This window comes from Kiritimatiella glycovorans (genome assembly GCF_001017655.1).
In the GTDB taxonomy this organism is placed as follows: domain Bacteria; phylum Verrucomicrobiota; class Kiritimatiellia; order Kiritimatiellales; family Kiritimatiellaceae; genus Kiritimatiella; species Kiritimatiella glycovorans.
This window is the reverse complement of record NZ_CP010904.1, coordinates 343,204-573,889: the sequence shown is the minus strand read 5'-3', so window position 1 is coordinate 573,889 and position 230,686 is coordinate 343,204. Positions and strand designations below refer to the sequence as shown.

The 230,686-nt window shown below is 63.8% G+C and carries 175 protein-coding genes, 1 tRNA gene and 1 pseudogene (2 of these 177 running past the window's edge); 73 read left to right on the top strand and 104 right to left on the bottom strand.

All coding sequences use genetic code 11. The features are described 5' to 3' along the window. The 3 genes from L21SP4_RS02415 to efp form a co-directional block, all read right to left on the bottom strand. On the bottom strand, positions 1 to 2,591 hold the 5' portion of the coding sequence (locus L21SP4_RS02415) for an amylo-alpha-1,6-glucosidase (RefSeq protein ID WP_052881170.1). It extends 1,693 nt beyond the left edge of the window; 2,591 of the gene's 4,284 nt are visible here — the first part of the coding sequence; its start codon is at positions 2,589 to 2,591; the stop codon falls past the left edge of the window. 25 nt (positions 2,592 to 2,616) lie between these two features. After that, entirely contained in the window at positions 2,617 to 3,531 is a 915-nt protein-coding gene (gene epmA / locus L21SP4_RS02410) for an EF-P lysine aminoacylase EpmA (RefSeq protein WP_074041518.1), read from the bottom strand. Positions 3,532 to 3,688: 157 nt separating this feature from the next. Next, positions 3,689 to 4,246 (bottom strand): elongation factor P, encoded by a 558-nt coding sequence (gene efp / locus L21SP4_RS02405; RefSeq protein ID WP_052881168.1) that lies wholly within the window; start codon positions 4,244 to 4,246, stop codon positions 3,689 to 3,691. Positions 4,247 to 4,372: 126 nt separating this feature from the next. Between efp and L21SP4_RS02400 the strand changes: the two genes are divergently transcribed. Together L21SP4_RS02400 and dnaG are read left to right on the top strand one after the other, a co-directional pair. Then, a complete protein-coding gene (locus L21SP4_RS02400; RefSeq protein ID WP_052881167.1) occupies positions 4,373 to 4,966 on the top strand; it encodes a CvpA family protein in 594 nt (197 codons plus the stop codon). Further along, positions 4,963 to 6,789: a DNA primase gene (gene dnaG / locus L21SP4_RS02395; protein ID WP_052881166.1), complete on the top strand. Its 1,827-nt coding sequence runs from the start codon at positions 4,963 to 4,965 to the stop codon at positions 6,787 to 6,789. Before L21SP4_RS02400 ends, dnaG begins: the two co-directional genes overlap by 4 nt. A gap of 100 nt (positions 6,790 to 6,889) precedes the next feature. Here dnaG and L21SP4_RS02390 read toward each other — a convergent pair whose 3' ends face one another. Next, positions 6,890 to 8,707, bottom strand: coding sequence for a sialidase family protein (locus L21SP4_RS02390; RefSeq protein ID WP_052881165.1), 1,818 nt, complete (start codon positions 8,705 to 8,707; stop codon positions 6,890 to 6,892). 196 nt (positions 8,708 to 8,903) lie between these two features. Between L21SP4_RS02390 and gap the strand changes: the two genes are divergently transcribed. Next, on the top strand, positions 8,904 to 9,917 hold the full coding sequence (gap, locus tag L21SP4_RS02385) for a type I glyceraldehyde-3-phosphate dehydrogenase (protein WP_052881164.1): 1,014 nt from the start codon (positions 8,904 to 8,906) through the stop codon (positions 9,915 to 9,917). A gap of 109 nt (positions 9,918 to 10,026) precedes the next feature. On the opposite strand, the gene L21SP4_RS13385 is transcribed toward gap, so the two are convergent. Continuing rightward, entirely contained in the window at positions 10,027 to 10,395 is a 369-nt protein-coding gene (locus tag L21SP4_RS13385; protein WP_052881163.1) for a type II secretion system protein, read from the bottom strand. Positions 10,396 to 11,073: 678 nt separating this feature from the next. Here L21SP4_RS13385 and L21SP4_RS02375 point away from each other — a divergent pair. From L21SP4_RS02375 to L21SP4_RS02360, 4 genes are all read left to right on the top strand, one after another. Further along, positions 11,074 to 11,589: a hypothetical protein gene (locus L21SP4_RS02375; protein WP_052881162.1), complete on the top strand. Its 516-nt coding sequence runs from the start codon at positions 11,074 to 11,076 to the stop codon at positions 11,587 to 11,589. A 61-nt stretch (positions 11,590 to 11,650) separates the two neighbouring features. Further along, positions 11,651 to 12,844 (top strand): DNA recombination protein RmuC, encoded by a 1,194-nt coding sequence (locus tag L21SP4_RS02370; RefSeq protein WP_052881161.1) that lies wholly within the window; start codon positions 11,651 to 11,653, stop codon positions 12,842 to 12,844. Positions 12,845 to 12,852: 8 nt separating this feature from the next. Further along, entirely contained in the window at positions 12,853 to 13,632 is a 780-nt protein-coding gene (bioD, locus tag L21SP4_RS02365; RefSeq protein WP_052881160.1) for a dethiobiotin synthase, read from the top strand. A gap of 46 nt (positions 13,633 to 13,678) precedes the next feature. After that, positions 13,679 to 13,765: transfer RNA gene (locus L21SP4_RS02360), tRNA-Leu, on the top strand. 2 nt (positions 13,766 to 13,767) lie between these two features. Here L21SP4_RS02360 and L21SP4_RS02355 read toward each other — a convergent pair. Continuing rightward, positions 13,768 to 14,514: a hypothetical protein gene (locus L21SP4_RS02355; RefSeq protein ID WP_052881159.1), complete on the bottom strand. Its 747-nt coding sequence runs from the start codon at positions 14,512 to 14,514 to the stop codon at positions 13,768 to 13,770. A 357-nt stretch (positions 14,515 to 14,871) separates the two neighbouring features. Here L21SP4_RS02355 and L21SP4_RS02350 point away from each other — a divergent pair, with 357 nt between their 5' ends. Next, positions 14,872 to 16,698, top strand: coding sequence for a sulfatase-like hydrolase/transferase (locus L21SP4_RS02350; protein WP_144413726.1), 1,827 nt, complete (start codon positions 14,872 to 14,874; stop codon positions 16,696 to 16,698). Positions 16,699 to 16,711: 13 nt separating this feature from the next. On the opposite strand, the gene L21SP4_RS02345 is transcribed toward L21SP4_RS02350, so the two are convergent. Then, entirely contained in the window at positions 16,712 to 18,226 is a 1,515-nt protein-coding gene (locus L21SP4_RS02345) for an asparagine synthase-related protein (RefSeq protein WP_052881157.1), read from the bottom strand. Positions 18,227 to 18,432: 206 nt separating this feature from the next. Here L21SP4_RS02345 and L21SP4_RS02340 point away from each other — a divergent pair, with 206 nt between their 5' ends. Further along, complete coding sequence (locus L21SP4_RS02340) at positions 18,433 to 19,254, top strand: site-2 protease family protein (RefSeq protein WP_160300635.1); 822 nt, start codon at positions 18,433 to 18,435, stop codon at positions 19,252 to 19,254. Positions 19,255 to 19,307: 53 nt separating this feature from the next. Here the strand turns inward: L21SP4_RS02340 and L21SP4_RS02335 are convergent, their stop codons facing one another. Genes L21SP4_RS02335 through pyrE form a run of 3 tightly spaced genes read right to left on the bottom strand, consistent with a single transcriptional unit; the run spans position 19,308 to position 21,576 of the window. After that, positions 19,308 to 19,775, bottom strand: a complete 468-nt coding sequence (locus tag L21SP4_RS02335) for a hypothetical protein (RefSeq protein WP_052881155.1) — start codon at positions 19,773 to 19,775, stop codon at positions 19,308 to 19,310. Positions 19,776 to 19,817: 42 nt separating this feature from the next. Next, positions 19,818 to 20,939: a glycerate kinase family protein gene (locus L21SP4_RS02330; protein ID WP_052881154.1), complete on the bottom strand. Its 1,122-nt coding sequence runs from the start codon at positions 20,937 to 20,939 to the stop codon at positions 19,818 to 19,820. A 46-nt stretch (positions 20,940 to 20,985) separates the two neighbouring features. Then, the gene (pyrE, locus tag L21SP4_RS02325) at positions 20,986 to 21,576 is read right to left on the bottom strand and encodes an orotate phosphoribosyltransferase (protein WP_074041351.1); all 591 of its coding nucleotides are present in this window, start codon (positions 21,574 to 21,576) and stop codon (positions 20,986 to 20,988) included. Positions 21,577 to 21,665: 89 nt separating this feature from the next. Here pyrE and L21SP4_RS02320 point away from each other — a divergent pair, with 89 nt between their 5' ends. Beyond that, complete coding sequence (locus L21SP4_RS02320) at positions 21,666 to 22,004, top strand: STAS domain-containing protein (protein WP_052881153.1); 339 nt, start codon at positions 21,666 to 21,668, stop codon at positions 22,002 to 22,004. Between the two features lie 4 nt (positions 22,005 to 22,008). Here L21SP4_RS02320 and L21SP4_RS02315 read toward each other — a convergent pair whose 3' ends face one another. Further along, positions 22,009 to 22,812 (bottom strand): undecaprenyl-diphosphate phosphatase, encoded by an 804-nt coding sequence (locus L21SP4_RS02315; protein WP_052881152.1) that lies wholly within the window; start codon positions 22,810 to 22,812, stop codon positions 22,009 to 22,011. 29 nt (positions 22,813 to 22,841) lie between these two features. Further along, positions 22,842 to 24,146, bottom strand: a complete 1,305-nt coding sequence (locus tag L21SP4_RS02310) for a hypothetical protein (RefSeq protein ID WP_052881151.1) — start codon at positions 24,144 to 24,146, stop codon at positions 22,842 to 22,844. A gap of 114 nt (positions 24,147 to 24,260) precedes the next feature. On the opposite strand from L21SP4_RS02310, the gene L21SP4_RS02305 reads away from it, so the two are divergent. The 3 genes from L21SP4_RS02305 to L21SP4_RS12875 all read left to right on the top strand — a co-directional run bounded on the left by L21SP4_RS02305 (position 24,261) and on the right by L21SP4_RS12875 (position 27,299). Continuing rightward, positions 24,261 to 25,964 (top strand): hypothetical protein, encoded by a 1,704-nt coding sequence (locus tag L21SP4_RS02305; RefSeq protein WP_052881150.1) that lies wholly within the window; start codon positions 24,261 to 24,263, stop codon positions 25,962 to 25,964. A gap of 20 nt (positions 25,965 to 25,984) precedes the next feature. Continuing rightward, positions 25,985 to 26,944 (top strand): tRNA dihydrouridine synthase, encoded by a 960-nt coding sequence (locus L21SP4_RS02300; protein WP_160300632.1) that lies wholly within the window; start codon positions 25,985 to 25,987, stop codon positions 26,942 to 26,944. A gap of 85 nt (positions 26,945 to 27,029) precedes the next feature. Further along, positions 27,030 to 27,299, top strand: a complete 270-nt coding sequence (locus tag L21SP4_RS12875) for a hypothetical protein (protein ID WP_144413724.1) — start codon at positions 27,030 to 27,032, stop codon at positions 27,297 to 27,299. Positions 27,300 to 27,734: 435 nt separating this feature from the next. Here L21SP4_RS12875 and L21SP4_RS02295 read toward each other — a convergent pair whose 3' ends face one another. The 10 genes from L21SP4_RS02295 to L21SP4_RS13450 form a co-directional block, all read right to left on the bottom strand. Beyond that, positions 27,735 to 28,877, bottom strand: coding sequence for a cell division protein FtsZ (locus L21SP4_RS02295; RefSeq protein WP_052881148.1), 1,143 nt, complete (start codon positions 28,875 to 28,877; stop codon positions 27,735 to 27,737). Then, positions 28,861 to 30,105: a cell division protein FtsA gene (gene ftsA, locus L21SP4_RS02290; RefSeq protein ID WP_052881147.1), complete on the bottom strand. Its 1,245-nt coding sequence runs from the start codon at positions 30,103 to 30,105 to the stop codon at positions 28,861 to 28,863. Before ftsA ends, L21SP4_RS02295 begins: the two co-directional genes overlap by 17 nt. A gap of 10 nt (positions 30,106 to 30,115) precedes the next feature. Continuing rightward, complete coding sequence (locus L21SP4_RS12800; RefSeq protein WP_052881146.1) at positions 30,116 to 30,958, bottom strand: cell division protein FtsQ/DivIB; 843 nt, start codon at positions 30,956 to 30,958, stop codon at positions 30,116 to 30,118. Then, positions 30,948 to 31,952 carry a D-alanine--D-alanine ligase gene (locus L21SP4_RS02280; protein WP_052881145.1) on the bottom strand — a complete coding sequence of 335 codons (1,005 nt, stop codon included), beginning with the start codon at positions 31,950 to 31,952 and terminating at the stop codon, positions 30,948 to 30,950. The genes L21SP4_RS12800 and L21SP4_RS02280 overlap by 11 nt, the downstream gene beginning before the upstream one ends. 13 nt (positions 31,953 to 31,965) lie before the next feature. Beyond that, the gene (locus tag L21SP4_RS02275) at positions 31,966 to 33,240 is read right to left on the bottom strand and encodes an L-rhamnose isomerase (protein ID WP_201774669.1); all 1,275 of its coding nucleotides are present in this window, start codon (positions 33,238 to 33,240) and stop codon (positions 31,966 to 31,968) included. A 732-nt stretch (positions 33,241 to 33,972) separates the two neighbouring features. Next, positions 33,973 to 34,836 (bottom strand): nucleotidyl transferase AbiEii/AbiGii toxin family protein, encoded by an 864-nt coding sequence (locus L21SP4_RS02270; protein WP_052881144.1) that lies wholly within the window; start codon positions 34,834 to 34,836, stop codon positions 33,973 to 33,975. After that, the gene (abiEi, locus tag L21SP4_RS02265; RefSeq protein ID WP_096335049.1) at positions 34,823 to 35,362 is read right to left on the bottom strand and encodes a type IV toxin-antitoxin system AbiEi family antitoxin; all 540 of its coding nucleotides are present in this window, start codon (positions 35,360 to 35,362) and stop codon (positions 34,823 to 34,825) included. Before abiEi ends, L21SP4_RS02270 begins: the two co-directional genes overlap by 14 nt. A gap of 178 nt (positions 35,363 to 35,540) precedes the next feature. Next, the gene (locus L21SP4_RS13055; RefSeq protein ID WP_074041345.1) at positions 35,541 to 37,874 is read right to left on the bottom strand and encodes an extracellular catalytic domain type 1 short-chain-length polyhydroxyalkanoate depolymerase; all 2,334 of its coding nucleotides are present in this window, start codon (positions 37,872 to 37,874) and stop codon (positions 35,541 to 35,543) included. A 2-nt stretch (positions 37,875 to 37,876) separates the two neighbouring features. Continuing rightward, complete coding sequence (locus L21SP4_RS02255) at positions 37,877 to 40,294, bottom strand: carboxylesterase family protein (protein ID WP_052881142.1); 2,418 nt, start codon at positions 40,292 to 40,294, stop codon at positions 37,877 to 37,879. Further along, the gene (locus L21SP4_RS13450; RefSeq protein ID WP_082116462.1) at positions 40,291 to 40,812 is read right to left on the bottom strand and encodes an ASPIC/UnbV domain-containing protein; all 522 of its coding nucleotides are present in this window, start codon (positions 40,810 to 40,812) and stop codon (positions 40,291 to 40,293) included. The genes L21SP4_RS02255 and L21SP4_RS13450 overlap by 4 nt, the downstream gene beginning before the upstream one ends. 69 nt (positions 40,813 to 40,881) lie before the next feature. Here L21SP4_RS13450 and L21SP4_RS02250 point away from each other — a divergent pair, with 69 nt between their 5' ends. The 3 genes from L21SP4_RS02250 to L21SP4_RS02240 all read left to right on the top strand — a co-directional run bounded on the left by L21SP4_RS02250 (position 40,882) and on the right by L21SP4_RS02240 (position 43,234). Then, the gene (locus tag L21SP4_RS02250) at positions 40,882 to 42,429 is read left to right on the top strand and encodes a glycine--tRNA ligase (protein ID WP_052881141.1); all 1,548 of its coding nucleotides are present in this window, start codon (positions 40,882 to 40,884) and stop codon (positions 42,427 to 42,429) included. Between the two features lie 122 nt (positions 42,430 to 42,551). Then, the gene (locus L21SP4_RS02245) at positions 42,552 to 42,821 is read left to right on the top strand and encodes a hypothetical protein (RefSeq protein ID WP_052881140.1); all 270 of its coding nucleotides are present in this window, start codon (positions 42,552 to 42,554) and stop codon (positions 42,819 to 42,821) included. Beyond that, positions 42,818 to 43,234, top strand: coding sequence for a putative toxin-antitoxin system toxin component, PIN family (locus L21SP4_RS02240; protein WP_052881139.1), 417 nt, complete (start codon positions 42,818 to 42,820; stop codon positions 43,232 to 43,234). The genes L21SP4_RS02245 and L21SP4_RS02240 overlap by 4 nt, the downstream gene beginning before the upstream one ends. A 61-nt stretch (positions 43,235 to 43,295) precedes the next feature. On the opposite strand, the gene L21SP4_RS02235 is transcribed toward L21SP4_RS02240, so the two are convergent. From L21SP4_RS02235 to L21SP4_RS02195, 9 genes are all read right to left on the bottom strand, one after another. Next, positions 43,296 to 44,963 carry a coiled-coil domain-containing protein gene (locus L21SP4_RS02235; RefSeq protein ID WP_144413722.1) on the bottom strand — a complete coding sequence of 556 codons (1,668 nt, stop codon included), beginning with the start codon at positions 44,961 to 44,963 and terminating at the stop codon, positions 43,296 to 43,298. Between the two features lie 19 nt (positions 44,964 to 44,982). Then, a complete protein-coding gene (locus L21SP4_RS02230; protein WP_052881137.1) occupies positions 44,983 to 45,492 on the bottom strand; it encodes a hypothetical protein in 510 nt (169 codons plus the stop codon). 220 nt (positions 45,493 to 45,712) lie between these two features. Continuing rightward, a complete protein-coding gene (locus tag L21SP4_RS02225) occupies positions 45,713 to 46,042 on the bottom strand; it encodes a NifB/NifX family molybdenum-iron cluster-binding protein (RefSeq protein WP_052881136.1) in 330 nt (109 codons plus the stop codon). A gap of 270 nt (positions 46,043 to 46,312) precedes the next feature. Continuing rightward, the gene (gene miaB, locus L21SP4_RS02220) at positions 46,313 to 47,647 is read right to left on the bottom strand and encodes a tRNA (N6-isopentenyl adenosine(37)-C2)-methylthiotransferase MiaB (protein ID WP_201774668.1); all 1,335 of its coding nucleotides are present in this window, start codon (positions 47,645 to 47,647) and stop codon (positions 46,313 to 46,315) included. Beyond that, on the bottom strand, positions 47,648 to 48,199 hold the full coding sequence (locus L21SP4_RS02215) for a thermonuclease family protein (RefSeq protein WP_052881135.1): 552 nt from the start codon (positions 48,197 to 48,199) through the stop codon (positions 47,648 to 47,650). Beyond that, positions 48,196 to 49,128 (bottom strand): ornithine carbamoyltransferase, encoded by a 933-nt coding sequence (argF, locus tag L21SP4_RS02210; RefSeq protein WP_052881134.1) that lies wholly within the window; start codon positions 49,126 to 49,128, stop codon positions 48,196 to 48,198. The genes L21SP4_RS02215 and argF overlap by 4 nt, the downstream gene beginning before the upstream one ends. Before the next feature lie 47 nt (positions 49,129 to 49,175). After that, complete coding sequence (pyrB, locus tag L21SP4_RS02205) at positions 49,176 to 50,303, bottom strand: aspartate carbamoyltransferase (RefSeq protein WP_201774667.1); 1,128 nt, start codon at positions 50,301 to 50,303, stop codon at positions 49,176 to 49,178. Positions 50,304 to 50,358: 55 nt separating this feature from the next. Continuing rightward, positions 50,359 to 51,141, bottom strand: coding sequence for a YdcF family protein (locus tag L21SP4_RS02200; protein WP_052881133.1), 783 nt, complete (start codon positions 51,139 to 51,141; stop codon positions 50,359 to 50,361). Between the two features lie 58 nt (positions 51,142 to 51,199). Then, positions 51,200 to 52,684: an excinuclease ABC subunit UvrC gene (locus L21SP4_RS02195; protein ID WP_052881132.1), complete on the bottom strand. Its 1,485-nt coding sequence runs from the start codon at positions 52,682 to 52,684 to the stop codon at positions 51,200 to 51,202. 147 nt (positions 52,685 to 52,831) lie between these two features. Between L21SP4_RS02195 and L21SP4_RS13050 the strand changes: the two genes are divergently transcribed. After that, positions 52,832 to 53,425, top strand: coding sequence for a sigma-70 family RNA polymerase sigma factor (locus L21SP4_RS13050; protein WP_052881131.1), 594 nt, complete (start codon positions 52,832 to 52,834; stop codon positions 53,423 to 53,425). Next, positions 53,422 to 53,898: a zf-HC2 domain-containing protein gene (locus L21SP4_RS02185; protein WP_052881130.1), complete on the top strand. Its 477-nt coding sequence runs from the start codon at positions 53,422 to 53,424 to the stop codon at positions 53,896 to 53,898. The genes L21SP4_RS13050 and L21SP4_RS02185 overlap by 4 nt, the downstream gene beginning before the upstream one ends. 70 nt (positions 53,899 to 53,968) lie before the next feature. On the opposite strand, the gene dapB is transcribed toward L21SP4_RS02185, so the two are convergent. From dapB to L21SP4_RS02135, 10 genes are all read right to left on the bottom strand, one after another. Further along, the gene (gene dapB / locus L21SP4_RS02180) at positions 53,969 to 54,799 is read right to left on the bottom strand and encodes a 4-hydroxy-tetrahydrodipicolinate reductase (protein ID WP_052881129.1); all 831 of its coding nucleotides are present in this window, start codon (positions 54,797 to 54,799) and stop codon (positions 53,969 to 53,971) included. Between the two features lie 65 nt (positions 54,800 to 54,864). Further along, positions 54,865 to 55,734 (bottom strand): 4-hydroxy-tetrahydrodipicolinate synthase, encoded by an 870-nt coding sequence (gene dapA / locus L21SP4_RS02175; protein ID WP_052881128.1) that lies wholly within the window; start codon positions 55,732 to 55,734, stop codon positions 54,865 to 54,867. Positions 55,735 to 55,834: 100 nt separating this feature from the next. Then, positions 55,835 to 57,073, bottom strand: a complete 1,239-nt coding sequence (gene lysA, locus L21SP4_RS02170) for a diaminopimelate decarboxylase (protein WP_052881127.1) — start codon at positions 57,071 to 57,073, stop codon at positions 55,835 to 55,837. A gap of 36 nt (positions 57,074 to 57,109) precedes the next feature. Continuing rightward, a complete protein-coding gene (locus L21SP4_RS02165; protein WP_052881126.1) occupies positions 57,110 to 58,312 on the bottom strand; it encodes an argininosuccinate synthase in 1,203 nt (400 codons plus the stop codon). After that, entirely contained in the window at positions 58,309 to 59,526 is a 1,218-nt protein-coding gene (locus L21SP4_RS02160) for an aspartate aminotransferase family protein (RefSeq protein WP_201774665.1), read from the bottom strand. Before L21SP4_RS02160 ends, L21SP4_RS02165 begins: the two co-directional genes overlap by 4 nt. A 97-nt stretch (positions 59,527 to 59,623) precedes the next feature. Beyond that, positions 59,624 to 60,490: an acetylglutamate kinase gene (argB, locus tag L21SP4_RS02155; RefSeq protein ID WP_052881125.1), complete on the bottom strand. Its 867-nt coding sequence runs from the start codon at positions 60,488 to 60,490 to the stop codon at positions 59,624 to 59,626. Between the two features lie 295 nt (positions 60,491 to 60,785). After that, entirely contained in the window at positions 60,786 to 61,979 is a 1,194-nt protein-coding gene (argJ, locus tag L21SP4_RS02150) for a bifunctional glutamate N-acetyltransferase/amino-acid acetyltransferase ArgJ (protein ID WP_052881124.1), read from the bottom strand. 84 nt (positions 61,980 to 62,063) lie between these two features. Further along, positions 62,064 to 62,465 (bottom strand): 30S ribosomal protein S9, encoded by a 402-nt coding sequence (gene rpsI / locus L21SP4_RS02145; RefSeq protein WP_052881123.1) that lies wholly within the window; start codon positions 62,463 to 62,465, stop codon positions 62,064 to 62,066. Between the two features lie 12 nt (positions 62,466 to 62,477). After that, entirely contained in the window at positions 62,478 to 62,912 is a 435-nt protein-coding gene (gene rplM, locus L21SP4_RS02140) for a 50S ribosomal protein L13 (RefSeq protein WP_052881122.1), read from the bottom strand. Between the two features lie 101 nt (positions 62,913 to 63,013). After that, the gene (locus L21SP4_RS02135) at positions 63,014 to 64,198 is read right to left on the bottom strand and encodes a hypothetical protein (protein ID WP_052881121.1); all 1,185 of its coding nucleotides are present in this window, start codon (positions 64,196 to 64,198) and stop codon (positions 63,014 to 63,016) included. A 159-nt stretch (positions 64,199 to 64,357) separates the two neighbouring features. On the opposite strand from L21SP4_RS02135, the gene trxB reads away from it, so the two are divergent. From trxB to L21SP4_RS02115, 4 genes are all read left to right on the top strand, one after another. Next, complete coding sequence (gene trxB, locus L21SP4_RS02130; protein WP_052881120.1) at positions 64,358 to 65,281, top strand: thioredoxin-disulfide reductase; 924 nt, start codon at positions 64,358 to 64,360, stop codon at positions 65,279 to 65,281. Next, entirely contained in the window at positions 65,278 to 67,032 is a 1,755-nt protein-coding gene (locus L21SP4_RS02125; protein WP_074041342.1) for an ABC transporter ATP-binding protein, read from the top strand. Before trxB ends, L21SP4_RS02125 begins: the two co-directional genes overlap by 4 nt. A 121-nt stretch (positions 67,033 to 67,153) precedes the next feature. After that, on the top strand, positions 67,154 to 67,402 hold the full coding sequence (locus L21SP4_RS02120) for an AbrB/MazE/SpoVT family DNA-binding domain-containing protein (protein ID WP_052881118.1): 249 nt from the start codon (positions 67,154 to 67,156) through the stop codon (positions 67,400 to 67,402). After that, positions 67,399 to 67,797, top strand: coding sequence for a PIN domain-containing protein (locus tag L21SP4_RS02115; RefSeq protein WP_052881117.1), 399 nt, complete (start codon positions 67,399 to 67,401; stop codon positions 67,795 to 67,797). The genes L21SP4_RS02120 and L21SP4_RS02115 overlap by 4 nt, the downstream gene beginning before the upstream one ends. A 132-nt stretch (positions 67,798 to 67,929) precedes the next feature. Here L21SP4_RS02115 and L21SP4_RS02110 read toward each other — a convergent pair whose 3' ends face one another. Further along, the gene (locus L21SP4_RS02110) at positions 67,930 to 69,708 is read right to left on the bottom strand and encodes an IS1634 family transposase (RefSeq protein ID WP_052881116.1); all 1,779 of its coding nucleotides are present in this window, start codon (positions 69,706 to 69,708) and stop codon (positions 67,930 to 67,932) included. Between the two features lie 351 nt (positions 69,709 to 70,059). Between L21SP4_RS02110 and L21SP4_RS02105 the strand changes: the two genes are divergently transcribed. Then, positions 70,060 to 71,214, top strand: a complete 1,155-nt coding sequence (locus tag L21SP4_RS02105) for an acyl-CoA dehydrogenase family protein (protein WP_052882934.1) — start codon at positions 70,060 to 70,062, stop codon at positions 71,212 to 71,214. Between the two features lie 140 nt (positions 71,215 to 71,354). Here the strand turns inward: L21SP4_RS02105 and L21SP4_RS02100 are convergent, their stop codons facing one another. The 6 genes from L21SP4_RS02100 to L21SP4_RS02075 are packed head-to-tail and all read right to left on the bottom strand — an operon-like array spanning position 71,355 to position 77,675. Beyond that, the gene (locus L21SP4_RS02100; protein ID WP_082116457.1) at positions 71,355 to 72,890 is read right to left on the bottom strand and encodes a sulfatase family protein; all 1,536 of its coding nucleotides are present in this window, start codon (positions 72,888 to 72,890) and stop codon (positions 71,355 to 71,357) included. A 37-nt stretch (positions 72,891 to 72,927) separates the two neighbouring features. After that, positions 72,928 to 73,851, bottom strand: coding sequence for a glycoside hydrolase family 130 protein (locus L21SP4_RS02095; protein WP_052881114.1), 924 nt, complete (start codon positions 73,849 to 73,851; stop codon positions 72,928 to 72,930). Then, positions 73,848 to 74,846 carry an HAD family hydrolase gene (locus tag L21SP4_RS02090; protein ID WP_052881113.1) on the bottom strand — a complete coding sequence of 333 codons (999 nt, stop codon included), beginning with the start codon at positions 74,844 to 74,846 and terminating at the stop codon, positions 73,848 to 73,850. The genes L21SP4_RS02095 and L21SP4_RS02090 overlap by 4 nt, the downstream gene beginning before the upstream one ends. Before the next feature lie 27 nt (positions 74,847 to 74,873). After that, complete coding sequence (locus L21SP4_RS02085; RefSeq protein WP_052881112.1) at positions 74,874 to 75,896, bottom strand: uroporphyrinogen decarboxylase family protein; 1,023 nt, start codon at positions 75,894 to 75,896, stop codon at positions 74,874 to 74,876. Continuing rightward, positions 75,893 to 77,029, bottom strand: coding sequence for a uroporphyrinogen decarboxylase family protein (locus L21SP4_RS02080; protein WP_052881111.1), 1,137 nt, complete (start codon positions 77,027 to 77,029; stop codon positions 75,893 to 75,895). Before L21SP4_RS02080 ends, L21SP4_RS02085 begins: the two co-directional genes overlap by 4 nt. Then, positions 77,016 to 77,675 carry a D-sedoheptulose-7-phosphate isomerase gene (locus L21SP4_RS02075; RefSeq protein WP_052881110.1) on the bottom strand — a complete coding sequence of 220 codons (660 nt, stop codon included), beginning with the start codon at positions 77,673 to 77,675 and terminating at the stop codon, positions 77,016 to 77,018. Before L21SP4_RS02075 ends, L21SP4_RS02080 begins: the two co-directional genes overlap by 14 nt. Positions 77,676 to 77,888: 213 nt before the next feature. Between L21SP4_RS02075 and L21SP4_RS02070 the strand changes: the two genes are divergently transcribed. After that, a complete protein-coding gene (locus L21SP4_RS02070) occupies positions 77,889 to 78,935 on the top strand; it encodes a LacI family DNA-binding transcriptional regulator (RefSeq protein ID WP_074041340.1) in 1,047 nt (348 codons plus the stop codon). 66 nt (positions 78,936 to 79,001) lie between these two features. On the opposite strand, the gene L21SP4_RS02065 is transcribed toward L21SP4_RS02070, so the two are convergent. The 3 genes from L21SP4_RS02065 to L21SP4_RS02055 all read right to left on the bottom strand — a co-directional run bounded on the left by L21SP4_RS02065 (position 79,002) and on the right by L21SP4_RS02055 (position 84,431). Continuing rightward, complete coding sequence (locus tag L21SP4_RS02065; protein WP_052881108.1) at positions 79,002 to 81,554, bottom strand: beta-mannosidase; 2,553 nt, start codon at positions 81,552 to 81,554, stop codon at positions 79,002 to 79,004. 133 nt (positions 81,555 to 81,687) lie between these two features. After that, positions 81,688 to 82,464 (bottom strand): prepilin-type N-terminal cleavage/methylation domain-containing protein, encoded by a 777-nt coding sequence (locus tag L21SP4_RS02060; RefSeq protein WP_074041338.1) that lies wholly within the window; start codon positions 82,462 to 82,464, stop codon positions 81,688 to 81,690. A 404-nt stretch (positions 82,465 to 82,868) separates the two neighbouring features. Next, positions 82,869 to 84,431, bottom strand: a complete 1,563-nt coding sequence (locus tag L21SP4_RS02055; RefSeq protein ID WP_052881106.1) for a sulfatase family protein — start codon at positions 84,429 to 84,431, stop codon at positions 82,869 to 82,871. 252 nt (positions 84,432 to 84,683) lie between these two features. On the opposite strand from L21SP4_RS02055, the gene L21SP4_RS02050 reads away from it, so the two are divergent. Further along, entirely contained in the window at positions 84,684 to 86,144 is a 1,461-nt protein-coding gene (locus L21SP4_RS02050; RefSeq protein ID WP_082116454.1) for a sulfatase family protein, read from the top strand. Between the two features lie 207 nt (positions 86,145 to 86,351). Here L21SP4_RS02050 and L21SP4_RS02045 read toward each other — a convergent pair whose 3' ends face one another. Continuing rightward, complete coding sequence (locus L21SP4_RS02045) at positions 86,352 to 87,200, bottom strand: helix-turn-helix domain-containing protein (RefSeq protein ID WP_052881104.1); 849 nt, start codon at positions 87,198 to 87,200, stop codon at positions 86,352 to 86,354. 142 nt (positions 87,201 to 87,342) lie between these two features. On the opposite strand from L21SP4_RS02045, the gene L21SP4_RS02040 reads away from it, so the two are divergent. Then, entirely contained in the window at positions 87,343 to 89,682 is a 2,340-nt protein-coding gene (locus tag L21SP4_RS02040; RefSeq protein WP_052881103.1) for a pyruvate formate lyase family protein, read from the top strand. 31 nt (positions 89,683 to 89,713) lie between these two features. Further along, complete coding sequence (locus L21SP4_RS02035; protein WP_052881102.1) at positions 89,714 to 90,628, top strand: glycyl-radical enzyme activating protein; 915 nt, start codon at positions 89,714 to 89,716, stop codon at positions 90,626 to 90,628. 283 nt (positions 90,629 to 90,911) lie between these two features. Here L21SP4_RS02035 and L21SP4_RS02030 read toward each other — a convergent pair whose 3' ends face one another. The 4 genes from L21SP4_RS02030 to L21SP4_RS02015 all read right to left on the bottom strand — a co-directional run bounded on the left by L21SP4_RS02030 (position 90,912) and on the right by L21SP4_RS02015 (position 98,302). Next, positions 90,912 to 91,268 (bottom strand): hypothetical protein, encoded by a 357-nt coding sequence (locus L21SP4_RS02030; RefSeq protein ID WP_144413718.1) that lies wholly within the window; start codon positions 91,266 to 91,268, stop codon positions 90,912 to 90,914. A 111-nt stretch (positions 91,269 to 91,379) separates the two neighbouring features. Then, positions 91,380 to 93,872 (bottom strand): beta-L-arabinofuranosidase domain-containing protein, encoded by a 2,493-nt coding sequence (locus L21SP4_RS02025; protein ID WP_082116452.1) that lies wholly within the window; start codon positions 93,870 to 93,872, stop codon positions 91,380 to 91,382. Between the two features lie 68 nt (positions 93,873 to 93,940). Further along, positions 93,941 to 94,840 carry a PEP-CTERM sorting domain-containing protein gene (locus L21SP4_RS02020; protein WP_082116451.1) on the bottom strand — a complete coding sequence of 300 codons (900 nt, stop codon included), beginning with the start codon at positions 94,838 to 94,840 and terminating at the stop codon, positions 93,941 to 93,943. A gap of 129 nt (positions 94,841 to 94,969) precedes the next feature. Next, a complete protein-coding gene (locus tag L21SP4_RS02015; protein ID WP_052881098.1) occupies positions 94,970 to 98,302 on the bottom strand; it encodes a glycosyl hydrolase in 3,333 nt (1,110 codons plus the stop codon). A gap of 119 nt (positions 98,303 to 98,421) precedes the next feature. Between L21SP4_RS02015 and L21SP4_RS13445 the strand changes: the two are divergent. Next, positions 98,422 to 98,583 (top strand): annotated as a pseudogene (locus L21SP4_RS13445) (DUF1720 domain-containing protein); the annotation flags it as partial. A gap of 69 nt (positions 98,584 to 98,652) precedes the next feature. Here L21SP4_RS13445 and L21SP4_RS02010 read toward each other — a convergent pair. The 3 genes from L21SP4_RS02010 to L21SP4_RS02000 form a co-directional block, all read right to left on the bottom strand. Then, on the bottom strand, positions 98,653 to 100,140 hold the full coding sequence (locus L21SP4_RS02010; protein ID WP_052881097.1) for a sulfatase family protein: 1,488 nt from the start codon (positions 100,138 to 100,140) through the stop codon (positions 98,653 to 98,655). A gap of 75 nt (positions 100,141 to 100,215) precedes the next feature. Then, a complete protein-coding gene (locus L21SP4_RS02005; RefSeq protein ID WP_052881096.1) occupies positions 100,216 to 101,646 on the bottom strand; it encodes an MFS transporter in 1,431 nt (476 codons plus the stop codon). Positions 101,647 to 101,654: 8 nt separating this feature from the next. After that, positions 101,655 to 103,100 carry an MFS transporter gene (locus L21SP4_RS02000; RefSeq protein WP_052881095.1) on the bottom strand — a complete coding sequence of 482 codons (1,446 nt, stop codon included), beginning with the start codon at positions 103,098 to 103,100 and terminating at the stop codon, positions 101,655 to 101,657. A 216-nt stretch (positions 103,101 to 103,316) separates the two neighbouring features. Between L21SP4_RS02000 and L21SP4_RS01995 the strand changes: the two genes are divergently transcribed. Then, the gene (locus L21SP4_RS01995) at positions 103,317 to 105,914 is read left to right on the top strand and encodes an immunoglobulin-like domain-containing protein (RefSeq protein ID WP_160300631.1); all 2,598 of its coding nucleotides are present in this window, start codon (positions 103,317 to 103,319) and stop codon (positions 105,912 to 105,914) included. 66 nt (positions 105,915 to 105,980) lie between these two features. Here L21SP4_RS01995 and L21SP4_RS01990 read toward each other — a convergent pair whose 3' ends face one another. Further along, on the bottom strand, positions 105,981 to 107,798 hold the full coding sequence (locus tag L21SP4_RS01990) for a GH39 family glycosyl hydrolase (protein ID WP_082116449.1): 1,818 nt from the start codon (positions 107,796 to 107,798) through the stop codon (positions 105,981 to 105,983). A gap of 71 nt (positions 107,799 to 107,869) precedes the next feature. Then, the gene (locus tag L21SP4_RS01985) at positions 107,870 to 109,642 is read right to left on the bottom strand and encodes a GH39 family glycosyl hydrolase (protein WP_052881092.1); all 1,773 of its coding nucleotides are present in this window, start codon (positions 109,640 to 109,642) and stop codon (positions 107,870 to 107,872) included. A gap of 177 nt (positions 109,643 to 109,819) precedes the next feature. Here L21SP4_RS01985 and xylA point away from each other — a divergent pair, with 177 nt between their 5' ends. Further along, positions 109,820 to 111,133: a xylose isomerase gene (gene xylA, locus L21SP4_RS01980; protein WP_052881091.1), complete on the top strand. Its 1,314-nt coding sequence runs from the start codon at positions 109,820 to 109,822 to the stop codon at positions 111,131 to 111,133. Between the two features lie 33 nt (positions 111,134 to 111,166). On the opposite strand, the gene priA is transcribed toward xylA, so the two are convergent. Together priA and L21SP4_RS01970 are read right to left on the bottom strand one after the other, a co-directional pair. Beyond that, positions 111,167 to 113,395 (bottom strand): replication restart helicase PriA, encoded by a 2,229-nt coding sequence (priA, locus tag L21SP4_RS01975; RefSeq protein ID WP_052881090.1) that lies wholly within the window; start codon positions 113,393 to 113,395, stop codon positions 111,167 to 111,169. A gap of 37 nt (positions 113,396 to 113,432) precedes the next feature. Next, the gene (locus tag L21SP4_RS01970; protein ID WP_052881089.1) at positions 113,433 to 113,849 is read right to left on the bottom strand and encodes a secondary thiamine-phosphate synthase enzyme YjbQ; all 417 of its coding nucleotides are present in this window, start codon (positions 113,847 to 113,849) and stop codon (positions 113,433 to 113,435) included. Between the two features lie 354 nt (positions 113,850 to 114,203). On the opposite strand from L21SP4_RS01970, the gene L21SP4_RS01965 reads away from it, so the two are divergent. Further along, positions 114,204 to 116,513 carry a choice-of-anchor Q domain-containing protein gene (locus tag L21SP4_RS01965; protein WP_160300630.1) on the top strand — a complete coding sequence of 770 codons (2,310 nt, stop codon included), beginning with the start codon at positions 114,204 to 114,206 and terminating at the stop codon, positions 116,511 to 116,513. 34 nt (positions 116,514 to 116,547) lie between these two features. Here the strand turns inward: L21SP4_RS01965 and L21SP4_RS01960 are convergent, their stop codons facing one another. Next, positions 116,548 to 117,270: a PHP domain-containing protein gene (locus L21SP4_RS01960; RefSeq protein ID WP_052881087.1), complete on the bottom strand. Its 723-nt coding sequence runs from the start codon at positions 117,268 to 117,270 to the stop codon at positions 116,548 to 116,550. A 138-nt stretch (positions 117,271 to 117,408) separates the two neighbouring features. On the opposite strand from L21SP4_RS01960, the gene L21SP4_RS01955 reads away from it, so the two are divergent. Continuing rightward, on the top strand, positions 117,409 to 119,223 hold the full coding sequence (locus L21SP4_RS01955; protein WP_052881086.1) for a family 78 glycoside hydrolase catalytic domain: 1,815 nt from the start codon (positions 117,409 to 117,411) through the stop codon (positions 119,221 to 119,223). 72 nt (positions 119,224 to 119,295) lie between these two features. After that, positions 119,296 to 120,855: a sulfatase gene (locus L21SP4_RS01950; RefSeq protein ID WP_052881085.1), complete on the top strand. Its 1,560-nt coding sequence runs from the start codon at positions 119,296 to 119,298 to the stop codon at positions 120,853 to 120,855. A 1,232-nt stretch (positions 120,856 to 122,087) separates the two neighbouring features. Here the strand turns inward: L21SP4_RS01950 and L21SP4_RS01945 are convergent. The 7 genes from L21SP4_RS01945 to L21SP4_RS01915 are packed head-to-tail and all read right to left on the bottom strand — an operon-like array spanning position 122,088 to position 128,422. Further along, complete coding sequence (locus tag L21SP4_RS01945) at positions 122,088 to 122,912, bottom strand: helix-turn-helix domain-containing protein (protein ID WP_052881084.1); 825 nt, start codon at positions 122,910 to 122,912, stop codon at positions 122,088 to 122,090. Between the two features lie 32 nt (positions 122,913 to 122,944). After that, positions 122,945 to 124,333, bottom strand: coding sequence for a sugar porter family MFS transporter (locus tag L21SP4_RS01940; RefSeq protein WP_052881083.1), 1,389 nt, complete (start codon positions 124,331 to 124,333; stop codon positions 122,945 to 122,947). After that, the gene (locus tag L21SP4_RS01935) at positions 124,330 to 125,715 is read right to left on the bottom strand and encodes an L-fucose/L-arabinose isomerase family protein (RefSeq protein WP_160300629.1); all 1,386 of its coding nucleotides are present in this window, start codon (positions 125,713 to 125,715) and stop codon (positions 124,330 to 124,332) included. The genes L21SP4_RS01940 and L21SP4_RS01935 overlap by 4 nt, the downstream gene beginning before the upstream one ends. Before the next feature lie 17 nt (positions 125,716 to 125,732). Continuing rightward, positions 125,733 to 126,233 carry a secondary thiamine-phosphate synthase enzyme YjbQ gene (locus tag L21SP4_RS01930; RefSeq protein ID WP_052881081.1) on the bottom strand — a complete coding sequence of 167 codons (501 nt, stop codon included), beginning with the start codon at positions 126,231 to 126,233 and terminating at the stop codon, positions 125,733 to 125,735. Between the two features lie 50 nt (positions 126,234 to 126,283). Further along, positions 126,284 to 126,997: a triose-phosphate isomerase gene (locus L21SP4_RS01925; RefSeq protein WP_052881080.1), complete on the bottom strand. Its 714-nt coding sequence runs from the start codon at positions 126,995 to 126,997 to the stop codon at positions 126,284 to 126,286. Positions 126,998 to 127,023: 26 nt separating this feature from the next. Then, positions 127,024 to 127,626 (bottom strand): KpsF/GutQ family sugar-phosphate isomerase, encoded by a 603-nt coding sequence (locus L21SP4_RS01920; protein WP_074041336.1) that lies wholly within the window; start codon positions 127,624 to 127,626, stop codon positions 127,024 to 127,026. A gap of 10 nt (positions 127,627 to 127,636) precedes the next feature. Beyond that, positions 127,637 to 128,422, bottom strand: coding sequence for a DeoR/GlpR family DNA-binding transcription regulator (locus L21SP4_RS01915; RefSeq protein ID WP_082116444.1), 786 nt, complete (start codon positions 128,420 to 128,422; stop codon positions 127,637 to 127,639). 118 nt (positions 128,423 to 128,540) lie between these two features. Between L21SP4_RS01915 and L21SP4_RS01910 the strand changes: the two genes are divergently transcribed. Both L21SP4_RS01910 and L21SP4_RS01905 read left to right on the top strand, forming a co-directional pair. Continuing rightward, positions 128,541 to 129,875, top strand: coding sequence for a hypothetical protein (locus L21SP4_RS01910; RefSeq protein ID WP_052881077.1), 1,335 nt, complete (start codon positions 128,541 to 128,543; stop codon positions 129,873 to 129,875). After that, a complete protein-coding gene (locus L21SP4_RS01905) occupies positions 129,872 to 131,173 on the top strand; it encodes an FGGY family carbohydrate kinase (RefSeq protein WP_052881076.1) in 1,302 nt (433 codons plus the stop codon). The genes L21SP4_RS01910 and L21SP4_RS01905 overlap by 4 nt, the downstream gene beginning before the upstream one ends. Here the strand turns inward: L21SP4_RS01905 and L21SP4_RS01900 are convergent. Genes L21SP4_RS01900 through L21SP4_RS01885 form a run of 4 tightly spaced genes read right to left on the bottom strand, consistent with a single transcriptional unit; the run spans position 131,125 to position 133,433 of the window. Continuing rightward, complete coding sequence (locus tag L21SP4_RS01900) at positions 131,125 to 131,484, bottom strand: iron-sulfur binding hydrogenase (protein WP_052881075.1); 360 nt, start codon at positions 131,482 to 131,484, stop codon at positions 131,125 to 131,127. The genes L21SP4_RS01905 and L21SP4_RS01900 overlap by 49 nt on opposite strands. Before the next feature lie 3 nt (positions 131,485 to 131,487). Continuing rightward, positions 131,488 to 132,420, bottom strand: coding sequence for a CBS domain-containing protein (locus L21SP4_RS01895; RefSeq protein WP_052881074.1), 933 nt, complete (start codon positions 132,418 to 132,420; stop codon positions 131,488 to 131,490). Between the two features lie 21 nt (positions 132,421 to 132,441). After that, complete coding sequence (locus L21SP4_RS01890; protein ID WP_052881073.1) at positions 132,442 to 132,789, bottom strand: hypothetical protein; 348 nt, start codon at positions 132,787 to 132,789, stop codon at positions 132,442 to 132,444. Further along, positions 132,786 to 133,433, bottom strand: coding sequence for a redox-sensing transcriptional repressor Rex (locus tag L21SP4_RS01885; protein ID WP_052881072.1), 648 nt, complete (start codon positions 133,431 to 133,433; stop codon positions 132,786 to 132,788). Before L21SP4_RS01885 ends, L21SP4_RS01890 begins: the two co-directional genes overlap by 4 nt. A gap of 231 nt (positions 133,434 to 133,664) precedes the next feature. On the opposite strand from L21SP4_RS01885, the gene L21SP4_RS01880 reads away from it, so the two are divergent. From L21SP4_RS01880 to L21SP4_RS01860, 5 genes are read left to right on the top strand one after another with little or no spacing between them, the layout of a single operon-like run. Beyond that, on the top strand, positions 133,665 to 134,165 hold the full coding sequence (locus tag L21SP4_RS01880; RefSeq protein ID WP_052882933.1) for an NADH-quinone oxidoreductase subunit NuoE family protein: 501 nt from the start codon (positions 133,665 to 133,667) through the stop codon (positions 134,163 to 134,165). Positions 134,166 to 134,172: 7 nt separating this feature from the next. Next, positions 134,173 to 134,775, top strand: coding sequence for an ATP-binding protein (locus L21SP4_RS01875; protein ID WP_052881071.1), 603 nt, complete (start codon positions 134,173 to 134,175; stop codon positions 134,773 to 134,775). A gap of 28 nt (positions 134,776 to 134,803) precedes the next feature. Then, complete coding sequence (locus tag L21SP4_RS01870; protein ID WP_052881070.1) at positions 134,804 to 135,199, top strand: (2Fe-2S) ferredoxin domain-containing protein; 396 nt, start codon at positions 134,804 to 134,806, stop codon at positions 135,197 to 135,199. 13 nt (positions 135,200 to 135,212) lie between these two features. Then, positions 135,213 to 136,997 carry an NADH-quinone oxidoreductase subunit NuoF gene (locus L21SP4_RS01865; protein ID WP_052881069.1) on the top strand — a complete coding sequence of 595 codons (1,785 nt, stop codon included), beginning with the start codon at positions 135,213 to 135,215 and terminating at the stop codon, positions 136,995 to 136,997. 35 nt (positions 136,998 to 137,032) lie between these two features. After that, the gene (locus L21SP4_RS01860; RefSeq protein ID WP_052881068.1) at positions 137,033 to 138,781 is read left to right on the top strand and encodes an NADH-dependent [FeFe] hydrogenase, group A6; all 1,749 of its coding nucleotides are present in this window, start codon (positions 137,033 to 137,035) and stop codon (positions 138,779 to 138,781) included. Between the two features lie 222 nt (positions 138,782 to 139,003). Here L21SP4_RS01860 and L21SP4_RS01855 read toward each other — a convergent pair whose 3' ends face one another. Beyond that, positions 139,004 to 142,108: a family 78 glycoside hydrolase catalytic domain gene (locus L21SP4_RS01855; RefSeq protein ID WP_144413716.1), complete on the bottom strand. Its 3,105-nt coding sequence runs from the start codon at positions 142,106 to 142,108 to the stop codon at positions 139,004 to 139,006. Between the two features lie 474 nt (positions 142,109 to 142,582). Between L21SP4_RS01855 and istA the strand changes: the two genes are divergently transcribed. Together istA and istB are read left to right on the top strand one after the other, a co-directional pair. Then, on the top strand, positions 142,583 to 144,043 hold the full coding sequence (istA, locus tag L21SP4_RS01850) for an IS21 family transposase (protein ID WP_160300627.1): 1,461 nt from the start codon (positions 142,583 to 142,585) through the stop codon (positions 144,041 to 144,043). Further along, positions 144,040 to 144,795: an IS21-like element helper ATPase IstB gene (gene istB / locus L21SP4_RS01845; RefSeq protein ID WP_052881065.1), complete on the top strand. Its 756-nt coding sequence runs from the start codon at positions 144,040 to 144,042 to the stop codon at positions 144,793 to 144,795. Before istA ends, istB begins: the two co-directional genes overlap by 4 nt. Positions 144,796 to 145,000: 205 nt before the next feature. Here istB and L21SP4_RS01840 read toward each other — a convergent pair whose 3' ends face one another. Together L21SP4_RS01840 and L21SP4_RS01835 are read right to left on the bottom strand one after the other, a co-directional pair. Continuing rightward, the gene (locus L21SP4_RS01840; protein WP_052881064.1) at positions 145,001 to 146,101 is read right to left on the bottom strand and encodes a uroporphyrinogen decarboxylase family protein; all 1,101 of its coding nucleotides are present in this window, start codon (positions 146,099 to 146,101) and stop codon (positions 145,001 to 145,003) included. 40 nt (positions 146,102 to 146,141) lie between these two features. Further along, positions 146,142 to 148,745, bottom strand: coding sequence for a glycoside hydrolase family 3 C-terminal domain-containing protein (locus tag L21SP4_RS01835; RefSeq protein ID WP_052881063.1), 2,604 nt, complete (start codon positions 148,743 to 148,745; stop codon positions 146,142 to 146,144). 254 nt (positions 148,746 to 148,999) lie between these two features. On the opposite strand from L21SP4_RS01835, the gene L21SP4_RS01830 reads away from it, so the two are divergent. Further along, positions 149,000 to 150,679 (top strand): hypothetical protein, encoded by a 1,680-nt coding sequence (locus L21SP4_RS01830; RefSeq protein WP_052881062.1) that lies wholly within the window; start codon positions 149,000 to 149,002, stop codon positions 150,677 to 150,679. Positions 150,680 to 151,176: 497 nt separating this feature from the next. On the opposite strand, the gene L21SP4_RS01825 is transcribed toward L21SP4_RS01830, so the two are convergent. Next, entirely contained in the window at positions 151,177 to 153,351 is a 2,175-nt protein-coding gene (locus L21SP4_RS01825) for a sulfatase (protein ID WP_052881061.1), read from the bottom strand. Between the two features lie 190 nt (positions 153,352 to 153,541). Next, positions 153,542 to 154,393, bottom strand: a complete 852-nt coding sequence (locus tag L21SP4_RS01820) for a PEP-CTERM sorting domain-containing protein (protein WP_052881060.1) — start codon at positions 154,391 to 154,393, stop codon at positions 153,542 to 153,544. A gap of 178 nt (positions 154,394 to 154,571) precedes the next feature. On the opposite strand from L21SP4_RS01820, the gene L21SP4_RS01815 reads away from it, so the two are divergent. The 12 genes from L21SP4_RS01815 (at position 154,572) to L21SP4_RS01755 (ending at position 170,378) form a co-directional block, all read left to right on the top strand. Further along, positions 154,572 to 155,432, top strand: coding sequence for a helix-turn-helix transcriptional regulator (locus tag L21SP4_RS01815; protein WP_052881059.1), 861 nt, complete (start codon positions 154,572 to 154,574; stop codon positions 155,430 to 155,432). 314 nt (positions 155,433 to 155,746) lie between these two features. Next, positions 155,747 to 156,724 carry an aldo/keto reductase gene (locus L21SP4_RS01805; RefSeq protein ID WP_052881057.1) on the top strand — a complete coding sequence of 326 codons (978 nt, stop codon included), beginning with the start codon at positions 155,747 to 155,749 and terminating at the stop codon, positions 156,722 to 156,724. Between the two features lie 241 nt (positions 156,725 to 156,965). After that, positions 156,966 to 158,504: a cryptochrome/photolyase family protein gene (locus tag L21SP4_RS01800; protein WP_052881056.1), complete on the top strand. Its 1,539-nt coding sequence runs from the start codon at positions 156,966 to 156,968 to the stop codon at positions 158,502 to 158,504. Between the two features lie 260 nt (positions 158,505 to 158,764). Further along, complete coding sequence (locus tag L21SP4_RS01795; RefSeq protein ID WP_052881055.1) at positions 158,765 to 160,729, top strand: sodium:solute symporter family transporter; 1,965 nt, start codon at positions 158,765 to 158,767, stop codon at positions 160,727 to 160,729. 147 nt (positions 160,730 to 160,876) lie between these two features. Then, positions 160,877 to 162,145, top strand: a complete 1,269-nt coding sequence (locus L21SP4_RS01790) for a hypothetical protein (RefSeq protein WP_144413715.1) — start codon at positions 160,877 to 160,879, stop codon at positions 162,143 to 162,145. 25 nt (positions 162,146 to 162,170) lie between these two features. Continuing rightward, positions 162,171 to 163,391 (top strand): hypothetical protein, encoded by a 1,221-nt coding sequence (locus L21SP4_RS01785; RefSeq protein WP_052881053.1) that lies wholly within the window; start codon positions 162,171 to 162,173, stop codon positions 163,389 to 163,391. A 185-nt stretch (positions 163,392 to 163,576) separates the two neighbouring features. Continuing rightward, positions 163,577 to 164,551: a LacI family DNA-binding transcriptional regulator gene (locus tag L21SP4_RS01780; RefSeq protein ID WP_052881052.1), complete on the top strand. Its 975-nt coding sequence runs from the start codon at positions 163,577 to 163,579 to the stop codon at positions 164,549 to 164,551. A gap of 89 nt (positions 164,552 to 164,640) precedes the next feature. Further along, on the top strand, positions 164,641 to 166,134 hold the full coding sequence (locus L21SP4_RS01775) for a sulfatase family protein (RefSeq protein WP_052881051.1): 1,494 nt from the start codon (positions 164,641 to 164,643) through the stop codon (positions 166,132 to 166,134). A 10-nt stretch (positions 166,135 to 166,144) separates the two neighbouring features. Next, on the top strand, positions 166,145 to 166,897 hold the full coding sequence (locus L21SP4_RS01770; RefSeq protein ID WP_052881050.1) for a hypothetical protein: 753 nt from the start codon (positions 166,145 to 166,147) through the stop codon (positions 166,895 to 166,897). Positions 166,898 to 166,909: 12 nt separating this feature from the next. Continuing rightward, positions 166,910 to 168,382 (top strand): sulfatase family protein, encoded by a 1,473-nt coding sequence (locus L21SP4_RS01765; RefSeq protein ID WP_052881049.1) that lies wholly within the window; start codon positions 166,910 to 166,912, stop codon positions 168,380 to 168,382. Continuing rightward, on the top strand, positions 168,379 to 169,044 hold the full coding sequence (locus L21SP4_RS01760; RefSeq protein WP_082116440.1) for a type II secretion system protein: 666 nt from the start codon (positions 168,379 to 168,381) through the stop codon (positions 169,042 to 169,044). The genes L21SP4_RS01765 and L21SP4_RS01760 overlap by 4 nt, the downstream gene beginning before the upstream one ends. Positions 169,045 to 169,049: 5 nt before the next feature. Beyond that, entirely contained in the window at positions 169,050 to 170,378 is a 1,329-nt protein-coding gene (locus tag L21SP4_RS01755) for a sulfatase-like hydrolase/transferase (RefSeq protein WP_052881047.1), read from the top strand. A gap of 144 nt (positions 170,379 to 170,522) precedes the next feature. Here the strand turns inward: L21SP4_RS01755 and L21SP4_RS01750 are convergent, their stop codons facing one another. The 4 genes from L21SP4_RS01750 to L21SP4_RS13045 form a co-directional block, all read right to left on the bottom strand. After that, positions 170,523 to 173,168, bottom strand: coding sequence for a hypothetical protein (locus tag L21SP4_RS01750; RefSeq protein ID WP_144413714.1), 2,646 nt, complete (start codon positions 173,166 to 173,168; stop codon positions 170,523 to 170,525). A gap of 521 nt (positions 173,169 to 173,689) precedes the next feature. Beyond that, on the bottom strand, positions 173,690 to 175,486 hold the full coding sequence (locus L21SP4_RS01745; protein ID WP_144413713.1) for a hypothetical protein: 1,797 nt from the start codon (positions 175,484 to 175,486) through the stop codon (positions 173,690 to 173,692). Positions 175,487 to 175,630: 144 nt separating this feature from the next. Further along, entirely contained in the window at positions 175,631 to 176,845 is a 1,215-nt protein-coding gene (locus tag L21SP4_RS01740) for a transposase (RefSeq protein WP_052881044.1), read from the bottom strand. Positions 176,846 to 176,958: 113 nt separating this feature from the next. Then, positions 176,959 to 177,129: a hypothetical protein gene (locus L21SP4_RS13045; RefSeq protein WP_160300624.1), complete on the bottom strand. Its 171-nt coding sequence runs from the start codon at positions 177,127 to 177,129 to the stop codon at positions 176,959 to 176,961. 215 nt (positions 177,130 to 177,344) lie between these two features. Here L21SP4_RS13045 and secA point away from each other — a divergent pair, with 215 nt between their 5' ends. Both secA and larB read left to right on the top strand, forming a co-directional pair. Further along, entirely contained in the window at positions 177,345 to 180,404 is a 3,060-nt protein-coding gene (secA, locus tag L21SP4_RS13250) for a preprotein translocase subunit SecA (RefSeq protein WP_052881043.1), read from the top strand. Between the two features lie 18 nt (positions 180,405 to 180,422). Continuing rightward, the gene (gene larB / locus L21SP4_RS01730; protein WP_052881042.1) at positions 180,423 to 181,181 is read left to right on the top strand and encodes a nickel pincer cofactor biosynthesis protein LarB; all 759 of its coding nucleotides are present in this window, start codon (positions 180,423 to 180,425) and stop codon (positions 181,179 to 181,181) included. Positions 181,182 to 181,191: 10 nt separating this feature from the next. Here the strand turns inward: larB and L21SP4_RS01725 are convergent, their stop codons facing one another. The 5 genes from L21SP4_RS01725 to L21SP4_RS01705 form a co-directional block, all read right to left on the bottom strand. Continuing rightward, positions 181,192 to 182,496 (bottom strand): PhoH family protein, encoded by a 1,305-nt coding sequence (locus L21SP4_RS01725; RefSeq protein ID WP_052881041.1) that lies wholly within the window; start codon positions 182,494 to 182,496, stop codon positions 181,192 to 181,194. An 89-nt stretch (positions 182,497 to 182,585) separates the two neighbouring features. Next, a complete protein-coding gene (locus tag L21SP4_RS01720; RefSeq protein ID WP_052881040.1) occupies positions 182,586 to 183,542 on the bottom strand; it encodes a lysophospholipid acyltransferase family protein in 957 nt (318 codons plus the stop codon). Further along, entirely contained in the window at positions 183,518 to 187,063 is a 3,546-nt protein-coding gene (locus L21SP4_RS01715; protein WP_052881039.1) for a DNA polymerase III subunit alpha, read from the bottom strand. The genes L21SP4_RS01720 and L21SP4_RS01715 overlap by 25 nt, the downstream gene beginning before the upstream one ends. Before the next feature lie 164 nt (positions 187,064 to 187,227). Then, a complete protein-coding gene (locus L21SP4_RS01710; RefSeq protein ID WP_201774663.1) occupies positions 187,228 to 188,886 on the bottom strand; it encodes a cation:proton antiporter in 1,659 nt (552 codons plus the stop codon). Between the two features lie 13 nt (positions 188,887 to 188,899). Next, positions 188,900 to 189,346 (bottom strand): PTS sugar transporter subunit IIA, encoded by a 447-nt coding sequence (locus L21SP4_RS01705; protein ID WP_052881038.1) that lies wholly within the window; start codon positions 189,344 to 189,346, stop codon positions 188,900 to 188,902. A gap of 344 nt (positions 189,347 to 189,690) precedes the next feature. On the opposite strand from L21SP4_RS01705, the gene L21SP4_RS01700 reads away from it, so the two are divergent. Continuing rightward, positions 189,691 to 189,975: an HU family DNA-binding protein gene (locus L21SP4_RS01700; protein WP_052881037.1), complete on the top strand. Its 285-nt coding sequence runs from the start codon at positions 189,691 to 189,693 to the stop codon at positions 189,973 to 189,975. An 80-nt stretch (positions 189,976 to 190,055) separates the two neighbouring features. Continuing rightward, positions 190,056 to 190,253 carry a hypothetical protein gene (locus L21SP4_RS01695; RefSeq protein ID WP_052881036.1) on the top strand — a complete coding sequence of 66 codons (198 nt, stop codon included), beginning with the start codon at positions 190,056 to 190,058 and terminating at the stop codon, positions 190,251 to 190,253. Between the two features lie 33 nt (positions 190,254 to 190,286). Here the strand turns inward: L21SP4_RS01695 and L21SP4_RS01690 are convergent, their stop codons facing one another. Genes L21SP4_RS01690 through rpsB form a run of 3 tightly spaced genes read right to left on the bottom strand, consistent with a single transcriptional unit; the run spans position 190,287 to position 193,277 of the window. Next, on the bottom strand, positions 190,287 to 191,294 hold the full coding sequence (locus L21SP4_RS01690; RefSeq protein ID WP_052881035.1) for an aspartate-semialdehyde dehydrogenase: 1,008 nt from the start codon (positions 191,292 to 191,294) through the stop codon (positions 190,287 to 190,289). Next, positions 191,295 to 192,137, bottom strand: coding sequence for a translation elongation factor Ts (tsf, locus tag L21SP4_RS01685; protein WP_052881034.1), 843 nt, complete (start codon positions 192,135 to 192,137; stop codon positions 191,295 to 191,297). It abuts the gene before it with no gap. Between the two features lie 45 nt (positions 192,138 to 192,182). Next, positions 192,183 to 193,277 (bottom strand): 30S ribosomal protein S2, encoded by a 1,095-nt coding sequence (gene rpsB / locus L21SP4_RS13400; RefSeq protein WP_074041333.1) that lies wholly within the window; start codon positions 193,275 to 193,277, stop codon positions 192,183 to 192,185. A gap of 256 nt (positions 193,278 to 193,533) precedes the next feature. On the opposite strand from rpsB, the gene L21SP4_RS01675 reads away from it, so the two are divergent. The 5 genes from L21SP4_RS01675 (at position 193,534) to L21SP4_RS01655 (ending at position 200,081) form a co-directional block, all read left to right on the top strand. Beyond that, on the top strand, positions 193,534 to 193,836 hold the full coding sequence (locus tag L21SP4_RS01675; RefSeq protein ID WP_160300621.1) for a septum formation initiator family protein: 303 nt from the start codon (positions 193,534 to 193,536) through the stop codon (positions 193,834 to 193,836). Further along, positions 193,826 to 194,029 carry a hypothetical protein gene (locus L21SP4_RS01670; RefSeq protein ID WP_052881032.1) on the top strand — a complete coding sequence of 68 codons (204 nt, stop codon included), beginning with the start codon at positions 193,826 to 193,828 and terminating at the stop codon, positions 194,027 to 194,029. Before L21SP4_RS01675 ends, L21SP4_RS01670 begins: the two co-directional genes overlap by 11 nt. Before the next feature lie 5 nt (positions 194,030 to 194,034). Then, positions 194,035 to 194,799, top strand: coding sequence for a bifunctional hydroxymethylpyrimidine kinase/phosphomethylpyrimidine kinase (thiD, locus tag L21SP4_RS01665; RefSeq protein ID WP_236682515.1), 765 nt, complete (start codon positions 194,035 to 194,037; stop codon positions 194,797 to 194,799). Between the two features lie 636 nt (positions 194,800 to 195,435). Beyond that, entirely contained in the window at positions 195,436 to 198,987 is a 3,552-nt protein-coding gene (gene nifJ / locus L21SP4_RS01660; protein ID WP_052882931.1) for a pyruvate:ferredoxin (flavodoxin) oxidoreductase, read from the top strand. Between the two features lie 80 nt (positions 198,988 to 199,067). After that, positions 199,068 to 200,081, top strand: coding sequence for a dihydroorotate dehydrogenase-like protein (locus L21SP4_RS01655; RefSeq protein WP_052881030.1), 1,014 nt, complete (start codon positions 199,068 to 199,070; stop codon positions 200,079 to 200,081). Between the two features lie 48 nt (positions 200,082 to 200,129). Here the strand turns inward: L21SP4_RS01655 and L21SP4_RS01650 are convergent, their stop codons facing one another. The 4 genes from L21SP4_RS01650 to L21SP4_RS01635 all read right to left on the bottom strand — a co-directional run bounded on the left by L21SP4_RS01650 (position 200,130) and on the right by L21SP4_RS01635 (position 204,562). After that, complete coding sequence (locus tag L21SP4_RS01650; RefSeq protein WP_052881029.1) at positions 200,130 to 201,014, bottom strand: homocysteine S-methyltransferase family protein; 885 nt, start codon at positions 201,012 to 201,014, stop codon at positions 200,130 to 200,132. Further along, the gene (gene thyX, locus L21SP4_RS01645) at positions 200,998 to 201,762 is read right to left on the bottom strand and encodes an FAD-dependent thymidylate synthase (protein ID WP_201774660.1); all 765 of its coding nucleotides are present in this window, start codon (positions 201,760 to 201,762) and stop codon (positions 200,998 to 201,000) included. The genes L21SP4_RS01650 and thyX overlap by 17 nt, the downstream gene beginning before the upstream one ends. Positions 201,763 to 202,368: 606 nt before the next feature. Continuing rightward, positions 202,369 to 203,301, bottom strand: a complete 933-nt coding sequence (locus L21SP4_RS01640) for a helix-turn-helix domain-containing protein (RefSeq protein ID WP_052881028.1) — start codon at positions 203,299 to 203,301, stop codon at positions 202,369 to 202,371. A 1-nt stretch (position 203,302) separates the two neighbouring features. Beyond that, positions 203,303 to 204,562, bottom strand: coding sequence for a hypothetical protein (locus tag L21SP4_RS01635; protein ID WP_144413711.1), 1,260 nt, complete (start codon positions 204,560 to 204,562; stop codon positions 203,303 to 203,305). Between the two features lie 152 nt (positions 204,563 to 204,714). Here L21SP4_RS01635 and L21SP4_RS01630 point away from each other — a divergent pair, with 152 nt between their 5' ends. Then, positions 204,715 to 205,770, top strand: coding sequence for a uroporphyrinogen decarboxylase family protein (locus tag L21SP4_RS01630; protein WP_052881026.1), 1,056 nt, complete (start codon positions 204,715 to 204,717; stop codon positions 205,768 to 205,770). On the opposite strand, the gene L21SP4_RS01625 is transcribed toward L21SP4_RS01630, so the two are convergent. Both L21SP4_RS01625 and L21SP4_RS01620 read right to left on the bottom strand, forming a co-directional pair. Continuing rightward, entirely contained in the window at positions 205,767 to 206,234 is a 468-nt protein-coding gene (locus L21SP4_RS01625) for a nucleoside deaminase (protein WP_052881025.1), read from the bottom strand. The genes L21SP4_RS01630 and L21SP4_RS01625 overlap by 4 nt on opposite strands. 52 nt (positions 206,235 to 206,286) lie before the next feature. Next, complete coding sequence (locus tag L21SP4_RS01620; protein WP_052881024.1) at positions 206,287 to 206,913, bottom strand: cobalamin B12-binding domain-containing protein; 627 nt, start codon at positions 206,911 to 206,913, stop codon at positions 206,287 to 206,289. A gap of 183 nt (positions 206,914 to 207,096) precedes the next feature. Here L21SP4_RS01620 and L21SP4_RS01615 point away from each other — a divergent pair, with 183 nt between their 5' ends. Beyond that, positions 207,097 to 208,329 (top strand): helix-turn-helix transcriptional regulator, encoded by a 1,233-nt coding sequence (locus L21SP4_RS01615; RefSeq protein ID WP_052881023.1) that lies wholly within the window; start codon positions 207,097 to 207,099, stop codon positions 208,327 to 208,329. A 20-nt stretch (positions 208,330 to 208,349) separates the two neighbouring features. Here the strand turns inward: L21SP4_RS01615 and L21SP4_RS01610 are convergent, their stop codons facing one another. Next, positions 208,350 to 210,044 carry an ABC transporter permease subunit gene (locus tag L21SP4_RS01610; RefSeq protein WP_082116438.1) on the bottom strand — a complete coding sequence of 565 codons (1,695 nt, stop codon included), beginning with the start codon at positions 210,042 to 210,044 and terminating at the stop codon, positions 208,350 to 208,352. A gap of 7 nt (positions 210,045 to 210,051) precedes the next feature. Next, positions 210,052 to 212,634 carry an extracellular solute-binding protein gene (locus L21SP4_RS12670; RefSeq protein ID WP_082116437.1) on the bottom strand — a complete coding sequence of 861 codons (2,583 nt, stop codon included), beginning with the start codon at positions 212,632 to 212,634 and terminating at the stop codon, positions 210,052 to 210,054. A 226-nt stretch (positions 212,635 to 212,860) separates the two neighbouring features. Between L21SP4_RS12670 and L21SP4_RS01600 the strand changes: the two genes are divergently transcribed. The 4 genes from L21SP4_RS01600 to L21SP4_RS01585 all read left to right on the top strand — a co-directional run bounded on the left by L21SP4_RS01600 (position 212,861) and on the right by L21SP4_RS01585 (position 219,695). Then, complete coding sequence (locus tag L21SP4_RS01600; protein ID WP_160300619.1) at positions 212,861 to 214,735, top strand: sulfatase family protein; 1,875 nt, start codon at positions 212,861 to 212,863, stop codon at positions 214,733 to 214,735. Between the two features lie 2 nt (positions 214,736 to 214,737). Then, complete coding sequence (locus tag L21SP4_RS01595) at positions 214,738 to 215,931, top strand: right-handed parallel beta-helix repeat-containing protein (RefSeq protein ID WP_052881020.1); 1,194 nt, start codon at positions 214,738 to 214,740, stop codon at positions 215,929 to 215,931. Between the two features lie 71 nt (positions 215,932 to 216,002). Next, positions 216,003 to 217,685, top strand: a complete 1,683-nt coding sequence (locus tag L21SP4_RS01590; protein WP_052881019.1) for an InlB B-repeat-containing protein — start codon at positions 216,003 to 216,005, stop codon at positions 217,683 to 217,685. A 237-nt stretch (positions 217,686 to 217,922) separates the two neighbouring features. Further along, a complete protein-coding gene (locus tag L21SP4_RS01585) occupies positions 217,923 to 219,695 on the top strand; it encodes an InlB B-repeat-containing protein (protein WP_052881018.1) in 1,773 nt (590 codons plus the stop codon). Between the two features lie 133 nt (positions 219,696 to 219,828). On the opposite strand, the gene L21SP4_RS01580 is transcribed toward L21SP4_RS01585, so the two are convergent. The 3 genes from L21SP4_RS01580 to L21SP4_RS01570 all read right to left on the bottom strand — a co-directional run bounded on the left by L21SP4_RS01580 (position 219,829) and on the right by L21SP4_RS01570 (position 223,540). Next, positions 219,829 to 220,509: a type II secretion system protein gene (locus tag L21SP4_RS01580; RefSeq protein ID WP_052881017.1), complete on the bottom strand. Its 681-nt coding sequence runs from the start codon at positions 220,507 to 220,509 to the stop codon at positions 219,829 to 219,831. Next, the gene (locus L21SP4_RS01575; RefSeq protein WP_144413709.1) at positions 220,506 to 222,362 is read right to left on the bottom strand and encodes a hypothetical protein; all 1,857 of its coding nucleotides are present in this window, start codon (positions 222,360 to 222,362) and stop codon (positions 220,506 to 220,508) included. The genes L21SP4_RS01580 and L21SP4_RS01575 overlap by 4 nt, the downstream gene beginning before the upstream one ends. 380 nt (positions 222,363 to 222,742) lie before the next feature. Beyond that, entirely contained in the window at positions 222,743 to 223,540 is a 798-nt protein-coding gene (locus tag L21SP4_RS01570; protein ID WP_082116434.1) for an AraC family transcriptional regulator, read from the bottom strand. Positions 223,541 to 223,644: 104 nt separating this feature from the next. Between L21SP4_RS01570 and L21SP4_RS01565 the strand changes: the two genes are divergently transcribed. Beyond that, positions 223,645 to 224,778 carry a uroporphyrinogen decarboxylase family protein gene (locus tag L21SP4_RS01565; protein WP_052881014.1) on the top strand — a complete coding sequence of 378 codons (1,134 nt, stop codon included), beginning with the start codon at positions 223,645 to 223,647 and terminating at the stop codon, positions 224,776 to 224,778. Between the two features lie 30 nt (positions 224,779 to 224,808). Here the strand turns inward: L21SP4_RS01565 and L21SP4_RS01560 are convergent, their stop codons facing one another. Further along, positions 224,809 to 228,810, bottom strand: a complete 4,002-nt coding sequence (locus L21SP4_RS01560; RefSeq protein ID WP_052881013.1) for a glycosyl hydrolase — start codon at positions 228,808 to 228,810, stop codon at positions 224,809 to 224,811. A 326-nt stretch (positions 228,811 to 229,136) separates the two neighbouring features. Here L21SP4_RS01560 and L21SP4_RS01555 point away from each other — a divergent pair, with 326 nt between their 5' ends. Then, positions 229,137 to 230,231: a uroporphyrinogen decarboxylase/cobalamine-independent methonine synthase family protein gene (locus L21SP4_RS01555; protein ID WP_052881012.1), complete on the top strand. Its 1,095-nt coding sequence runs from the start codon at positions 229,137 to 229,139 to the stop codon at positions 230,229 to 230,231. Between the two features lie 70 nt (positions 230,232 to 230,301). Then, positions 230,302 to 230,686 carry the beginning of a hypothetical protein gene (locus tag L21SP4_RS01550; RefSeq protein WP_052881011.1) on the top strand. It continues 899 nt past the right edge of the window, so only the first 385 of its 1,284 coding nucleotides appear in the window; it begins with the start codon at positions 230,302 to 230,304; the stop codon falls past the right edge of the window.

Sequence of the window (230,686 nt, the reverse complement as noted above, 5' to 3'; positions counted from 1 at the left end):
CTTCGCCCGCGGCCCACAGGCACCTCGAATCTCCAGCGGGGCTCACGCCGTTCGTCGATTCCGAATTCCAGCAGACAGGGCAGCTGGATGGCCTGCGAATAGCCGCGGCGGCGGATCCAGGCGCGGAAACGGGTGAGCATGATCCTCCGGTCGGCGGGCGCGGCGGGATGCGGATTGGCGGCGAGCACCGCGTCGTACTGGCTGGCGACCGCCCCCGCGTCGCCCCGCACCTGCGCCGCGGCGGCACGACGGTTGGCCGTGACGGCGTAGAGCCCGCGCTCTTCGACTTCCGATCGATCGAAACACAGGCGCACCCCGGGATCGTCCGCCGGAAGCTGAAGCAGGTCGGTGCCGCCCCGCTCCGTGGCGTCCGGCGCGTGAAGCGTGAGGTTCAGCTTCCGGGGCGTCAGCTCCGTCACTTTCGGCGGCGGCGCGAGCAGCACGAAATACGCGCCCTGCGCATCGGGGAGCGCATCCCTGCAGCTGAGCGTACCGCCGCCCGCACCGACCAGTTCTACACGGAACGGCGCCTTAGCCCGGCAGAGGAGCAGGTGCGCGTCCGGAAGCAGGATCGTTCGCCGCGCGTCCTCCGGCCAGCGCCACAGGCGCACGGGCGCGTACTCCGTTCCCGCCGCTTCGGCACAGAAGTGCACGGGGTCTTCGGCGAGAGAGGCCGCCAGCGAGTCGTAATCGGTTTCTCCCGCGTCGGCATACCCGCGCAGCAGAGCGCGGGTTTCCATCGCCGCGGCCTTCATTCTCCGGCGCCGCACGGCCTCCGGGACGGCACCCGGCTCGCGGTCGGCGACCCGTTCGAGATCCTCCCGGCGAGTGGTCAGGCACGCGACGCTCGCGGGGGGCAGCACGCAGCGCATCAGGCCGTCGTCGTCCTCTTCGACCGTGACGGACCCGCCGCTGATAAGATCGTATACCGGGCCTCCGGCGTGATCGAACTCCTCCCGCGCCCACCGCACGGGACCCGCCTGCTCCTCGTCGAGCTGCGCGACGACCAGCACCTGCGCGTCGGGCTCCCCGTAACGGCGCCGCAGGGCCAGTACGTCCCCCTCCCCGCGTTCGATCAGCCGCAGTTCGGCGCCGGGATAAAAGGCGGGGTGCCGCCGGAGTATGGACGTAAGCCGGGCGATCCGCTCCACCTGGTTCTCCTCACGGCCCCAGTCGAGCGCATTCGCCTCGTGCACGTCGATCTTCTCGTCGGCGAACCACTCGACTCCATTGGTGATACCGAAGGCGCCGGCATCGGAACAGAGGGCCGTGAGCATGGTACGCAGCCGCGCGAAGGACCGCGAGCGGGAGGCGAGGCGGTCGTTGTCGTGCGTCTCCGCGAAGTGGATCAGGGTGCCGCGGGTGGTGGAGACACGGATCCCCTCCGGCAGATACCCCTCGATCTGGTCGCGGGTGTAATTCTGGAAGAGCTCGGAATAGGCCCAGTCGAGGCCCGCGTGCGCGAGCAGATCCTCCGTCACTTCCACGGGGCCGCCCAGCCCTTCAAGGAGGAAGAGCGTGTCGGGATACTCGGCGCGGACCCGTGCGACGATATAGACCCACGCGTCGAATGGGACCATGTACCCCGCGTCGCAGCGGAAGCCGTCGACCCCCCGCCGGCACCAGAACAGAAAGACCTCCGCCATGTAGCGCCACAGCGGACGATGGCGATAATCCAGCTCGGACAGATCGGCCCAGGTCACGCCCCAGGCCCCCGGCGAGCGAAAACTCAGGTCGGCTTTGCGGGCGAACCAGCCGGGATGGTGCACCTGGAGCGAGGATGCCCAGCCGGTGTGGTTTACGGGAAGGTCGAGAAACAGGCGCGCTCCGCGACGATGGATCGCGTCGGCCAGCTCCTGGAACTGCCCCAGCGGGGTCACCCGGCGGTCGAACTCCGCCAGCGCGGGATTCACGTCCATGAAATCAAGGGCGGCGAACGGGCTGCCGAATCTTCCCATACGCGCGAAGGTGGTGGGAATCGGGTGGACGGGCAGAAGCTGAACGATCCGGAATCCCAGGGTCCCGATGATGAAATCCAGCTCCGCGATCAGGTCCCGGAACGTGCCGGAGGGCGGGATCACCGTATAGTTCTTCGCGTCGAGCGCACGGATCGGGTCGGGATGCGCCCTTTCCCGCGAGGAGCGGGTCTTCGCCGGCCCGAACTGGCGCACGAAGGCCGTATAGAGCGTATTGGCGGCGCTGTACCCGGCGGACTCGACCTTGAGTTCGAGATTCGCGCCCGTCGGCCAAAGGGGATCGTCCGTGCCTTCGGGGAGGAAAAAGGCCTTGGCCTCGAAACAGCCCGTCTCGGCCAGCGGCAGGTCGATCCGGTAGCGCCCGTCTCCCAGCGGGCGCATCCGCAGGTCGTGCCAGTCGCGCGCGAGCACCGGCGCGTCCTCGTGCACCTCGGCGATCAGTTCAGCGCGCCGCACCGCAGCCCGTCCGAGATTGGTCCGCAGATAAGCCGCCCCCGACCCCGCATCCCCGGCCTCCAGTTCCACGGCGAGCACATCGCCCTGAAAGCGCCGCAGCGCCGTGCCGGGAGCGGGATTCTGAATTAAATCCGCCGAATGCGTCATTTTAACCTTCATGGCCTTCCCATTCTCGCGGCGGATATCAATCCTGCACGCTTTTCATTCCGCATCCTCTACCCTGCCCCTCCGGAAACGGCAGGACGTCGTCGATGCGCTGCGCTCCCGTGAGCGCCATCAGCAGCCGGTCGATCCCCAGCGCGATTCCGGCGCATTCGGGCAGCCCTGCCTCCATGGCCTCCAGGAAGGCCTCATCGACCGGATAGACGTCGCGCCCGCGCCGCGCGCGGTCCGCGTTGCAGGCCTCGAATCTCCCGCGTTGCTCGACGGGGTCGGTCAATTCCGAGTAGGCGTTGGCGATCTCCAGTCCCTCAATATAGAGTTCCCATCGCTCCGCGACGCGCGGGGGGCCGGGATCGAGCCGCGCCAGCGCGGCCCGCCCGGCGGGATAGCCGTACAGCAGCACCGCCCCGCCGTGTTTTTTGATCGCCGGCTCAACCCTGTCGGTGAGATCGAAGTCAAACCGGTCGGGCTCGAATGCGGCCACCGGATCCCACCCCGCATGCCGCCTGAATGCCTCCGCCACGCTCCACTCGCTCCACGGCCGGGGGGCCGGAACCCCCAACGCTCCGGCGCAGGCCTCGACCAGGCGGCGCGTCTCGCCGATCATATCCCGACACCCGGCCCCGACGCGGTACCACTCGAGCATCGTATACTCCTCGCGATGCAGCCGCCCGTGTTCGCCGCGGCGGAAACAGGGACCCGCCGCATAGATGCGCTCCGCACCCGCGCACAGCATGCGTTTCATATGAAGCTCGGGCGAGGTGCGCAGCCAGCCGCCCTCGCAGCGAACCGCGTCGATGTGCTCCTCCGGACACGGCGCGCGGACACGCACCGGCGTCTCGACCTCCATGTATCCGCCGCCGCGCAGAAAATCGCGGACCGCGCTCAGGAGCGCACCGCGACGGCGGATTCGTTCATGTGCCGATAAATCACTCACAACCGCCACAAAAGGGCACAAGGTACACAGAAGGGGGAGCAAACTTTTCTCTGTCCTTGTGCCTCTTTATGGCCCCTCATCTCAGCCTCCCCCTCTTCTACACTTCCCGTGCCACTTTGTGGCCATCTTACCTCTCTTCAGCACCCCCTTCGTGGCCTCAGACGCGCGAGACATACCCCCCGGTCCGGGTATCGATCCGGACGGTATCGCCCTCATTGACGAAGATCGGGACCTGGATCACGTGTCCGCCCTCGACGGTGGCGTCCTTGGTGACGTTGGTCGCGGTATCTCCGCGCGCGCCCGGCTCGGTCTCCTCGATCTTCATGTCCACGAAAAACGGCAGGGTCACTTCGATGGGGCGCGCGTTGTGAAGCAGGATTTCCACCTCCATGTCCTCCTGGAGGAACGGTTCCTGGTCGCCGAGAATCTCCGGTGAAACCGGAAGCTGGTCATAGGTCTCGGCATCCATGAAGATGTAATGATTGCCTTCGCGGTAGGAGTAAATATAGGTTTTGGACTGCAGCCGGGCCTCGTCAATCTTGTCCACCGACCGGTAGGTACGGTCGAAGGTGTTGCCGGTGATCATATTCTTGATCCGGCACTTGTAGAGCGCCTGTCCCTTGCCCGGTTTCGAGAATTCGAAATCGGTGATCACACACGGATCGCCCTCGATTTCAATTTTCAGGTTCTTCTTCAGGTCCGATGCCGAATACATTTCGCCTCCCGCTTTTTCGTTGTCGATGGTACGTCGGATGAAATAAAAATATCTGCCACGAATGGTCCGCGAACACAAGACCCGTAAGACTGAAACCGCCGACGACCCGGCCCGGGAGGAACGGTCATGGAACACCTGAGCGCCGTGCAGACATGGAACCCGGTGGATATCGCCTTTATTGCGCTGACGGCGGTCTGCGCGCTGCGGGGCATCGTGCGCGGTCTTTCGGGTGAGCTGGCGCATTTACTCGGCACGATAACCCTCGTGCTGCTCTTCATCTTCGGCTTCAATCCGGCGGTGGACGTCCTGCGCGACGCCTACGGATTCGGTCCGCTGGCATCGAAGACCACCGCGGTCGTCGCCCTGCTGCTGATCAACCTCGGCGCATTCTTTCTGCTGCAGTTTATCTGCCACGCCCTGATCCGGCAGGGTGCGCACATGATCGTGGACCGGTTCTTCGGGGTTTTCGCCGGCGCCCTGCGGGGGGCGTTCATCGGCGTGCTGCTGCTGTTCGCCGCCGGGTTCCTGGAGCAGGAGGGAGCGCGCGACGCCGTGTGCCGCGAGTCGCGCACCGGCCGATGGGTGTACTCCGAGCTGCACCCGCTCATTGAGCAGTACCTGCCCCGCGCCCCGCTCCCGCCCGGGTGCGACGCCCCGGAACCCGCGGAGAAACCGGCCCGGCCGGCCGAAGAGTGGGAACAGGTCATCGACGAATCATGAAACGGGACGCGGCCCAGATCACCGAGGAAATCCGCAACCGCTCCGATATCGTCGAAGTCATCAGCGCCTGCGTTCCGGGACTCAAGCGCGCCGGGGCCACCTGGAAAGCGCTCTGTCCCTTCCACAAGGAGAAAACGGCGTCGTTCACCGTGCATCCCGACCGGCAGGTATTCCGCTGTTACGGCTGCGGGGAATCGGGCGATGTCTTCAGCTTCATCGAGAAGTTCGAGCAGGTCGATTTCAAGACCGCCCGGAAGATCCTCGCCGAGCGCGCGGGGGTTCCGCTCGAGGACGAGCGGCCGCGCCGCGCGGGCGAACCGGACAAGGCCCGGCTGCTGAAACTGCTGAGCGAGGCCGCGAAGCACTATCACCATCTCCTCATGGAATCGACCGAAGGCAAGGAGGCCCGGGCCTACGTCCGTTCGCGAAAACTCGAGGAGCGTTCGGTGAAGGATTTCCTCTTCGGCTACGCTCCGGACGAGTGGCGCGCCACCCTGGAATGGGGGCGGAAAAAGGGATTTACCGAAAAGGAGCTGATCGCCGGCGGTCTGGTTCAGAAGAAGGAGGACCGCCCCGAAGCGCAGCCCTACGACCGGTTCCGCAACCGCCTGATGTTCCCGATCCGCGATATGATGGGCCGGGTGATCGGGTTCAGCGGCCGGGCGCTGGACGACTCGGATCCCCGGGCCCCGAAGTACTACAACAGTCCCGAGACGATGCTCTTCCACAAGAACCGCGTCCTCTTTGCGCTGGACCGGGCGCGGAAGAGCATGGCCGACCGGCAATGCGCCCTGATCGTCGAGGGCCAGATCGATGCGGTGCGATGCCACGAGCAGGGGTTCACCCACACCGTGGCCTCACAGGGCACCGCCCTGACGGCCGAACACGCGCGGCTGCTGAAACGGCATACGGATGAGGTGATCTTTCTGCTCGACGCGGACGCCGCCGGCGAGAACGCGGCACTCAAATCGCTGACCGCCTTTCTCGCCGAGGAACTGGTCGTCCGGGTGGCCACACTGCCCGAGGGCGAAGACCCGGACAGTCTGCTCCGCGACCGGGGAGCCGGACCCTTCCGCGAACTGATCGAACAGGCGCTCCCGGCGATCGACTTCCAGGTCGGCGTGTTCCGCCGCCGCGAGGGGGGAGAGAACGAGGCCGGCTTCCAGCGAACGGTGCGCGCCGTCGCGCAGACGCTGCGCGAGCTGCCCGAAGGCGTACGCCGCGAAAAGCTGCGGCGTCGCGCCGCCGGCCTGCTCGACGTGAGCGAGTCCGCACTGGACGCGGAACTGCGGCGCGGACGCCGCCGGCGGCCCACGCCGGAACCGGAAGCCGCCCCGCCCGCGGAAAAGGAAGCCGAAGCGCCTCCGCCGGCCGAGTACGGGCTTCTCGAATTACTGATTCATCATCCCGAAGGCACCACCCACCTGATTGAGGACTACGTGACCCCGGACTCGTTCAGCGACGGGGACTGCCGGAGAATCTTCGAGGCGATCCTCACGGACCCCGACGGCGCCTGGCAGAATGAATTGAGCGAGGCCCCGGACCGCTGCCGGGCGATGGCGGCCCGCCTGATCACGGAGCCCGACAAAATCCGGCCGGAAGACACGTCCTGCACGGAAGCAGCCCGGGATTATATTCTGCGGCTGGAAATCAGCGCCGCCGAACGGCGCCGGGCGGAGGCCCGGAAACGCAGCCGCGACCAGGATCCCGAGGCGGCACGCGAAATGCTCGAACAGACCACGCGCCTGAGCGTCCTGCGCCTCGGGTGGAACAGGGCGACCGACCCGGACGAAGGGGTGCTGTTCCCGCTCGGGTCCTCCTGAGTTCCACAGGGGGACGCCCGGAGGAATATCGTACTCGTACGCGTACGCGTAATCGGTCCCTGCCTTTTCTCTCCTGAGAAGGAGCATCAGCGGGACCGCGTTACTCGAAGGTCCGGCCGGTGAACTCGAGCTCGAAGCCGTTGCGCTCCACCGGCGCGTCGATCCGCAGCGACGCCCCGTCCCGGATGTCGCAGACGACGTCGCCCGCGAGCGTGACCGGCAAGGAAATGACGTGGTCGCCGCGCACCACCTCCAGCCTGCCGCCCCGCTCTCCACCCAGCGCGATCGCGCCCCTCCCCTCGATGGTACAGGGATGCGCACTCGCCAGGCGCAGACACTTCAGTGCGACCGGATCGTCCAGCCGGACCGTCGCGGCTTCACGGATCGCACTGCCGAACACGGCGGTTTCGCCGGCGGTATCGGCCGGGCTCATGTGCCGCCAGTTGAGCGGATCGCGCCATTGCGCGGAAGTCCGCCCGGTCCACGTCCGGGTGCGGGCCGGAGGGGGCACCAGGTCGAGGCGGGTGTGTTCGACCGGGACCGGTGCCTCCTGCACTTCCGCGATAAAGTTGCCCGCCGCGTCGAATCGTGAAACGGTGCCGCTCGCCTCGCGCAGGTACACCGAGCCGTCCTCCGCCTGCGCCAGACCCCTGACCGGCGTCTCCGGGGCGTGCCCGAGCAGAAACGATCCCCACGGTGCGGGCCGGTGCTGCGTGCGTTCGTACAGAAGCACATCGCTGCGGTCGGCGCTGATCTCCAGGTACAGGTCCGGCCGCCGGGCGCGGAAATCGCGGATGCGGTGGAACGTGATCAGGTTGGAGTCGTGACCGCGCGGAGGTTTGGGGCCGCCCACGTCAAAGGCCGTGCGGCAGATCACGGCAAGATCGTCACCGTCGAATTCGAAATTCGGATACTGGAATGCCTCGTAGTCGAGATGGGGCGAGTAGAGGAACAGGTAGTCCACATCCCAGTGATGCAGATCCGGCGAGCTCAGCACGGCGGCCGTATTGCGGATCATCTCCGGCTTTCCGCCCCAGGTCGGGTCGTCGACGTGCGCCGGCAGCACGGGGTTGCTGAGCACGATGTAGCGCTCCGCGACCGGATCGTACGCGGCCCCGAACTTCTTCTCGCCGCCCGGCAGCGGGACGAGATCGCGGCCGGGATCGAACGTCAGCCGCCGCGGATTCCGTTCGACCCCCACGATTCCGGCGTATGGCAGGGCGCGGACTTTGAACAGCAGGTGCACGCCGTCGCGCGGGGCGGCCACCACCTGCGCCTCACTCATGACTTCAAAACGGCCGCCGAGCCAGGGCTTGTCCCTCTGATCCACCTTGCGGCCCCATTTCCACGAGGAGGCCTTGAGCAGATCGGCGTCCACGGGCGCGCAGATCGCGCGGCGGTCGACGCTGAACCAGATTCGACCGCCCCACACGGCGGGCCGGTTCGGGGTGCCGCCGTGACGACCGCCTTGAAGGAGCCCGTGGTCCCTGTCGACCGGATCGGTCCACGTCCGGCCTTCGTCGTCCGACCGGCGGATCACCAGGGGCCCGCCCCGCCGGGTGGGACCGAGGATGTACGCCGATCCGCGGTGCTCGAATATCGTCGACCAGAACTGATGGGTCAGCGTCACGCAATGGGTCCAGTTCGAGCCTCCGTCCGTGGAGCGAAACACATCGCTGATCCCGTACTCATCCTGCGTCGAGCCGCGGCCGAACGTATCGTGAAGCGCAAGGTAGTGTCCGTTCGGCAGGACCGTGATCGACGGCGACGCGAGATATTCCACATCCCCCAGGATATATTCGATCATGTTCGGGGCCGGCTTGTGGTTGATCAGCACCCCGGGAAGACCGCTGAAGTCAAACGCCGCCCCGGTTGAGGCGAAAAGGCACGTCAGAACCGCCGTAATCCGTATTCTCATGGACCGTCCTCCCGTGTATTTCCTTCGATACGCCCCGCCGCAGGGGTTCCGGGGCCTATACTGCGGGGTTCGCGTCCTCGGTCAAGGAAACGTCGGGCTGACTCGGGCGTTGACTCCCTCCGGCGGAGGCGGGTAGCATGCGCCCTCTTTGTTCATGGGAGTGACCGTCGGAACCATATAAAAAGGGAGGAACACTATGGCGGTAAAAGTAGGCATCAACGGATTCGGCCGCATCGGCCGGATCGTATTCCGGATCGGCGCGAAGGACCCGGATATCGAATTCGTGGCGATCAACGACCTGATGGACGTGGAAAACATGGCCCATCTGCTGAAGTACGACTCGACGCACGGCCGCTTCGACGGCAAGGTCGAGGCGAAGGACGGCGCGCTGGTCGTGGACGGCAAAGAGATCAAGGTCATGGCCGAGAAAGATCCGGCCAACCTTCCCTGGGGCGACATGGGCGTGGACGTCGTGCTCGAATCCACCGGCGTCTTCCGCAGCCGGGACAAGATCGAAGGCCACCTCAAGGCCGGCGCGAAGCGCGTGCTGTTGAGCGTGCCCTCGAAGAGCCCGGAAGACGTGGACGCCACGGTGGTGCTGGGCGTGAACGACCAGGACCTCACGGCGGACGCGAAGATCGTATCCAACGCCTCGTGCACGACCAACTGCCTCGCGCCGATGGTCAAGGCGATCAACGACGCGATCGGGGTCGAAGAAGGCCTGATGACGACGATCCACAGCTACACGAACGACCAGAACCTGCTCGACTTCCCGCATCCGAAGGACATGCGCCGGGCGCGCGCGGCCGCGGTGAACTCGATTCCGACCAGCACCGGCGCCGCCAAGGCGATCGGCCTGGTGATCCCGGAACTGAAGGGCAAGATGAACGGCATCGCGATCCGCGTGCCGACCATCACCGGTTCGCTGGTCGACCTCGTGGTCACGCTGAAGAAGGACGCGAGCGTGGAAGAGATCAACAAGGCCGTCGAGGGCGCGGCATCGGGACCGATGCAGGGCATCCTCGGCTACTGCACCGATCCGATCGTCAGCAGCGACATCATCGGCGATTCGCGCAGCAGCATCTTCGATGCGCCGAGCACCATGAAGATCGGCGAAAAGATGGTGAAGCTGATCTCCTGGTACGACAACGAGTGGGGCTACTCCTGCCGTTGCGTCGACCTGTTCAAGAAAATGGCCGAACTGGGCTGAATCTGACCCCCGGTCAGACGAAAGCGCTCTCCCGGACGGGAGAGCGCTTTTTTTGTAAAAAAAAGCCCCCGCCTCGCGAGGCGGGGGCTTTCTGCATTATCGCCGATGATCAATAGAAGTCGCTGACTTCCAGAACTTCGCCGACCGTGAGAGCGTTGATTTCGCTCAGCTCAACTGTGTTTTCGTCGTTTGTGCCGTTACCCACCGTCAGGGCATCCAGACCACCCTTAATATACTCGGACACCGTGTTTGTGGTCCAACCCGAGACATCCGAATCATTCGTCAGTCCCTGGTCCATCGCCCACTGCTCGACCGCGGTTTCGATCATGCGAACGTTGTTTTCCTTGCTCTTTTCGAGCGCGTTCGCGCGAGCCTTCTGGAACGACGGAATACCGATCGCGGCCAGCAGACCGATGATCGCCACGACGATCATGATTTCCACCAGGGTAAACCCTGATTTCTTAATCATCTTCTTCATTCTCTCAACTCCTTCTTCAATGTACTTCAGGTTTGTTTCCAAACCCCGTCCGGTTTCTTTTAGATCGCCGATCTCCCCAACCGGACATCCCCTTGACTCCCCGACCCGACGATCCAGTCGCTCCTATGTTTGAGCAGATACTATGCCACCGGCAAGCCTTTTCACTGACCTCCGGCGGTGTCAAGGCCACCCGCATCTCCCCCGACCCATGGGCGCCACCTCTGCGGCCGATATGCCATAACACCCTCTGAAAAGCCTTTTTGTACGACAATCGATCCGGGTGCGCCACACCGGACGCTTCCCCGCTTCCCGCAAGTCCCTCTTCTTCCGGGCCTGAAAGCGTATTCCATCTACGCTGCGAATCCAAATCAACCGAACCCCGATATTCTCATATATGAGAATATAAAAAGAGGAGTGACGATATGAAAAAAAAGGCAGGGACCGATTACGCGTATGAGCACGAATTAGGATTAGGAGCACGAGGATAACGGACGGAAGGATGGACCGCGCCCTTAAATGCTGCAGACGGGTCCAGCCACTAAGATTCCAGTCGTTCCTGCAATGACGGGGGACGTATGAAGCACCCGCAAAAAAACCTAATAGATTCCTTGCAGAAGCGGTATTCCTAAAGGTAAAAAGAGACACACAGCAATTGTTTTCAGGAAGGGGAGAAGGGACATGAACAAGAGTAATATCATTATCGTCGTCATCGCGGTCATCATTATCGCCGTCATGGGTTTCATGATGGCGCAGAAGGTCGCACCTGAAAAACTCGAACAGGCGGAGGCCGAAAAGGCCGAACTTCAGCAGAAGCTCGAGGAGGTTCAGGGAAGGGTCGACGGCATGAGCTCCGAGGTCTCGGCTGCCCAGAACCGCGTCAAGTCGATGCGCGAAGAAGTCAATGCGATGCGCCGGCAGAAGAACGAGATGCAGGACAAGCTCGGCGAGGTGCGCTCGCAGATGGAAGATCTCGAGGCCGACGCGGAGGAAGCCCAGCGGGCCCGCAAGCGCGCCGAGCGCGAAGTAAAGCAGCTCGAGCAGGAAGTCAAGCAGGTCAGGAGCGATGTGACCGGCAAGTACCAGTCCAAAATCGACGATCTCAAGGCGGAGATCGATCAGATGAAAGGCCGGGTCGAATCGCTCGAGAGCCGTAACACCCAGCTTCGGGAATACATCCTCCGTCACGCGCAATAAGGACCGGTCTCTCTACCAGGGTAAAGGGCGGCTGCAAAGCCGCCCTTTTTAGTGAAGCACCATGATGCACTGGAGCCTGTTCATCGGCATAGGGATCGGCGCCGCGGCCGGAGCGGCCGTCATGGCCGCCTGGGCGCACGGGCGCCTGGCCCGTCTGCGCGACCGGCTCGAATTCGAGCGTAGCCGGAGCGAGGAGAAACTGGCCACGCTCGACGAGGCGCGCGAATCCATGGCGCACCAGTTCGAGAACCTGGCGAACCGGATTTTCGAGGAAAAGGGTCAGCGACTGGGCACTGAACAGCGCGAAAGACTCGATCAGCTCCTCGCGCCGCTGCGACAGCAGATCACGGAATTCCGCAAACGGGTCGACGACGTCCATCACGAAGAGAGCCGCGAGCGCGCCTCGCTCAAAAACCAGGTGCAGCAGCTTCAGGAATGCAGCCGTGAAGTCGGCGAACGCGCGGCCCATCTCACCCAGGCCCTCCGCGGCGAAGTCAAGACCCAGGGCGACTGGGGCGAATTCATCCTCGAACGCATACTTGAAGAGTCCGGTCTCCGCCGGGACGAGGAATACGAAGTCCAGACCCAGTACACGGACGCCTCGGGACGCCGGCTGCGCCCTGACGTGGTGCTGCACCTTCCGGAGGAGAAAGACGTCGTCATCGATTCAAAGGTCTCGCTCAAGTCCTACGAGCAGTACTGCCATGCGGACGATGAGCCGACCCGCGGGGAGGCGCTGAACGCACACCTCCAGTCGATGCGTCAGCATATCCGCGACCTCGGACAGAAGAAGTACGAGGATCTGGAGGCCGTCCGCTCGCTGGACTTCGTCCTCATGTTCGTCCCCGTCGAACCGGCCTTCATCACCGCGGCACGCGAAGACCCGTCGCTGTACCACGAAGCCTTCCAGCGCAACATCCTCCTGGTCGGCCCGTCCACGCTGATGATGACCCTGCGCATCATCGAGAGCATCTGGCGCCGCGAGAAGCAGTCGCAGAACGCGGACGCCATCGCCTCGCGCGCGGGCTCGCTCTACGACAAGTTCGTCTCGTTTGTCGAGTCGATCGAGGATGTCGGCCAGCACCTCGACCGGGCAAAGGAATCGCACGAACAGGCCGTCAAACGCCTCCAGACCGGATCGGGCAACGTCCTCCGCCAGATCGAAATGCTCAGGGAACTCGGGGTCAGGGCCCGCAAGAAGCTCCCTCCGGACTGGAACGCGGAAGAGGAAGATCCGGCGGATAAGGCACCTTGATACCCGCTGTGCTGAAAACAGGTCAGGGAGGGGACGACCGGCATCGTCCCGCCGGGATATTCATCACCGGCACCGATACGGGGATCGGCAAGACGGTCCTCACGGCGGCGCTGTTGATGGAGCTGCGCGCGCGGGGGCTGGACGCGGTGCCGATGAAGCCTGTGCAGACCGGGGCGGAGCCGGGGCCGGGCGGCGGGTTACGCGCGCCGGATCTCGAATTCGCGCTGCGCGCCGCCGGGATGGACCCGGACGCCGACACGCGCGCCCGGATGGCGCCGCAGCTCTTCCGGGAACCGTGTTCGCCGCACCTGGCCGCGGAACTCGAAGGGCGTACCGTCGATCCGGAGCAGATCCTCACGGCCTGGAACCAGCTTGGGGCCGCGCACGAATTTGTGCTCGCCGAAGGAGCCGGGGGCGTGCTCGTCCCGGTCGACCGCGAACGGACCATGCTCGATCTGATGCGCGCGATGGGCTGCCCCGTGCTGGTCGCCGCACGCCCGTCGCTCGGCACGCTCAATCATTCGCTGCTCACCCTGCACGAACTGGCCCGCGCCGGCCTGCGCGTCGCCGGACTCGTCCTGATCGAATCGACCCCCGAACGCGCCCCCTGCGTGGAGGAAGATAATCGCAGGACGCTTGAACGTCTGGGCGGCGTGCCGGTTTACGGCCCGCTCCCGTATTGTGAAGGCCTCGGCGGCTCGGACGATCCGGGGGCGTTGCTGCGTGAACGCTGCGGCGGCACCGCCGCGGAGATTGCGGACGCCGCGCTTCTGATGACCGGAGGTTGACGCGTTGTGCGCCGCTTGGTACATTGCGCGTCTTATTTGATCCTGAGCACCCGTGGCGGAATTGGTAGACGCGCAAGATTCAGGATCTTGTGGCCATACGGTCGTGGAGGTTCGAATCCTCTCGGGTGCACCATCTCACATCATATCCGGAATCGCATTGCTGTAGTTCTCCGGCGTGACCAGAAGATAGTGGTTCCGGAAAACCCTTCCCAGTGAATCGCCCTCCGCCGGCTCGGTTTCCCGCTCCCCTCTTCCCCGGAAAGTCACGGCCGCCTTCAGAAATCCGTGCTTGAAAAGAGGTTGATATCCGAACGTCGAACTCAGGCTGAGATCGTAGACGGGCGGGATATCCTTCGGCTCATCCTCCGCCTTCAGCATCGGAACCCCGAGCAGCGAGACGACCGCCTCCGCATCGGGATGGGCTTCGAGCTGCATGAAGAAAACATCGCGCGGATACCCCGGACCGGGGGCTTCGGGCATCCATTTCATGAAGCGCTCATAGGGCATCTCGCTTATGACCACGGGGTTCGGACGCCCCGAGAGCGCGGCGCGCAGTTCCTCGAGTCGTAGAAGGGCCAGTTCGCGAGCGGGATTCTTCTCCAGCTTCGCAGGATAACCGATCACCAGCACGGGACCCGCCTCTTCCAGCGAAGAGGCCAGGTATTCGCCCACCACGCGGCCGGCCGCGCGGTTGCGCAACTTGACTTCCTCGGAAGGATACTTCTCGATCCGAAACGTGTTCCATCCGTAAAACCCCGCGAGCAGGAGCGTAATGACGGAGAGCACGATCAGCACGGGGTTGGCGGCGGGCCATCGGCGACGTTTACGGTACACGGTGATCAGCGCGATAAAGAGCACGATCATCAGGATCTGAACAGGCACGGCAAGCCTCCCGTTTGAATACGCATCATGATGGAATTTCTTCCGGGGTACACTTATACCTTGCGCGCCGGAAGGATGCAATGCGCGATGCAGCAGTTCTCATTATGGCCGCATTCCGACCGCGGACGGCGTGGCAGCCGTCCCTCCCGAGTCGATATCCGACGCATTTTCGGGCACTGGGAGGGTCGGGTGCCACCCCGACCGAAAAGGGTGAAGCCATAATGAGAATCGCTGTGCGCGATGCGCCGGTTCAACGGATCAGGCAGGAATGGCCGCCCCGAACGCCGGATGTTTTGACTGGCTCTCACGGCGCGGAGAGAGTAGATAGGAGAGCCTTGTTTTTTGGCGGATTTTTTCATGGCACACAGCAGACGGACATTCATCACGGGGGCGGGCGGCGCGGCGGCGTGGAGCGCGGCGGGCGGCGGCGCCGCCGCGGATCGCGGGGCGTCCTCCCCGCACCTTCTGCTGATCACGGCGGACAACATATCGGCCCGCGAACTCGGATGCTACGGTCACCCATCGCACCGGACCCCCCATCTCGACCGGCTGGCCTCGGAGGGGGTCCGATTCCAAACGTGCTGGGGATCCCCCTCCGGCATGGCGGCGAGAGTGGAACTGTGCACCGGTCGCTACCCCTTTCGAACCGGCTGGTACCATGAATTCATGCGTCCGGCGGCGGGCGAACGCGGATATGTCGTTTCGCAGTCCAACCTCACCCTGGCGCGGCTGCTGCAGCATGCGGGCTATGACACCTTCCTCGCGGGTCAATGGCTGTTCCCGGAATCGCCGATGCAGCACGGATACCGGAACCGCTGTGTCTGGGCGCCCGGTGTCCGCCGGCTGTTCGGCGGCGAGCCGTCGACCGTGCAGGGAGCGACTCCGGACGCACACCTGCGCGGCCTCCCCTCCTGGCACCGGAACCCGGAGCTGCGGATCAACGGGCACAGGTACGCCGCGGATGAAGAGCACTACGGCCCCGACCTCTTCAGATCGTACCTGGCGCATCACACCTCGCGGGTCGCCTCCGCACCCGTCTTCATGCACTACGCGATGACCCTCGGCCGGCGGGCGGAACTCGAACCCGGAGGCGTGGTGACCTGGCCCCCCGTGCCGGGCACCGAGACGGAGGCCGGAACCCTGAAGGACACCGTGGAGCATATCGACGCGGGCATCGGCGCGCTCATGCAGAACCTCGTCGACTCGGGTCTCGAGCGCGACATGATCGTGGTATTCACGGCGGACAATGGAAGCCCGTTCTTCGGGAAAGGAAGAATCTACGGTGAGCGGGGCGCCGCCGTACCGCTGATCGTATGGGGACCGGGCCGTATTCCCTCGCTCCCTCCCAGCCCGGCCCTGGTGGATCACACCGATATCTTTCCGACGCTGGCACAACTGGCGGGGGCTTCCATTCCCGGGGATTACGAACTGGACGGAAAGAGTTTCGTCCCGGCGCTCCGCGGCGAACCCGGAAGCATCCGGACCTGGATTTACGCGCCCTGGGCCGACCGTCAACTGGTCCGCACCCGCGACTGGATGCTCGACGGCGACGACCGCCTCTGGCGCTGCCGACCGGACGAGGGCGACGGGACGTGTCGGCGCGTCTCCCGTGAAATGGCCCCTCACGCCTACCTGGCCGCCCACCGACTCCGCCGGATAAAAACAAAACTCGCCGTTTCCAGCCGGCATGAAGCGTCACTGCAACGCTGGCGGCGGACCACGTTTCAGGAAGACCGCCGGGCCGCGCGGCAAGTCGAAGCGGGTCGCGCCGCGGGGTGGTTCATCGACGGCCCCGGCCGGCTGTATGCGACGCCGGAATTTCTGCGCATCGAGTGCCGGGGACCCGGGGTACGGCTGTACAGCGCACTGCGTGAAGATCTCGTGCCGGTGAGCATTCGCGCCCGCATCCGCTGTGCCGCCGACGGCGAGGCCCGCTGGGGCTGGCGCGAAGCAGGGGACGCGGGAGATGCGGCCCGCACCCTCGCCTTTCCCCTGCGGCCGGACGGCATCTGGCGTCCCTATGAAGCGGTGCTGCCGCACGACGCCGCGCCCGAACGCATCTGGCTGATGCCCGCCTCCGGTCCCGGCACGATCGAGATCGAATGGATCGCTTTTTATCCGCGGGACGACGCCGGAGCCGATCCGCTTCAAATCTGGCATTTCGGCTCCGCGATCTCCGCGTAGGAACGTCGGGATCCTACAGCTTCGGCCACTGGCCCACGGTTTGCGCGGCCTTGCCGTCGCCGAAGTATTCGCGGAAGAGCTTGAAGTAGTACCACTCCTCCTTGCTGCGCACAAAGGAGTACTGCTTCTGCGCCGCGGCGAATTCCTCGTCGCTGTACCGGTCCTCGAAGTACTGCGGCATGACGCCCGCCGATCCCGATCCCTGCGAGAATTCGGCCTTGAGCCGTTTCGTGATCACGTCCGGAAGGTCGGGTTCGTACGCCTTGCGGAAGATCCACTTTTCGACTTTGGTGCCGTCCTCTTCTTCATGCAGTTTGACGTCGGGCGGCAGGGTCAGGGCGTAGTCGAGCAGCTCGCCCGAAATCAGCGGCGCCACCACGCGCATCGAATGCCCGAGGTTCATCCGGTCGAGGCGCAGCGAGGCGTTGCTGTGCAGATATCCGAGGCACTGGATCTGCTGCTCCGTAAGTTCGGAGAGCGGGCGGTCCTTCAGATAGGCATAGCCGCAGAAGATCTCGTCGCCGCCCTCACCGGAGAGCAGCACCTCGTAGCCCGCCTCCCGGGCCTTGCCCGAGATCAGGAAGTTCGCGACGGCGCTGCGCACCAGCGAGGGGTCGAACGATTCGAGGTTATAGATCACGTCCGGGAGAGCCTCGATGACCTGTTCCAGGGTCACGAGCAGCTCCTCGTGATCGGTGTTCAGGTGCTCGGCCACCACCCGGGCGTTGTGGATGTCCCCGCTCTCGCCCACGCCGATCGCGTAGGTCTTGAGGCGCGCTCCGGGCCCCTCGCGCCGCCGCAGCGCATCGGTGGCGAGGCAGGCGATGACGCTGCTGTCCATTCCGCCGCTCAGCAGCGAGGCCGTGGGCGCGGAGAAATCCACGTGGGCATCGAAGCTCCGCTGAATGATATCGCGCACTTTGGCGATAATGGCTTCGGTCTCCTCGCGGACGGGCTGCGGGGGTTCCGGCAGCGAGGCGAACGGTTTCAGCGCACCGCTCTCGTCCATGCAGTGACCGGGGGGGAACTCGTTGACATCGTCGGTAATCGCGCACAGCGCCTTGAGTTCGGACGCGAGATAGAGCGTGCCGTCCCTGCGCCCGTAGAACAGGGTCTTGATGCCGAGCAGATCGCGGGCCGCCAGCATCCGGCCGTTGTCGCAGACGACGCAGGTAAAGATGGCATCGTTGAGAAACTTGAACATGTCCGCGCCGTGATGTTCGTAGAGGTGAAGGAGCAGACGCTCTTCGCGGAACGCCCCCGGCCGGACGCCCTCCTCCTCGGCGAGCGCAGGGAGATTGCCGATCTGACCGTCCCAGGTCACGAACCGTCCGCCGTCATCGTGACACGGAACCTCAGCGCCGTCGCGCGCCTGCGGGGCGTCGGCGTGCAGGTAATTCTGTCCCGCCATCACGGCGCCGCTCTCGCGGACGCCGTAGAGAAACGGTCCGCGATGGGCGATCCTGCCCATCATCTGTTCGATACTCTCTCGATCGGGCTCTCCGCATCCGACGGCGAAACCACTCATAAGTCCTCCCGGTTGAAGTGCATCTGCGCGGCGCGGACGTTCGTGGTCGCCCGCGCGCCCTGTTGTTGAGCCTTCACACCTTACAGGGTTGCCGCGAGCATGCAAGAGAGCAGCGTTCGATTTCGAGACCGGCCGCGTTCCGGATTCAGCGGGAACCTTTTCCCTTGTCTTTGAACACCCCCTTAATCACCATGTCAGTTTTTATCATGATCAAAGGCTCCTACAGGATAGCGACGGTCGCAGGCATACCGATCAAGGTGCACCTCACGCTGCTGCTGATGCTGCTGCTCTTTCTCGTGTGGCAGGGGCCGCTGGGGCTCATCATCGCCCTCGGACTGTTCACCAGTGTGGCGCTGCATGAACTGGGACACTCGCGGGTGGCACTCCGCAAGGGCTGCACCGTAAGCGAAATCATGCTCCTCCCGATCGGGGGGATGGCGAAGATGAGCAACCTGCCGCGCGACCCCGCGGACGAATTCAAAATCGCGATCGCGGGTCCGCTGGTCAGCTTGGGCCTGTCCGCCGCGGCCTTCGGCCTCTACCTGCTGTCCGGATCGCTGGGGCTTGAACTGGCTGCTTTCGTCGCGCTGTCGCTGGCCGTGCTGAACCTCGTGCTGGCGCTGTTCAACCTGCTGCCGTCTTTTCCGATGGACGGGGGACGCATTTTCCGGGCGTGGCTCACCCCGCGCAAGGGACGGCTGGAAGCCACGCGCATCGCTTCGAAAATAGGCCGCAGTCTGGCCGTCGTCTTCGGCATCGTCGGCCTTTTCAACGGCAATCTCATCCTGGTCCTGATCGCGGTCTTCATCTTCCAGGCGGCGGGTGCGGAATACCGGCTGGTGCGCCAGCAGCATCACCCGCTCTACGGGGAAGGATTCGGCGGGCCGCAACGCTACGGGAACCCCGGAGTGGAGGAAACGGAAATCAGCGTCGGCCCCCCGCCCTACGCTCAGAAGCGGTCCCCGCTCGATTCGTGGCGGGCGCGGGCTCGAGCCCTCTGGCGCCGGATCACGGGCTCACGCTCCTGAGTGAGGGCCGGACGGGCCTGCCTTCGCGCACAGAACAGGTGGACGGAGCGGGACTATTCCTCTCCGGCGCCGCCTTCGATTTCGCGGAGCTGGTCGAACAGGAACTTATCGCTCGCGCGGACATCTTCGTCCTCGGGCTTCTCCTTCGCCGCCCGGGCCCGCTCCTCCGCCAGTTCTTCCCGCTGACGCTGCTTCTCGATGCGCCGGTATTTCAGATCCTCGATCAGCGCGACCGCAAGTATCGCCGCGATCAGCAGACCGGCCAGGATCCAGAGCATCCTCATGCGGAAATCCGGGGACCGCTTGAAGCGCCGCATCAGGCGCGCCATACCGCGGTTGTTGCTGCGGGGGCGGCGTACCTTCTCCCCGCTTTCATCAAACGAATCCGTCCGCCGCTCGCGCTTCCGCGAGGAGCGCCCGTTCGATGAACGCGGTCTTTTTTTACGGTAATAGGTCCCCGAATAGAAATCGTCCACCACCCGCTCCTCGGGCGGCTCCCGATCGTGATTCTGCTCTGTCATAAGGTTCTCACAGCGTTGTGCATCAAAAGCCGCAAGGGTCGTTTATTCGGCGTGGAAAGTCAAGTTCCGCACGGCGGTCCTGAGGGCCTTCTGCGGATCGCGGCGCGCCGTCTCCGCGCCGCAGGCCTCCTCCAGAGAGGCGATTTCCTCCAGCGCGAGTTCGCGGGCGTGACGCTCCGGCAGCGAGACCGCGCCGGCCACCGCCGCAACCCGGGCCCCCTGTTCCCGGGCTTTGCGGCTGACGCCGGCGACCACCTTGCCGCGCGCGGACTGCTCGTCCAGCCGTCCTTCGCCGGTGAGCACCCAGTCCGCATCCCGCAAGTGTGCCTCGAGTCGCGCCACGCGCATCACCGCATCCACCCCGGAAACCAGGCGCGCCCCGAGCAGCGCGGCCGCGCCGTAGGCCAGTCCGCCGGCCGCGCCGGCGCCGGCCGCCCGCTCCAGCCCGCGGGGACAGACACCGTCGGTATTCACCGCTTCGGCCAGACGGCCCAATCCGCGTTCCAGGCGCGCCACGCCCTCCGACGAAGCCCCCTTCTGGGGCGCGTACACGGCGGCGGCGCCCTCCGGACCGCAGAGCGGATTATCGACATCGCACAGGACCTCGACGGGCGGCAGCGTGAGCGAAGACGGGCGAACGATCGTCGCCAGCCGCTCGAGACTGCCTCCGCCCGGCGGCAGATCGCGTCCGTCCGGCCCGGAGAAGCGGTATCCCAGCGCCGCGGCCGCCCCCGTACCGCCGTCCACCGTCGCGCTGCCGCCCACGGCGAGTTCGATACGCTCCGCCCCCCCGGCCGCGGCGGCGGCCATCAGTTCACCTACGCCGAAGGTGGTGGTGACGAGCGGATCCCGCTCCCGCTCCTGAAGCAGCGTCAGGCCCGCCGCCTCCGCCATCTCGATCACGGCCGTACGGTCCGCGGCCATCCATACCCAGCGGGCCTCCACGCTTTGGTCCGGCCGCGGGCCCGTGACCCGGCACGTCTTCCATGCGCCGCCGCGGGCGACGCACAGCGCCTCCGCCGTACCCTCGCCTCCGTCCGCCATCGGGACCTCGACCACCCGCCATCCCGGGTGCCGTGCCCGCAGCTCGTCCGCCGCCGCGGCACAGGCCTCGGCGGCACTCATGGTGCCTTTGAACGAATCGAATGCGACCACGAGGTTCATGAGCGTTACGGAGCTTCCGGCGACCGCACCCGTGCATCCTTTCGCATCAGCGGCTGCCCGGGTGTACGGGCCGGTCCCCTTTCGCGCAGAGCGGACACTCCGAGGGGTTCCAGGTGGTCGGGCTGCACTCGAGCAGCGCAATCATCGGCACCCCGAAATCGATCGTACCGCCGCTGCGATCCACGAGCACCGCCACGGCTTCCACGACCCCGCCGTGCGCGCGCACGATATCGATCGTCTCCCGGACGCGTCCGCCGCGGGTCACCACGTCCTCGGCCACCAGAAAACGCTCGCCCTCCCGAATCCTGAACCGGCGCATGGCGAGAGCGCCCTCCTCTTTTTCGGCGAAGATGAAGCGGGTGCCCAGTTCACGGCCCATTTCATGGCCCACCGCGATCCCTCCGAGGGCGGGAGCGATGACCGTCTCGGGCTCCATCGCCGGGCATGCTTCCCGCAGCTTCCCGGCCAGCGCCCGGCAGACCTCGGCGGCATGCTGAGGATACTGGAGCAGCATGGCCGCCTGGATAAAACGGTCGCTGTGCAGGCCCGAACGAAGCTCGAAATGCCCCTCGAGCAACGCACCGGTTTCACGAAACCGATCCCAGGCGGGACCGGTCATTTCATTCTGATCCTCCATGTCGAACTCCTTTCGCACCACGCCCTGAATCCGGCTCGGCGGCCGACTGGTTGACGGGCTGTACACTTCCGCATACTATCAACCGCGTTATGGATGTCCAATTTGAAGAGCGTGACGGGGTACTCATCGCGCGCCCGGACGGCGAGCTGGCCGGCCAGGGGGCCGAACGATTCCGGACTCTCTTCAAAGAGCGCGCCGGGCGATCCGCCTGCACGCTCGGCGTCGTCGATCTGAGCGGCGTCCCGCAGCTCGACAGCGTGGGGCTCGGGGCCCTGATCTCCGCGCTGCGCTCCATGATCCAGAAAGGCGGCGATCTGAAATTGTGCGCGGTACGCCCGTCCGCCCGCCTCATCTTCGACATCACCCGCGCGCAGAATATCTTCGATATCCTCCCCGCGCTGGACGATGCCCTCGACGCACTGCGCTGAGTCCTCAGAACCCGATTTCCAAAGCCAGGATCAGGTTTCCGACGGCGAAGAGGTATACGGCGAATGTGGAAAGCGTGTGTCTCCGAAAGAACCGGAGCAGGAAGTGGATGCAGGCCATGGACACGAGGAAGCAGACCGCGAATCCGGCCAGGAGCGGGAGCAGCGGCAGACCGTCCATGGATCCGTCGAACAGCTTGAACACCTGGAACACCATTGCGCCGAGGATGGCGGGCACCGCCATCATAAAGGCGAACCGCGCCGACTCGGTGCGCGCCTTTCCGCATAAGACGCCGGTACTGGTCGTAAGGCCCGAGCGCGAAGCGCCGGGGAACAGGGCGAAGATCTGGGCGATCCCCATCGCCAGCGCCGTTTTCCACCCGATCCCGGGCGGTCGCGACCGCTTCCAGTATTCCGCGAAAATAAAGCAGAAGGCGCAGCTCAGCATCACCGCCCCCACGATATGCCCGTGGCGGACATCGGCCATGCGCGAGTAGAGATAGGGTCCGGCCAGGACCACCGGAAGCGTCGCGAGAATGAGCATCCTCAGCGTCTTCCGGTGCCCGCGGTCCTCGGCCGTCATGCGGGCAGGCCGCAGCAGCGCCCGCAGCATACTCCACCAGTCGTGGTGGAAATAGACCAGGATCGCCAGCAGGCTGCCTGCGTGGAGCACGGTATCGAGCAGGACGCCCCCCTCATCCGACCAGTGCATCATCTGGCGGACCAGCACGAGATGGCCGGAACTGCTGATGGGGATGAATTCGGTGATGCCCTGAATGAGCGCCAGCACGAGAATCTGGAGGATGGTCACACTCAGCAATCCCTTCTGCGGTACGTTCTTCAGCGCGGCGGAAGGACGAGCCTTCCGTCATGCCGTTCAATGATGTGTCCCTTATCGATCAGCCATCCCAGTGCCGACGAACGGCTCCGATCCGTATCGCCGTCGCCGCGGAGCAGGTCGTCCGCCGTGCACCGGTCCGCGCGTCCGATCTCCTCGATCAGGGCTTCGATGTCCGGGGCCACCTTGCCGGTCTTCAGCGCCGCCGGCATGATCGAGCTCACGTAGTTCACCTTGCCGTCCATTTTGAAGACGTACAGCTTCATATGCTTGAACGCCGCGCGCAGCGAGATGATCATCGACAGCGGAAAGTTTTTCTCCCGCTCGTCGAATCGACGCAGAAAGGCCCGCAGGTCGCGGTCCGTCATCCCCTCCATCGCGGCGGCGGGCATCACCGCGCGGCGCAGCTTCCGGATCAGGTCCGGGCCCACCTGCTCGCGGAACCGCTGTTCCGCTTCAGGGCGATCCAGCGTCGCGGCCGTCTCGCTCCCCGCCCCTTCGCGGAGCCGGTAGCGGCGGGTTGTACATGCCTGCTGCTTCCACTGGTCGACCAGCTCCGCGTCGTGCAGGACTTCGATCTTCCGCTCGTAGTCCTCGAAGCTCATGTGGGCGAAGCGCCTCTCGTACAGCTCGCGGACGCTGCGGTGGTAGAGGTGATAGTTGGGCGGTCCCAGCAGCTCGCCGGAGAGGCCGCAGCGTCCCACGCAGTTGAACTGTCCCTCCGGGGGCGGCTGTTCGATCTCTTCGCAGACATAATACTCGTTGAAATGCGCCGCCACGGCGTGCTCGACCGCGCTTTCCTCCGAACGCGCCACCGAGCCGCACTGCCGGCACTGAAACAGGGGCGGCGCCTCCCCTCCGCGTTCGCACTCCAGCTTAATGCGGTAGAAACGGGGATCAGAGAGAAACTTCTCCGCCAGGGCGGCCAGCGGATAGGCGCGCCGCGAGCGGTGCAGCCGCTGCGCGAGCGCGGACAGACGCTTCTGGTCGGGCAGAAAGGTTACGCGGTAGGGAAGCTCGACGGGGGGCGCAGGCCGCGCCCCGCCGCGCCCGGTTGGCTTCGACTTCGCGGAGTCCCGCTTCGGCTGCCTTTCGCGCCGGGGCCGCGTCTCCTTCCTCGCGGGCCTCCTCTCCGCTTTCCGGGCGCCGGAGCGGCGCGGCTTCCCGCCGGTGTCCTTTCGCGGCGACGGCGTCTTCGGATCGCGCTTAACCCAGTCGGGTGCCAGATTCAGGTCGGCCAATTGCTCCCGCAGGTCCGGAGTGCTCTCCTCGGACTGTTCCGGACCGGGTTGCGAGTCGTTCTTCATAGACACGGAACTGCAATATGATAGTTTCCCTCCGTCAGTTCAAAGCAAAATCGGCACGACCTGCGTGTGCCGGCAAAGCGCTGACCTAACCCACCCTTAACATTCGGGAGATTCATGAAAGCGGACGAACTCGAACGTTATTCTTCGGCCGTCACGCTCTCCGACATGGAGATCTTCGTTTTTCCCCGCCTGCTCTATGCCCTGGTGCTGGCGAACATCATGTCGCCACTGCTGTGGGAATGGCGCCGGGACCGCTGGTTCAGAAAGCTGGATCGCAAAACCCCGTACAGGAAAGTGATGCGGCTGAAGCAGTTCATCATGGATCATTTCGAGTTCAACCTCGACCTCGAGACCTGGGGGCTGACGCACAAGAACCGCGAAATCGAACGGTTCAGCCCCTTCATGGACCCCGAGGCCATCGCCCGCAGCAATGCGCTGTTCGGATACCAGGGCGACCGGTACTACTTCGACATCGATATCCGCCGCCATTTCGGGCTCGACTCCTACGAAGAGGACATCATCCCGTACTGGAAAACGGAGACGCTGGAGGCGATGCACGCCTTCCGGCACAAAGAGGGTTACACGGAAGGCGCGGGCGAATGCGTCTCGCTCTCGACGCTCTACGCGGCGGCCCTGTTCGTGGTGTGCCGTATCCCGCTCGAGCAGATCTACCTGATGGCCACGCCCCTGCACTCGCAGAACTTCATCGATGTCGCCGACGGAGTCCTCACCAACAACCGCCGCGTCGTCACCAAAACCATGTGGTACAACGGGACCGAACTCAGCGCCCGCGCCCAGCGCGCCCTGCGCAATGAACGCGTGACGATCGTCTCCCACCCCACGGGCTGGATCCACCTGATCCACCCCGTGCGCACGATCGACGAACAGGCCTGGGATCAATTCACCGGCCGGCTGCAGTCCTACCTGACGCGCGAACGGATCGATTACGAGGTGCTGGCCAATTTCCTGCGGCTGCACCGGGAGTTCCAGGTGTGCTTCCAGCTCCGCCACGAACATCACGGGAAGACGCGCTACCTGCCCGCGGAAACGGCCTATCATTACGAACACGCGTCCTCGTACCGCGTGAACGACACCACTTCGGATCACCTGCTCTCGGAGATCGATGAATACGAGTTCTACTCCAACCCGCTCGAGGGACGCATCTGCCTGCAGGAGCTGGCCGACTATCTGGAGCGGAACCCGATCCGCTCCTACGACCGCGATTCGCTGCGCGCGCTGGCCGAGCGGATGCAGTGCCCGCACAATCGCGCGCCGGAAATCCTGGAGCGGCTGGCGGCGTTCGTTCACGTGGCACCGCGCCTCCCCGACCTCTCCGCCAAGAGACACGAAACCGAAGCGGCCATCGACCTCCACCCCGACATGAACCGCGAGGAGGTCATCGACCGACTGACGGAGCTGCGCGCCGCGAGCGCGACCGCCGACCTGGCGTTCTACGCCTACCGCGATCTTGCGTCGACCGACTGGGAACCCTTCATGAAGGCGGCGCTGGAGCGCAACCCGGTGTGTATCGAGGGGGCGAAGGACCTGACGCTTGACGGTCTGCGCGACTATCTCGACCGTCTTCCCGACGACTCGATTTACGACGGGACGCGAGCCGCGCAGCCGGACGAGGTGTGGAACTTCGGCCGCGGCGACGGCCTCGAGAAGGCGGTCACCTGTGCCGCCGTACTTCGCCACCGCACGCCGGAGCGGCCGATCACGCTGGAATGCACGCCGGAGCGCGCTGCGCTGATCCTGGAGGACGAACGTCTCGAGTGGCGTTCATCCAAGGGGCTGCGTCATACGGTCGAACTCTGAACGGCGGACGAGCCTTCCCTATGAGCGATTCCGGAACACGACCCGAACTCTGGATGGCGCCGATGCGCGGGATCACCACCCCCGAATTCCGCGCGGTCTGGAGGAAGCACAGCGGGGGACTACGCGGCGCCGTGACCCCGTTCATCGCCCTCAGCCGAACCTCCCGCCTCCGACCCGAACGCGTGAGGCGTCATCTCGGCGACCCGGCACCCGGCTGGCGCGTGATCCCGCAGGCGCTGACGTCCGATTCCGAACCCTTCCTCGAACTGGCGCACATCGTCGCCGATCTCGGCTGCGACGAACTGAACCTGAACCTCGGGTGCCCTTGGAAAAAGATCAGGAAAAAGGGCCGCGGATGCGGGCTGCTCGCGCATCCCGACCGGCTGTTCTCCTTTCTGGACACCGTGTGTCCCCGTCTGCCCGTCTCCCTGTCGATCAAAGTCCGCCCGGGCATCGAACGGCTGGACGAGCTGGACGCCCTTGTTCCGCGGCTGAACGCGTATCCCCTCGCCCACGTCACGATCCATCCGCGCACCGCGGAGCAGATGTACACGGGTTGCGCCGACCTCGAGACGTTCCGCCGCCTGGCGCAGGCCTTTACGGCGCCGGTCTGGTATAACGGCGACCTCCTATCCGTCCGCGACTTCAGGCGCTTCCGCGCCGCCCTGCCCCGTCAGCGGACCTGGATGCTGGGCCGCGGCCTCCTGATCCATCCCTTCCTCGCGGAAATGATCGTTGGAGATCGAACGGTACTTCCCGACTATCTCCCGAAGCTGCGCGCATTTCACGAGGACCTGCTCCGGGTCTACTGCGACGAACTTCCGCCCCGCTCCGTCACCGGACGGATGAAGGAACTGTGGAGCTATCTCGCGCAGGGACTGCCGCACGGCGACGCCGCCTTCGACCGGATCAAACACGCCCGCTCGCCGGAGGAACTTCGCGAAGCCGCGGCGAGGGTGCTGGACGAGGCGTCCCGATGAAATAACCGGCCGGCCTTGATCAGCGTTTCTCTTTTTCTGGAACTCTCCCTTGTCTTCACACCGTAATCCGCTTACGGCGATACCCATGAGCAACCGGGAGGTAAGAGCGTATCTTTCAGAGATCGGGCGCAAGGGTGGTTTAAAGAGTCGCCGGACGCTTACAGCGGAGCAATCCCGGGACATGATCCGGGTACGCGAAGCGCAGAAGGCATTCCACCGCTATTATGCCCGATGCTTCTGGTATATGCGTGATGATTTGCGGGTCACCCTTTCCGACGTCCCGGAGATCGTTCGCGGTCTGCGTCAATACGGAGGGCGGGAAGGATATCTTCTCGCCGAAAAACTGTGCCTCTAAGCGAAATACAGGCCAAAGTTGGTTCTACGTAATTTTTTGTGGTGAGGCGACGGGAAATCCGCTCGCGTCCCGTCGTACTCGTACTCGAATTCCTTGAATCGGGGGATGGGATCGCGCCTTCGGCGCTCCGAGTACGCGTACGAGTACGAGTACGAATTATGTTCACCCCCCTCAACCCACCTTCATGTTCTTCATGTGAAGGCAGGGATTCTGCTGGACAGCAGAAGGCCGTCCGCAGACCCGGCGCGCTTAGCCTGTCCGCCGAAGGCATAAAGGGCCGAAGGCGGAGAGATCGCGCCCTACCCGGAAATCGCAAAGATGAATGAGAAGAGCACAGGCAAAGAAATGGTGCGTTCTCTCTTACGTTCGTAGTAGGCCCGCAGGTCCGCGCAGCGGACCAGGGCCGTTATCTTTTCCCGGAGGGCGCGGGCTGCGTCAGCGGGAAATCCTGATATTGCGCCGCAGGTAGGTGGGTTCGTCGAGGTTCTGTCCGCGGAAGAGCGTGGGTTCGAGTTTCGCGAAGGGGCCGCGCGGGCTGGCGTCGATATCCATCTCGATCTGCACGGGACGCCGACCCCGGCGCTCCCCTTCCCCGCCGTCCTGCCGTTCTTCCCCGGCCTCCTCTTCCTCCTCCGGCGCGAGCATCAGCAGCGTAACCAGCCCGAGCCGGGCACTCATCCCCTCGTTCAACGACACGCCCCAGTTGCGGACCGCGGGTTCGGGCAGGCGGGCGCTCCATTCCGAGACCATGCTTCGCAGTTCGGTCAGGCGGAAATCATTCCCCGCCGTCAAACCGATCAGCCCGCCGCGTGCACGGCCGATCGACTCGTCTCCGCCGAGCAGCGGGTGGCGGAACAGCTGCTCCACCGCCCCCGACGCGGCCTCGCGGTCCACTTCCGTGCAGGCGAACACCGCCTGCCCCTCCCCGCCCTGCAGCATGGCGCCGACTGCTCCGAAATCCAGGTTGATCACACCGTCCTCGCAGAAAATACGCGCCAGCGCGGCCACGCCCGGCAGGATCCACCGATCCGCAAGGGCCAGCGACTCCTGGATCGTCCGTTCGTCGTTTTCCTCCGCCAGGAGATCGTTGCGTACGGGAACGACCACATTGGACGCCGCCCGGAGTTCCTGCAGGGCCTGCTCGGCGTGCCGCCTCGCCGCCTCCGGTTCAAACTCGAACGGCATGACCGCGAAGGTCATCGTCATGATATTGTCCGCGCGGGCCCAGCGGATGATCTGCGGCAGTGCGCCGGACGCCGTTCCGCCGCCCAGCCCCGCGATCACGAACAGGAGGTCGAGATCGCCGATCATCGCACGGATACCGGAGGCATCGGACTGCGCCGCGCGGCGGCCGAGGTCCGGGCTGGACCCCGTGCTGAAGGCACGGGTCACGGTTTCGCCGATCAGCCGCGTCTCCGGCACGCCGCAGCAGGACAGATGCTGCGCGTCCGTGTCGATCGCGGCCAGGCGCAGGCCCTCGGGCCACAGGGCGCGGGCGCGGCCGAGGATATTCAACCCCGCGCCTCCGACCCCGAGGAGCATGATACGCGGCATGTTTACCTCAGGAACCTCCGCCATCACCCCTCCTCTTCCGCCGGCGCAACACACCCGGCCACAGCCTTCCGCCGCTTCGCCGTCTGCGCGGCGCGGTCTTCTGTTCCGCCGCCACTCGCAGACCTCCGACCGCCACCGCGTACTGCACGCTTTCCGCCGCGCCCGGGAGGCCGATCACGTCCATCACCCGGCCCGTCTGGACGGCGGTATCGAAGACCCGATGCGCCGCGTCGGGAACCCCCTCCAGGCAGGACCCACCCCCGGCCAGCACCACGCCCGTCCCGAGGAGGTCGAGCACCCCCCGTTCGCGGAGCAGGGACTGGATCACCTGAAACGTCTCCTCCACGCGGACCTCAATCACTTTCTGCAGACTCCGCCGCCGCACCACGCATCCCCCGAACCCTTCCCCATCGGAGGACACCGAGATGCGTCCGGCGGTGTCGAGATGATCCGCCAGCGCCCGCCCCTCCTCGCGCTTGACGGTCTCGGCCTGCCGGAACGAGAGGTTGAGCGCGCGCATCAGGTCGCAGGTCACGTGCGCCCCCCCTACGGCGACCGACTCCGCCGCGCAGGGACGTCCCTCGTGATAAACCATCACATTGGTGGTCCCTCCGCCCATGTCGACCACCGCCGCACCGGCCTGCCGCTGCTCCTCGGTGAGAAGGCCGTGCGCCAGACACAACCCACTGTACGCCACGCCCTCGCAGTCGATATCAATGTCCTCCAGCAGGCTCCTGAAATTGTCGACCACCGAGGTGCGGGCGTAGATGGAAAGCATGTCCAGGTTGAGATGATTCCCGTACATACCCTCGGGATTCAGGATCTGCCGCTGGTCGTCCACGCCGTAATACCGTTCCAGGGCATGAAGCCGGACCCGGTTGGCCGGTTCCGGGGTCTTCATGGTCATCGAACGGACGTACTCCATGTCCTCCGGCGTGATTTTACGGCCGAGCCGTTCGGGTCCTTCGAGCGGCACGGCGCAGCCGATCGTCCGGCTCTCGATCCCGCCGCCCGAAATAATCAGCAGCGCGCGGTGGAGATCGGTGTCCCCGCTCTGTTCCGCCTGGTCCACGGCGGTCCGCAGCGCGTCGGCCGCGGAGCCGTAATCGATAATCTCGCTCTTGCGCACTCCGCGCGACGCGCTCTCGCCGTACCCCAGGATCATGAGGCTGCCGCGCTCGCGCATCTCGCCGATCAGCACGCGGACGCGGCTCGTCCCGACCTCTATGACCGCCAGCGGTTCCGACTTCATCAGGCACTCCTCACCGGTAGGTCACCGGCACATTGATCCCGTCCGCCGTAAGATCCACCTCCGCCAGCGCACGACCGTGATCCTCCGCGATCTGCAGAATCGCCACCAGCCGCCTCAGGCGGCGGAGAAGGGTGGATTCGCGCCCGGGCGGCAGCAGCACCCGTACACGATTCCGGAGACGAAGCTCGATGCGTTCCGCCCCGGAGACATCGAGGACGGCCGGGTCGATATGCGCCCCCCACTTCTCGCGCCGCAGGATGTCGAGCAGCCTCAGGGCCCGCTCCATGGCGGGGCCTTCAATCCGATCCCCGGGCGTGCGCCTGTCGTTTTCCTCCAGGCCGCGGATCTCCGGCAGCTTGTCCGAGTTGCGCCGCGGAGGGAGCACGACGCCGAAGCGATCCACGGGCAGCGGGTAGCGCCGCGGGCCGCCCCCCCCCAGCCTCGCCACGGCGACCCGCTCGCGCACATCGACGAGGAGGGTTCCGGGGAGATCGCGGCTGACGGTCACGGACTCGATCATCGGCACGGTGGACAGGCGTTCGAGGACTTTACCCAGTTCCGGCTCGAAGATGTTCTCGACGTCCTTGAGCCCCCCGTATTCAAGGATCCGGGCGCGGTCGAGGCGTCCGTCGGTCGAGACCCGGATCTCGCGGCAGCGGAAGTGGCCGTTTCCCGCGAACAGGGAGCGTCCCGCCGCGCGCACGCCCGCCACGCATCCCCACACGGCGAGGATCACGACCGCCGCGAACACGACCGCCACGAAAACCCTTCCCGCGCCGCTTCCGCCTTTACCCCGGCGGGACGCGCGGCCGGTGCCGCGCCGCTTCTTTTTGCTCACGGTTCTACGCGCCATGTTCCTGTTCCCGTTCATCCCCGGGTTCCCCGAGGACCGCCGTGTTCATGATCCGCTCGCACAGCTCCGCAAAGGAGACGCCCGCCGCGGCCGCCGCCTTGGGCAGCAGGCTGGTCTCCGTGAAGCCGGGAATGCTGTTCAGCTCGAGCGCGTACAGCTCCCCCCCGGCGTCCATGCGGAAATCGACCCGCCCGAACCCGCGCGCCCCGAGTACGCGGAAAGCTCGCTCCGCCAGCTCCCGGCAGCGCTCGGCGATGCCGTCCTCCACGGGCGCGGGCACGAGATAACGGGTCTCGCCCGTCTCGTACTTCGCCGCAAAATCGTAGCACCCGCCCGCAGCGCATATCTCCAGTTCGGGAAGCACCTCGCCGTTCACCAGACCGACCGTGAGTTCGCGGCCGGCGACGAACCGCTCCGCGACCGCACCCGGGCCGTGCGAGAAGGCCTCGTCCAGCGCCGCGTCCAAATCGCCGCCGCCGTTCACGATCCGCAGTCCGATACTCGATCCCTCGCAGGCGGGTTTGACGACGAGCGGGCGGCGCAGCGATCGATCCAGTTCCTCCGCCAGCCCGCTCCGCTTCACCCGGCGCGGCGCTCCGCCGTCTTCCGTCATCTCCACCCCGTCCCCGTCCGCGGTCATCGCGCACCCCGGGCAGACCGGAATGCCGGACCGCAGGAACGCGGCACGCGTGAGCCGCTTATCGAACGAGTGCGCGCTGGATTCCGGCCCGGATCCGGTGTACGGGATTCCGCGCCGCTCGAGCACCCGCTGAATCCCGCCGTCCTCGCCGAACGCCCCGTGCAGGGCGATGAACCCCGCCTCGACGCCCTCCGGGATCGCGGGGTTCTCGTCACGCACGTCGATCGCCGTGACCTCGAATCCGCGTTCGCGCAGCCCTTTCGCCACGGCCGCGCCGGAGCGGAGCGAGACCTCTCGCTCCGACGCCGTACCGCCCATCAGGACGGCTACGCGTGAATAACGTCGCGGCGGCATGTCACGCACGGCTTCACCCGCGGGTCTTGAGGACTTCCTGTTCGTACTCGCGCACGCGCTCCATCCAGGCCCCGCCGACCGGCACGCCGGCCCGCGCGCAGAGCATGTCCCACACGGCGGCGAACGGAAGGGTCTTTTCCTCTTCCATCAGGCCGAGCCGCTCGGCGCAGCGCCCCTCGTTCTCGAAGGCCTTGAGCTGGTCCACCGGTTCGAGCAGCGCCATCAGGATCGCCTTGCGGACGGCGCGGGTGCCGATGACGTAGGCGGCGATCCGGTTGATCGAGGCGTCAAAGAAGTCCTCGGCCACGAACACGCGGTCCCAGGCCGATCCGCGCTGGACCTCCTGGAAGACCCGCTGCAGGTCGTCGCTGAAGAGCACCACGTGGTCGCTGTCCCAGCGCATCGGCCGGCTGACGTGCAGCAGGAGGTTCTGCTGGAAGAGCAGCTGACTGGAGATCTTGTCGTAGATCTCCTCGGTGGGATGGAAATGGCCCATATCGAGGCAGAGGCCGACGCCGCGGCTGAGGGCGTAGTTGCTGTAGAATTCGGCCGAGCCGGCCACGTAGGCCTCGCTGCCGATCCCGAAGAGCTTGCTCTCGACGAAGTCGAGGCAGCCGGCACTGTCGTCCCCGGCCTTGAACAGGGCGTCGTACGACTCGATCAGGCGCTCGCGGGGGCTCCAGCGGTCGGCGGCATAATCCTTGGTCCCGTCCGGGATCCACCAGTTCACGCAGCACGGTCCGCCCTGGCTCTCGGCCATCGCCTTGCCGATCTTCCGGCAGGCATGGCCGTGATCGACCCAGAACCGGCGGATGGCCGGATCGGGGTGAGAGAGCGACAGTCCGTCGTCCGCCTTCGGATGACCGAAGAACGTGGGATTGAAATCGAGGCCCACGCCCTGCGCGCGCGCCCAGTCCATCCAGGCGGAAAAGTGTTCCGGCTCCAGGGCGTCGCGATCGACGACCCTGCCGCCGGTTTCGGCGTAGATGGCATGAATATTGACGCGGGCCTTACCGGGGATGAGCGCCATGGCCTGTTCGAGATCCGCGCGCGACTCGTCGCCGTTGCGGGCGCGGCCGGGGTAGCCGCCCGTGGCCATGATCCCGCCGCCGTCGAGTCCCTCCTCTTTCGTCTCGAAGCCGACCACGTCGTCGGTCTGCCAGCAGTGCATGGAGACCGGGATTTCGAGCGCGCGCTCCAGCGCGGCATCGACGTCCACGCCGTACTCCGCGTAACGCTCCTTCGCCATTTCGTACATCTTCCGGATTTCAGTTTCCCCGTAACTCACGATGCTCTCCTTTGTTTTATATTTCTCACTCAGGGGCGGACGAACCGGCTCCGGCCGCCGAACCCCGATCCCGGATCGGGCCACCGCAAAGCGTAAGACGGTACTGTACCCTTTGAGCCGGCGGGAATAAAGCCGGAACCCTTTTCATTGTCGCAGGGGAAAGGGTCCGCCTGAGTGAACATCGTTGTCGGGATGGGATAGACCATGAAGGCCATGAAGGGGTGAACATAATCCGTACTCGCACTCGTACTCGTACTCGGAGCGCCGAAGGCGCGATCCCCCTCCCCCGGGGTAATCCGTGGTCGAAAATACAAGAAATGACTCTCGCCAAGGCGCCGGGACCGCAAAGATGAATGAGAAGAGCACAGGCAAAGAAAAGGTGCGCTCTCTCTTGCGTTCGTAGTCGGCCCGCAGGTCCGCGAAGCAGGACCAGGGCCGTTATCTTCACGCGCCTGGCCTGCCGGGGGGCAGGCTTACGGCGCTACTACGAACTTCTTCACGCTCGTAGTAGGCCCGCAGACCCGCGAAGCGGGGCCACCACAAAAATCTGCGAAGAGCCAAACTTTTCGTCATTCTAAATGACGCAATGTGCGGGCTGACCCTGTCTGCGGTTTTGAGGGGCTATATGGCCGCCAATAATACGTAACATATATATTAGCAACAACATGCGCAGGTCCGACCCCGTTGTAATAAAACAGGCTAAATCGGAACGGACGGATATAGGATAATCGCTCATATCTTATCCATTAGATGCCTGGATTGTTCCTTCAACTGGAATACCAACCCATTCCAAAATCCGGAATCCCCTAGTACCTCTCTCTGATCCGATGCGAAAATAAATCTTTCCATTTCCTGCCGAAACAACCGGCGGTGTTGCAGATCGTTTTCCAGTGCACTGACCCGCTCATGCAAGGCTGCGGAAAAAACAGTGCCGGGGACGTTTCGATCATCTAGTTTCTGATATACCAGATTAGGGTCCATCCGTATGTCCTGCCGGGTCAACCATAGAATATCCCAGAGGTCACGGTACATGATGCGGTTCGGACGAAGAGCCAGTGCCACCCATTTGTCCGCCAGAATTTCTTCGCGGGACTCTACCTGCAGAATCAGCCCCTCTGTTCCCATGTTCACTCCGCAAGGATTCCTCAGCAGGGACGGGCGTGACTGATGACTCGGCAATGCGCAGATATCAATATGGATGCGCTGAGCCGGAAGATGCTTCGAGGCCGGTCGGGTCTGTATCCTGATCTTCCAGGTATGTGTATTGCCCTCTTCCCGAAACGGAGCGTCGACATGGATGTCCAGTCCATATTTTTCCAGCAAGGTATTTTCGAGGACCGTTCCCAAATCGGCCAGCTGACCGGCTTCAAAATCACAGCCGCCGGTAAAGTCAAGATCCTCACTCAGTCGTGGAGATCCGTAACAGGTTCTCAGGCAGGTCCCTCCGATAAAGGTTAAACCATCCATCAAGCCGCCACGGTTCATTTCGCGCAGTATGTCATGATGCAGAAGTTCCTTTTCAAGCGCCGGGCGCACGATGCCCAACGCCCGTTCCGACTGCATTGCCTGTTCTACCAACCGATCAAATAAACTCACGTGCCGCCTCCCAATCCACCACTCCGGTATCCCGACGGGTATCTTTCATGTCCTGCAGAGCCAGCGCTACAGATGCCTGCCAGTTCTGCAGCTGGGCTGAATATGTTAATTCCCTTGCCAGTTCTGAAGCCTTTTTGCCGGTATGTACAAACTCGATTTCCCCGTACCTGCCGCATGAAATCACGCTGGATCGTCCGGACGACATGAGCGTAATCCTGCTTAGCGGAATCTGCGAGATCAACCCCGCCGCGCTCAAGACGGTTTCAAGGCTTACATAATTAAACTGTGCGGCACGCAGCCGGGCCGCCACGTGCCCGAGAAGGTCGCTGCCCTTTAAGGCGCAGTCGGGCAGCATATAGATTCCGCGGCACAGCCGGTTCAACTCGCCGCGCTTTTGCAAACGGGTGATCACCAATTTGAAGGCATCCGGCCCATGGGCCGGAAGCAGTGCCTTTAGGTCCTGCAAAGCAAAAATACGCTTCGTCGACTCCGGCAAGCCTCGGAGGTCTCTAATCAGCTTGAACATGGGTTGCATGCCGCCAGGTAAACAGAAAGTATCACTTTATGCAACTTTCTGTTTTGTTAATTTTGACCAGCCGGCCTGCGAAAAGAGTCGTTATAACGTAAGCATCGGTTTGACCGCTACACGTCGAAGCCTGTCGCCCCCTCCGTGTCCGCCGTTGGACCACAGTGCGCTCCCTCGTTCAATCCTTAGATTTCCGAGCCCCGAACTCCCGATGAGGCGTACTTCGGAATCGAGACGGAGTCGAAATGCAGAACGGCGTGGCCACGTGTCCGAATGCTCCGGTCGCGGATCCGGCCCGGGGGCTGCTGGGACTCATCACCACCGCCGCATCAATCCGCGCATCCGTAAACAGGGGTCTGCGCATAAACGTCTGTCCGCTGACCGCCTGGGTTGTTACGGCCCCGAAGGAATGCCCGGACATGCCGACCTTTTCCATATCCAGCCGTCCCGCCAGTGCGTGCTCTTCGCTCCGGTTCCATGTCTCAAGCTGATCCAGCACGGCGGGTACATCCTTCACTCGCAGCATAAAGTTTTTCCCGCTGGCCGCCGCATTCATCGCCGACATCCGCTTCCCCATCGGCTGATCCTTCCACACCGAGGTGTCACTGCCGGGATGCTGCAGAAACACCGCCGCATATCCCCGAGTTGCCCAATGATACCCAAGATACGCACTGCCCTCCCGGGACCCGCCCAATCCATGACTGAACAGAACGACCGGTGCCGGACGCTGACCGCGAAAAGAGGAATCGGGGACGCGCAGGTTCCACCTTATTTTCAGCGATCCGTGGCCCAAAGATGGGGGTAAGCCCAGGGCGCCCAACGGATGACCATAATCGTGACCGAGTAGGACGACTTGATTGAGACCAAGTTCAGGATCGTCGTCCAACTGCTTGAATGCCTGGTATATCCATTCCAAATGCCGGTCGTAGGTGTAGTCCGACTCGCACGAAGGCTTGTCGGATTTCCCGTGGCCGACATAATCAATCATAATTGTCCGATAACCTGCGTCGTTAATCAGCGGTACAACTTTGCGAAAGAGATACGACCACGACGGATTGCCGTGGAGCATCAGCAGGGTGGGACGATCGGCCGGACCGGAGACCGCGTAATGCATGCGGATTCGGCGGTTGCCCTCTGGCAGATTCGGATCATCGACATGAAGATAACGCGGCTCGAACGGGTAGTCGGGCAGTTTGGCAAAGTGCTCATCCGGAGTGCGCAGCAGTTCCATCGCGCCATTCCCGGGGGCTTTCTGCCTGTTCCGCGGACGGTCGGCCTTGCGTGCATGCTTCCGGAAAAAGTCCCACATGAGGTCATTGGCGGAGATATCTTTGGTGGATTCACCGAGCATGGCAGCGGGCGGTTCCATGCCGGGCCAGGTGTGGCCGCCGCCTTCAATTTCATACAGCACCACCTCTGAACCGTTCTTCCCTCCGCCCCAAACCTTGCGGATCACCCGCATGCCGTCATCTGCCGTGTCAGGCATTGGGGTAACGGTGGGTTCTTTTGCGCAGCCGTTGGCTTCAACCCAGCAGTTGATGGAATGTTCTACCGAAAAGAACTCCGGACGCATGGCCGCCGGAACATTAGAAGTGCCTTTGCCCCGTCCGCCGTTAAACGGAGCCAACTCGTCGGCGGTTCCGTGGAAATGGATGACCGAAACCGGAGAGGCCGGGTTGCACTCCGCGGTGCCCATCGGTCCGCCGACCGGAGCGATAGCCGCGATGCGGTCGGACAGTTCCGAGGCGACGCGATAGGCCATCATGCCGCCGTTCGAAATGCCGGTGGCAAAAACCCTGTTTTCGTCCATGTGGATGATGTCGGCCAAATCGTCGAGTAACGCGCTGGTAAAAGCGACGTCGTCGATATTCTGATGCATGGCGTAGCCGCCGACATTTCCGGCATTGAAGGTGAGACCGCGATTGGGGTCGCGCCCACTGCCATAGGGATATACGACGACAAAGCCGGCCTCGTCCGACTTGGCATTCAACCCGCTGAGCCGCACCATGCTCCCGGGATTCCCGCCGCCGCCGTGAAAGGCAAGAACGACAGGCACAGGTTTCGCTCCGTCGTACGACTTCGGCACATGCACGCGGTAACGTCGCTCCAGATCTCCAACCTGTACCACGCGCAGATGCTTGCCGGGGGCGAGTCTTCCTGCGCGGAGCTCATGTTGCACTGGCGCGAGCCATCCTGCAATATGCATGCGGAATTCGTCGAACGAGACCGCGCCATCACCATTTCTGTCGGCGCCCTTCAATCGTGTCTTCAGACGCGGGAAACGACTCCGTTCCTCCTCCGACAGATTGCCGTCCCCATCGGCATCGAGCCGGGCAAACAGACGTCGCAGGCCAGCAATGGCCGCGACTTCATCCCGGCTGAGTTTCCGGTCGCGATCACGGTCGAGTTGGCGAAAGCGATCCGTTGTGCTGCTCGTCTCTTGCGCGAACGCATGACCGCAAAGCAGGCCCACGAGCAGTGCGGCGATGGAGATTCTCAGGCTGCGCATCATGGTCAGTCCCCTTGCAAGCTGCCCTTAAAGATCCAGGCGGTGTTGTGGTTTTTGCGATCGTTGGCGGCGCCGTCGTAGCCGCCGGTGTAAAACTCGCGGGGATTCCAGGGGGCGAATTCGAGAGTGCGCGTCGAGACGAGCAGCGGATGCGGATCGAGGTTCGGATCGAACACGCGGACCGTGTCGTAGGTGGCGTCGGGGTGCCGAATCAGCAGCCAGGCGGCGCGGGTGTCGTTGGGCTTGATTCCCGCCACGGTGACCCAGTGGATCGGTTGCCCGGTCACCGGATGCATCCCCGGAATGAAGCGGTTGTAGGCGACCAGCCTGCCGCCGCGGAAGCTGCCGCGTTGCGCCTTGAGGAATTGCTGCGAGTTGAGTTCATCGGTGACCTTGTGCCCGACTGCCGGGTCGATGCGGAGGATGCGGCCCTCCTGTTCCCTGGAGCCGAGGATGACCTCGTGCGTGCCGTCGGGCGCGGGCACGGCGGTGATCCCGCGCAAGCCGGCACCAGCGCGCTGTTCCGGTTTCCACCGGAAGACCTCGGTCCACCTGGGCTGGGCGCCGTCATGGCGCACGAGCAGGCGCGGCGAGACGGAGGCATAGAGCCTGCCGTTGGCCACGGTGAAGCCCTGACAGCGTTTGAACGGGCCGCCGTCGAAATCGGGATTGGTGTACTCGGGCTTGGCCCGCCAGCGGATGCCGCCGGGAGCCTTGGCGTCGTAGCTGCCGCGATAGATCTCGCCGGCGCCGGTGCCCGCGAATAGGTATTCGACGCCGGTCTCGGCGGCCCGATGAAAGCCGAAGGCGCGGATGTAAGCGCGATTCGCTTGCGGCGCGATCGTACATTCTTCCCATTCGCCCGATGCATCGTTTCTGACGAAACACACGAGCGCGCCCGACCGCCGGGAACGAATCAGCCCGGCGTCGGCGACGAGCAGGGTAACGGGCGATTCCAGTTTCTCGCCACGGCGATCGACCGAGAAGCTTATGGATGTCATCGCGTTGATCCGAACCGCTCCCGGGAAACTTCGTTCCAGGCGCCACGGTTTCTCTGGCCCGTCCTTGCGGAGGATCTGTGCGCCGGGCCGCGGGTCGCTGCCGGGTTGATCGGTCCAGTAGCCGAGACCGGCGAACAGGTGTCCATCATGTGCGACCAGATGCATGGTCTCGGTGCCCCCCATGAACCGGCCTCTGGCGTCGCGCGTCCCTGCGGCATAGCTGCGTTCGAAGGTTACGTTGTTATCGGCCCGCGCGGTCTCGCGATCGACCGGATCCGCGGCGCAGGGGGTGATCCGGGCAGGAAATCCTGCAGCATCTTCGCCGGCGTGCAGCCGCATGATCAGCGCTGTCATCGGGTCGTCCACGGTACCGATGAAGGCATTGATCTGCCCGTGGTCGAGCGGAGCGACATCGATGGCTTGCGCTGGCGTGCCAGCCTTGTGGAGCGCGCGTGCGAAGTCCGGCGCGAAGCGGTTCAGGAGCATCCGCGTGCCGCCGTAGAAGATCAGGGTGGGCGGAATCTGCTTGTCAGGTTTTACGTGCAGCCGGGGCGAGGCGTCGCGCCAGTTGGCTGGTTTGTCAGTGAAAGCGTTGTGATAGAGCGCCGTCATGCCTTTGCCGTCTTGCGCCTCGAGGTAGCTCGGGATGTCCAGTGCGGCGGTGTCCAGCAACACGTTGGTCTTGAGGATCGCCAGTGATTTGCCTTCGGCCTTGAGGAAGCGTTCGTTCGTGCCGATCAGGCCGGCCAGGTGCGCGCCGGCGGAGTGCCCCATCAAATGGATGCGAGCCGGGTCGCCCCCGTAGTCATCGATGTGATCGTGAATCCAGGCCAGCGCCCTGGCGCAGTCCTGCGCGTGAACCGGGTGTTGCACGCCGTTGCCGCCGGGTTCGGCGGGCGACAAGCGGTAGTTGATGGGCGCATAGATGTAGCCCTTGCCGACGAAATGGCGCATCTTGGCGCCGACCGTGGCGCGATTGGCCTTGTCGCCGCGGCGCCAGCCGCCGCCGTGGATCATGACGAGCACCGGACGGCCCTGTGCCGTAACCTTGCCTTTCGGCACGTATAGGTCGAGGCTCAGCAGGCCGGGATCGACGCCCTCGATCTTGGCATAGGGGATGTCGCGGTGCGCGGTGTGCGCGGGCTCCTCGGGCATGGCGGGCGCGTTCTCTTTCGCGGTTGCCGCGCGATTCCGCCGACGGGTATTGCCGCCCGGCAGTTCGGCCTTCTCGATGACCCCGTCGCCGTTGTGGTCGAGCCGTTTGAACAACGCTTCCCGCGGCAGTTCGCGTGGTGTCACCCGGCCATCGCCATTACGGTCAATGCGGTCGAACCGGTCCTGAGGGGTGGACGTCTGGGCATCGGCGCCGGCAAAGGTGAGGACGGAGAAAACGGCGGACAGGAGGATGCAATTCGTCTTCATGGCGTGCTGATCTCCAGGGTGTGGCTTTTGTCTGCAGGAACCCCCCGGAATCGCTGTTCGGCCCCGGTGCGCGTGGTGACCAGAACGTCGATGCGATCAGTCGTCCCAAGACCGAAGTGAAGAACCGGGGAACGCTTCGAGCGGTAGCAGAAGTCGGTGCAGACCTCGTCGTGGCCGAGGATGGTTTGTGTTCCGGGAACGTAGAGGGTCTCGGTCGCGCAGGCTGGCCGGCCACCACGTGCAACTGGATCCAGTGGTTGTCGTTGACGATTCGGTTCGCATAGATCCGAGCAAGCAAGAGCACCCTCCGCGTCGCCAGCCTGATCATCTTGCGTATTTGCGGCCGCTCCACCCCATCCACCCGAACCGTCCGGACCTCGTCGGCCGGTCCCGGGCACGTCACACAAACCCACAGGATCATCGCGAAACGCATCGTCATGCCGCGCACAACGAACCTCGGCGCAGTTTATTGCAACCCGAATTGCCGGGCGGAGTCGCCATCGGGACACGTTTCGCATTTTCAGGGGGAGCTCTCTGCTTCCTCCGGCTTGACCTCGCCCGCCCTCTCCGGCACCATCGACCGTCCTATGAAACCCAATGACTTCAAAGTACGGATGGACGATCTCGTATCGCTGTGCAAACGGCGCGGCTTCATTTTCCAGACCTCCGAGATCTACGGCGGGCTGAACGGATTCTGGGACTACGGCCCGCTCGGCGTGCAGCTCAAGCGTAACATCAAAAGCGCCTGGTGGCGCGCCATGACCCAGTGCCGCGACGATATCGTCGGCCTGGACAGCTCGATCATCATGCATCCGCGCACGTGGGAGGCTTCGGGGCACACGAACAATTTCAAGGACCCGATGTGCGACTGCCGCGAGACCAAGGCCCGCTACCGCGCCGACCAGGTCCGCGTGCTCCGGCCGAAGGACGATGGCGAGGGGCTGATCTTCGCGTTCATGGAGAACGACCGCGGGCCGGCGGAAAAGAAGATCAGGAAACTCGGCTCCGGGGACGCCTCGAACTACGAGGATCTGCCTCTGCCGGAGATCGCGCTGGAGGACTATCCGCGCATCGTCGGCCCCGACACGCGTACGCCGGGCACCCTGACCGAACCGCGCGCGTTCAACCTGATGTTCAAGACCTACGTGGGACCGGTGGAAGACCACTCCGCGGTGGCCTACCTGCGGCCCGAGACCGCGCAGGGGATCTTCTCGCAGTTCGCCAATGTGACCTCGGTCTCGCGCCAGAAACTGCCCTTCGGCATCGCGCAGATCGGCAAGGCGTTCCGCAACGAGATCACCCCGCGTAACTACACGTTCCGCTCGCGTGAATTCGAGCAGATGGAACTGGAGTTCTTTATCCGCCCCGGCGAGGACGCGTCGTGGCACGACTACTGGGTGGAGGAGCGAATCCGCTGGTACGGGACGGTCGGCCTGCCCGAGGGCCGCATGCACCGCGAGATCCACGGCGAGGACGAACTGGCGCACTATGCCTCGGCCTGCACCGACATCGTCTTCGACTTCCCCTTCGGCACGCAGGAGCTAGAGGGGATCGCCGCGCGCGGCGACTACGACCTGAAGCAGCACCAGACCTTCAGCGGCAAGTCGATGGAGTACTTTGATCAGGAGAACAACGAACGCTTTCTCCCGCATGTGATCGAACCCTCGGCCGGGGTCGACCGCATCGCCCTCGCGCTGCTCTGCGAGGCGTACCGGATGGAGTGGATCCCGAAAGACGGCGGCGAGGCCGTCACGGCCGACCCGGATCAGAAGCGCCCGCCGGAGGGCTTCGAACAGCGCACCGTCATGCGCGTCGCCCCGTGCGTCGCGCCGTACAAGGTCGCCGTCTTCCCGCTGCTCAAGAACAAGGAGCCGCTGGTGGACAAGGCGCGCGCGATCTACGGAGCGCTCTCGCGGCGCTGGATGTCGTTTTACGATGAAACCGGGGCGATCGGACGGCGCTACCGCCGCCAGGACGAGATCGGCACGCCGCTGTGCGTGACCGTCGATTTTGACACGCTCGACGACGACACCGTCACCGTGCGCGACCGCGACAGCATGAAACAGATCCGGATCCCCGTCGCCGAACTCGAAGCCTACGTCGCCGACCAGGTCGAGTTTCCTTCCGGCGAATAGCGCGTAATCCACGGCGGGCCTCCGCTCGGGAACCGGAAACCACCACGAATAACCTCACGGGACGCTTGACTTCCACCCTCCCAAACATTACTTCTTTATCAGGAGATAATCAGGAGGTTATTATGTCCTATATGGCAGTCAAGGACCTGAAAAAAACTCGGGTTGTGCGCGAAACACTTGAACGGGAGGGAGAACTGGTACTCACCCGGGACGGGCGCCCCTTCGCTGTGATGTTCGGCATCGAGCCGGATTCCATTGAAGAATCCCTCTCCGAAATCCGTCGAGCATTGTTCTCTTCAGCCGTGCGGCAGGCACGCCGCCGCTCCGCGAAAAACCCCGTATCCGTCGATGAGATACAAACTGAAATTGAATCGGCGCGACGTGAACCATGAGAGCCGTTATCGACACCAATGTCCTCATCTCGGGAATGATCAATCCCGATGGGACACCGGGCCGCATCGTCGATATGCTCAGGACCGGCTCGTTGACGGCGGTGATCGACGATCGGATTTTCACGGAGTACGCTCGCGTGCTGCGCCGCCCTTATTTCGCCCAGTATTTTCATCCCGTGGAACGCGAGCAGTTGGTCGATTACCTGAGGCACAACACCGAATGCATCATCGCCACCTCCCGCTGCACCGGGCTTCCCGACCCCCTGGACGCACCCTTTCTCGAATCAGCGCTCACTTCGGAAGTGCCGCTGATCACCGGCAATCTGAAACACTTTCCCCGTTCTGCAGCCGCCGGATGCCGCATCCTCACTCCGAAAGAGTTTCTGGAATCCCTGGACACCAGCCGCTCTTAAGCAGCCGGGACCCCTCTCATCTACTGCAAAAAGGCCTGGTAGCGCATCCCGCGCGCCGGGATCACTCCCGGATCATGGACCGCACCTTGCCGGCGGATTCGGCAAATGCCTCGTAGAATTCCGCGTCGCTGGGTTTTGTGAGCGGAATCTCGACGGCGGCATCGGGCGGGGGCAGCTCCCCCGGTACCACGTAGCACGAATCTCGGGAGACCATGACGCCGACGAAAAAACCGTTCTCGGTGAGGATGTAATCGCCGGCCTCGATGATCATCTCCTGGTGCGGCTCGGGCTTATGGACCTGCAGGTACGGCGAGCCGTCCACGGCGGGCGTGAAATCCACCTGCATGCTCTTATCGGGGGCGTCCTTTTTGAAGAGGATGCCCGATCGCACGCGGTCCGTCTTCATCTTTTCGATGCCGATCGGCCTGAGGCCCACCTCGGGGTCGCCCTTATCCACCGCGACCATACAGACGCGGGGTTCGTTCTTCGGCGCCATGAACGACTCCTGGATCTCGTATGGGAACGATCCCGTCGTGATGTCGTCCATCATGAAGCTCATCGCCGAGACGTGTCCGTCGTAGTGGATCGCCCACCAGTCGAGTTCCCAGGCCCCGAACGTGGATACGGCGTAGAGGTTTTCGCCCATTCTCAGCAGGGGAAGATAGAGCGAGCTTTTCCGGGTATGACCGAGGAACGAGCGCCCCCCCAGCTTGATGAAGACGCGGAAACGGCGCATCGCCCGGTCTCGGACGACCCACACCGACTGCTGGCGCTCCTCCTCGATCTCCGCCAGTTTCTGCTTGGCCCGGTAAGCCTCTTCCTCGCGCTGCTGAAGATCGGCCTGGAGCTGGTGTCGGCGCGTCTCGGCATCCTTGAGCTGACTCTCGAGCAGGTCGACGCGTTCGGCCACCTCTTTGCGTCGCGCCTCCTCCTGCCGGGCACGCTCCTTCGCCTCGCCCTCTTCCACACGGGCCTGCTCGATCCGCGTGAGGGCCTCCTCGAGTTTGCTTCGAATCCGGGCGGCCTCCTGCTCGGCCTTATCCGCCTTATGCTGCGCCACTTCAAGGCGAACCTGCATCTCGCGTTTTGCCTCGGCGGCCTCTTCGGCCCGTCGGCGCGCCTCTTCCACGCGCGCCGCCACCCGCTCGGCTTCACGGCGCGCCGCCTGCCACTGTTCCTCGTAGCGTCCCGCTTCGCGACGCGCGGCCTCCGCCCGCTCCCGGGCCTCGACGGCCTTACGTTCGGCTTCACGGCGGGCCTCCGCGCTCGCCCCGGCCTCCGCCAGCGCGGATTCGGCCTGCTGCTCGGCCGATGCAGCCTCGGCGAGGGCCTCCTCGCGGGCGCTTCTCAGCTTCTCCGCCTCCTCCATCGCCGCCGCGGCGCGCCGGCGCGCCTCCTCGGCGGCCGTCTGCGCCGCGGTCGCCTCTTCGCGCATCTGCGCCAGCCGCTGCTTGAGTTGCGCGCGCTCCTTCTGCATCTGCGCCAGTTCCTCGGCCGTGGCGCCGCGCTCCCGGGCCACTTCGTCGATGCGCGCCTCGCGGGCGCGGATCTCACGTTCGAGTTCGGCGATGCGCCGCTCCATTTCGCGTTCCTTGATCACGCCCTGCTCGATCAGCTCCGACCAGCGGTAGACGGGAACCGGAAAGCGCGAATGGCCGTTGCCGAGCGTCAGCGACAGGACCGAAAGGACCATGACGTCGAGCATCACGATGAGTACGGATCTTCTCATGAATCCCCCGCTGGCGGCCTCAGCCGCGGCGTTTGTGCAGCGCGATCAGTTCCTGGCGATAGGGTGTGAGATAGGAGAGCCGCAGGATCACCGCTACCACGATCCCCAGGGCCGTCGAGACGTACGCGAACATCAGGCCCGCATCGGGAAAAATGGTCACCAGCACGAAGGCCAGCACCGTACCCAGCAATCCGAAATAGAGCGGCAGGTCGAAATAGACGTCGATTGCGTCGAGCTGCTCGAGCTGTTCATCGACCTCCGCCCCGGATTTCTTCACCTTGCGGAAGTGGGTCACCGCCGACCCCCACGCGATGAGCTGCAGCAGGACCGCGAAACCGACCACGGCCCACGAGAGGGCCACGCCCATGATCTCGCCTTCCTGCGCCATCTCCTTCAATACGTTCGAATCCATCACGGGTATCTCCCCGGCTTCCCTCAGTCCCTGCTGCGGCCCCCATATTGCGGGGATCAGAAAAATCGCGATGACAATCAGTCCGAGAATCACAAACGACCAGTGCAAGGGTCTCATAGCGCCCTCCGTGGCTTATCCCTCTATGCGCGAAAACAGGGAAATCTACGCGTTAAGCACCCCTGTAACCAATAAAAAACGTGATCGTAACCAAGGGCGCACGTGCACCTGCATCTGGATTGACAAGCGCAGGAAGCGCGGCGTTCAGGCGCCGGCGGCAGAGAACGCGAGCAGAGGACGGCGGTATCGACAGAGGACTTTTCGCCGGGGTGCGTGAAGTTCAATGCGCGCAGGTATCTTCCCCGGGTTCGAGTCGGTCTTCAATAAAGGCCCGCACGGCCGCCTGCGGCTCACCGGTCACGCCCGTGACGGTTTGAATGCCCGCCTCCGCGAACAGTCCCTTGGCGCGACCGCCCATTCCGCCGGCCAGCACCACATCCACGCCCTGCTCTTTCAGAAACGCGGGCAGCACGCCCGGCGCGTGGCCGGGCGGCGTGACGTCCCGCTGCGCGCGGATGGCGCCGTCCTCGGTCTCGAAGATCCGGAATGCGTCACAGTGGCCGAAATGAGCGGAGACCTCTCCGCCCGCTACGGGTATGGCAATATGCATTGTTTCTCTCCCTCCGGAAGGCGGAGCACGCTCCGCCGGATATGTCTGATCGCTTCGGGCGCGTGCCCGCGGTCCCAATCTATTGCCGTATGAGCATATGCTCACCAGCGGACGCGATCAAGGGAGGGGATTGGGTATTATTCTGGTTCCGCGCAGATTTTTGTGGAACGACTTAAATCGCAGTTGGCCGGATTAGAAATTCGCTCGCGTCACAACGTACTCGTTCTCAGCGGAGTGTTCATCGGGACCGGGCCATCCGGTACGCGAGCTTCAGTCGGGGGTCCCGATCATCGAATAGGGCCCGGCCCACTCGAGGCGGACGTTCACGAGTGCGCCGGGCCCGGGGTTCTCAGCGGCGAAAAACACGAGTTTGCCCTGCGGCGTGCGGCCGCGCCAGCGGCCGTGTTTCCGGTCGTACGACTCCGCCAGCACTTCGACGATCTCTCCGATCAGGGCGGCGTGCCTGCGTTCCAGGATCGAGCGCGCACATTCCTCCGCCGCCCTGCGGCGGCGCTCCTTCTCCTCCGGCGGGACGTCGTCGGGCATCCGCGCCGCCGTCGTGCCGGGCCGCGGCGAATATTTGGCGATATGCGCCATGTCGAGCTCCAGCTCACGCATCAGGTCCAGCGTCTCGACGAATTCCGCCTCCGTCTCGGTGGGATAACCGACGATGATATCCGTATTGACGGCGGCTTCGGGGATGGCGGCGCGGATGCGGCGCACGATTTCCGCGTACTGCTCGCGCGTATAGCCCCGGCGCATGTCTTTCAGAATACGGTTGCTGCCGGCCTGGAAAGGGAGTTCGAAACAGGGACATACCTTCGGCTCATCCCGAACCGCGGCGATCAGCTCGTCGTCGAGATACGCGGGATGGCTGGTGAGAAAACGAAGCCGCCGCAGCCCCTCCGTCCGCGCCGCCTCGCGCAGCAGGCGGGCCAGCGTCCAGCCTTCGAGGTCCATGCCGTAACGGTCCACGATCTGTCCGAGCATCCCGATCTCGCGCACCCCCTCGTCTGCGAGGGCGCGGACCTCGTCCAGCACCTCTTCGGGCGGCCGGCTGCGGTCGGGTCCGCGGCGGCCCGGAATCACGCAATACGAGCAGGCCCGGGAGCATCCCAGCGTGACCGGCACGTAGGCGGTTACGCCGTTCGCGCCGGCGGGCAGGCGGTAGTCCTCCATCTCCCGGTCCTTCCCGCCGCGGCAGTCCCGCAGAAAATCCAGCAGCGGCGCGGGTTCGGAAGGACGCATAAACACATCGACGAACGGAAACGCCCGGCGGAGTTCCGCCATCTCCCGCTGCCCCACCAGACAACCCATCAGCGCGAGCGTCCGATCCGCGTCCGCCCGGCGCCAGGGTTTCAGGGTATGGAGCCGGTTAATCGCCTTGTCCTCGGGTTTCTGCCGCACCACACAGGTATTGAGGACCACCACGTCGGCGTCCTCCGCGCGCCCGGCACGGCGGAAGCCCGCACGCTCCAGCTCGGAAGCGAGACGGCTCGAGTCGGCTTCGTTCATCTGACAGCCGATCGTCCAGATGTGGTAGGTGCGGGGCATCGCGATGGAGGGCGTCCCTCTGAATATAATACAGTCCTGGTTCGTGTTCAATCACCGATCCTCATATTTCGCCATTCTCCCGAGCACCGCCTCGACCGTCTCTCCGCCGGGAAGCCGCGTATCGCGCCTGAGGTGGGGCGGGTGAAACCAGGGGATTGCGAGGCCGGACTCCACGAGGATCTCCGAAAGCCAGCGGCCGCGGACCCGCACCAGGGCGTACCAGCGCGGCGCCCCCTGCCCTTTCGCATCGTCCCAGCGCGTCCAGACGGTGCATGCATGCTCGGCGAGCAAATTTTCGGTTCGGCGCTTCGCCTCACGGCCCCGTTCGACCGCGTCGCGCCGGCTGATGCCGAAGTATTCCGCCTGCTCTTTCAGTCTGCGGCGGGCCCACGGTTTCTCCGCGCTGCATTCGGGGGCGTCGCAGAAATAGAGCCGGAACTTGCGGTCGCGGTCGCCGCAGTCGATCCAGAAGCTGTCGCCGTCGTTGTACGGATTCTCCGCCAGGCGGCCATCCGTGAACCGGTGCCACCGGCGGGCGGCCCATGCGGCGGGCGCAGCCAGAAGCGCCGGCCCCGCGGCGGCGATCCAGCGGCGACGGTTCATGCCGTGCCCGTCAGACGGAGCATCACGGCCTTCTGGGCGTGGAGGCGGTTTTCGGCCTCGTCGAAGACCACGGACTGCGGGCCGTCGATCACCTCCGCCGTCTGCTCCGCGCCCCGCATCGCGGGCAGGCAGTTCATGAAGATCGCGTCCTCGCGCGCCAGGGCCATCAGTTCGCCGTTCACCTGGTACGGCCGGAAGAGGGCGGTGCGCTGTTTCTCCTGTTCGGGGGGAACGTGGTAACTCATCCACGAGTCGGTGTAGACGACATCCGCCCCTTCGACCGCGGCACGCGGGTCGTCGGTCAGTTCCACCGCCCCCCCGCTCTCCGCGGCAAAAACCTCCGCCTCCCTGATCACCTCGGGGAGCGGAATGAAATCCTCGCCCGCCGGGCAGCCCACACAGATACGCATGCCGAGTTTCGTGCATCCGACCAGCAGCGAATGGGTGACGTTGTTATGCCCGTCGCCGAGATAAGCCAGCTTGAGTCCTTCGAGGGTCCCTTTCTTCTCCCGGATCGTCTGCAGGTCGGCGAGCACCTGGCAGGGATGGCTGTAATCCGTCAGCGCGTTAATCACCGGTACTTCCGCGTGATGGGCCATCTCCAACAGGTGCCGATGATCGAACAGCCGGGCCATGATCAGGTCGACGTAGCGCGCCGCCGTTTTGACCGAGTCGTGGATGCTCTCCTTCCCGGCGCCCATCGGCGAATTGCCCGTATGGTAATAAATGGCATGGCCGCCGAGCTGGATCATACCCGTCTCGAACGAAAGGCGCGTACGGAGGCTCGGTTTCTCGAAGATCATCAGGAGCGTTCTGCGGTTCAGCGCCCCGGCGAAGGCTTCCGGTTCGCGCTTCACGCCGTCGGCGAGATCCAGCAGCTCCGTCAGATACCGCGGGCTGCATTCGGCCAGAGAAATAAAATGTCGCATCGTTCTCTCCGTGGTTCAGACGCGGCCGCGACAGGAAGGCGGCCGCGCTATTCGCGGGTGAGGTCCTCGTAGTAGCGGTCCACCTCCGCCTCCCGCTGGAACGTCAGGAGGATGAGGGCGGTACGGATCCACATACCGTTGCGCACCTGCCGCCAGTAGTATGCGCGCGGATCGGCATCCACCTCCGCATCGATCTCCCGCCGCCGCGGCAGCGGGTGCATCAGGATCGCGTCCCTCTTTAACATCGGCAGGTGGTCGCGCGTAAAGAAATATTTCTCCACGTTCAGGGTCTTGCTCTCGTCGGAAACGTCCCACTCGTCCTGAATGCGGGTCATGTAGATCGCATCCGCCTCGGGGATGAAACGCTCGAAATCGGTGCCGATTTCATAGGGCATTCCGGCGCGGTCGAGCTGGCGCAGCACGTCCTCGCGGATCTGCAGCGGCTCCGGGGCCACGAACAGCGCGCGGACGCCCTCGTAGCATGTAAGCAGCCAGGCGAGCGACCGCACGGTGCGCCCGCGCGCGAGGTCTCCGACAAAGAGCACCGTCTTGCCGTCGATCCCGCCCCGTCCATCGAATCCCTGCTGCAGGGTATAGATATCCAGCAGCGCCTGGGTCGGGTGCTGATCCTTGCCCGAGCCCGCATTGAGGACGGGGACTTCGCGGTCGGTGTGCGAGAGCAGCCAGGCGATCCGCTCGGCGAAACCGCCGACCGGGTGCCGCATGATGATCATATCCACGAACGAGCTGAACGTGCGCACGGTATCCTCGGGCGATTCGCCCTTGACCTCGCTCGAGGTGGTGGTGTCGCGCACCTCGGCCGGCTTGACCCCCAGCGTCTGACAGGCGGTGTAAAAGGAGAGGAACGTACGGGTCGAGGGCTGGGCGAAGTAGAGCATGGCGCGCTTTTCGGAGAGCAGGGTCTGGAGGAACTGCATCCCCCCGCGCGTACGGGCGATGGTGCGGATCTTCGTGGCGAGGTCGCAGAGACGCTCGAGCATCGGCCGGTCGAACTGCTGGGCGAGGAGGGTATGAACGGGGCGCTGTCGGTGATTGAGATATTCGCCCTTGCCGGTGAGCCCCATCTTCTGGAACTCGCCCCATCCGATATCGCTCAGCCGCTTCTGCTCCATGAACCGCTTCCCCGCTTTCTCCCGTTCCCGTGCATCTTTCATAGCGCAGCCCGCGCGCGGGTACAAGAACGGGATGCCGCGGCAGAACGCGGCTGAACTACGGATTTCGCGGCGGGGTGCGACGAAGCCTCTGCGCGCAAAGCGTTTCCCACGCCAGCCCGATATACTCATGCAGAGCCGCCGCCGAACTCTGGAGGGCGCCCGAAGAAGGCACCCAGCCGTGCCAGCGCAGACCGCCGCCTCCGGCCGTGATATGGGCGGTGGGAGCGGGCACGGGCCGCAGGCCCTGCGCCCGGCACAGCATGACCGCGCGGGGCAGATGACGGGCGCTGGTTACCAGCGCGAAACGCTCGCCCCCGAGCATCGGCGCCAGACGGCGCGCCTGATCGTCCGTATCCAGCGACTCCGACTCGAGGAGAATCCTCCCGGGGTCCGCACCGAGATCGATTGCGAGCCGTTTCATCATCTCCGCCTCGGCGGGCCCCGGACCCGTCTCGCCTCCGCAAAGGACCAGGGTCGCATCGGTCAGCTCCCGGCACAGACGCACACCCTCCGTGAGGCGCACGACCCCCTCCGGATGAATCACCGAGGTCGGGGGGTGGTTTTTGTAAAAGCTTTGCCCTGCGCCGAGCACGACGACATAAGAAACGCCCGCCCGCCCGGGTTCAAAGACGGGATACGCCTGCTCGAGCGGTTTCAGCAGAAACGCGGCCCCCGGATCCGTTCCCGCCGCGGCGAGCATCAGCCAGCCTGTCCAAGCCGCGATGCGAGCTCCGCGCCGGACCGTCTTCCATCCGCCGATCAGCCCCGCCAGCAACACCAGCAGTCCCAGCGCCAGAGGGTCCAGAAACGGGGACACCGCCTTCTTCAGGACGTACATGGAAGCCCCTTCCATCCTTCCGCTCGATGCGAAACGATGACCCTCTGTCCGCAGCCTGTCAAGGGTTCCGGCTGAGCCGCTCGAGTTCGGTACGGATGAGTTTGGCCGTATGCGGACCGATGCCGGGAGCATCGGCGAGTTCCTTTTCGTCCGCCTTTTTCAGGCGCTGGAAGGAACCGAAATGGCGGAGCAGCTGTTCCTTCTTTCTCGGGCCGATGCCCTCGATGTCGTCGAGCACGGACTCCCTGATGCGGCGGCCGCGCAGCCGGCGGTGGTAGGCGATGGCGAACCGGTGGGCCTCGTCGCGGATGCGCCGGATGACCTCCAGCGCCGCGCTGTCGCCGGGAAGCCGTACGGTTTCGGCGGCGCTTTCCGCATTCGTATAGAGTTCCTCGTATCGTTTTGCGAGGCCGGCGACGACGAGACCGCCGAGGTCCAGCTCGTGCAGCGCCCGCCGCGCGGCGCGGAGCTGGGTGATCCCGCCGTCCACGAGCACCAGGCCGGGCATCGACGAGCCCTCGCGCGCCAGCCTCGAGTAGCGTCGGCGCACGGCCTCGGCCATCATGCGGGGATCGTCGGCACCCTCGACGGTGCGGATGCGGAAGCGGCGGTATCGCTGCGGCACGGGCCGGCCGTCGACGGCGGCGACCAGGGCGGCGACGGCGTAGGTGCCGGATATATTGGAGATGTCGAAGCATTCGATCACGTCCGGGGGGTGCGGCAGTTTCAGGGCGACCGCCAGTTCGCGCAGTCCCTGCCGCGCGGTTTCCTCCTGCAGCGCCGGCGTCCGGCGCACCCGCGCGCGTTCGCGCACGGCGCGGGTGACGAGCTTCAGCAGGTCGCGCAGGGCGGCGGCGGACTCGTAGTGCTGCCCTTCCGCGGCGGCCTCCATCTGCGCCCGCAGCTCGCGCAGCAGTTCCGGGCGTTCGCCGCGCAGGAAGGCGCAGGACTCCTCGACCCGCCGCTGGTATTCCTCCGGGGTGATCCGGCCGATGCACGGGGCGGAGCAGCGGCGAATGACGTCGTTGTGACAGTGCCGGTAGGTCTCCCGGTCGGGCACGCGCGGACGGCAGAGGCGCAGTCCGAAACGCGCTTCGAGGAATTCCTTCGCGGCATAGGCGGCGGAGGACGACGCGTAGGGGCCGAAGTAGCGCGCGCCGTCGTCGCGACGGATGCGGCAGGTGTCGAACCGCGGATACGGTTCGCCGGGATGGACGCGAAGCAGCAGGAATCGCTTGTCGTCCTTGAACAGCGCGTTGTAGCGCGGGCGGTATTCCTTGATGAGATTGCCCTCGGTGAGCGTGGCCTCGGCCTCGGTCCTGAGCTCCAGGACGTCGAAGTCGGCGATGGAGCGGATCAGTCCGCGCAGCTTCGGATCGCCGCGGCGCATCGTACTGGGGCGGAAGTAACTCCGCACGCGTTTGCGCAACGACGCCGCCTTGCCGACGTAGATGATCTTCCCCCGCCGGTCGCGCATAAGGTAGACTCCCGGCCGGTCGGGCAGCGCGTCGAGTTTCCTGCGAATGGACTCGGGCCAGTTCATAACCGGACAGTGTGTGTAGAATCGCCCGGCGGAGCAAGAACGGGAGCTTACCCATTTTCGGTTCGGGCGATTCGTCGGCGGCACGGATGCAATAAATGGACCGATGATCCGTTTCATGAGGTGTGGGCTGGAAGACCGGAGGCCGCGGTGCCGGAGACGAGCGAACAGGAACTGATCGGGGCCTATCGCAAGGGCGATGTTGAGGCACTGGGCGAACTGGTCGAACGGTACAGGAAACCGCTGTACGGTTTCATCGTCCGTATGGCGCGCGACCCGGACGAAGCGGACGAGATCTTCCAGGAGGTCTGGTCCAAGGCCATTCGAAACTGGTCGAAGTTCAAGGGCGGAAAGCTGCTGAGCTGGCTGTTCCGGATCGCGCGCAACGGAGTGATCGACCGTCGGCGCAAAAAGAAGGCGGACTGCTCGCTCCAGCAGCCGCTGGGAGAGTCGGAAGGGTCGACGCTGACCCTCGATCAGGTGGTCGCCGCCGACGGCCCGGGACCGGATGACGACGCGGATTCGGCGGAGCTGGAACGGCGGATCGCGGCGGCGGCGGAGCACCTGCCGGACGATCAGCGCGAGGTGTTCTGGATGCGAATGCAGTCGGGGCTGCCGTTCAGGGAGATCGCCCGCATACAGGGATGCTCGATCAATACGGCCCTGGCGCGCATGCAGTACGCGCTGAATAAACTGCGCGTCGAACTGGACGAAGTATACCGCGAGTACGGAGGTGCGGCATGAATCATCAGAAGGCCCGGAGATGGATCCTGCTCGAACAAAGCGGCGAACTGGGCGGCCGGAAACGGAGACGACTCGAGGCCCATCTGGAGGACTGCGCGGAATGCCGGGCCTTCCGGGCGATGGCCGGACGGATCGAATCCTGCGTCACCGATCCCCCCGGGCCGTCCGTTCCGACCCTTCAGGCCGTCCGGGCCGAAGGCCGGCGCGCCGCGCCCCGGCCGGCCCACCCGGTTCTCAGGCCCGTCCTCGCCGCGGCGATGAGTGTGCTGCTGCTCGCCGGAGCCGGAATCTGGATCTCGCATCAGGCGGGATACACCTCGCCGGATGCGTCCACGGCCGAGGTGATCGAATCGCTCTACGAGGAATACGCCCAGCCGGCATCCGCCGGGGGCCTCATTGACGAGACGCTGAGCGAACTCGACCCGGCGATGGTCTGGTTTTTCGAGGGCGACACCGCCGTGACGGACGGATGATTCCGAATTACGTATCCAACGAGGGCGCCGCTTCCGCACCTCCGGCATAACCCCGCATGGCGGGGTTTGATCAGACCCCCAGTACGTCCCTCATCGAGTACAGACCCGGATCGCGGCCTTCGAGCCACTTTGCCGCCTGGAGCGCACCCAGCGCGAAGGTCTCGCGGCTGAGAGCCCGGTGCGTGAACTCCAGAACCTCGCCCTCGCCGGCAAAGGTCAGGGTGTGTTCGCCGACGATCCCGCCGCCGCGCACGGCATGGATCCCGATCTCCTTGTCGGGACGCTCGCCCGTATGACCGCTGCGGCCGTCGCGGCGAACTTGGTCGAGATCCCAGCCGCAGCCTTCGGCGGCGCTGCGCGCGAGCATGAGCGCGGTTCCGCTGGGGGCGTCCTTCTTGCGCCGATGATGGCGCTCGACCACCTCCACATCGTACCCGCGTCCGCGCAGGGCCTTCGCACCCGCTTCAATGAGCGTGCAGAGCAGGTTGATCCCGAGGCTCATGTTGCCCGCCATGACGACGGGCACCTTGTGTGCCGCGGCCCTGACGGCATCCATCTCTTCGTCGTTTAGACCCGTGGTCCCGATGACCCAGCCGCATCCCCATTCGGCGATGCGTTCCGCATTGCCCGAGGTGGCCACATGCGAGCTGAAATCAATCACGACCTCCGCATCCGGCGTTACCGCCGCCAGGTCGCTTCCCATGCTGACCCCCGCTGCCCGGGTCCCTGACACGACGCCGGCGTCTTCGCCAAGCCCCGACGCGTCCCACAAATCTACGGCTCCGGCCAGCTCGAGCCCGGGCACCTTCTCCTCGACCAGCGAGCGGATGATGGCTCGTCCCATCCGCCCCGCCGCACCCAAAACCACGACCCTCTTTATCGATTGTTGCTCACTGCCCATCTCACCGGCTCCACGGGTTTAAAACCTGTTCCTCTTCTGTGATCTCTGTGCCTCTTTGTGGCCCTTTAGTGGACGAGGTCGACCTCCCGCATAGTAGCCTCGAGCACTCTGCGGTTCTCCGCATCGATCTCGCACAACGGCAGGCGATAGACCTCTTCGATCCACCCCATCATCGCCAGTGCCGCCTTGACGGGGATCGGGTTGCTGTTGAGGAACATGTGGCTGAAGAGGCGGTGATAGCGCAGGTGCAGCGCCAGGGCGGTTTCGAAGTCGCCCTCCAGCGCGGCGCGAATCATCTCCGTCATCGGACCCGGGATGAGATTGGCCGCGACGCTGATCACGCCCACTCCGCCGACGGCCATCATGGGAAGGGCCAGGGCGTCGTCGCCGGACAGGACCTCGATCTCGCACTCGCGGACGATCTCACTGACGCGGTCGACCGATCCGCCGGCGTCTTTCTGTGCTGTGATCTGCGGATGCTTCGAGAGTTCCGCGACGGTGGGCACGGCGATCTCGCGACCGGTGCGCCCCGGAACGTTATAGAGCACCACCGGGGTGCCGAGATCGGCGATCGCGGTAAAGTGGCGGATCAAACCCGCCTGGCTGGGCTTGTTGTAATAGGGGGTGACCTGGAGGGTCCCGTCGACCCCGAGATCGATCGCCCGGCGCGTGAGTTCCAGCGCCTCCGCCGTGGAGTTGGCACCGGTGCCGGCGATGACTTTTGCTTTCCCGTCCGCACGCTGCACGACATGCTCGATCACGGCCATATGCTCTTCCGGATCGAGGGTCGGCGATTCGCCGGTTGTGCCGACGGGTACGATACCGTCCACGCCGCCTTCGATCTGGGCGTCCACGAGGCGGTCCAGCGCCCCGTAATCGACCGAACCGTCCTGCGCGAACGGCGTCACCAGTGCGGTATACATTCCCTCAAACATCGTGTCCTCCTGTTTGAAATTCGTGCGACGGGCGCGAAACCGCCGTCCCGCCCGGCTTCACAGACAGACCCTAGGCCCTCGCGCGCGTCCTGCCAACCCCTTACTCTTCGCCGCGGACGAGGTCGTCCCAGGTCTCCCGGCGGCGGATCAGCCGGGCGGAAGAGCCCTCCACGAGCACCTCAGCGGGGCGCGGGCGGCTGTTGTAATTCGAGGCCATGGTATAGCCGTAGGCCCCGGCATTCATGACGGCCAGCAGATCGCCCGCCTCAGCAGCCGGAAGTTCGCGGTCGCGGGCCAGGAAATCCCCCGTCTCGCACACGGGACCGACGAGATCGCCGCACACCGTTTCCCCGGTCTGCCGCACGGCGTTCACCCCGTGCCAGGCGTCGTACAGCGCCGGACGCAGCAGATCGTTCATCGCCGCATCACCGATCAGAAATGTCTTCGACGGGTGCGGCTTGACGTACTGAACCCGCGTAAGCAGTACGCCTGCCCCCCCGCTGAGAAACCGGCCCGGCTCCAGTACCAGCTGCAGGCCGAGTTCGCCGACGGCCGCGTTGGCCATCTTCGCGAAACGGTCCAGATCGAACGGCTCTTCCTCCGGCCGGTAGGGAATGCCGAGACCGCCGCCGAGATCGAGACGCCGGAAGTGCGGCCCGCGCTCCTTCAGTTCGCGGCAGAGCGGCCGGATCACCTCGAGGGCCTTCTCATAGGGATCCACGCTCATCAGCGGCGAGCCGAGGTGCGTGTGCAGACCGACCAGCCGCAGCGCATCGTGTTCGATCGCACGCAGCGAGAGGCGTCGGGCGGTGGCCGGATCCACGCCGAATTTGGTGTCGCCTTTACCGGTGCACGTGTACTCATGCGTACCGGGGTCGATATCCGGATTCACCCGGATCGCGACGCGGGCGCTTTTTTTGAGTTCACCCTCCACGTGAGCGATGCGCTCCAGCTCCGGCTCCGACTCGACGGTGAAGAACCCTACCCCCTGCTCTATGGCGTAGCGGATCTCGTCGACCGTCTTGCCGACCCCGGCGAATACGATCTTCTCCGCATCAAAGCCTGCGCGCAGTCCGCGGAACAGTTCTCCTCCGGAAACGACATCCAGCCCGGCCCCCATTCCACGGAACAGCTCGAGGATCGCCCCCGTGCTGCATCCCTTTACCGAGTAGCAAAGCAGGGGGTCTGCATCCTTGAGGGCCGCGGCCAGGCGACGGTACTGGTGCTCGAAATGCGTTCTGGAGTAGACGTACAGCGGAGTTCCGTACTCCTCCGCCAGCGCGTTCAGCGCGCAGTCCTCTGCGTGCAGCTCGCCGTTGCGGTATTCAAATGCGTTCATCACGCCCTGCCTTTTCGGCGCGCTCGGAGATCGCGCTCAGCCTTTTGCATCCTGCTCTTTCAACGATCCCACGCGCAGGCGCAGGGCGTTGAGTCGAATAAAGCCGTTCGCGTCGGCCTGATCGTAATCGCCGCCGGCCTCGAAGCTGGCGATATCGGCATCGTAGAGCGAGCGTTCGGCACGGCGGCCGGTCACGGTACAGGATCCCTTGTAGAGCTTCACGCGCGCCGTACCGGTTACCGTCTGCGCCGCCCTGTCCATCGCCGCCTGCAGCATCTCGCGTTCGGGGGCGAACCAGAATCCGTTATACACCAGCTCGGCATAACGCGGCATGATGGCGTCGCGCTGGTGGAGCACCTCGCGGTCCATGGTAATCTGCTCCACCGCCTCGCGGGCGCGGTGCAGCACTGTGCCGGCGGGCGTCTCGTACACGCCGCGGCTCTTCATACCCACGAAGCGGTTTTCGACCAGGTCGATCCGCCCGACCCCGTGTCGGCCCGCGATCCCGTTGAGCTTCTGCATCAGCGGCAGAGGCTCGAGCCGCTCGCCGTCGAGTGCCACCGCATCGCCGCGCTCGAAGTCGATCGTAATTTCCTCCGCCCCGTCGGGCGCGTCCTCGGGGTCGGTCGTCAGCAGGAACATATCCTTCGGCGGGGCGTTCCACGGGTCCTCGAGCACTCCGCCCTCATAAGAGATGTGCAGGAGATTGCGGTCCATGCTGTAGGGCTTTTCCGCGCTGACCGGAATCGGGATGCCGTGTTGTTCAGCGTACTGCATCATCTCCGTGCGCGACTGGAAAAACCCCTCGTTCCGCCAGGGGGCGATCACCTTGATCCCGGGTTCGAGCGCGTAAAAGGTCAGTTCGAAGCGAACCTGGTCGTTGCCTTTGCCCGTCGCCCCGTGGGCCACGGCCTCGGCCCCCTGTTCGCGGGCGATCTCGATATGGCGCTTGGCGATGAGCGGGCGGGCGATCGAAGTGCCCAGCAGGTAGCCCGATTCGTAGACCGCGCCGGCCCGGATCATCGGGTAAACGAAATCGCGGGCGAATTCCTCGCGCAGGTCTTCCACGTAGCACTTCGACGCGCCGGTGTTTTTCGCCTTTTCCGGCAGCCCGTCGAGTTCCTCCTCCTGGCCGACGTCGGCGGCGTAGGCGATGACTTCCGCGTCGTACTCCTCCTGCAGCCACTTCAGAATGATCGAGGTGTCGAGTCCTCCGGAATACGCCAGTACGACTTTCATCGGGATGCCTCCGTGCCTTCCTGTTCAAGTTCATCACACGCCGCGGCCGTGATCTCCAGCGCACGGCGCACATCATCCTCTCCCACGATCAGCGGCGGGAGGAAGCGGAGCACCTTACCCGCCGTGGCGAGCGCGAGCAATCCCTTCTCCTGAAGTTTCTTCTGCAGCGGCGCCGCGGGGCGGTCGAGCACAAGGCCCACCATCAGGCCGAGCCCGCGCACCTCCTCGATCCAGCGGGGGTGATCCGCGGCGATGGAACACAGGCCTTCAACCAGCATGTGGCCCATGCGCCCGGCGTTTTCGATGAGTCCTTCAGTTTCGATCACTTCGATCACCGCGCGCGCGGCGGCGCAGGCCAGCGGCGTGCCGCCGAACGTCGTGGCGTGGTGGCCGGGATGGAAGACGTCCGCGAGCTTCGCGCCCGCGACGACCGCTCCCATCGGGAAGCCGTTACCCAGCCCTTTGGCAAGCGCGAAGGCGTCGGGCTGAACGCCGTAATGCTGAAAGCCGAACCAGCGCCCGGTGCGTCCCATCCCGCACTGCACCTCATCCATCAGCAGCAGCACGCCTTCTTCATCGCAGATTTTACGGAGCTGCCGGAGATACCCGCGGTGCGCCGGCCGCACCCCGCCCTCGCCCTGGATGGCTTCGACCAGCACCGCCGCCGTCTCCGGTCCGATCTGTTCGCGGCAGGAGGCGGGATCGTTGAACTCCGCGTAGCGGAATCCCTGCGGCAGCGGTGCGAACCCCTTCTGGACCTTGTCCTGTCCGGTGGCGGTAAGGGTTGCAAGCGTCCGGCCGTGGAACGAGCCGCGCATGCTGACGACCTCGTAGCGCCCCTGATCGTGGCCCCAGAGCCGTGCCAGTTTAATGAGCCCCTCGTTCGCCTCCGCGCCCGAATTGCAGAAGAAGCATTTGCCGACCTCAAATCCGCTGCGTTCCACCAGGTCGCGGGCGAGCCGCGGCTGATGCTCATTATAGTAGAGATTCGACACGTGAACGAGGCGTCCGGCCTGTTCGCGAATGGCCTCGACGTAGCGGGGGTGGGCGTGGCCGAGATTGGTGACGGCGATACCCGCGAGGAAATCGAGGTACTCGTGATCTTCGGCGTCGTACACCCGTACGCCCTCGCCGCGCACCAGCGCCAGCCCCGGCGCGTAGGTGGACATGACATATTCCCGGTGCATGCGCCTGATATCTTCGGTGTTCATCATAAGACTCCATGAAGGGGCTGAAAGGGGCCGACGGGGCGAATGTTCAGCGGGCGGGCGAGACCACGGGGTTCCTTCCTTCGTTTTCCGGTCGCCTGCATCACGGCACGATTTCCGTGCCCACCCCGCGGTCGGTGAACAGTTCGAGCAACAGCGAATGCGGCAGACTGGAATCGATGATGTGCGTCTTGCGGATGCCGGCGGCAATCGAATCGACGGCCCCGCGGACCTTCGGCATCATGCCGCCCGCGATAACCCCGCGGTCGATCAGGTGCTGCACTTCGCCGACCGAGAGCGTGGAAATCAGTGAATGCGGATCATCCGGATCGCGCAGCACGCCGGGCACGTCGGTCAGGAACACCAGCTTGCGAGCCGGAAGGGCGCGCGCGACCGCGTTGGCGGCCTCATCGGCGTTGATGTTATAGAGCATGCCGTCCGGCCCGCGGCCGAGCGGGGTGACGACCGGGATGATCTCCGAATTGAGATAGGCCTTGACGGGTTCCGTATCGACTTTGGTCACATTGCCGACATAGCCCCAGTCGAACGTTTCGCCTTCGTGCTCCTCGGTGTGTTTCTGAACCCGGAGGATATCCTCGCCGTGGATGCCCCGTGCCTTGCCCCCGTACCCCTGCAGAATGCGCACCAAATGCGGGTTCACTTCACGGTTGAGCACCTCCTCCACGACGCGGATGACCTGCTCGTCGCTGACGCGCAATCCGCGGACGAACCGGGGCTGGACATGCGCCTCGCGCATCCTGCGCGAGATCGCGGCCCCGCCGCCGTGTACGATCACGGGCCGGAGCCCTACGCACTCCATGAAAGCCACATCCTCCAGGATAGCGCGCACCCCGGCTTCGTTCTCCATGATACTGCCGCCGAACTTGACCACGACGCACTGTCCGCGGAAACGCTGGATGTACGGCAGCGCCTCGATCAGCACATTCGCCTTTTCAATCGCCTGATGCATCAATCTCCGTCCCCGGTTACGTGTTGCGCTCAGACTACCGCCACAAGAGGGGGATCGCAAGAAGAGGAAAGAGCGAAGGTCCACAAAAAGGGCATGAGGGACATGAAGAACATGAAGGTTGGTTGAGGGGGGGGAACATAATTCGTACTCGTACTCGTACGCGGACGGGTACGATATTCCCCCGGGTGTCCCGACGTGGAACTCAGGAAAAAGGGCCACAAAGAGGCCCAGGGGACACAGAAGAGCGTGAGCGGGAAATCCAATCTGTACCCCGCGTCCCGCGAACCCTCACGCGCTACAGGTTGATCCGGACGTATTCGGCCGTAAGGTCGCAGGTATAGATTACGGCGGAGGCGCTGCCGGCCCCGAGATCGATGGACAGGTCGAGGTGGGGGGCTGCGGCGGCGCGCTTCAGCCGGTCCGGGTCGTCGAGGGCCGCGCGGCCCTCGCGTACGGCCGGACAGCCATTGTAATCGATCGTGACCCGCTCCGGATCGAACTCCGCACCGGAATACCCGAGCGCGTCCATGACCCGTCCCCAGTTCGGACGGCCGCCCGCCCAGGCGGTCTTATTGAGCGGCGAGTTGGCCACAGCGCGCGCGGCACGGTCGGCATCGGTCCTGCTGCAGGCCCCGGTCACCGCCACGGTCACCGTGCGGGAAAGGCCCTCTCCGTCGCCGACGATAGCCTTCGCCATCTCCAGCGAGAGGGACTCGAGCCGATCCGCGAAGGCGGCCCAGTCCCCGTGGGTCTCGCGCAGGGGCGCATTACCTGCGGCCCCGTTGGCGAGCAGGAGTACCGTGTCGTTGGTCGACCGGTCGCCGTCGACCGAGATCCGGTTAAAGCTTTGATCGACCGCGGTGCGCAGGGCGGCATTCAGCGCCTCGGGCTCGACCGCGGCGTCGGTGGCGAAGAAGGCGAGCATGGTGGCCATGTCCGGTTCGATCATGCCTGCGCCCTTCGCGACGGCGGTAATCGTGACCGGGCGGCCGTCGACCGCCAGCGTGCACGACCCGTATTTCGGACGCGTGTCGGTGGTCATGATCGCCTGCGCGGTCTCGCGAACGGCGTCCTCGCGAAGACCCTCGCCCAGAGTCGACAGAGCCGGCACGATCTTATCCACGGGCAGGCGCGGGCCTATGGAACCGGTAGAGCTGACGAAGACTTCTTCCGGGGTGCAGCCGGCCGCGGCGGCCGCGGCGGCGGCCATGCATTCGGCGTCCTCGCGTCCTTCGGCTCCCGTACAGGCATTGGCGATCCCGCTGTTGACGACCCAGGCGCGCATAGGGGCCGCCCGGTTGAGTCGCTCGCGGCAGAGGGTGACCGGGGCGGCCTGGACGCGATTGGTCGTGAACACCCCTGCCGCGCTCGCCGGGCGGTCGGATGCGATCAGCGCGAGGTCGGCATGGTCTGCGGCCTTGATACCGCAGCATCCGCTCACGGACCGGAAACCGGCGGGCCAGCGGGGCGGGGACGATGCCGCATTCATAATCGAGCCTCCTCCACACAGCCCCCGAAAAAAACCTCCACGGCGTGGCCGCGGAGGTTTGAATGATCGCCGCAGCGCGGGCCGTCAGCGCTTCGAGAACTGATACTTTTTGCGTGCGCCCGGCTGACCCGGCTTTTTGCGTTCCTTCATGCGCGGGTCACGGGTGAGAAAACCGCCCTTTTTCAATTCGGGTTTCAGCGACTCGTCGGCCGCAACGAGCGCCCGGGCGATGGCATGGGCCGCGGCTCCGGCCTGACCGGACTTTCCGCCGCCCTTTACCTTGAGCGAAATATCATAGGCATCGGCGGTATCGGTGACCTTGAGCGGCGCCATAAGCGCCTCGTGCATCAATACACCGTCGAAAAAATGTTTCGAGTCGTGGCCGTTGACTTCGATGCTCCCTTTGCCCGGGATGAGCTCCGCGCGGGCCACGGCGGTTTTGCGGCGGCCGGTTGCGCTGAAGGAAGTGGTCTGCTGTGCGCTCATGCGTTTCGCTCCTTAAGCCTTGAATTCGACCGCTTCGGGTTGCTGGGCGGCATGGGGATGCTCCGCGCCGGGATAGACCTTAAGCCGGCGGATGATGCTCCGTCCGAGGCGGTTTTTGGGGATCATGCCCCACACCGCGCGGGTGATCATGCGGTCGGGATGGCGCGCGCGCATCCGGCCCGCCGGGGTCTTTTTCAGTCCGCTCGGATATCCCGAGTAATCCTGATACATCTTGGCGGACTCCTTGCGGCCGGTCAGTTTTACCTGCGACGCGTTCGTCACGATCACGAACGCCCCGGTATCCAGATGGGGGGTGAAGGTGGGCCGGTCCTTGCCGCGCAGGCGGTCGGCGATGAACGTCGCCAGACGGCCGAGCGGCTGTCCCGCAGCGTCAATGATGATCCAGCGACGCTGCGCGCCGGTCTCTCTGGGCATGGTGGTCTTCATCGTACAGTTCCCTCTGGGATGCAGTTGCGAAACGGGGAATGTATATAAGCGCCGATGCGGTGTCAACCGGAGGAATGCCACTTTTTTCGGTTCTTCGTGGATTATTCGTCCCAGACGCCTTTGCGTATCTTCAGCAGGTCGGATTCGAAGGGGTCGGACTCCGACGACAGTTCCGGTGCCCTGCGGAGTTCCGAAAAGATTCTGCTCCGCTTCGGGGCCTCCGGCCGGCGGAATTCGTTGCCGCGCCCCGGCTCCGTCCTCATTTCCTGACGCCCGGAAAGGTCGGGTTCAAGCGATGACGACCGGAACCTGCGGTCCTGACTTTGGCCCGCAGCCGACTGCGGACTGCGGTCTCCGGTCAGGCTCCCGCGATCAGGTTCCCGCGCCGCCGTGAAGGAGAAGTCGCCTCCGCTCCGCGTCGCATCCATGGGGGTCAGTGCTCCGAAGCTGGATGCCGACGTATCGCGTTCGGCCGCGGAAGCGTCACGACCCGGCGTGCCGACCCCGGTCCCGTAAAGCTGCTCGCGCGTCCGTTCCATTGAGATGGCGGTGCGCCAACCCTCGGTCCAGTCCGACATCGATTTGACCGCCACCGGACGTGTCGCGCTCCGCTCTCCCTCTTCCGGGGCCTTCAGCCACTCGGAGGGCGCCTTGCCCACCATGAAGCGATTGGTCGAGGGAAGCGGCGGTCCCGCCTCCTGCGGAGTCTCCGGATCCTCTGTCCGAGCCCCGATCAGCCCCGGACTGCGCCGGTGCTGCAGCGCGCCGAAACGGTTGGTCCTCGTAAAGAGGCGGTTGGTCGGCGAATAGGCGCTTTTTTCGTCCTCACCGGGATAGCCGTCGCGCTGACGCTTCATCTCCCCGTACAGCCAGCCCCATCCGTCATCGCCCTGTGAAGCGGAGGAAGCCCCGTTGGTCCGGCCCAGCACGGCATCGACCAGCCAGCCGGAATCCTTCTCCGGCTTTTCGCGACGCACCATGACCGGCGCGCCCTGCACCCCCGCGCGGCCGCCCTCCAGGGCTTCGCCCTTGAGTCCCGAGTCCGCGGCGCGCCCGGGCGGGAGCTGTTTCAGGAGTTCCGGGTCATAGGGAAGGTCCGGCATATCGCCGGGCGCCTCGTCCCCGACCTCCTCGCCGGCGCGGCCAAACCTCCGCCGGATGCGCTCCATGCGCTCGGGATCGACAGAACTTTTTTCCTTCGCCTCCTCCTGCGCCTCTCCGGCGACGGAGCAGAGCGACGCCAGAACAGCGCACGCCGCAGCCAGAATGTGTGCCCGTCTTTTCATCTCACCCGTAATAGTACATCCGGGCGCGGTTTGCGTTCAATCGGCGAATTGATTTGTCTTCACCCGCGCGCCCTCCTACCATTGCGGGCCGCTTGTCCGGAGGGGATCCGGACCGCTTCGCGGACTGGAAATCCCGCATAACGTCAAAGGAGTTGCCTGATGGAAAACCTCGTCATTCTCGGAACCGGCAGCGCCGGCCTCACGGCGGCCGTCTACGCGGCGCGGGCGGACCTCGAGCCCGTGGTCGTGGAGGGGGATCAGCCCGGCGGTCAGCTCACCACCACCACGGAAGTGGAGAACTATCCCGGATTTCCCGAAGCCATCGACGGCTCCGAACTGATGCAGAGGATGCATCAGCAGGCCGAACGGTTCGGCACCCGCTTCGTCATGGCTTCGGCGAAGGATTCGGATTTCTCCGGGGACACGAAAAAGGTCGTGCTGACCAACGGCGAGACCCTTGAGGCCACGGCCGTCATTATCGCCACCGGGGCGCGCGCGAAATATCTCGGACTGGACTCCGAGCAGAAGCTCATCGGCCGCGGCGTCTCCGCCTGCGCAACGTGCGACGGCGCCTTTTTCCGTGACGTGCCCGTGGCCGTGGTCGGAGGCGGCGACACCGCCATGGAGGAAGCAACGTTTCTGACCAAATTCGCCTCGAAGGTTTATGTGGTCCACCGGCGCGACGAACTGCGCGCCTCGAAGATCATGGCCGACCGGGCGTCCGCGAACGATAAGATCGAATTCATCTGGAACTCCGTCGTCGAGGAGGTTCTCGGCGTGGACGAAAACCGGGTCACCGGCGTACAGCTCAGGGACCGGGAAAAGGACGAGGTCCGCCGACTCGAGGTCGAGGGACTCTTCCTCGCGATCGGACACAAGCCCAACACGGATGCCTTCAGGGGTCAGCTGGAGATGGATGGCAAAGGATACCTGCACGCCGACGGCACCCGTACCCATGTCGACGGCGTCTTCGCCGCGGGTGACGTACAGGACGCCGTCTACCGCCAGGCGGTCACCGCGGCCGGGAGCGGCTGCATGGCGGCACTGGAGGCCGAGCGCTACATCGAGGCGAACCGCGAATGAGTCGATCGGCACACTCCGTGGCCGGCGAGTGGGCGAGCTACCGCCGCCTGCTGGCCTATGCGCGTCCCTACCGCTGGCGCCTCGCGCTCGGCATTCTCTGCGGCATGCTCTTCGGGAGTTCGACCACCGCACTGCTGCCGCTGATCGAGTCCTCGCTGGAGCGCACGTCGAGCCCTTCCGACTACTCGCTGCCCGCGCTGCTCGGCATGCTCCTTCTGTTCCCGACGCTCGCGATCCTACGTGGGGCAGGCTACTTCCTGAGCAAGTATTTTGTCCAATGGGTCGGCCTGCGCGTGGTCATGGACCTCCGCAATGACCTCTTCCGTCACCTGCACAACCTCCCCATGCTGTTCTTCAACCGAAGCCGGGCGGGAGACCTGATTTCACGCGTAAACAGTGATACCGGTCTGATTCAGCAACTCGTCTCCCATGTAGTGGGCGACCTCTGCCGCGAACCCTTCGTCCTGGTCGGCGCGGCGGGATTCCTGGTCTACCGCGATCCGCTGCTCGCGCTCTTCGTGCTGATCCTCTTCCCGATCTGCGTGCTCCCCGTCGTCGTGCTCGGCCGCAAGGTCCGAAAGAGCGCGAAGCAGGGCCAGCAGAAGCTGGGCGACCTGACCTCCGTGCTTCAGGAATCGATCTGGGGCGCGCAGATCGTCAAGGCCTTCAGCATGGAGGAGCAGGAGCTCGCCCGCTTCGCGGGCCACAACAGGCAGATTTTCAAGCGGCTGATGCGCATCACCCGCGCCCGGGCCATGCTCGATCCGATCATGGTCACCTTCTCCGCCGTCGGACTCTCACTGGTCATGCTCTACGCCTACTACACCGGCATGTCCACCGAAGGTCTGGTCGCGTTCGCCTCGGGCATCCTCGTCATGTACCGGCCCGCGCGCAATCTCAGCCGGATCCACATGCGCGTCCAGCGCAGCGCCGCCGGGGCCGACCGTATCTTTGAAATCCTCGATACCGAAGCAACGGTCGCCGACCGCCCCGATGCGGTCGATCTCGAGAGCCCGATCCGGGATATCCGCTTCGATCACGTCACCTTCTCCTACGGCGAGGAGGACATCCTGAAGGACGTCACGCTCGAGGTGAAGGCCGGCGACTGCGTGGCGCTCGTGGGCAGCTCGGGCGCGGGCAAAACCACCCTGGTCAACCTCCTGCCCCGCTTCTTCGACGTCACCGGCGGAGGGGTGAAGATCAACGGCCGTGACCTGCGCGAATACCGGATCGCCTCGCTCCGGCGCCATATGGGCCTGGTCACCCAGAACACGATCCTGTTCAACGAGACCGTCCACAACAACATCGCCTACGGCTGCGCCGACGCAACCCGGGAAGCGGTAGTCGACGCCGCCCGCCGCGCCAACGCCCACGTCTTCATCGAGCAGATGGGCCAGGCGTACGACACCGTGATCGGCGAGCAGGGAACCCGCCTCTCCGGAGGCCAGGCCCAGCGCATCGCCATCGCCCGCGCCCTCCTCCGCAACCCGCCGATCCTGATTCTCGACGAAGCGACCAGCGCGCTGGACACCGAGTCCGAACGCCTGGTCCAGGAGGCGCTCGACGAACTGATGAGCGGACGCACCGTGTTCGTCATCGCCCACCGCCTCTCAACCATCCAGCACGCGGACAAGATCGTCGTGCTCGAGCGCGGACAGATCGCGGAAATCGGCACCCACGGCGAACTCATCGGCCGCGACGGCCTCTACCGCTACTTTCACGACATGCAGTTCGGGCAGGAGCGGGGCTAGGCGGAACGGAGAGGCATCGGAATCGTCCCCGTCGATATTCGTTGCGTCATAAATGCATCTTGACTGGCCAACCAATACTTACCACCATGTAAGGAAAACATGAGAAGTAAGGAGGTTGTGCATGGTAACGGCGACTTTGACGAGCAAGGGGCAACTCACTGTTCCCAAGGCGGTCCGGGATTCTCTCCATCTCCACACCGGCGACCGCATTGCATTCATTGTCCACGGCGATGCAGAAGCTGTACTGAAGCCGGTGACGAAGTCCGTGGATGAGGTGTTTGGGCGGCTTCACAGCCCCGGGCAACGGCGAAAGAGCGTAGAGGAGATGAACGCGGCCGTGGCGAAACGAATGCGGGAGCGAAAGGGATGATCGCGGTTGATACGAACGTCATTGTACGATTCCTTGTCCGGGACGATGAAAGACAGGCAGAAGCCGTCCGCAAGCGCCTCAAGCAGGCGGAAGATCGACGTGAACGCCTGAGAATCCCGTTGCTTGTCGTCCTGGAAACTATCTGGGTTCTGGAAAGCGCGTATGAAAAGACGAGATCCGAAATACTGGGTTCCATTGAAGACATGCGACAGATGCCCGTATTTGAGTTCGAGGCCGATCGCGTTATCGAGGGTCTCCTGAATGACGGGCCGAAATACCATGCAGAGCTGGCGGATATCGTCATTGGCCACGCGGCCGAGGCCTCTGGATGCGATGCGGGTATCACCTTCGACAGGAAGGCCACCAAACTTCCCTTCTTCAGCATCTTGAAATGACCGGGGGCTCAACCCGCTTAAAGGCCTCGTCGTTGAGCGGATACCGGCTGCCCGGTCGGGTCCACTCCCTCCCAGTCTTACCCCGTCTTTCCCTGTTCGGCGGCGAAAACGCCTTTTTTCTTCGATTTCAGTTCAAAGGTCTGCCCCACATTTTTTCTTCAGCTCTTCAAGCCGAGGGGGTGGTTGTTCCGGAAGCGTCAGGTTGAGCTGGTGCAGCAGAAGCTGAAGGTCTTTCTCCGGTTGCGTGTAGCGCGGCAGGATCAGGGTGCGCCCGTCGGTCGTGGGCAGGTGCACATCGATCATCTGCACGGCTTTGAACTTTTCCAGGATGGCGCGGGGGGTCAAGCCCGGGGCCCTGGCTTTGGCCCGCTGTTTCAGCGTGACTTGCAGAGCGTAGCTCAAAAATGACACGAAGATGTGCGCTTCGATCCGCTCATCCTTCTGGTGATACACCGGGCGGATATCCAGATCATTCTTCAGCTCCTTGAAGGCCTGCTCGACCTCGTTCAGGACCATGTATTGCTTCCACAGCTCTTCGGGCTGTTCGGCCGCCAGATTGGTGCGCAACAGGTAGGTGCCTTCACCTCGACGGGCTTTACGCAGTTTTTTGCGGTTCAGCCGGAAGTGAAAGCTCTCCGGCGTAACGGCCTCGCGGGGTTGGGGAAGGCGGAGGTCCACCAGACCCCAGGCTTTGCCCGCTTCCTGTTTGGCGGCACCCAGTTTCAGCAAAAGTTCGTCGCGCTTGAGGTTTTTCATGCCCCCCAGTTGATGCAGGCGCTTCCAGAGCTTCTTGAGTTTGCGCTGTCGCATGGAGCGCTCTTTATCGCAGCGACTTCCGCTGCGGGTGAGGACGTAAAGATCCTCCCCGTCGCGGGCCAGCTTGACCTCGATCTGCTCCTGCACCTGCCTCCACGGTTGACCGAAGAGCTGGTCCTCGAGCTTGCTGAGCCGCCCGCGCGGCGTGCCCACCAGATAGCTCGCGCCTTCTGCTCGCATCTGTTCGAGCGCGTCCTCGGTCGGGATGCCCCGGTCCATGATCCAGAGCCGGTTCATCTTCCCGTACTGCGCCTCGATCCTGCGCAGGAAGTCCGGCAGGGTCGTTTTATCCGAGGTGTTCCCGGGCATCACCTCGTAGGCGACCGGAAAGCCCTCGGGCGTGACGATCAGCGCAATGACCACCTGCACGCAGTCGGATCGCTTGTCCCGACTGTAGCCGAACTTGCGCAGCCCTTCGCGTTCGGGCACGTCGCATTCAAAATAGGTGCTGGTCAGGTCATAAAGCAGCACCTCGTAGGAAGCGTCGAACAACAGGCGCCACTGTGTCTTTAGAAACGAAAACAGATCGGCTTTGTGTTCACCGAGTTTATCGAGACAGCGGTAGAGCGTGTTTTTGGCCGCGATGGACTCATCTTCGCCGAGCAGGTCCGCCATGGCACTGGCCTTAAACCAGTCGCGGTGCAGCCGCCACTCGCTGCCCGGATCGAGCAGACGATAGGTCACCAGCGTTTTGAGCACGTGGAGCCAGCCGGTGCCCTTGCGGCTCGCGGGAAGACGGGGGCTCCAGAAACGGTCCAGATCCAGCTCGTTCCACAACTCCATGGCCAGCCAGCATCCGCCCCACTGACGCGGATGATGCAAGCTCAGCCGGGAAAGCCGGATCCGAACGGGATGGGACACCTCCGGCGGCGGCGTGCGGTCTTCCGGGAACAGGCTTATCTGTCGAACCGAATCGGTCGATTCATCCAGCACGTCGAGTGCCGAGCACCATTGAGCCTTCTGGCTGTCGTTGAGTTCGCCCAGATAGAGCAGCGGACGCTTCATGACGCCGCGCCGGGTCCGCACACTTTCAACGATGCTCCAGTAGCGGTGCTCTTTGCCGTCTTTGCGTCGCCTGTGGCACTTCAAATACACAACCCGATTTTTTCACAGAAAATCAAGTCGTCAACCGGCAAGGTCTGCCCCACAGCCCCTTTTGGAACGTGACCCCTTGAAAACAAAGGACGAAACGGAGGTCACACCCCCGAAAAAAGACGTTTGGGCCGCCGAACGGGGAAAGACGGGTTACTCTGACTCTGACTCCGACTCCGACTCTGACTCTGACTCTGACTCTGACTCCAACTCTGACTCTGACCCTGCCTCTCCCCGATTCCCTCCCCGCCCCTCCGTGTCTTGCATTTCCGCGCTGAACCTGATTCACTCGCCCCTTCTTAACCATCATTTTGCCGGCGTATCGACCGGGTAAAGGAGACGGACATGGCGGAAGTGGATTACGGTTTGACCGAAGAACAGCAGGAGATCCGATCGATCATGCGCGAGTTCGCCGAGGAGCGCGTGGTTCCCGTGCGCGCCGAACTCGACGAGAAGGAAGCGTTTCCGACGGAGCTGCTCAAAGAACTGGCGCAGATGGACATGATGGGGCTCTACATTCCCGAAGAGTACGGCGGGTTCGGCGGACCGGGGCTCAACTTCATCCTCGCGATCGAGGAACTCAGCCGTGCCTGCATCGGCGTTTCCGTCTCTTTCGCCGCCAACGGCCTCGGCGCCGACCCGATCCTTATCGGGGCTTCGGATGAGCAGAAGAAAAAATTCCTCCCGCCGCTCGCCTCCGGCGAGAAACTCGCCGCGTTCGGCCTGACCGAACCCAACGCGGGAAGCGATGTCAGCGCCATCGCCACCACCGCGGAGAAGAAAGGCGACAAATACGTCCTGAACGGCACCAAGCAGTGGATCACCAACGGCGGCGAAGCGGATATCTACACGGTCTTCGCCGTCACCGACCGCAGCAAGGGGCCCCGCGGCGTATCCTGTTTCGTCGTCGAAAAGGACACCCCGGGATTCACCTTCGGCAAGAAGGAAAACAAGCTGGGCATTCGCGCCTCGGCCACCCGCGAACTGATCTTCGAGGACTGCGAGGTCCCCGCCGAAAACCTGATCGGACGCGAAGGCTCGGGTTTCCTGCTGGCGATGAAGACCTTTGACATCTCCCGCCCCGGCATCGCCATCCAGGGCGTCGGCCTGGCCCAGGGCGCGCTCGACGAGGCGATGAAGTACACGCGCGAGCGCCACCAGTTCGGAAAGCCCGTGATCGCCAATCAGGGCCTGCAGTGGATGGCGGCGGATATGGCCACCCGGATCGAGGCGGCCCGCGCGCTGGTCTATTCGGTCTCGCGCACGATCGACAGCGGTGCGAAAAACGTCTCCAAACTCTCCGCCATGTGCAAGGTCTATGCCACGGACGTCTGCATGGACATCACGACCGACTGTGTCCAGATGCTCGGCGGTTACGGCTTCATGCGCGAATACCCGGTCGAGAAGATGATGCGCGACGCCAAGATCCTCCAGATCTACGAGGGCACCAACCAGATCCAGCGCGACATCATCGGCGGGGCGCTGATCAAGGAATACGCATCGACGTAGGCGGCGGGCATACCGCCGGGCTCCGAAGGGATGCGCGGTTCGTAAACGCTCCGGCATGCTTTGTGCACGGGTCCCGTCTCCGGGATCCGCCGCAGGCGTCGCATGCTTTCGTGCCCCCCGGGGGCCGCGGGGATCGGCACCTACCGGTTCATCCACGCCGAAGGCAGAGGTGCGTCCTCTTTCCAGACTTTCAGCAGCGGATCCCCGGTCTCCTCCATCTGCCGCATGAGGAGACGGCGCAGGGTCTCGATCTTCTCCCGGTGTTCGGGATCATCGATACGGTTGTGCAGACAATCCGGGTCGCTGCGCAGGTCGTAGAACTCCTCGGGGGCGCGGCGGGCGATGAACCGGACGCGCTCTGCAACCTCCGGATCGGTCTTCGCGGCCTCGAGCATCGACGGCCAGGCCATCGGCTTGAGCGCGTCGTAATTTCCGTTGTAGCGCAGCGGCTGTCCCTGCGCATTCTCCCGTCCCGGCCAGGCGTTATAGATGTAGATGAACTCGCGTGTCTGCACGGCGCGCATCGGAAAGACCTGTATTCCGGGGAGCGCGTAATTGTACGAGGTGAAGACCCGGGAACGTCCCGCCTGCGGATCTCCTTTGAGCACCGGCAGCACGCTCTTCCCGTCCAGTCCCTCCACCGGCGGCAGTCCCAGTCCGTCCAGCAGTGTGGGCATGAGATCGATCACGGACACCATGGTGTCCCCGACGACCGTCCCCGGCTTCGTCACGCCCGGCCAGTCGATCAGCAGCGGAATGCGTGTGCTGTAGGGATAGATGTTCTGTTTTGACGTGGGCAGCGCCATCCCCTGATCGCCGAAACAGATCACGATCGTGTGGCGCCGCGCCCCTGCTTCTTCGATCGCCTGGAGCATCCGTCCCACGGCCAGGTCGGCGCGATGCAGACACTCGTAGTAGTCCGCCAGATCGACCCGCACCCCGGGCAGATCGGGCAGATAACCCGGCACGGGGACCTCGAGCGGCGAATACTGTCGCGGGCAGGGACGCAGCGGATCAAGCTCGAGCCCCGAACGCGACTCCATCCTGCGAAGGTGTTCGACTTCGGTGACGTGGCCGGGCCAGGGACGGTGTGGATCGCTGGTGTTCAGGTGCAGGAAAAACGGCTTCTCCGCCTTCTTCGCCTCGGCGATAAGTTCTTTCGTGCCCCGATAGAATCCCTCGGGCGAACGCCACATGCCCCAGTATCCGTCATCCGGCTCCCATTGGTCGGCGCTCAGACGGTGCCGGTCCCAGTCAAAGGCCTCTGCCGGAACGTAGTTCCCTTCCTTCCCGACCAGGGCGGTGAAGTATCCGGCCTTTTTCAATTCCGCGGCGAGGGTGGTGACTCCCGGTTTGAGCGGGTCGGCGTGGCCTGTGTTGCCGTTCGTCTGCGGGTATCGCCCGGTCATGAGCGACAGCCGGCTCGGCTGGCAGGTCGGCGAGGTGGTATGCGCGTGTTCGAAACGCGCCCCCTTCGCCGCGAGCCGATCCATGTGCGGCGTCACCCCCTCCAGCGGATTGCCGAAACAGCCCAGCGAAGCCGCGTCGTTGTCGTCGGTGGTGATGATCACCACGTTCATGCGCGGTGCGGATTGGGCCCAGGCCCCCACGCTCACAAGCGCGGCTGAACACAGGGCGGCTTTTAACAGATCTCTGCGAGGTGCTCCGAGGGTCATGACGGCGTCTCCTTGTTTTCAGCACATCCGCGTCCGGTCATGTGTAACAGGCTGCAAGCAGATCGGACAGTTTCCCTTCGGCCAGGCCGATGCAGCGGTCGGCCGCGCCGTAGTAGATCTTCACGGTCTCCCCGTCCTCCTCCAGCAGCGCGTTGCAGGTAAACACCGTCGTACCCGAACGGCCGACGTCCTCGTAGCCATGTTCCGGCCACAGCACGCAGTTTCGTCCGCGTGCGATCACCTTCGAGGGGTCCTCGAGGTCGAGCAGGCAGACCCCGAGGCGATAGATAAAGCCGTTACAGGTCTTCTCCACCCCGTGATAGATCTCCAGCCAGCCTTGCGGTGTACGGATCGGCACGGCACCGGCGCCCACTTTCTGGGCATCCCAGAATTCCCCGGGGCGTACCTGGAGCACGGGTTTCGTTCTTCCCCAGAACACGAGGTCCGGTGAATAGCTGATCCAGATATTCGCAGGGTCGACGTGCGGATTCCCCATGGGACGGTCGAGCCGGGCGTAGAGGCCTCCGATTTTCTCGGGAAAGAGTACGCCGTTGCGGTTGTTCAGTTCGCTGCAGTTCGGGTGTCGCTCGAAGTGCACGAAATCCCGGGTCGAAACGAGACCCGTGCGCACGCCCAGCCGATCGTTCCGCGCGGCAAACATGATATACCAGCTGTCGCCGATCTTCGTGATCCTCGGATCATACCGGTTCTGCTCCTCGAAATCGGGATCGGAGGGGGGCCAGTCGACCGGCTGGTCATCCACGGTGAACGCATAGCCGTCGCGGCTGCGCGCCAGCCGGAAGTGATAGCACGCGGAAAGGTCGGCCACATCCATCAGCAGCAGGTACTCTCCGTTCAGTTTGATCGCACCGGGATTGAACACCTGCATCGCCCCGCCGCCCGGAACGTCGGCCGGGCTCACAACGGGATTCCCCTCATATTTATTCAGTAGTCTCGTCACCTTTGCTCCTCCCTGATCATATTCATCAGTGCATTGCGATTGAAATCCTCCACGATGAGATGCGTCCCGATTCCGGAATGGATCTCTCGCTGGCGGCGGGCTTCGGGCGGGAGCCGGCTGATGCACAGGGCCCCCATCTCCACGCCGGCGGCGATTTCGCTCCGCCCGTCGCCGACGACCAGGAGTTCTTCGCCCGGAATGTCCAGTCGTTGCGCCAGCTCGCTCATCACGCCCGGTTTCGGCTTCTTCTCGTCCCACCTCGAGCCGTAGAGGTCCTCCACGAGTCCGCCCGGCCCTACGGACAGGCCCAGGGTTACGGCCTCTTCATAGATCCCGCCGGCCGGCCGGCCGGACTCGTCATGCCGCACGATCGAGCCGGTCACGAAATAATTCCGGACCCCCGCTTCACGGAGCCGGCTCAGGAAGCGAAGACTTCCCGGAACAAGGTAACGCCGGGGGTCCCGTCTGGCCTCCGCCAGGTTTCCGTCCCGGCAGGCTCTGTAGAGCACGCGCTCGTACAGCCGGAACAGGGCCGGGGCCTGCCGGGCTATACAGGCGCGCCGGTCCTCGCGGCACTCCAGCTCGCCATACTCTTCCTCGCCCGCCCAGATGCGCCGCACGATTTCCGCGTTGGCTTCATCGTCCCAGCCCGCCTCGCCCGCCACGCCCTCCTGGAACGCGCGCCGCAGCGCCCATTCCATCTGCGTCAGCGCGGAGAGCCCCGCCGATTCCACGCAGAACCGGTCCGTCTCCGCCGTGCGCAGGGCGTCCATGCAGCCCGCCATCATGCGCTCCGCCTCGTCCGGCGCGTCGGGAAGGCCCTCACGGATCACACGGGAAAGCACGGCGCTCATCACCGGCTCCCATGCACGGATCAGCGAATGGGTGCCGTCGATATCGTGAAACGCCGCCCGGATCCGCCGTTCACCGAACGGGCGCAGCAGCGACATCCCGGGCTCTTCTCCGGTAAACACTGCGGAAGTCAGCCGGGCCATATCCGTTCCCTCCCTCCTGCTTCCCGCTCAACGATACTCATCGATCGCCTCCACCAGCGCTTTCACATTTTCCCACGGGGCGTCGTTTTCAATCTCGACGTAGAAAATCCCGCCCCCGCCCAGCTCGTGATAAATATCGGCGTACGTCCGTACCGCGGCGCGAATTTCGTCCGGCGAGCCGAACGGCATCAGATGCTGACGATCCGGGTGCAGATAGGCGGTGATACCGTGCTCGCGACACTTCAGGGCAAACGCCCGCGTGTCCACACGGTTCGCCTGATGCCAGATGCCGTCGATCCCCATATCCGCCAGTTCATCGAAGATCGGGCCGAGAAATCCGCAGGAATGGAAGAAGACCTTCCGCCCCGCTTCGTGGATACGCCTGAAAAGCCTTTCATAACGCGGGCGATAGATCCGGCGGAACCGTTCCGGAGAAATGATCGGCGTCTCCTGAAACCCCCAGTCATCGACGAACATCACGACATCGGCCCCGCAGTACAGCATATATTCCATGCGCCCGCGCATGTTCTCCGTCAGCCGGTCGAGCAGTCGCATCAGACGTTCGTCCTCCGTATAGAGTTCCACCAGCACGTCATCCATCGGACGGAGCTGGAGCAGCATGTGAAAGAGAAAAAGGCCGCCGCGGAAGACGAGATAATCTTCGCGCAGCCGTTCGATCTCATTTCGCTCCGCCCGGGCCTCCGGCGAGTCGAGGGCGGGGGGCTCAGGCATGACGTAGTGCTCGAGCGCGGCATAGTCGGCGAGCGGGTGGCGGAGCACCTGGCCGGCGATCCCGAACACGCGATGACGCGTCACTACCCCCCACTCGTCCTCTTTGATCTCGTCGTACTCGCCCCCCTTCAGCGTCTCCGGATCCGGCCCGTGGATCGAACTGAAATCCACCGGGTTGTCCGGCGGGTAGCGGTTGAATAGGTCGAGCAGCTTGCGACCATGGACGTAGAGTCCCGCCGGGGAGGGGTGATAGACCACGGGGATACGATCCGGCCGGGTGTACTCGAAGGCGCGGATCATTCGTTCGCGTGAGTTCATGCCCTGCACCTCTTCCGGTCGAAGTACCCCCGGGCCGCCTCGAACATCGCCACCACGTTCTCCGCAGGCACGTCGTCCTGGATCTCGTGAGCCGCGGCGAGCACATACCCGCCCGACTCCGCACGCATCGCCTCCAGCACCCCCTCCACGCCGGCACGAACGTCCTCCGCCGAACCTTCACGAAGCAGCGACTGGGTATCGATGCCGCCCCAGAAGCTGAGACGTTCTCCGAACGCGGCCCGAAGCCGCTCCGGTTCCATGTCCCGGGCGCCGGGCTGGACCGGATTGAGGATCTCCACCCCGGCGTCGATAAGGGCCGGGATCACGGGATAAACCGAACCGCAGGTGTGATGAAAAAAACGCGCGCCGGTGAATCGTCGCGTGAACGCGATGCGCTCGCGGTAACAGGGTGCGATCATGTCCGCGAACAGCTCAGGCGAAACGAACAAACCGTGCTGCGTCCCGAAATCATCGCCGCTGGTGGTGACGTCGATAAAATCGCCGAGCGCCCCGTAGTAGATCTCGATAACCTCCTTCTGATAGGCGAGAACACGGTCGAAGAATTTCCTCACGAAATCGCGGTCGATCGCCATCTTCAACAGAAAATCGTCGAACCCGCACATCCAGCACCCCAGCTCGAATACGCCCAGCACCGGGTGGGTCGCACATACGACATAAGGCGTTTCCTCGTGCAGACGCTTCGCCTCCAGACGGAAATGTTCGATCCGCGAGGGGTCGATCCGCCCCGGGTCCGGCCACGGATAGTCGTCCAGATCCTCTGCGGACGCGCCCCGGAGCGGGGATTCCGCGATCTCCCAGTACCGCCCCGTATACCGCTGCCGGATGCCCCAGCAGTTCACGCGTTCCGTGTCCGATATCCGCCGCGCAAGGTCGCTTTCGGGGAAAAGCGTCGCTCCGACCCTGCGGAAATCGATGTCGAAATGACGCAGCAGACGTTCGTCGAAAAAAGCATTTTCTTCCCGCTGCGGCGGCGCGGAAAATCCGAGCACGTCCAGCAGCCTCCGTTCCACCGTTTCGCACGCCGAGGTCAGGACGGTCCCGGCGAGGTCGAACGGGGCGCGGTCGACCGGCTGCCGCCGCAGAGCGGCCACGAAGCGCTCACGATAACGCATCGCACCCACCCTTCCCGCCGAAAAAGGCATCCTCCAGCAATCCGCAGAGGAGATGATACACGGGCACCATCAGCTCCTGCACCTGCGCCGTCTCCGTCGCCGGAATATGAATGCAGCCGTCGCAGAGCTCCGTCATCCCTGAAACACCACGCCCCGTGATCGCGAACACCGCCGCCCCGCGCAGCCGCGCCACCTTCAATGCATTGAGCACGTTCGGAGACGAACCGGAGGTCGTCAGCCCGAGCACCGCATCGCGTTCGCCGCATAACCCGTACACCTGCTGCGCATACACCATCTCCGCCGCCGTATCGTTCGCGACCGCCGAGGCCAGAGAAAGTCCCGTACCTAAAGCGAGGGCCGGGAGGCAGGGAGTCAGCAGATCCGCCAGTCGCGATCCGCCGTCCGGGAAAAGCCGCACAAGCCTTTCCCTGTCACCCTCCGGAAGCCTCCTCGAAAACCGGAAGTCCTTCATCAACTCGCCCTCGATGTGAGCCGCATCCGCCGCACTTCCTCCGTTCCCGCAAATCAGCAGCCGGCCGCCCCCGCGATACATCCTTACCAGCCTCCGGAAAACGTCACGGATCTCCTCCGCACATGAACTCAACGCCGGAAACCGCGCGAAATGACGTTCCATCTCCGCTTCCATCCATCATCCTCCCCGCTCCCGGGGCCCTGATCGCCCCGCCGGGAAAAACCCTAGCCCGATGCCCGGAGACAACTCAACGCAAAAATACGAAAATATAATATTAAAATATGCTTACCTCATTCTATTTTATCCTATATTTAGCTCTATATTCGATTTATGTCCTATTATAATATACGAAAATTATTTTTTCGAAAGAGAGGAGGAGTACGGAAGATGTCAGCCAAAGTAACACTCAAGACGCTCAGCGAGGAATTAGGCGTAAGTGTAGCCACGGTGAGCAAGGCGCTGAGCAATTCGCCTGAAATCAGCCCGGAGACCAAGCAGCGGATTTGCGGGAAGGCGCATGAGTACGGATTCAGGCCGCGGCCGACCGCGGCGCGCACGACGAATATATGTGCCCTGATTCAGACGCCTTCGCCGGAAGTGAGTTGTTTTTCTCCGTACACGGTGGCCGTGATGGAGGGCATGATGGCGTATCTCCGGGAGGCCGGGCTGGGATTCTCGCTGTACAGCGACGAGACGGCCGGACTGAACGGCGGCACGCTGCTCCGCCAGCTCGGATCGCGGAATATCCACGGTGCGGTGATTCTCAACGCCGATGAGCATAGCCGGTATTACGAGGAGTTTGATCGGGTGCCGTTTCACTACTGCAGCCTCCACACCGATCCCCGGAACACGGGGACCCGTCTGCTGAGCATCGATCATACGCAGGCGGCTTACGAAGCGGTCCGCTATCTGCTCCAGCTCGGTCACCGCAGGATCGCGACACTGGTCACGCCCGCCCATTCACAGACGGGACGCGCCCGTCTGCAGGGCTACCGTCGGGCGCTGGAAGAGGCGGGGCTGGCCGAGGACCCCGAATTGATCGTGACCTCCCGGCGGGGGCGCGACGGGCTGGAGCTGGGCAATCATGAGACCCACAGGCTGATGAAACGGCGCCCCGATGTGACGGCGCTGTTCGTCATGGGCGAACGGGTCGCGCTGGGGGCCCGCCATGCGCTCGATGATTGCGGTCTGGGGGTCCCGCGCGATGTCTCGCTGATGACATTCGACGATCCCCCGGAGGCGGCGTACCTGTCTCCTCCGCTGACGGTTATGCGCATGCCCAACCGCCGCCTGGGCTACGCCGCGGCCCGCTGGGTCCACGAGATGGTCACCGGTACGGCTCCGGATGAATACCCGCGCGAACCGTGGATGCGCGGGGAACTGGTGGTACGCGACAGCACCGGGCCGGCGCCGGCGAGGCCCGGAACAGGCTGAGTCCGTCCGGCAGAACGGGGCATCCGGGGTGCGGCGAATGGACGCGGCGCGCACAGCCTATTCACTTCATTCCGGGCCCTGCGCCGGGAACTGGTCGCCGGTACGGCCGAGGGCGCGCACGTCGAGACTCTTGAGCTTATCACCGGAGCGGACCGTGACCGTTCGCTTTTCGCCGGCCATGAGATCGAAATAGTTATCCTCAATCGCGGCCTCACGCAACTCTTCGACCGGGAGATGGACATAGACGAACCGGCAGTAGTTCTTCGCCTCGATGGTCACGCGCGTGAGCCATCCGTCCCCGTCGCGTTCCGGCTCATCGGAGGTCCAAGCAAACTCCGGCTCCTCGAACGGCACATCCCTGAATATCGTCGGGAAGAAAATCGCCGTGCGCTCCCCGCCGTCCGTCTTCCACCGCGCATGGAGAAAACGATCCGGCCCCTTCACGCGGCCGGGCGGGATTGAAGCGACCTGTATCGAGCAGTTCGCGGGCGAATACCCGTCCACGCTCTCCGTCCAGTGCACCTTGCCGTTCAGGTCACGGCAGCTCAACTCGATCTCGCCCGCGGCATCCTCGAGCGTGTCGTTGAGCAGGTGAACGGTCAATTCGTCGTGGACGCGCTTGATCGTAATGGCGAGCGGATCGAACATCGTCTTGCACATGAAATACGAAGGCTTCAGCGCGCCGTAGAAATCGACGTCCGCCCAGTTCGACGTCGGCCAGCACTCGTTGAACATCCAGCGCAGCGCACCGCTGCCGGCCCACTTCACCGCGCGGTAGAAACCCAGTTCCTCGCGCACCATCTCGGCGTGCGCCATCATGGCCTTGCGCGTAAAGCTGTCGGCATCGATGCACGGACCGATAATCCCCTCCGCCATCCTGACCTGCGCCGTCACGTAACGCGGGTAGGTCTCCGGATTGGCGGGATGATACATGACGTGGTAATCGACGACGTCGTTCGGCGGCCACAGGTCTTCGGGGGCGAGGAACCGGAGCTGAGAATCCATGGGCGAAGGCCCCTGCAGACAGATCTCACCGTTGAAGACGGTGCGGATGTCCTTGAGCCGCTCGCGGAAGGACTCGAATGTCACATCCGACGAACGCGGCCACGTGGACCAGTGCGTCTCGCCGGTGGTCTGGACCTGGCCGCGGTCGGACTTCGAGTGCGGCGAAGCACTGATGTACGGGGTGGCCGGTGACAGATCGCCGACGATGCCCCGGTAGTAGTAGCTCATCAGCCGCCGGCCGGGGCGATCGGGTTCGTAATTGTGCGCGTTTGAACTCTCGTTGCCGCCGCACCAGCAGACGACCGAGGGGTGGTTGCGCAGCCGCCGGACCTGGTACTCCGCTTCGGCCACGATGTTGTCGAGGAAGCCCTGGTGATCGTCCGGCGCTTCCGCACAGGCGTTGGCGAAGTCCTGCCAGACCATGATCCCGCGCCGGTCGCACTCGTCATAGAACGCGTCCTTTTCGTAAATGCCGCCGCCCCAGATGCGAATCGTGTTGAAGTGGGCCTCCTCGGCACGGGCGACGAGCCGCGCGTAATCGTCGGGACGGGTCACCCCGGGAAAGCAGTGCGCCGGCACCCAGTTCGCGCCTTTCAGAAAGACGCGATGACCGTTGACCCGGAACGTAAAGCTCTGGCGGTCCTTCTCCAGGACCTTCTCTTCGATCGATACCGACCGGAACCCGAAGGTGCGCTCGACGCGGTCCTGCTCCTCTTTGCCGTCCGCGTCCAGGAAACGCACCACACAGGTGTAGCAGTTCGGGTCGCCCATGCCGTTCGGCCACCACAGCTTCGGGTCGTCGACCTTGAAGCAGAGAAAATTGTTCACGCCCGAGACCTCGATGCGTTCGCGCGCGACCACCTCGTCGCCGTCCCGCAGCTCCGCCTCGAGTACGCCCTGAGGGAAATAATCGGTCTGCGCCGCCACGGGTACGCCCCTGGGGGCCTCCTCCTCGGAATCCGGCCGCAGATGACGGACCTCGACGCGCACGCAGCAGTCGCCCTCATCATCCGCCTCGATCCGGACGTCCTCAATCGTCCGCCCGTCGGAACACTCCAGCCGTACGCCGCGCCAGATCCCCAGGGCGAGCGCATCAGGGGCCCAGTCCCATCCGAACTGGCACTGTGCGTGCCGGACCAGGCTGCGGCCCGGAGTAAACAGCGACCAGTACTCGGGAAATTCCTCGTGAAGCTGCTGCACCTTCCCGCGGGTCGGCTCGAAACAGACCTCGAGCACGTTCGTCCCGACCTTCAGGGCTTCGCGCACATCGAACCGGAACGCCCGGAACGCATTGACCGCCCTGCCCACCTCGGTTCCGTTTACGAAAACGGTTGCAAACAGGTCCAGCCCGTCAAAAACCAGCTCGGCGAAAGGTCCGGGCGCGGCCTCGAGTTCAAATTCCGTCCGGTACCACCAGTACTTATCCTCGACCCACTTGGCCTCGCGCAGGTTGGTGCGATAGAACAGATCCTGCGGCAGAAGACCGGCTTCGCTGAGCGAAACATTTACATCACCGGGCACGGCGGCGTCGATCCACTGCGCGTCCTTCGCCGGCCGCCCGCCTTCGGTCCAGGTCAGCCCCCATACACCGTCCAGATCGTTTACATGCTTCATCCTTCAGCGTCCTCTCAACAAATAAAAGGGGCCTTCCAGGCCCCATCCCGCCATTCGATTTTTTTGCGGGCGAAAAGATACTCAATATTCCAATCGCCTCCCCGTTGTCAAGCGTGTTGCGGGAGAATCGGGATCAGTCCCCTTCGTACCAGGGGTTGACGCGGCTCTCGCGCCAGCTTTGATCCTGCATATCGGGCGAGCCGAAAATGATGCTCTCCACGTGCCCGTCGCAGAAGACCGCATTAAACCAGCAGTCCATCAATTCACCGGAACCGTGGCGCGGGGCAGCATTATGACGAGTCAATTCAGGCGGATCCGTCGTGGTAAACTGGTTAGCGTGAAACGCCCACCCGACGAATTCGGGGTCCGCCTCGCCCGTCTCTGGGTTCCGCCCCATGCAGTCGACGATCATCATGATCTTCGCCGGGCGCTTCACTTCGGCCATCCGCCTCAGCGGGATCCCGCTGTCCGGCCCCTCAGGCTCGTTCGAACCCGGCGGTGCGGCGCGCCCGACGAATAGATTGGGATTATCCCCGTACGACGGACAGCCCCATCCGCTAAGGTCCGTGGCATCCGGGCAATTCAGCACCGAAAGCGTGTCTTCCCGCCAGGGCCCGTGGCGTTTAACCTCGAGATAATCGTACAGCCATTCATACCAGAGGCCCTTGGTCATGCCGGGCTGAGGATCCCAACTCTCCACGTGCGGGGGGAAACACCCTTTGTGATCCATCTGGTACGCGAAGACCGCCTCGCCCAGCCGCCGCAGGTTACCCCTGCACTGCTGGGAACGGGCCTCCGAAATCGCCTCCTGCGCGAAGGGTGTCAGGATCGTCAGCAGAATCCCGACAATCGCCACCACCACGAGCAGCTCGATCATGGTAAACCCGCGACATTTTTTAAATCGGTTCATCGTCCTGACTATGCTCACTGTAAACTCGCCCTCCCAGCCTCAACGTACCGAAACATTAACACTAAAAAAGGCTTCGTCAAGTCCGAACAGGATCGGCAGGGTTTTTCTTCCGAACGTTTGTAGTAGCGCCTGGCCTGCCCCCGGCACAGGCCAGGCGCGTGAAAGATAACGGCCCTGGACCCGCTGCGCGGACCTGCGGGCCTGCTACGAACGTAAGAAAGAACGCACGATTTATTTGACCGTGCTCTTCTCATTCATCTTTGCGATCCCGGCGCCTTTGCGAGAGACCTTTCTTGTGTTTTCGACCACGGATTACACCAATGGCACGGATGGGATCTCGAAATCCGAATCGAAGTCGAAATCGGGATCGCTGTGGGTGTGGCCTGCGCCGGGGGATCCCTTTCTCACTCGTACCCGGGACGGACGATCGCGCCGGACTTGACCCGGTCGAGCAGGGCCTGCATTTCCGCGGCCTTTTCGGGGTGTTCGACGACAATATTTCTGTGCTGGCCGGGATCGTCGTCCAGGTTGTACAGCTGGGCCTCCGGAGCCCCGGCGCGAATCTCGCCCTCCGGCGTGATATCGCTGTTCTCGAACCCGCACTCCTGGTAGCTCGCGTACATGCGGCGATGATTGGCGTGTTCTTCGCCGGCACTGACGCCGCCTGATCCCTGTCCGTCATAATAGAGCCAATCCCCGTGGCGAATCCCGAACAGGAGGGAACGGCTCCCCCAGTTGAAGACGACCGGCCGCTCGCGCAGTCGTGCGGTGCCCGGTTCATTCTGCAGAATCGGCAGCATGTTGAAACTGTCCGGCGCCTCGCCCGCAGGAACAGTCTGGCCGGTCACGGCGGCCAGGGTCGAAAATATATCCGTCAGGCACACCGGCACCTCGGAACTGCCCCCCGCGGGAATCCGGCCGGGCCAGCGCGCGAGAAACGGAACCCGCACCCCGCCCTGCCAGACGTCGGTCTTCTGGCCGAGAAGCTCGTCGTTGGGATGATGGCCCTTTTCCAGCGATTCGAGATCGATTCTGCCGCCGTTGTCGCTGGTGAATATGACCAGCGTGTGCTCCAGCGCTCCGGCCTCTTCGAGCGTGCGCAAAACCTCTCCGACCGTCCAGTCCAGCTCGCGGACAAAATCTCCATACGGCCCGTACGGACTGCGCCCCTTGAACCGCTCTCCCGGCGTGAGCGGGGTGTGGACATTGTTCGGGCAGTAGTAGAAGAAGAACGGTTCACGTCCGGCCGCCTCGCGGAGAAAGCCGCAGGCCTTGTCGTTCAGCACCGCCGCGTTCTTTTCAAAATCGATCTCGTGCACCGCGGATGGGATGGACCGGTCACGACCTTCGCCGGTAATTCGCTCGTCGGTATCCGTGATCCCCACCACATGGTGATTCTCGATATAAAACCGGAATCGGTTCGAGGCGTCTCCGAAGAAGTAGTCGAAACCGACCTCGAGCGGGCCGTTGACCAGTTTCGCGTTCCAGTCGCGCTGTTCGTTCATCAGCCCGAGATGCCACTTGCCCACGGCGCCGGTATGATAGCCCGCGATCTTCATCATTTCGGCCATGGTGAGCGGGTCCTCGATCCGCACCCCGGGGTTGCCGTCGAGCAGGCAGGGATGGATATGGGTGACCCAGAGCTGCCCCTCGTCATGACGCGGTGCGCGCCAGGGATAGGTGCCGCTCATCATCGCGTAGCGGGTCGGGCAGCAGACCGGGCTCGGCGCGTAGGCGTCGGTGAGCTTCATACCCTCCCGTGCCAGCCGGTCGATGTTCGGCGTGGGTATGTCCGACCCGTAACAGCCGGCGTCCGCCCACCCGAGATCGTCCGCCAGGATCAACACCACGTTCGGCCGCGCCCCGCCGCCCGTCCCGTTGAACTTCGCCGCCCGCGCCCCTGCCGGGACCGCGGCCGTCACCGCAACCCCCGCCCCCAGCCTGCTCAGAAAATGTCTGCGCTTCATCCACGCCTCCTGTGGGAAAACCCTGCGATCGCAACATGACGATAATTATGCGTCGACGTGGCGACAAGCAGAAAAGCCTCATTTATCCGTGCTACCGGTGTTATCCGCGGTCCTCACTTCTTTCCCGTGCACAATTCAGGTCAAAGCGAAATAATAATAAATATTTATTTTGATCCGAAGCGTGGTCATATATTCTGAACGCGTAAACATCGGCTGATAAAGCGTCCGTACGGGGCGGGGAGAGCACACACCATGCAGACCACGAATCACCCAATCCGAATGCGCAGGCGGGACTGGCTGGCGGGGATGACGGCGGTGCTGCCCACGTCCATGTTCGCCCTTACGGCGCGCGACGAGCGGCCGAACGTGCTCTACGTCTTCAGCGACGAGCACCGCTGGCAGGGGCTTTCGTTCACCGGGCTTCCCGAACTTCAGACACCCCGCTTCGCGCGCATGGCCGCCGAAGGGGTCAGTATGGACGGGTGCATCAGCAACAACCCGATCTGCATGCCGCACCGCGCCTTGCTCATGACCGGACGCTGGTCGTACGCGAACGGCATCCTCGAAAACAGCGGCACGATGAAGGAGGAGGAACAGACCCTCGCGCACACCTTCGGCGCCGCGGGCTACGCAACCGGTTACGTCGGCAAGTGGCACCTCGGAGCCTCACAGTCTTACGCGGGATTCGACGAACACTACAACTGGGGCGGATCCAACGATCACTGGGACTCCACGTGGAACCGGATACACGCCGGCGGGGAAACCCACACCTGCACGCGCTACAACGCCACCGCGATGACCGACCAGGCGGTCGACTTCATCCGCCGCCACGCGGGATCCGGGAGACCCTTCTTTCTTATGATCTCCTGGAATCCGCCCCACTATCGCTGGGACGATGCGCCCGAAGACAAGCTCGCGCTGTATCCCGACCGGGAGGCGCTCCCCTTCCGGCCCAATGTGCCCGAGCGGCTCCACGATAAACAGTGGTCGATCTACCGGCACTACCACGCCCACATTTCGGCAATCGACGACGAAATGGGGCGCCTGCTGGACCTGATCGACGAAATGGGCATCGATGAAAACACGATCGTCGTCTACTCCTCCGACCACGGATCGATGTTCGGTTCACAGGGCATGGGCAGCAAACGCATCCCCTACGACGAGTCGATCCGCGTGCCCTTCATCGTCCGCGCCCCGGGGCGCGTGCCGGACGGCCGCCGCGAACCGGCGCTGTTCGGCAGCATCGACATCTATCCCACCCTGTGCGGGATGGCGGGCATTCCCGTCCCGGACCACTGCCAGGGGCGCGATATCTCGGCGGCCATCATGGGCCGGGAACCCATGGAATCGAAGCCGCAGTTCATGATGCATATCAGCAACAAGAAGCAGTACCAGCGGGAACAGGAGGACCCGGACGCGCCGAACTGGCATCCGTTCTTCCGCGGGGTGCGCACCGACCGCTACACCTACGCCTACGGTGAGGACGGCGTCTGGATCCTGATCGACAACGAGAACGACCCCTGGCAGATGAACAACCTCAAGGACGATCCGGATTACGCGGACGTCCGGGAGGACATGCACGCCCTGCTGGAGTCGATGCTCGCGCAATACGAAGACCCGTATCTCGATCCTGAGATCCGCGCCCTGCCGCTCGACGAGCGCATCACGCGCCAGTATCTCGATGCGGCCCGGGCGGCGCTGGAAGAGGCGTAGCCCCGCCGATAGCGTAACGCGGCGGAGGCGGAAGAGCGATGCGCGGTTCCGCACAGCGGTATTGCACCCGGCTCCGCTCTGCAGGGCTGCGGACCTGCTGCAAACAGGAAAAGCATTTCGCCGTTCTCCGCCCACTGCATCGTACTCGCATGCGAAAACCCCTCCCCGATTTCGCGCCTCGGATTCGACCTTCGCAAATAGATCAGGCTAGCCCCGACGATACTGCAGCGGCGTCTGGCCCGTATATCGCCGGAAGGCCGTGGCGAAGTTCTGACTCGAGGAAAACCCCGTATCGAGGGCGAGTTCCGTCACGGGACGGTCTGTATCGCGAAGCAGACGCCGCGCGAGTTCGAGCCGCTGTTCAACATGGTACTCGTGCGGCGTCATGCGCAGCTCCCGCTTGAAGAGGTCGAAGAGCCGTCGCGGCGAAACGCGAACGGCCCGGGCCAGATTCTGCAGGGACCAGTCGGCGTCGGGATGCTCGTCGATCAGCCGTACGGCCTGGGCGATGGCAGGGTGCTGCGCGATCTTCGCACCCCGTGGCGATCCGGGCGCGGGATGCAGGGCGCGATGAATCTCTACAGCCAGCACCCGCGCGGCCGATTCCATGACCACGGTCTTCGCTTCCGAATCGGACACCATCTCGCGCACGAAGAGGTGGATGATCTCCCGCATCGAACGCGTGAGCGGAAAGGTCACAGGCTCGAGTGACCAGGGAAGATCCACTCCCTCGACCGGAGGATCGAACTGCGTCGGGCGAACCCCGAGCGCGAAGTGATGATTCTCGTCCTCCTCAAATGACTCGAGATGATGCGACCGCTCCGGCGGGATAAGCAATACCTGCGCCGGGGCCACCGTAAGGCGGCGACGCCCGATCGACCACACCGTCCCGCCTCTGAACTGCGCATGGAATTCGTAGCAATGCATCGTGTGCCGCTGTACCGGCATGCTGCGCGGCACCCACGCCTCCTGCGCGCCCGAAAACCAGGGAGGGTCGCCCGGTTCCGACTCAACCAGAAATCCGGCGAGAAACTTGGATGGACGACTCACCATCATGTTATTTCAATAAATGAAATTATGCCGATTTTCAAACTTTTTATGCCGAATCGGAGAGGCACGCATGGAACTTTTCCTTTAGCTTAACCGTATGAAGAAAAAAGCACACCAAAGCGCTGCCCGATCAGGAGGAGTACGCCCCATGCAAAACGAGCAAACCCTGTTCGAAAAGAGGATCATTCGCTCGGCGATCGAATTCACCCGGGCCTACCGGGAACACGCGGACGATCCCAAAGCCCTGCGCGAGGCGCACTGCGTGCGCACCCAGTTCCCCGCCCTGCTCAAGCCGATCCGCGAAAAAGACCTCTTCGCCGGCATCATGGAGAAGGCGAGCTACCTGGTGAAGGTCTCTGTCCAGGGATTCGACGAGACGATCGTCGACGGCGTGCCAATTACCGAGGATGCGGTCGATACGGGTGACCCGGCAAGCACCCTCGGCCCCCGCATCCAGCAGGCCGGCTATTGCGTCCACTCCGAATATATGACCTATCTCGCGCAGCAGCACCCCGAATACGCCGCCGAACTCAAAGAACTCCGCGCATTCTGGGAACAGGAAAACACGTGGCGACGATTCAACGAGGCCCTCCCCCCCGAATTGTGCGAGTACCCGATGCAGAGCATCCTCCCCTACACGCTGCGCGAGGGCGAGGGCCCGATCCTGCACATCGGATCCTGCCGGATCGCCGGCATGCTGCCCGACTACGACAAACTGCTTCAGCGAGGCCTCAACGGCCTGGCGGACGAGCTGATCGAGCGTGGAAAGCGCACGCAGACCGATGACGAAAAGGCTGTCATTCAAGCCATGCTGATGACGCTCGATACCGTGAAATCCGCCTGCGCGCATTACGCCGAAGAAGCGCGCGCGAAGATGAAAGGAGCGACGGAGAAGCGGCGGGGCGAACTCGAACGCATCGCCGGGGCCCTCGATGCGGTACGGCAGCGCAAACCGGAGTCGCTCTTCGAGGCGATCCAGCTTTACCGCCTCTACGCGGTCATGGCTGAGACGTTCGACTGCGGGCGCATGGACGTCTACCTCGGCGACTTCTACGCGCACGACATAGACCAGGGCGTCATTACGGATGAGGACGCCATTGAGATGCTGACCTCGCTCTGGACGATGATTGACGATTACACCGTCAATTCCGGCGGCCGCCTGGCCCTCGGCGGGCGCGGACGGCGCAACGAAAAGAACGCCGACCGCTTCGCGATCGTGGCCATGGAGACCACGCGGCGCAAGCGCTCGATCCTTCCGACCATGACATTGCGCTTCTACGACGGCATCGATCCGGCCGTGATGAGCAAGGCGTATGACGTGATCGGCGAGGGCTGCCTCTACCCCATGCTCTACAACGACGACCGCTGCATCGAGGGCGTCTCGCGGATCATGAACCTCCCGATGGAAGACGCCGTGAATTACCTTCCGCTCGGATGCGGCGAATACAGCCTGAACAAAATCGGTATCGGCAGTCCGAACACGGCACTGAACATCACCAAGGCGCTCGAAGCGGCGCTGCACAACGGGCGCGACGCCCTGACCGGGCGCAGAAACGGACCGGAGACCGGCGATCCCGGGACGTTCGAAACCTTCGATCAGCTCTATGAGGCGTTCCGGGAACAGGTAAGCTGTCTGGCACGCATTTCCGCCCGCTGCCACGATATCGAGTACCGGATCGAAGGCGCCGACTGCGCCTTTCTGCTCAATGCGATTTTGAGCGAGGACTGCATTGAAAAGGCCGCGGGGCTGATCGAAGGGATCCGTTATCGCGGCGGCTGCGCGGAGGGCTTCGGCGGCACCCCCGCGGGCGAGAGTCTCTACAACATCCGCCGCCTCGTCTACGAGGACAAGAAGTACACGCTCCCGCAGCTCATCGCGATCCTCGATGCGGACTACAAAAATCACGAGGCGCTGCGGCGCGAGCTGCTGGCGCTCCCGAAATACGGGAACGACGAACCGGACGTCGATGCGATGGTCCACGAGGTCAACCGCTTCTGCAACCGGGCCGTTGCGGAGGCGATCGAAGGCACGGATCTGCACTACTATATCATGAGCAGCGTGAACCCCGGCGGCGTCCGGCTCGGGTACGAAACGGGCGCTTCCGCGGACGGACGCAGACGCGGCGAGGCCTTTTCCATCGGCAACAGCCCGCTGGCCGGACGCGATAAGAACGGCATCACCGCCCTCTTCAATTCGATCATCGGAACCCCGATCGAAAACGGGGGCTACATCACCAATTTCAAACTGTCGAAGTCGATGTTCGACGAAGAGAACCGCCCCAAGACCGAGGCGCTGTTCGACGCCTACTTCGGCGACGGCGGCCAGCAGGCGAATGTCACCGTCGTCGGCCGGCGCGATCTCGAGGACGCCATCGAGCATCCGGAGAAATACCCGCACGTCCTGATCCGCGTCGGCGGATGGTCTGCACGGTTCATTGATCTGGAAGAGCGTATACAGCAGGAAGTGCTGCACCGGACGCTGTACTGAGCCCGCCGACGGGGACAGGAGGATATGGGGCATGGAAGCTCGAGAACGAACAGGACTCGTTCTGGACATCCACCGCTGTTCGCTGCACGACGGGCCGGGGATCCGCACCACCGTATTTCTCAAAGGCTGCCCGCTGAACTGCGCGTGGTGTCACAATCCGGAGTCGATCTCGTTTCAACGGGAACTCTATTTCATTCCCGAACGCTGCACGGCCTGCGGCGCCTGTGTCGCGGCCTGCCGGAACGGGGTCCACCACCTCGATCCCGCCACGGGCGAACACGCGATCGACCGGGCCTCATGCACCGCCTGCGGCGCCTGCGTTCGGACCTGCCCGGCAGAGGCGCTCGAGATCAAGGGCCGGGAGATGAGCGTGGAGGAGGTCATGGAACCCGTGCTCAAAGACCGCCGCTACTACGATCGATCCGGCGGCGGAGTCACGCTCTCCGGGGGCGAGCCGATGGCGCAGTTCGAATTCACCGCCGAACTGCTTGCCGCCGCGCGGGAGAATGAGATCCATACCTGCCTCGAAACGTGCGGCCATGCCCCCGCCGAACGGTTTGACGCGATCCTCGAGGTCGTCGACCTGTTTCTGTTCGACGTCAAGGGGCTCGACCCCGACCGGCACAAGGCGAACACCGGGGTTACGACGGACCTGATTCTGAGCAACCTGGATCGGATTCTGAAACGGGGCGGCCACGTCCGGCTGCGGTGCCCGCTCGTCCCCGGCCGCAACGACTCCGATGAGGACCTGCGCCGGCTCGCCGATCTCTACCGCCGGTACGCGGACGCGCTGGAGGGCATGGAGATCATGCCGTATCACGCGATGGGAGAGGCCAAGGGCGCGCGTGTCGGAAGACCGGTCCCGCCGCTTAAAGCTGAAACCGCAAGCGAGGAGCAGAAGACCCGCTGGACGGCCTGGCTTCGAGAGGCGGGCTGTCCGGTGTAAATCCAACCCGCAGCAACGGGTTCCACCCCGTCCCTGGCGTCTTCCCTGGAGGGACGGGTTCCACCCCGTCCTCTTGATGGTCGGCGTGGGAGGGACGGGTTCCACCCCGTCCTCTTTGTGGTCGGCGTGGGAGGGACGGGTTCCACCCCGTCCTCTTTTCGGTCGGCGTTGGAGGGACGGGTTCCACCCCGTCCCCTTTGCGGTCGGCGTTGGAGGGACGGGTTCCACCCCGTCCCCTTTGCGGTCGGCGTGGAAGCCGACCCTCCCCGTATAACCCCACGGATTATCGGGGTTCGCGGAGATCCTGCTGAGTGCGGATATTCCGACAATCTTTCCAATAGCGGGGAAAGACGTTTTTGTTCATATACTCCGACGTATTTCTCCGCCCCAGAATCTCGCGCGCGTGGTGCAACCGTGCCATCCGCTCTTCCGCCCCGCCGAACACGAGGGCGGGGTCATTGGATTGACGACCCGGACACAGGTGGCAGCTCACCTGTTCATAGTCCTCGAGCACCGCCGCCATAGGCTCGCGATTCGACGGGCCGAAGAGGGCTCCGGTGAATTCGCGCAGCAGATCCTCGCCGGAACGAGACGGATCCCACATGAGCTGCGCGGCCACATACGAATTCCACACTGTCAAAAGTGGTATTCGATGCGTCCGATCGCTTCCTCCCGCCCTGTAGCGGTGTTTCTGTGAAACGCCCCGCGGCTCATAGAGCCGCCTCTACAACGTTGCGTGATTACACCACGTTCACCAGTAAAAGCCGTGCGCCTTGATTTTCTCGCGGCCCGGACCGGGCTGTTCGATTTCGATCACACGCAGGTCATCGATCTCCGCTCCGCCGGCAAGATGCAGGCCGAGAGTGTCCTGCGTTTCGGCGATCCCCTCCGCCTCGAGACAGAAGTACTTCCATCGCGACGGAATCCCCTGGAAGACGCCGATCTTCCCCTCATCCCATTCGCCTTTCGCCTCATCAAGCGCGTAGATCAGCACGCGCGAGGTCTTCGGCATCCGCGCCCAGAATCCGATCAGGTAACGTGAGGACGGCTTCGGATCACCCAGTTTCACGGTGAAGTATCCATTGCCCTCCGCGTGACGCAAACAGTGCCCCCCGCGTGCACTCGAGGGATCTGCGACCAGGGGCAGAGATCCGTCCGCTTCGCCGTGAAGCCGCACGAATCGTTCGCCGCCGGGCTCGAAGCTGTCGTGAAAGAGCAGCGCGCGCCCTTCGCTCAACGCCATTCCCTCCGGCAGCGGAGGTTCGTCGGTTAACGATGAATGGAGCGGAAACACAACCCGCCGGACCTTGGTCGACCCGAGCGGAACGAGTTCGACTTCGACCTTCTCTCCTCCGCGCGTGACGAGCCGACCGCGCAGTCGGAGAGGCGGCTCGACCCAGGGGTGTTTTTCTCCGGCGGATTCTGTGCGCACGAGTTCAAACGGTTCGTCCGGATCGATCGCGTAGTTCCACCCCGTGGCATCGAGGGTTTTCACATCGAACCGGTGATGACCGGAATCGAAATACTCCTCAATCGGCTCGATAGTATGTTCGAGAGGAAGCGCGAACACCAGCGGCCCGCGTTTGAGATAGCAGCCTCCCTCGTCACTCCAGACCGTCTCCGAGGCAGGCTGCATGATCTTTTCGACCGGGTAGTCGAAGACCAGCTCCACGGTGTCCCCCGTACGCCAGCGCCGGCGGATCTCGAGAAACCCTCCCTCATCGCGGACCTTCGCGCCGTCCGGCGCGTTCACCTGCATGCGCCGCGCCGATGCGGGTCGGCGGAGGTAGAGGGTGAACTCGACGGGGGTTTCCGTTTCGATGGCGAGGCGCACCCGGTCGGAAAACGGATAAACCGTCTCCTCACGAATCGCCACGCCGGTGCCGCCGAGCCGGGTCCGCACTTCGCACGGCCCGTACTGCATCAGGACGAGTCCCGGGTGATCCGTGCGGCGCATCCACATGCTTTCGACGAAATAGGATATGTAGCGCGCGCCGCTCATGGCGCAGCAGGGCGCGCCGTGGCAGGCGGAATAGGCGTCGCGATGCCCGCGCCCGGCCTCGTTGATTTCAAGGCGGTTATCGCTGGAGGTGTACTGCACGGCCTTGAGGTAGGGGTGAAAGCGCGCGGCCTGGGCGGCGTTGCAGGCGATCCGCTCCACCCATTCTGCGGCGCGGCGGTCGAGCGTGAACATCGACACCTTATTCAACGCCCGCGTGAACTGAAGGATCGTGCAGTACTCCTTCGCGCAGTCCGCATTCCCGCGACGGTGCTCCACCCCCTCGGCACTCTGGATGCATCCGCCGGGGGTGAAGTGGTACTCCAGGATGTCCATCGCGTTGGCCGTGGCCTCCTCCAGGTCCGACGCGGGCCGAACGGCGTTCACAAAAAATGGCACCATGAACTGTTCGCCGAGGTGGGCGCCGTGGGTGGAAAAGGTGTGATTCTCGTCGAGCAGCGGCGCGACACTGATCTCACCTTTCGGCGACCAGTCCTCGCGGTACAGGAACTCCGCGAAGTCGGCATAGCGGTCCTCGCCCGTGATCCGGTACAGCCATTCGAGGATATCCATGAACGCGAGCCCGTGTGTCCAGCCCCCGCCGCTCGAGCCGTAGTGCCAGCCGAAGTAGTAGTTGTGCGGGCCGTAGGTCTCCATAACCAGATCGACGCCGCGTGTCACGGAATCGAGCACCCGGGCATCGCCCGTGTACTCGTAGAAGGAGAGCATCATCAGCATCTCGAGCGTCATCGTCCACAGCTCACCGTTTTCCTGACGGTGCTGGAGACGGACTTCCGGACGGTACATGCCGAGATAACCGCTCTCCGGCTGGTCCGCCATGATTCGCTCGATCCAGCCGCGCGCGATCTCGCTGTAATGATCCTGACCGGTCAGAAAAGCGAGACGCGTAACTGACTCCTTCCACAGTCCTTCGACCTCTCCGCACCACCAGGGTTTGACCTTCCGCTTGATCGGCGAATGGAGAAGGTTCGGCTCTTCGTAGTTCGACTTGTTGTCCACGAAGATGTCCTGCGCGGCCATGGGGCTGATCTCGTCATAGTGCGCGATGTAGCCCTCCTCCAGATCGCCGCGCATCTGTTCGAGCATCCACCCCCGCGGCCGGACCTCTCCGCTGCGCAACAGGGTGAGATGCGTCGGATACGTCCCCGCCCGATCTTCGGCCCCCGAAGCCGCCCCCGCCAGCAGGAGCGCCGCCATCGCCATCATTCCCTGATACAACTTCATTTCTCCCCCTAAAAGAAAAACCCCCGCCGATTCTGATCGCCGGGGGTTGGCGTCGCGATCACGACCACTCAGACACGCTTCATCCGCCGCAGGACGGCGAGCCCCGCAGCCGCGAGACCGAGCATCCCGAGGGTGGCCGGTTCGGGAATCACCGTCAGCGTCGTGTTGTCGTCCGACAGCGAGACGTAATCTTCCCAATAATACGGACTGGCTGCGTTGGTGGTCTGCATCGCATGACCGGCATACGTGATATCTTCATTCCCTATATACCACTTCCACTGGGCCGGGATCAGGGCACTTCCACCGTTGGTCTCCCACACGAACGCACCCATGAAATGATTGTCGCCGACCGTTGGATCCCCGTCGGGGTCCTCAAAATCAATCTCCGGAATCGTCGTTCCGTTGATCTGGTGCCAGATGCCGGTTCCCCCGGAGAGCGCCGTCATCTGCGCGTTGTTATTGATCGCGTTGGTCAGGATCGTAACCATGGCGTTGCTCAGGGTCAGCCGGCTCAGGTCGCTGTTCGCAAAGGTCTTATCGGCGTACACCGTCCCCGCGATCAGATTGAACCAATTCGTTCCGCCGTTACTCCACAGACTCAGCTGCTGATCCGTCACCATAATGTTCGTGTACGAACCGTCATTCCCCGTGTCATTCAGCGTGTACCTGGCGTTATAGCGGATCCTCATCTCATAGTCGTCGTCGGCGAAGGTTCCGCCACGCTGTTCGATCCAGTAATCGTCAAACGCACCGGCAGACCAGTAATTCGTGAGATTCGGTTCGCTCCCGGTCAGAATCCCGACGCGATTGCTGCTGAGCAGGGGCTGGGTGTTGTTCTCCCAGTTCCACCCCTGATCAAGACGACCGTTAAAACCCTCCCAGTCATTATCGAACGTAAGTTCCGTCTGCGCACCGGCACAGAGCACGGCGGCCATCACGAGAACCAGGGCCATACTTAGTTTCTTCATCAGTCTCCCTCCTTGAATGTGAATGCAATGATCAACCTTCCCCAATCACCCCCCTCTGCCACGAAACTAGCAGAAAGATTTAACCGGTCAATATTTTTTTTGGCGGTCGGGGACGGAAGGCGACGCGCCCTACCTGATACGCATCGGTCCGAGCAGCCCGGAGGGCAGAAGTTCCGAGTCCTCTTTCCAGGGAGTAAACGTGGCGAAAGTATATCGCCCGCTGGGGCGCTTTTTATCCCCGGTCACCCATTCGGGAATGCTTTTCGGCCATCCGCGCGCATCGCGCTCGTAGTCCAGCGGCAACTGCTCGTCGCCGATCATGCGGTTGACCATCAGATTGCTGACCTCGATCTCAAGCCGGTTCTTCCCTTCGCGCAGCGCCCCCGTCACCTCGACCCGCCACGGCGCGCACCATACGGTCCCCAGCTCGCGGCCGTTGAGCCGCACCGTCGCCACGTTCTCGACACGGCCCAGGTCGAGGAACATGCGCCGATCCGCCTCCACCTGCGCCATTTCGAACGTGCGCCGGTACACCGCAGTTCCGGAGTAGTAGCGGACGCCCTTGTCCTCATGATCGCGCCAGTCCGTAAGCTCCGCAAACATCACCGACTCCGGTCCGCCCCATTCGGGGTCGAACGAGACCCGCCACGGACCGCCGATCTCGCGCATCACGGGCCGTTCCGCAAAATTGACCTCCGCGGACGGTTCCGCCGCACCCGCCTCACGAAAGAGCACGAAGTACGACTCCAGCGGGGCAAAATCCAGCGGCACACGAATCATCGGCCCTTCGACGGAATATTCGGGCAACGGACGCGTCTCCCCGGTCCGGGGGTCCCACAGCTCGGGCCGTTTTCCCGTGACCCGAAAAGCGCAGTCGACGTCCTCCGCTTCCTTCCGCTGCGTATTGGCCACAAAGTAGATCTCGGTTCCGTCCTCCATGCGGCGGTGGACGTGCAGGTAGGGCGTCCGCGGATCCGGGACGGGCGCGCGGAAATCGGGCGGAATATCCATCCGCGCAACGATCTCACTGACCGGCCGCCACCAGAACAGGGTCCCCTGCCCCACGCGTCGACCCGCATCGGGGCATGCCCGGCCTTCGCCCCAGATCTCCTCGACCCGCCGCTTCAACGCGGCGTCCGAATCCGGATAACCGGACAGACCGGTCGTCCGTTCCGGCGGGGCGGCCACGATCGTCGCCCCGGCTTCGAGCAGTTCCTCCAGCTTACGTGCCATGGCGAGGCTCATCGCCGGACGGTCGGGCAGCACCAGCAGCCGGTAGCGCATGCCGTGCGGCAGGACGAGATCGCCGTCTTCCACGCTCAGATCGCGCAGGATGATCTCCGGGCTGCAGACGTCGTAGTCCAGCCCGCGCCCCGGATGCAGATCCCCCTTCACGTCCAGTGACTTGCTCGGTGAATCCTCTCCGCACGAGTACAGCACATCGGCGACGAAACGTCCCTGCCGCAGGAGATACTGGCAGCGCGAGACGTAACGGTTAAACGCCGGCGCGCCGTGACACCAGAGCGGATTCGTCCGCTCAAAATGCTGGCCGCAGCCCCCGACGGTCATGCCGGGCACGACGTTCATCCACGGCTGGTGCGCGCTCACGTGAAAAACCATCCGGTTCACCCCGCCCGCAAAGATCACGTTCGCGGTCAGCTTCTGATCGTCGAAATCCGTCGACCAGTCACCGCCGTCCTCCGGACGCGTATTGGACGTGAACGACTCACAGCCGACGATGTTCCTCCCCGCGACGTGAGCGGGGGAAGCGCCCAGTTTCGCCCAGAACGCCGGCGTGACCCGGTCCCCGCGCCAGACCTCGCACATCGGCACGTCGACCCGCATCCCCGCGTCGGACGAGTCGAACTGGTTCTGGTGGTAGGGTTCGTTTGAAAACAGCGCGCCCGCTTCGGCCGCCCGGTCACGGGTGTGCGCGAAATACTCGTCCGCGATCAACCCGGTCACCACCCGCCGCACATCGCCGAGAAAGCGCTCGGAAATCTCCAGGTCGCCGACCACCCGACCGGTCATCACCGGCAGCAGCCGGCGCAGGTCGTAGCCCGTCCGCTGCTCGAAGGCCTCGCCGAATCCCTGCGACCAGTTCTGCGCGCCGACCTCCCAGCTGTCGATATGCACCCCGTCGATGTGCGGGGCGACATCCGGGTCGTCGAAGTAGGGGCTCAGCGCGTGACGCCACTGAAAGTCCACCGCCTCGGCGCGGTGTTTATCGCAGTCGAGCCCGCTGCCGCCGTAGGCCGGATTCGAGTTCAGCGCGCCGGTGGGGGTGCGTCCGAGGCGCAGGATGGTCCAGTCGCCGGGCGGGGCCTTCCAGCTGAGTCGCCCTTCGGCATCCATATGCTCCGAGAGATCAATCACGTGGTTCAAGGGGATCACCGCGTCTTTCTCCGGCGCGGGCGAGGAAAACGCGGGCGCGGGGTCATCGAGCCCGTGGTCGTGAAACATGGCCTTGGCCGATCCGTCTTCGATGCGGTACCCGGGCTGCACGGCGAGCCCGGTCAACCGGACCTCGCCCGCCCCGCGCTCGAGCGGAAACCGGAGTTTCCAGAACCGGGCGTGCTCGGGGGCGAAGGGCGCCTCGACCGGCATTCGGTCCCCCATCGGAAACGACCGCACCTCGCGCCACGACTCGCCGTCGTCCGAGGCGAAGAGGAATCCCTCACGAATGGTCGGCGTACAGCTCCGGTGCACGTCGAGCCGCACGCTGCGGGCGGTGAACGGTTCGGGATATTCGAGCACGATCTCCCCGGCCTTTTCCGCCGAGGTCTTCAGCCGCGAAAAGACATACGGCGAAGGGTGTCCGTGCTTTGAAGAGTCGAAGTCCGGATCGTTGGCCGTGATTTCCGGTTCGCCGGGCAGGGCCTGCTCAGCTTCCGGCGTGGGGAAGGCGAGAACGGCCACGTCGCGATACCAGTCGAGCGTCTCTTCCGGACCGAAGAACTCCGGGCGGTAGGTCTCGATGACCGGCGGCCGGGCGAGCACCCGTTCCACCTTCTTCCCGCCCTGCACGCGCGTCTCGCTCCAGGTCAGTTTCTGCATCGCGTATTCGGGGGTAATCCACGGCCCGCCGCTCGACGACCAGCCCGCGCCGTTGTAGAGGACCACCTCGAGCCCCCGCTCGCCCGCGCCCCGAATGGCGTGCTTGATCAGGGCCATCCCCTCGGGCGAGTTGAACTCGACCGGCCCCTTCGGGAACATGCGCATGACGTTCAGGATGTACACCCCGCCGACGCCCGCGTCCACGAACCCGTCCAAATCCGCGTCGAGGCCCTCCTCCGTAATGTGACCGTTGACCCAGTACCAGAACACGTAAGGACGGGTTTCCGGCGGGGGTTCGGCGAATCCGGCTTCCAGGGCATCGCGCGGCGCACCGCCGGCCGCGCCGGCACAAAGTGTGGATGCGGTAAGGGCCGCGACGGCCCAGAGGGTCCAGTTTCTATTCATGATGCGCTCCTATGTTGAGAATATCCGGGGGCGAACGACGGAATGGAGGGTCGGCTTCCACGCCGACCGCAAAAGAGGACGGGGTGTAACCCGTCCCTCCAACGCCGACCGCAAAGAGGACGGGGTGTAACCCGTCCCTCCAGGAGAAACGGACGGGGTGTAACCCGTCCCTCCAGGAGAAACGGACGGGGTGTAACCCGTCCCTCCAGGAGAAACGGACGGGGTGTAACCCGTTTCTCCAAAGGAACCGGACGGGGTATAACCCGTCCCTTCAAGGTTAACCCGACGGATGGGGTGTAACCCGTCCCTCCAGATGGAGGGATCGGCTGAATGAAGGATCCTCCCCGGGCTCATCCCTTGAACTCCGACCATTCCGCCGGGAACGATCCTCCTTCGAGAAACGCGCTCAGGAGCGGGTCGCCGGTTGTGCGCATCTCGCGTTCCATCAGCGCCTTCATGTTTTTCTTCGCCCGGGCGTAGTCCGGGTCGTCGATCACGTTGTTCAGGCACCAGGGATCCTTTTCCCGGTCGTAGAGTTCTTCGCGCGTCCGGTGCAGGATAAAGTCCACCCGTTCGGCCAGATCTTCGTCCGTCTCCGCCGCCGCCTGCATGGCGGCAAACGTCAAACCGCTCTGCCGCTCCCCGCGCGTCTCCGTCTCGCCGTCCGGCCACGGGTTGAAGATATATGAGTATTTCTTTGTATGGATGGCGCGTTTCGGGCACACCTGCACGCCGGGTTTGACGTAGTTGTAGGTGGTGAAGATGTGATCGCGGCCCTTTTGCGGACGGCCCCTGAACAGCGGCACGAGCGAGCGGCCGTTGATATCCTTCGGCGCGGGCAGCCCCTGGATATCCAGGATCGTGGGCATCACGTCCATGGTGCTCACGAAATGGTCGCGGTCGACGCGCCCCCCGCCCTTCGCGCCCGGAAAGCGCAGCAGCAGCGGCGTCCGGGTCGAGTACGGGTAGCAGTTCTGTTTGGACGTGGGGAACGAAGCCCCGTTATCGCTGTAGAAGACCACGAGGGTCTCCTCCAGCACGCCTTCGGCCTCCAGTGTTTTCAACACGGCGCCCAGCGACTGGTCCGCACGATGAACGCCGTTATAGTACTGTGCCATCTCCCTGCGGATCGCGGGAAGCTGGGGGAGGTACGGGGGTATCCAGGCCTCGGACGGACTGCAGACGTCGTCGTAATCCGCCGCGAAAATCCGGTCCTTCGCCTGCGGAAAATCCTCCTTCACCTTCTGCACCTTCTGTTTCGACTGCTCGCTGCCCGGGAATCCGCGGTGCGGATCGCCGGTGTGCACGCCGATAAAGAAAGGTTTCTCCTCTTTGCGCGCCTCCCCGATGAACGTCTTCACGTCACCGGCCAGCATTTCCGGTACGCGGCCGAATCCGCGACCGCCGTGACCCGGAATGAAGTGGGACCACTCGAACGACCTGTAATCGCGGCCCTTGTTAGTCGAACCCGTGAACCAGCCGTGCCGCATCAGAATTTCCGGGAGACTGGGGACACCTTCCGGCACCGACACGAATCCCATCGATCCGTTCACGTGCGGGTGCTTGCCTGTCATGGTCGACTGCCGCGCCGGCTGACAGACCGCACAGCTCACGTGGGCGCGGGAAAAGTAGAGCGCCTCGCTTGCGAGCCGGTCCATATTCGGCGTAAGCCCGTCCTTGACGGGAAAGCCGGCGAAATTCGGCGACATGTAATCCATGTCGTCCACCGTAAAGATAAGGACGTTTCGAAAGCCCGTTGCGCCGTTCATCATCCCCGGCCGCAGCACCGCCGCGGCCCCGGTCATCGCCGACAGGCTCAGAAAATCAGCACGATTCATGGTCCCTCCTTTTTTCCGGTTTGGCTCAAAAACGCAGCCCTTCGCCCCTGCGCGCAATGGCGGCGGCCCGTCTGCTTATGTGGCCGCCTCCTGCTCTCCGCGAATCGCTTCGAGTTTCGCCCGCACTTCATAGGCCTTCTCTTCATTGATCGGATAGAGGGCGATCAGGACCATCGAGATCAGCAGGCCGGCGGCGGGCACGAGCGAGAAGAGGATGCGCATCGCCAGCAGCGTGTGCTCCGCCTGGTCACCGCCGAGGGCCTCGTCGAACCCCGTCGCCTCCAGGATCAGCCCCGCGATCAGAAAACACACGGCGAATCCCAGCTTCATCGTCCAGTTGAAGATCGCGCCGAACGACCCCTCGCGACGCACGCCGCGCTCCAGCTCGTCCACGTCCGTCACGTCCGCATTCATCGCCGCGAGCAGCGTCCATACCGCCGACAGCCCCGGCGCCATCATCCCGATGACGATCAGGTGCAGGTACGGGTTCTCCGGTGTGTAGAGCACGAGCTTCAGGAGGGTCGCGACCACGGCGAGGCCGATAAAGATGAGGAGGGCACCCTTTTTACCGATCCGCGACGAGGTCCAGGAGATGAGCGGGACCGAGAGCAGGCAGCAGACGTGATACGTGGAGCCGCTGACGCCGACGACGAAGGAGGCCGCACCCAGGTCGCCGGCGAAGAGATAGTAAACGATGATATAGAATCCCAGCATGCCCACCATAAACATCCCCGTCACCGTGGAGATGAGGGCCCCGAAGATATAGAGGAAGGGCTTGACCTTGAAGACGGAGGCGATACTGGCCAGGTTGATCCGGCTGCGCGTGTTCCGCTCTTCCGCGGCCGGGATCGGTCGCTCACGCAGAAAGAGGCCCGGAGCTATTCCCGTGATAATCAGAACCACGCCCACGCCGATGGCCACCGTGCGGATGCCCTCGATCGTGTCGTCGAACACCGGCCGCTGGGTCATCCAGAACAGCCACTGCATCAGGATGCCGCCGATCGACGCGAACCAGGTGCGGAACGACATCACCCGTGTGCGTTCGTGGTAGTCGGGACTCAACTCGTACCCGAGTCCCAGGTAGGGGACGCCGAAGACCGTGAACGCCGTGTAGAACAGGAGCGCCGAGACGAGGAACCAGGTGAAGTAGGCGATTTCGCTCATGCCCCGCGGGCACCACCAGATGATCGCGAACAGGACCCCGGCGCAGATCGCGCCGAGTACGATATACGGGCGGCGGCGTCCCCAGCGCGTACGGGTACGGTCGCTGATCACCCCCATGACCGGATCGGTCATGGCATCCCAGAGGCGGAAAATGCTCGCCGCGATGCCCAGCAGGACGGGAGAGACGCCGAAGCCGATATTATAAATCGGCATGACGAGGTTATTGACGGCGTTGTGCATCGTGTTCTCGGCCAGCCCGCCGAGTCCGTACGCCACCTTGCCGCCGAAGCCTACACGGTCCCTGGCCGCCGTCTTATGATGCTTTTGCCGATGTCCGTGCATGGCCAAGATTAAGCCTCGACCTCCTGCTCGCCACGGATCGCTTCAAGCTTGTTGCGCGTCTCGTACGCCTTGTCCTCGTCGATCGGATAGAACCAGATAATCACCATCGAAATCACCAGGCCGCTCGCGGGCACGAGCGTGTACAGTGCGCGAATGGCGGTGATGGTGCCTTCGGGCTGGTTGCCGCCGAGCTGCTCGTTGAACCCCGTGGCTTCGAGGATGATCCCCGCCAGCAGAAAACACACGGCGAAGCCGAGCTTCAGTGTCCAGTTGAAGATTGCACCGAACGATCCCTCGCGGCGTACGCCGCGCTCCAGTTCGTCGACATCCGTCACGTCCGCGTTCATCGCCGCGAGCAGCGTCCATACCGCCGACAGCCCCGGTGCCATGAGCGCCACGACGATGAGCTGCATATACGGCGCTTCGGGCAGGTAGAGATACCACTTGAGCAAGGTGCCGATCACGGCAAGGCCGATAAAGATCAGCAGCGTCCCCTTCTTGCCGATCCGTGTGGCGACGGCCGCGATCATCGGCACGGAAAGCAGGCAGCAGATGTGGTAAAACGAGCCGCTGACCCCGATCACCGTCGAGGCCGCCTTGAGATCGCCGTCGAAGAGGTAATAGACGTTGATGTAGAATCCGAGAATAATGACGGTGAACATCCCGGCGACCGCGGCGATCAGCGCGCCGAAGATGTACCGGAACGGCTTGACCCTGAACACCGAGATCACGCTTCCGAACGTGAGGCTCGCCCGGGTTTTCTTCCCCTCCACCTCGGAGATCGGACGTTCCTTGATGAAGAGGCCGGGGGCCGCCGCCGTGACGATAAGCAGCAGGCCCACGCCAAGCCCCACGTAGCGCATCCCCTCGATGGTGTCGTCGAACATATCGCGCTGGGTCAGCCAGAACAGCCACTGGATACAGAATCCGCCGACCGACGCGAACCAGGTGCGGAACGACATGATCCGCGTCCGCTCATGGTAGTCCGGGCTCAATTCGTAGCCCATTCCCAGGTACGGTACGCCGAACACGGTGAAGGCGGTGTAGAACAGGAGAGCCGAGACGAGGAACCAGCCGAAATACGCCGCCTCGCTCATATCGCGCGGGCACCACCAGATCATGGCGAAAAAGAGCCCGGAGAACACGGCGCCGAGGACGATATACGGCCGGCGGCGTCCCCAGCGCGTGCGGGTGCGGTCGCTGATGACCCCCATGAACGGGTCGGTCATGGCGTCCCACAGCCGGAAGATAAAGGTGGCGATTCCGAGCAGGGTGGGTGCGACCCCGAAGCCGACATTGAACACCGGGTTGGCCATGTTGTTGACCGCGTTGTGCATGGTGTTCTCGGCCAGCCCGCCGAAACCGTAGGCGATCTTGCGGCCAAGCCCCACGCGGTCCTTGTCCGCCGTCTTGTGGTGTGCGTGTCCTTTTTTCACCGCAGGGTCATCCGCCATGTACCGCCTCCCGGTATGCGCAGCTTAAGGTATCGAAATAATCAAGCACAGCATGAAGCGGGTGCCAAGGAATTTCTCGAACGCCGGCTGCGGGCGTGGCAGCATAGAGGTTGAGGTGCGAATATGGAAACTGCGTGTAAACGATGGTGCTGCAGGCTTGGCCTGACGTCATTGATCGTGTTGCTTCCGCTGGGAGCCGGGGCGCAGGCCCCGATCATGGATTCGGTCGGAATGCACGGCATGCGCGATTTCTACGGCTGGCTCGACGCGAGCTTCACCTCCGAAGATCCGGCGGATCTGCACTTCTGCTGGGGCACGGCGGACGGCGGCCTCGCCCTGACCGGCTGGACGCACACCCTCCTGCTGACCCACAGCGCGGGAGGGTCCTTCAAGTATCTCGTTACCGATCTCGAACCGGACACGCCCTACGTCTTCCGCGCAAGGGCGAGCAACACCCTCGGCGTTGCGTGGTCCGATCCCTTCTTCTTCCGCACGGACGACACGGACACGGCGTCGGTGGAACGGACGCTGGTGAAGACGGAGATCACCTATGCGCCCGGTGACTCCGCGGACTCGGTACGCGGCGATGTCGCCTTCTCGACCAACGTCGCGCAGAACGCGGAATTGATCTGGACGACGTCCGCGCCGTCGGTAATCAGCCCGGAGGGGACGGTCTACCGCCCGCGCACGGGGCCCTGTGTCGGGGGCAACGCGATCGAAGTCCTTGTCACGGCGACGGCGCGCAAAAACGCGGCGGTGGGCTCGACCAACTTCACCCTGCGCGTCGAACCCTCGACCGATCCGAACGACCCGGAATACATCGGCGCGTGGACCCCGTTCTGGCGCGGCGAGCCGGTGATCGGCGAATGGCTGACGGGAGGCCAGGGGTTTGAGGCCTACCCGGCCTGCATCCGAAGAAGCTCATTCGCCCCGCGCATGCGCGACCCGGAGGCGGACGAGGAGATCCCGTTTGCCGACGCCTGCACGGTCGTGCGCCTGATCGGAGGGTGGCATGATGACGACAAGGCCGAACAGCCCGACGGACCGGCCGCGGATCTGGTGTACCGGAACGGCGAGGGCGAACTGCAGTACCGGTGGGACAAACTGGAGGCGCGGCTCGACCCCTACATCGATGCGGGATACACAAACCTCACGCTGGTACTGGACAACATCCCCTGGTGCTTCCCCGAAAACACCGTAACCCAGCATTACGGCCAGGTCCGCGCCCCGGCCGACTTTACGGAATGGGGCACGTTCGTCTCCAATATGTGCGTCGCACTTGTCGATCTTTACGGCTTCGAGACGGCCAACGGCTTCCGCTTCCGGCAGGGCACCGAATGCCAGAGCCGTGAACGCTTCGACGGAAGCCAGACGGAGTATTTCAAGATCTACGACTACTCCGCCGCCGCGATCCGGAGCGTCCTGCCCGGCGCCGGGTTCGGACCGTTCAACAATGCGGGCGGCAAGAGCAATCCCTCCGCAAACAACGTCGACATGTTCGCGCTTGCCGAACACTGCGCAGGCGGGATCAGCTACGCCACGGGAGAAACGGGAAGCCCGTTCGATTTCATCGCCATCTCTTCCTACGTCGCTCAACCGGGGCACCCGCACAACCCCGCGGCGCAAGTCGATCAGGACGCCGATTTCTGGGACGCGACGATAGACCGCCTGCCGGAAACCTGCGACGTCTCCCGCGAGATCCACGAGTTCGGCATCCTCAAATGCGAGAGCGGCCTTCCGACCGGCGAGCCCGGCGCGCGCGGCGCCGCGTGGCATATGCAGACGATCCTCGGCCTTCGCGAACGGGGTCTCGACCGCTACTATCACTGGGGAATCTTTGACCGCTTTCGCACGACCCGCGGGCTTCATTCCGTACTCACGAGCTCAGGCTGGTTTCTGGCGACGCTGGATCGCTCGCGCGGAGGCGAGGGCTACTCCTTTACCGTCACCGACCCCGCAGAACCCTCCACGCAGCTTCAGGCGATCGGTTCCGCCCACACCAATGCGCTCTGGATCTACGCCTCCGCGTTCAACCCGGACCGCCTCCACCACGAGCCGGAAACCTTCGACCTCCTCGTCCCCGACGCGCTGATCCCATCCGGCACCGACACTTCTTTCCTGGCGGTTCGGTATGGACAGACCAACGCCCCGCACTGGCTGATGCGCCGCGATCTCGAGGACGAGGGACTGCTCGACGGCGACTTCGCGGCAATCCCCGAACAGCTCGGTTCGATCGGCGGGATGACGAGCACCAACATGTTCGACCCGTCGAAGGAATTCCTGGGAGACCGGCTGACCGAGTACCATGACGCCGTCCGCCGCGCGCTGACGCTCGCGCCCTTTGACGGCACCCTCATCGAGGAGGCCGGCATGACACGGCTGCGTGTGACCCTGACGCCTCCCGAGTGCATCGTCCTCTACATCGGCCCCGAAACCACAGGCCATGGCACACCGCACGCCTGGCTCGATGATCACGGGCTCGGCGTCCGCGGCTATCGCGCGGCCGATGCGGCGGATATCGACGGCGACCGCTTCGCGGCATGGAAGGAGTATATCGCCGGAACCGACCCCACGAACCGGTACTCGCGGCTTCGCCTTTCCCCGCGACGCCAAACCGGCGGGTCCCTCTCCGTCCGCTGGCCGGCGATCACCGGACGCCGGTACCGGATTGAACACGCCGCCGAGGTCGACGGCGTATGGAGTGCGGTGGCGAGCAATCTTACCCTCACCCCTCCCGCCGGGGAAATAGAGTGGAGCCCGCCGGATCCGAGCTCCGGTTTCTACCGCATCGGGGTCCGACTCCCGGTTCGCTGACGGTCGCCCTCCATCAAGCTGTGTGCGTCCGGTTCTGCAACACACCGGCATCCCGGCATTAAAAGCTCACTCGATCCTCAGCACCGTGACGGAGGGAACCGCCACGGGAGTCTCCAGCACGGGACCGCGCCAGAAGCGGTTCCGCACATTCCCCTCAAACGGCTTCCAGGTGAAGCTGTCGCGCTGCATCTCCACGTAGCGGTCGGCCTGTCCGGCCAGCATCTGACGCCCGGCCGGCGTGGCCATCATTCCGGTGGCCCCGATTGCGGCCTTCGCCTCGCCCGCGGCTTTGAGATCGCGGAGCATCTGTTCGTAGGGCGAGGTCTCGTGATCCATCCGCAGCTGCCGTACCGCAGCCCCGCGATACCTGCGCGGCAGCGGGATTTCCACCGTCTCCTGCGAGCGGTCTTCCCGCTCCGCGCGGTAGGCGGAGATCATCAGGTAAAGCCGGCCGTCCCGGCGCACGGCCAGCGCGTCGATAAAGGCGTCTTCGGTCGCATTCGCCACGGGCAGCACCCATGCCTCGCCGCCCACGAACCGCTCCATGACCGCCCGCAGCCAGGCGTGACCGTAAAGGATGATGTTCCCGCGGAAACCCTCGTGATCCGCCCAGTGAAAGATCTGCGCGAAGCCCTCCTCGATCCCGACGATATATTGCGTCGCGGTCCACGCCGCGCCGAAGGCTCCCGGTTCGTAGCTAACCGTGTTGTTTTTATTCATCAGGGTCCCGTGTTCGTGGACTTCGATGGGGATGTCGGCGAACCGGGGCGAAGTGGCCCGCAGCCGCTTGAGCAGGTCGGCATGCAGGCGGAGGGTGTCGGGATGATATCCGTACGCGGCGGCGAGCGGATGATCGAACTCCCCGCCCATCCAGTACATGCCGTAGCTGGAGACGGCGGCGAAATCGGCCGGAGACCCGATTTCGCCCGTGGCGTAGTTGGTGCCGCGCGCAAAATGCTCGAAGACCGCCATGGGCGGCACTTTGCGATCGATCTGCCCGGCAAACATACTGTTGAAGTTGCAGGGGCCGATCTTCGCGCCGGGCAGCACGCGTTTCACCGCCGCCGCGGCGTGATCGTAGGTCTTGAGGTATTTGACCAGGCTGTCCTCGGCCCCGCCCTCCCAGTGGTTCGGGTTGTCCATCTCGGTGCCGACCCGGAAACGCCACTGATTGACCTTCTCGAATCCGTAGCGGTCGGCCAGTTCGCGGCACAGGGCCTCGATAAACGTGCCCCAGGCCTCGAAATCGTTCGGTGCCAGGTGCTGGCCGTAGACCGGATTCCCCTCGCCCTCCGCAAACATGTGGGGGACGTTGTCGAGCACGATCAGCGGCGTCAGTCCGTTCTCGACAAGCGGGTCGAGCCGTCCGTGCACGCGCTCCCAGCGATACTTCAAAGCGCCGTCATCGCCGCGATAGACGAGGTCGTACGATTCAATCGGCGTGCCCTCCTCGTACTCCCCGCCCGGCCGGGAGGGTTTTTTCCATCCGCCCAGAAAGCGCACGCAGGAAATGCCCTCGTCGAGCAGGGCGGTCTTCGGATGCTCGCTGAGGTTGCGCCCGGTGAAATCCTCCAGCAGGCCGATTACGGGCTTGTCGGAAGAGATGGCCCACGTGGGCGGATTGAGCCAACGGTCGGGCAGAGCGCGAATACGCCAGAAGGGCTCAATTTCTCCGCGGTAGCCCGCCGACCCCGACCTGAGGTCCAGCCCGATGCGACTGGCATCGGCATCGATGCGATGCACGGGCTTGGCGAGGTCGAGCATCTTCTCGAGCGTCATAAGATAGAGACGCTCGCGCTCACTCTGTTTGACGATGAGTTCATTCGGCTCCTGAGCCCACACCGTCGCCACAAGCATCCATGCCATCGCCATTCGTAAGATCATCGGTTCCTCCTCTGGTTTCCGCGCCGCACGGCGCTTTCTATCGGGTCAGCCGGGATGGGCCGGTTTACCGCCTAATCGAACCGAAGCACCGTGACCGACGGGGTGGATACCGGCAGTTTGAGTTCAGTCCCGCCGGAACACGGGGTCAGTTCACCCCCGAACGGTTTCAGGGTCAACGCGTCGCGGATCATCGTCTCGTAGGATTCCCAGTTCTTTTCGAGATAGCGCTTCCCCTCGCCGGTCGCCAGCGACTTCTCGGGACGCACGGGGGTCACCGCGTAGAGGGCGTTCGGATCGGCCGCAATGTTCGGGTTGAGCAGACCTTCGCGTTCGAGGTCGCGGCGCATCGCCCTGTAAACATCCGTCGCGTCGTCGAGCCGGGTCTGCCGCACATTCACTCGTTCCGGCCGGACGAACCAGGGCGGCAGGGTGACCGTCACGGTCTGTTCGAACGGACGGGTGCGGTCGATATTGAACGCCGAAAGAATCAGATAACTGTGCCCGTCGTCCGCGTCCTTGAACCCGATGGCTTTAAGGAGCAGGTCGCGGTCGGGCGACTTGGACTCGACCTCAAAGCGGTACAGATCCGCGCCCTCGGTGTGATCGAGAATGGAATACAGCCAGCCGTTGCCGCGCAGGAGCCGGGGAGAGTCCTCGCGAGGCGTGCCCGGCGCCATGATCGGGTCGGTGACGTGCCAGTGCCAGGCGTAGCGGATGTCGTTGACCTCCTTCATGTGGAAGAGGAGGTGGAAAAGCCAGGCGGCGCCGCGCGCCCCGGGCTCGGCGGTGAAGTCGCCGTACTCATTAAAGAGAATGCCGAGTTCCTGGATCTCGCGCGGGACGCGGCGGCCGAGTTCACGGTCGATGCGCTCCCAGAAGGGGAAGTAGTCCTCTTCGGTGCGCAGCGCCGGCGATACCGTCCAGCGACACATGCGGTCATCGGACGGATCGGTCACCACCAGAGGCCCCCTCTGCTCAGCCTCTTTTGAGGTCAAGGCGACGGAATAATAGGAAACCGGCGCGAAATCGAACGGCGCTCCCGTTTCGGCGCAATGCTCCAGCACTCCATAGAAATCGATATGCTGGTCGCTGAGCTGATGAATCCCCGCCGCGTTGTACGGTGAGAATTTCGCGCCGGGCAGTACGGCGCGGACCGCGGCCACGGTCTCATCGTAATGGCGACAGAATCCTTCAGTGTCGGTATGAATGCGTGCCTCGGTGCAGATGCGGAAGCGCCACTCCGAGACATGCTCTTCGCCGTAGCGTCGAATCAGTTCGCGACACAGGGCGCGAATGAACCGCGACCATTCGTCGTAATCCTCCGGCGGGACGATTTGACCGTAATTGTCGATGTGGGGATTCGAGATGAACGCCGACGGAATATTGTCGAGCACTACGGTAATGTTTGAGCCGAAGAGCTCGGCGAAAGGGTCAAAGCGGTCGAGCGAAGACCAGCGATAACGAAGCTCGCCGTCTTCATCCCGGTACGCCAGGTCCAGCTTACCGCCGTGTTCGCTCTCCAGCGGGATAATATCGTCGGCGATGCCGCCCAGAAACCTCACGGCGGTGATGCGGTCCGTGAACATCAGCTCGCGCGCGGAATCTTTTTTCATGTAGGGAAAATCCAGATCCGGGTCGGTCAGATACTCCGGGACGACACAGATCTCGCCTCCGGCCTGAAGCCCGCCGATCGACCAGTTCTCGCTGAGCACGGCCTGCCCGCGGTAGAACCGAGTCATCTCGCCCAAACTCGTTTCCGGCTCCTGCGCCGTCAGACAGCCCGCGAGCAATCCCGCGATCCACACCCCCGAAACCGCCAGGAGACTCTTCCGTACCATGCGCATCAGTCACCTCACCGCCCTGTCGTTCAACCCACGTTTTGATCCGTTCAACAAGGCGAAATAATGTATCCGGGTAAACATGTCACGAAAAAACACAGACGGGCGCGCAGCGTCGGCAATGCTTGACACCGCGGAAAACGCTTAAGAGACTCGACGGCTCACCCGAAAGGAGATTTCGAAATGAAGACGTACTTCCCGAAGGTCGACCGGATCGCGTACGAAGGTCCCGACAGCCGCAACCCGATGGCGTTCCGCCACTACAACCCCGACGAAGAGGTCATGGGCAAACCGATGCGCGAACATCTGCGCTTCGCGGTCTGCTTCTGGCACACCTTCAAGGGGCTGGGCGCCGACCCCTTCGGACCGGGTTCGATGATCCGCGAGTGGCTCCAGCCCGACGATCCGATGGACGCGGCGCGCGAGACGATGCACGCGGCGTTCGAGTTCTTCACCAAGCTCGGCGTCGAGTTCTGGTGTTTCCACGACCGCGACATCGCGCCGGAAGCGGGTGGCGATCTGGCGGAGACCAACCGCCGGCTGGACGAGATCGTCGACCTCGCCGAACAACTCCAGAACGACCGCGGCATGAAGCTTCTGTGGGGCACGACGAACGCGTTCTCGAACCGCCGTTTCATGGCCGGCGCGTCGACCAATCCCTCGCCGGAGGTCTTCGCCTGGGCCGGGGCGCAGGTGAAGAAGGCGATGGAACTCACGCATCGGCTGGGCGGCGAAGGCTACGTGTTCTGGGGCGGGCGCGAGGGATACGAAACGCTGCTCAATACCGATCTCAAACGTGAGACCGACCACCTCGCCCGGTTTCTGCATATGGCCGTCGACTACAAGAAGAAGCTCGGATTCAAGGGCCCGCTCTACATCGAACCCAAGCCGAAAGAACCCACCAAGCACCAGTACGATTTCGACGCGCAGAGCGTCCACGGCTTCCTGGTGAAAAACGGACTCGACCGGGAGTTCCTGCTGAACATCGAGGCCAACCACGCGACACTCGCGATGCACGACTTCCAGCACGAGCTGGAGTACGCCGCGGCCAACGGGATGCTGGGCTCCGTCGACGCCAATATCGGCGACCTGCTGCTGGGCTGGGACACCGATCAGTTCCCGACCAGTATTTACGACGCGACGCGCGCGATGTACACGATCCTGCGCTCGGGCGGGTTCACCACGGGCGGGCTGAACTTCGACGCCCACGTGCGGCGCCAGTCGATCGACCCCGAAGACCTGTTCTACGGTCATGTCGCGGGCATGGACACCTTCGCCCGCGCGCTCAAAGCGGCCGCGAACATGATCGCGGACGGCGTGTTCGCCGATTTCGTGAAACAGCGCTACGCGGGATGGGACGGCGAATTCGGACGCAGGATCGAAAACGGCGAACTCGGGTTCGAGGAGCTCGAAGCGCATGTCCTCGAACACGGCGAACCCGAACTCCAGTCCGGACGGCAGGAGATGCTCGAACACCGGTTCAACGATTACGTGTAAGCCGGGAAAGGCCACGAAGAAGTTGCCTTTCCTCTATAAGAGCGACTGGGCGTCGACGTCCACGCGACAACTGATCCCCCGGGGGAAGCGGTAATCGGACATCAGCTCCTTGAGGGGACGGGTCATGGACGCGGTCTTTTCCGCGCGCAGCAGCAGGTGGTAGCGGTATTGGCCCTTGATGCGCGCCAGCGGCGCGGGAGCGGGGCCGCTGAGGATCACCGTTTCCGGGAGGCGCCGGACGAGTTCCTGCGCAAAACGGTCCGCGGCCTCGTGGACCGTGGCCTCGCCGGGTCCCTCGAAGTGAATGCAGACGAGGTGACTGTGCGGGGGGTAGGACAGCTCCCTGCGGAATTCGAGTTCCTGGTCGCAGTACTCCTCCCACGCCATCCGGCGCGCGGCCTGAATCGAGGTCTCGTAGGGCGTGAACGTCTGCACGACCACCTCGCCCTCGACCTCGCCCCGCCCGGCCCTCCCCGCGACCTGCGTGAGCAGCTGGAAGGTCCGCTCCCCGGCGCGGAAATCCGGCATGTGCAGCGAGATGTCGGCATTGATCACCCCGACCAGCGTCACGTTCGGAAAATCCAGCCCCTTGGCGAGCATCTGGGTGCCGACCAGCAGATCGAGTTTGCCGGTGCGGAAATCGCCGAGCACCTCGTCGTAGGATTCCTTCCCGCGCATGGTGTCGGAATCCACCCTTCGTATCCGCGCCCCCTTGAGCAGCCGGCCGAGAATCTCCTCGATCCGCTCGGTGCCCATGCCCGCATACTTGAACTCCGGCGAACGGCAGTCGGCGTTCGGACACCGTTCCGGCACGCGAACCTCCGCGCCGCAGAGATGGCATTTCAGACGCCGGTCCTTCTTGTGGTAGGTCATCGATACGCTGCAACGGTCGCACTGGGCCACGTGCCCGCATTGGGGACAGATCAGCGAAGAGGAGAATCCACGCCGATTGAGGAAGAGGATGGTCTGCTCGGCGCGCTCGAGCCGCGCGCGGATCTCCTCGATCAGCAGACGCGAGAACACGACCGGTTTCCCCTCGCGCTCCGCCTCCACACGCATGTCCACCACCCTGATTCTCGGCATGGTGCGGTCGTCCACCCGCGAAGGCATGCCGAGCAGTTCGTATTTCCCCTTGCGGACGTTGCTGAGCGACTCAAGCGAGGGCGTCGCCGAGCCGAGTACGACAGGGCACGATTCCATCCGGCCGCGCACCACGGCGACATCGCGGGCATGATAGCGCGGCGCCTCTTCCTGCTTGTAGCTCGATTCGTGCTCCTCATCGACCACGATCAGGCCCGGCTTCTCAAGCGGAGCGAAGACGGCCGACCGGGCACCCACCACGATATCGGCCTTGCCGTCGCGGATCCTCCCCCACTCGTCAAACCGCTCGCCGTCGGAGAGATGACTGTGCAGCACCGCGACCCGGTCGCCGAACCGCGAGCGGAAGCGGTCTACGGTCTGCGGCGTCAGCGCGATCTCGGGCACGAGCACGATCGCGCTGCGGCCGTGGTCGATGACATGGCGGATCGCCTGCAGGTAGACCTCGGTCTTGCCGGAGCCGGTCACGCCGTGAAGCAGCAGCACGCGCGGCTGGCCGGAATCCGAGGCCTCCCGGATGCGCTCGAGCGCATCACGCTGCTGCGGCATCAATTCCGGCGGATCGACGCGCAGCACCGGGCGCCGCGCCAGCGGGTCGCGGCGCAGATCCGCGTACTTGAGTTCGATCCTTCCCTTTTTCGCCAGACTGCGCACCGGCGCCTGGGACGTGCCCGCCCGCCGGGTCAGCTCCGTCAGGGTCAGCGGCCCGGATTCGCGCAGGATGTCCAGGACCCGCTCCTGCTTGGCCGTGATCGTTTCGCCGTCCTCCCCGGCGGCGTTTTCGACGATCGAAGCCGTGAGCTGCTGTCGGGGGCGGGCCCCCTCACGGCGCACGGCGCCGGGCAGCACGGTGCGGAAGGCGGTCTCGATCGGGGCGCAGTAGTAGCGGGCCATCCAGCGCGCCAGTCGCCGCACCACGGGCAGCAGAAAAGGACGGTCCCCCTCCACCTCGAGGAGGTCCCTGATTTTGCCCGGATCGACCTCTGCCCTGTCGGTCAGTCCCGTGACCCAGCCCCGCAGCTCGCGCGGCCCGAACGGAACGCGAACCAGCGAACCCTCCCGCACGCGCTCCTTCAATTCCGGCGGAATGCGGTAGTCGAATTCGCGATCCAGCGCGAGATCGGTAACGACCCGGGCGTACCGGGCGCTCGTGGATTCACTCATCAGCTCATTTCCGGGGAAAAGACGCGGTTCATTTCGATCATTCCCCGATGATTTTGACCAGGACGCGCTTGCGGCGCTTGCCGTCATACTCGCCGTAAAAGATCTGTTCCCAGGGCCCGAAGTCGAAGTCGCCCTCCGTGACCGCCACGACGACCTCGCGGCCCATCACCTGACGCTTCATGTGCGCGTCGGCGTTGTCCTCGAACCCGTTATGGTCGTACTGGCTGTGCGGCTTCTCGGGCGCGAGTTTCTCCAGCCAGCGCTCGAAATCGCGGTGCAGGCCGCCCTCGTCGTCGTTGATGAACACACTCGCGGTGATATGCATGGCATTGACGAGACACAGCCCCTCCTTGACTCCGCTCTCGCGCAGACACTCACGCACCTGCGGGGTGATGTTGACGTACTCACGACGGTGGCCGGTCTGAAACCAGAGTTCCTTGCGATAACTTTTCATGACTTCACTCGCTCCTTTCGCGGGGGTTTTGAACGCGGACGCTCAGTATGACGGATTGCGGAACAATCTCAAACAGCAAACAGCCAATCAGCAGTTCTCATTATGGCCGCATTCCGACCGCGGACGGCGTGGCAGCCGTCCCTCCCGAGTCGATATCCGACGCATTTTCGGGCACTGGGAGGGTCGGGTGCCACCCCGACCGAAAAGGGTGAAGCCATAATGAGAATCGCTGAAAGCCAATTGACTCCTGTTATAAACAGGTATAGCGTACAGGCATCAAGGGGTGGAGTTTGTGTGTAGTGCTGCGCGGCGTGGCACCTGCCCCCCTCGGTTGTTTCAGCCTGACAGGAGGTCATGATGCATCGGCCCACTCGTCTTTACACCCGGGCTTTCTGCGGGGTCCTGATCTTATCGGCCATGTTTTCCGCCGCGGCCCGCACCCTGTATGTCGATATCGACAGCCCCACACCCACCCCGCCCTACGAGACGTGGGATACCGCCGCCCACGAAATCCAGCAGGCCATCGATGAGGCCGACGACCACAACACGATCCGCGTGGCGGCCGGGACCTATGACGCCGGATCCCGAGCGGCCGGCGACGGCGAAATGACTCGTGTGCTTCTGGACCATCCGGTGGTCGTCCGCTCGGAGGAGGGCCCCGCGAACACGTTTATCGCGGGAGCCGGCTCGGTACGGTGTGCTGACATCTGCAGTAACGCCGTACTGCAGGGGTTTACCCTGACCGACGGAATGGCCAGCGGGGCCGAAGGTGGCGGGGTGCGGGGCGATTCTGCAGCGGAGGTAATCGACTGCATCGTCGAAGACTGCCACGCGTTCATAGGTGGCGGGCTTTTTGGAGTGACCGCAACCGAATGTGAGATCCGCCGATGCTCCTCGGCACACGGAGGAGGCGCCGACGAATGTCGTCTGATCAGCTGTGTCGTAACCAGCAATACAGCCTTTTACCACGGCGGCGGAGTGGGTCGATCCTATGCGACCAATACGATTCTGGCCCACAATGACCAGACTCAATATGGTTTTGATTATGGCGGGGGGGGTGCGTGGGGGGGGACGAATATCCAGTGCACCTTCACGGCCAACGACGCCGAGTATGCCGGCGGCGGCGCGCGGGAGAGCATGCTGCAGGACTGCAGCGTCAACGGCAATACCGCCAGCCGGGGCGGCGGGGCGGCGAACTGCATGATCTACGGCGGTACGATTACGGAGAATTACGGCTGGGGAAAAGGTGGCGGCGCCTACCAATGCGAAATTCATGAAACCGTGATCGGCGCGAATGAAGTGGGAGACAATCCCTCTACCGGGGTCTACAACGGCCTGGGGGGCGGGGTGAGCCAGTGCACCGTCTTTGACAGTATCATTCAAACCAATATGGCCTGGTACCGCGGCGGCGGCAGTTATGATTCCACGCTCAGCAACTGTACGCTGCGGGCGAACTACGCCACCAATGCCGCGGAACACACCCGGGGCGGCGGGGCGCTCTCCTCTGACCTCTACGACTGTCTCGTCGTCGGCAACCGCGCGCACTGGGGCGGGGGCTGCAGCGGAGGCGATCTGGCGGGCTGTACGATCATTCAGAACGTGGCCGGAACGGGCTACAGAGCGGATCGTGACTATTATGGCCGGGGCGGCGGCGCGTATCAGTCGCGGCTAGTGCAATGTGATGTCGCGTCCAACACGGCGGCCACGGCGGGTAACGGCGGGGGGCTGTACGAAGGCACGGCCGAACGCTGCCGTATCCACGACAACATGGCGGAACGCGGATACGGCACGACACTGGTAAGCGGGCTCGGCGGCGGGGCGTACGGTACGGCGCTGGTCAACTGCGAGATTTTCCGGAACCACGCCATGGATGCCGGCGGAGGCGTACACAGCGGAACATTGCTTCACTGTACCGTGACGGAAAACAAGGCCCATACCCACGGGGGCGGCGGCCTCTACGACTGCACAGCAACCAACTCGATCCTCTGGGGCAACCGGCTTACCTACGTCGGGAATTCAACCAATCATGCCTTGTCCACGCTTGAGTACTGCTGCACGGCGCCCACCAACGGGACGAACAACCTCGAGGAGGATCCGCGACTTTTTCTGGCCTTTACATACTACGGGCTCGACAGCGCCTCTCCCTGTATCGACGCCGCAACCGGGTCGGTGGTGACGGTGGATTACCGGGGATACCCGCGACCGCTGGACGGGGATAACAACGGCACGGCGGCGCAAGACATCGGGGCTTACGAATACCTGAAGATATGGGCGGATTCCGACGGGGACGGAATGGGCGATGAATGGGAATACCTGCACGGCCTCGAGTTAACGCGCGACGACGCGGCTGAGGACGCCGACCGGGACGGAGTCAACAATCGAGGCGAGGCTTATGCGGGCACCGACCCTCAGGATTCTTCTGACAGGCTTCGTATCACGAAAATCGAACGCGCGGACGATTGGCGGATCTATTTCCCCGAAATCGACGACCCCTCCTGCGAAGCCCACTGGTTCTCGCTTCTCTATACAACCAATATTGTTTCACCGGTCTGGTACGAACTGGAGGCCTATCACCAGAAAACCCCGAATTATTTTGTCCTTCCCGAAGATTTTCGGACTCGCCCGCAGATCTATTACCAGGTCCGAACCCATCCCAATCGCTGAGTTCGTCGACGAAACCGAGCTCTGATTTCCCGGGTTAATATACGGGGTGCCACACGGGCGTGGCGCGACCGGCGGCAAGCGCCTCCCGGATCGCGGCGACCGAGAAGGTCTCGGCTTCGATGCGGGTATGGCGACGGCCGATCTGGCCGGGAGCATGGGCGTCCGAGGTGGCGATGACCGGATAACCGAGATAGGTGCGCTGGTTCTCCGGCGGACGGGTCAGCTCGACGGCGTCGTAACGTCCCTCGGGCAGGAACCCGAGCTGACTTTCCAGACTGAACAATTCGCGGTCGAGGTGGGACGGGATGAAGAGACCGCCGCGCCCCAGCACCTCGGGCTCCAGTTCGGCCACGCTGAACGCGGAGGCGGCGACGAGAAAGCGGTCGACCGAACCGAGGACGCGCTCCTCTTCGTCCACAACGAGCTGTTCTTCCGCCAGCCCGTCCACGCGCGCCCGCTCCGGAAACTGGCGGTATATGATTTCACCCAGCTCCTCCGCCGGACCCGGTGCGTCGAAAAGACAGAGCACGTGGGCTTCCTCAATCGTCGTGACCTCCAGGCCGCACAGGCAGGCGAGTCCGGCATCCCGGGCCAGACGCGCCGTGACCGCCGCGTTCAACGCGCTGTTGTGGTCGGCGATCGCGATCGCATCGAGCCCCGCGTCCTTCGCCGCCCGCACGACCGCCGCGGGCGACTGGTCGAGCGAGCCGCAGGGCGAGAGGCAGGTGTGAATATGCAGGTCGCAATGATAGCGCATGGTACACGTACTCAACTCTCGAGGATGGTTCCCCTCCCCGTTCCATCCGGATCACACGATTCAGCGATTACCCTGCGGGAATGATCCGGGTCCAAAACAGGAATGTCCATCACACGGGCATGTGATACAATTCGAAACATGAAAATCGTACAGATCACCGTACGAAGTGGCCTGTGCCTTCTTCTCGGGGCGGGCCTCGCATCGGCGGCACTGGAGCCGGTGAACCTGCGCTGTGAATATCGCGACCGGCCGCTTGGAACCGATGCGACGCACCCCCGGCTGAGTTGGACGCTGCGCGCGGAAGAGCCGCCCGTGCGCGGGGCGCATCAGACGGCGTATCGCGTACTGGTCGCCTCGACGCCCGATCTTCTGGAACGGGACCGGGGCGACCTCTGGGACAGCGGCCGCGTGGCCTCGGGGGAAACGCTCGAAATCACTTACGCGGGCCGTCCCCTCTCGAGCAAACAGAGGGTCTACTGGAAAGTCCGCGCCTGGGACGAACGCGGAAAGGCGGGCCCCTGGAGCGTACCTTCCAGGTGGAGCATGGGTCTGCTCGAGGCAGAGGATTGGAAGGCGCAATGGATCGGGGTCCCGGAAGCGGCGTGGACCGAAAGCGACCTCTTTCGTCCCTGGACGCGGACGATCCCGTGGGACCACTGGGCCGCCCCCTCGCATGTCCCGGCCTCGGACGCCATCGACCGCTGGATCGAAGCGACGCGTATCCACGTGCGGTATTTCATTCCGAAAGAGATCGACGGCTGGGCGTGGGGAGAGGAGCGGCTTCAGGAGCTTCAGCCCGCGCCGATGTTCCGGCGTACCTTCCGGGTGACCGCACCCGTCCACCGCGCCACCCTCTACGTCAGCGGCCTCGGATGCCAGACCATCCGGATCAACGGCCAGGACTTGGATGCGCGCGAACTCGATCCGGCTCAGACCGATTATGATCGGCGCGCGTACTATGTGACGTACGATGTCAGCGACTTCGTTCGCCCGGGCGAGAACGCGATCGGCATCCGGCTCGGCGACGGCTTCTACCGCCAGACCGTCGCCTTCGCCCGGCCGGGCGAACCGGCGGGCCACGGCCGCCACGGGCTGATCGCGCAGCTCGAACTCGAGGGCGATGACGGCACCCTCCGCCGGGTCGTCAGCGACGGGAACTGGACCTGCACGATGGACGGACCGCTGCTGAAAAATAACACCTTCGCCGGCAACGTCTATGACGCGCGGCGCGAGATGACCGGGTGGACGCGGCACGGATTCGATGATACCGGCTGGCACGAAGCGGAAATGATCGATCCGCCCGTTCCCGCGCTCAAGGCCCAGACCGTACCGCCGCTTCGCGTCGTGGAGACCGCCGATCCGGTTGCGCTCACGAATCCGAAGCCCGGCGTATGGGTCTTCGATATGGGCGTCCAGCTCTTCGGATACGCACGGTTAAACATCGACGCCCCCGCCGGGACAACCCTTACCCTGCGTTACGTCGAATCGCTCGGCCGGGACGGACTTCGTCACGAAATCGGCCGCATGGCCGCGAACCAGGTCGGCGTCTACGTCTGCAAGGGCGGAGGCGAGACGTGGACCCCGTCGTACACGCGCCACGCCTTTCGTTACGTGCAGGTCGAAGGCCTCCCCGAAGCCCCCGATCTCGACATGCTCAAGGGCCTCTCAATCGCGAACGACCTCGAACCGACGTTTCACTTCACATGCTCCAACGACCTGCTCAACCGGATCCACGAGGCCCTGGCGCGCACGGCGCTGCAGGCCGCCCAGCACAAGTTTCAGTCGGACTCCGGCCGCGAACGGAGTTGCTGGCAGTGCATCACGACGATGATGGCCTGGGCGTACAACTTCGACGCCTGGCCACTCTACGAGAAGAATACCACGGACGTGGAGAGACGGCGTCTCACGTTCAACGTGGGCGGCGAGATCGTCCGTCCGGGATGCCATCGGTAAAGCCGGACTCCGGAGGATGGTTCTGCTGTATTGCAGAACCATCCCTGACCCGGCAACACGGAGGAAGGCCTCATGAAACGACGTTCTTTTCTGGCGAGGGGCACGGCCCTCTCGGCTCTGACAGCGGCAGGCGGCCGGGCGGCGAGTGCGAAGCCCGGCCAACAGCTCAATGTCCTCTTCATCGCGGTCGACGACTTGCGGCCGGAGCTGGACTGTTACGGAAACGATGAAGTCCACAGTCCGCACATCGACGCGCTGGCGGAACGCGGGATGCGCTTCTCACGGGCCTACTGCCAGTTCTCACACTGCGCACCCTCGCGTCAGAGCCTGATGAGCGGCATCCGGCCCGGCCACCCGAATCGCCGCCCCCACCTGTCGGAATGGTTCAAAACCAACGGCTATTACGCGGCGGGGATGGGTAAAATCTACCACCCCTGTTTCGCAGAAGCCGGCCCGGGACAGGACATGAACCCGGACACGAGCTGGTCGGAACCGCACTACTATCCCGGCCCGCGGTACTATTACACGCCGGAGGGGATCGAGGCGGCCGAGAAGGATTTCGCGCCGCAGGCGAAGAAACTGGGCGTGCCCGTGTCCGAATGGACGAACCATTTTGTGACGGCGCTCTCCACCGAGGCGCCGGACGTGGATGACGAAACGCTCTACGACGGAAAGATCGCGGCGCGCGCCATCGCTAAACTGCGCGAATTGCGCAACCGCCCCTTCTTCCTCGCCGCCGGATTCATTAAACCGCACCTCCCCTTTGTCGCGCCGAAGAGGTACTGGGATCTTTATGACCGCGAGGCGATCGAGCTGCCGGACAATCAGTTCTATCCGATCGACGCCCCGCCCTATGCGATCTACCCCCGATTTGAGCTCGGGCAGTACACCGACACGGGGAATCTCGATATCGCCATGCAGAAAAAACTGATCCACGGCTACCGCGCCTGCGTAAGTTTCGTCGACGCCCAGATTGGCAAACTCCTGCGGGAACTCGACCGCCTGGGGCTGCGGGAAAACACCGTGGTGGTGCTCTGGGGCGATCACGGCTGGAAGCTCGGCGAACACGACGCGTGGAGCAAGCTCTCCAACTGCGAACTCGATACGCGCACGGCGATGATCGTCTCACCGCCCGGCCGTTCGCTCGGCGAGAGCGACGCGCTCGTCGAACTGGTCGACCTCTACCCCACCCTGTGCGATCTGTGCGGGCTGGATAAGCCGGAGCACCTGCACGGCACCAGCATGGCTCCGCTGCTCGATGATCCCGATCGCGCCTGGAAGCCCGCGGCCTTCAGCGTGATGGGGCGCCGTAACGAAGGAGTCGCCGGCTACGCCATGCGCACCGACCGGTACCGGCTGGTCCTGTGGATCGAAGCGCCCCCGCGCAATCCCGGACCGCTGCCGAAATCGCGCGACGAGATCACCATTGATTCCGTCGAACTCTACGACCACGCGATCGACCCGCAGGAAAACCGCAACCGCGCCGCAGACCCGGCGTATGCCGATGTGGTCGAGACGCTGATCGACCGATTGCTTGAGGGATGGGACGCCGTGCGCGCGGCGATCCCCGCCGAGGGCGACGCCGGGCAGGTTAAGAAAAACAGGAACCTCTACTGCCCGGCTCCCGGGTAACAGGCGGAAATTCAGGGCGTACGTGATCATTGGTTATGGACGGCGTGGAAGCCGTCCCTCCAGGACTCGTGATCTCTCTTTTCGGACAACGTGGAAGCCATTTCGCCGGGCTTCTCCTGGAGGGACGGGTTCCACCCCGTCCCCGGGTTCCACCCCGTCCGGTTCCAGCCCGTCCGGTTCCACCTTCAGTCATGCCACATCAAATCCGTTACGCATCCCTGGAAAGGCCATTCTTCAGGAGTCGCACACAGCCCCGCCCGAACGGGATTATTTTGGACATACGCCCATTTTTCGCTGTAGCTCTGACCGCGACGTAACTGCCTGTCCCAACAGTCACGTTGCCAGAAGGGACTCGGCCATTTCTTCTTTATGGACGGCGTGGAAGCCGTCCCTCCAGGGCGTACCTGATCATACGTTACGGACGGCGTGGCAGCCGTCGCTTCGGTTGCTTTGGAGGGACGGGTTCCACCCCGTCCCAGGGTTCCACCCCGTCCCCTCCCCTCCACGAGCGGGCCGCGCCCTTTCAAGGCTCGGGCCACCGCCCCCTTCCAATATTCAACCCATTTTCTCGCCGGTGAAGGCGGCCAGATCCCCGGCGCGCAAAAGAGGTGTAGATGATCCGGCATAATCAGGTACCGCCCGACAACCCAACGATCCGCCAGACTCCAGGCATTGAGCAGGAGCGAGTGTATTTCATCACACGCGAGTTTGCGGTGACGGTTCTTTGTGCAGACGGTGAGAAATATAATGATAGCGCGATTTCCGGTTTCATATACCGGCGTGTGGGCCGGAGTCTTTCGGTCCGGTTGCAATTCTTGGGACCGCGTGGAGGCCATTTCGCCAGGCTTCTCCCTGGAGGCACGGCTTCCATTACGTCCCTCCTTTCCCGGGCGGGGCCCATCCCGTCGCGGGTCATTTTTATTAATTTGTCCAGCATCCATGTGTTTCCCTTGGTTTAAGGGTGAATGGGGGCGGGGTTGAAGGCATCCTTACGGACGGCGTGGAAGCCGTCCCTCCAGGATTCGTGATCTCTCTTTTCGGACGGCGTGGAAGCCGTCCCTCCAGGGCGTACCTGATCATACGTTACGGACGGCGTGGCAGCCGTCCCTCCAGGGCGTACGTGATCATACGTTTCGGACGGCGTGGAAGCCGTCCCTCCAGGATTTGTGATCTCTCTTTTCGGACGGCGTGGAAGCCGTCCCGCCGGAGATGAACCACCACAGCGGTTAGGGTTATCCCGCGTTCAGGAAGCGGCGGCGGTATTCGCCCGGCGTACAGCCATGCGCGGAAGAAAAGGCATCATAGAACCGGCTGACCGAACCGAAGCCCGACTCGAAGGCGATGTCGGTGACATTCCGGTCGGTGGTGGTCAGGAGATGGCGCGCGGTATTCATGCGCTGCAGGACGAGATATTCATGAATCGTCATTCCGCAGCTCTGTTTGAAGATACGCATCGCGTACTTCGGGTGCACCGAGGCGTGCTTCAGAATGTCCCCCACCGTAATCGGATCGCTCTTGTGCGCCGCGATATACGTGGCGATCTCCTGGTAGCAGCGCAGGTTCGTCGGAGTCCCGTTTTTATCGTGCGCGCTGCGAACGAATTGATGGTGGCGGATCATTCGAAGCAGCAGGGCGTTGATCTCGAGTGAGGCGATGGTGCGGCCCGTATCATCCTCTCCGTCGAGAAGCTGTTTCCACTCCACCCAGTTCGCGGCGGGGTGCGTGCGGTGCAGCCTGAAGACCCGTCCGCGGTAGAGAGCGGAGATAAACGCGACGGGGAGATTCCATGAGCGCAGCCGATCCATCGGGACGCAGAGGTTGTGCGCACAGGGCGACCCCTCCACCTCGACCGGCCCATGCGGAAGCCCGGCCCAGAAGGCCACGATCTCACCCCCGCCAAACCGGTAGCGCCGGCCGGCGATCATGGCGGTGACCGCACCGCCGGAAAGCATTCCCAGTTCGAGATCCGGATGGGTGTGCAGCCGCTCGTAGGGGTGGCTCGTTTCGTCGAAACAGGCGTACCCGTATTGCACGCGATCGATCACGGGCGATATCATGGGCTCACCTCCTCCCCTTGTGCGGGGGCGCATCACGAATCCGCAGATCCTCCGGGTCCTTTATCGTAGTGAAGCCAGAATCGGCCGATAGATTCAAGCGTCTGGTCTTTCGTCTCCGGAAGCATCTTCCAGGTAAACAGCACGCAGAGCGCGCAGATCGTCGCGAAGATCAGGTAGGCACCGCCCGGATGACCGGCCCGCGCCTCGAATCCCCCGGTGATCATGGGGAAAAACTGGGCACAGAGAAACGACGAGAGATAGAGGATGCTGCAGACCACCGCGACCGCCTTGGCCCGAATCTGGTTCGGAAAGATCTCCGAGATGATCACCCAGCTCAGCGGGGCGAGACTGAGTGTGAACGCCCCGGCGGCGAGGAACATCGCCCCGAGATTGAGAAACGGGGAACCGCGCAGAAAGAACGTCGCGGACATCAGCAGGTGACCGAGGACCATTACGCTGACCCCGCCGATCATGATCTGACGCCGCCCGAAACACTGCACCAGCCAGAAAGCGATGATCGTACAGATGAGGATGACGAGGTTCAGAAAAATCGTGAAGAAGATCGCCTGCGAGGCCGTACCGATCCCCGCCTCGACGAGAATGGTCGGGCCATAGATCAACATCATATTCACGCCGTTGATCTGCGAGAAAATCATGATCACGATACCGATCAGGAGCGCGCGGCGCACACCGGGCAGGAGCAGTTCGCGAAAACGCCCCGTCTCCTCGCGCAGCTCATCGCGAATCTCCTGCACTTCCCGCGCCGCCTGCTCCGGCCCGTTGATCCGTATCAGCACGGAAAGCGCATCGTCGCGCCGCCCGCGCGCCACCAGCCAGCGAGGACTGCACGGCACGAAAAACAGTCCGGTGATCAGGAACAGAATCGGAATGATCTCGGACGCGAACATCCACCGCCATTGTCCTTCAAAGGAGAGCAGGTAGGACGCGATCACGGCAAGGTTGATGCCCACCACGACGGCGAGCTGGTAGACGGTGACCAGGCGCCCGCGCAGCCGCGGCGGCGCGAGCTCGGCGATGTACATCGGTGAAGTCGTCGCAGCCAGCCCCACCCCTATTCCGCCCACCACGCGCCAAAAGTTGAAGGTGATGATATGGTGCGGCAGCGCGGTTCCGATCGCGGAACTCAGGAAACACAGCGCGGCGATCTGGAGCGTACGCCGGCGGCCGAACCGGTCGTTGAGCCACATGCCGGAGAGCGGTCCCAGGATCGAACCGAAGATCGCGCTGCTGACCGCCAGCCCTTTACCGGCGGCGCTAAGCCCGAAGTGTTCCTCCAGAAAAATAATAGCTCCGCTGATGATCGACAGGTCGTAGCCGAAGAGGAATCCCCCCGCCGCAGCCACCATCGCCACCAGGTAGATGTAGGCCGGTCCCGCCTGAGAGACCCCGTCGCCCTTCATGCCCCACCTCCGTCCATATCGCGCAGTTCGAGACCGGGCACATACTTGACCACCTCTCTGAGCGCGGCGCCGCAATGGCCGTACGCCATGCCGATATGGTGCAGGAACGGCCCTTCGATAAGCGTGCGCTCCCAGCGCGGCCAGTTCTTCACCCGGGCCCAGACATAGTTGTTCTGCGTCTCCGGGCCCTCGCATGATTCGGCCTGACCGACCGCGAGTACGTAACGCCCGCGATCGCCGTCGAACCGCGCGCAGGTGATCGGGCCGTCTTTCATCCGGAAGTGCGTCATCCCGGACAGCGGTCCGGGCAGAATCCAGTGCCGGCCGAGCCGCACCCGGCTGTCCGGGTGCTTCATGGACAGGGGCGCACCGCAGTGCCAGAGGAGCACAGCGTTATCGTCGTTCGGATGACGCATGGTCACGTCGACCATGAACGGCGCGGATCCCGCCGCGCGCCTGAGCAGCAGCGTGCTGATCGCGCCGCAGATATCGGATTCGAGCACGAAAGGAAGCTCGTCGCCGATCAGGCTGTCGGCATAGACCGTCCATGCCCCGACAGCTTCGGGCAGGCTCATGAACGACTGGCAGGCCATGGCGTCCAGCTCGTGGGTCGCGGCCAGCTCCAGTGCCTCGTCGCGTACCGCCAGCACGCGGGCGAGCGCCTCGTCGGTCATCTCTTCAATCACACACTGCTCGCGCAGCCCGGCGATTTCATCCGCATAGGCCTTGCCCGTGGCACGCTTCTTCACGTTTTCGATGAACGGCACGAGATCGAGCGGCAGGGTTTCGACGTTGAATCGTTCCAGCAGTTCGCTTTCATTGGAGATCGTGCTCCAGAAGAAATCGATGCGCTGCCCGAGCACGCCGATGCGGCAACCGCGGCGCAATACCGAAGCCGCGTTCGCGGTCCGCAAAAAACGGTCGAACCCCGCCTCAAACGCGGGATCGTCTGCGGCGCTGTTCGGGAGGTACGTGAAGGGTACATCCAATTTGACCAGCACCTTGCTCGTCGCGAAGAGGCCGCAGAGCGAATCTCGAAGGCGGGTTCCGTCCTCCAGCGGAGGAGCGTCACGCGGACCCCAGAGCAGCGTCGGCACGTCGAGCTGTTTCGCGATCAGTGCGGCGGCATCCTCGGTGCCGAAATTACAATGGGGGATGAAAAGCGCGTCCACACCCTGAGCGCGAAAGTGATCCACGACGGTATCGACGTGGGCCTTATCCCGCACCAGACCGTCGTCGAGAACTCCCTCGAGATCGACCGCATCCACGCCGCGCCGCGCGATCATCTCACGCAGCGCCTCCTTCTGACGGACGGCATCCTCGTGACTGAAGGCGAACTTTCCGATCGGACACAATCCCAGGCGGGGTGTGGTTTTACGCATCTTCAACCTCCCGGTTTTCATTCACCGATAATCTGGACTTCACAGACCCGGCCACGCTCGCGCACCTGGTCCCAGTCGATAAAGTAGATGAACCCGAAGTCGCCGAGCGAGAGTTCGCCGTCGTTCAGCACGATCGTCTCCGAACGGCCGAAGAAGCAGGAGCGCAGATGGGCGTCGGTGTTCAGACTGCCCTTGGCCTCCTCGTCGGGATGCGAGAGGGCGAACTCAATATGCTCCGGGCCGGGGTGGTGGTACTGACCCTCGGTACGGCAGGTGGGAATCATCTTTTCCATAATCTCCATCAGGTCCACCTGCAGGTATTCGCGCCCGAAATAATTCAGGTCGTGCGAGCACTCCTGCGTCATTACCGAACAGGTCGTATGATGCGAGTACACGACACAGATTCCGTTTTTGATTCCGGATTCGGCGACGATGTCCTTCACCGCATCCGTCACGTTATGAAAATGCGGCATGTGGTCGCGGGACTGCAGATCGATGGTCTTGCTGAATACAGCCATGAGGTTCTTCTCCCTTTGGGGTTACGTTACGTCCTGATCGTCAGGACTTCCTATTGCTCAGCGCTCCCGTGGCGTTCATCCCACGCCTTCCGGAGCGCCCCTAACATCTCCTCCACCATGGCGGGAGGATCCTCGGCCCTGAGGATGCCGCTGGTACATCCGGTGGCCTGAGCCCCCGCCTTGATCACATCGTACACATCCCGACCGTTTGAGATCCCCGCTCCCTGGAGGACCATGATTTCAGGATTGATCGAGCGCACGGTCTCGATCGTCCTGCGGACATATTCCAGATCGCTCGTCTCGCCGGTGCCGATCAATTCGGTCGGTTCGGCGACGATAAGGTTCGGGGCCATCCGGGCGACCGCCTCGATCTCCTCGAGCGTGTCGGCGCAGACGATCGTGGCCAGGCCGACCTCATCCGCACGCCGGATGGTCTTCTCCACGTCTTCCAGCGTCAGCTTGCGCTCTGCATGATTGAGCATAACGCCGACGGCTCCGGCGGCCTTGACCGCTTCGGGGAGCACCGAGCCGAGCCCGCGGCCCACGGGGAGGGGATCCATATGCTGCGCATAGACATGGATGCGCTCCGTATGCCCGGCGAGCAGGGCGATGTCCGTATACTGCGGCGTGACGATCACGTCCACGTCGTATTTTGTCGCCACCCGGTCGATCACACGGGCGAGTTCCAGCATGGCCGGTCCGTAGAGGTAGGCCTTGGGTCCAATTTCAAAGAACGGCGGTTTGATGAGATAATCCCGATACATACGAAGCCCCTTTCCCTTCTCTCTCGTTACGAACCATCCCCGCTCAACTCTTCCCCGACCGCTCCGCCCGGGTGGATCAATCCGAACTGTGCGCGGGTGAAGCCGGTCTGCTCGATCAGAGCGGCGATCAGCGCGTCGAACAATGCGATGGTCGCGATGAAACTCGACGTGGCCATCGTATCGAGCGGATCGCTTTCCCGTTCGATACGCAGCGGCAACACGATGGCGGCGGCCTGCGCCAGGATGGAGTTGAGGTTTTCGGTGACCGCGATCAGGGTCGCGCCCTTTTTGCGGCAGACGTCGATCACCGGCATCAGTTCCGCGGTCTTTCCGCCGCGCGAGACCATGACCATGACATCCTCCGTCTTGAGGCCGCCAAGCCCGCCGTGGACCGCTTCCCCCGGCGGCATGAACATCGCGCCGCGTTCGATGCAGCAGAGCGTGTGCGCGAATTTCCGCGCAGCGATACCCGACGAACCGCTGGCGCAGGTCATAATGCGCGGGCATGCGGCCAGGGCGTCCACCGCCTGCCCGAACGCCTCGCTGCGCTCAATACCCTCCAGGCCGCAGACCGCACGCGTCTCAATCTCAATCGATGCGCAGGCCGCTTCCATAGCCGTAGAATTCATAGTTTCCCTCCTACCCCTCCGCCCGGATAACCGCCACGCCGGTTTTTTCCAGAGCCGCGCAATCTTCGTCGCGCACGGCCGCATCCGTGATCAGCGCCTCGGCCTCGGCGAGGGATCCGTGGACAAGCAAGGCGGTCTGGCCGACCTTGGAGCTGTCCGCGAGGACATACGTCCTGGCCGCGCACGAACGAATCCGGCGGTCCACCTCGGCCACCCGCGGATCGCCGGTATAGAGGCGGCCGTCGAGTCCGATGCCGTCCGCACCCTGGAACGCGATATCAACCGAGAACATAGACAGAATCTTCTCCGTGACAATTCCGGTCAGTTCCGCATGTCCGCGCCGCAGGAGTCCGCCGAGCAGGATCGTGTCGATCCCCTCCGAGAACTGGAGGACCGCCGCCACGGCCAGGCTGGGAGTCACCACCGTCAGTTCGGGAAAATCCTTGAGCAGCATCGCCAGTTCGAGGGTCGTCGTTCCGTTATCCAGGATAAGCCGCTGCCCGGGTTCAATCCGGGTCACCGCCTCCGCGGCAATCGTCCGTTTCGCCGCCCGGTACTGCGAACGCCGCGCGGCAAAATCGAATTCGAAGAGCATCCGCTCCGTCGGTACCGCGCCCCCGTGCGTCCTCCTCACCTCACCCGAGTCTTCGAGCCGTTGCAGATCGCGCCGCACCGTCATCTCGCTCACCGCGAATCGCCGGGCCAGTTCACCGATGACGATCGGCTTCCCGCACAGGAGAGCCTCCCGTATCCGCTCCCGACGCTCATCCGCCTTCAAGCTTTGTGTTGTTTCCATAGTGTGTGGTCTGGCTTGAAATTAACACATTCTTACATTGCGTCAAGGCGCGTTTTTTCGTAATGCTTGATCACACGGATAAAGACTCGTGCCGAAAAAAAAGAACGGAGCAGCACGAATGCAAAACCAGTCGGCAACGAGGGCGGGCGCGGCGGAGGCGGATATTTCTCCGCACCACCCGCAGTTTCTGTTCGGCTATCCCCATGTCGAGCGCATGAGCACCGGCATTCACGATCCCCTGCTCGGCAGCGCACTTTATCTCGAGCGGGGCGGCACGCGGGTGATCCTGATCGCGGCCGACCTCATCTTTGTCCCGCGCCCCGTCGTACTCGCGGCGCGCCGCCGGATCTTCGAGGCGACGGGTGTTCCGGAGAGCCACATTCTGATCAGCGCCTCGCACACCCATTCGGGCCCGGTCACGGTCGATCATGCGAGCAATGCCGATGATCCCGTGGTTCCGGCGGCGGATCCGGAGTACCTCGCCCTGCTGGAAAACGGTCTGGTCAATGCGGGGGTCGATGCGGTGCACGCTGCGGATGAAGCAGAGATTGCGGAGGTCGTCGCCGACTCCACGGGGATTGGAACCAACCGCCGCGACCCGGACGGCCCCGCCTTTCACCGCGTTCCCGTGATCGCCGCCCGCCGCGTTTCCGATCGAACCATGATCGGCCTGCTCATGGTCGGGAGCATGCATCCCACCGTCCTGCACGAGGACAGCACACTCGTCAGCGCCGATTTCCCGGCGTACACGCGGTTCGCGCTCAAAGAACGTCATGGCCCCGTCCCGGTAGTCTATCACACCGGACCCTGCGGCAATCTCAGTCCGCGCCACGTCACCCGCGACAACACTTTTGCCGAGGCCGAACGCCTTGGACGACAGCTCGGCGAGGCGGTGGATCGCGCTTTGAGAGACACGCGCTATGCGCCGATTGAACATCTCGAAGTAAGAAGCGGGGCCGTCAAACCCGTTCCGAGGACATTCCCCTTGAAAGGGGAAGCCGAAGCGGCGCTGCGGCGGGCGGAGGAGCGTTACGAGACGCTGCGCCGCTCCGGCGCGCCGCGACAGGAGGTCCGCACGGCAGAGGTCGATCTCTTCGGTGCCCGCGAGACCATGACGCTGTCCCGGCTCGAAGCGGAAGGTGTACTGGAATCGTTTCGGTCGGAGCGTACGCCGGCGGAAATCCAGGTGCTGCGCATCGGGGGGTTCCATTTCGCCGGCTGGCCCGCAGAAGTCTTTGTCGAATACGGGATCGAACTGCAGCGCCGCCTTCCGGGCACGTATATCATCTCTGTGGCCAACGGCGAACTACAGGGATACCTGGTCACGCCGGAAGCGGCGGCGCAGGGAGGATACGAAGCCTCCAACGCCCTGTTCGCGCACACGACGGGGGAACGCATGCTGGACGAAACCCTGCGGCTGCTCACGGCCGATAACCGCGGAGCACGGGCATGATTCTGGCGATCGATCTCGGCTCGACGAGTTTCAAGGCGGCGTTATTTGACGAGACGATGACTATGCGGGGCGAGGGGTCGGCTTATCTCCCCTACCGTGAAACCGGCGAGCATGTAACGTTCGAGGTCGAGGCCGCGCGGGAATGCCTGGCGTCCGCCATCCTCCAGAGCCTTGACGCCGCGGGTTCGCAGGCCTCTCATACTGAAGCCGTCGTGCTGACAAGCCAGGCCCAGACCTTCACGGCCTGCGACGAAAAGGACACGGCCGTGCTCCCCTTTATCAGCTGGCAGGATCGGCGCGCCGCGGCTCTGGCCCGGACGGCCCGGACCGAGCTCCCTGATTTCGCGTACCACAGCAGTTTTCACGAACCCCTCGCCGGGCTGCTGGTCTGCCTGCTGAAGGCCCTAAGCCGCCAGGGGGTGTTGCATCAGAACCATGAGATCCTTCCCCTGCCCGCCTGCATAACCCGCGCACTGACGGGCCGCACGGCGATCGACGCGAACCTGGCGGCCATGACGGGACTCTATTCGCTTCAGACCGACTCCTGGCACGCGCCCTTTCTCATTTGGGCGGGGATCAAGGCCGGGCAGCTCCCCGTGGTCATCCCAACCGGCGCGCCGGCGGGACAGACCGTAGAAAATAACCCGTTCGATCTTCCGGCGGGGATCCCCGTCGTCTGCGCCGGCAACGACCAGACGGCGGCGGGCTATGCCGCCGGGCTGGAACCCGATGCGATGCTGGTCACGCTGGGGACCGCCCAGGTGGTCTACCAGAGGGTTGATGGAAAGCCTGCGGCGCGATCCGGTCTGGTCCGCGGCCCCTTCCCCGGCGGGGGGTACTACCGCATGATCGCCGATGACTACGGCGGCAATCTGATCTCCCGGGCCATTGAACAACTGGAGCTTGCGGGGGGATTCGGCGAATTCTTCCGGCTCGCGGGAGCGGGGCTGGAGTCGGGGCGTATTGCCGCCACACTGCACGTTCGGAAGGGTGCAATCTCCTGGGAGGGGGCGGTCTCAAACGAAGAGAAGGCGGCGGGGGTGATCGACTGGCTCTGCGCGCGAATGGCCGGAGCCGTCGATACGCTTCGCGCAGACCATAAGCCGGTTTACCTGGCCTCCGGCGGCGGTGCGCGCAACGCCGCCTGGGTCCGGCATCTTGAATCGAAACTCGGGGCGGGCGAACTGCCGACCCGGCCCGCCGACCCGGTCCGTGGAGCGGCGCACATGGCCCTTTCCGTCCCGGCGGTTCAGCGCGCGGCGGCGAGGTCGGAAAGCGGCCGCCCCAGCGCCTCGTAGATCCGGCAGGAGGCGATGAACTGCGAATCGGCGGTCGCGAAAACCGCGAGTTCCGCGCGGCGGGCGGCCTCGAGCGCATCGTCGGGAAAGGCGCGGCCGTTGCAGAGGACGAGCGCGCGCACGCCGGCCAGGTTGGCGACGGCGACGGTATTTTTGTGCGCCTGCACCGTGACCAGCACCGAGTCCGCGGGCGCATGGCCCATGACATCGCTCAGCAGATCGGAGCAGTAGGCGGTCCGGATCGTCCCCGGCTCGGGAGCCGCCAGCAGCTCCTCGAACCCCTCGATCGATTTAAGGTCTGTCGTATTCATCGTTCATTCCTCCTTCAGTCTGATGGCGGCGTGCACGCGGGTCCCCTCCCCTGCCCCCGACTCGATATCGAACGCGTCCGCGACGCGGCGTATATTCGGCAGACCCATCCCGGCGCCGAATCCCAGTGAACGGATCCACTCCGTGGCCGTGGAGTACCCTTCCTCCAGCGCCCGGGCCGTGTCCGCGATGCCCGGGCCGGTGTCTTCCGCGCGCATCTCCGCGCCTTCCCGGTCGAGTTGGAAGGAGAGGGTTCCCCCGTACGAGTGGGCGACCAGGTTCATTTCCATTTCATAGACTGCGATCGTTACGCGGCGGATCCAGGCGCCGGGCAGTCCCGCCTCGCGGAGGCGCGACTTGATCTCCGTCGAAGCGCGGCCCGCGTTTTCGAAGTCGTAGCGCTCCAGCCGGTACGTCTTTGCCCAGCGACCCGGCTCCACCCCGGCTGCGGCTTCCGGCTCCTCCGCCTCGCGTGAACGCAGAGTCTTCAGCAATTCGCCGAGCAGGGCCGTATTGATATCTTTTGCGGTTACGATCCCGGCCAGTTCACGGTGCTCGTTCAGGACGGGAAAATGGCGGTACGAATATTTATCGAAGTAGGAGATCGCGAACGACAGCGGCATCTGCTCCTCCAGGCAGACCAGGCCGGCCGCCATGTGGGCGCCCGCCGGCTCCTCCATGAACCCCTGCTCCAGGGCGCGGATCATCGTCTCCAGCGTAACCAGTCCGCACAGGCGTCGCGCTTCGACGATCGGCACGCCCGTGATGCCGTGCTCGCGCATCAGGGCGCGCACCCGGCTGAGCCGGTCGCCGCGGCGTGCCGTGATCAGGCGGGACGACATGACATCGCGGACCTTGAGCCTGACCAGAAGGTCCAGCACGAGCATAGGGGACGGTTCATCCGCCTGATGGTTCACCGGCGCTCGTCTCCCGTTCATTCAACCTCTCTCCCGCCGGCCTCATCCCTGCGGGGCTCCCAGCAGTCTTCCCAGGTGCACGCAGGTCTCATACGTGGACGCGGGGGTGCGCAGGAGGTTGACGGAAAGTTCCTGCGACAGCTCTTCCATGGATTCCGGGAGCCGCTTTCCGCGCGTCACGAGCACGGCCGCGGCGTCGATCAGGTGGGCCGTCCGCAATGTCTGATCCGAGGCCAGCGCCGAAACCAGCAGCGTGCGATCCCCCTCCTCCGTCAACACGTCGCTCATCAGGTCGGAGGCCATCACGCGGGTCACTTCGACCCGGCTCCACGAATCGGCCCGGACCCGTATTTCGAATCCGAGCTCCGCCGCAAGGTCGGGAAGCTTCATGAAGCCGGCGCCTTCACCTTGTCCTGCCCCGCATTTTCATTGAAGCGCAGCAGGTAGAACAGTTTTTCGATCTCCATCGCGATGTTGATGTTGTGAATGACGCAATCCTCGCGGCTCTTAAGCTGGAGCGGGGTGAAATTCAGGACGCCGTGGATTCCGCATTCCACGAGCGTATCCAGCACGCGACCCGCGGCGCCCTCCGGCACGGCCATCGCCGCCACCGAGATTTTTTCGCGCTTTACGAATTCGGGAAGCTCGCTCACATCGTAGATCGGGAACGAAGCCTCCGGGTTGATCACCTCCGGATCCGTGTCGAATCCCGCCAGCACCCGAATGCCCTCGCGGGCGAACCCGTGATGATTGATCAGCGCCATGCCGATCTTCCCGCATCCGACCACCACGATCCGCTTGATCTCGTTCTTCCCGAAAAGACGGTCCATCTTCTCCAGAAGCTCGTCGATCCGGTACCCGCCGCGCTTGTTGCCCGTGAACCCGAAGGTCGAAAAATCCTTCCTCACCAGCGAAGCCGAAACCCCCAGCGCATCCGCGAGATTATCCGAAAACACCCTCACGAACCCTAAAGACTTGAGTTTATGCAATACGTTCTTGTACTGGGACAACCGTTGTACCGTCTCTCTATTCACTTTATGCCACCTCCGTAACTTATAAAGACCCGAACAACACTCTTAGAAATTACATTGTGACTTATCAAGAAGTCAACAAATTTATATGTCACCAGAATGTGTTTTATTGTGATTTCGTAATTTTTTATAAGATTATTTTCTTAAATTCTGTCTTTTAAGCTTGATGTTCTGTCCTGAGCGGTCATTATGAGCACACACGTTGACGAAAATCAATCCGGCATTAACGACTTGATGGAGGGCGGATCCGTGAGTGAAAAGCAGGAGACGGAGCGGGTGCTGACGCCTGAGCTGCGCGGCTACGCGGAGGAGTGGGCCGAACGTCCGGGCAGCCTGATCATGGTGCTGCACAAGGTTCAGGAGCATTTCGGGTACATTCCGCGGCAGGCGGCCTTCGAGGTGGCGGAGCTTCTTTCCGTCCCGCCGGCGCGGGTATTCGGGGTGATCACGTTTTACCACCTGTTCAAGCTGCAGGAACCGGGCCGGAACCGGATCGCGGTCTGCATGGGGACGGCCTGTTATCTGAAGGGGGCCGAAGATCTCATCACCGAGCTGGAGCAGCTTCTGGGGGTGGGGTTGAACACGGTCACGCCGGACGGGGAGTTTTCGGTGGAGGCCGTCCGCTGCATCGGCTGCTGCGGGCTGGCGCCGGTGCTTACGGTGAACGGCCATGTACACGGCAATCTGACGCCGGAAGACCTCCCGGACATTCTGGCGCAATACCGCGGGGCGTAGTCGGGTCATGCACGCGACGTTAAGCGACATCCTGAGCGAGCTGGCGGCGAACGCGGCCGAAGCCGGGTCGCGCGAAGTCGATCTCGCGGTCGTGGAGCGGGGTCCTGAAGTATTGATTGAAGTCGCGGACGACGGACGCGGGATGGATGAGGCGGAGCGTTTGCGCGCACTCGACCCCTGCTTCTCGGGCAGCGGCGCGCATCCGGGCCGCGAGGCGGGACTGGGCCTGGCCTTCGCGCTGCAGGCGGCGGAGAGTGCCGGCGGGGCGGTGGACATCGATTCAAAGCCGGGCGAAGGGACCCGGGTCCGTGCGCGGTTCGACCGGACGAACATCGACACGCCGCCCGAAGGGGACTGGGTTACGGCGTTTCTGATGGCGCTCGGGATCCCGGGCGCGGACGAGGTCCGGATCCGTCATGAACGCGGAGCGCGCGCATGGTCCGTCGCGCGCTCGTCCCTGGCCGCCCGCCTCGGAGGGCTGGAACGGGCGCGCGCACTGAACGCGGCGCGCCGTGAGCTGCTGGAACGCGAAAGAACACTGGAGGCAGACGGCCGCGAGGCCGTAACGCACGACGGCATTGAAGAGCACGGGAATCAAGCGGCCGGATAACGCGCCGGCAAAAGCGGGAGATGAGCATATGAGCCGATTGACGCTGGACGAACTGAGAAAACTCCGTGACGAGAAAAAGCGCGAGATTAAGCGCCGCGAGAGTGAAGGCAAAGACATCGTGGTCACCGTGGGAATGGGCACCTGCGGCATCGCGGCGGGGGCCAAGGACACCTTCAGCGCGCTGCTGGACCAGCTCGAGAAGAGCGGCATCGACGACGCCGTCGTCAAGCAGACGGGCTGCATGGGACTCTGCTATTCCGAGCCGACGGTGGAAGTGGAGTCGCCGGGAATGCCCACGGTCGTGTACGGGCACGTCGATGGAGCCACCGCGCGCAAGATCGTCAAAGAACACCTGATCGAGGGCCGGCTCGTTGACGAACACGTGTACGACAAACCGGCGGAAGACATCGTCCAACCGGAATAAAAGGAAACCACTCATGGCTTACAAACAGTACATTCTCGTCTGCAGCGGCACGGCGTGCGAATCGAACAAGGGGAACGCGCTGTACCAGGAACTGAACCGGGCGCTGCACAGCGAGGGTCTGCAGGAGGACGTTCAGCTCGTAAAGACCGGCTGTTTCGGGTTCTGCGAGAAGGGCCCCATCATCAAAATCCTTCCCGACGAGACGTTTTATGTGCAGGTCGACCCCGACGACGCGAAGGAGATTGCCTCCGAGCACCTCGTCAAGGGACGGCCGGTGGAACGGCTGATCTACCGCGGCGAGGACCAAAGCGCGGAGCGCGCCGAGGATCTGCCGTTTTACCGCAAACAGCTCCGGCTGGTGCTGCGCAACTGCGGGGTGATCGATCCGGATTCGATCGACGAATACATCGCCCGCGAGGGTTATGCGGCCCTGGAGAAGGCGCTGTTCGAGCTGGGGGCCGACAGGACCATTGATGAGCTGATGAAATCCGGGCTGCGCGGCCGCGGCGGCGCCGGATTCCTCACCGCCAAGAAATGGCTTTTCACCCGGAAGGCGGAAAGCGAAGAGAAGTACGTGGTCTGCAACGCGGACGAGGGCGATCCGGGGGCCTATATGGACCGCTCCACGCTGGAAGGCGACCCCCACTCCGTGCTGGAGGCGATGACGATCGCCGGGTACACGGTCGGCGCGCAGCGGGGCTACATCTACATCCGCGCCGAATATCCGCTGGCGATCGAGCGGCTCCAGAACGCGATCGAGCAGGCGCGCGGATACGGGCTGCTCGGCGAGGATATCCTCGGCAGCGGGTTCGGCTTCGACATCGAGATCCGGCTCGGGGCCGGGGCGTTTGTATGCGGAGAAGAGACGGCCCTGCTGGCCTCCATCGAGGGCCGGCGCGGCATGCCCGTCCCGCGGCCGCCCTTCCCCGCCGTCAAGGGGCTCTGGGGCAAACCGACCGTCATCAACAATGTCGAGACCTTCGCCAACGTGCCGCTGATCCTGCTGCGGGGCGGCGACTGGTTCTCGAAGATCGGCACCGAGACGTCCAAGGGAACGAAAGTCTTCGCCCTGACCGGCAAGATCAACAACTCCGGACTTATTGAGGTGCCGATGGGCACCACGCTGCGCGAGATCATCTACGACATCGGCGGCGGCATAAAAGACGGCCGCGCCTTCAAGGCGGTCCAGACCGGCGGCCCGTCCGGCGGCGTCATCCCCGCCGACCACCTCGACACACCGATCGATTACGAGAACCTCCAGAAGCTGGGCTCGATCATGGGATCGGGCGGCATGATCGTGATGGACGAGGACGACTGCATGGTCAGCGTCGCCAAGTTCTATCTCGAATTCACGGTGGAGGAATCGTGCGGGAAGTGCGCCCCGTGCCGCGTCGGCGGCCGGACCCTGTTCAACATCCTCGACCGCATTACGCGCGGTGAGGGGGAGATGGCGGACCTCAAGAAGATCCGGGATCTCTCGCAGGCGATGCGGCGGGCTTCGCTGTGCGGGCTGGGACAGACGGCGTCCAACCCCGTGGCCTCGATTCTGCGCCACTTCGAGGACGAGCTGACCGCGCACATCAAAAAGAAAAAATGTCCGTCCGGAAAATGCAAGGACCTGGTGCAGTACTACATCCTGCCTGACAAGTGCATCGGCTGCACGCTGTGCGCGCGTCACTGCCCGGTGAACTGCATTTCCGGCGAACGGCAGAAGCCCCACGTGATCGATATCAACCGCTGCATCAAGTGCGGCGAATGTTACAAGGTCTGCAAATTCGGCGCCGTCATGCGCGGCTGAGCCGGGCGAACGAGCTTCAAGACGCGGAGAAAGCTATGGACAAGTACAAACTGGAAATCAACGGAATCCCTGTAGAGGTGGACCCCGGGACCACGATTCTCGACGCGGCACACCAGGTGCAGGTAAAGATACCGACGCTCTGCTATCACCCGGACCTCCCGGCCTGGGCGGCCTGCGGCATCTGCGTGGTCAAGGTCGAAGGCTCGCCGAAAATGCTTCGCGCCTGTGCGACGCCGGCGGGCCCGGGCATGAAGATCATCACCCACGATCCGGAGATCGTGAAGGTGCGGCGCAACGTGCTCGAGCTTATCCTCTCGACGCACCCCAACGACTGCCTGCAGTGCCCCCGCAACGGCCACTGCGAGCTGCAGCGCCTGGCGGCGGAGTTCGGGATCCGCGACGTGAAGTTCGAGCACCGTGTGAACGAGATCAAACCCGACGAGTCCACGCCGGCGATCGTGCTCAACCCGGAGAAGTGCGTCCTCTGCGGTCGCTGCGCGAATGTCTGCCAGTACCAGCAGAACGTATGGGCGCTGGAGTTCCTGGGGCGCGGGGATCAGACGCGCATCGCGCCCGCCGCGGACGTAACGCTGAACGAGAGTCCCTGCATCAAGTGCGGCCAGTGCAGCGCGCACTGCCCGGTGGGGGCGATCTACGAGCAGGACGAGACCTCGAAAGTATGGGAGGCGCTCGAAGATCCCGAGATCTATCCGGTGGTTCAGATCGCGCCGGCCGTGCGCGTGGCGATCGGCGAGGCCTTCGGCTACGAACCGGGCACGCTGCTGACGCGCAAGACCTATGCCGCCCTGCGGCGGCTGGGATTCGAGGCGGTGTTCGACACCAATTTCGGCGCTGACCTCACGATCATGGAGGAGGCCACGGAATTCGCCCACCGGCTGAACGACGGCGGCGAGATGCCGCTGATCACAAGCTGCTGCCCGGCCTGGACGGATTATATGGAGAAGTTCGCGCCGGACTTTATCGACAATTTCTCGTCGGCCAAATCGCCGCACGAGATGCTGGGCGTGATGGCGAAAACCTATTACGCCCAGAAAATGGGCATCGATCCCTCGAAAATCTTCATGGTCTCGATCATGCCCTGCACCGCGAAGAAATATGAAATCACGCGCTCCGACGAGATGTTCGCGAGCGGACACCAGGATATCGACGTCTCGCTTACTACCCGCGAGCTTTCAAGGCTGATCAAGGCGTCCGGGATCGATTTCGTCAATTTGCCCGACGAGGACTGCGACAGCATTCTCGGCGACTATTCGGGGGCGGGCACGATTTTCGGCGCGACCGGCGGCGTGATGGAGGCGGCGGTACGCACGGCTCACCATCTGATCACCGGAAAGAATCTTCCCGACGTGAATTACGAACCCGTGCGCGGGCTGGAGGGCGTCAAGGAGGCCACCCTGGAGGTCGCCGGACAGGAGATCCGCATCGCCGTAGCCCACTGGATGTGCAATATCGACACCGTCCTCAACCGCGTTCGCGAAGCCCGCGAGCGGGGGGCACCTTCCCCGTACCAGTTCATCGAGGTCATGGCGTGCAGGGGCGGATGCGTGGGCGGCGGGGGGCAGCCCTACGGTGCGACCGACGAGATCCGCGCCAAGCGGGCCCGCGGGCTCTACCGGGACGACGAGAGCCGGGAGCATCGGTGCTCGCACGAGAACCCCTTCATCCAGACGCTCTACAAAGATTTCCTGGGGGAACCGTGCAGCGAGAAGTCGCATGAGCTGCTGCACACGGAATACCGTCCGCGCAAACCGTATAAAAAGTAGGGGAAAGAAGGTTCTACGTAGATCTTAGGTTATTCGGTTTTTTTTTGTGGTGGAGCCGTTCGGGGAAGAGGCGGGATGGGTATTCACCACAGCGGTCACAGAGGATGCCGGGGTCGGGATGGAAGACGACAAACGTTCGTAGTAGGCCCGCAGGTCCGCGAAGCGGGACCAGGGCCGTTATCTTATAACGCGCCTGGCCTGCGGGGCAGGCTTGCGGCGCTACTACGAACGTTTCGGCGATCTCTCCGCGGTCAACACATACGAACCCGCCGCAGCATGAAAGTGCGCGTAGAGTCCCGCCGGGGTCTCGATGAACCCGCGGAAGGTCATGCCGCCGATCTCGCGTTCCGGGACGCCCCCGGCCACAAGGGGTGTACCGCCTTCGTCGATCCGGACCTTGCGCGAGGATACGGGCAGATAGAGCTCGGCCGTCGTGTTCGGCGGAACCGACGCTTCCAGCGTTATCGAGTGGGCGGAACGCCGCCAGGCGCTGCGGATGGTCCCATACAGCGATTCGAATGAGACGTCGGCCTCATCGACGTCTGGGGCGGGAATCGGGCGAAGCGTGAAGTGTTTGAAGCCGGGCGAATCGAAGTCCGGAAGGATTCCGCCGAGGGTGTCGTAGAACCACACTCCCGCGGAATTTTTCTCGCTCTGAATCACGCGCGTAGTCGGCAGGGTATCCGGCGCGCCCGCCGACCACCCTTCCGGGGTCGTGGTGAATCCGTGCTTCAGAAAATAGCCCCAGCTCGGATAGGTGTCGTTGTTGAACAACTGCATGGCGACCTCTCCGTACCCCCACCGGGAAAGCTCAGTGCAGATGACCGGAATTCCGTGCCAGCCCACGGAGAGGTGTCCATCCCACTCCTCCTGAATATCGCGCACGACGTTTTCCATGACCTCCGGCTCGCGTCCCTCGGGCACGATACCGTAACGCACGGCCAGCAGGTCGGCGGCCTGGCTGCCATAGGAATTGCGCTCCGCAGGATCACGCGGAATGATCGTCTCTCCGGGTCCTCGAACCATAGGCACAGCCTCCGGGTTTTCGCGGGTCTGGAAGTGGCGCCGGTTGATGAGCGCCTTCAGCGGCCGTCTGCGCTCCGCGAGGTCGTCCGCGTACGTCGTCTCTCCGAGGACGCGCGCGCAGCGCTCCGCGAGATCCATCGCGCGGTAAAAGAAGGCCCGCGCGATAAAATCGCGCGAGGTGTTCATCGATCCGTAGCCCTTGCTGCCCGGTCGGCCGCCGGGTCCTTTCCAGGCATCCAGCCAGTCGCCCAGCGCGCGCGGCGAGATGTCTTCATCGCGCATGACATAGGGATAGCAGACGTCGATCCACTCCTTTATGTACGGGAAGTGCCTTTCCAGCATGCGACGGTCGCGGTTGAACAGATACTGGCGGAAGGCGGCGGTCACGGTATGCGATCCGTAATCGAAATAATGGTGCAGCGGATGGCCGATGCTGTAGCTCTTGAAAACGGTCGGCGATATGTTGGCCGGGATACCGCGCACCGTATTGAGCTGAATATCGCGGAGGTACTTCGCCCAGAACTGCGGACTGTTGCGGTAATAGCTGTAGAAATCGCCCACGTTCAGATCGAACTTCCACGCGCTCTTCTCGGCGTCGCAGTTGTCCTGCAGCGTGCCGTGCACGGTATAATCGAGCGTCCGCGCAAACATGTCGTAGAGCGTGTTGAGCCGCTGATGGTCGGTGCGCACCCTGCCCGTCTGCGGCGCATCGGTGTGCACGACCACACCCTCGATATCCTCCAGTGCCGGTTTCTCCGGCAGCCCGATCAGCTCGACATACCGGAATCCGCTGTAGAGGAATTCATTCTCGAACACGTCCACGTCTGCATCGCTCGCGGTGTAGACGCTGACGTTTTTGAAATACCATGACTTCCCGTAGCGGCTGACGGGGGTCAGCATGATCATGTTGGTGAGGGCGACGTTGCCGTGCAGTTCCGGGTCTTCGTAAGGCAGCCCCCCCGTGCCTCCGAGGAAGTAGCGGGCACTGTCGAACGTTCCGTCCGGGTTCAGCGTGTTCTCCCCCGCGAAAAACTGAGGATGATTACGGATGTGATGCGCCGGGCGCTGCACAATCTTCGTGCCCTGGGGCGCGCGGACCTTGAGCCGGGTCTTCCCGCAGAACGCCTCGCCGAAGTCGACCACATAGATGCCGGGAACCGGCTCCAGAATATCGACCGGCTCGATAGTGCGGATCTCGCGTTCGGGCGGCGCGAGCATCGGCACCAGGTGCGGCACAGGCTCCGGAATCTCCCTGGCGTATGTCCAGCGCCGGTCATCGTACTCCGCGGTGGTCCAGCCTTCGTTTCTGCGACGCGCATCGCGCACTTCCCCGATATAGAACTGGTTGCGTAGCAGCGCCCCACTCTGGGTCGCACGCCAGCGCCGGTCGGACACGACCTTGATCGACCGCCCGTTCTCCAGTTTACCCTCGAGTTGAAAAATCATGCAGGGGTCCCCGTGCGTCAGGAAACCCCGCCCGAAGTAAAACCAGCTCATGCCGACCTGGTTGTACTGCCCGTCGCCCAGCCGCACGCCGATCGTATTGTTCCCTTCGCGGAGGAAAGGGGTGACATCGTAGGCTACGTAGAAGGCCTGTTTTTCATAATTCTGATAAGCCGGATCGAGCACGCGGTCGCCGACCCGCCGGCCGTTGATGAACAGCTCGTAGTAGCCAAGCCCGCAGATATAGGCCCGCGCTTCACGGGGAGGCGACTCGAGCCGGAAGGTGCGCCTGAACTGCGGGGCGGGTTTCGAGAGATGATCCAGCCATAACTTGGGATCGGCCGGTTCCGCGCTCCCCTTGATATACTTCGGGTCGCCCCGCGCCGCGGCAATCTCCTGTCCTACGAAACCGTAGTTGAACCAGGTGTCGGTGACCTCGTCGACTACGGGCAGCATCGGATTGACCGCGATCCACTCCGCCTCCCACGCGTCAGGATAGGGAAGGCCCGTCTCCCACCAGGCGGGATCGCTCCATGCGGAGACCTCGCCCTCCTGATCCCAGTAGCGCGCCTTCCACCAGATACGCCCGCCTTCCGGAGCGGGGTCGCCGGTATACACGACGAGCAGGGAACGATCGGATTCGACTTTTCCTGTCGACCACAGGTCGCCTTCGCCACGGTCGAGTTTCTCGCGCGTGCTCGCCGCGATAATCTCATACGCCGTCTGGGCCGCGCCGCGGCGGTCATCCCGGATCTTCCACGAAAGACGGGGGCGGTCCGTCTCGATCGCCAGCGGATGGGTGAGATATTCGCAGGTCAGATCCGTCAGCTCACCGGAAGCCCCCGCTATACACACCACTATGAAAAAAAGCGACGCATGCGCCTGTGCACCTTTGTTTCATCATCATCTTCCTCCCGTGATCGCGTTGCCGCGTGGCACCGGCGATATAACGCGCCTTGCCTGCGGGGCAGGCTTACGGCGCTACTACGAACGTTTCATCTCACGTGCGTCCTTAACGTTTGTAGTAGGCCCGCAGGCCTACGAAGCAGGGCCAGGGCCGTGATCTTCACGCGCCTGGCCTGCCGAAGGCAGGCTTACGGCGCTACTACGAACTTCCTCACGCTCGTAGTAGGCCCGCAGGTCCGCGAAGCGGAGCCAGGGCCGTTATCTTTCACGCGCCTTGGCCCTTCGGGCGCTTACGGTGCGCAGCGACAATTACACTTCCCCAGTGACGACAATTAGACTTCCCCACTAACCGGGGGTGCTGGAGGCTCTCTTTTTGGAAAGAAAGGAGGGCCGATGGTCACCCCGGACCGGAAAGTGAGGAAGCTGATGGAAGAATACGAAAGGACAGGGAACGTGTCCAAGGCTGCGTTGCGGGCCGATCTGGACCGTAAGACGGCGCAGAAGTACCTGAGGTGCGGGAAACTGCCCTCAGAGATGCCGGTTGAGCGCAGGTGGCGTACCCGGGAGGACCCGTTCGCGGAGGACTGGGAAGAGTGCCGACTGATGTTCGAGGGCTGCCCGGAGCTGGAGGCCAAGACGGTGTTCGAGTGGCTGTGCCGGGAGCGGGCGGGTAAGTATCAGGAGGGTCAACTGCGGACGTTTCAGCGGCGGGTACGTGAATGGCGAGCGCTTTCGGGGCCCGAGCAGGAGGTGTACTTCGCGCAGGAGCACCGGCCGGGCGTGCGGATGTCCACAGACTTCACGCACATGGACCGGCTGGGGATCACGATCGCCGGGGAACCGTTCGACCACCAGTTGTGTCACAACGTGCTGACCTACTCGAACTGGGAATGGGCCAGCATCTGCCATAGCGAAAGCCTGGTGGCGCTGCGTACGGGGATTCAGAACGCGCTGACGCGGCTGGGCCGTGTGCCGGCGGAGCACTGGATGGATCATTCGAGCGCAGCGACCCACCGGCCGGCGGAGGCCAGCGGAGAACCGCGGGCGTACAACCGCGCCTACCTGGAGCTGATGGATCACTTCGAGATGGTTCCCCGTCTGATCCAAGTGGACAGTCCCCATGAGAACGGGGATGTGGAGTCGCTGAACGGCGCCCTGAAGCGTCGGATCGAGCAACACCTGTTGTTGCGCGGGTCGCGGGACTTCGCCAGCCGGGCGGCGTATGAGCAGTTCCTTCATGGCGTGCTTCAGCGGGTGAACGAGACGCGGCGCGTCCGCCTGGCCGAAGAGTTCAAACACATGCGGGCGCTCGACGTGGACCGGCTGCCGGAATACACGGAGTATCGGTGCGTTGTACGCAGTTGGGGCACTATCAACGTGAAGCGCCGGATCTACTCGGTACCCAGCCGGCTGATCGGGTACACGGTGACGGTGCATCGCTACGCGGAACACATCGAGGTGTTCTACGGGGGCGTGCGCCAGCTCACTGCGCCATGGCTGCGGGATGAACACGCGCACCACATCAACTATCGCCATGTGATCGGTTCATTGGTGCGCAAGCCCGGGGCGTTCCGGAACTACCGGTTCCGTGCTGACCTGTTTCCGTCCTCCGCGTTCCAGTGGGCGTACGAGACACTGTGCGCGGCGGTCAACGATCGGACTGCGGAACGGGAATACCTGCAGATCCTCAAGCACGCGGCCACCACGATGGAATGTGAGGTGGAAGCGGCACTGTGCGGCTTGCGCGACCGCGGGGAGATCCCGCGCCTGGACGTGGTGCTTTCGGCGTGTCCGCGTCCGATGCCGACGTTGTCGGAGCATGCGCCGTTGCCGGTGGATCTGGCCGCCTATGACGAACTGCTGGCGCCGGAGGAGGTGTGCGCATGACCACGCCCGCCTCTCTGGCCATGACATTGCGTGCCCTCCGGTTGCCGGACGTGTTGAACGAATACGAGCGACTGGCTGCGGAGGCCACGCAGGAACAGTGGACGTACGAGCGCTACCTGGCCGCGGTGATGGAGAGCGAACTGCATGCGCGGGGCGAACGGCGCACGCAGCGGCTGCTGAAACGCTCCGGCCTGCCCGACGGCAAGTCGCTGGACACGCTGAACCTGAAGCTGCTTCCGACCAAGGTGCAGCGTCAGATCCCGGCGCTGGTGGACGGCGGTTTCGTCGAACGGGCCGAGAACGTCCTGGCGTTCGGCTTACCCGGCCGCGGCAAGACGCATCTGCTGACCGCGATCGGGCGCGAACTGGTGCTGCGACACGGCACGACGGTGTTGTTTACCACGGCGTTCCACCTGGTGCAGAAGCTACTCACCGCCAAGCGCGACTTGGCGATCGAAGCGCTGCTGAAGAAGCTCGACCGCTTCGAGGTGGTCATCCTCGATGACATCGGTTACGTGCAGCAGAGCCGTGAGGAAATGGAGGTGTTGTTCACCTTCCTGTCCGAGAGATACGAGCGGCGCAGCCTGATGATCTCATCCAACTTGGTCTTCAGTGAGTGGGACAAGATCTTCAAGGACCCGATGACTACTGCGGCGGCCATTGATCGGGTGGTGCATCATTCCACTATCCTGGAACTCAACGGCGAAAGTTACCGCGCCCGGAAGGCGGGCGAACGGAATCGAAAACGATGAAAATCGCAATTGTGAGAATCGCGCACCCCCCATGGGGGGGTGCCCCTGCGGGGTGGGAGGGGGAAGGCTCGGGCCTATCGGCCCATCGCCCTCAAACCCCGGAAACCCGGGGCCCACCAGCCCCGTCAACATGGGGAAGTGTAGTTGTCGCCGACGGGGCCATGTAGTTGTCGTTGACGACTTACGGCGCTACTACGAACGTTAGTCAGTAAACACACTCCCTGCAGGCGTCTGCGAAGGCCTGCAGATTGGCCGGATCGCCGAAGAAGAAATGATCGGACGGGGCGAGGATATGTCCTCCGTGATCACGCGTGGCCTCAAAACATGCAAACACCAACTCACGGACCTTCTCCGGCGTGCCCTTCTCGAACCCGGCATTCTGGTCGAACCCCCCGATAAAGAACAGCTTACCGCCCACGCGACGCGAAGCCTCGGCGAGATCGCAATCGCCGCCCATATTCGGCGGGGTCATGGTCTCCAGCCCGTCGGCCCCCGATTCAACGACGAGGTCGAGCATGGGCATGATCCCGCCGCAGAGATGGCACACGGTCTTCACCCCCAGGGCTCGGAACAACGCATTCTGCCGCTGGTTATAGGGCAGGCAGAACGTCCGGAACAGATCGGGGCTGATGACCGTGCTCGAACCGGCCCCGCCATCGGTTTCGACCATGTCGGCCGGGGTCCCCTCCCAGAGCGCATGGGCGCGGGCCGCCTTCCGGTAGATGGACTCGAGCAGGTCATGGGTCCGCTCGGGCTCGTCCATGGCCAGGAAGATCGCTTCCTCCGTACCGGTGAGAATACACAGCGCCTGCCAGGGGCTGCCCTGTCCCGGATAATACGGGTGCGAACGGACGATGCCGCGGTCGCCCACCCGGTCATGCGCTTCGCGCACGGGCGCAAGATCGGCCCCCACCGGGACCGGGTAATATTTCTTCCAAAGCTCTTCATCGCGCTCACACTTCAGCAGGTGTTCGGTATTCCACTGAGTAAAGGCGTTGCGCCCGAAGGCCTGATGGAGTGACCCCCCGGGCGTGACGATCGTCTCCCGCCAGGTCTCATTCCCGTCGTCGTCCCTGACGGGGCGGGTCCGTTCGATCCGCCAGTTGGCCAGATCCCGTTCATCGTAGGTGTATTCAGGGCTGACGTAGATCGCGTAATCCATATCGAAGCGCGCATAGGCTTCGAACCAGTCGCAGCCGCCCAGATAGGTCTCCAGATAGTAATCCATCCAGCCGTGCACCTGGCACGGAAGACGATCCGGCTTCTCGTTGGCGAGAGCCCGCAGCATCCGCTCGCGTGATGTCATCCTGCTCCTCCTGCGATCTGTTGACGGCCGGGCCGGTCGCTTATCTCCCGACGACCCGGATCTTCGTTTCCCGCAGAATATCCCCGCTGCTGAAGCCGACCTTGACCCGTAGTTCGTGGGGTTCGATCACGGGCTTCAGCGGCCGACCCGCATAATAGCGCAACCGCTCCCGGGGCATGGTCAGGGTGACGCGCCGGCTCGCGCCGGGATCGAGTTCGACCTGCGCGAAATCGCGCAACTCGAGACGTGGCCGCGACACGGACGTCCCCCAGCTCCGCGTGTAGAGCTGGACGGTCTGCACCCCGCGCCGGTCGCCGGTGTTCACGACCTCGACCGAGGCCTTCAGGGTGTCTCCCGGCCCGAGTTCGTCCGTGTTCAACTCCAGCCCGCGGCATTCGAAGGTGGTATAGCTGAGCCCGAAGCCGAACGGGAACAGGGGATCACCGTCCACGTCGACGTAGTTGTCATGCCGGGCCGAAGGATAACGGTTGTACGGCAGCGGACACTGACCGACCTTCTTGACGAAACTGATCGGCAGCCGCCCCGAGGCGTCCACCTGGCCGTACACCACGTCCGCGAAGGCGTGACCCGCCTCCATTCCGCCGTACCAGGACGCGAACAGGCCGTCCACTTCGTAGACCCAGTCCAGCATCTCCACGGCGCTGCCCGCGCCGAGTGTGACGATCACCGGGACACCGGTCGCGGCGACCTCGCGGATGAGCCGCTCCTGGTCGCCGGGCAGCCGCAGATCGGCGCGGTCCTTGGCCTCGCCCTCGGTAATCCCCACGCAGATCAGCGCCACGTCCGCCTCCCGCGCGGCCGCGACGCACTGCGCCAGCTCCGATTCGTCCACCAGGAATCGCGCTTCGCCGGCTTCCTCCCGGAAGATCCAGTCGATGCTCAGTTTGGCGGTCGCGGTGCCGGGCCGCCACTCGAGTTCGAGCGGATAGACGTTGCCCTGCTCCATCTTCATATTGCCCTGGAAATCTCTTTTGCGCGCACCCGCCGCCGCGTCGACGACCGTCTGACCGGCGATCTCCAGCCGTAGGGCGTCGTCGGTCCGCGCCGTGATATCGCAGGCGGTGATCACCTGCGGATATTTCAGATAGCCGTCGACGCGCACCCCGAAAGGACCCTTGCCCGCATCGGCGGGGAGCAGCGGAACGAGATCGATCCGCAGATCCCGCACGTGCTTCGTCAGCAGCGGATCGCCCTCGCAGGCGGGAGTGGGATACAGGCGCAGCCGCAGTCCCTGCGTGTCGGCTTCGGAGTCCCGGTAGAGCCGGTCCGGTTCGATCGGACGCGGCCGGGGCGGCGTGACGGCGTGCGGGACGAACCGCACCCGGTCCCCGGCGACCGCCTCCATGCCCTCACGGATGGAGACGACGTGCGTCGGCCAGCCCGAGTAGCTGCCCAGATCGCCGCGGTCCGCCGTCGGCCCCATCAGCGCCACCGTGGCGTCCGGATTCAGAGGCAGCACATCGTGCTCGTTTCGCAGCAGGACGATCGCCCGGCGCTGCAGTTCGCGCGCGAGGCGGCGCGCCTCGTCCGATTCCGCCGCGGCGCGGCTCTCCTCCGGATCCTGGATCAGCGAATCGAAATCCATCAGCCCGTAGCGCCGTTTCGCGCGCAGGATATCGTAGACCAGCTCGTCGATCCGTTCCTCCGTGACCCGCCCCGCAGCCAGGGCGTCCTCCAGCCGCTTCCCGTAGGCCGCCACCCAGGGCAGCTCGAGGTTGACGCCCGCGTTCGGCATGTGGACTTCGGGATCGGGCACGCCGAGGCGCTGAGCGAAGCTGTAGTGGGCGTTGTAATCGCAGACCACGAACCCCTCGAAGCCCCACTCGCCGCGCAGGACGTCGTGCAGCAGCCATGCATCGCCGTGGGCCGGGGGACCGTTCACCGCACCGTAGGTGGGCATCAGCGACGTGGCGCCGGCCTCCCGGACGGCGGCCTCGTAGGGAGGAAAGTAGTATTCACGCAGCATGCGTTCCGAAATCTCCACGGCCGCGCAGAGTCGTCCGCCCTCGCCGTTCTCGGTCGGGTAGAGACACGGGGTAGCCATCACGCCCTGCGACTGGAGCGCGCGGACGAACTCGACGCCGAAGCGCGAGACCAGCCAGGGGTCTTCTCCGAACGACTCCTCGACGCGGCCGATGCGCGGATCGCGGGCCAGGTACAGGCGCGGGGCGATCATGAAGGTGTATCCCCGCAGCCGCGCCTCGCGCCCCATCATGCGTGCCATCGTCCCGATCGCCTCCGGATTCCAGGTCGCGCCCAGGGCGATACCGCAGGGATACGAACTGCCCCCTTTGGCCTGAACCCCGTGGTAGGCGCCGGAGATGAGCATCGGCGCCACCGGCATACCGGCGTCGCGCACCGCGCGATAGATCTCGTTGGCCGCCTGTGTAGCCTCGTACGGCATCTGTTTCTGGACGGGCATCGCGACCAGCGTCCCGATCTTCCCGTCGACGGCCTGGCTGATCGCCTCGTCGGTGGTCTGCACCCACGCGCAGCGCATCTGGCCCAGTTTCTCCTGCAGCGTCATCTCTTCGAGCAGATCGCGGACCGGATCGGCGGCCGCGCGGACCGGACCCGCCCCCAGCAGTGCAATCAGCCATAAAAGGTTCAGCCATCGGATCATCGGTTTCCTCCCTGCGATTATCGAATTCCGGATGCCGCACACCCTAGACCCGTCGCGATGAAATGGCAAGGGAAACGATTGCACCATGCGGCCGAGATCTGGCGTGAAGTGCTTCAGGCATAGGAGAGCGTGTTCCATGCCGTGCTTCGCTATCCTTCGTGGTCTTACGAAAGGACCACAGGGGAAGGAGACGGCGTCGAACAGAGGCATCGTGGCAGGAAGGGCAGAGAAGAGAGAGACGGAGGGATCGTCGCATGAAGAGAGACCGGGTTCTTAAAATCGTGGTGGCGGGTGTGGTATTGAGCGCGGGCCTGGCGGCGGCGCCGGCCGGGGCGCAGACCGGGCCGGACCGGAGATCGGCGGGATCGCTTCCGGACATGCTGGTGAACGACGACGGCACGGCGCTGACGTTTGAGATCTTCCGGAATGCGAAACATAGGGCGGCGAAGACGCACTGGATCAGCTTGACTCCGAATTACTACTACGGAGACGTAGACCCGCGCTGGATCCCGGTGGAGCCCTATGAGTCGTTCGATCAATATGCCGCGGTGCGCTGGGAGGGGCTGCAGGCGGTCGCGCCGGACGTCTCGCTCGGGATCGCGCTCTGCGTGAATCTGTCCGTACCCTGGCCCTACGGCTACGAGAGCGGGGTATTCCCCGAACATCCCGTATGGGGAAAGGATCCGCTTACGCCCTACGTCGCCTGGTGTCGGGAACACAATATCGAGCCCTACTTCTCGATCCGGATGAACGATCAGCATCACAGCGTGCACGCTAACCCCATGTATCACGTTGGACGTTTCTTCTGGGATCAGCCCGAGCTGTTTATCGATCCCCCGTCCAGGGAGGAGTGGGAGGAACTCTACCTTCCCTGGATCAATCGCGGTACCAACCAGCCCTCTCAGTTGCCCGAGTCCTACCGGAAGGGCGGGCCGGATTATCACGACCTGCGCGTCAATTACGCATTCGAGCAGGTGCGCGACTTCTACGTGGGGCTTGCAGAAGACCTCGCCGAAAACCATCCCGACGCGAGCGGAATCGAACTCGACTTCATGCGCTCCCTCAAATTCTTCCCGGAAGGGGAGGAAGAGCCGGAGAAGCTGACCCGTGTCGTGCGGCGTATTCGCGAGAGCCTCGACCGCGTGGAAGATCGATCCGGAAACAGGATTCGGCTGGTCGCCCGCATCCCGACGTACCACGACGGATATGCAGCCGGGATGAGGGTCCGGCAGTGGCTGGACGAGGATCTGCTCGACGGCATCGTGCTGGGTCACGGAACCTTCTTCTCGGACAACGCAATGGAAGAGTGGGCCGCGTACGCGAAGTCGCGCGACACCAAGGTCTACGGACCGATCGAACGGATGTATTTCAAGACGCGCATCCGCGAAGCCACCCCGGAGAAGGTCAGGGGGGTCGCCTCCACGCTCTACGGCAAAGGGGCCGAGGGGCTCTATTTCTTCAACTGGTTCGCGCCCGAGGAACACTACCTGCTCCCGGAACTGGCGGACCGGCAGGCGCTGCGGAAGAAGAACAAGACCTATTTCGCGGACACCGCGCGCGTTGCGCGGGACAAGAAGGAACTGGGGTCGCGTCTGATCCGCACGCCGCTCGTCCACCGCGCGGGTGAGGTGCCCTCGCTCTACCGTTTCGTGCTTTCGGTGAACTCGGATTTCAAGGCAGCCGACGAGATCCGCCTGTCGGTCCATACGGAAAACATACACAGGGAGTTCATCCGCATAACCGTGAACGACGCGGAAGTAACCGATGACATGCGCCTGATCTACGGCGCCGGGCGATTGACCTATCGGCTGCCGGACACCGTGGCGCGGAAGGTGGTGGAGAACGGGGATAATCGGATCGATGTCAGACTTTCCGCGAATCCCTTCGACGAGGATCTTATCATCGAAGGCGTCACCTGCGACTTTCTGTACTGATGGTTCACCGTATTTTTTGGCTCTTCGTAGATTTTCGTGGAACTACTGGAATCGCAGTGGCCGGAGCAGAAATCCGCTCGGGTCACCCACAAGAAATGACTCTCGCAAAGGCGCCGGGACCGCAAAGATGAATGAGAAGAGCGCAGGCAAAGAAATCGTGCCCCCCCGAAGGAAGAAATTCCTTGGCGACCTTGGCGGCTTGGCGAGAGAAAAACGGGTTGAAGTCACTTCGGCGGACGGAGTGCCGCCGCTGACAAAACACAGGAAATGAATCTCGCCAAGGCGCAGAGATCGCAAAGATGAATGAGAAGAGCGCAGGCAAAGAAATCGTGCGCTCTCTCTTACGTTCGTAGTAGGCCCGCAGGCCTGCGAAGCGGGGCCACCACAAAAATCTACGAAGAGCCAAACTTTTCGTCATTCTAAATGACGCAATGTGCGGGCTGACCCTGTCTGCCGACGGCCTTCTGCTGTCCAGCAGAATCCCTACCCTGCACGCTTCATCCGCCTCGCGCCTCATCGGCGGGCGGGGGCGCAAGGTTCGCCCTGTGGTTATCGAAATAGATGTCATCGACGTACATCGCCGGCCCGGAGGCGTGATTGGCGATCAGCGCGATCACGGGATACGGACGGGCGCCGGGGCCGGAGATCCAGTCGAAGGCCGCGGGCACCTCGCGCATATCCGCAAAGCGCGGGTCATCCCCGGATTGCATATAGAGCCGCGCGGTATCGGGCTTCTTGTTGTCGGTGATCAGCCACACCCGGTACCACGTATCGGGCCGCAGGCGCATGGAGACCTTCCCCGCCGGGCTGGCAAGCTGATCGGCCTCCTGATCGTCGTCTGCGTCACGGATCGTGAACCCCTGCTTCAGAAGGGGAAGCCGGTCGATCCCGGCGTCGGCCGTCACCCCGAACCCGACGTACTCTTCGGCGGCGCCCTTGAGTCCTTCGTGCCCCGTGAACCGGAAACGCAGCGTGAGGGTCTGCGGCGCGGAAAGCGTTCGGGCGATAAACCCGCTTCCCTCATGAACCAGTGCGGCCACGCCGACCCGGGCGCCGGTCTTCCGGAATCGCAGGACCTTTCCGGTCCCGTCGGGATCGGCGACCACCCGCGCCTCGCAGGAAAGCGAGTCGTCGGCGCTCCGCCACCCGTCGCGCCCCGCTACGGATTCGCCCGGGGCATAGGACTCAAAATCGTCGACTTTCTTCCAGTCGTCCCGGGCTGCATGCCCCGCCCCTTCACGCTCTGTAGCGGTCTCCTTCCGGCCGTAACGCGGGTTGACCTCCGGCAGCTCGGCGTCGACCTCCTCCAGATGCGCCATGAGCATCTTCCTGAGCCGGTCCGCGATTTCGGGTTTTTCCCTGACGAGGTTATCGGTTTCGCCGATGTCCTGTTCCAGATCGAAGAGCTGGTGCGGCGGCCCGCCGGCGGGCGAGAGTTCGGTCTCCCAGTAGTGGATGTACTTGTAGCGCCCGCAGCGGATGACGCTCAGCGGCCCGTTCCGGGTGTAGTAGTGCGGCTTATGCCAGTAGACCGCTTCGCGCTCCAGTTCGCCGCCCCGGAGGGCGGGCACCATGCTGATGCCGTCGAGATGCTGTCCGGGATGGCCCGGCAGTCCGGCCATGTCGAGGCAGGTGGGATAGAAGTCGGGGGTGATGACGACCTCATGCGAGACCGATCCGGGCCGGACGTGACCGGGCCAGCGGACGATCAGCGGGACGCGGTGCGACCCCTCGTACTGCCCGCCCTTCTGGCCCCGCAGCGGAGCCATGGACGTGGCCGGATAGGGGGTCTTGCTGTAGACGGTGTCCACGCCCCCGTTGTCGGACGTGAAAAACACGGCCGTACGGTCCGCGACACCCAGTCGTTCGAGCTCGTCGAGCAGCCGTCCGACCTCGCGGTCGAGTTCCTCGACCATGGCCAGATAGTAGGGCGAGTACTCCTCTTTCTCTTCCGGGGTCAGTTTTTGCGCGTATTGTTCGTAATATTCGCGCGTGGCCTGGAACTGGACGTGGACCGCCTTGTGCGGGACGTAGAGAAAGAAGGGGCGGTCGCGGTCCGCACATTCGCGCATGAATTCGATTGAGCGATCCGTGATGGTCGTCATCCGCTTGGGATCGTCCTCGACCACCGCGGGCGGGGTCACCCACATATCGCACTGCGGGTTCTCGGCGACGTCGAAGCCCATTGCGTGCAGGTTCTCGTGTCCGCTCCCGAAGTGCGTCTTCCCGAACAGCGCGGTGCGATAGCCCGCGGCGCGGAACGCCTCCGCGATGCAGAACTCGTCGGGCTGCACGCCGTCCTCTCTCGTGATCGCGGGCTGGATCAGCTTGATGCCGGTCGGATTGTGTTCGACGTTACCGAGCATCTCCTGATGTCCCGTGAGCGCGGTGAAGTGGAGCCGGCCGGGGTACTTGCCCGTGACGAGGCTGGCGCGGGTCGGAGCGCAGACGCTGCACGCCGCATAGGCGTCGGTGAACCGCATCCCCTGCGCCGCGAGGCGGTCGATGTTGGGCGTCTCGAACAGTTCCCCGCCGTAACAGCCCGGATCCTTCCAGCCCATGTCGTCGATCAGGATAAAGACCACATTGAGACGGTCATCGGTCGTGCGTGCGGCCAGGGCCGACGCGCAGAGCCAGCAGACGATCAGCGACGTTGTCAGTGTTTTGATCATTCCTCCACGACCTTCATGTTCATGGGGCGGGGGCCGATTTCGATGGTTCGGGCGTCTTTCGCCGGACCGCAGCATCCCTGCCTTTCGCGTCCTCACCCACCCCGGGGGTCATAGGCAGGGCGTGCACTCCGAGTTTGCGGACGTTCTGCCGGACAGCAGAACGTCCAACCCAGCGCGTCTTCTTCCGCCCTCAGCGGCGGAAGCGGCGCAGCAGGAACACCCCCCCCGCGACCGTCGCCATCAGACCGAGCGTCGCCGGTTCGGGGATGGGATTGACCAGATTCTCTCCGGAATTGTCGTAATAGATGTCGTCAATATACGCATCCGGACCGTCTACGTGGTTCGCGACAAAATAGAGCGTATCGTACGCCAACGCACCCTCGCCGCGAATCCACGTATTGCTGACCGCTATCTCGGCCTGCGAACTGAAACGGGTATCGTCCGAAGACTGGATGTAGAGTTTTGCGCTGTCCGGCGCCTGGTTATCCGTCACCAGCCAGAGATTGTACCAGGTGTCCGCGAGAAGATTCGTGCCGACATCCTGTTGCGGATTCATCAGGCTGTCCGCGTCTCCATCGTTGTCCGGGTCGCCCACCGCGAAGCCCTGCTTCATTTCGGTCAATCCGCTGTCGTCATAGGGAATGTTCGCATCCGGAGTGACGCCAAAACCGATCAGCTCCTCAGCGGGGTTCCCCGTCTGCAGATTGGTGTTCGAGGTATACCGGAAACGCATGAAAAGCGTCTGCGGCGAAGACCCGGTCAAACCGGCATAGCCGGAACTGTCGTTGACCAAATAAGCCATCCCGCCCGAGAGGCCGGTCTTTTTGAAGAGAAGGACCTTACCGTCGCCGTCCGGATCGGCCACGGCATCCGCCTGATAGGACCTCACCGGACTGTCGGACGAGTTCGTCCACCCGTTCTGACCCACGATCCTGCTGTTCGCCGTATAAGACTCGAAGTCATCCACCGAACTCCAGTCGGCCTGTACTGCACCCGCCATTACCAGCACCGCCATTACCGCCATCCATTTCATCGCTTGCATCCCGTCTCTCCTTTCTGTTCCGTGTTCCGGGCAGATTCTTGCTGCCATCGATTGCGTTCCACTTTAGCAAACCTCGTCAACCGCGCCACCTTCACAATGACCGAATTGATCCATATTTGATATTTCAGATATTCTTTCATGTCACCGGAAGGTGAAGTGAGGTATACGGGGGACTGAAATGACCACGGCCCGTCCCGACATCTACAAGGTCCCGGTGGACCGGCAGCTGGCCGGTCTGCCGTACAAGGTGGCGCACGACACGATTACGGACGAACATCCGGTGGCGCTGCACCACCACGAGCTGTACGAGATCTTCCTCGTGACCGAGGGCCCGGTGCGCCATCTGATCAACGACGCCGAATATGAACTCGCGACGCGGTCGGTGGTGCTGATCCGGCCCGACGACCTGCATACCTTCCGCTGCGCGCGCGGACGCCCTTCGGCGCAGATCGTCAATGTCCCTTTCGTCACCTCGCTCTTCCGCCGCGCGGGCGAGCTGCTCAGCGCGGATCAGATCGCGGCCGTCCGCCAGATGAAGCACGGCCATGCCGAGTGTCTCATGACGGAGTGGAAAGCCCTGCTGGCGAAGGTACGCTGGCTCGAGGCGGAGTATCGCCAGCACGATTCAGCCAACACCCGGATACTGATCGGCCTGGTGCTGGACGTCGTCAGCATCCTCACGGCGCAGACGTCCGACGGCGACGAGCTGCCCTACTGGCTGCGCAATGCGATGAACGCGATGCAGCTCGAGGAGAATTACCTCGAGGGCGTGCCGCGGCTGGTCGAGCTGAGCGGTCACAGCGCGGAACACGTCAGCCGCACCATGCGCAGGCACCTGAATCGCACCCCCTCGGCGTTCGTCAACCAGGTCCGTCTGCAGGCGGCGGCGCACCTGCTCAAAACCACTGAGCGCGAGGTCACCGATATTATCTTTGAGGTCGGCTACGAGAGCGCTTCGCACTTCAACCGCGAGTTCAGGAAATACTACGGCGTCACCGCGCGCAATTACCGCAACCGGGCGTGGAATATCGGGGGATAAAGCGGCGGACGGCCTTCTGCTGTCCAGCAGAATCCCTACCCTCACCCCGATTCGAGGAATTCGAGTACGAGTACCGCTTCGCTGAGTACGAGTACGAGTACGATAGTCCCCCGGGTGTCCCAAGGTTGAACTCGGGAGTACGAAAAACGACCCTTTATGCCCTTCACGGTGAATCCCGATTTTAAGGCTGCATCCGCGGTCGTCCTTCTTTTCCCGACGGCGATACCGGGCTCATTTTTGACCGTCGGCATGATCTCCTGTACAATGATTCATTCGCGCTTTTGATTTGAAATCCGAACAGAGGAGGCAGACCCATGAAGACGCGCACACTCGGATCATCCGGCATCGAAGCCCCCGTCGTGGCCCTCGGGACGTGGGCGCTGGGCGGATGGATGTGGGGCGGGACGGACCGCAACGACCCCGTGCCCGCCATTCACGCCGCGATCGATCAGGGGATGACGATGATCGACACGGCACCGATCTACGGATTCGGTCTCTCGGAGGAACTCGTGGGCCGGGCGATCTCCGACCGCCGCGACAGGGTCGTCCTCGCCACCAAGTGCGGGCTGGTGTGGAACGAGGAGGCCGGCGATTTCTATTTCGAAACCGAGGGCCGCAAGGTCTGCAAGTATCTCGCGCCCGTCTCCATCCGCCGCGAAATCGAAGCCAGCCTGAGGCGGCTCAACGTCGACACGATCGACCTCTACCAGACCCACTGGCAGGAATCCACCACCCCGATCGAGGACACGATGACGGAGCTGCTGAAACTCAAGGACGAGGGCAAGATCCGCGCGATCGGCACCTGCAACGCGGAGATCGACGATCTCAAGGCCTACCGCAGCGCGGGGCCGCTGGATTCGGACCAGGAGAAGTACAGCATGCTGGACCGGGAGAAGGACGCCCAGCTCCCCTATGTGCAGGAGCAGGGCCTCGCGTTCCTCTCCTACTCGACCCTCGCGCTGGGACTGCTCACCGGCAAAATCGGACCCGACCGCACCTTCCCGGAGAGCGACCTGCGCTCACGCCATCCGCGCTTCAAGGCGGCCCACCTCCAACGCGTCCACGCCATGCTCGAAGAATTGCGCCCGATCGCGAAGTCCTACGACCTCTCCCTCGCGCAGCTCGCGATCGCCTGGACCCTCGCGCGCCCCGGCGTGACGCACGCCCTCGTCGGCGCGCGGACCCCCGGGCAGGCCGCCGAAAACGCCCGCGCCGGCGACGTCGATCTGAGTTCCTCCGACATGGAACAGATCGATGCAGTCATCGCCCGCCACTCCGCGGACATTCCGTGAATGTAAATGGCAGCGATTCTCATTATGGCTTCACCCTTTTCGGTCGGGGTGGCACCCGACCCTCCCAGTGCCCGAAAATGCGTCGGATATCGACTCGGGAGGGACGGCTGCCACGCCGTCCGCGGTCGGAATGCGGCCATAATGAGAACTGCTGTGTAAATGGTAACTGTCATTGACGCTGCCTTACCACCATGCGGCCCGTCCTTGCCCCGAACGGCCGCGGAGTCTATGCTCGAGCACCGTGAGTAACCGGCCCCATTCCGTCCGCCATCTCGTCGTCGTGCTCGGGGATCAGCTCGACGCGGAATCGGCGGCGTTCGACGGATTCGATCCGCGCCGCGACCGGGTCTGGATGGCGGAGGCGGTGGGCGAAGCCGAATACGTGCGGAGCCACAAGGTCCGCCTCGCCCTCTTCTTCAGCGCGATGCGCCACTTCGCCGACGAACTGAAACAGCGCGGCAGGCCCGTCACGTACCACGAACTCGACCCGCACGACGCGCGCAGTTCGCTCGCGGGACGAATGACGGCGGATCTGCGCGACTGGAAGCCCGAACGGGTCATCGGCGTCGAACCCGGCGAGCACCGTGTGCGCGAGGACCTGACGCATGCGGCCCACGAGGCGGGCATCCCGGTCGAATGGCGCTCGGACCGCCACTTCCTCTGTCCGCGCGAGGTGTTCGACGACTGGGCGGAGGGCCGGAAGACCTTCCGGCAGGAGCACTTCTACCGCATGATGCGCCGCCGCACCGGCGTGCTGATGGACGGCGAAGAGCCGGTGGGCGGCATGTGGAATTACGACGCCGAGAACCGCGCCTCGTTCGGTCGCGAGGGACCTCCGGACCACCCCTCCCCGCCGGCGTACCGTCCCGACGCGATTACGCGCGAGGTGCTGGAACTCGTCGCCCGGCGCTTCGGCGGCCATCCCGGATCGCTCGACGCGTTCGCCTGGCCGGTGACCCGCGCACAGGCGCTCGACGCGCTGCAGCGGTTCGTACGCGAGCGGCTGGCGTCGTTCGGTCGCTACCAGGACGCGATGTGGACCGGGGAGCCCTACCTGTGGCACTCGCTGCTGTCGTCGTCGTTGAACCTCCATCTCCTCCGTCCGCACGAGGTGCTCGCAGCCGCGACCGCGGCCTTCCGGGACGGCGTGGTGCCGGCCGCCGCGGCGGAGGGATTCGTGCGCCAGATCCTCGGCTGGCGCGAGTACGTGCGCGGCATCTACCACCGCTTCATGCCCGAATACGCGCAGCGCAATGCCCTCGGCGCGGATCGTCCGCTGCCGGAGTTTTACTGGACCGGCGAGACCGCGATGGCGTGTCTGCGGGAGGCGATCGGTCAGACGCTGTCGACCGGCTACGCGCACCACATCCAGCGGCTGATGATCACCGGCCTCTACAGTCTGCTGCTCGGGGTCCGGCCGAAGGAGATCCACGAGTGGTATCTCGCCATCTACCTCGACGCCGTCGAATGGGTCGAACTGCCCAACGTGCTGGGGATGTCGCAATACGCCGACGGCGGGCTGCTGGCCTCGAAACCTTACGCCGCCGGCGGGGCCTACATCCGCCGCATGAGCAACTACTGCCGCGGGTGCCGCTACCGCCCCGACCGCCGCACAGGAGACGACGCCTGCCCGTTCACCCGCCTGTACTGGGCGTTTCTCGACCGTCACCGCCGCCGGCTGAAGGGCAACCCCCGGATGAGCCTCGCGCTGCGCAACCTCGACCGCATCCCGAAAAGCGAACTCCGGGAGATCAGGAAAGCCCGTCCGGAAAAGCGCTGACGGAGTCAGCGCACTCCATGAGCAGCCTCTGCGGACGGCCTTCTGCTGTCCAGCAGAATCCCTACCCTCACCCCGATTCGAGGAATTCGAGTACGAGTACCGCTTCGCTGAGTACGAGTACGAGTACGATATCCGTCCGGGTGTCCCCATGTGGAACTCAGGAAAACATACGGCCAAGAGCCACGTAGAGGCCGGATGGGATGCAATCGATTTCTTATCTTGTCTTCGTTTTCCGGCGCGATTAAGGTGCGCGGCCATATATGGAACACGATGTTTTTCTGCTGAACGGGTTCGACCGCGCGGTGATCGTGGTCTACCTGCTCGCGCTGGTCGCGCTCGGCGCGGTCCTGCGGCGCTATGCCTCGGCCAGTCTCGAGGACTACTACATCGGCGGGCGCAAGCTGCCCTGGTGGCTGCTCGGACTCTCCGGGATGGCGTCGTATGTCGATATCACCGGCACGTCGCTCATCACCGCCTTCCTCTTCATGATCGGTCCGCGCGGACTCTTCATCGAATTCCGCGGCGGGGCATGCCTGATCCTCGTGTTCATGATGCTCTGGCTCGGAAAATGGCACCGGCGCTCGGGCTGCATCACCGGTGCGGAGTGGATGCGCTTCCGTTTCGGTGAGCGCGCGCAGGGTCAGGCGGCGAGCCTCGTGATGGCCCTCTCCACCCTCATCTTCACCACCGTCCTGCTCGCCTACCTCTCCAAGGGCGTCGGGCTCTTCCTCGCCTCCTTCCTCCCCTTCACCCCGTTCCAGTGCTCGCTGATCATGTTCGCCGTGGCCACGGTCTACACCATGTGCTCCGGATTCTACGGCGTGGTCTTCACCGACCTGATCCAGTCGGGGATCATCGCCGTGGCCGTGTTCGGGGTATGCGGGCTGGCCATGACGAAGATCGGCGCGCTGGACGGCGCCTTCCCCGATCTGGCCGCGGCGGTCACCGGCAACGCCGACTGGACGTCCGTGACCCCCGCCTGGGAGTGCTCGTTCCAGCCGGGGTACGATCAGTACAATCTGCTGATTCTCTGCATCCTCTTCTTCACGGTGAAGGCCTTCCAGCAGGGACTCGGCGAGGGCTGGGATCCGAAGTACTTCGGCGCGCGCAGCGACCGCGAGTGCGGGCTGCTGACCTTTTTCTGGACGTGGATCGTGATGCTGCGCTGGCCGATGATGATGGCGTTCGCCGCGCTGGGCGTGCTGATGATCGGGAACCTGTTCCCCGAGCCCGCCACGATCACGGGGGCCGCGGAACTGATCCGCGCGGCGCACCCCGATCTCGCCGCGCACGAGTGGAGCGAGCTGCTCTCCCGCCTGGCCGCGTCGCCGGGAGACTATCCGGACCTCACCGCAAAACTCTCCACGCTGCTCGGGGAGGGCTGGCGCGAGAAGGTGCTGCTGCTCGGCTACCACCCGGGGACCGTCAACCCGGAACGGATCCTGCCGGAGGCGATCAAGCACTTCATCCATCCCGGCTTCCGCGGCATGATCCTGATCGCCCTGATCGCGGCGAGCATGTCGAGCTTCGACTCCGCGGTGAACAAGGGCGCCGGGTTCTTCGTGCGCGACATCTACCAGCGTTACCTCCGCCCGCGCGCGGGCAACCGGGAGCTGCTGTGGGCCTCGTACGGGATCATCTTTGTCATGGTGCTCCTCGCGCTGCTGATCGGATTTTTCGCGGAGAACATCGACGATATCTGGAGCTGGCTGATGATGGGCCTCACCGCCGGACTCGGCATGCCGCTCATCCTGCGGCTCTACTGGTGGCGGTTCAACGGCTGCGGGTTCGTCGCCGGAACCCTGACGGGCCTGATCGGTTCGATCCTCCAGCGCCTGTGGCTGCCCGGGCTCCATGTCTTCACCGGCTTCTCGCTGCTGATCGCCGTCTCGCTGGCGGGGTCGCTGCTCGGCACCTTCCTCGCGCCGGCGGCCGACCGCGAAACGCTGGAGCGGTTCTACCGTCAGACCCGCCCGTTCGGCTTCTGGAAACCCTTCCGCGCGCTTCTCGACCCCGAGACCCGCGCCGCGACCGACCGCGAGAACCGCCTCGATCTCGCCTCCGTCCCGTTCGCGCTGGTCTGGCAGGTCACCCTCTTCCTCGTCCCGATGCAGATCGTGCTGCTGAAGTTCGATGTCGAGTTCTGGATCACGGTCGTTCTGTTCGCGATCTCGCTGTTCGGGTTGTATCGTCTGTGGCTGAGGAGGATCATCCGGGAGGGATAGCGGGGCGGATTGACCATGAAGGAGTTGAAGGGCATGAAGGTTGGTTCTGAACATGATTCGTATCCGTACGCGTACGACGGGACGCGAGCGGATTTGCCGTCGATCGCCACAAAAAATCCACGAAGAACCGAAAAAAGGAGCGACACCATGGTTCGAAAACTGACCGGTCTACTTATGCTCGCGGCGCTGGCGCTCGGTGCCGGCGGGGCTGCAGGCGCGGCCTCGACGACCCCGGACGACGACACGCGCTACCTGGTCTTCATGCGCCAGCCGGAGGAGCTGATCTTCCAGGAGTACCCGCACACCATCCATCCCGGCGTGTTCCGGGACATCCGGGAGGAGTTCGAAAACCTGCCCGCATCGGACGTGCGCATCGGCATGGCGTTCGTCTTCTCGTATCTCAAGACCGACCTGCCCACACTCAAGGCGAGCCTGAAGCGCTTCCTGCATTTCGCCCGGGAGACCGACACCCCCGTGCTGGTCAAGTTCGACGGCGAGCAGTGGTGGCAGGAACGGCCCGACCTGTGGAACTGGTGGGACCCCGACCTGCCCGGCTACGATCCCGCCAACCGGGCCAACGTCGAGTGGTCGAGCTGGGACCCGGACGACGCCCTGAAGATCGCCTGGCGCAACTGGGGACGCCAGATCCGCGTGCTGCCCCCGCCCAACCTCTTCAGCCGCGAATACCGCGCGGCCTGCCATGAGGCCATGGACGAACTGCTGCCGATCGTTCGCCAGTGGTGGCGCGCCCTGCCCGCGGAACAGAAGGACCTCTTCATCGGCGTCAATATCGGCTGGGAAAGCTCGATCGGCATCAACGCCTACCACTACCCGGACGGCAATGAACGCGTCCACCAGCCGGCCGAACACGATCCGGACCACGGGATCGAACTCTCCGAGGTGCCGGACCGCGGGGTGGCGCAGATCGGGTACGCCTCGGTCAGGAGCGCCGGCATCCGCGACCGCGGCGACATTACGGAAGACGACCTCTACGAAGTCATCCGCCGCCACCTGCGCGACCTGTCCCACCGGGTCCACCGCGCCGGGTTCCCGCGCGAGAAGATCTTCACCCACGGCGTGGGCAACCGCCGGGGCGAAAAGCTCTACGAGGCCGCGCTCAACGAGTACGCCTGCCCCGGCTGGAGCAATTACTGGAACGCCGACGACCCCGCACAGAACGAGGGCATCATGCGTTCGCTGAAGAAATCCGACGCCCCGTACTGGGGTTCCGTGGAATGGAACCTGATCGGCTCGCGCGACGGCGAACGCTGGAAACGGGCACTGGAGAAGTCGCTCTTCTATCCGGGATGCCGATTCCTCTGCGTCTACAACTGGGAACACATCGACGACAGCGAGGCGGTCATGGACGCCGTCCGCGCGGTCATCCGCGACCATGCGCGCGACCGGAACGAGTAGGCCTGTGACATTCAGGGGGAATAACATGAAGCGGTGGCTGATTCCGCTGATGGCGATCGTTGGGGCGGTCTGCGCGGGAGCGGATACGCACGAGCGTTACCTGCTGTTCAACATGGGGCCGCGTTCGGGGTTCAACGTGAAGCGACCGGGCACGATCACGGCGGAGACGTTCGACGAGTTCCGCGACGCGTTCGCCGGCCTGCCCGCCTCGCACATCCGGCCCGGGTGCAAGCTGATCTTTTCGTATCTCGCCGTCGACATCGAAACGCTGAAACAGAGTCTGCGTAATTACCTCGAGGCGGCGGAGGCCACCGGCACGCCGGTGATGGTCAAATTCGACGGCGAGCAGTGGTGGCAGAACCGGCCCGACCTGTGGAACTGGTGGGACCCCGACCTCCCCGGCTACGACCCGGCGAACGCGAAGAACGTCGAATGGCGACACTGGGGACCGGAGTACGCGCTCAAGGTCGGCTGGCGAAACTGGGGCCGGCAGATCCGGGTCCAGCCCCCGCCGAACCTCATGAGCCCCGAATACCGGCGCGCCTGCCACGAGGCCATGGACGAGCTGCTGCCGATCATCGTCCGCTGGTGGCGCGAGCTGCCGCGCGAAAAAAAGCACCTGTTTGCCGGCCTGAACGTGGGTTGGGAGAGCGCGATCGGGGTGAACGGTTTTTATTATCCGAACGGCAACGAATTGCTCGACGACCCTCCGGAAGACGACCCCGATTACGGACTGACGCGCAAAGACGTCCTCAGCCGCGGCGCGGTGCAGATCGGGTACGCCGCCGTCCGCACCGCCGGACTGCGCGATCGCGGCAACATCACCGAAGACGATCTGGTGGAAGTCATCCGGCTTCACCTCGAAGATCTCTCGCGCCACGTCCGTGAAGCCGGCATTCCGCGCGAGCGGATCTTCACCCACGGCTGGGGCAACGAGTTCGGCGAGAAGCTCTATAACGCCGCAGTAAACCGCTACTCGTGTCCAGGGTGGAGCGACTACTGGTACGCCATGGATCCGAACCGGGACGAGGGCATGATGCGCGCGCTGGAACTCAGCGATGCGCCGTGGTGGGGCGCGGTCGAGTGGATGCTGCTGCGGCCGTACAAAACGGAGCTGTGGGCGCGGGCGATGCGGCAGACCCTCGCCCACCCCCGCTGCCGGCTGCTCTGCATGTACAACTGGCACAAGGTGCGCGACAACCCGCCGCTGCTCGAAGCCGCGCGGCAGACCGTACGGGGTGAGTGAGGGGATGGGGGAAATTCGGACGCGCTGCGAAGCAGGACCAGGGCCGTGATCTTTCACGCGCCTGGCCTGCCGGAGGCAGGCTCGCGGCGCTACTACGAACTTTTTTTCACGTGTTTCACTGCGCCTGACTGTTGCAATTCCCCCTCATAAATCTATACTGCGTAGCCTAATACGGAGAATGCACCATGCCGAAAGTTACGCTGTACGATATCGCCCGCATCTGCGGGGTGAATGCTTCGACCGTGTCGCGCGCGCTGCGCAACGACGCGCGGCTGAAGACGGAGACCATCGAACGCATCCAGTCCGTCGCGGAGAAAAAGGGATACCGCCCCAACCTCGCCGCGCGGTACCTCAAGCGCGGGAAGGCGGAGATCATCTGGTTCATCGTCCCGACGCTGGGGGCGTCGGTCGACTGGAAATCGGCGGAATTCGCCACCCAGCACGCGCACGACAAGGGCTACGATCTGGCCATCACGGTCCATCACGGCGACCAGAAGGTGTTCGACCGCGCCGCCGAGCGGATGATGCAGGGGCTCTCCGCCGGGGCGATCATCAACCGCCGCGACATCCGCGACCTGTCCGCGCTCGATCCGCTCCGCAAGCGTAATTTCCCGATCATCTTCATCGACGTTCCGCCGGAGCGGTCCTACGGCGAGGGTCTCGTCGTCACCACCGACAATGAGGCGGCGGGCCGTGAGCTGGTGCGGCGCTGCATCGACGCCGGGGCGCGCCAGTTCATGCTGCTCTTCCGGCGCGGGGTCAACGCCGTCGAACGGGAACGTTTCACGGGCGCGGCGAGGGAACTGCGCGAACGCGGCGTGACATGGGTCAACGGCATAACCAAGGGCGACGGACTCGACTGGGAGGCGCTCGACGAGCGTGTCGCGCTGCTGGGGTCCTCGCAGGAAGCCGTGCTGACCTTCGCCATCCCGCACGCCGACGCCTTGCGCAGGAAACACTGCACCATCGGGTGTTTCGACGACTGGCTCGGCGAGGCGCGCCCCGCCGAGCGGGTGATCGTCGCTGAACAGGATTACGAAACCATCGCCGACACCGCCGTCGACCGGCTGGCGAATCTGATCGACCAGACCGACGGGAGCGATCACCCGCTCGCACGGATTCCCGTCTCCGATTACCTAACGCGCAAGTCGTACTTCTGATCGGATCCGCATTTCTGCATTGACACCGCCCCGTTAATAGCCAACGATATGCAATCGTTGGCAGTGTGGATATTTATTAAGGAGAAGGGATGAAACGACGCGAATTCTTACACACGGCGCTCGGTGCGGGGACGCTGGCCGGACTCCACGCCAGCGCAGCGGGTCAGCGGGCTCCGAAGCAGCCCAACATCGTCTTCATCATGGCCGACGATCTCGGCTACAACGACCTGAGCTGCTTCGGTGCGGAGCTGCTGAAGACGCCCCGCATCGACCGGCTCGCGGAAGAAGGCACGGTGTGGACGGATGCCCACGCCCCGGCGTCCGTGTGCCAGCCGACCCGCTACGCGATCCTCTCGGGCCGTTACTGGTGGCGGCGCGGAAAACCCTGGCAGGGCGATCTCTGCTTCGACCCGGGCCGTATCATGCTGCCGCAACTGCTCAAGGATGCCGGGTACCGCACCGCGTGCATCGGCAAGTGGCATCTCGGCTTCGGGCGCACGACGCCCGTGGACTGGAACAGCGAACTCAAGCCGGGGCCCCTCGAAATCGGCTTCGACTACTTCTTCGGCACGCCGCGGACCCACAACGAACCGCCGTTCGTCTTTGTCGAAAATCATCATGTGGTCGGACTCGATCCCGACGACCCGATCCGCATCATCCCGAACAAAGAAACCGACAAGGGGTACGGCCACGGAATCAGCGTCGGCGCCGAGCGCGCGCACGAGCTGCGGCCGGAAGATGAAGTCGACGTCATCCTCGCCGACCGCGCCGAAAAATGGGTGAAAGATCAGCGCAGGGGCGAACCGTTTTTCCTCTACCTCACCTATCTCGCCCCCCACATCCCCATCGCCCCCTCGGAACGATTCCAGGGCACCAGCGACTGCGGGGGATACGGCGACTACATCCAGGAGCTGGACTGGTGCGTGGGGCGGGTGCTCGACGCGCTCGACCGCAAGGGCCTGCGCGAGGATACGCTCGTCATCTTCACCAGCGACAACGGCGGCGTGTACCTGGGCAAGACCCTCGCGAAGGGACACCGCTGCAACGGGGATCTGCTCGGCCAGAAGACCGACGCGTGGGAAGGCGGGGTCCGGATCCCGTTTATGGCGCGCTGGCCCGGGAAAATCCCGGCGGGAGTCGAGACGGGCACCCTGATGTCGCTGACGGACATCATGGCGACCTGCTGCTCGGCCGCCGGCGTGACCATGCCCGCAGGCGCCGGACCGGACAGCGTCGACCAGCTTCCCGTCATGCTCAATCCGCGGACGGCGGAACCCGCCCGGCGCGAAATGATCATGGAGGGTATCTTCGGCCGCGCCCTGCGCTCGGACCAGTGGGTCTATATGGCCAGGCAGGGCTCCCACGGTATGAGCGGCCACCCGAAGATCCGCTGGGGCATCCCGTACAAGCGGCTCGAGTTCGAAAACAGCAGCCTCGACGAACACGGACAGCCGCTGCCCGACGCCCCGCCCGGCCAGCTCTACGACGTCGAGAAGGATCCCAACCAGAAACAGAATGTGTACGATCAGTACCCGGAGGTCGTGAAGCGGCTGGATCGACGTCTGAAGGAACTGCAGGAATGAGGGGGACATCATGAAACGAAAGTTCTTACCGGGGATCGTGCTGGGACTGGGCATCGCCGCGACGTGCTCCGCGGAGTGGGAAAAGGTCGACGACTTCGACACGTACGACCACGGTGAACCGGTGGCCGGCCGTGCGGGCTGGGCGGTGAAGGATGCGGAACTCACGGGCGCGATGGCGATGACCGATCCGGAGCACCCCGAAAACCGCATTCTCAAATTCTACCGCAGGGGGAACGGCGAAGAACACGACTACCTCTGGAACGCGGAGCGGCTGCGTATCGACCGCGGCGCGCGCGGAACCGGCACAATCTTCATGCGCCTCTTCCTCGGCCGCGCCGAGTCGTCGACCTCGGTAAAATTCGGCGTCTCGCACCAGGACTTTCAGACGCCGAACGCGCTCAAGCAGATGGTCTGGTTCCGACACTCCGGCGAGGCGGGCGTCAAACCGGTCGCCGACGCCGACGGTCAACCTCTGGAGGGCATGAAAATTCAAAGCGGCCGCTGGTATCGCCTGTGGATGGTCGTCCGTCACGGCGATGAAGGCGAGGCGGACGCAGACGTGCATCTTGTCGCCGAAGACGGTTCGGCGGAGCTTCACCTGACGGAGGCCGATTTCGTGCGCGAGGCCCTGCCCCACTCCGTGGGCACGGACTTCACGCGGTTCGGGTTCGTCAAGGGCGATGTCGACGACCGCGCGATCTACCTCGACGACGTCTACATCGACCACGCGGGCGAGAATCTCACCGACCCGACGCAAAACTGAAGAGGGACAGGTATGAAACGCAGAGATTTTCTTGAATCGATGGGCGCGGGAACGATCGGCCTCTCCGCCTCGCGGGGCCTGGCGATGAAAGCCGGGCACAGGGCGCCCAACGTGATCGTCATCCTGACCGATGACCTCGGCTACGGCGACCTCGGCTGCTACGGCAACCGGCGCGTCCCGACCCCGAGTCTCGACCGGCTCGCCTCGGAGGGCATCCTGTTCACCGACGGCTACGCCCCGGCGGCGATCTGCACCCCGACGCGCTACGCCATGCTCACCGGCCGCTACCCCTGGCGCACCTGGCTCAAGAAGGGCGTGGTCGGCGAGGCGCCCTCGCTGATCGATCCCGCCCGCTACACGCTGCCCAAGATGTTCCGCGACGCGGGCTACGCCACGGGCTGCATCGGAAAATGGCACATCGGACTCGGCACCGAGGAGGACAAACGGGACATCGACTGGAACCACCCGCCGATCGAACCCAACCCCAACACGCACGGCTTCGATTATTCCTTCATCCTCCCCGTCGGCCACTTCTTCCCGCCGTACGTCTATATGGAGAACGATCACGTCTGGAACCATGACCCGGACGACCCCATACGCGTCGTCTGGCCCGAGCGCGGGAAACCCACCATGGAGGGCGGCGAACAGGCGCGCTACCGGCAGGAGGACGTCACCCGCGACCTGGTGGAACGGGTCGAACGGTTCATCGACGATCACCGCCGCGATCCGTTCTTTCTTTACTTCGCGACCTCCAAGCCGCATTCGCCGCACATTGCGCACGAGGACTTCCAGGGCAGGAGCCGCGCCGGCGCGTACGGCGATGTACTGATGGAACTGGACTGGTCCGTGGGCGAGGTGATACGCCACCTGGAACAGCGGGGGTTGAGGGAAAACACGCTGATCGTGTTCGCGAGCGATAACGGCGGGGTCGGAAGGATGCACGGCGACCTGCGCGACGAGAACTACAACCCCAACACGCCGCTGCGCGGCAACAAGGGCGACTGCCTCGAAGGCGGCGTGCGCGTGCCGTTCCTCGTGAGCTGGCCGGCGCGGATCGCCGGCGGCGGACGTTCGTCGTCGGTCGTCTGCCTGACGGACCTGATGGCCTCGTTCGCAACGCTGCTGGGACGAACCCTCCCCGAAGGCGCCGCGCCGGACAGCTACGACGTACTGCCCGCACTGATGGATGCCGGGGTTCAGGCCCCGGAGCGACCGCTTGTGCTTCAGGGGCGCAGCGGGGTGCTCGCCCTGCGCTACGACCGGCATCTCTATATCGGCGATCCCGGCAACGGGGACTGGGACCGGAGCGCCGAGCGCATGCCGGCCGCCGATCTCAAAGCCCAGCTCTACGACCTTTCGCTCGACCGGAAGGAAGATTTCAATCTGTACGACGACCTGCCCGGCCGCGCGTCGGAAATGGCCGATATCCTGGAACGGCTGCGAAGCGAAGACAGCCTCACGGTCTGGAGCGAACTGGGATTATGATGATGCGACACGGGATTGAGGAACACAGCCGAAGCGGCTTCACCCTCGTCGAGCTGCTCGTGGTGATCGCGATCCTGGCCGTGCTGATGATGATCCTCGTGCCCGCGATCCAAAAGGGACTGGAACAGGCCCAGATGACGCGCTGCCAGTCGCACCTGCGCACGATCGGCGTGGCCGTCATGGAACACGTCTCCGATCACAAGAACAGGCTGCCCTGGCTCGGCGATTTCGGATGGGACCAGGGGAGCTGGAACGTCGATCGCTTCTGGCGCAACCAGCTCGTGGACGGCGGCTACCTGGAGGACTACGACGTCCTGCAATGTCCCGGGGAAAAACATCATCACGGCATGGGCGATCTCGGTCCGAACCGCTATATCATACCGCACTCCCGGATTCCGCCTACGCTGGCGTCCATCCGCCGTCCGCGCGAAACCGTCCTGTGCGGCGACACGCGCCAGTTCGCGAACGGACGATGGCAGGGATCCTGGTGGATGCAGGCCGATAATTTCGTCGATAATCACGAACACAAAACGGGCGTCCCCTGGCCGCCCCGCCACGGCGAGTTCATGAATTTCCTGTTCTTCGACGGCAGCGTCCGCGCGCTGAAACAGGACTACCTCAAGGAAAACGACAACCTGCTGTTTCACGGGGAAGAGGAGTAGCGGTGATGGATTTCAAGAGAACTCTTCTCATGCTCGGAGCCTTTGTCCTGGCCCTGGCCCGGACGGCCGTCGCGAAGCAGCCCGATCCGCCCAATGTCCTGCTGATCTACGTGGACGACGTCGGCTACGGCGAGTTCGGCTGCCAAGGGAATCCGCAGATCCCGACCCCGAACATCGATTCGATCGCCGCGAACGGCATTCGCTTTACCCAGGGCTACGTCACCGACTCCCTCTGCAGCCCGAGCCGCGCCGGCCTGATGCTCGGGCGCGTCCAGACGCGGGTCGGGCACGAGACCAACCCGCCGTGGGGCCAGCACTGGAAGGAATACGGGCTTCCGCTCACGGAACGGACCATGGCCGACCGCATGAAGACGGCGGGCTACGCGACCGGGATGGTCGGCAAGTGGCACCTCGGATTCAAGCCGGAGTACTGGCCGACGAAGCGCGGCTTCGATGAGTACTACGGGAACCTGGAGAACTCGCGCTCCTACACCACCCCGGTCATTCTCGACTCACGGGACGACAACCCGCAGCCGCGCAAGGTGGAGGAGGAGGGCTACTACAGCACCTTCGCGTACGGCGCGCGGGCGCGCGATTTTATCGACCGCCACCGGGAACAGCCCTGGTTCCTGTACCTCGCATTCTACAATCAACACGGCCCGATCGAGGAGGCCCCGCCCGGCTACGCGGAGGAGTTCCCGGAGATCAGCGACCCCAAACGACGCATTTTCGCAGGGATGATGGAAGCGCTCGATGAAGAGGTCGGCAGAACGCTGGATCACCTGCGCGCGCTGGGTCTTGAAGAGAACACCCTGATCTTCCTGATCTCCGACAACGGCGGGCCGACCTACAGCAACACCTCCGTCAACGATCCCCTGCGCGGAACCAAGATCACCCACTTCGAGGGAGGCCTGCGCGTACCGTACCTGATGCAGTGGAAAGGACATATTCCGGCCGGAAAGGTCTACCGGAAACCCGTCAGCACGCTCGATGTGCAGCCGACCGCGCTGGCCGCGGCCGGCGTGTCGATCGATCCCGACTGGAAGCTGGAGGGGGTCGACCTGGTGCCGTACGTGACGGGCCGGAACGACGGCGTGCCGCACGAGACGCTGTGCTGGCGGCGCGGCTCCTTCCGCACGATCCGTCACGGCGACTGGAAACTCATTTTCCGCAAAGGGCATCCGGCCCGGCTCTTCAATCTGAAGCAGGACCTCGAGGAAAAACACAACCTCGCGAAGCAGTATCCGGAGCGGGTCGACCAGCTGCGCCGCCGCTGGGAGGCGTGGAACCGCCATAACCACGAACCGCTGTGGCTCTCCGGAAAGTATGAATAAGCGGGGAGAAATAAGCTCGTAGTAGCGCCGTAAGCGCCCGAAGGGCCAGGGCGCGTCACCCGTTCGTAGTAGCGCCGCACGCCTGCCCCCGGCAGACCAGGCGCGTGAAGATAACGGTCCCGGCCCCGCTTCGCAGGCCCGGCTTTACAGCCACTCGAAATAGACGATCTCCGTCCGGTGGCGGCCATCGAGCGAGCGGAACGGGTCGCGCCAGACGAGGGCCACCGCCCGGCGTTCGGCGAGCACCTGCGAGGGATCGTCCGGTGCCGTACTCTGCGCGGCGAGCAGGATGGTGAAGAGGTTCTGGCGCGGGTTGAGCAGGTTGAACGAGTGAGCCATCACCGAATCGGCGCCCCACTTATTGCGCGTCTTCTCATCCAGAAACGGCTCGATATCGTCGTAATCGAACTGCCGCAGGAGGTCGGCCGTGGCCGCCACATTGCGATTGGTGCGGACCTGGTCCAGCATTCGCGCCAGGCCCAGTGCGTATGCCGTGGACATCCGGTTGGTGTCCGAGAACCCGGGGAAGTCGACATACGGGACCGAATCGAACACCGCGCCGAGCACGGGCGCGTGCGGGGTGTTCACGTTCACCAGCCCCCGGGTCGGGACCGTGTTGGTCCGGCTGAACTGGAAGTACTTGAAGACGGGCACGGCGCGATCTCCGACGAACGGGATCGTGCGCCATTCGCCCCCCTCCGCCCTGCGGTAGGGGATATGGCCGAACTGAGCGAGCGACGTCAGTTCGGGCTGCCCGGCGTCGAAATCGGCGTAGTTCCCGCTCTCCTCCTCCGGCTTGGGCGGCATGAACATATCCGGATCGCCGTCGCGGCCCGGTTCCATGTACGTACAGCGCGTGTTCATCTCTCCCAGGGTGTGTTCGTCACGCCGTTCCTCACAATTTAACCCCGAGAGCAGATGAAACCCGTTGTTGAATCGCGGGTCCTCCGCCTCGAGACTCACCGTGACCCAGGTGCCTGCATCGGGATTTGAATCGATCTCCCAGCCGCGGTCGCCGATATTGCTATCCACCCGCCCGAACGACTGATGGGCGTGCGCGTTCGGGTCGTGATCCGTCCCGCTCGAATTCGAATCCATCAGCATCCTGCGGGTTCCTCCGGATTCATAGTAGTACAGCGAGGTGATCTGCTGGAATTTCATGGCGAACGGAGGTGGCTGCTCGACTTCGAACACAAAGGTACGCGATCCGACTTTAAAGGCATCGGAACCCGTTCCGCCGGTGAATCCGTCCGATACGTCGATAGGGACACGGGCCGTGCCGTAGCGGGGTTCCGTCCAGGCGTGCTGAGAGCCGTCGGGGTCAATATACCACCTGCACACCGCCCGCGGACCACCCGAATCGACGACCCTCCACTGGTTATATCCGCATATGAGATCATGAAAGATGTATTCAAAGTATCCGGACTCTCCGTCCTCGGTTTCCGCTTCCGGGTACTCGATATGGCCCTTGTACGGGTACCAGAGTTCGACCGAGATGCGGGCGAAAAGATAATCGTTGGTTGACCCCTCGTAATCCTCGCGGTAATCGGTTTCCAATACGATCTCGTTGACCATCGGGCCGCGCCAGATCTGCCAGTTCTTAAACAGAGAGTTCCGGCTCCAGTGGGCCTCGGGTTTCCCCATCCCGTGCTCTTCGGCGAACCGCCACGGACGCTGGAGACCGAGGTTGTAGTAGATGAGCTGGCGGATGATCTGGGTCGGGGGATAAGCCAGGGGGTTCGACGCGCCCTCCAGATCGCTCTGGCTCCTCATCGTGTCCAGTTCGTCACGCGTGTAGATCTCCGCGTCGACCAGCATATTCTCGACGGCCGTCAGGACGCGCTCCTGGAAATTCTCCTCATCCTTCATGTACTTGCGGACCCAGAGCGGTGCCGTCACCGTTTTGGTGATCATCGTGATGCCGTTGCCTTCCTGAAAATCCTCCGGATCGGCGACCTCGACGTCGAACGTCACCAGGTCCTGGTCCAGCACGATCCGGTCCACGACTTCGTTGGTGTTTCCGGTAAACGGATTGAGATAGCGGTTGGTGGGGAAAAACGACCAGGCCTGCGCGAACTCGGAATCGACGATCGTTCCGGATCCGATAAGTTCCTCCAGACCCATAAACCGCTTCCAGGTGTTGGAGCGTGCCGCGTGAAAATACTGCAGGCGGGCGAGGGTGTCGAATTCCGTGGGAAAAAGCCCGGGATCGAGGCGGATCTCGCCGGAGGAGAGGCCGCGTTGACGGGGCCCCCGGAACACTTCGTTGAAATCGAGAAACCCGGACTGATCGACCAGCACATATCCCGTCCGCCCGATCGCGCGGCCGTCCCCGTCGACGATCTCATTCCAGCGGGCGGTATTTGCCACGGCGCGGGCCTCGGGTTCGGCGGATGCGGGCAGATGATCCCGATACGCCGAGTCGGGGAACCCGGCATCGGGTCCCATCGGGCCGCCCCCCGAGGACGGAAAGGACACCAGCACATTGCTGGAGGCGCCGTCCAGTCCGCTGAAATCGGGGTAGATCCGCTCGCGGGCCTGCAGGATCCTTTCCGTTTCCATGAGCGAGCGCGCCAGGGCCGACTGCACGAGCTGCTCCGCCTGAGTTTGGTGGACCTGCTGACGCGTGATAAGCCGCTGCGTGCGCATGCTGACGGAGAAGTGGATCGCCATCAGGGTCAGCATCGCGAGCACGCCGAGCACGACGACCAGCGTAATGCCCGCGTCGCGCCGCACCGCCAATCCGTCCGTTCCGGCGCACTCCTTCCCTTCGTGCATCCTGTGCCCCACGGCCTGTCTCTCCTCCTCCAGCGATCCACCCTCAAACCACCATGATAATGCAATCGTTTCCCACTGCAAGGCTAAATCGAAGTGGGTTCGCGTGTGATGAACCGGCGGACCGGTCGAGGGAGGCGCGTCAGTCGCCCCTCTCGCGACAGGGCATCAGCGGCCCTGAGTTCAACTCGGGGACAACCGGGGGAATATCGTACTCGTACTCGAATTCCTTGAACAGGGGGAGTGGGATCGCGCCTTCGGCGCTCCGAGTACGCGTACGAGTACGAGTGCGAGTACGAATTATGTTCACCCCCCTCAACCAACCTTCATGCTCTTCATGTCCTTCATGTGAAGGTAGGGATTCTGCTGGACAGCAGAAGGCCGTCCGCAAACCCGGCGCGCTTAGCCTGTCCGCCGAAGGCATAAAGGGCCGAAGGCGGAGAGATCGCGCCCTACCCAAGAGGTGCAAGCCGAACCCGTGCGTGAGGGATCGGATGGTATTTGAACCGCTTACGGGGGTCAGACCCCGTGCCCTCTCAGTCGCACCCTTCGCGACAGGGCACCCGCGGCCTTCGCCGCATCCCGGCACGAACGACGAGATCGGGAAGCAACCACGCCGGGCGGACGTCACGGTTATCCCATTGGAAAACATGGAGGCGGGGATCGTTCACATCCAGGGGCATGCGCAAGGTGAGCGTATGGAGGTCCTCGTACGACGCCGGGGGATCCATCAGGGTCATCCCGGCCCGCTCGGCGGCGGCAGGGAGGGTAGACGCCGGCGCGCCATAGCGATGAAACCGGTCACAAAAGGGCTCAAAAAAGGCCGCCTGGGCCGGGCGATGGATCCGCAGCGTATTCGAATCCTGAACGCAAACGTCATCCGGGGCGTCCCCGGCCAGGGAGGGGGAAATCGTGAGGCCCCAGCCCTCGAGATCCTCCCGCCCGTAACGCAGCCGGATCGCCTGGCGGAAGCCCACGCTGTTGAGCGGACTCATGTTCACAACATAGAAATGCGAACCGGCGGGGGGGGCCGGGGCGAGGGCCTGGATCTGACGCAAACTCTGTTCGCCGGCTCGGGTCAGACACCACGCGACGCCCTGCTCCACCAGCGTGATTGCCGACCAAAACACGAGCAGGGTGATCGACGCGGCCCGAAGCCTTCGTTTCATATGGGGCCGAGCGCGCCACCGATCGGAGAGACTCCGATACACCGCCACAAGCATCAGCGCCCATCCCGCCCCGGCGAGATACCCATTGCGCTCGCCCGCCATGGCCATCAGCGAGGGCGCGGTAAACAGGGCGAGCCAGATGACTCCAATCCGGAATACGGGATCCCGCCAGGCGATCCGGGCCGTCAGTCCCAACACAAAAAGGGAAAGAGCCAGCAGCCCGAGCGTCCATCCCGGATGCGCAAGCAGCCGTTCCCCGCATGCCGTGGCGTCGATCTGAACGCAAAAGATAAAGTCCAGCAGGTATTGGGTGATATTGGTCGTAAGCTGCCGGACCGCGACGAGCAGGGAGGAGGTATCGAGACCGTAGGGCGGAGGCATGGAGCCGAGTCCGCCGAAAAGGACCATCCGGCCGGCGAGATACGCCGCCGCGCACGCGAACAGACAGGTGAGCCTGACGACGGCCCGCGTACGAGCCGGTCGTCCCCCCGTCCTCCATCGTGTACCTTCCAGAAGCAGCATCACCCCCGGAAGCGTGAGGGCCGTCTCCTTGCAGGCGAGGGCCGATAGAAAGAGCAGAACGGTGATCACGCCCCGGAGCCCCCGTCGTCCCGGGGTCGTCATCCAACGGTCGTAGCTGAGAATCGTCAGCAGCACCATACAACAGACCAGCAGATCGAACCGCCCGGAGACCCAGTACAGCGCCTCCCCGTGCACGGGATGAACCGCGAATACCGCCGCCGTGAGCAGCGCCGGGCGGTCGGTATTAAACAGGCGACGGGCCAGCCGATACGTCAGCCAGGTCGCCAGCAGATGCAACAGCAGGTTTGTCAGATGATAGCCGAACGGAGCCAGCCCCCAGACGGCATGGTCGAACGCGAAGAGCAGCACTCCCAGCGGGCGGTAGAAAGGCAGGACCCCGGCGGGCGCAAACCACATTGAACTGGCCGTGTGGGTCAGGGCGGGCGAGGTGAACAGCGCCCCGACCCAGGGCCAGCTCACCTGGCGCACGTCATAGAGATAGACATAATCATCGAGGAACAGCGGACACCAAAGGCTGGGGATATGCAGGGCGAATACCGCCAGGAGGAGCCCCGCTACGCGCCACGAATCGCCCCCGAAACGCGGGGCATCCCCGACCATGCCTGCCGGATCAGTCGGCATGTCCGTCACATGCAGCGGCAACAAGCAAGGCGCGGCGTGGCCTCCGCGCCGGACGGGCCTGAAGAAGCACGTTCATGGGTGCGACGGTAGAAGAGGCCGGCCGGAGGCGTCAAGCAGAACGCCGAATTGGACTTACCCCAGTTTTCAGCCGAACCCCGGAAACCACGTTTGCGGGAAGCTTGAGACAGGAGGCGAACGGGGATGCGGGCTGCGCGATGCGCCGATGCGGGAGAGAAGAGCGGCGATGCCATCGGCGAGCGCGTAATAGTGGAACTCTGCGATACCGAAGAAGCGTTTTGAGGCCTTGATGGCATAGGCCGAGAGAACGGCCAGTTTTACCGAGCTGCCCAGCCAGACCGCCGAGAAGTAGATCGCGGCAAGCACGAGCGCCATCATGTTCTGGAGGCGCTGGTACGAGAGGACGCGGACGTCTTCGAGCTTGTAGCTCTGCTTGATAAAGCGGAGGGCGTCTTCTACGAGCCAGCGTGAAATATAGCCCTCAACGATGAACCATATCGACTTGCGGCTCTTCGTCACCTCTTCGGTGGTCAGCAGCATCATGGGCTTCCGGCCAAAGCCTTTGACCACGATCAGGTAAAGCCAGGGTTTCTTCCCCGGCATCCTGACTCGCCGGAAACCGTACTCGATCTGATAAGTCTTCTCGCCTTCGCGAGTCTCTTTGACGAGCTGATCGCGATAGAGCATGGGGCAACTCTCCGCCAGATCCAGGGCCCGGCTGTTCTTGCCGCGATAGCGCAGATGGCGGCTGCCCGTCAGCCTGATGATAAATCGCCAATGATTACGGAGAAGGTGGTTATAGATCTTGCAGCGGTCGCCGCCGCGGTCGATCACGTAGATGCCTCGTCTAGAGACCGCCCGGCTGATCATGTTGATGATCTCCCGCAACTGGTGGTTCTCACTGATAAAGTCCGGAGCTTCGGCCGACCACAGGCGATGATGCAGCGGCAGCATGCGGCGCTTGCCCACTTCACAGGCCACGGCCAGGCAGCTCCAGTACCCGTTGACGATCTGCCCCGTGCTGCCGTCACGCACCCGGCCAAGAAAGGGCATCGCTTCGGCGTAGTTCTTCCGGATATCACTCGGGTCCAGAATGATCAGCGTGTCTTTGTGTATCTTGCGCGAGGCGGAGGATGCGATCTCTTTGTTGATCGCCTGATCCATACCCGGGGCGTTCAGGTGGCGAGACAACCGCGCCTCGGTCTTCTTTAATTGGACCGGCTCATCAAGCTTACGCGATAGGGTGCTCAGCTTCACATCCTTGCCCGCCAGCAGCCCGAAGATCATTTGCTCTATGAACCGCTGTTTCGGTTTCGAAAAGTGGGGATAAAATATCCCCATAAATTTCCCGATCTGGTCTCGGATTTTCAGCGCGCTTCGGGTACGGTCCCTGACGGTCTCCTTGTGTTTGTTTTGTCACCTCCATCTTTTGATGGTGTCACTTGGAGACCACTCTATTCCACTTCTATTTTGCCTCTTTTGCCGTCCTGCAGGGGCGTTCCCTCAATTCCCTGCGAAAAACCGGGGATAGTCCTGGGGATCCCCCCACGGGACATCCGCTCAATCACCATGCGCTCCACCCTCGTCAAGTGCTTGCCCTTCCTGCTATTCTGATTCTGTTCCATGCCGTCTCCTTCCTCTGTTGTCCTGTTGTAAGACCACAAAGGATAGCGAACCACGGCATGGAACGCTCTCTCCTATACCTGCGGCATTTCACATTACACTTCTCACTGCCAATCCTTGAACCGTTTTCCGTTTCCCCCGTCCTGTCCGCTCTGGTATAAAGGCCCGCTCATCAGGTCCGATTACGGCTGAACTCAAAAACCATCGAGCGAATACCATGCTGAACCTCATAATGAAAAAGATGCTGGGGACGAAGAACGAGCGCGACCTGCGCAAGCTGCGCCCCCTGATCGACGAAATCAACGCCCACGAGGAAAAGCTTCAGTCCCTCACGGACGCGGAGGTGCAGGCCAAAACGGACGAGTTCCGCAGGCGGCTTGACGGGGGCGAGACGGTCGACGACCTCATGAGCGAGGCCTTTGCGGTGGTCAAGAACGCCTGCCGCCGCCTCTGCGGACGGAGTTTCGACGTCTGCGGGCGCGAAACCGAGTGGGCCATGGTGCCCTTCGACGTGCAGCTCATCGGCGCGATCGTGCTCCATCAGGGCCGCATCGCCGAGATGGCCACCGGCGAGGGCAAGACGCTCGTCGCCACCATGCCCGTCTACCTCAACGCCCTGCGCGGAGAAGGGGTGCACGTGGTCACGGTCAACGACTACCTCGCCCGCCGCGACGCGCAGTGGATGGGGATCATCTACGAGTGGCTCGGCCTGACGGTGGGCTGCCTGCAGAACCAGATGCGTCCCGAGGAGCGGCGTGCGCAGTACGAGTGCGACGTCACCTACGGCACCAACTCGGAGTTCGGCTTCGACTACCTGCGCGACAACACCGCCTTTCAGCCCGAGGACATCGTCCAGCGCCGCGGCCATCACTACGCGATCATCGACGAGATCGACAGCATCCTGATCGACGAGGCCCGCACGCCGCTGATCATCTCCGGACCCGCCCCGCACTCCTCGGGACAGCAGTACCAGCAGCTCAACCCCGCCGTTGCGCGGCTCGTCCGCCGTCAGCGCGAACTCTGCACCCGGCTGCTCAAGGAGGCGCGCTCGCTGCTGGAGAAGGGCGACGACGAGACCGCGCAGCTCAAGCTCTACCAGGTCCGCTGCGGGATGCCCAAGAACAAGCAGCTCCTGCACATAATGGAGGACGCCCGCGCCCGCAAGCTGGTCGAGCAGGTCGAGGCCCAGATGCTCACCGACATGCGCAAGGACGAGGCGCGCGACCTGCGCGAGGAGCTGTTCTTCAACATCGACGAAAAGGGCCACGACGCCAGCCTCACCGAGAAGGGCTGCGCGGCGCTCAATCCCGACGACCCCGAGATGTACGTCATGCCCGACCTCGTCTCCGAGCTGGCCGAGGTCGACAGCGACGAATCGCTCGACGAGGCCGCCCGCCTGGAGAAACGCCAGGCGATTCAGCAGCACTTCACCGAACGCAGCGAGCGCATCCACGCCGTCGACCAGCTCATCCGCGCGCACTGCGTCTACGAGCGCGACGTGAACTATGTCGTCCAGGAAAACCGCGTCCAGATCGTCGACGAGTTCACCGGCCGCGTCATGCCCGGCCGCCGCTGGAGCGACGGTCTGCACATGGCAGTCGAGGCCAAGGAGAACGTGAAGATCGAGCGCGAGACGCAGACGCTCGCGAGCATCACGATCCAGAACTACTTCCGGATGTACGACAAGCTCTCGGGCATGACCGGCACCGCGGAGACGGAGGCCGAGGAGTTTCACCAGATCTACGGGCTGGACGTGGCGGTGATTCCCACCCACCGTCCCTGCCGCCGGGTGGATTCCAACGACATGATCTACCGCACCCAGCGCGAGAAATTCAACGCCCTGCTCCAGCAGATCGAGGCCTGCCACAACCGCAAACAGCCCGTGCTCGTGGGCACGATCTCGGTCGAGACCTCCGAACTGATCAGCCGGATGCTGCGCCGGCGCAATATCCCGCACAACGTGCTCAACGCCAAGAACCACCAGCGCGAGGCGGAGATCGTGGCCAACGCCGGTCAGCCCGGCGCAGTGACCATCGCCACCAACATGGCCGGACGCGGCACGGACATCAAGCTCGGCGAGGGCGTGGTGCAGATTCCGCGCGACGTCGTCACTTCCGACCTCAAGCTCGAGGACAAGTACGACGGACCGTCGCTGCGGAAGTATCTCGAAGAGCACCCCTGCGGGCTGTGCGTGATCGGATCCTCGCGCCACGAATCGCGCCGTATCGACCGTCAGCTCCGGGGGCGCTGCGCACGGCAGGGCGACCCGGGGATGTCGTTCTTCTATGTTTCGCTGGAGGACGACCTTATGCGCCTGTTCGGTTCCGACCGCATGTCGCGGATCATGGAGCGCCTCGGCATCGAGGAGGGCGAAGTCCTCGAACACCCCTGGCTGAACAAGTCGCTGCAGACCGCGCAGAAACGGGTCGAACAGCACAACTTCGCCATCCGTAAACGGACGCTGGAGTTCGACGACGTGATGAACAAGCAGCGCGAGGTCATTTATGAACTTCGGCGCAGCGTCCTGTTCAGCGACGAGCCGCGCAACCAGATTTTCGACCTCGTGACCGACGCCGTGTCCGATCATGTTCAGGCGCTGATCGACGAAAACACGGCGGCGGCGCGCGAGGACTTCATCCGCTGGGTCAACGAGAGTTTCCCGGTGGGCATGCAGTCCGGCGAGATCGAGTCCTATGAGGACGCGGAGGCGCTGACGGACTTCGTGATGAAGCGCGTCCGCCGCGCCTACGAGATCAAGATTCTGCAGGAGAATCCCGACGCCCTGCTGCGCCTCGAGCGGCATATCATCCTGAGCGCGGTCGACGAACACTGGCAGGAGTACCTGCGCAGCATGGACGGCCTGCGTGAGGGCGTGAACCTGCGCGCCTACGGTCAGCGCGACCCGCTGATGGAGTACAAGAAAGAGGCCTACGGGATGTTCTCGGAGCTGATGGACCGGATCAAGCAGGACGTGGGCCACAACCTGTTCCGCTCGGCGACGTCCGTCGAGGCGATCGAACAGTTCCTGCACAATCTCCCGCAAATGTACGTCCACCAGCAGAGCCAGGCCCTGGGATCGGGCGGAGGGGACGACCGCCGCACCGGCGGAGGGAGTCCGGGCGCCCGGCCCGCGCCGGAGCCGCTTCCCGATGAACCGCCGGGCGGCGGCGGAACCTCGGCGTCGGCCGCGCCGCACATCGTGACGGAAAAGGTGGGCCGCAACGAACCCTGCCCCTGCGGAAGCGGCAAAAAGTACAAGAAGTGTTGCGGAAAATAGCACCCACGAGGACTCGGCATGGACGAACAGACCTGGCGCGACTGGCTGGAGCGGTTCAAGAGAGGCGACCTGGGCGAGGACGATCTTCTGGCGCGTCTGCGCAAGATGCCGTTCGAGGATCTGGGATTCGCGCGGCTGGATCATCACCGCGGCCTGCGAATCGGCTTTCCGGAAGTGGTGTTCTGTCAGGGCAAGACGATCGAGCACATACGGGGAATCTTCCGCGCCATGGCGACGGAACACGATCGGCTGCTGCTGACCCGCGCCGGTCCCGAGGTATACGAGGCGTTGAAGGCCGACGATCCCGCCCTGGTGCACTATCCCGACGCGCGCATCGTGGCGCTGGAACGCAAACCGGTCGAACCCCGGGGCAGGGTCGGGGTGATCTCGGCGGGCACGGCGGACGCGGCCGTGGCTGAGGAGGCCGCGGTCACGGCGGAGCACTGCGGGTGCGCGGTGGAGCGGGTCTATGATGCCGGCGTGGCGGGACTGCACCGCCTCACCGCCCACCTCGACCTCATCCGGTCGGCGGTCTGCCTGGTGGTGGTCGCAGGCATGGAGGGCGCCCTGCCCTCCGTGGTCGGCGGGCTCGCGCCCTGCCCGGTGATCGCCGTCCCGACGAGCATCGGCTACGGCACACACGGCGGCGGGCTGGTGCCGCTGTTCGGGATGCTCAACTCCTGCGCCTCGAACGTAACTGTGGTCAACATCGACAACGGGTTCAGCGGCGGATACAACGCGGCGCTGATCAATCGCGCGGCAGAGCGCCGGGGTTAAGACGCGCGGGTCACAGCAGATTGGCGGCGAGTTCGGCGATCCGCGACCGCACGCCTTCGCGCAGTTCGATATGCGCGGCCAGCGACTCTTCCTTGAATTTCTCCACCAGCGCGTTGAGGCCGTTGGAGAGGACGTCCACGTAGGGATTGTCGATCTGGTAGATATCGCCGGTCAGGACGATCTTGGTGCCGTGCCCGACGCGGGTGATCACGGTCTTGACCTCGAGCGGCGTGAGGTTCTGGGCCTCGTCGATAATCATGAACTGGTTGGGAATGCTGCGTCCGCGGATGTAGCTTAGCGGCTCGACCGCGATCCGCTCGCTGCCCACGAGCAGGTCCCGGTTCGGCTTATCGCGTCCGTGCCGGATCAGATCCAGCGCGTCGTAGATCGGCTGCATCCACGGCTCCAGTTTCTCCTGGAGCGAGCCCGGGAGGTAGCCCAGATCCTTGCCCACGGGAAAGGTCGGGCGGGAAATCAGCAGCTTTTCGTAGGTCTTCTCGTCGAACGTCTTCAGGACCCCCGCCGCCACCGCGAGCAGCGTCTTGCCCGTGCCGGCCTTACCCGAAAGCGTCACCAGTTTGACGCGGTCGTTGAGCAGCGCATCCATGGCGCAGAACTGTTCCGGGTTGCGCGGGCGGATCGGGTGGAGGCGGTCCGGCGCGGGGATCAGCGCGACGATGCGGCCGGCTTCGGCGTCGTAGCGGCCGTCGACCGTCTCGCCGGCGTCTTTGCGGTTGCGCAGCGTCACGTACTGGTTGGCGAACAGATCGCAGCCCGGCGGCGGCTCGATCCGCCGCTCCTCGCGGAAGCGTTCAAGCGCGGCCTCGTCGACGTCGACCGCTGTCCGGCCGGAATAGAGTTCCGAGAGGTTGTCGGTGGTGTGCCCGTTCTCGTAGTCCTCGGCCTGGAGCCCGAGCGCGTCGGCCTTCAGGCGCAGATTGATGTCCTTACTGACCATGATCACGGGCGTCTCCTGATACATCGCCCGCGTCTCGCGTGCCGTGCGCAGAATGATATCGTCCGCCGGCTTTCCGGCATCGAGCGGATCGCTGTTGCGCGGGAAGCACACCCGCAACCGGCCGCCGCCGGGCAGTTCGACGCCCCGTTCGTCGGAGAGCCGGCCGATGCGCCGCAGTTCATCGAGCTTGCGCGCCACCTGGCGGGCGTTGCGCCCGCGCTCGCTGATCTCCCGCTTGAATTTGTCGATCTCCTCGATGACCTTCAGCGGGATCAGGACGTCGTTGTCCTCAAAATGCGTTATGGCGGAGGGATCGTGGAGTAAAACGTTGGTGTCGAGGATGTAATATTTTTTCATGTACCGTCCCGAAAAAGGGGTTCCTGCATGAGGTTCCGCTACATTCTAGGGAAGGAATTCCGGCGGGCAAGCGGAGAACCGGAAAAAGATCATCCGGACTCTTCTTCAGCCGGACTCGGGTCCGCTTTCCGGCCGGCGACCCACCGTTTATTGTACCAGAAGTACTGCTCCGGATGCTCGCGTACGGCGGCATCGAAGACGGCCATGACCTCGGTCATGATCCTCCGGAAGTCGGCGTCTTTTCCGGCGGCGGGGTCGGGAAAGATCGGATCGAAGGCCTGCCACGTGTGCCCGGTCCATCCCGTCCGCTGCATGACCACCGGATAGACGGGGACCCGGGCGGTCCGGGCAAAGAGGGCCGTGCCGGCGCCCACCTCCGTTCGCGCGCCGAGGAAGGCGACCTCGAACCCGCTCCGGCGGACGCGCACGTCGGGGAGGATGGCGAGTACGCCCCCTTTCTTGAGCCGGCGCGCGACGCCGCGCAGGAGGTGGGCGTCGTTCGAGATCACTTCGCCGTCCGACGCGGCCCGCAGCCGGTTGATCCACCGGTTGACGAGCGGGTTCTTCTGCCGGCGCGCGATAAAGAAGACGGGCACGCCGGCCGCGCGGGCCGCGAGTCCGGCCTGTTCCCAGTTCCCCATGTGCGGCGTGGCGAGGATGAATCCTCCGTCTCCGTGCCGTTCGCGGTGGCGACGGTAAAAGTCCCTCATCCCGCGATACGCGGTCTGCCGGCCGAGGGCCGCGGCGCGCCGCGGCGTGGTGCGCATCATTTCCACGGCGTTGAAACACAGATTCCGCATCGACCGCCGTGCGATGGCGCGGACGCGCCGGGGGGGGAGTTCGGGGCCGAAGACTTCGCGTATCCGGGCTTCGGCCTCCCGGCGCCGGAAGCGGAACCCATGGAACAGGAGCGCGGAGGCACCCTGGCCGAGGGCCAGGGCGGCGCGCAGCGGGAGCACGCGCAGCACGCAGGCCGCGGTGCGCAGGGCGGCGTACTCGAGCCTGTGTTTAGCCGACACCCTCATCGCCCGCCGTTCCGCCCCCATGTCTTCTCCCGGCTGCTCTTGCGCAGGAGGGCTTCGCTGCGCGTCGCCACGTACACCGCATCCTCGCCCAGCAGGTGTTCGAAGTCGCGGCACAGCGGCTCATCGGGCTGTACGCGGTAGCGCTCTCCCGCCTCGATGAAGACATGCGCCCCGGCGGAATGCTGGAGGCAGAGCTGCAGCGGAGTCCGTCCGGGGTGCCGGGCGGCGACCTCCCGCAGGTGGCCGAGCCGGTCTTCCGTGACCGCGCCGTCGGCGAGATGGAGGCTGACGTGTTCCGCGAACCAGCGCGGGACTTCGGGGAGCGGGTAGGCCTCGCGCACCTCGAGCTGGAGTTCCTCCTGCCGGTTGGTGCCGACGATACCCCCGACCATCAGCGCCGCGTCCTCCGCCAGCAGTGCGCCGCAGTGCTCGAAAGCGTCGGGAAACATCACCGCATCCACGGCGCCGTCGAGCCCCTCGAGCCGGAACTGGGCCATCGGGCGCTGATCCTTTTTTGTGAAAACCTTACGCAGGCCGGTGACCATCCCGCCGACCCGCGTGGGCGTACCGCCTTCCACCCCGTTCCCGAGTTCTCCGACCCGGTGGAGGGCATAGCGGTCGAGCAGCCACTCGTACTGCGTGAGCGGATGGCCCGAGATATAGAATCCGATCAGCTCCTTCTCCTCGGCGAGCATCGCGTGTTCCGACCACGGCTCCGCCTCCGGTAATCCGTCGTCGCCCGCCTCGGACTCTTTTTCTCCTTCCATCATCGAGAACATCGAGGTCTGTCCGCTCTCCCGGTCGCGCCGCAGCTCCGCGGCGCGGTGCAGCGCCATATCGATCCCGGCGAAGAGGCGGCTGCGGTCGAGCGGGCTGAAGTCGAACGCGCCGCAGCGGATCAGGCACTCGAGGCTCTTGCGGTTCAGGGCGTGGGGATCCATGCGCGTGCAGAAGTCGATCAGCCCTTCAAACGGACCGCGTTCCTCCCGTTCGCGGACGACCGCGCGGACGATGCCCTCGCCCACGTTCTTCACCGCCGCCATCCCGAAGCGTATGCGGTCGCCGACGGCGCGGAAGCGCACTCCGCTCTCGTTGACCGACGGCGGCAGCACGGGGATGCCCATCCGGCGGGCCTCCTCGATGATCCCCGGGAGCTTGTCCGTGTTGCCCATCTCGCTCGACATGAGCGCGGCCATGAACTCGGGGGGGTAATGCGCTTTGAGATACGCGGTCTGGCAGGCCACGATACCGTAGGCCGTACTGTGCGACTTGTTGAACCCGTAGCTGGCGAACTTCTCGATGTGGTCGAAGATACGCGCGGCAAGTTTTTCGCCGATCCCGTGGGTCTCCCGGCAGCCCTTGATGAACCGGTCGCGCTGACGCGCCATCTCCTCCGCCTTCTTCTTACCCATGGCGCGCCGCAGGATATCGCCCTGCCCCAGCGAGAAACCGGCCAGCGTCTTGGCGGCCTGCTGGATCTGCTCCTGGTACACGATGATCCCGTGAGTCTCCCGCAGAATCGGTTCGAGGAGTTCGTGGTCGTACCGGACCGGGACCTGTCCGTGTTTGCGCTGAATGAAATCGTCGATGAACTGCATCGGACCGGGGCGGTAGAGCGCGAGGATGGCGATGAGATCCTCGATACGGTCGGGGCCGAATTTGCGCAGCGTATCGCGCATGCCCGCGCTTTCCACCTGGAATACGCCGATCGTGTCGCCGCGGCCCAGCAGCCCGTAGGTCTCCGGATCGTCGAGCGGGAGTTTCTCGGCATCGATCTCCGTACCCCGGTTCTCCCGCACGCAATCGAGACACTCGCGGATCACGCTGAGGGTCTTGAGGCCGAGGAAATCCATCTTCAGCAGACCGAGGTCTTCGAGAGGATCTTTCTCGAACTGGGTAATGACCTGTTTCTCTTTATCCATCGAGAGCGGGACGAGATCGATCAGGGGCCGGTCGCCGATCACGACACCCGCCGCGTGGGTGCCGGGGTGGCGCGGGAGTCCCTCGAGCACCCGGGCGTACTTCATGATGCGCGCCGCGCTGTCCTCCTTCTCCACCGCGCGCCGGAAATCGGGACTGCCTTTCAAGGCCTTTTCGAGTGTGACCTTCGGCCCCTCGGGGACCATCTTGGCCAGTCGGTCGCATTCAGAGAGCGGCATCTCCAGCACCCGGCCCACGTCGCGGATCAGGGTCTTCGCGCCGAGCGTGCCGAAGGTGATGATCTGCGCCACGCGCTCGTCGCCGTATTTATCCCGCACGTAATCGATGACCTCCCCCCGCCGGTACTGGCAGAAGTCGATATCGAAGTCCGGCGGGGATATGCGGTCCGGATTGAGAAAGCGCTCGAAGATCAGGCCGTAGCGCAGGGGATCGACGGCGGTAATCCCGAGGGCGTAGGCCACCAGGCTTCCGGCGCCCGACCCGCGCCCCGGCCCCACCGGTACGCCCTGGCGGCGCGCATGCTGGACGAAATCCTGGACGACGAGGAAATAGTTGAGAAACCCGGTCTTTTTAATGACGCCCACCTCGTGGAAAAACCGATCCCGGATCTCCTCCTCCCGCTCGTCCCGCGGGGATTCGAGCGATTCGATGCCGTAGCGTTCGCGCAGGCCGTCCTCGCCCAATTTCACCAGGTACGACTCCTGGTTGTACCCCTCGGGGATTTCGGCCTTCGGGAAGTGGAGCCGTTCGGCGGGGAGATCGAACTCGAATTCGACATTACACCGGCGCGCAATCTCGACCGTCCGCGCCAGCGCGTCCTCGTGCCCGGGAAACAGCGCGGCCATCTCCGCGCCGCTTTTCATGTAGAACTGGTCCCCCTCGTACCGCATCCGGTTCGAATCGCTCAGCGCGGCATTGGTCTGCAGGCAGATCAGCACATCGTGCGCGTCGGAATCCTCGCGGCGGAGATAATGCACGTCGTTGGTGGCGACCAGCGGTATGCCGGTCTCTTCCGATACCTCCGCCAGCACGCGATTGGCCGCCTTCTGCTCCTCCATCCCGTGGTCCTGGATCTCGAGGAAGAAATTGCCCTCACCTAGAATCTCGCGGTATTCCCTCGCCAGGGCGCAGGCTTTGTCGCGCTGCCCGGCGGCGCACGATTCGGTGACCTCGCCCTTCAGACAGGCCGAGAGGCCGATCAGCCCGCGGGAGTGTTTCGCCAGCAGCTCCTTGTCGATCCGCGGCTTGTAATGGAACCCTTTGAACCAGGCCAGCGAGACCAGTCGCGAGAGGTTGCGATACCCTTCGTTGTCCTCGGCCAGCAGGACCAGGTGCATGTTGTCCGACTGCGAGGTGAAGTTCTCCATGCCGCAGCGGGCCACGTAGACCTCGCAGCCGATGATCGGTTTGATTCCCGCTTTCAGCGCTTCGCGGTAGAACTCCACCGCCCCGTACAGCACGCCGTGATCCGTCATCGCCAGGTATTCCTGCCCCAGCTCCCTCGCACGCTCCATTGCATCCGGGATGCGGCACGCGCTGTCCAGGAGACTGTACCCGGTGTGGAAGTGAAGATGGCAGAACGGCGGGGACGCATCAGTCATAAACTACTCTCCTGCAAGCTTTAATCAACTGTTCCGCCCCTGGACCGGAGCGTGAGGCCAGTATAGGAGAAGCGCGCAGCCGGGGAAAGAAGAGACTGAAAAGGAGTTCGAGCCCTCTTTCTCTCACTCTGACTCTAACTCTGACTCTGATTCGGATGCCGCCTTCAGAACAGCCCGTCCACCAGTTCGTTGCCCATATCGTTGAGGCTTTTCAGCTGCCGGGAGGCCTCGAGCAGGTCGGAGAGTGAGAGGACTTCTTCGAGCAGCATCATCCGCGCGACGTAGCGCTGTTCCGCCGTGGTATTCACGATCAGCTTCGGACCGTCCACCGTGATCGTAAAGGCGGCGTCCTCTTTGCGCGCCTGATAGGTGAGCTTTTCGGTGGGCAGCCGGTGGACGAAGAACTCCTCGCGGCGCAGGGAGCGGAGGAACCGGTCGCAGAGGAAGTCCGAAATATCGGGGGACGGGAAATCGAGTTCGATCGTCTCCGCCTCGTGCTGGGTATGCGGAATCTCGCGCCGTACGCCCTTCGGGCCTTTGAACGATTCGATCAGCGCGGGGGGCGCGATGATCGTGGTGATCAGCGTCATCAGGACCGACGCGCCGAAGATCTGCGGGCCGATGGCGCCCGTGGAGAGTCCGATCCCGGCCACGATCAGGGCGACTTCCCCGCGGGGGAGCATGCCGAAACCGACGCGCAGTGCGCCCCGCCAGTTGAACCGGCTGCACCAGGCCGGTATCCCGCAGCCGAGCACTTTGGCGGCGACCGCGAGCAGCGAGTAGACCAGGCCGAACCCCAGCAGCGAGTGCATCGCCTCGAAGTCCACCAGCATGCCCATCACGCAGAAGAACACCGGCACCAGGATCCGGTAGATGCCGTTCAGCTGAGTCTGCAGCTCATGCGCCAGATCCGTGCGCGAGAGGGTCAGGCCCATGATGTAGGCCCCGATGATCATGGCGAGTCCCGCCATCTCGAACAGTCCGGCCACCAGCAGCGCGAGGCCGAAGGCCAGCGTCACCATGATCTCGGTCGATCGGAACTGCTTGAGGGCGCTGCCGATGCGCCGGGCGAGCAGCAGTCCGAGCGCCGTACAGATCAGCCAGAAGCCCATCGCCTTGACCGCCACCCAGCCGATGGCCATCCAGGACATTTCGCCGCCGACGCGCGCCACGCGGGTCATGCCGACGACGATAGCGAGAATGATGATGCCGAGCACGTCGTCGAGCACGGCTCCGGCCAGGATCGTGACGCCCTCCGGCGAGGCGATCTTGCGCTTTTCCGTGAGGATACGGGCTGAAATCCCGACCGAGGTGGCCGTGGATATGGCCCCCAGAAAGAGCGCGCCGGGATCCATCCAGGAGTCCGCCACGCCGAACCACACCGCGCATCCGGCGCCGAGGCCGAAAGAGAAAATCAGCCCCCCCAGACCCACCAGCGTACCGACACCGGCATACTGCATGAAGGTGCTCAGGTCCGTCTCGAGACCCGAGCGGAAGAGCAGCACAATCGAGGCCACGGTCGCGATTCCATAAAGCTCCGTGGACACCGGCATGGTCGCCGTGGGCGCTGCGAAGAGTGCGCCGTGCTGGGGAAGCATGATCAGGTGGCCGAGCGCGTAGGGTCCGATGAGCATGCCCGCGGCGAGTTCCCCGAGCACTTCGGGCAGACGGAGCACGCGCTGGAAAAGGTATCCGCCCAGCTTGGCCGCGATGACGATCAGGCCCAGCTGCAGGACCAGGACCATCATGTCTTCCATGATCCCGGTCGCCATGGGGGTCTCCATGGCCAGCATCCAGGAATTCGCCTGCGCTAATACCTTCATGTAACGTCCCGGCTCAGCCGGTCAGGGCCCGAAGAATCTCCTCGCGCGAACGCGCCGAAAGAATCGCTTCGCGAACCTCCTCCCGGCTCAGCAGGCGGCCCACTTCGGCAATAAACTGGATATGGGGGCCGGTGCGGTCCGCCGGCGACAGGGTCATGATGATGATGCGCGCCGGACGGCCGTCCAGCGAATCGAAATCGATCCCCTCGGGCTTGACGCCCACCGCGGCCACCAGCTGTTCCACGGTGCCCGTCTTCCCGTGCGGAATGGCGATCCCGTTCTGCATGCCGGTCGACATCTTCGCTTCGCGTTCGCGCACCGCCTCCAGCGCCGACTGACGGTCTTTCAGCAACCCGCGGGCCACCAGCCGGTCCACCATTTCGGTGATCAGCCCGTCCTTATCCTCCGCCTCGAGATCGGTAAAGACCAGCTCGGGCGACAGCACTTTTTTCAGGTTCATCGGTCACGCGGCTCCGCTTTGATAAAAAACGCCCATTCTGCGCGAGCCTCGCTCCGGGTCAACAAAGATTTCGATATAAGCCGTCCGCGCCGCGCGGAACGCCGGCCGGCACCGTCGTTGAACCGGCTGGTTCAGGAAAAACCGCTCCCGGCGCGCACTTCCCGCCGACTGTCTCGATATACCCCCTCCAGCAAGGCTCTTTTCGCAACTTTTTATTTTTTTATTGTTGTGATTGACAACGTTTACTTCCTAATATCCGAGCCTGAAAGGGGCGGATGCGTCTGCGGCCGGTGCCGCGGGAGACCGCAGGCCGCCGGACAAAAACCAACGCAAGGAGATACGGAATGGCTACCCCGAAAACGAAGACGCAGATCATCGCACAGATGGCTGACGACGCCGAGATCACGAAAGTTCAGGCCAAGGCCGCGCTGGAATCCATGGTGGATATGGCCTACAAGGGCGCCAAGACCAAAGACGGATTCACCATCCCCGGCATCGGGAAGCTGATCAAGCAGCGCCGCAAAGCCCGCACCGGCCGCAATCCCGCCACCGGCGAATCGATTAAGATTCCGGCCAAGACCGTGCTGAAGTTCCGGATCTCCAAGCAGGCCAAAGACGCCATTCTCTGAACCGGTAACGGCGGACAAGACGAAAACGCCGCGGCCGCTTCGGTCGCGGCGTTTTTACCGCACGCAAGGAAGAGAAGACCATGAACGCACCCGCTGTCAAGAGCCCCGTTCCGGCCCTCGCCGCAGCCGTCGCGGCCGCGCTTTTCCTGGTCCTGGCCGGAAGCGGCTGCACCTCGACCGACCCCGAAAAGCGCTCCGAACTCCCTTGGAACACCCCGCAGTCATGGGAAAGCGGGGGCGGCATGTTCACGCCCCAGCAGGGGTACAACACGCCGTGACAAGGCCGGAGGCTCAGGCCCTCCCTCCCGGTCTCACATCATCCCCCGCCCGATCAGTGCTTCGCCGATCTGAACGGCGTTGAGGGCGGCACCCTTCCAGAGGTTGTCACCCGCCACGAATAGCGCCAGGCCTTTGTCGAGCGCGGAATCCGTACGGATGCGCCCGACGAGGACGTCCTCGCGGTTCTCCGAATCGACCGGCATCGGGTAAACCTCATTTCCGGGATCGTCGACCACCCGCACGCCCGGGGCCTGCTCGAGCAGTTCGCGGGCCGCGGCCGGATCGACCTCCTGTGCGCACTCGACGCTGATCGCCTCGCTGTGGCCGGTAAACACCGGAACGCGGACGCACGTGCAGCTGATGCGGATCGAGTCGTCGCCGAGAATCTTGTGCGTCTCCCGGCTCATCTTCAATTCCTCGCTGGGCGTGCCATTTTTGAGTGAACCGATCTTGGGCAGGACATTGAAGGCGATCCGGTGCGGGTAGGCCTCGCAGGCCATCTCTTCGCCCGCGACCCAGCTCCGCACCTGCGCCTCCAGTTCCCGCACGGCGCCGGCGCCGCTGCCGGAAACCGCCTGGTACGTCGAGACGACCACGCGTCGCAGCCCGTAGGCCCGGTGCAGCGGCCCCAGCGCCATCAACGCGATGCTGGTGCTGCAGTTCGGATTGGCGATCAGTCCCTGGTGGCGGTCGAGCGCGTCGGGGTTGATCTCGGGGATCACCAGCGGGACGCGGTCGTCCATCCGGAAATCGTCGCCGTTGTCGATGACCGTGCAGCCACGTTTGACCGCTTCCCAGCCGTAGGTCTGGGATGCGCCCTTCGCGCCCTCCGTTCCCGCGAAAAAGGCCAGGTCGAATCCCTCGAAGGCCTCCGCGGAAGCCGTGCGCACTTCGTAGGACTCCCCGTCGATCTCCTGGGTGCGGTCGCTGCGGGCGAACAGTACGATCTCACGGGCCGGGAAGCCGCGCCGGCGCAGCAGGCGAACCATCTGCTCGCCCACGGCTCCGGCACCCACGACGCATATCCTGTACTCAGCCATTTATTCACCACCCAGCTGATAGCGTGCGTAACGGCGGATCGAAAACGTGTCGCCGACCTCACCGCCTTTCTGCTTCATGAGTTCCGTCACGCTGATCTTGTCGTCCTTCACAAACCCCTGCTCGAGGAGGCAGATCTGCGAGTAGAACTTATCGACCTTGCCCTCCACGATCTTCTCGATGATGTGCTCGGGCTTGCCTTCGACCTGTTTCTTAAAGATCTCGCGCTCGGCGTCGACTTTCTCCTGCGGCACATCCTCGCGCGAGAGGGCTTCCGGATCGGTGGCCGCGACGTGAAGGGTCAGGTCCCGGGCCAGTTCCCTGAACGCGTCGGCGGACGCGGTCTCCGGCTTTTCGCACCCCATTTCGAGGAGCACGCCCACCTTTCCGCCCAGATGCACGTAGCTGGCAAGCAGACCCGTGCCCTGAAGCTCGAAGCGCACGTTACGCCGCACGACCAGGTTTTCGCCGATTTCCGCGATCCGCGCGGTGAGGTCGTCCTTAACCTTTTCGGCCAGGCTGTCGTCCTCGGCGTCCAGCGCCTTCTCGCTCAGTTCCTCGACAAACGCCTGAAACTTCTCGTTGCGGGTCACGAAGTCGGTTTCGCAGTTGACCTCGATCATCGCCGCGCGGGAGCCGTCCTCCGAGACGCGCGCCGCGACTTTGCCGTCCTTCGCCGTGCGCGTGGCCTTTTTGGCCGCCACGGCCATGCCGCGCTCGCGCAGCAGCGTCATGGCGCGGTCCATATCGCCGTCCGCCTCCTGAAGGGCCTTCTTGCACTCCATCATGCTCACGTGGGTGGCGTCGCGCAGCACCTTGACATCTTTCGCGGTAATTTCGCCCATGATCTGTCCTCCCTTGTTCGGGGTCGTTAAAGTTCCACCGGCGTATTATTCCGGCTTTTCTTCCTCCGGGGCCTCTCCGGGATCCTGCGTCTGACCGGTTTCCTCTTCCCCGGACTTACCGGTCGCGGCGTCGTCCGCCTGCTCGCGGGGTTCCGGTTCCTCCGTCTTTTCTTCCCCGGCAGAGGCTTTCGTTTCCGCCGCCCCGACCTGCTCCCAGGCGGTTTCCTCCGCGACGGCGCCGGCGTCGGCCGGCCCGGCTTCGTCCCCGGCCTGCGTTCCGGCCAGTTCGCGCTCGCGGCGCATCCGGGCGAGTACTTCCTCGCGCTTCCGGCGCTCCTCGTTCTCCTTGGCCATGCGGGTCTCTTCGGCCGCCTTGCTGGCCGCGGTCTCCTCGGCCTCGCGCCGTTCGCGCTCGCGCGCTTTCTCGATCGCCTCCCGGCTGTAGAGATCCTGCGCCTCTTTCACGGCTGCGCCGAGCTGCTCCACGACCAGCCGGATCGACCGCAGCGAATCGTCGTTGCCCGGAATCGGATAATCGACCGGATCCGGGTCGGTGTTCGTATCCACCATCGCCACCACCGGGATGTGCAGCCGGTTCGCCTCCCGGACCGCGAGCGATTCGCGGTTGATATCGATCACGACCAGCGCGCCGGGCAGACGGTCCATATCCTTGATGCCCCAGAGATTGCGCTGCAGCTTCTCCTGTTCGCGCTTCAGCCCCGCCACTTCCTTCTTGGAGGCCATGTTGTCGAACGTGCCATCCTGCTCCATCCGCTCCAGCTCGCGCATGCGCTTGACGCTTTGGCGGACCGTGCGGTGGTTGGTGAGCATGCCGCCCAGCCAGCGGTGCACCACGTAGGGCTGCTCCATGGATTCCGCGGTCTCTCTGAGGACGTCCTGCGCCTGCTTCTTGGTGCCGACGAACAGCACCTTGCGCCCCTGGGAGACGACGTCCGCGAGAAATTCGCGGGCCACCCTGAGCTGGGCGAGCGATTGGGTCAGGTCGATGAGGTAGATCCCGCTCTTCGCGCCGAAGATGAAGCGCTTCATCTTGGGATTCCACCGCTTGGTCTGGTGGCCGAAGTGCACTCCGGCGTCCAGCATATCCCGTATTTCGACTTCTCTGGAAGTCAGTTCCATAGGTACCTCTCCTGTCGGTTCGTTATGAACAATCCGCTTTGGCACCCCCGAGGTTCAGGGGCACACTCGCTTCCGTCCCGCTCCGCGCGGAACTCAAGAATCGGACACACTATCAATATTCTTTACAAATGCAAGAGCACGAACGGGGAAAAACGGGGGGAACCCCACCCATAACCTTCTTTCTTTCCCGCCCGCCTCCCTTTGTTTTACAGTCGGGGCAACGCTGACCCCGCACGGTGTGATCGCGATGTGGAATATGCTCTACAGACTGGCCTGGATTTTCGTGGGCGTGCTCGTCCTCGGCTCGGCGGGCTTCGCGTTCTATCCCAAGCTTCAGCAGTACCAGCGCTACCAGGAGAAACGGGCGGAGATGGAGCGCAGGATCGAAGTGCGAGAGGATCAAATTCGCGAGCTGCGGAACCGGCGCGAACACTTTCTGAACGACCCGGAATACGCGGAGCGGATTGCACACGAAATGGGCCTGGCGCGGCCGGAGGAAACGCTGTTCCGGTTTATCGACGAACCTCCCGTCGCGACCAATGAGACCGATGAGAATTGACGCGGAAAAGGATTTCGGCGAGCGGGAGTGTCCGGGCTGCGCGGGCGTGGTGGAGGAGAACGAGAATACCTGCCCGATATGCGGATACGAGTTTCCCCGCGAATCCCGCCGTCGGCGCGCGGGGCGGATAACGGCCATGCTCGCGGCCCTGCTGGCGTTTCTGGCCCTCGTTTTACTCGGGAGACTGATTTGAAACCTGTGGCATGGACGATGGCGGGGTCGGACTCGGGCGGCGGGGCCGGCATCCAGGCCGACCTCCGCGTGATGCACGCCTTCGGCGTCCACGGGTGCACCCTGATCACCGCCCTCACCGCGCAGAACACGCTCGGCGTCCTCCGCGCCGACCCGGTCGCGCCCGCCATGCTGGAGGCGCAGTTCGAGGCGCTGATCGAGGATCTTCCCCCCGCCGCATTCAAGACGGGCATGCTCTGCGATGCGTCCACCTGCCGCACCGTGGCCGGATTTCTGGACCGGATCCCCGCCGGGGCCCGCTTCGTCTGCGACCCGGTCATGGTTGCGGGTTCCGGCGATCCGCTGTTGAGCGACGACGCGATCGCGTGCGTGAAAAACGGGATCGTCCCCCGCGCCGCGATCCTGACACCGAACATCCCGGAAGCGGAGGTCCTGCTCGGACGGACCGTCAGCGCGGAATCGATGGAGGAGGACGCCCGGGCGCTGCTCGCGCTGGGTCCCGCCTCGGTATTCCTCAAGGGCGGCCATCTGGAGGGGGGCGCGGTCTGCCGCGACCTCTGGACCGACGGCGCGGAAACTCTGTGGCTCGAGAGCCCCCGGCTGGAGAGCCGCTGCACGCACGGGACCGGCTGCGTGCTGTCCTCCGCCCTGACGGCGCTGCTCGCGCTCGGCTGGACGCCGGCGGAGGCCGCGCAACGCGCCCACGGCTGGCTGGCCGAAAAGCTGCGCGCCGCCCGGCCGCTCGGACACGGCAACGGGCCGGTGTTCTAGACCCGATCATGCACCCGCTTACCGCGTCTGAGCCGCAAGACCCTCTGGATCATAGCCTTGCGGGAGAGGCTCTTACAGAACCCCTCGCGTCTCCCGCCTGCGGCGGTCGCCACGAGGGGTTCTATAAGCGAACATGACGCGTCCGTGCGTGTGAGGGACCGAAAAGGGCTTTTTTTACGAACGTAAGAGAGCGCGCACGATTTCTTTGCCTACGCTATCCTCATCCATCTTTGGGATCTCTGCGCGAGAGACCTTTCTTGTGTTTTCGACCACGGATTACACCGGGTACACGGATGGGATCGCGCCTTCGGCGCTCCGAGTACGAGTAAGAGTACGAATTATGTTCACCCCTTCATGCTCTTCATGGCCTTCATGGTAAATCCCATGCTCTCCCCACGATCGCGATTCTACGCTCCCCCTGATCTTCCGCACCCCGCCCTTCCCCCGAACGACTTTCCATAAAAATCCACGAAACGGGGCCGGCCCAACTTCGCCCTTTCCTCACTCCCCGCCTCTCTGCTACCCTGCGCATGTTTTGCCGTTTTCGGGAGAATCGGGCCTCGGCCCGGGGCGGGGCAAGGCGAATGAGAGCGGCGGTTTTTTCACGGTGTAGTCAAGGAACCCACGGAGAGCATGATGCAGCAGAAGCACACGATGATTATCGACGGCAACGAGGCCACCGCGCGGGTGGCGCACAAGGTCAGCGAGGTCTGCGCGATCTATCCCATCACCCCCTCATCGCCGATGGGCGAATGGTCCGACCAGTACTCGGCCGAAGGGAAGACCAATATCTGGGGCACCGTGCCGCTGGTCTGCGAACTGCAGAGCGAGGGCGGCGCGAGCGGATCGGTGCACGGCGCGCTGCAGACCGGCGCGCTGACGACGACTTTCACGGCCTCACAGGGCCTGCTGCTGATGCTCCCCAACATGTACAAGATCGCCGGCGAACTCACCTCCGCCGTCTTCCACGTCTCCGCCCGCTCCGTGGCCTGCCAGGCACTCTCCATCTTCGGCGACCACTCGGACGTGATGGCCGTGCGTGCGACCGGCTTCGCGCTGCTGGCTTCCGACTCCGTACAGGAGGCGGCCGACAACGCGCTGATCGCGCAGGCGGCGACGCTGGAGAGCCGCATCCCGTTCGTGCATTTCTTCGACGGGTTCCGCACCTCGCACGAGATCAACAAAATCGAACTGCCCTCCGACGAGGCCATCCGCGCGATGATCGACGACGACCTCGTCCTCGCCCACCGCGAGCGGGGGATGTCGCCGGACCGCCCGATCATCCGCGGCACCGCCCAGAATCCGGACGTCTTTTTCCAGGCGCGCGAGACGGTGAACCGCTACTACGAGGCCACCCCCGACATCGTCCAGAAGGCGATGGATCGCTTCGCGGAACAGACCGGGCGCCAGTATCATCTGTTCGACTACTTCGGCGCGCCGGACGCCGACCGCGTGATCGTGCTGATGGGCTCGGGCGCCTCGACCGCCCGCGCGACCGTGGAGCATCTCGCGGCGCAGGGCGAAAAGGTCGGCATGATCCAGGTCCACCTCTACCGCCCGTTCTCCATGAAGCACTTCATCGAGGCGCTTCCGGAAACCGCGCAGATCGTGGCCGCACTCGACCGGACGAAAGAGCCGGGCGCCGACGGCGAGCCGCTCTACAAGGACCTGCAGGGCGCGTTCAACGAAGCGTGCGCGGAGGGGCTGCGCAAAGATGCGCCGAGGATCATCGGCGGCCGCTACGGGCTCTCCTCAAAAGAATTCACCCCGGCCATGGTCAAGGGCCTCTTCGACGAAATGGCCAAGGACCGCCCGAAGAACCACTTCACGCTCGGAATCAACGACGACGTCACACACACCAGCATCGAATACGACCCGTCGTTCAAGATCGAGCCGGACCATGTCGTGCGCGCGATGTTCTTCGGCCTCGGATCGGACGGCACGGTCGGCGCGAACAAGAACTCCATCAAGATCATTGGCCAGGAAACCGATAACTACGCGCAGGGATACTTCGTCTACGACTCCAAGAAGGCGGGGTCGAAGACCATTTCGCACCTGCGGTTCGGGCCCGAGCCGATCCGGTCGACGTACCTGATCCGCTCCGCGAACTTCCTCGCCTGCCACCAGTTCGTCTTCCTCGACCAGATCGACATGCTCCAGTACCTCGAGGACGGCGGGACCTTCCTGCTGAACAGCCCGTACGGGCCGGACGAGGTCTGGGACCGCCTGCCGCGCGACGTGCAGCAGCAGATCATCGACCGGAAGCTCGAGTTCTACGCGATCGACGCCTACAAGGTGGCGCGCGAGGCCGAGATGGGCGCGCGCATCAATACGATCATGCAAACCTGCTTCTTCGCGATCTCCGGCGTGCTCGAGCGCGAGGAGGCGATCGACAAGATCAAGGGCGCGATCAAAAAGACCTACGGCAAGAAGGGCGAGGAGATCGTCAAAAAGAACTTCAAGGCCGTGGACATGGCGCTGGACAACCTGCATCAGATCGAAGTGCCGGACAAAGTCACCAGCACCCGCGAGAAGCCGTCGGTCGTACCGGACTCGGCCCCGGAATTCGTGCGCAGGGTCACCGCCGAGATCATGGCGGGGCGCGGCGACGATCTGCCGGTGAGCGCGCTGCCCGACGACGGCACCTACCCCGTCGGAACCACGCGCTGGGAGAAGCGCAATGTCTCGCTGTTCGTCCCCGCCTGGGAGCCGGACCTGTGCATCCAGTGCGGCAACTGCTCGCTGGTCTGCCCGCATTCGTGCATCCGCGTGAAGACGGCGCAGGAATCGGACCTCAAGGATGCGCCGGACACACTCAAAACCGCGCCCCTCAAGGGTAAGGACGTGCCGGAGGGCACGCAGTACATCCTGCAGGTGGCGGTCGAGGACTGCACCGGCTGCGCGCTGTGCGTCGAAGCCTGCCCGAAGAAGAGCAAGGAGGAAGCGGGCAAAAAGGCCATCAACATGGTCGAGAAGGAGCCGATCCTCGCCGCGGAGCGGAAGAACCTCGAGTACGTGCTCGACCTTCCGGATCCCGACCGCACCGGACTCAACCTCGGCTCGGTGCGCGACGTCCAGTTCGCCCAGCCGCTGTTCGAATTCTCCGGCGCGTGCGCCGGGTGCGGCGAAACGCCCTATGTCAAACTGCTCAGCCAGCTCTTCGGCGACCGCGCGATCATCGCCAACGCCACCGGCTGTTCCTCGATCTACGGCGGCAACCTGCCGACGACCCCGTGGACGACGAACAAATCCGGGCGCGGGCCGACGTGGTCGAACTCGCTCTTTGAAGACAATGCGGAGTTCGGGTTCGGCTTCCGGCTGACGATCGACAAGCACCGCGAATACGCCCTGGAGCTGGTGAAACAGCTTCGCGGGGAGCTGGGCGACGAACTGGCCGACGGCATCCTGAACGCGAAGCCGAAGACGGAAGAGGAGATCGAGAATCAGCGCGACCGCGTGGCGGCGGCGAAGGAACGGCTGCGCAAGCTGGACCGTTCCGAAGCGCGTTATCTCCTCTCCGTGATCGACCACCTCGTGCCGCGCAGCGTCTGGCTGCTCGGCGGCGACGGCTGGGCCTACGATATCGGCTACGGCGGGCTCGATCACGTGCTGGCCAGCGGCCGCAATATCAACGCCCTCGTGCTCGATTCGGAGACCTACTCGAACACCGGCGGGCAGATGTCCAAGGCCACCCCGCGCGCCGCCGTGGCCAAGTTCGCCGCGGCGGGCAAACCGTCCGCCAAAAAGGACCTCGGCATGATGGCGATGTGCTACGGCAACGTCTACGTGGCCCGGGTCTCGATGGGTGCGAATGCGCGTCAGACCCTCAAGGCGTTCACGGAGGCCGAGGCCTACGACGGGCCTTCGCTGATCATCGCCTACTCGCCGTGCATCGCGCAGGGGATCAATCTCCAGAAGGGGCTCGATCAGCAGAAACTGGCGGTGAGCAGCGGGTACTGGCCGCTGTACCGGTTCAATCCGGAGCTTGCGGACGAAGGAAAAAATCCGCTGGTGCTGGAGTCGAAGGAACCCTCGACGCCGCTCGAGGACTACGCCTACAACGAAATCCGCTACAAGATGCTCGAGCGCAGCAAACCGGAACACGCGCGCAGGCTGATGGCACTGGCGAAGGAAGACGTCAGCAAGCGCTGGGAACTGTACAAACGCTGGGCCGGCCAGGAGCAGTGAGCGAACGGGGAGCCTGCGCGTTTGCAGTCAGGGGCTGGTGATCTGCGGGAGATCGTGAAGAGAACAAAGGAACTGGAAGCATGAATACGACGACGACCTATCTGGGCATGGAACTGAAGAATCCGCTGGTCCCCTCCGCGGGACCGTTCTCACAGAACATCGACGGCATCCGTCGCCTGGAGGATGCGGGCGCCGCCGCGGTGGTGATGTTTTCGCTGTTCGAGGAGCAGCTCCGCCACGAAGCGGATGCCCTCGACTACCTCACCTCGGCGGGTTCGGAGAGCTTTCCCGAGGCGCTCTCCTATTTCCCCGAGGTTTCCGACTACCGCGTCGGGGCGGACGAATACCTGGACACGCTGCGCGAGGCGAAAGAAAAGACGGACATCCCGATCATCGGCAGCCTGAACGGCATCTCGAGCGAAGGCTGGATCGACTACAGCAAAAAGATGGAGCAGGCCGGAGCCGATGCGATCGAGCTGAACGTCTACTACCTTGGCGCCGACATGGAACAGACCGCCGAACAGGTGGAGGCGCTGTACGAGGAGGCGGTGCGTTCGGTCCGGGCGGCGGTGGATGTCCCGGTCGCGGTCAAGCTGAGCCCGTACTTCAGCTCCACCGCTCACGCCTGCCGCAAGATGGTCAACGCCGGCGCGGACGGGCTCGTGCTCTTCAACCGCTTCTACCAGCCGGATCTCGACATCGAAAACCGCGAAGTCGACCTTTCACTCAATCTCAGTTCCCCGCACGAGATGCGCCTTCCGCTGCGCTGGATCGGCCTGCTTCGCGGCCGCATCGGCGCCTCGCTCGGCGCGACCACCGGCGTGCATACCGCCGAGGATGCCGTGAAGTACCTGATGGCCGGGGCGGATGCGGTGATGATGACCTCCGTGCTGCTCGAAAAGGGGCTGGATCATCTCGGGGTTCTTCTCGGCAACCTCACGAAATGGATGGAAGCCCACGAGTACGAATCCGTGGAACAGATGCAGGGTTGTCTCAGCCACAAGGCGACCGGTGGGGACACCGCGTTTGAACGCGCGAACTACATCAAGATCCTCGAATCCTACAAGGGCCAGTACCTGACGACCCAGCAGTAGGACGTATTCGAACGAGCCCCGTCCTGCCCTCCGGCGTGACGGGGCTTGCTACGCATCCATGGTACGCCGCATCGCGGCGATGTGCTCCGGCGTCGTGCCGCAACACCCTCCGATGATGTTCGCGCCGGCGTCGATCAGGCGCGGCACGGCGATGGCCATCTCCCCGGGCGTAGCCTTAAAGACCGTATGCCCGTCCTCTATGACCGGCATCCCGGCGTTCGGCATCGCGATGATCGGGAGGCCGGATGCGGCGCGAAGCTGCCGGACGACCTCGATGATCCCCTCCGGACCGTTCCCGCAATTGGTCCCGATCGCATCGACGCCCAGGGACGCCATCTCCCCGGCGAACTGTTCCGGCGTGACACCCATCATGGTCGCAAATCCTCCGTGCAACTGGGGGTCGAAGGTAAAACTCACCAGGACAATCAGATCGCTGTGCTCGCGCACGGCGCGGACCGCGGCCCCGGCCTCTTCGAGCCCGGTCATCGTCTCGACGATCACCGCATCCGCGCCGCCCGAGGCGAAGGCCTCCGCCTGTTCCGCGAAGGCCTCGACGAACGCCTCCTCCGTTTCCGTGCCGTAGGGTTCCATAAATTCGCCCGTGGGGCCAATCGTCGCCAGCACGATTCCCTCTTCGCCCGCCACGTCACGGGCGAGACTCGCCGCGGCCTCGTTGATCTCATGCGCGCGTGATTCGAGTCCGTGAAAGCGGAGTTTGTAACGCGACCCCCCGAAGGAATTGCATTCGACGATATCGCTGCCCGCATCGCGATAGGCGCGATAGATCGCCCGCACGTCATCCGGGCGGTCCACACACCAACGTTCCGGGCATTCGCCGGGCTGAAGACCGGCCGCCTGAAGCATCGTTCCCATGGCGCCATCGCACAACAGCGGTTTGCCCTCCGCCCAGGCCGTTTTAAGATCCCCCTTCATCGTCTCCCTCCGCATTCAGGTAATACCGCCGCATCTCGTGATACCGTCCACAACCCTTCGCCCCCTCCGGACAGCGCCCGTAACGCAGACACTTCGGGCCACAGCCCGCGAACAAAGCAGGACACACGTCCTTGACCCGGGCGAGCATCTGCCCGGCGACCTCACGAATCTCCCATTGCGCCCGGCGGCAGAGCCGCTCCTCGAAAAAGTGCATCAGCACGCGCGCATTCATCGTCACCGCGATGCGTGTTTCACAGGCGTTGGGCAGGAGGTAGCGCGCATCCTGACGGCGCTCCTCTCCCGAGCCCTCCAAGGCGTCCCCCAGAAGGCGATACCGTTCGGCGAGCAGGGCCATGGTCTCCTCGAAATACTCCACCGCATCGCGCGATTCCCCCTCCGGAGTATTCACGAGGCGGCCCTCCATGGAGGGAGGAATCACGTAATCGAAGCGGTCGTGCGCCACGTAACGCTGGCTTCGCTGAGAATAGCTCGCCAGCCGATGACGGACCAATTGATGACTCATCGCCCTCGAAACGCCGTGGATGTAAAACGAGAAAACCGCGTGTTCGAGCGGACTCAGGTGTCCCATGCTGCGCAGAAAGCCGATCATGCCCTCACGTTGCGCGGCGCCGGCATCGAACGGATGCTCGTCACCCCCCGCGTAACAGAGCCGGGCCGCCGATGCGACGAGCGCCTCCGCGTCCGGGGTGTGCCCGACCAGTTCAACCGCTATGGATACCGCCCCCATCGCCGTAACGCCTCCTGTTTCCCCGCCCCGGAACGCCGGGCACGAGGGGCATTGTCCAATACGTCGCGAACGCCTGTCAAGGTTCGGGAGCCCGGATAACCGCATGGAGGGTCGGCTTCCACGCCGACCGCAAAAGAGGACGGGGTGGAACCCGTCCCTCCACGCCGACCTCTAACACGGACGGGGTGGAACCCGTCCCTCCACGCCGACCTCTAACACGGACGGGGTGGAACCCGTCCCTCCACGCCGACCTCTAACACGGACGGGGTGGAACCCGTCCCTCCACGCCGACCGCAAAAGAGGACGGGGTGGAACCCGTCCCTCCACACCGACCGCAAAAGAGGACGGGGTGGAACCCGTCCCTCCACGCCGACCGCAAAAGAGGACGGGGTGGAACCCGTCCCTCCACGCCGACCGCAAAAGAGGACGGGGTGGAACCCGTCCCTCCAGGGCGAACGCAAAAGAGGACGGGGTGGAACCCGTCCCTCCACGCCGACCGCAAAAGAGGACGGGGTGGAACCCGTCCCTCCACACCGACCGCAAAAGAGGACGGGGTGGAACCCGTCCCTCCAGGGCGAACGCTGCATGGACGAGGTCGGCCCGAGGTTACCGTCGCCCCTCAACCCTCAAGGGAGTGCACTCTTCGGCTTCATTGCGAAAGGCCGAGGGGGTACATCCGAATACCTGTCGAAAGAGCCGGTTGAAATTGGAGAGATCGGAAAACCCGCTCTCGAGACACACCACGGCGATTTTATCGTCCGTCGTACGAAGCCTGCGCACGGCCTCCGCCAATCGCCGCTGCCGAAGATACGCCCCCGTGGTGAGACCGGTGTAGCGTTTGAACCGTCGGCAGAGGTTGGCGCGGCGCAATCGGGCGACGGCGCACAGGTCATCAAGCGGAACGGCCTCGTTGAAATGCTCGTCCAGATAGACCCGTACGCGTTCGACCGGCGTATCGATAGATTCCGTATGCTCCGGGACGACGGCCGGAGCAGCGCGGCACAACTCGATGAGGAGAAGCCGGAAGAGCGATTCGATCGCCGTTTCGCTTCCATCGGCGGGGCGTTCCTGTTCCGCGTACAGCATGGCCAGAAGCTGAAGAGGACGATCCGGCTCGGCGAGCTGAAGGTGGACGACCCGGTTCAGGCGGTGACCGAGCATCGGGTGGGACGGGATAAGATCATGCAGACGCCGGTCCAGCGAAGGCGGCAGGGGGGGAGCGGGATAGCGGCGCCGATCCCAATACAGATTCATCAGCTCCACCGGACCGCGCGGGGTCTTCAGCGTGTGGTACTGGTGATAATTCAGGATCGTCACGCCTCCGCGCGTCTCATCATACGTCCGATCCGCCGTGACGTGCCGGAAGGTTCCGTTCAGCACGAAGAGCACTTCGACGAACGGGTGGGTGTGATACTGGTGCGTGCTCTGGCTGAACGCCCGGAAGTATTCAAAGGCGAGTCCGGTCGACGCCAGCCGGCGCGCGGCCCTCGGGATGTTGGGGCGTTTGGTGATCTGACGTTCGGGGGCGATTCCCCTCATCTCAACGTGCCCTCAGCGTTTCGAACCATTGCAGCGCGGCCTCGATACAGGGCAGCGCTCCGGCCTCGTGATCCGTCACCGGACCGGGATCTTCAATTGAAATACATCGGCACCCGCGGGCGAAGAAGTTGGAGTACGCCGTCCATGAATTCTCCTTGGGAACCGTGGTATCGCCCGAGCAGTGGTAGAAACGGGTCGTCACGGCGGGCACCCATTCCCTGTAGGTATCGTTCGCCCGCAGGGCCTCTCGGAAGACGTGATCCGGATCGGCGTCGAATTCCGCTATAAACTCCGGGCGAAAGATCTCGCGGGGAATGTCCGGCATCTCCGCATTGACCTGTGCGGCGGTATGCTCCCCGTCCAGCACGGCGGGAAGCGTCACGTCGTAGGGTGGAACCAACACATCCGACAAGTCGTCGAACCAGCGATACACCCCATTATAGCCCAGGAGCAGATACGCCGAATAGCCCGGATCAGGGGAGGGCTGCGGCCCCAGCATCAGATCCGCCATCACCCCGGAAAGATCGTGCGGCCCCGCCATGGGCGCGGACGCCGTCAGCGAAAACTCATCGCCATGACGGGTCTCCAGTTCCCGCTGCAGCGCCAGGGTCGCATGTCCGCCCTGGGAATAACCGAAGATGTAAAGGTCCCCGTTGAGCGATAAAGACGACGTCTGCTCCACGTAAGTGCGCACCGCTCGCAGCATATCCACGCAGGCCACCGCCTCCGAGCGCTTATACATCGTCCCGTGCTGGTACGAAAGCAGGGGGAACGATCCGCTCCCCTGCGGAATGCAGAGGCGGCCGGAAGCCCGCGAAGCAAGTCCGCGATGATCAAAGGTGTCATACGAGAGGGTATAGACGGTCACGCCGTAGTCCGGATCGATGAAATCAATACCGTTGGGGCCCAGAGATAAACTGATCGCGAAACGCGAATAACTCGAGTCCCGCCGGGGGTCGATATCCTCTCCGCGCGGAGACCGGCGGACGCGGAAGAATCCGGATCGCTCCGCGGGCTCGAACGTCCATTCCGTCCCGCCGTCCGGCCAGCGGTCGGCTCCGCCCGCAAAGCTCCATGACCCGTCCCCGAGACCGGCGCGGGTCAGTACGGCGTACCCGCCGGTCTCCTCCCCGTCCCGCACCCGGACCCGGAACTCTCCCGCGGGACCGCGGTCCAGCGTGATCCTCATCGCCGGAACTGAAACGAGCGCCGGCCAGAGACACGCCGTGATCCCTATCCACTTGAATAAGCGAGATGTCATGCCCTCCCCGAAACTGCAGGTAGCGGTCCCCTCAACCCGGGCGGCGTCCGGTCCCGCGACCCTCATAGTAAACAGGGACGCATCGATTTGTAAACATATACCAAGATTGCCGCCGTCTGCAGGGCTATATTTCACCTAAAAAGGAGTCGACGATGAACGCGAGAGAGCGGGTACTGGCGGTGCTGAACAGGGAAACCCCGGACCGGGTTCCGGTCGATCTGTGGCTGGCACCGGAGCTGGTGGAGAAGTTCAAGCGGCGGCTGGAAGTCGGGGATGAACTCGACATCTACCGAGAGCTGGACGTGGACAAGATCGCCTGGCTGGGCATTCCTTATAAGGGCCGGATGATCAAGGATCCCAACGAGCAGGTCGACGTCAACCACTGGGGCGTCAAGTTCCGGAAGGTCAACGCCAACGAGAAGACCGAGTACAGCGAGGTTTCATTCCGGCCGCTGGAAGCTATGGAAGACCCTTCGGCGCTGGAGGATTACCCGTGGCCCGACCCCGGCGACTTCGATTACGAGGCCGCGGCACGGGAGGCGAGACAGCTCGCCTCGGAGTTCGTCACGCTGGGCCCCTGGGTTTCGCTGTTCGAGGTCTACTGCATGATGCGCTCGCTTGAACAGGCGCTGATGGACACGGTGGCCGAGCCGGAATTCCTGCACGCCGCGCTCGACAAAATCGCGTGGTCGCAGGGCGAGATGCTGCGCCGCTTTCTGGACGCGGCGGGGGACGCGACCGATATGGTATTCATCAGCGACGACGTGGGCATGCAGCAGAATCTACTGATATCCCCGCAGGCCTTCGACGAGTTCCTCTTTCCGAGGCTGAAGAACTGGTGCGACATGATCCACGACCATGGCGCGCGCGTGTTCTTCCATACCGACGGGGCCGCGGAACCGCTGATCCCGCGCCTGATCGAGGCGGGCGTCGACGTCCTCAATCCGATCCAGCACGTCTGTCCCGGCATGGACCGCGAGTCCTTGAAGGCCCAATACGGGGACAGACTCATCTTTCACGGCGGCGTCGAAAACCAGCAGACCCTGCCCTTCGGAACACCGGAGGAAGTGGCGCGGGAGACGCATGAGTGCCTCGAAAAGCTGGGGCCCGACGGCTACATCCCGTGCTCCTGCCACTTCGCGCAGGCCGACACGCCGGAAGAGAACATCCTGGCACTGGTGCGCACAGTCCGGGAGTTCAGGGTCTAGTAGTCGACCCGATCTTCTTTGCGCGTCCACGCCTCCAGCACCGGCAGGGCCTCCTCACGGAGGGCCTGCCTGAACGGGATGGCTCGCGCCTCGATCGGTTGCGAAAGATCCCGGTAGACGAACGCATCGTCAAACCCCGCGTCGGCCGCGTCCCGACGCGTCGCAGCGAACACGACCGCGTCGAGCCGGGCCCAGTAGATCGCGCCGAGGCACATGGGGCAGGGCTCGCAGCTCGCGTAGAGCGTGCAGCCGGAGAGGTCGAAGCGGTCGAGCGCGGAGCATGCGGCACGGATGGCGCAGATCTCGGCGTGCGCCGTAGGATCGTTCGCGCGGGTCACCCGGTTCCATCCGCGGGAGAGGATCCGGTCCCCGCGCACGATCACCGCGCCGAAAGGGCCTCCTTCGTCCGCCTCCATCTTCTCGCGCGACAGGCGAATCGCCTCTCGTAGAAATCTCATGTCCATAAGAAAAAAGCCGGCCCCTCGGGACCGGCTTTCCGTTTCAATCGCACCGGCCTCAGCTCAGGCCGAGTACGCGATCGACTTCGCTCACGGCCAGGTTGGCGTCGCTCGAATAACCGTCGGCCCCGATCTCGTCGGCATACTCCTGCGTGACGGGAGCGCCGCCGATGACCACCTTGACGTCCGAATCCTTGAACGCCTCGACGACTTCCTTCATGTACGGCATCGTGGTCGTCAGCAGAGCGCTGAGCAGGACCGCCTTGGATCCGGTATCTTCGACGGCCTTCTTATACTTCTCTACATCGCAGTCCACGCCGATGTCCTCGACATGGTACCCCGCGCCCTTCACCATCATCGTCACCAGGTTCTTACCGATATCGTGCAGGTCGCCCTTGACCGTGCCGATCACCACGCGGCCCTTCGGCTCGTGGCCCTGCTCGGCGAGGATCGGATCGATAATATCCAGCCCCGCCTGCATTGCGCGCGCCGCGATCAGCATTTCCGGCACATAGGCCTCGTTCCGCGAGAAGCGGTCGCCGACCTCTTTCATCGCGGGAATCATCGAGTCCATCAGAAGCTCTTCTACCGACGCGCCCCCGTCGACCGCCTTCTGCACGATCTCCTGCACGTCTTTGCGCTTCCCCTTCGTCACCGCCTGGAACAGTTCTTCATTCTTGGCCATACCGGATGCCTCCCTTTACGTTTATCCGCTTTCCGTTTCCCTGTTCAAATCGGGACGAAATCTACCAGCCGCCCCTCTTTCTGAATAGGGCATATCAGTTAATTTATGGTACATATTTGCTGCGGCGTCTGATAGAAAGATCCCCGATCATGCTGCAGACGGAAGAGGGAGCAGCGCGGAACTATGCCGATTTTGTCACATGAACTTCAAACCCGCCTTTATGAAGAACTGGAATCTCTGGAGGCGGAATCGTTTTATCTCTGTTCACCGGAGGGGCATCTGGCCGGTTCTCTTCGGGAGGCGGGGGTTCCTTCCGGCTGGCTGAACGCGGAGTCTCCGGTTCAGTCCCGTCGCGAGGCCTTTCAGGAATCCGTCCGCTGGGGTGAACCCTGGGTGTTCAGTCTCCTGCCGGGCCTGCTGAGCTGGATCGTACCGCTCAACGACGGGAACGACCTGAACGGAGCGCTGACCGGCACGCCGCGGCTGACCGCGGACGGACCGCAGGCGCGCCGGGAGTGCGTGACGAACCTGATGGCGGCCGGCTGTACGCGTGCGGAGGCCGAGGCGGAAGCGGAGGCGCGGCCGGCCGGCGACGAAGCCCTGGCGCGGCGCATGGCCGATGCCGTCTTCACCGCCTTCTACCGCATCAGCGGCTGGCGTCCCGGAATCCTCGACCGGAACCGGGCCGAAGCGATCCGGAGGCGGAAGATGACCGACACGCTGTATCCCCGCGACGCGGCACCGCGGCCGGTCTACCCGCTGGACGAGGAGCGCACGCTGCTGGCGCTGATGAAGAGCGGCGACCGCAAGGGGGCGCGGCGCATCCTGAACCGGCTGCTCGGGTCGATGTTTGCGCGCTCGCCGGACATCCACATCCTCCGCGCCCGCGCGACGGAGATGATGGGTTATCTCGTGCGCGCCGCCGTGGAAGATCACCCGCGGCTCAGTCCGGCGATCGAGCGCAACTACGAGTGGATGGGAAAGATCGTGCAGGCGCACGATTTCGAGGAATTGACGGGCACGGTGATCGAGGCGCTCAACGCATTCATGGACAGCATGTACCTCGTGGGCGCCAGCGGATCGAGCACCCCGGTCTATGCCGCGCTGCGCTGTATCGAGATGCGCTTCCGCGAGCCGCTCACGCTGGAGGACGTCGCCGGCGCCGCGGGACTCAGTGTCAGCCGTATTGCACATCTGACCAAGGAGGTGACGGGCCGCACGATTGTCGAACACCTCCGCCGCAGAAGGGTCGAGGAATCGCGCCGCCTGCTGGAGCAGACCGATCGCACCTGCGCCGACATCGCGCTCGACGTCGGTTTCGGCGAACAGAGCTACTTCATCCGCCGCTTCCGGCAGGCCACCGGCGTAACACCGGGGCGGTACCGGCGGGAGATGCGCGGGGATAGAGACGATTAAGAGGATCCGGCATCCTCTTCCTACCCCTTCATCCCCGTCAGCGCGATGCCCTGGATAAAGTATTTCTGGGCGAAGAAAAACACGACGATCACCGGAAGGGTCATCAGCAGTGAGCCGGCCATCATCAGTCCGAAGTCCGTTCCGCGTTCCACCTGCAGGGCGTAGAGTCCGAGCGGCAGCGGGTAGAGCTGCTGGTCGGAGATGAAGATCAACGGCCCCATGAAATCGTTCCACACCGCCATGAAGGTGAAGATCGCGATACAGGCCAGGGTCGGTTTCACCAGCGGCATGATCACATACCAGTAGACCTGCAGGAAGTTACAGCCGTCTATCACCGCCGAATCCTCAAGATCCTTGGGAATACCCCGCATGAACTGGATCAGCAGGAACGTATTGAACGCGTTCGCGCACCAGTTCAGTACCCACAGCGGGGTGAGGGTGTTGTACCAGCCCAGGTTCTTCACGATCAGAAAGTAGGGAACCATAGTCACCTGCGGCGGGATCATCAGCGTGGCCAGCATCACGGCAAAGCACAGCTTGCGTCCCGGCCATTCCAGGCGGGCAAAGGCGTAGGCCACCAGTGAGCAGGAGAAAATGGCGCCGACGATATTGAACGTGAGCAGCACCACGCTCACGAGCACGTACTGCCAGAAGGGGACGTAATCGAACACCTTGCGGTAGTTGCGCATCAGCTTGTGGCCCCAGGCCCCCAGCGCGCCGTTTTCGTCGACGATCATACTGAGCTTGACCGTGCGGGGGCGGGACTCGTACTCCGGCCCGCTATCCTTCTGCTTGTAAGGGGTCCATAGACGCATGCGGGTGGAATTGTACGCGTCCGCGGGGCCGTGTTCCTGAAGTGTGATGATGCGCGACTGGATACGACCGGTCGTCTCGTCCCGCGTGGTCCGGTAGAGGCGCCCGTTCATCTCCATCTCAAAGCGCAGATCATGCCACGAATCATCCGGGGTGATCGCCACCATCAGCCGCTGCAGCCGCTCGACCTCGAAGGGAATCGACATTCTGCGCGTGAGCACCACGCGCTGTTTACCGGGCGCGGAGAAGTCGTAATGCACCACCGCCCCGCGCCCGTCCCGCGCGTCGCGCAGTTCGGCGGGACCCTCGGCCACGCTCCAGAAATCGGCGAAGGACAGTCCTTCGGTCAGTTCTTTCTCCTGCAGGTCGATGCTGCGCACCCGCACCGGCCCCACCAGCAGGCGCCGGCGCGCCTTTTCCGCCACATCGGCCAGGAGATCCGGCGTGATCTGCACATCCAGCCTGCGATGCAGCTCGCCGTCCGAAAGATCCCAGTCCTCGAGCGGCATGGTCCGGAACAGCCGATGGAACACGCCCGGCAGCAGAAGCTCGTCGGCATCTTTTTCGCCGATCACGCCCATCGGGATCTCCGGGCGGGGACGGGCGGCGAGGATCTCCTCAATCATGGGGCGGGCCCTGGCGAACACCTCCTCCTCCGGCTTGCTGAAAGTGCGCGCATCGAGATAGGGAGAACGTTTCGCGGGAATCGGACGCCGCGGCAGAATCTTCAATTCCTCGGTGAACATCTCGCGATCCACCTTGAAACTGCTGCCGATCATCCACACGAACGGCACGGTGAACAGTGCGCTGCCGCCGATCAGCAGCGTGTACAGCACCACCGTGCGCAGCACCCCGCGAAACCTGCGCATTCTCCGGGCCTTTATGTCGGGTTCTTTCAACATGACTATCCTATCCGCCCTCGTAATGGACCCATTTCTTCGAGGCCTTGAGCTGGAAGAACGTGAGCACGGCAATGATCAGGAAGAGGAACCACGCCATCGCCGCCGCATACCCCATGTTCAGATAACGGAACGCCTGATTGAAGAGATGGTACACATAGAAGAGCGTCGAGTTCACCGGGCCGCCGCCGGTCATGATGAAGGCCTGCGTAAAGACCTGGAACGTGATAATCATGCCCATGATCAGATTGAAGAGGATGTACGGCGTCAGCATCGGCAGCGTAATGAAGCGGAACTTCTGCCATGCGCTGGCGCCGTCGATCGCCGCCGCCTCGTAATAGGACTCACTGATGCTCTTCAACCCCGCGATCCAGATGATCATCGTCCCCCCCGCGGCCCAGAGGCTCATGAGGATCAGGGCCGGCTTGGCGGTGCGCGGGTCCTGCAGCCACAGCGGGCCTTCGAGGCCGAAGATGCCCAGCGCCTGGTTGAGCAGTCCGCCCGAAGGGTTGAAAATCCAGATCCAGAGAATGCTCGCGGCCACGTGCGGCACGATGCTCGGGATGTAGAACAGCGTCCTCCAGAGGGCGACGCCGCGGACTTTCTGCGTGAGCAGCAGCGCCATCCCCAGCCCCGTCGCGAGGCCGAGCGGGACGCCGATGATCATGAATACCGTATTCCCGAGCGATTTAAAGAAGAGGTCGTCCTCGACAAACATCCTGCTGAAATTGTCCAGGCCGATGAATACCGCCGGACTCAGCACGTCGTAGCGGCAGAAGCTCAGAACGATCGAAAAGAGCAACGGCCCGCCGATCAGGGCGACAAACCCTATGATCCACGGCGCGGCCGAAATGAGCCCGCCATACCACTGTTTTGTTCCCGGCCCTCCGGTGTCGCGCCGGCGGTAATTGCGCACCCCCCAGACGGCGAGCGCCGCCAGGATAGCCCCGTACAACACGATAAACCATGTCCAGTCCGTGATCGTGACCCCGGGCGCGGGATAGAGCAATTCATTCAGTTCGCGCTGCACCTGGGCATTGTGATACTCGCAGGCCTCCTGCGGGGTCCTGCGGTGATAGACCGCATCATCGGTCGCCGAGAGCTGCGCGTCCCAGAGCTTCTGCCCGACCGGCGTCACCGGACGGTTCTTCGACACCGGGAGCAGATCGTTGAAGACCTTGATGGCGTGTTTCAGCTCGGGTTTCAGACTGTCGTTATCGACGACATAGTGCTCGTACGCCCATCGGTTATGGCTGCGGTTGGGGTCCTGAGTGGGGATATACGACTGGCCCTTGGCCAGGTTTTCGTAGTACTTGGCGGCGCAGCGGATCTGCTGCGCGCGGCGGCTGCGCAGAAACCGGATAAAGTCCCACGCGCCCTGCTTGTGATCGGAGTTCGCGGGAATCGCGTAACTCGACCCTCCGATCCACGAAATCGGTTCCCGCCCCCGGTCCAGCTGCTCCTGCGGCATCGGGGCCGGACAGCACCCGAAATTGAGGTTCTCCCCGTACTTGGCGAGATCCTCGACGCTCCACACGCCGTCGATCTTCATCGCCACCTTGCCGAGGATAAACGGATCCAACGCACCGGACTGGAAGGAGCTTCCGAAGGCGTTGACCTCCTGCACCCCACCGAGGCGGTCATAGATATCGACCACATAATCCAGCGCATCGACGATCGGCGGATCGTCCATCGTGACCGTGGTGCGGTCTTCGCTCATGAACCGGCCGCCGTTCTGCCAGCCGTACATATACAGCCAGGCATTCCCGTAGTTGGGGATAAATCCGACGACATCCATGTTGCCCTGCTCATCCCGCTCGGTGAGTCCTACGGCCATCTCCCTGAGTTCATCCCAGTTGCGCGGCGGACGCGCTTCGCCCGCCGCATTGGTGTAGCCGTGGCGGACCAGGATGTCCTTGTTGTAGATCAGCGCACGACTGTTCACCCAGCAGGGAATCCCGTACACGTCCGCATCGCCGGTCTTCGGGTCGGTGTAGGTGGCCTGCCGCCAGCACGCCTCGAAATAGTCCCCGCGGTCAATGGGTTCGATCGCCGCCAGCGCCCGCGCCCCCTCCGCACGAGGCGCTTCAGCCTCCGCGCCCGGCCACGGGGGAAGGACGTCCCGACCACGGCGCTCCTTCTCCTCCTGCCAGCGCTCCCACGCCTCGCGGTCGCGTTCCATGTACTGACGGAGCGGCGTGAAGGCGTCGATCGACGCCCACTTCGCCATCACATGATCGCCGAAAAAAACCACGTCCGCCGGGTCGCCGCCGATCAGGCTGAGCACAAAACGAGTGGGATCCTCGGATTCGCCGCGATTGGCCGACTGCTGGACGCTGATCTTGTACAGGGGATACTCGCCGTCCGTGGCCTCATGACGCCTCCTGCAGAGATGCTCGAACTCACGGATCATCTCGCGCACCGAGGGCGAGAAGGCGAAGTAGGACTCGAAACGCAGCTCGACCTCGTCCTCGCCGAGCACGTCCCTGGCGTCAACCCCCGTACGCACCAGCAGCAGACCCCCGAGCAACGCACCCGCAAGCAGGATCAGACCCGCCGCGCGTTTCCATGAATCCCTGATTGAATAACCCATCCGATGCGCTGCCCTCCGGAGCAGTCAGACTACCCTCTGCCGAGCCCACCTTAAAGAATACTTAAAGTTAATGATCGAAGCGTTTTATTATCCTGAAGGAGCACTGTCAAGAACGAAGACTCCGTTCTTTCGTCCTGTCACTTTCAGGGATTATATTGACAAATATCCGCTTTCATTTTTTACAATGTGTTTTCGTGATCAGAAGTATTCAAAGTCAGGAGTACCCATGGAACGAAGATCTTTTCTTACAGGGACATCCGCCGGTGCGATTGCAGCCTTCGGCATGAGCGGTCTTACCCGCGGTGCCCCGGGCGGGCGGCCGAACATCATCTTTCTGATGACGGACGACCAGCGCAAGGACACGCTGGGGTGTTACGGAAACGCCGCAGTGAAGACCCCGCATCTGGATGCGATGGCGGCGGAGGGCACGGCGTTCGAGAACGCGTTCGTGGTTACGTCCATCTGTGTGGCCAGCCGCGCGACGGTCCTGACCGGCCAGTACATGCGCACGCACGGCATCCGCGATTTCATCGAACCGTTCACGGAGGATCAGGTTGACGCGACGTACCCGGCCATTCTGCGCCGACACGGTTACTACACGGGATTCATCGGCAAGTGGGGCGTGGGCGCGACGCATCCGGAACATCTGAAAAGTCCCGCGGGCCGGTTCGACTTCTGGCGCGGTGTGGTCGGACAGGGCAAGTACTATCCCGATCCCCGGCAGCCCGAAAAACACATGACCGAAATCATGGGCGACGACGCGGTCGAGTTTGTCGAACAGGCGTCCGGGCAGGACAAGCCGTTCTGCCTCTCCGTCAGTTTCAAGGCGTGCCACGGTCCCTGGGACGGCTACGACCGCAGGCTCGATCATCTGTATGACCCCGAAGACATGCCGGTGCCCGAACTCTTCAGCGCGGAGGCGTTCGACGCGCAGCCGAAGTTCCTGCAGGATTCGATCGCCGGCGAACAGGGGTCCATCGCCCGCGAATGGGGCTGGGGCCGCAACCCGACCCTCGAACACCATCACCGCCACATGAAGCAGTACTTCACGCTGGTGAGCGGCGTGGACCGGCAGGTCGGGCGACTGCGACAGCGGCTGAGCGAACTGGGGCTGGCTGACAATACGATCCTGATCTACACCAGCGACCAGGGCCACTTCGAATACGAGTACGGATTCCACGGGAAATGGTTTATGTACGAACCCTCGATTCGTATTCCGCTGCTCGTCTTCGATCCCCGCAGTCCGGAAAATCTTCGGGGTCAGCGCCGGGAGGAGATGGTGCTCAATGTCGACTATGCTCAGACCATCCTGTCGCTCGCAGGCGTGGAAGCGCCCGCGACCATGCAGGGGCGCGACCTCACGCCCCTGGTGCGCGGCCGCCACCCGGCCTGGCGGAAGGACTGGTTCTATGAACACACCTACGAGCCGGCGCCGGGCGATATTCCAAAGAGCGTGGGCGTGCGGACCGAACGCTGGAAGTACGTGCGTTTCGTCAGTGTCGACCCCGTCTGTGAACAGCTCTTCGACCTCGCGGAAGATCCCCTCGAGATGAACAACCTCGCGGAGGATCCCGCACAAAAGGGGCGACTGGAGGCTCTGCGCGCACGCTGCGACCAGTACCGGCGCGAGATTCCGGACCGCCACCCGGTCTACGCCGAATACCCGGAATTTGTCGTCGTCAACACCGCGCAGAAGCAGCACGAACAGTCGATCGACTTCGCGCAGCACCCTCACATCGGCCAGACCTTCCGCGCCGAGACGGGACGGCTGCACGCGATCGAATTTCAGACGCCCGCCTGGGGACGGCCCTACGGCGTGGCGGACCTGGTGGTCGAACTCTTCCACAACGGCCGCAAGCTGGGCGAACAGACCATCCCCGCCCGGCGCCTGGGCAACCAGTTCCGGCAGCGCGTCATCTTCGACGCGGAAGTCCCGAAGCATGCGCGTCTCTTCGTGCGCATGCATCCGACGAAGAAACTGCCGAAACAGACCCTGGCCCTGTGGGCGTTCCACGACGACCCGTACCGCTTCGGGACCGCCTATACCGGCGACAACCCTCAAAACTACGACATGGAAATGAGGTTCGTGTTCCGGAGGTAGTCGTGCCCCATCCGCATGTACAGCGTTCCCCGGGACGCGCTCGCGGCGCGTGTCGAAGAGCGCGTATCGCAGCGGCGGTCCTCACGGCTCTGCTCCTGTCGACGGCCGGTGTCCGGGCGCTTGAGATCGACGTCACCGCCCCACCCTACAACGCGGTGCCGGACGACGGGCTGGACGACGCCCCGGCGTTTCAACGGGCGCTCGAACAAGCCGCGACGGCGGAACGGGCCGCAATCCGCATCCCCGCCGGCGCATACCACCTCTCCACCCCCGCCACGATCGCGGTCGGAGAGGTCAACATCTCCATCCTCGGCGAGGGAATCGGAGTGTCGACGCTCTACGCCACCTCGACGGGCGGGGTGTTCAGGATCACGAACGGGAGCCGGCGTTCACAGTATACGCTGCGCGACTTCACACTCTTCGCCGACCTTCCCGGGGCGGGCACGGCCATCGAAATCACCGCCCCGCCGGGAGGCGCACGTCAGAACCGCGCGGTGCTGGCCGAATCCGTGGAGATCCGCGGCGTCGACCCCTCGGAGGATTACTTCGATATCGGGCTGAGTGTCGACGGATGCTGGCGTCCGCTGCTGCAGCATGTCACGGTCTCCGGGCCCTTCGGCCCCGGAGTGAGCACGAATGTATCGGACTCCTCGCCCCGGTTCGCCGCCATGGCCGGGATCGTCATCGACAACTGCTACGCGCCCAGCCTTCAGGACTGCCAGGTCTTCTCGGCGAAGATCGGGGTCTCGTTCGACAGCCGGGATGAAAACGGAGCACCGGAGGACGGATCCCTGCTCGGCTGTACGATCCAGGGCTGCCGGACCGGACTCTACGTTTACGATCGAGGAAACGAGCCGCAGCTGGTTGCAGATTCCTGCGACTTCCACTGCCGCGATGCGGGGATCCAACTCGTGGGCCGGAAGTTTTTTCAGATCAACAACTGTACCTTCAACAACCTCACCACGGACGACACCTGGCCCTACGTCGACATCCTCCTCGACGGGGTGTTCGGAGGCATCATCTCCGATAACGTGTTCGGCAGCCCCGTCAATCCCGCGCGGACGATGATCCGGCTGCAAAACACCTCCCGGGATCTGCTGATCATGGACAACATCTTTGCCGCCCCCGAATCCCGGGCGCTCGACACTACAGCCGGAAGTTCCGGCATCCGCATTACCGACAACCTGTTTGAATAAGTATGCGCCCTGCCCGGCTTTCAGCTTTATTTCTTGCCGCCGTCCTCGTCTCACCGGGGGGTGCCGCGGCAATGAGTGTAGACGTACGTGAATACGGCGCCACGCCGGACGACGGACGGGACGACGCCCCCGCGTTCCGCGCCGCGCTGCAGGACGTCCTCGATGCCGGCGGAGGGGCCGTACAAATCGGACCGGGGCGCTACGATTTCTTTTCGCGCGTGGACATGCAGGCGGACTCGGCGAACCTCTCCATCCGCGGGTCGGGCCACGGCGTGACCGGTCTCTACTCGCATAACCCGCGCGGTGTCTTCCGCCTTACGTTCACCGAGCGCACCTCGCAACTGACCTTCACCGATCTCTCCTTCTTCGCCGACCGGCGCGAGGCAGGACAGGGAATCGAACTCTTCTCTCCGCCCGGCGGCAATAAACAGCGCCACACCCTCATTGTCCGCAACGTTGAGTTTCGCGCGGTCGAATTCCATCACGACTACTTCAACGGCGGGCTCAAGGCCACCGGGCTCTGGCGCCCCGTCTTCCACAACGTCATCTTCGGGGCCGCCTTCGGGCCGACCCAGGAGAAACCCTATGCGGGTACGTGCGGCATCGAACTGATCGACTGTCCCGGCCCCACGTTCCGCCACTGTTACATGTGGGTGCTGCAGACCGGCTATCGGCTCATCGGGACCTCCGGGCGCGAACCCTCGTTTATCCGTTCCTTCGCCGTGGGGTGCCGGACCGGCATCCTGATCGATCCCCTCGACCGCGTGCACACCGGGGTCCGCATCCAGTCCTGCCACATCAATTGCCGCGATAGCGGCATCCTGATGCGACGGATCCGGGGCTTCTGCCTCCAGAACAACCTCATGTACCATGCCCACGAGGACGTCAATCCCGAGTACCTGGACATCCGGCTCGAGGCCTGCGGACGGGGCGTGATCGCCCGCAACATTTTCCACCAGCCGAACAATACGACACGCATCATGATCAGCGGAGACGGGGACTGCTACCAACTGCACCTGGCGGCCAATCTCTTTAACGCCGAGGGCGTACCGGCCGAAATTCAGCAGGGAGCCTCGCGAATTGAAATCGTCGATAATTACGCTCCCTCCGATGGCACCAATCCCTCCGTCGTCGAGCGGACCCCATATCAACTTCGCGCATGGACGGTCGGCGACGGCGTCATCGACGCCACCCCGGACCAGGATCTGTTTACGGCGGGTTCGATGGTAGATCTCGAAGCCACACCCGATGCGGGCCGGACCTTTCTCTACTGGGAACTGGCGCAGGGGCAGATCGATACCAACCGGACACTGGCGTTGACGATGAACGGAGACCGAACGCTCTTCGCTCATTTCGATATCGACGAGGACCGCTATGACGGATGGCGGCGCAGGATGATGCCGGGCGCCACCCATCTCACGGAACGCATGGAGGATTATGACGGCGACGGGTACGTGAACCTGGCGGAATACGCCTTTGCCAGTGACCCGCGCCTTGCAACAGACATCCCGGAAGACCGTCTCCGCGCAGCCCGCTCGGGGACGACGCCCCGGATTCGTCTGCGCAGGGCGCGCGGGATCAAGGATCTCTCCTATCAACTCCTCCACTCGAGCGACCTCATCACATGGGCGCCCCTCGAGGCTGCGCTGACGCTCGACCCCGTCGACGAGGATTACGAGTGGGCCGTCTGGTCCCCGGCCCCCGGCGAAGCCGCAGCCTTCTACCGCGTGGAGGTGACCTCTGATGACCCTTGACCGGAACATTCCCCCGTCGAACCCACGCGTACAGAAAGGCAGGGACAGCTGCCCCAGCCGTCCGCCGATCCGTCTGAAAAGCGGCGCGCTCGGAGATCGCGCCCTACCCATCCAATTCTTTTTTACCTGAAGGGATGGTCCGTCCATTTCGCGCGAAATACCGGGGATAATCCTGCAATTAACTGGTATACGCGCCCGGCCGATCCCATTATGAGCCAACGTAATGCGGAGGGGGCCGTGGCCAAATCGCCGACAACCCAATTCCGGAAACCCGGCGCGGGGCCGATCGCCGTGCTGATCGCCGCGTTGTGTATTCCCGGCGCCCTCGGGGAGATCGACGTCACCGCCCCACCCTACAACGCGGTGCCGGACGACGGACGGGACGACGCGCCCGCGTTCCAGGCGGCTTTCGAAGATGCGGTGGCGGCGGGAGCCGCGGTCATCCGGATTCCGCCCGGGGCATACGACCTCTTCTCGCGCGTCGAACTCTACGCCTCGACCGCTGACCTGCAGATCCGCGGCGCGGGGATCGGCGTGACACGGCTCCGCTCGCACAATCCCGAAGGCATTCTGAAGATGGTCTTCGCGCAGCGTTCGCCGATCATCGCGATGCGAGATTTCAGCTTTTTCGCCCCGCGGCGTGAAGCGGGGGTCGGTATTGAGCTGTACTGTCCGCCGGGCGGCAATAAACAACATCACACCTTTACCGCCCGAAACATCGAATTTCGTTCCGAGGACATCGCGCACGATTACTACAGGGGCGCGTTCCGCCTGACCGGCTTCTGGCGCCCGGTCTTTCACAGCGTGGTCTTCGGCGGCCCCTACGGCCCGCCGCAGGAGGAAGAGTTCATGGCGCACATCGGAGTTGAACTCATCGACTGCCCCGCCCCCTCGTTCCGGCACAGCTACTTCTGGGACCTCAAAACGGGGGTGCGACTGGTGGGCACCTCCTGCCGTGAGCTGGAGTTCCTCAACAGCGTCGCCGTCGAATGCCGCAACGGAATCGTATTCGTACCCGGCGACCGCCACCACTCCGGCGCGCGATTCAGCTGCAGCCACATCAACTGCGAGGACAGCGGCATCGTGCTTCGCAACCACTACGGGTTCACGATCGAAAACTGCCTGATGTATCACAAACACACCGGGTACAATCCCGAGTACATCGACATCCGGCTCGAGGATTGTTTCGACGGGACGATCGCACGCACCATCTTTCATCAGGGCAACAATTTTACCCGGCAGATGATCAGCGGCGACGCAAACTGCCGCGACATCGTCCTGGCCGGCAACATCTATAACGCCGACGGCATCCCGCTTGAAGTTCGCTCAGGCGCGCACCTCCTGGCCGTCGACAGCGTCGATCCGCCCGGCACCTCCAACCCCGGCGTGACGCAGCGCGGAGCTGCACAGCTCCGCGCATGGGCGATCGGCGACGGAACGATCGATCAATCCCCGGACGGGACCGAGTTTCCCGCCGGGACGGTGGTATCGCTGACCGCCGTACCCGCTACGGGCCGCCGGTTTCTCTACTGGGAGACCCCCGGCGGCTACAGCAACGACACGACGCAGATCAACCGCACCCTCGATGACGACCTCACCATCTTCGCCGTGTTCGAGGTGGACGAAAACCGGTTCACCGGATGGCGCGACCGGTGGCTGCCGGAATACACGAACCTGAACGCGCGCATGGACGACGCCGATGCGGATGGACACGTCAATTTCGCCGAATACGCCCTCGGCTCAGATCCCTCCCGCGCGGAGAAGATCCCCGACGCGCGGCTGCACTTCGCACGCGACGACGGAGCGTTAAATCTGCGGCTGCGCCGAGCGCGCGAACGGAAAGACGTGCGTTACGGGCTTCAGGTCTCGAGCGACTTCAGCGACTGGATCTCGCCGGGGCAGGCGGCGAGCATTGAACCGATCGACGACGAACACGAATGGGCGATCTGGGGCGCCGACACGAACAACCGCGTGAGGCTGTTCCGCGCCAGGATTACGCCGACGGAATGATCCTGCCTCACCAGCCAGGGCGGAGGCAGGGACGGTTCTCCGCAACCGGCCGCTTTCCGGGCCGATGGGGACATCGCGCCCTACCTTTGCGGGGCATGAATCATCCGCTATTCAGCTCCCTTTTGGCGAAACCCTATCGCGGCAACCAGAACCGTTCATTCGTGTTCTCCGGAATGTCCCTGCGCGCGATCGTGCCCACATGCCCGTCCACTGCGATGTAATCCATGGTCGCGGCCGGATCGTCCTGTGCCGCCGGCCAGGGTGGGTTGAAGCAGTCCGGATTATTGAACAGCGCGTTTTTGCCCATCGACACCGCCGTCCAGGTCCCCAGCGATTCCACCCACTTGGAGGGACAGAACATGACCGTCTCCGCGGGTGTGGCGATGCTGATGATGTTGACTCCCTGGCAGTTGTAATTCATGGCAAAGGTCTTGTGCGTACCGGGAGGGTTGAACGAATCCTTATGGGCCATCACGCCCAGAGGCGAAAAAAGCATCTCGTTCTTGTCGCGTGTATTCCAGTTCTCCAGCGCGCCATTTTCCGTATACTGGAAATATCCCTGCCGATAAAGTTCCAGTATCCAGTTGCCCACATCCCACTGGTCTTTTCGCACGGTGCGGCCGCCGTGATCCTCCGCGTATTCGAGCATGAGCCGGTGCAGTTCGCGGAGGTTCCCCCGCGAGGCTGCGCGCACCGCCGAAATACGAGCCCGGTTTGTAGCCGGGACCAGGATAGACAGCAGGACGGCTATAATCGCGACCGTCACCAGCATCTCGATGAGCGTGAATCCTCTTCTGTTTTCAGAGATCTTCATTCCTCCAGCCACTCGGGATACCGGTCCAGGATCTCCATCATCATATGAACACTGCCGAAGTGGCAACTGTACCAGAACGGGACGTGCCAGGGGCCGACGACGATCCGGTCGTTATCCGCCTGGAGGTAGGTGGCGAAATTGAGGATCTGCCGCACCCGCCGCCTGTATTCCTGATCGCCGGTGAGTTCGTACAGATCGGTGAGAAGCTGAGCCCAGTGGAGGGTGTGAACGCCCATGATGTTGTAGCAGACGAGCTGTTCGCGGAAGCCCTCCGCGGGGCTGTAGTAGTGTTCGCGCGCAACAAACATCTCGTCCATCCACTCGTAGAGCCTCATCGCCGCCGGAAGGTAGCGCGGATCGCGGTCGCGGCGGCGAATAAAGTAACGCGCGGTCTCGATCGCGTCCCAGTTGGTGCGGTTTTCCGGGCGGTCGCCGACATCTTCATAAAAACCACGCCAGTCCATCGATTCGACGGGTCCCTGCAGGAGCCATTCGATCATCTCTCCCCGTACAGGTTCAAAACGCGTCTCTCCGCTCTCCGCATCGAGTTTTTCCATCAGCATGACGGCGAAGATCTGACTGCTGGTATAGTCCTCGCGCACCTCGCCGCTGACGGGCTCGACGCGGAAGGGCAGCCGTCCCTCCGGGAGGACGTTCGCGGCGAGCGATTCGGCCGTTTCGCGCGCCGCCGCCAGAAAGCGCTCCTCGCCGGTCGCCTCGTAGAGCCGGAACCAGGCCAGCCCCATGATCGCCGCCTTATCGGTCATAATGGCGTCTTTGTCGTGGAACCCTCCGGGCTTGCCCTGGATGAACGTGCTCCAGGCCAGGTTGGGATACTGCCCTTCCGCCGGGGTTCGATGCGCGATATTCCAGTCGCCGATCCGGATCGCCTCCTTCAGGGCATCCTCGTTCCCGCTGTACGCGTGATATGTGAGCAGCGTTTCAATAAAAATGGAATGATGAAAGCCGGGGTAGACGGCCTGTCCGGAGAGGCTCCCGTAGGGGACGCCGACGCCGCGACATTTGGCGTAGGAGTAATAGGGCGGAAGCTCGCGACCGCTTTCATCCTTCATGAGGTCGCCCTGAAAGAACTCATCCTGACCGTAGAGGACGAAATCCATGCCGCGCTTGATAAACCGGTGGTACGACTGGTGGGGAAGCAACCGACCCTGCGCATCGTGTTTCGGTTCGTTGGTCACGGTCCGGGGCGGAGTCATGCAGCGGGCCATGTCGCCCTGTGTTATGGCGACCCCGGCCTTCTCCGTCACCTCGCGCAGAAAGCCGGATACCGACACTTCGGGGCCGGGGCCGATTCGGCGGATATACGTCGTACCCTTTTCACTGCCCCAGTTGTAGACATGAAATTCGATCGAGGATTCCGTCTGCCCCTCGGTGTCGAGCGGTCCGCACCGGAAGTCGAGCCGGTTTCCCGTGTGCTCCAGTTCCAGATCCGAGGCGAAATCATCGACGCTCCACCGCACAGCGAGTTTCTCTGACCCTCCCGCCGCGGAATGCAGCGCGACCGAAAGGTTGGTCGCACAAAGCGCATAGTCCGGTTCGCAGGCGACCCGGATGCGGATAAACGCCTGGTCCGAGCGCGTGGAGGACCGTGGAACGACGTAGGCCCACTTCTCTGCACTCGCGGGAACCACGTCGAGCAGGGAACGCGCGGCGAGGATATGCTCTCCAGTATACGAGGCACCCCACGGATGTCCGTTGACCTCCGGCGACGGCTTATCCGGACGCCCCTCCACCCCCGTCTCACAGTTCCAGGTGACCAGGTAATCCGCCGACCCCCCCTGAACCGAACCCAGCAACAGCACACCTATCAATATGTTTCGTATATTATTCATGCGCATTGTTAACCTATCCTACAGATAAAAACAAGGCGGAATAGGCATTAACCATGAAGGACAAGAAGAGCATGAAGGTTGGTTTGGGGGAATAGGAATCAGAATCGGGATCGGGACTCACCACAGGACACAGAGGATACCGGGTTCGGGATGGGAGACGACAAACGTTCGTAGTAGCGCCGCACGCCTGCCCCCCGGCAGGCCAGGCGCGTGAAGATAACGGCCCTGGCCCTGCTTCGCAGGCCTGCGGGCCTACTACGAACTTTTTCCGGAGCGCGGACCTTCGGGTCTACTGCGAACGTAAGGGAGAACGCACGATTTCTTTGCCTGTGCTCTTCTCATTCATCTTTCCGATCCCGGTCCCGATTTACGCTCCCCTCTCACTCCGCAATGCGCCACTGCCTGGCCCGGTACTCGCGCGGCGTGACGCCGGTGCGTTTCCGGATGAGCCGCGCGAAATGGTAGGGCGCACGAAAGCCGCAGCGATAGGCGATTTCGGCGATGCTCAGTCCCGTCTCGACCAGCATGCGCGCGCCGTGCGAGGTACGCACGCGCCACAGATAGCGGATCGGCGTCTCGTGCTGAAAACGGCGGAAGAGACGGATGGTATGGGCGGGGGTCACGCCGGCCGCCGCGGCAATCCGTTCCAGATCGATCTCCTCCGCATAGTGGTCGTCAACGAAGGATCGTGCCCGGCGAAACGGCTCCGGCGGGAGCGGTTCCGGACGCTCCGGGTAACCCGCGATACGGAAGAACTCCATGAACAGCACCCGCACCAATTCACACTGCAGAGCACGTCCGGACGGCGTTTCATCCCGCTCCAGCGTCTTCGCCCACTCGGTCACCTCGCGTATACGCGGCGTCATCGAATACACGCGACCCAGGGCCTCCGGCTCGGACGCCATACGCTCGGGCACCGACCCGCCCCCGATCACCCCATACCCGTGATGCGTCGGCTCACGCTCCGAAAAACGAAACCACTCCACATGACCCGGCGTCAGCAGCGTGACCCGCCCCGCCCCCACCCGACGCTCCACGCCGTCGATCTCCACCCGTGCCGAACCGCGGTAAATGTAAAACAGCTCCAACCCCGTCTGAATACGCGGACCCAAGGTGCCATGTTTATTATAGACGCAATCATCCGCCCTGAAATGCTCTATATGATTCAATATGTTCATTTAGTATTATTAAATGCCGATCAGGGATATTGCGCAAGTCCGGAACAGGAAAGAAGATAAGGTTCTGATCGGATCGCGAACGTCAACCCGATGGAGAATGGACCATGGACCGCAAAGAACGCATATTTCGTCAACTGGCCGATGAACCCGTCGACAGGGTCCCGATGCTTGGGGGCTGGATGCTGGGCACGCGCAACGTCTGCGAACTGGCGGAGATCCGTCTCGAGGAATATCGCGCCGACCCGCTTGGCGGCGCGTTGAAGGCCAATCGCAATCTTCTGGTCGACGGACTGGTGCCGCCCGCCGTGCCCGACCCTGAAAATCTCGACGAGATTCGTCAGGGAGAGATCCAGGAGGAGTCCTTCGCCGATTGCGATGCCGACGATCTGTACGAATACGCGCAGGGCATCGGAGACACCGAAGAGGAGGTGCTGTCTCGACGCGCGGCGGATCTCGAGGCGATGGAAAAGGGGATTCGGGACAGTTACGCCATGAACGTGGAACGTACCGGGGACTTTGTGCTGATCCCGAACGACTGGGGGGTCTCGGCCAATTTCACGCTGTTTGCGATCTACGGCTACGAGGCCTTTCTGGAAGCGATCGCGCTCTACCCCGACGAGGTGGAAAAGATCTTCTGGGAATCGGCGGTACTCGCGCGCCGCACCAACTACGTTCACCTCGAGCTGATCGAAAAGTACGACCTCCCGCGCATGATGTTCACCGGTCACGACATCTGTAACCAGGTGGGTCCGATGTGTTCGCCCGTATTCCTGCGCGAACGGTACTGGCCGCATTCAAAGTACGCGCTCGAACCCTTTGTAGAGGCCGGCATCCGGCTGATCCACCACTGCGACGGGAACGTCATGCCGATCGTCGACGACATGATCGCGGCGGGCTACTCGGGATTCCAGGGCTTCCAGTACGAATGCGGCGTCGATCCGTTCGAGCTGACCAAACGACGCGGTCCCCGGGGCGAACGGATTATCCTGATGGGCGGGCTGAACATCACCCGCACCCTCCCCTACGGCGATGCGCAGGATCAGAAGAACGACATCGATTACATCATGGACGCCACCGACGGCGGCAAGGGGCTCTTCCTGTTCACGAGCAACGTCGTCGGCCCCGAGACGCCGCCCGAAAATCAACGCACGGCCTACCACTACCTGGCCTCGCTCAATCCCGCCGAATGGAAGCCGAAAGCCCCGTATCCCTGGCCGTGGGAACAGAAAGAACGGTAGGGTACACCCCTTCCTGCCGTGAGCCCGTGTTTAGGGCGCGCCCAGACGCCGCTCCTGAACAGGCAGAAGCTCCACCGGCCCCATCAGGCCCGATTCCAGCAGGGGGGCCTCGCCGTCGTAGAACTTCCAGAGCACGAACGTCGTTCGGCCGACGGGGCTTTCGCCGCCCTCGCGCACCCAGTCCGGAATGTGCTGCAGCGGCCCGGCGGCCGACCAGTTCGGCCCGCGAGGATGGTAGTCGAGCGAGGGATCGGGATGCATTTTCTCGTCCCCGATCAAGCGGTTCGGCCAGAGATTAGTGACCCGGACCTCAAGCTCGTTCGATCCGCGGCGCAGCGCGTCGGTAACCTCCATTCGGAACGGGGGCTTCCAGAGAACCCCCAGATCGATTCCGTTCAGCCGGACCTCGGCGACGTTCTTCACCCGGCCGAGATCGAGCCATACCCGGTCCGACCCCGCGAGACGCGGATCGGCTTGAAATGTCTTCTTGTACGTCGCGGTGCCGGAGAAGTACTTCACCCCGGGCTCATCGGATTCGGTCCATGAATGCAATTCGGCGAATTGTGCCGAAGACGGTGCGCCTTTATCCGGGGGGAAGCTGAGCGACCACGGCCCCTCGATCTTTGATGAATCCACCGGATCGACCGTCCATGTGTGCGTCTCGCCGCGCGATGTTCGCGCCGTATACGCGCCCGGACGCCCGCCTGTGGCGATGACTCCATCGTCCGAACGCACGAGCTGCAGCGGAATTCCGCCGAACGCGGCTTCCGGCGGCGCGGTGTCCTCCGCGAGCGTTCGGATGGCTTCGGCGGTTAACGACGCAGCGCGCTGACGCAATCCCGCGACCTTGCCCGCAAACACGGGCACCCTGCGTGGGTGCTCCACACCCGTGGACGGGTGAACGGTTCGCGGCGAGACCCGGCCGGTCGCGACCCTGGCCCCGTCGACGTACAGCTCCGGCACCCCCTCGCGAAAGACCACGGCGAGATGATGCCAGCCGCGAAGATCGCCCTCGTACGCCAGCAGCGGAGCGATCATGCGATGACCATGGGCGAGCACGACTGCGCCGTTCGAACCGACCGAGATCCCGGCGCCGAGGTGATCCTCTCCGTAGACCTCATGGCCGGGCGCGGCGTAAACCACGTAATTCATTCCCGAAAGCACCATGGAGCGCGCCGACTCGTCGGGCAGTGGGATGGTGCTTTCGGGCTCAACCCAGCCCGCCATCGTGAAGGTATCGGTCACGTCGGCATTGTTCGCGTCCGTAGCCAGAGGCGTCTCGGTTTCGTGCCTCTCTTCGAACGGAAAACAGGACGCCCCGTCACGCGTCACGGCGACGAGCCGGTCCGCCTGCGCCGGTCGGCGAAAGACGACGAACACCGATCCCGCCGGGTCGAGGTGAACCGGAAGCTCCGTCACGCCGCCGGCTTCGCGATAGACGGCCGGACGGGTGATCGTACCCGTGGCCGGATCCCACAGTTCCGGCGCGCGGCCGGAGACGCGAAAACGAAGCGCCGCGTCGATCGCGGCCCCGCGATTGGCATTGGCGACGAAATAGAAATCGGCATCCCCCTCGCGGCGGTGGATGTAATGCACCGTGGTGTCCGCGTCCTTCACCGTATAGTCGAAATCGGGCGGCGCCATCGCGTTGAGCACCTCTTCGAGCGAGGGGCCAAAGATCACGCGCCCCCTGCCGTACCGGTGTTCCTGTACGGTTTCCCCCTCGACCCCGCCCCAGACGCGGTCGGCGATCTCCCTCAACGCGGCATCCCGCCGGCGGTAGTCCTGAAGCCCCGGCGTACGCACCGGCTTCGGTCCCACGGCGACCGCCCCCGCCCGGACGAGCCGTTCCACTTCGCGTACGGCCTCCAGGGTCATGTGTGCGCGATTCGGAAGCAGCAGCACGCGGTAGCGCATCCCGTGGGGGAGCACGAGGTTCCCGTCTTCCGCCACGGTCAGCTGCCTGAGGATCTCGAGATTGCACCCGTCGAAATCGTAGCCGGCGGGCACCGGACTCCACAGATCCTCGCGGTGGCCGAGGAAATTCGGCGCGTCGTGACCGATATAGTGAATGACATCCGCGACGAAGCGGCCGGACTGCAGCATCGCCTGGCAGCGGCGGACATAGTCGCACCAGGCCTTCGCCCCGTTGTTCCACCACGTCTGGGTGCGTTCGAAATTGATCCCGTACGGCCCGAAGGTCATCCCCGGTTCCACGTTGTTGAACGGCTGCATGCAGTAGCGGTGAATGATGTAGCGGTTGATGCCCTCGCAGAAGGCGCGATCGCCGAGCGGCTTCACGTCGAACATATCGTAGGCGAACCCGCCGTGGCCGGAGGTAAAGGACTCCGCGGCGGCCAGCGGACGGTTGTAGGTGTGAGCGGCCGAACCCGCGATACGGCAGTCGACCCGGACCGCATCCATCGTCCAGAATTCACCGACGTAGATATCGGTTTTCGAGGCGTATTCGAGCGGGTCGTACATGAACATCTGCCGCCCCGCGGCCTCGCTCTGAAACTGCACGCCGCTCGCATGACACAACTCGCGCATCTGGCCGTAAAAGTTGTCGCGGATCAGATCGGCCATCGTCCGGCGTACATCCCACAGAAACCGCTCCGACTCCTCCGGACTGCCGATCACGGTTCCCGTCGCCAGCACCGGAAGCCACGGCGTCATCTCATAACCGCGCCGGGTCTCGAATTCCTCCCGGAAGTGCGAACTCCAGGTGTGGAGGCCCGACTCCCAGCTGTCCGTATGCACGGAGTAGATCGGCTCGCCCGGCGCGGTGTTGTGTTCCTCGATCATTTCGCGTGCGAAGGCATTGAAGTGGTGACGGATCGCCTCGCCGCTCATCTTGTCCGCTTCCAGCCCCCGGCCCGCATGCGTTCCGGGCGCGACATGTTTTCCGGTGCTGGTCATGCCGAACCGGACGATCCGCCACCGCCCCTCGGGGACGGTCCAGTTCAGCGTGCCGTCCTCTTCGAGCCGGTCGGTCAGATCGAGGACCTCATCCGTATCGGCGACCCGACCGGCCGGGAGTTCATACGAGGGAAACGGCGCGGCGTCGATCCACGCCGTCTCCCCGCCGTGTTCACGCTCCCGCGCGAACCCGGCCTTGACCTCCCAGAGATGGACGCGCGGTTCGGCGCTCACCTCAATTTCGCCGATCTCGTTCGGCATGGTGCGTTCCGGGCGGATCCGCACAAACCGCGCACGCCGTTCCGGAAACGAAACCGTAAGCGTCGTGCGCGGCCCGTGGTGGTGGCTCGCGTTAATCACAAACTCCGCGACCGGCCCGAAACGCTGCCCGTCCACGGACACTTCCACGGTGGTCCGCACATCGGGGCCCAGGTGGAACCGCGCCTTCGGCATGCGCATTACAACGCTCCGGATCCTTTGAGGGGCGTCCAGCACAAGCTCGTACCTCCCGACCGGAACGCCCGTCATCGGATCGCCGTCGATCAGGGCCGGGGCCGGTTCACCGTGGGCGGTGGCACGTACCGGGTTTGCCACGGACTCCGCCGAAACGGGAACGGCCAGCGTCGCCACCTCCTCGTAGAAATTCTCACGCACCTCCGGATGCTCCAGTTGGATCGGCGCATCGACCGGTCCCGTGACCTCTTTCGTCGTGGACACAAACATCTTGATCGAGCGTTCCGGATCGATCCATTTGCCGCCCGCCGTCGCCCACCCGTCGCACTGATGCAGCGTCAGATGCATCCCGAGCCGTTGCGCCTCATCCGCGGCATGCGCGTAAAGATCGCGCCAGAGCGGCGAATTGAAATCGGCGGGTCCGTGCGGCGTGCGCAACCCCACCCCCATGATCAGCGCGCCGCCGATCCCGACGTCATGCATCGCCTCGAGGTCGGCGGTGATGCCCTCCTCCGTGACGTTCCCGTTCATCCAGAACCAGTAAACCCACGGCCGGGCCTCGTCGGGCGGCGATTGAAACCGGGCCTCGAGATCCGCGCCCCGGACGAGACCGGCCATTACAAGAACCGACAAAACCACGCCGCACCCGATTTTTCGCATAGCGCCCTCCTGCTCAGGGCCTCAATCTGTACCCCAAACCACCCCAATAATAAATGCACCGCATGACCCCTGATTTGCATTTTATAAACACATCCGTGCCATTCGTGTCATCCGTGGTCGTTTTCCATCGCGACCCGGGTGTTCTCTTCGATTTGTGGTGAAGCTCGTTCCCGAACCCGATCGCGATTTTAAATCCGCATGCCCGGTTCCTCCCCCGCAGGCCCCGGTCCCGACATCAACGACGGGCAAATTATTCTGGCCCCTTATAAACATATCCGGTAATGGACAGTCCGTTCGATAAGGATGGGTTCGCGGGTGGTATCAACATGGGGATCGGGATGGATACGCTGTATTTCAAAGAGGACTGGGCGGCGGCGAAGGAATCGCTGACGGGCTGGTGGAATCATGAGATTCGCGGGCGGTGGGCGCTCGGGGTGCGCGCACCGCGGGCGAACCCGCTGCCGTTTGAGGAGCCCCCGCCCTTCCCCGCCGATCCGCGGGAGAAATGGCTGGATTACCGGACGAACCACACGCACAAGGAGGCGTTTTTTTCCGCCTACGCGCATTACGGGATCATTTACCCGGAAAACACGGCCTATCTCGGACCGGGCAGTCTGAACATCTTTCTCGGTACGCCGGTGGATTTCCAGGATACGACGACATGGTACCGCGAGATCTACGAGGACCCGGCGGAAGTGGAACAGCTTCAGTTCGACCGGAACGGGGCGTACTGGAAGTGGACGGCCGAGGCGCTGGAATTCCTGCGCGAGCGTGCCGCCGGGCGGTACGTGGTCACCATGCCCGATCTGATCGAGGGGCTGGATACGCTGGCGGAACTGTTCGGGACGCAGGAGCTGCTGATGCACCTGCTCGACTGTCCCGACGATATCCACCGTTTGCTCGACCAGCTCGACGACCTCTACTTCGAGGCCTACGACCCGCTCGCCGAACTCATCCGCCGCGAGGACGGGTCGGTGCCCTACATGGCGTTCAACGCCTGGGGACCGGGGCGGACCGCCAAGGTGCAGTGTGATTTCTCGGCCATGATCTCGCCGGACATGTACGATGAGTTCGTATTGCCGCACATCCGGCGTCAGTGTCAGCGGCTCGACTACGCCGTCTACCACCTCGACGGCCCGGACGCGATCCGGCATCTCGACTCGGTGTTGACGATCCCCGAGCTGAATGCGCTGCAGTGGGAACCCGGCGCCGGGCAGCCGCGCACCAGCGATCCGGTGTGGTGGGACCGAATCTGGAAGAAGGTCTACGCCTCCGGTAAATCCGCCTTTCTGCACGGCGCCCCCATCGAACAGGTCGAACCGTTCGTAAAGGAATTCGGTACGGAGGGTACGCTGATTCTTACGGCGACCGAGGATGAGGACACGGCAAAACGGCTGATGGACGACTCGCTGAACTGGTGATGGACGGGGGTTCCGCATTGCGCGAGACTGCGGTCGGCGCCGATCAACGCGGATGCGGAGGAGACGCGCAATGAAAACCTATATCAGGTTCATGCTGGGGATGATGGCCCTCGGCGTCGCAACGGCGACGGCTCAGCCGGAGGCCTCGCTGTTTCTGGAACAAGCCCGGGTGTACAATCCGATCGACTACGGAGCGGATCCCTCCGGCACCGAGGACGCCGCGCCGGCGTTCGACGCGATGATCGCGGACCTCGGGACGAACCGCCACGTCGAGGTCTTTATCCCTCCGGGCCAGTACCGCCTGAACCACCGGGTGGTGTTCACCATCGACGGCAACGATTCGCAATACGGGCTGATGATCCGCGGCGGGGGTCGGGACGCGACGGAACTGCTCGTCGATAATGACGAGGGCGGGATCTACGTCGACGGCACCACGGCGGCCCGTGCCCATGTGG

Bases quoted from the DNA above. Each gene is read 5' to 3' on its own strand.
- efp (WP_052881168.1), bottom strand. From the start codon at position 4,246: ATGTATTCGGCATCGGACCTGAAGAAGAACCTGAAAATTGAAATCGAG.
- L21SP4_RS02400 (WP_052881167.1), top strand. From the start codon at position 4,373: ATGGAACACCTGAGCGCCGTGCAGACATGGAACCCGGTGGATATCGCC.
- dnaG (WP_052881166.1), top strand. From the start codon at position 4,963: ATGAAACGGGACGCGGCCCAGATCACCGAGGAAATCCGCAACCGCTCC.
- L21SP4_RS02390 (WP_052881165.1), bottom strand. From the start codon at position 8,707: ATGAGAATACGGATTACGGCGGTTCTGACGTGCCTTTTCGCCTCAACC.
- gap (WP_052881164.1), top strand. From the start codon at position 8,904: ATGGCGGTAAAAGTAGGCATCAACGGATTCGGCCGCATCGGCCGGATC.
- L21SP4_RS13385 (WP_052881163.1), bottom strand. From the start codon at position 10,395: ATGAAGAAGATGATTAAGAAATCAGGGTTTACCCTGGTGGAAATCATG.
- L21SP4_RS02375 (WP_052881162.1), top strand. From the start codon at position 11,074: ATGAACAAGAGTAATATCATTATCGTCGTCATCGCGGTCATCATTATC.
- L21SP4_RS02370 (WP_052881161.1), top strand. From the start codon at position 11,651: ATGATGCACTGGAGCCTGTTCATCGGCATAGGGATCGGCGCCGCGGCC.
- L21SP4_RS02350 (WP_144413726.1), top strand. From the start codon at position 14,872: ATGGCACACAGCAGACGGACATTCATCACGGGGGCGGGCGGCGCGGCG.
- L21SP4_RS02345 (WP_052881157.1), bottom strand. From the start codon at position 18,226: ATGAGTGGTTTCGCCGTCGGATGCGGAGAGCCCGATCGAGAGAGTATC.
- L21SP4_RS02340 (WP_160300635.1), top strand. From the start codon at position 18,433: ATGATCAAAGGCTCCTACAGGATAGCGACGGTCGCAGGCATACCGATC.
- L21SP4_RS02335 (WP_052881155.1), bottom strand. From the start codon at position 19,775: ATGACAGAGCAGAATCACGATCGGGAGCCGCCCGAGGAGCGGGTGGTG.
- L21SP4_RS02330 (WP_052881154.1), bottom strand. From the start codon at position 20,939: ATGAACCTCGTGGTCGCATTCGATTCGTTCAAAGGCACCATGAGTGCC.
- pyrE (WP_074041351.1), bottom strand. From the start codon at position 21,576: ATGGAGGATCAGAATGAAATGACCGGTCCCGCCTGGGATCGGTTTCGT.
- L21SP4_RS02320 (WP_052881153.1), top strand. From the start codon at position 21,666: ATGGATGTCCAATTTGAAGAGCGTGACGGGGTACTCATCGCGCGCCCG.
- L21SP4_RS02310 (WP_052881151.1), bottom strand. From the start codon at position 24,146: ATGAAGAACGACTCGCAACCCGGTCCGGAACAGTCCGAGGAGAGCACT.
- L21SP4_RS02305 (WP_052881150.1), top strand. From the start codon at position 24,261: ATGAAAGCGGACGAACTCGAACGTTATTCTTCGGCCGTCACGCTCTCC.
- L21SP4_RS02300 (WP_160300632.1), top strand. From the start codon at position 25,985: ATGAGCGATTCCGGAACACGACCCGAACTCTGGATGGCGCCGATGCGC.
- L21SP4_RS12875 (WP_144413724.1), top strand. From the start codon at position 27,030: ATGAGCAACCGGGAGGTAAGAGCGTATCTTTCAGAGATCGGGCGCAAG.
- L21SP4_RS02295 (WP_052881148.1), bottom strand. From the start codon at position 28,877: ATGGCGGAGGTTCCTGAGGTAAACATGCCGCGTATCATGCTCCTCGGG.
- ftsA (WP_052881147.1), bottom strand. From the start codon at position 30,105: ATGAAGTCGGAACCGCTGGCGGTCATAGAGGTCGGGACGAGCCGCGTC.
- L21SP4_RS12800 (WP_052881146.1), bottom strand. From the start codon at position 30,958: ATGGCGCGTAGAACCGTGAGCAAAAAGAAGCGGCGCGGCACCGGCCGC.
- L21SP4_RS02280 (WP_052881145.1), bottom strand. From the start codon at position 31,952: ATGCCGCCGCGACGTTATTCACGCGTAGCCGTCCTGATGGGCGGTACG.
- abiEi (WP_096335049.1), bottom strand. From the start codon at position 35,362: ATGTTCAAGCTGATTAGAGACCTCCGAGGCTTGCCGGAGTCGACGAAG.
- L21SP4_RS13055 (WP_074041345.1), bottom strand. From the start codon at position 37,874: ATGATGCGCAGCCTGAGAATCTCCATCGCCGCACTGCTCGTGGGCCTG.
- L21SP4_RS02255 (WP_052881142.1), bottom strand. From the start codon at position 40,294: ATGAAGACGAATTGCATCCTCCTGTCCGCCGTTTTCTCCGTCCTCACC.
- L21SP4_RS13450 (WP_082116462.1), bottom strand. From the start codon at position 40,812: ATGCGAAACGTGTCCCGATGGCGACTCCGCCCGGCAATTCGGGTTGCA.
- L21SP4_RS02250 (WP_052881141.1), top strand. From the start codon at position 40,882: ATGAAACCCAATGACTTCAAAGTACGGATGGACGATCTCGTATCGCTG.
- L21SP4_RS02245 (WP_052881140.1), top strand. From the start codon at position 42,552: ATGTCCTATATGGCAGTCAAGGACCTGAAAAAAACTCGGGTTGTGCGC.
- L21SP4_RS02240 (WP_052881139.1), top strand. From the start codon at position 42,818: ATGAGAGCCGTTATCGACACCAATGTCCTCATCTCGGGAATGATCAAT.
- L21SP4_RS02235 (WP_144413722.1), bottom strand. From the start codon at position 44,963: ATGAGAAGATCCGTACTCATCGTGATGCTCGACGTCATGGTCCTTTCG.
- L21SP4_RS02230 (WP_052881137.1), bottom strand. From the start codon at position 45,492: ATGAGACCCTTGCACTGGTCGTTTGTGATTCTCGGACTGATTGTCATC.
- L21SP4_RS02225 (WP_052881136.1), bottom strand. From the start codon at position 46,042: ATGCATATTGCCATACCCGTAGCGGGCGGAGAGGTCTCCGCTCATTTC.
- L21SP4_RS02215 (WP_052881135.1), bottom strand. From the start codon at position 48,199: ATGAACCGTCGCCGCTGGATCGCCGCCGCGGGGCCGGCGCTTCTGGCT.
- argF (WP_052881134.1), bottom strand. From the start codon at position 49,128: ATGCGACATTTTATTTCTCTGGCCGAATGCAGCCCGCGGTATCTGACG.
- pyrB (WP_201774667.1), bottom strand. From the start codon at position 50,303: ATGAAAGATGCACGGGAACGGGAGAAAGCGGGGAAGCGGTTCATGGAG.
- L21SP4_RS02200 (WP_052881133.1), bottom strand. From the start codon at position 51,141: ATGTACGTCCTGAAGAAGGCGGTGTCCCCGTTTCTGGACCCTCTGGCG.
- L21SP4_RS02195 (WP_052881132.1), bottom strand. From the start codon at position 52,684: ATGAACTGGCCCGAGTCCATTCGCAGGAAACTCGACGCGCTGCCCGAC.
- L21SP4_RS02185 (WP_052881130.1), top strand. From the start codon at position 53,422: ATGAATCATCAGAAGGCCCGGAGATGGATCCTGCTCGAACAAAGCGGC.
- dapB (WP_052881129.1), bottom strand. From the start codon at position 54,799: ATGGGCAGTGAGCAACAATCGATAAAGAGGGTCGTGGTTTTGGGTGCG.
- dapA (WP_052881128.1), bottom strand. From the start codon at position 55,734: ATGTTTGAGGGAATGTATACCGCACTGGTGACGCCGTTCGCGCAGGAC.
- lysA (WP_052881127.1), bottom strand. From the start codon at position 57,073: ATGAACGCATTTGAATACCGCAACGGCGAGCTGCACGCAGAGGACTGC.
- L21SP4_RS02165 (WP_052881126.1), bottom strand. From the start codon at position 58,312: ATGAAAGTCGTACTGGCGTATTCCGGAGGACTCGACACCTCGATCATT.
- L21SP4_RS02160 (WP_201774665.1), bottom strand. From the start codon at position 59,526: ATGATGAACACCGAAGATATCAGGCGCATGCACCGGGAATATGTCATG.
- argB (WP_052881125.1), bottom strand. From the start codon at position 60,490: ATGCATCAGGCGATTGAAAAGGCGAATGTGCTGATCGAGGCGCTGCCG.
- argJ (WP_052881124.1), bottom strand. From the start codon at position 61,979: ATGAATGCGGCATCGTCCCCGCCCCGCTGGCCCGCCGGTTTCCGGTCC.
- rpsI (WP_052881123.1), bottom strand. From the start codon at position 62,465: ATGAGCGCACAGCAGACCACTTCCTTCAGCGCAACCGGCCGCCGCAAA.
- rplM (WP_052881122.1), bottom strand. From the start codon at position 62,912: ATGAAGACCACCATGCCCAGAGAGACCGGCGCGCAGCGTCGCTGGATC.
- L21SP4_RS02135 (WP_052881121.1), bottom strand. From the start codon at position 64,198: ATGAAAAGACGGGCACACATTCTGGCTGCGGCGTGCGCTGTTCTGGCG.
- trxB (WP_052881120.1), top strand. From the start codon at position 64,358: ATGGAAAACCTCGTCATTCTCGGAACCGGCAGCGCCGGCCTCACGGCG.
- L21SP4_RS02125 (WP_074041342.1), top strand. From the start codon at position 65,278: ATGAGTCGATCGGCACACTCCGTGGCCGGCGAGTGGGCGAGCTACCGC.
- L21SP4_RS02120 (WP_052881118.1), top strand. From the start codon at position 67,154: ATGGTAACGGCGACTTTGACGAGCAAGGGGCAACTCACTGTTCCCAAG.
- L21SP4_RS02115 (WP_052881117.1), top strand. From the start codon at position 67,399: ATGATCGCGGTTGATACGAACGTCATTGTACGATTCCTTGTCCGGGAC.
- L21SP4_RS02100 (WP_082116457.1), bottom strand. From the start codon at position 72,890: ATGACCCTCGGAGCACCTCGCAGAGATCTGTTAAAAGCCGCCCTGTGT.
- L21SP4_RS02090 (WP_052881113.1), bottom strand. From the start codon at position 74,846: ATGGCCCGGCTGACTTCCGCAGTGTTTACCGGAGAAGAGCCCGGGATG.
- L21SP4_RS02085 (WP_052881112.1), bottom strand. From the start codon at position 75,896: ATGAACTCACGCGAACGAATGATCCGCGCCTTCGAGTACACCCGGCCG.
- L21SP4_RS02080 (WP_052881111.1), bottom strand. From the start codon at position 77,029: ATGCGTTATCGTGAGCGCTTCGTGGCCGCTCTGCGGCGGCAGCCGGTC.
- L21SP4_RS02075 (WP_052881110.1), bottom strand. From the start codon at position 77,675: ATGGAAGCGGAGATGGAACGTCATTTCGCGCGGTTTCCGGCGTTGAGT.
- L21SP4_RS02070 (WP_074041340.1), top strand. From the start codon at position 77,889: ATGTCAGCCAAAGTAACACTCAAGACGCTCAGCGAGGAATTAGGCGTA.
- L21SP4_RS02065 (WP_052881108.1), bottom strand. From the start codon at position 81,554: ATGAAGCATGTAAACGATCTGGACGGTGTATGGGGGCTGACCTGGACC.
- L21SP4_RS02060 (WP_074041338.1), bottom strand. From the start codon at position 82,464: ATGAACCGATTTAAAAAATGTCGCGGGTTTACCATGATCGAGCTGCTC.
- L21SP4_RS02055 (WP_052881106.1), bottom strand. From the start codon at position 84,431: ATGAAGCGCAGACATTTTCTGAGCAGGCTGGGGGCGGGGGTTGCGGTG.
- L21SP4_RS02050 (WP_082116454.1), top strand. From the start codon at position 84,684: ATGCAGACCACGAATCACCCAATCCGAATGCGCAGGCGGGACTGGCTG.
- L21SP4_RS02045 (WP_052881104.1), bottom strand. From the start codon at position 87,200: ATGATGGTGAGTCGTCCATCCAAGTTTCTCGCCGGATTTCTGGTTGAG.
- L21SP4_RS02040 (WP_052881103.1), top strand. From the start codon at position 87,343: ATGCAAAACGAGCAAACCCTGTTCGAAAAGAGGATCATTCGCTCGGCG.
- L21SP4_RS02035 (WP_052881102.1), top strand. From the start codon at position 89,714: ATGGAAGCTCGAGAACGAACAGGACTCGTTCTGGACATCCACCGCTGT.
- L21SP4_RS02025 (WP_082116452.1), bottom strand. From the start codon at position 93,872: ATGAAGTTGTATCAGGGAATGATGGCGATGGCGGCGCTCCTGCTGGCG.
- L21SP4_RS02020 (WP_082116451.1), bottom strand. From the start codon at position 94,840: ATGAAGAAACTAAGTATGGCCCTGGTTCTCGTGATGGCCGCCGTGCTC.
- L21SP4_RS02015 (WP_052881098.1), bottom strand. From the start codon at position 98,302: ATGAATAGAAACTGGACCCTCTGGGCCGTCGCGGCCCTTACCGCATCC.
- L21SP4_RS02010 (WP_052881097.1), bottom strand. From the start codon at position 100,140: ATGAATCGTGCTGATTTTCTGAGCCTGTCGGCGATGACCGGGGCCGCG.
- L21SP4_RS02005 (WP_052881096.1), bottom strand. From the start codon at position 101,646: ATGCACGGACATCGGCAAAAGCATCATAAGACGGCGGCCAGGGACCGT.
- L21SP4_RS02000 (WP_052881095.1), bottom strand. From the start codon at position 103,100: ATGGCGGATGACCCTGCGGTGAAAAAAGGACACGCACACCACAAGACG.
- L21SP4_RS01995 (WP_160300631.1), top strand. From the start codon at position 103,317: ATGGATTCGGTCGGAATGCACGGCATGCGCGATTTCTACGGCTGGCTC.
- L21SP4_RS01990 (WP_082116449.1), bottom strand. From the start codon at position 107,798: ATGATCTTACGAATGGCGATGGCATGGATGCTTGTGGCGACGGTGTGG.
- L21SP4_RS01985 (WP_052881092.1), bottom strand. From the start codon at position 109,642: ATGCGCATGGTACGGAAGAGTCTCCTGGCGGTTTCGGGGGTGTGGATC.
- xylA (WP_052881091.1), top strand. From the start codon at position 109,820: ATGAAGACGTACTTCCCGAAGGTCGACCGGATCGCGTACGAAGGTCCC.
- priA (WP_052881090.1), bottom strand. From the start codon at position 113,395: ATGAGTGAATCCACGAGCGCCCGGTACGCCCGGGTCGTTACCGATCTC.
- L21SP4_RS01970 (WP_052881089.1), bottom strand. From the start codon at position 113,849: ATGAAAAGTTATCGCAAGGAACTCTGGTTTCAGACCGGCCACCGTCGT.
- L21SP4_RS01965 (WP_160300630.1), top strand. From the start codon at position 114,204: ATGATGCATCGGCCCACTCGTCTTTACACCCGGGCTTTCTGCGGGGTC.
- L21SP4_RS01960 (WP_052881087.1), bottom strand. From the start codon at position 117,270: ATGCGCTATCATTGCGACCTGCATATTCACACCTGCCTCTCGCCCTGC.
- L21SP4_RS01955 (WP_052881086.1), top strand. From the start codon at position 117,409: ATGAAAATCGTACAGATCACCGTACGAAGTGGCCTGTGCCTTCTTCTC.
- L21SP4_RS01950 (WP_052881085.1), top strand. From the start codon at position 119,296: ATGAAACGACGTTCTTTTCTGGCGAGGGGCACGGCCCTCTCGGCTCTG.
- L21SP4_RS01945 (WP_052881084.1), bottom strand. From the start codon at position 122,912: ATGATATCGCCCGTGATCGATCGCGTGCAATACGGGTACGCCTGTTTC.
- L21SP4_RS01940 (WP_052881083.1), bottom strand. From the start codon at position 124,333: ATGAAGGGCGACGGGGTCTCTCAGGCGGGACCGGCCTACATCTACCTG.
- L21SP4_RS01935 (WP_160300629.1), bottom strand. From the start codon at position 125,715: ATGCGTAAAACCACACCCCGCCTGGGATTGTGTCCGATCGGAAAGTTC.
- L21SP4_RS01930 (WP_052881081.1), bottom strand. From the start codon at position 126,233: ATGGCTGTATTCAGCAAGACCATCGATCTGCAGTCCCGCGACCACATG.
- L21SP4_RS01925 (WP_052881080.1), bottom strand. From the start codon at position 126,997: ATGTATCGGGATTATCTCATCAAACCGCCGTTCTTTGAAATTGGACCC.
- L21SP4_RS01920 (WP_074041336.1), bottom strand. From the start codon at position 127,626: ATGAATTCTACGGCTATGGAAGCGGCCTGCGCATCGATTGAGATTGAG.
- L21SP4_RS01915 (WP_082116444.1), bottom strand. From the start codon at position 128,422: ATGGAAACAACACAAAGCTTGAAGGCGGATGAGCGTCGGGAGCGGATA.
- L21SP4_RS01910 (WP_052881077.1), top strand. From the start codon at position 128,541: ATGCAAAACCAGTCGGCAACGAGGGCGGGCGCGGCGGAGGCGGATATT.
- L21SP4_RS01905 (WP_052881076.1), top strand. From the start codon at position 129,872: ATGATTCTGGCGATCGATCTCGGCTCGACGAGTTTCAAGGCGGCGTTA.
- L21SP4_RS01900 (WP_052881075.1), bottom strand. From the start codon at position 131,484: ATGAATACGACAGACCTTAAATCGATCGAGGGGTTCGAGGAGCTGCTG.
- L21SP4_RS01895 (WP_052881074.1), bottom strand. From the start codon at position 132,420: ATGAACGGGAGACGAGCGCCGGTGAACCATCAGGCGGATGAACCGTCC.
- L21SP4_RS01890 (WP_052881073.1), bottom strand. From the start codon at position 132,789: ATGAAGCTTCCCGACCTTGCGGCGGAGCTCGGATTCGAAATACGGGTC.
- L21SP4_RS01880 (WP_052882933.1), top strand. From the start codon at position 133,665: ATGGAGGGCGGATCCGTGAGTGAAAAGCAGGAGACGGAGCGGGTGCTG.
- L21SP4_RS01875 (WP_052881071.1), top strand. From the start codon at position 134,173: ATGCACGCGACGTTAAGCGACATCCTGAGCGAGCTGGCGGCGAACGCG.
- L21SP4_RS01870 (WP_052881070.1), top strand. From the start codon at position 134,804: ATGAGCCGATTGACGCTGGACGAACTGAGAAAACTCCGTGACGAGAAA.
- L21SP4_RS01865 (WP_052881069.1), top strand. From the start codon at position 135,213: ATGGCTTACAAACAGTACATTCTCGTCTGCAGCGGCACGGCGTGCGAA.
- L21SP4_RS01860 (WP_052881068.1), top strand. From the start codon at position 137,033: ATGGACAAGTACAAACTGGAAATCAACGGAATCCCTGTAGAGGTGGAC.
- istA (WP_160300627.1), top strand. From the start codon at position 142,583: ATGGAAGAATACGAAAGGACAGGGAACGTGTCCAAGGCTGCGTTGCGG.
- istB (WP_052881065.1), top strand. From the start codon at position 144,040: ATGACCACGCCCGCCTCTCTGGCCATGACATTGCGTGCCCTCCGGTTG.
- L21SP4_RS01840 (WP_052881064.1), bottom strand. From the start codon at position 146,101: ATGACATCACGCGAGCGGATGCTGCGGGCTCTCGCCAACGAGAAGCCG.
- L21SP4_RS01835 (WP_052881063.1), bottom strand. From the start codon at position 148,745: ATGATCCGATGGCTGAACCTTTTATGGCTGATTGCACTGCTGGGGGCG.
- L21SP4_RS01830 (WP_052881062.1), top strand. From the start codon at position 149,000: ATGAAGAGAGACCGGGTTCTTAAAATCGTGGTGGCGGGTGTGGTATTG.
- L21SP4_RS01825 (WP_052881061.1), bottom strand. From the start codon at position 153,351: ATGATCAAAACACTGACAACGTCGCTGATCGTCTGCTGGCTCTGCGCG.
- L21SP4_RS01820 (WP_052881060.1), bottom strand. From the start codon at position 154,393: ATGCAAGCGATGAAATGGATGGCGGTAATGGCGGTGCTGGTAATGGCG.
- L21SP4_RS01815 (WP_052881059.1), top strand. From the start codon at position 154,572: ATGACCACGGCCCGTCCCGACATCTACAAGGTCCCGGTGGACCGGCAG.
- L21SP4_RS01805 (WP_052881057.1), top strand. From the start codon at position 155,747: ATGAAGACGCGCACACTCGGATCATCCGGCATCGAAGCCCCCGTCGTG.
- L21SP4_RS01795 (WP_052881055.1), top strand. From the start codon at position 158,765: ATGGAACACGATGTTTTTCTGCTGAACGGGTTCGACCGCGCGGTGATC.
- L21SP4_RS01790 (WP_144413715.1), top strand. From the start codon at position 160,877: ATGGTTCGAAAACTGACCGGTCTACTTATGCTCGCGGCGCTGGCGCTC.
- L21SP4_RS01785 (WP_052881053.1), top strand. From the start codon at position 162,171: ATGAAGCGGTGGCTGATTCCGCTGATGGCGATCGTTGGGGCGGTCTGC.
- L21SP4_RS01780 (WP_052881052.1), top strand. From the start codon at position 163,577: ATGCCGAAAGTTACGCTGTACGATATCGCCCGCATCTGCGGGGTGAAT.
- L21SP4_RS01775 (WP_052881051.1), top strand. From the start codon at position 164,641: ATGAAACGACGCGAATTCTTACACACGGCGCTCGGTGCGGGGACGCTG.
- L21SP4_RS01770 (WP_052881050.1), top strand. From the start codon at position 166,145: ATGAAACGAAAGTTCTTACCGGGGATCGTGCTGGGACTGGGCATCGCC.
- L21SP4_RS01765 (WP_052881049.1), top strand. From the start codon at position 166,910: ATGAAACGCAGAGATTTTCTTGAATCGATGGGCGCGGGAACGATCGGC.
- L21SP4_RS01760 (WP_082116440.1), top strand. From the start codon at position 168,379: ATGATGATGCGACACGGGATTGAGGAACACAGCCGAAGCGGCTTCACC.
- L21SP4_RS01755 (WP_052881047.1), top strand. From the start codon at position 169,050: ATGGATTTCAAGAGAACTCTTCTCATGCTCGGAGCCTTTGTCCTGGCC.
- L21SP4_RS01745 (WP_144413713.1), bottom strand. From the start codon at position 175,486: ATGCCGACTGATCCGGCAGGCATGGTCGGGGATGCCCCGCGTTTCGGG.
- L21SP4_RS01740 (WP_052881044.1), bottom strand. From the start codon at position 176,845: ATGGGGATATTTTATCCCCACTTTTCGAAACCGAAACAGCGGTTCATA.
- L21SP4_RS13045 (WP_160300624.1), bottom strand. From the start codon at position 177,129: ATGGAACAGAATCAGAATAGCAGGAAGGGCAAGCACTTGACGAGGGTG.
- secA (WP_052881043.1), top strand. From the start codon at position 177,345: ATGCTGAACCTCATAATGAAAAAGATGCTGGGGACGAAGAACGAGCGC.
- larB (WP_052881042.1), top strand. From the start codon at position 180,423: ATGGACGAACAGACCTGGCGCGACTGGCTGGAGCGGTTCAAGAGAGGC.
- L21SP4_RS01725 (WP_052881041.1), bottom strand. From the start codon at position 182,496: ATGAAAAAATATTACATCCTCGACACCAACGTTTTACTCCACGATCCC.
- L21SP4_RS01720 (WP_052881040.1), bottom strand. From the start codon at position 183,542: ATGGGGGCGGAACGGCGGGCGATGAGGGTGTCGGCTAAACACAGGCTC.
- L21SP4_RS01715 (WP_052881039.1), bottom strand. From the start codon at position 187,063: ATGACTGATGCGTCCCCGCCGTTCTGCCATCTTCACTTCCACACCGGG.
- L21SP4_RS01710 (WP_201774663.1), bottom strand. From the start codon at position 188,886: ATGAAGGTATTAGCGCAGGCGAATTCCTGGATGCTGGCCATGGAGACC.
- L21SP4_RS01705 (WP_052881038.1), bottom strand. From the start codon at position 189,346: ATGAACCTGAAAAAAGTGCTGTCGCCCGAGCTGGTCTTTACCGATCTC.
- L21SP4_RS01700 (WP_052881037.1), top strand. From the start codon at position 189,691: ATGGCTACCCCGAAAACGAAGACGCAGATCATCGCACAGATGGCTGAC.
- L21SP4_RS01695 (WP_052881036.1), top strand. From the start codon at position 190,056: ATGAACGCACCCGCTGTCAAGAGCCCCGTTCCGGCCCTCGCCGCAGCC.
- L21SP4_RS01690 (WP_052881035.1), bottom strand. From the start codon at position 191,294: ATGGCTGAGTACAGGATATGCGTCGTGGGTGCCGGAGCCGTGGGCGAG.
- tsf (WP_052881034.1), bottom strand. From the start codon at position 192,137: ATGGGCGAAATTACCGCGAAAGATGTCAAGGTGCTGCGCGACGCCACC.
- rpsB (WP_074041333.1), bottom strand. From the start codon at position 193,277: ATGGAACTGACTTCCAGAGAAGTCGAAATACGGGATATGCTGGACGCC.
- L21SP4_RS01675 (WP_160300621.1), top strand. From the start codon at position 193,534: ATGCTCTACAGACTGGCCTGGATTTTCGTGGGCGTGCTCGTCCTCGGC.
- L21SP4_RS01670 (WP_052881032.1), top strand. From the start codon at position 193,826: ATGAGAATTGACGCGGAAAAGGATTTCGGCGAGCGGGAGTGTCCGGGC.
- nifJ (WP_052882931.1), top strand. From the start codon at position 195,436: ATGCAGCAGAAGCACACGATGATTATCGACGGCAACGAGGCCACCGCG.
- L21SP4_RS01655 (WP_052881030.1), top strand. From the start codon at position 199,068: ATGAATACGACGACGACCTATCTGGGCATGGAACTGAAGAATCCGCTG.
- L21SP4_RS01650 (WP_052881029.1), bottom strand. From the start codon at position 201,014: ATGAAGGGGGATCTTAAAACGGCCTGGGCGGAGGGCAAACCGCTGTTG.
- thyX (WP_201774660.1), bottom strand. From the start codon at position 201,762: ATGGGGGCGGTATCCATAGCGGTTGAACTGGTCGGGCACACCCCGGAC.
- L21SP4_RS01640 (WP_052881028.1), bottom strand. From the start codon at position 203,301: ATGAGGGGAATCGCCCCCGAACGTCAGATCACCAAACGCCCCAACATC.
- L21SP4_RS01635 (WP_144413711.1), bottom strand. From the start codon at position 204,562: ATGACATCTCGCTTATTCAAGTGGATAGGGATCACGGCGTGTCTCTGG.
- L21SP4_RS01630 (WP_052881026.1), top strand. From the start codon at position 204,715: ATGAACGCGAGAGAGCGGGTACTGGCGGTGCTGAACAGGGAAACCCCG.
- L21SP4_RS01625 (WP_052881025.1), bottom strand. From the start codon at position 206,234: ATGGACATGAGATTTCTACGAGAGGCGATTCGCCTGTCGCGCGAGAAG.
- L21SP4_RS01620 (WP_052881024.1), bottom strand. From the start codon at position 206,913: ATGGCCAAGAATGAAGAACTGTTCCAGGCGGTGACGAAGGGGAAGCGC.
- L21SP4_RS01615 (WP_052881023.1), top strand. From the start codon at position 207,097: ATGCCGATTTTGTCACATGAACTTCAAACCCGCCTTTATGAAGAACTG.
- L21SP4_RS01610 (WP_082116438.1), bottom strand. From the start codon at position 210,044: ATGTTGAAAGAACCCGACATAAAGGCCCGGAGAATGCGCAGGTTTCGC.
- L21SP4_RS12670 (WP_082116437.1), bottom strand. From the start codon at position 212,634: ATGGGTTATTCAATCAGGGATTCATGGAAACGCGCGGCGGGTCTGATC.
- L21SP4_RS01600 (WP_160300619.1), top strand. From the start codon at position 212,861: ATGGAACGAAGATCTTTTCTTACAGGGACATCCGCCGGTGCGATTGCA.
- L21SP4_RS01590 (WP_052881019.1), top strand. From the start codon at position 216,003: ATGAGTGTAGACGTACGTGAATACGGCGCCACGCCGGACGACGGACGG.
- L21SP4_RS01580 (WP_052881017.1), bottom strand. From the start codon at position 220,509: ATGAAGATCTCTGAAAACAGAAGAGGATTCACGCTCATCGAGATGCTG.
- L21SP4_RS01575 (WP_144413709.1), bottom strand. From the start codon at position 222,362: ATGAATAATATACGAAACATATTGATAGGTGTGCTGTTGCTGGGTTCG.
- L21SP4_RS01570 (WP_082116434.1), bottom strand. From the start codon at position 223,540: ATGAACATATTGAATCATATAGAGCATTTCAGGGCGGATGATTGCGTC.
- L21SP4_RS01565 (WP_052881014.1), top strand. From the start codon at position 223,645: ATGGACCGCAAAGAACGCATATTTCGTCAACTGGCCGATGAACCCGTC.
- L21SP4_RS01560 (WP_052881013.1), bottom strand. From the start codon at position 228,810: ATGCGAAAAATCGGGTGCGGCGTGGTTTTGTCGGTTCTTGTAATGGCC.
- L21SP4_RS01555 (WP_052881012.1), top strand. From the start codon at position 229,137: ATGGGGATCGGGATGGATACGCTGTATTTCAAAGAGGACTGGGCGGCG.